The organism is Phreatobacter sp., from assembly GCF_027532945.1.
Classification (GTDB): Bacteria; Pseudomonadota; Alphaproteobacteria; order Rhizobiales; family Phreatobacteraceae; genus Phreatobacter.
On the sequence record NZ_JAPZTZ010000004.1, the window covers coordinates 1 to 224,460 of the forward strand.

Annotated in this window: 218 protein-coding genes, 2 tRNA genes, 1 other RNA gene, 2 pseudogenes and 1 riboswitch (1 of these 224 only partly in view); of the genes and pseudogenes, 117 read left to right on the forward strand and 106 right to left on the reverse strand. The window is 68.3% G+C overall.

Annotation, left to right across the window (positions count from 1 at the left end; all coding sequences use genetic code 11):
- Positions 1-97: 97 nt before the first annotated feature.
- Positions 98-1,114 carry a Gfo/Idh/MocA family oxidoreductase gene (locus tag O9344_RS02695; protein WP_298472441.1) on the reverse strand — a complete coding sequence of 339 codons (1,017 nt, stop codon included), beginning with the start codon at positions 1,112-1,114 and terminating at the stop codon, positions 98-100.
- Between the two features lie 175 nt (positions 1,115-1,289).
- Here O9344_RS02695 and O9344_RS02700 point away from each other — a divergent pair, with 175 nt between their 5' ends.
- From O9344_RS02700 to O9344_RS02720, 5 genes are all read left to right on the forward strand, one after another.
- Positions 1,290-1,703 (forward strand): DUF3830 family protein, encoded by a 414-nt coding sequence (locus tag O9344_RS02700; RefSeq protein WP_108174949.1) that lies wholly within the window; start codon positions 1,290-1,292, stop codon positions 1,701-1,703.
- A gap of 8 nt (positions 1,704-1,711) precedes the next feature.
- Positions 1,712-2,440 carry an aspartate/glutamate racemase family protein gene (locus O9344_RS02705; protein WP_298472445.1) on the forward strand — a complete coding sequence of 243 codons (729 nt, stop codon included), beginning with the start codon at positions 1,712-1,714 and terminating at the stop codon, positions 2,438-2,440.
- Between the two features lie 100 nt (positions 2,441-2,540).
- On the forward strand, positions 2,541-3,230 hold the full coding sequence (locus O9344_RS02710; RefSeq protein ID WP_298472448.1) for a TetR/AcrR family transcriptional regulator: 690 nt from the start codon (positions 2,541-2,543) through the stop codon (positions 3,228-3,230).
- Positions 3,231-3,255: 25 nt separating this feature from the next.
- Positions 3,256-4,491, forward strand: a complete 1,236-nt coding sequence (locus tag O9344_RS02715) for an acyl-CoA dehydrogenase family protein (RefSeq protein WP_298472450.1) — start codon at positions 3,256-3,258, stop codon at positions 4,489-4,491.
- A 247-nt stretch (positions 4,492-4,738) separates the two neighbouring features.
- A complete protein-coding gene (locus O9344_RS02720; RefSeq protein WP_298472452.1) occupies positions 4,739-5,503 on the forward strand; it encodes an SDR family oxidoreductase in 765 nt (254 codons plus the stop codon).
- 41 nt (positions 5,504-5,544) lie between these two features.
- Here O9344_RS02720 and O9344_RS02725 read toward each other — a convergent pair whose 3' ends face one another.
- From O9344_RS02725 to O9344_RS02740, 4 genes are all read right to left on the reverse strand, one after another.
- Positions 5,545-6,300 carry an SDR family NAD(P)-dependent oxidoreductase gene (locus O9344_RS02725; protein ID WP_298472454.1) on the reverse strand — a complete coding sequence of 252 codons (756 nt, stop codon included), beginning with the start codon at positions 6,298-6,300 and terminating at the stop codon, positions 5,545-5,547.
- Positions 6,301-6,337: 37 nt separating this feature from the next.
- Positions 6,338-7,657, reverse strand: coding sequence for a TRAP transporter large permease (locus tag O9344_RS02730; protein ID WP_298472456.1), 1,320 nt, complete (start codon positions 7,655-7,657; stop codon positions 6,338-6,340).
- Complete coding sequence (locus O9344_RS02735; protein WP_298472459.1) at positions 7,654-8,223, reverse strand: TRAP transporter small permease subunit; 570 nt, start codon at positions 8,221-8,223, stop codon at positions 7,654-7,656. Before O9344_RS02735 ends, O9344_RS02730 begins: the two co-directional genes overlap by 4 nt.
- Before the next feature lie 76 nt (positions 8,224-8,299).
- Positions 8,300-9,304, reverse strand: coding sequence for a TRAP transporter substrate-binding protein (locus O9344_RS02740; RefSeq protein WP_298472461.1), 1,005 nt, complete (start codon positions 9,302-9,304; stop codon positions 8,300-8,302).
- A gap of 459 nt (positions 9,305-9,763) precedes the next feature.
- Between O9344_RS02740 and O9344_RS02745 the strand changes: the two genes are divergently transcribed.
- From O9344_RS02745 to O9344_RS02760, 4 genes are read left to right on the forward strand one after another with little or no spacing between them, the layout of a single operon-like run.
- On the forward strand, positions 9,764-10,588 hold the full coding sequence (locus O9344_RS02745) for a hypothetical protein (RefSeq protein WP_298472464.1): 825 nt from the start codon (positions 9,764-9,766) through the stop codon (positions 10,586-10,588).
- A 27-nt stretch (positions 10,589-10,615) separates the two neighbouring features.
- Entirely contained in the window at positions 10,616-10,873 is a 258-nt protein-coding gene (locus O9344_RS02750) for an acyl carrier protein (protein ID WP_298472466.1), read from the forward strand.
- Positions 10,870-12,399, forward strand: coding sequence for an AMP-binding protein (locus tag O9344_RS02755; RefSeq protein WP_298472469.1), 1,530 nt, complete (start codon positions 10,870-10,872; stop codon positions 12,397-12,399). The genes O9344_RS02750 and O9344_RS02755 overlap by 4 nt, the downstream gene beginning before the upstream one ends.
- Positions 12,392-13,687 carry a type III PLP-dependent enzyme gene (locus O9344_RS02760; RefSeq protein WP_298472471.1) on the forward strand — a complete coding sequence of 432 codons (1,296 nt, stop codon included), beginning with the start codon at positions 12,392-12,394 and terminating at the stop codon, positions 13,685-13,687. The genes O9344_RS02755 and O9344_RS02760 overlap by 8 nt, the downstream gene beginning before the upstream one ends.
- On the opposite strand, the gene O9344_RS02765 is transcribed toward O9344_RS02760, so the two are convergent.
- The 3 genes from O9344_RS02765 to phaZ form a co-directional block, all read right to left on the reverse strand.
- Positions 13,684-14,373, reverse strand: a complete 690-nt coding sequence (locus tag O9344_RS02765) for an RraA family protein (protein WP_298472474.1) — start codon at positions 14,371-14,373, stop codon at positions 13,684-13,686. The two genes, O9344_RS02760 and O9344_RS02765, sit on opposite strands and share 4 nt — an antisense overlap.
- Before the next feature lie 10 nt (positions 14,374-14,383).
- Complete coding sequence (locus tag O9344_RS02770; RefSeq protein ID WP_298472477.1) at positions 14,384-14,962, reverse strand: hypothetical protein; 579 nt, start codon at positions 14,960-14,962, stop codon at positions 14,384-14,386.
- A gap of 109 nt (positions 14,963-15,071) precedes the next feature.
- Positions 15,072-16,286, reverse strand: a complete 1,215-nt coding sequence (gene phaZ, locus O9344_RS02775; RefSeq protein ID WP_298472479.1) for a polyhydroxyalkanoate depolymerase — start codon at positions 16,284-16,286, stop codon at positions 15,072-15,074.
- A 133-nt stretch (positions 16,287-16,419) separates the two neighbouring features.
- Between phaZ and O9344_RS02780 the strand changes: the two genes are divergently transcribed.
- Complete coding sequence (locus tag O9344_RS02780) at positions 16,420-17,076, forward strand: glutathione S-transferase family protein (protein ID WP_298472481.1); 657 nt, start codon at positions 16,420-16,422, stop codon at positions 17,074-17,076.
- 99 nt (positions 17,077-17,175) lie between these two features.
- On the opposite strand, the gene O9344_RS02785 is transcribed toward O9344_RS02780, so the two are convergent.
- The 3 genes from O9344_RS02785 to O9344_RS02795 all read right to left on the reverse strand — a co-directional run bounded on the left by O9344_RS02785 (position 17,176) and on the right by O9344_RS02795 (position 20,077).
- Positions 17,176-17,652, reverse strand: coding sequence for a YaiI/YqxD family protein (locus O9344_RS02785; RefSeq protein ID WP_298472483.1), 477 nt, complete (start codon positions 17,650-17,652; stop codon positions 17,176-17,178).
- Positions 17,653-17,655: 3 nt separating this feature from the next.
- On the reverse strand, positions 17,656-19,416 hold the full coding sequence (locus O9344_RS02790) for a DEAD/DEAH box helicase (protein WP_298472485.1): 1,761 nt from the start codon (positions 19,414-19,416) through the stop codon (positions 17,656-17,658).
- A gap of 172 nt (positions 19,417-19,588) precedes the next feature.
- Positions 19,589-20,077, reverse strand: coding sequence for a MarR family transcriptional regulator (locus tag O9344_RS02795; protein WP_298472487.1), 489 nt, complete (start codon positions 20,075-20,077; stop codon positions 19,589-19,591).
- A 128-nt stretch (positions 20,078-20,205) separates the two neighbouring features.
- Between O9344_RS02795 and O9344_RS02800 the strand changes: the two genes are divergently transcribed.
- The 12 genes and pseudogenes from O9344_RS02800 (at position 20,206) to O9344_RS02855 (ending at position 32,038) form a co-directional block, all read left to right on the forward strand.
- The gene (locus tag O9344_RS02800) at positions 20,206-21,939 is read left to right on the forward strand and encodes a thiamine pyrophosphate-requiring protein (protein ID WP_298472489.1); all 1,734 of its coding nucleotides are present in this window, start codon (positions 20,206-20,208) and stop codon (positions 21,937-21,939) included.
- Positions 21,940-22,005: 66 nt separating this feature from the next.
- Complete coding sequence (locus O9344_RS02805) at positions 22,006-22,998, forward strand: tripartite tricarboxylate transporter substrate binding protein (RefSeq protein ID WP_298472491.1); 993 nt, start codon at positions 22,006-22,008, stop codon at positions 22,996-22,998.
- Between the two features lie 90 nt (positions 22,999-23,088).
- Positions 23,089-24,303: an amino acid ABC transporter substrate-binding protein gene (locus O9344_RS02810; protein ID WP_298472493.1), complete on the forward strand. Its 1,215-nt coding sequence runs from the start codon at positions 23,089-23,091 to the stop codon at positions 24,301-24,303.
- A 62-nt stretch (positions 24,304-24,365) separates the two neighbouring features.
- Positions 24,366-25,241, forward strand: a complete 876-nt coding sequence (locus O9344_RS02815) for a branched-chain amino acid ABC transporter permease (protein ID WP_298472495.1) — start codon at positions 24,366-24,368, stop codon at positions 25,239-25,241.
- Positions 25,238-26,188, forward strand: a complete 951-nt coding sequence (locus tag O9344_RS02820) for a branched-chain amino acid ABC transporter permease (RefSeq protein ID WP_298472497.1) — start codon at positions 25,238-25,240, stop codon at positions 26,186-26,188. Before O9344_RS02815 ends, O9344_RS02820 begins: the two co-directional genes overlap by 4 nt.
- Before the next feature lie 4 nt (positions 26,189-26,192).
- Positions 26,193-26,921 (forward strand): ABC transporter ATP-binding protein, encoded by a 729-nt coding sequence (locus O9344_RS02825; protein WP_298472499.1) that lies wholly within the window; start codon positions 26,193-26,195, stop codon positions 26,919-26,921.
- Positions 26,914-27,384: pseudogene (locus tag O9344_RS02830) on the forward strand (ATP-binding cassette domain-containing protein); the annotation flags it as partial. The gene O9344_RS02825 and the pseudogene O9344_RS02830, both read left to right, overlap by 8 nt.
- Positions 27,385-27,774: 390 nt before the next feature.
- Positions 27,775-29,226: an aldehyde dehydrogenase gene (locus tag O9344_RS02835; RefSeq protein ID WP_298473266.1), complete on the forward strand. Its 1,452-nt coding sequence runs from the start codon at positions 27,775-27,777 to the stop codon at positions 29,224-29,226.
- A 109-nt stretch (positions 29,227-29,335) separates the two neighbouring features.
- Positions 29,336-29,938 carry a nuclear transport factor 2 family protein gene (locus O9344_RS02840; RefSeq protein ID WP_298472500.1) on the forward strand — a complete coding sequence of 201 codons (603 nt, stop codon included), beginning with the start codon at positions 29,336-29,338 and terminating at the stop codon, positions 29,936-29,938.
- A gap of 111 nt (positions 29,939-30,049) precedes the next feature.
- On the forward strand, positions 30,050-30,904 hold the full coding sequence (locus O9344_RS02845; RefSeq protein WP_298472501.1) for a ferric reductase-like transmembrane domain-containing protein: 855 nt from the start codon (positions 30,050-30,052) through the stop codon (positions 30,902-30,904).
- A 64-nt stretch (positions 30,905-30,968) separates the two neighbouring features.
- Positions 30,969-31,379, forward strand: coding sequence for a peptide-methionine (R)-S-oxide reductase MsrB (gene msrB, locus O9344_RS02850; protein ID WP_298473268.1), 411 nt, complete (start codon positions 30,969-30,971; stop codon positions 31,377-31,379).
- Between the two features lie 110 nt (positions 31,380-31,489).
- Positions 31,490-32,038 (forward strand): hypothetical protein, encoded by a 549-nt coding sequence (locus O9344_RS02855; protein ID WP_298472503.1) that lies wholly within the window; start codon positions 31,490-31,492, stop codon positions 32,036-32,038.
- A 17-nt stretch (positions 32,039-32,055) separates the two neighbouring features.
- Here the strand turns inward: O9344_RS02855 and ugpC are convergent, their stop codons facing one another.
- The 4 genes from ugpC to O9344_RS02875 all read right to left on the reverse strand — a co-directional run bounded on the left by ugpC (position 32,056) and on the right by O9344_RS02875 (position 36,517).
- A complete protein-coding gene (gene ugpC, locus O9344_RS02860; protein ID WP_298472505.1) occupies positions 32,056-33,156 on the reverse strand; it encodes a sn-glycerol-3-phosphate ABC transporter ATP-binding protein UgpC in 1,101 nt (366 codons plus the stop codon).
- Positions 33,157-33,169: 13 nt separating this feature from the next.
- Positions 33,170-34,081 (reverse strand): carbohydrate ABC transporter permease, encoded by a 912-nt coding sequence (locus O9344_RS02865; protein ID WP_298472507.1) that lies wholly within the window; start codon positions 34,079-34,081, stop codon positions 33,170-33,172.
- Positions 34,078-34,995, reverse strand: a complete 918-nt coding sequence (locus tag O9344_RS02870; protein ID WP_298473269.1) for a sugar ABC transporter permease — start codon at positions 34,993-34,995, stop codon at positions 34,078-34,080. The genes O9344_RS02865 and O9344_RS02870 overlap by 4 nt, the downstream gene beginning before the upstream one ends.
- A 184-nt stretch (positions 34,996-35,179) precedes the next feature.
- Positions 35,180-36,517 (reverse strand): extracellular solute-binding protein, encoded by a 1,338-nt coding sequence (locus tag O9344_RS02875; RefSeq protein WP_298472508.1) that lies wholly within the window; start codon positions 36,515-36,517, stop codon positions 35,180-35,182.
- Positions 36,518-37,004: 487 nt separating this feature from the next.
- Between O9344_RS02875 and O9344_RS02880 the strand changes: the two genes are divergently transcribed.
- A complete protein-coding gene (locus tag O9344_RS02880; RefSeq protein ID WP_298472509.1) occupies positions 37,005-37,484 on the forward strand; it encodes a DUF2938 domain-containing protein in 480 nt (159 codons plus the stop codon).
- On the opposite strand, the gene O9344_RS02885 is transcribed toward O9344_RS02880, so the two are convergent.
- Positions 37,457-38,377, reverse strand: a complete 921-nt coding sequence (locus O9344_RS02885) for a LysR substrate-binding domain-containing protein (protein ID WP_298472510.1) — start codon at positions 38,375-38,377, stop codon at positions 37,457-37,459. The two genes, O9344_RS02880 and O9344_RS02885, sit on opposite strands and share 28 nt — an antisense overlap.
- Before the next feature lie 275 nt (positions 38,378-38,652).
- Here O9344_RS02885 and O9344_RS02890 point away from each other — a divergent pair, with 275 nt between their 5' ends.
- The 7 genes from O9344_RS02890 to O9344_RS02920 all read left to right on the forward strand — a co-directional run bounded on the left by O9344_RS02890 (position 38,653) and on the right by O9344_RS02920 (position 46,195).
- A complete protein-coding gene (locus O9344_RS02890) occupies positions 38,653-40,011 on the forward strand; it encodes a Gfo/Idh/MocA family oxidoreductase (protein ID WP_298472511.1) in 1,359 nt (452 codons plus the stop codon).
- Between the two features lie 152 nt (positions 40,012-40,163).
- The gene (locus O9344_RS02895; RefSeq protein ID WP_298472512.1) at positions 40,164-41,159 is read left to right on the forward strand and encodes a TRAP transporter substrate-binding protein; all 996 of its coding nucleotides are present in this window, start codon (positions 40,164-40,166) and stop codon (positions 41,157-41,159) included.
- 69 nt (positions 41,160-41,228) lie between these two features.
- Positions 41,229-41,729, forward strand: coding sequence for a TRAP transporter small permease (locus tag O9344_RS02900; RefSeq protein WP_108174912.1), 501 nt, complete (start codon positions 41,229-41,231; stop codon positions 41,727-41,729).
- Positions 41,729-43,021 carry a TRAP transporter large permease gene (locus O9344_RS02905; protein WP_298472513.1) on the forward strand — a complete coding sequence of 431 codons (1,293 nt, stop codon included), beginning with the start codon at positions 41,729-41,731 and terminating at the stop codon, positions 43,019-43,021. Before O9344_RS02900 ends, O9344_RS02905 begins: the two co-directional genes overlap by 1 nt.
- A gap of 5 nt (positions 43,022-43,026) precedes the next feature.
- Positions 43,027-43,824 carry an SDR family oxidoreductase gene (locus O9344_RS02910; RefSeq protein WP_298472515.1) on the forward strand — a complete coding sequence of 266 codons (798 nt, stop codon included), beginning with the start codon at positions 43,027-43,029 and terminating at the stop codon, positions 43,822-43,824.
- Positions 43,825-43,917: 93 nt separating this feature from the next.
- A complete protein-coding gene (locus tag O9344_RS02915) occupies positions 43,918-44,736 on the forward strand; it encodes an SDR family oxidoreductase (protein ID WP_298472516.1) in 819 nt (272 codons plus the stop codon).
- Between the two features lie 205 nt (positions 44,737-44,941).
- Positions 44,942-46,195: an aminotransferase class I/II-fold pyridoxal phosphate-dependent enzyme gene (locus O9344_RS02920; RefSeq protein WP_298472517.1), complete on the forward strand. Its 1,254-nt coding sequence runs from the start codon at positions 44,942-44,944 to the stop codon at positions 46,193-46,195.
- A gap of 19 nt (positions 46,196-46,214) precedes the next feature.
- Here the strand turns inward: O9344_RS02920 and O9344_RS02925 are convergent, their stop codons facing one another.
- The 4 genes from O9344_RS02925 to O9344_RS02940 are packed head-to-tail and all read right to left on the reverse strand — an operon-like array spanning position 46,215 to position 48,485.
- Entirely contained in the window at positions 46,215-46,628 is a 414-nt protein-coding gene (locus tag O9344_RS02925; protein ID WP_298472518.1) for a MaoC family dehydratase, read from the reverse strand.
- Complete coding sequence (locus tag O9344_RS02930; RefSeq protein ID WP_298472519.1) at positions 46,625-46,993, reverse strand: hypothetical protein; 369 nt, start codon at positions 46,991-46,993, stop codon at positions 46,625-46,627. Before O9344_RS02930 ends, O9344_RS02925 begins: the two co-directional genes overlap by 4 nt.
- Entirely contained in the window at positions 46,990-48,204 is a 1,215-nt protein-coding gene (locus O9344_RS02935; protein WP_363321913.1) for a beta-ketoacyl-[acyl-carrier-protein] synthase family protein, read from the reverse strand. The genes O9344_RS02930 and O9344_RS02935 overlap by 4 nt, the downstream gene beginning before the upstream one ends.
- A gap of 2 nt (positions 48,205-48,206) precedes the next feature.
- Complete coding sequence (locus tag O9344_RS02940; RefSeq protein ID WP_298472520.1) at positions 48,207-48,485, reverse strand: acyl carrier protein; 279 nt, start codon at positions 48,483-48,485, stop codon at positions 48,207-48,209.
- Between the two features lie 201 nt (positions 48,486-48,686).
- Here O9344_RS02940 and O9344_RS02945 point away from each other — a divergent pair, with 201 nt between their 5' ends.
- Complete coding sequence (locus tag O9344_RS02945; RefSeq protein WP_298472521.1) at positions 48,687-49,292, forward strand: DUF4833 domain-containing protein; 606 nt, start codon at positions 48,687-48,689, stop codon at positions 49,290-49,292.
- A gap of 4 nt (positions 49,293-49,296) precedes the next feature.
- Here the strand turns inward: O9344_RS02945 and O9344_RS02950 are convergent, their stop codons facing one another.
- From O9344_RS02950 to O9344_RS02960, 3 genes are read right to left on the reverse strand one after another with little or no spacing between them, the layout of a single operon-like run.
- Positions 49,297-50,058, reverse strand: coding sequence for a glycosyltransferase (locus O9344_RS02950; protein WP_298472522.1), 762 nt, complete (start codon positions 50,056-50,058; stop codon positions 49,297-49,299).
- A gap of 15 nt (positions 50,059-50,073) precedes the next feature.
- On the reverse strand, positions 50,074-51,276 hold the full coding sequence (locus O9344_RS02955) for an LptF/LptG family permease (RefSeq protein WP_298472523.1): 1,203 nt from the start codon (positions 51,274-51,276) through the stop codon (positions 50,074-50,076).
- Positions 51,273-52,490 (reverse strand): LptF/LptG family permease, encoded by a 1,218-nt coding sequence (locus O9344_RS02960; protein WP_298472524.1) that lies wholly within the window; start codon positions 52,488-52,490, stop codon positions 51,273-51,275. The genes O9344_RS02955 and O9344_RS02960 overlap by 4 nt, the downstream gene beginning before the upstream one ends.
- A 181-nt stretch (positions 52,491-52,671) precedes the next feature.
- On the opposite strand from O9344_RS02960, the gene O9344_RS02965 reads away from it, so the two are divergent.
- Both O9344_RS02965 and O9344_RS02970 read left to right on the forward strand, forming a co-directional pair.
- Positions 52,672-53,730: a dATP pyrophosphohydrolase gene (locus O9344_RS02965; protein ID WP_298472525.1), complete on the forward strand. Its 1,059-nt coding sequence runs from the start codon at positions 52,672-52,674 to the stop codon at positions 53,728-53,730.
- Positions 53,730-54,236: a phosphatidylglycerophosphatase A gene (locus O9344_RS02970; RefSeq protein ID WP_298472526.1), complete on the forward strand. Its 507-nt coding sequence runs from the start codon at positions 53,730-53,732 to the stop codon at positions 54,234-54,236. The genes O9344_RS02965 and O9344_RS02970 overlap by 1 nt, the downstream gene beginning before the upstream one ends.
- 325 nt (positions 54,237-54,561) lie before the next feature.
- Here O9344_RS02970 and O9344_RS02975 read toward each other — a convergent pair whose 3' ends face one another.
- The 3 genes from O9344_RS02975 to O9344_RS02985 form a co-directional block, all read right to left on the reverse strand.
- Entirely contained in the window at positions 54,562-56,469 is a 1,908-nt protein-coding gene (locus O9344_RS02975; protein ID WP_298472527.1) for a M10 family metallopeptidase, read from the reverse strand.
- 217 nt (positions 56,470-56,686) lie between these two features.
- Positions 56,687-57,403 carry an LPS export ABC transporter ATP-binding protein gene (gene lptB / locus O9344_RS02980; protein WP_298472528.1) on the reverse strand — a complete coding sequence of 239 codons (717 nt, stop codon included), beginning with the start codon at positions 57,401-57,403 and terminating at the stop codon, positions 56,687-56,689.
- A 52-nt stretch (positions 57,404-57,455) separates the two neighbouring features.
- The gene (locus O9344_RS02985) at positions 57,456-58,535 is read right to left on the reverse strand and encodes an inositol-3-phosphate synthase (RefSeq protein ID WP_298472529.1); all 1,080 of its coding nucleotides are present in this window, start codon (positions 58,533-58,535) and stop codon (positions 57,456-57,458) included.
- Between the two features lie 85 nt (positions 58,536-58,620).
- Here O9344_RS02985 and O9344_RS02990 point away from each other — a divergent pair, with 85 nt between their 5' ends.
- Positions 58,621-59,595 carry an NAD-dependent epimerase/dehydratase family protein gene (locus O9344_RS02990; RefSeq protein WP_298472531.1) on the forward strand — a complete coding sequence of 325 codons (975 nt, stop codon included), beginning with the start codon at positions 58,621-58,623 and terminating at the stop codon, positions 59,593-59,595.
- A 36-nt stretch (positions 59,596-59,631) separates the two neighbouring features.
- Positions 59,632-60,738, forward strand: a complete 1,107-nt coding sequence (locus O9344_RS02995; RefSeq protein ID WP_298472533.1) for a glycosyltransferase family 4 protein — start codon at positions 59,632-59,634, stop codon at positions 60,736-60,738.
- Here O9344_RS02995 and O9344_RS03000 read toward each other — a convergent pair.
- From O9344_RS03000 to O9344_RS03010, 3 genes are read right to left on the reverse strand one after another with little or no spacing between them, the layout of a single operon-like run.
- Positions 60,735-61,727 (reverse strand): lysylphosphatidylglycerol synthase transmembrane domain-containing protein, encoded by a 993-nt coding sequence (locus tag O9344_RS03000; protein WP_298472535.1) that lies wholly within the window; start codon positions 61,725-61,727, stop codon positions 60,735-60,737. The two genes, O9344_RS02995 and O9344_RS03000, sit on opposite strands and share 4 nt — an antisense overlap.
- Positions 61,724-62,464 carry a polysaccharide deacetylase family protein gene (locus tag O9344_RS03005; protein ID WP_298472537.1) on the reverse strand — a complete coding sequence of 247 codons (741 nt, stop codon included), beginning with the start codon at positions 62,462-62,464 and terminating at the stop codon, positions 61,724-61,726. The genes O9344_RS03000 and O9344_RS03005 overlap by 4 nt, the downstream gene beginning before the upstream one ends.
- A gap of 60 nt (positions 62,465-62,524) precedes the next feature.
- A complete protein-coding gene (locus tag O9344_RS03010) occupies positions 62,525-63,367 on the reverse strand; it encodes a hypothetical protein (RefSeq protein WP_298472539.1) in 843 nt (280 codons plus the stop codon).
- Positions 63,368-63,471: 104 nt separating this feature from the next.
- Here O9344_RS03010 and O9344_RS03015 point away from each other — a divergent pair, with 104 nt between their 5' ends.
- Both O9344_RS03015 and O9344_RS03020 read left to right on the forward strand, forming a co-directional pair.
- Entirely contained in the window at positions 63,472-64,170 is a 699-nt protein-coding gene (locus tag O9344_RS03015; protein ID WP_298472541.1) for a CDP-alcohol phosphatidyltransferase family protein, read from the forward strand.
- Between the two features lie 10 nt (positions 64,171-64,180).
- On the forward strand, positions 64,181-65,080 hold the full coding sequence (locus O9344_RS03020; protein ID WP_298472544.1) for a phosphatase PAP2 family protein: 900 nt from the start codon (positions 64,181-64,183) through the stop codon (positions 65,078-65,080).
- A 58-nt stretch (positions 65,081-65,138) separates the two neighbouring features.
- On the opposite strand, the gene O9344_RS03025 is transcribed toward O9344_RS03020, so the two are convergent.
- Both O9344_RS03025 and O9344_RS03030 read right to left on the reverse strand, forming a co-directional pair.
- A complete protein-coding gene (locus tag O9344_RS03025; protein WP_298472546.1) occupies positions 65,139-67,358 on the reverse strand; it encodes a serine protease in 2,220 nt (739 codons plus the stop codon).
- 145 nt (positions 67,359-67,503) lie between these two features.
- Positions 67,504-68,742 carry a serine hydrolase gene (locus tag O9344_RS03030; protein WP_298472548.1) on the reverse strand — a complete coding sequence of 413 codons (1,239 nt, stop codon included), beginning with the start codon at positions 68,740-68,742 and terminating at the stop codon, positions 67,504-67,506.
- Between the two features lie 287 nt (positions 68,743-69,029).
- On the opposite strand from O9344_RS03030, the gene O9344_RS03035 reads away from it, so the two are divergent.
- The 5 genes from O9344_RS03035 to O9344_RS03055 all read left to right on the forward strand — a co-directional run bounded on the left by O9344_RS03035 (position 69,030) and on the right by O9344_RS03055 (position 75,712).
- Complete coding sequence (locus tag O9344_RS03035) at positions 69,030-70,667, forward strand: amidohydrolase (protein ID WP_298472549.1); 1,638 nt, start codon at positions 69,030-69,032, stop codon at positions 70,665-70,667.
- Between the two features lie 5 nt (positions 70,668-70,672).
- A complete protein-coding gene (locus O9344_RS03040) occupies positions 70,673-71,614 on the forward strand; it encodes an ABC transporter permease (RefSeq protein WP_298472551.1) in 942 nt (313 codons plus the stop codon).
- Between the two features lie 5 nt (positions 71,615-71,619).
- Positions 71,620-72,519 (forward strand): ABC transporter permease, encoded by a 900-nt coding sequence (locus O9344_RS03045; protein ID WP_298472554.1) that lies wholly within the window; start codon positions 71,620-71,622, stop codon positions 72,517-72,519.
- Between the two features lie 59 nt (positions 72,520-72,578).
- A complete protein-coding gene (locus tag O9344_RS03050) occupies positions 72,579-74,174 on the forward strand; it encodes an ABC transporter substrate-binding protein (RefSeq protein ID WP_298472557.1) in 1,596 nt (531 codons plus the stop codon).
- Between the two features lie 86 nt (positions 74,175-74,260).
- Positions 74,261-75,712, forward strand: a complete 1,452-nt coding sequence (locus O9344_RS03055; protein ID WP_298472560.1) for an amidohydrolase family protein — start codon at positions 74,261-74,263, stop codon at positions 75,710-75,712.
- A 186-nt stretch (positions 75,713-75,898) separates the two neighbouring features.
- On the opposite strand, the gene O9344_RS03060 is transcribed toward O9344_RS03055, so the two are convergent.
- Positions 75,899-77,029 (reverse strand): 5-methyltetrahydropteroyltriglutamate--homocysteine S-methyltransferase, encoded by a 1,131-nt coding sequence (locus O9344_RS03060; protein ID WP_298472563.1) that lies wholly within the window; start codon positions 77,027-77,029, stop codon positions 75,899-75,901.
- Positions 77,030-77,283: 254 nt separating this feature from the next.
- Between O9344_RS03060 and O9344_RS03065 the strand changes: the two genes are divergently transcribed.
- From O9344_RS03065 to O9344_RS03080, 4 genes are all read left to right on the forward strand, one after another.
- A complete protein-coding gene (locus O9344_RS03065) occupies positions 77,284-78,252 on the forward strand; it encodes a ring-cleaving dioxygenase (RefSeq protein WP_298472565.1) in 969 nt (322 codons plus the stop codon).
- An 86-nt stretch (positions 78,253-78,338) separates the two neighbouring features.
- A complete protein-coding gene (locus O9344_RS03070) occupies positions 78,339-78,698 on the forward strand; it encodes a hypothetical protein (RefSeq protein ID WP_298472567.1) in 360 nt (119 codons plus the stop codon).
- Between the two features lie 108 nt (positions 78,699-78,806).
- Complete coding sequence (locus O9344_RS03075; protein WP_298472569.1) at positions 78,807-79,547, forward strand: metallophosphoesterase; 741 nt, start codon at positions 78,807-78,809, stop codon at positions 79,545-79,547.
- Between the two features lie 7 nt (positions 79,548-79,554).
- The gene (locus O9344_RS03080; RefSeq protein ID WP_298472571.1) at positions 79,555-80,949 is read left to right on the forward strand and encodes a bifunctional serine/threonine-protein kinase/universal stress protein; all 1,395 of its coding nucleotides are present in this window, start codon (positions 79,555-79,557) and stop codon (positions 80,947-80,949) included.
- On the opposite strand, the gene O9344_RS03085 is transcribed toward O9344_RS03080, so the two are convergent.
- Complete coding sequence (locus O9344_RS03085) at positions 80,946-81,656, reverse strand: NUDIX hydrolase (RefSeq protein ID WP_298472575.1); 711 nt, start codon at positions 81,654-81,656, stop codon at positions 80,946-80,948. The two genes, O9344_RS03080 and O9344_RS03085, sit on opposite strands and share 4 nt — an antisense overlap.
- A 177-nt stretch (positions 81,657-81,833) precedes the next feature.
- Between O9344_RS03085 and O9344_RS03090 the strand changes: the two genes are divergently transcribed.
- Positions 81,834-82,100, forward strand: coding sequence for a glycine zipper domain-containing protein (locus O9344_RS03090; protein WP_298472577.1), 267 nt, complete (start codon positions 81,834-81,836; stop codon positions 82,098-82,100).
- Positions 82,101-82,167: 67 nt separating this feature from the next.
- Here the strand turns inward: O9344_RS03090 and O9344_RS03095 are convergent, their stop codons facing one another.
- The 16 genes from O9344_RS03095 to O9344_RS03170 all read right to left on the reverse strand — a co-directional run bounded on the left by O9344_RS03095 (position 82,168) and on the right by O9344_RS03170 (position 96,062).
- Positions 82,168-83,082, reverse strand: coding sequence for a PhzF family phenazine biosynthesis protein (locus O9344_RS03095; RefSeq protein WP_298472579.1), 915 nt, complete (start codon positions 83,080-83,082; stop codon positions 82,168-82,170).
- 8 nt (positions 83,083-83,090) lie between these two features.
- Entirely contained in the window at positions 83,091-83,942 is an 852-nt protein-coding gene (gene pdxY / locus O9344_RS03100; protein ID WP_298472581.1) for a pyridoxal kinase PdxY, read from the reverse strand.
- An 83-nt stretch (positions 83,943-84,025) separates the two neighbouring features.
- On the reverse strand, positions 84,026-84,475 hold the full coding sequence (locus O9344_RS03105; protein WP_298472583.1) for a nuclear transport factor 2 family protein: 450 nt from the start codon (positions 84,473-84,475) through the stop codon (positions 84,026-84,028).
- 4 nt (positions 84,476-84,479) lie between these two features.
- On the reverse strand, positions 84,480-84,914 hold the full coding sequence (locus O9344_RS03110) for a nuclear transport factor 2 family protein (protein WP_298472585.1): 435 nt from the start codon (positions 84,912-84,914) through the stop codon (positions 84,480-84,482).
- Between the two features lie 249 nt (positions 84,915-85,163).
- Entirely contained in the window at positions 85,164-86,183 is a 1,020-nt protein-coding gene (ilvC, locus tag O9344_RS03115) for a ketol-acid reductoisomerase (RefSeq protein WP_298472587.1), read from the reverse strand.
- 39 nt (positions 86,184-86,222) lie between these two features.
- Positions 86,223-86,897, reverse strand: a complete 675-nt coding sequence (locus O9344_RS03120) for a TetR/AcrR family transcriptional regulator C-terminal domain-containing protein (protein ID WP_298472589.1) — start codon at positions 86,895-86,897, stop codon at positions 86,223-86,225.
- A gap of 141 nt (positions 86,898-87,038) precedes the next feature.
- Positions 87,039-87,407, reverse strand: coding sequence for a type II toxin-antitoxin system PemK/MazF family toxin (locus O9344_RS03125; protein ID WP_298472591.1), 369 nt, complete (start codon positions 87,405-87,407; stop codon positions 87,039-87,041).
- Positions 87,394-87,666 (reverse strand): AbrB/MazE/SpoVT family DNA-binding domain-containing protein, encoded by a 273-nt coding sequence (locus O9344_RS03130; RefSeq protein ID WP_298472593.1) that lies wholly within the window; start codon positions 87,664-87,666, stop codon positions 87,394-87,396. The genes O9344_RS03125 and O9344_RS03130 overlap by 14 nt, the downstream gene beginning before the upstream one ends.
- Before the next feature lie 97 nt (positions 87,667-87,763).
- The gene (locus O9344_RS03135) at positions 87,764-88,501 is read right to left on the reverse strand and encodes a pyridoxine 5'-phosphate synthase (RefSeq protein WP_298472595.1); all 738 of its coding nucleotides are present in this window, start codon (positions 88,499-88,501) and stop codon (positions 87,764-87,766) included.
- Positions 88,502-88,538: 37 nt separating this feature from the next.
- Positions 88,539-89,117: an acetolactate synthase small subunit gene (gene ilvN, locus O9344_RS03140; protein WP_298472597.1), complete on the reverse strand. Its 579-nt coding sequence runs from the start codon at positions 89,115-89,117 to the stop codon at positions 88,539-88,541.
- Positions 89,118-89,160: 43 nt separating this feature from the next.
- Complete coding sequence (locus O9344_RS03145) at positions 89,161-90,921, reverse strand: acetolactate synthase 3 large subunit (protein WP_298472599.1); 1,761 nt, start codon at positions 90,919-90,921, stop codon at positions 89,161-89,163.
- A 570-nt stretch (positions 90,922-91,491) separates the two neighbouring features.
- Complete coding sequence (locus tag O9344_RS03150; RefSeq protein WP_298472600.1) at positions 91,492-92,718, reverse strand: hypothetical protein; 1,227 nt, start codon at positions 92,716-92,718, stop codon at positions 91,492-91,494.
- A 66-nt stretch (positions 92,719-92,784) separates the two neighbouring features.
- Complete coding sequence (locus O9344_RS03155; RefSeq protein ID WP_298472602.1) at positions 92,785-93,336, reverse strand: RES domain-containing protein; 552 nt, start codon at positions 93,334-93,336, stop codon at positions 92,785-92,787.
- Positions 93,300-93,722 carry an antitoxin Xre/MbcA/ParS toxin-binding domain-containing protein gene (locus O9344_RS03160; protein WP_298472606.1) on the reverse strand — a complete coding sequence of 141 codons (423 nt, stop codon included), beginning with the start codon at positions 93,720-93,722 and terminating at the stop codon, positions 93,300-93,302. Before O9344_RS03160 ends, O9344_RS03155 begins: the two co-directional genes overlap by 37 nt.
- 74 nt (positions 93,723-93,796) lie before the next feature.
- Entirely contained in the window at positions 93,797-94,486 is a 690-nt protein-coding gene (locus tag O9344_RS03165) for an alpha/beta hydrolase (protein WP_298472609.1), read from the reverse strand.
- Positions 94,487-94,592: 106 nt separating this feature from the next.
- Positions 94,593-96,062, reverse strand: coding sequence for a hypothetical protein (locus O9344_RS03170; RefSeq protein ID WP_298472611.1), 1,470 nt, complete (start codon positions 96,060-96,062; stop codon positions 94,593-94,595).
- Positions 96,063-96,323: 261 nt separating this feature from the next.
- On the opposite strand from O9344_RS03170, the gene O9344_RS03175 reads away from it, so the two are divergent.
- Positions 96,324-97,229 (forward strand): DUF2865 domain-containing protein, encoded by a 906-nt coding sequence (locus tag O9344_RS03175; protein WP_298472613.1) that lies wholly within the window; start codon positions 96,324-96,326, stop codon positions 97,227-97,229.
- Positions 97,230-97,257: 28 nt separating this feature from the next.
- Here O9344_RS03175 and O9344_RS03180 read toward each other — a convergent pair whose 3' ends face one another.
- The 3 genes from O9344_RS03180 to O9344_RS03190 form a co-directional block, all read right to left on the reverse strand.
- Positions 97,258-98,097, reverse strand: a complete 840-nt coding sequence (locus O9344_RS03180; RefSeq protein WP_298472618.1) for a methyl-accepting chemotaxis protein — start codon at positions 98,095-98,097, stop codon at positions 97,258-97,260.
- Positions 98,016-98,963: a HAMP domain-containing protein gene (locus O9344_RS03185; protein WP_298472621.1), complete on the reverse strand. Its 948-nt coding sequence runs from the start codon at positions 98,961-98,963 to the stop codon at positions 98,016-98,018. Before O9344_RS03185 ends, O9344_RS03180 begins: the two co-directional genes overlap by 82 nt.
- A 131-nt stretch (positions 98,964-99,094) precedes the next feature.
- Positions 99,095-100,333, reverse strand: coding sequence for a multidrug effflux MFS transporter (locus O9344_RS03190; protein ID WP_298472624.1), 1,239 nt, complete (start codon positions 100,331-100,333; stop codon positions 99,095-99,097).
- A 215-nt stretch (positions 100,334-100,548) separates the two neighbouring features.
- On the opposite strand from O9344_RS03190, the gene O9344_RS03195 reads away from it, so the two are divergent.
- The 3 genes from O9344_RS03195 to O9344_RS03205 all read left to right on the forward strand — a co-directional run bounded on the left by O9344_RS03195 (position 100,549) and on the right by O9344_RS03205 (position 103,489).
- Positions 100,549-101,535: a tripartite tricarboxylate transporter substrate binding protein gene (locus O9344_RS03195; protein ID WP_298472626.1), complete on the forward strand. Its 987-nt coding sequence runs from the start codon at positions 100,549-100,551 to the stop codon at positions 101,533-101,535.
- A gap of 104 nt (positions 101,536-101,639) precedes the next feature.
- A complete protein-coding gene (locus O9344_RS03200) occupies positions 101,640-102,617 on the forward strand; it encodes a tripartite tricarboxylate transporter substrate binding protein (protein ID WP_298472629.1) in 978 nt (325 codons plus the stop codon).
- A 29-nt stretch (positions 102,618-102,646) separates the two neighbouring features.
- Positions 102,647-103,489, forward strand: coding sequence for an aldo/keto reductase (locus O9344_RS03205; RefSeq protein ID WP_298472632.1), 843 nt, complete (start codon positions 102,647-102,649; stop codon positions 103,487-103,489).
- 6 nt (positions 103,490-103,495) lie between these two features.
- Here the strand turns inward: O9344_RS03205 and yacG are convergent, their stop codons facing one another.
- Together yacG and O9344_RS03215 are read right to left on the reverse strand one after the other, a co-directional pair.
- The gene (gene yacG, locus O9344_RS03210; protein ID WP_298472634.1) at positions 103,496-103,699 is read right to left on the reverse strand and encodes a DNA gyrase inhibitor YacG; all 204 of its coding nucleotides are present in this window, start codon (positions 103,697-103,699) and stop codon (positions 103,496-103,498) included.
- A gap of 40 nt (positions 103,700-103,739) precedes the next feature.
- Positions 103,740-104,378 (reverse strand): Maf-like protein, encoded by a 639-nt coding sequence (locus tag O9344_RS03215; RefSeq protein WP_298472638.1) that lies wholly within the window; start codon positions 104,376-104,378, stop codon positions 103,740-103,742.
- A 160-nt stretch (positions 104,379-104,538) separates the two neighbouring features.
- On the opposite strand from O9344_RS03215, the gene O9344_RS03220 reads away from it, so the two are divergent.
- From O9344_RS03220 to O9344_RS03235, 4 genes are all read left to right on the forward strand, one after another.
- The gene (locus tag O9344_RS03220) at positions 104,539-105,588 is read left to right on the forward strand and encodes a MaoC family dehydratase (RefSeq protein WP_298472642.1); all 1,050 of its coding nucleotides are present in this window, start codon (positions 104,539-104,541) and stop codon (positions 105,586-105,588) included.
- 185 nt (positions 105,589-105,773) lie between these two features.
- Positions 105,774-106,334: a sigma-70 family RNA polymerase sigma factor gene (locus O9344_RS03225; protein ID WP_298472645.1), complete on the forward strand. Its 561-nt coding sequence runs from the start codon at positions 105,774-105,776 to the stop codon at positions 106,332-106,334.
- Positions 106,331-107,026: a hypothetical protein gene (locus O9344_RS03230; protein WP_298472648.1), complete on the forward strand. Its 696-nt coding sequence runs from the start codon at positions 106,331-106,333 to the stop codon at positions 107,024-107,026. The genes O9344_RS03225 and O9344_RS03230 overlap by 4 nt, the downstream gene beginning before the upstream one ends.
- A 93-nt stretch (positions 107,027-107,119) precedes the next feature.
- On the forward strand, positions 107,120-109,207 hold the full coding sequence (locus O9344_RS03235; protein WP_298472650.1) for a S8 family serine peptidase: 2,088 nt from the start codon (positions 107,120-107,122) through the stop codon (positions 109,205-109,207).
- 91 nt (positions 109,208-109,298) lie between these two features.
- Here O9344_RS03235 and O9344_RS03240 read toward each other — a convergent pair whose 3' ends face one another.
- The 12 genes and pseudogenes from O9344_RS03240 to zapE form a co-directional block, all read right to left on the reverse strand.
- Entirely contained in the window at positions 109,299-109,589 is a 291-nt protein-coding gene (locus tag O9344_RS03240; protein ID WP_298472652.1) for a hypothetical protein, read from the reverse strand.
- A gap of 175 nt (positions 109,590-109,764) precedes the next feature.
- A complete protein-coding gene (gene lpdA, locus O9344_RS03245; protein WP_298472655.1) occupies positions 109,765-111,162 on the reverse strand; it encodes a dihydrolipoyl dehydrogenase in 1,398 nt (465 codons plus the stop codon).
- 31 nt (positions 111,163-111,193) lie between these two features.
- Positions 111,194-111,940: an SDR family oxidoreductase gene (locus tag O9344_RS03250; protein WP_298472657.1), complete on the reverse strand. Its 747-nt coding sequence runs from the start codon at positions 111,938-111,940 to the stop codon at positions 111,194-111,196.
- A gap of 66 nt (positions 111,941-112,006) precedes the next feature.
- Positions 112,007-113,230 (reverse strand): 2-oxoglutarate dehydrogenase complex dihydrolipoyllysine-residue succinyltransferase, encoded by a 1,224-nt coding sequence (gene odhB / locus O9344_RS03255; protein WP_298472660.1) that lies wholly within the window; start codon positions 113,228-113,230, stop codon positions 112,007-112,009.
- Between the two features lie 73 nt (positions 113,231-113,303).
- On the reverse strand, positions 113,304-116,270 hold the full coding sequence (locus O9344_RS03260) for a 2-oxoglutarate dehydrogenase E1 component (protein ID WP_298472663.1): 2,967 nt from the start codon (positions 116,268-116,270) through the stop codon (positions 113,304-113,306).
- 127 nt (positions 116,271-116,397) lie between these two features.
- Positions 116,398-117,285 (reverse strand): succinate--CoA ligase subunit alpha, encoded by an 888-nt coding sequence (gene sucD, locus O9344_RS03265; protein WP_108174842.1) that lies wholly within the window; start codon positions 117,283-117,285, stop codon positions 116,398-116,400.
- A gap of 846 nt (positions 117,286-118,131) precedes the next feature.
- Positions 118,132-119,322, reverse strand: a pseudogene (gene sucC / locus O9344_RS03270) (ADP-forming succinate--CoA ligase subunit beta); the annotation flags it as partial.
- A 104-nt stretch (positions 119,323-119,426) separates the two neighbouring features.
- A complete protein-coding gene (mdh, locus tag O9344_RS03275; RefSeq protein WP_298472668.1) occupies positions 119,427-120,392 on the reverse strand; it encodes a malate dehydrogenase in 966 nt (321 codons plus the stop codon).
- Between the two features lie 393 nt (positions 120,393-120,785).
- Complete coding sequence (locus O9344_RS03280; protein ID WP_298472671.1) at positions 120,786-121,502, reverse strand: carbonic anhydrase; 717 nt, start codon at positions 121,500-121,502, stop codon at positions 120,786-120,788.
- An 83-nt stretch (positions 121,503-121,585) separates the two neighbouring features.
- Positions 121,586-122,224 carry a TetR family transcriptional regulator gene (locus O9344_RS03285; RefSeq protein WP_298472673.1) on the reverse strand — a complete coding sequence of 213 codons (639 nt, stop codon included), beginning with the start codon at positions 122,222-122,224 and terminating at the stop codon, positions 121,586-121,588.
- A gap of 173 nt (positions 122,225-122,397) precedes the next feature.
- The gene (locus tag O9344_RS03290) at positions 122,398-123,666 is read right to left on the reverse strand and encodes a divalent metal cation transporter (RefSeq protein ID WP_298472676.1); all 1,269 of its coding nucleotides are present in this window, start codon (positions 123,664-123,666) and stop codon (positions 122,398-122,400) included.
- Between the two features lie 9 nt (positions 123,667-123,675).
- The gene (gene zapE / locus O9344_RS03295; RefSeq protein ID WP_298472679.1) at positions 123,676-124,851 is read right to left on the reverse strand and encodes a cell division protein ZapE; all 1,176 of its coding nucleotides are present in this window, start codon (positions 124,849-124,851) and stop codon (positions 123,676-123,678) included.
- A 197-nt stretch (positions 124,852-125,048) separates the two neighbouring features.
- Between zapE and sdhC the strand changes: the two genes are divergently transcribed.
- The 5 genes from sdhC (at position 125,049) to O9344_RS03320 (ending at position 129,404) form a co-directional block, all read left to right on the forward strand.
- Positions 125,049-125,456, forward strand: a complete 408-nt coding sequence (gene sdhC, locus O9344_RS03300) for a succinate dehydrogenase, cytochrome b556 subunit (RefSeq protein ID WP_298472682.1) — start codon at positions 125,049-125,051, stop codon at positions 125,454-125,456.
- 14 nt (positions 125,457-125,470) lie between these two features.
- Positions 125,471-125,866: a succinate dehydrogenase, hydrophobic membrane anchor protein gene (gene sdhD, locus O9344_RS03305; RefSeq protein ID WP_298472685.1), complete on the forward strand. Its 396-nt coding sequence runs from the start codon at positions 125,471-125,473 to the stop codon at positions 125,864-125,866.
- A gap of 32 nt (positions 125,867-125,898) precedes the next feature.
- Positions 125,899-127,719 (forward strand): succinate dehydrogenase flavoprotein subunit, encoded by a 1,821-nt coding sequence (sdhA, locus tag O9344_RS03310; protein ID WP_298472687.1) that lies wholly within the window; start codon positions 125,899-125,901, stop codon positions 127,717-127,719.
- A gap of 239 nt (positions 127,720-127,958) precedes the next feature.
- On the forward strand, positions 127,959-128,783 hold the full coding sequence (locus O9344_RS03315) for an FkbM family methyltransferase (protein ID WP_298472689.1): 825 nt from the start codon (positions 127,959-127,961) through the stop codon (positions 128,781-128,783).
- Positions 128,784-128,843: 60 nt separating this feature from the next.
- On the forward strand, positions 128,844-129,404 hold the full coding sequence (locus O9344_RS03320; RefSeq protein ID WP_298472691.1) for a hypothetical protein: 561 nt from the start codon (positions 128,844-128,846) through the stop codon (positions 129,402-129,404).
- Positions 129,405-129,407: 3 nt separating this feature from the next.
- Here O9344_RS03320 and O9344_RS03325 read toward each other — a convergent pair whose 3' ends face one another.
- The 3 genes from O9344_RS03325 to O9344_RS03335 form a co-directional block, all read right to left on the reverse strand.
- Positions 129,408-130,373: a tyrosine recombinase XerC gene (locus O9344_RS03325; protein ID WP_363321915.1), complete on the reverse strand. Its 966-nt coding sequence runs from the start codon at positions 130,371-130,373 to the stop codon at positions 129,408-129,410.
- Between the two features lie 70 nt (positions 130,374-130,443).
- Complete coding sequence (bfr, locus tag O9344_RS03330; RefSeq protein ID WP_298472696.1) at positions 130,444-130,929, reverse strand: bacterioferritin; 486 nt, start codon at positions 130,927-130,929, stop codon at positions 130,444-130,446.
- 107 nt (positions 130,930-131,036) lie between these two features.
- Positions 131,037-131,288 carry a (2Fe-2S)-binding protein gene (locus O9344_RS03335; protein ID WP_298472698.1) on the reverse strand — a complete coding sequence of 84 codons (252 nt, stop codon included), beginning with the start codon at positions 131,286-131,288 and terminating at the stop codon, positions 131,037-131,039.
- A 188-nt stretch (positions 131,289-131,476) separates the two neighbouring features.
- Here O9344_RS03335 and O9344_RS03340 point away from each other — a divergent pair, with 188 nt between their 5' ends.
- Positions 131,477-133,651 carry a primosomal protein N' gene (locus O9344_RS03340; RefSeq protein WP_298472701.1) on the forward strand — a complete coding sequence of 725 codons (2,175 nt, stop codon included), beginning with the start codon at positions 131,477-131,479 and terminating at the stop codon, positions 133,649-133,651.
- Here the strand turns inward: O9344_RS03340 and O9344_RS03345 are convergent.
- Positions 133,648-134,508: a folate-binding protein gene (locus O9344_RS03345; protein ID WP_298472703.1), complete on the reverse strand. Its 861-nt coding sequence runs from the start codon at positions 134,506-134,508 to the stop codon at positions 133,648-133,650. The two genes, O9344_RS03340 and O9344_RS03345, sit on opposite strands and share 4 nt — an antisense overlap.
- Before the next feature lie 106 nt (positions 134,509-134,614).
- Between O9344_RS03345 and O9344_RS03350 the strand changes: the two genes are divergently transcribed.
- The gene (locus O9344_RS03350) at positions 134,615-135,943 is read left to right on the forward strand and encodes a dihydroorotase (RefSeq protein WP_298472706.1); all 1,329 of its coding nucleotides are present in this window, start codon (positions 134,615-134,617) and stop codon (positions 135,941-135,943) included.
- On the forward strand, positions 135,940-136,542 hold the full coding sequence (locus tag O9344_RS03355; RefSeq protein WP_298472709.1) for a class I SAM-dependent methyltransferase: 603 nt from the start codon (positions 135,940-135,942) through the stop codon (positions 136,540-136,542). The genes O9344_RS03350 and O9344_RS03355 overlap by 4 nt, the downstream gene beginning before the upstream one ends.
- 4 nt (positions 136,543-136,546) lie before the next feature.
- Here the strand turns inward: O9344_RS03355 and O9344_RS03360 are convergent, their stop codons facing one another.
- The 6 genes from O9344_RS03360 to O9344_RS03385 form a co-directional block, all read right to left on the reverse strand.
- Positions 136,547-137,311 carry a DUF2336 domain-containing protein gene (locus tag O9344_RS03360; protein ID WP_298472712.1) on the reverse strand — a complete coding sequence of 255 codons (765 nt, stop codon included), beginning with the start codon at positions 137,309-137,311 and terminating at the stop codon, positions 136,547-136,549.
- Between the two features lie 136 nt (positions 137,312-137,447).
- A complete protein-coding gene (locus O9344_RS03365; protein WP_298472714.1) occupies positions 137,448-138,275 on the reverse strand; it encodes a hypothetical protein in 828 nt (275 codons plus the stop codon).
- Positions 138,276-138,317: 42 nt separating this feature from the next.
- Complete coding sequence (locus O9344_RS03370; RefSeq protein ID WP_108175537.1) at positions 138,318-138,578, reverse strand: hypothetical protein; 261 nt, start codon at positions 138,576-138,578, stop codon at positions 138,318-138,320.
- A 142-nt stretch (positions 138,579-138,720) separates the two neighbouring features.
- On the reverse strand, positions 138,721-139,140 hold the full coding sequence (locus O9344_RS03375) for a TIGR02301 family protein (RefSeq protein WP_298472724.1): 420 nt from the start codon (positions 139,138-139,140) through the stop codon (positions 138,721-138,723).
- Positions 139,141-139,207: 67 nt separating this feature from the next.
- Complete coding sequence (locus O9344_RS03380) at positions 139,208-139,669, reverse strand: NUDIX hydrolase (RefSeq protein ID WP_298472727.1); 462 nt, start codon at positions 139,667-139,669, stop codon at positions 139,208-139,210.
- Complete coding sequence (locus O9344_RS03385) at positions 139,666-140,163, reverse strand: hypothetical protein (RefSeq protein ID WP_298472730.1); 498 nt, start codon at positions 140,161-140,163, stop codon at positions 139,666-139,668. The genes O9344_RS03380 and O9344_RS03385 overlap by 4 nt, the downstream gene beginning before the upstream one ends.
- Positions 140,164-140,277: 114 nt before the next feature.
- Between O9344_RS03385 and O9344_RS03390 the strand changes: the two genes are divergently transcribed.
- The 3 genes from O9344_RS03390 to O9344_RS03400 all read left to right on the forward strand — a co-directional run bounded on the left by O9344_RS03390 (position 140,278) and on the right by O9344_RS03400 (position 142,994).
- Positions 140,278-141,033 carry an SOS response-associated peptidase gene (locus O9344_RS03390; protein WP_298472733.1) on the forward strand — a complete coding sequence of 252 codons (756 nt, stop codon included), beginning with the start codon at positions 140,278-140,280 and terminating at the stop codon, positions 141,031-141,033.
- Between the two features lie 129 nt (positions 141,034-141,162).
- Complete coding sequence (locus O9344_RS03395; RefSeq protein ID WP_298472736.1) at positions 141,163-141,510, forward strand: hypothetical protein; 348 nt, start codon at positions 141,163-141,165, stop codon at positions 141,508-141,510.
- On the forward strand, positions 141,507-142,994 hold the full coding sequence (locus O9344_RS03400) for a methyl-accepting chemotaxis protein (RefSeq protein WP_298472738.1): 1,488 nt from the start codon (positions 141,507-141,509) through the stop codon (positions 142,992-142,994). Before O9344_RS03395 ends, O9344_RS03400 begins: the two co-directional genes overlap by 4 nt.
- 44 nt (positions 142,995-143,038) lie before the next feature.
- Here O9344_RS03400 and O9344_RS03405 read toward each other — a convergent pair whose 3' ends face one another.
- Complete coding sequence (locus O9344_RS03405) at positions 143,039-144,484, reverse strand: FAD-binding oxidoreductase (protein ID WP_298472741.1); 1,446 nt, start codon at positions 144,482-144,484, stop codon at positions 143,039-143,041.
- A 170-nt stretch (positions 144,485-144,654) separates the two neighbouring features.
- Between O9344_RS03405 and ssrS the strand changes: the two genes are divergently transcribed.
- From ssrS to ribB, 5 genes are all read left to right on the forward strand, one after another.
- A non-coding RNA gene (gene ssrS, locus O9344_RS03410) (6S RNA) lies at positions 144,655-144,811 on the forward strand.
- A 257-nt stretch (positions 144,812-145,068) separates the two neighbouring features.
- Positions 145,069-145,638 (forward strand): 5-formyltetrahydrofolate cyclo-ligase, encoded by a 570-nt coding sequence (locus tag O9344_RS03415; protein ID WP_298472743.1) that lies wholly within the window; start codon positions 145,069-145,071, stop codon positions 145,636-145,638.
- A complete protein-coding gene (locus O9344_RS03420; protein ID WP_298472746.1) occupies positions 145,638-146,438 on the forward strand; it encodes a TIGR00282 family metallophosphoesterase in 801 nt (266 codons plus the stop codon). The genes O9344_RS03415 and O9344_RS03420 overlap by 1 nt, the downstream gene beginning before the upstream one ends.
- Positions 146,439-146,496: 58 nt before the next feature.
- On the forward strand, positions 146,497-147,582 hold the full coding sequence (aroC, locus tag O9344_RS03425) for a chorismate synthase (protein ID WP_298472749.1): 1,086 nt from the start codon (positions 146,497-146,499) through the stop codon (positions 147,580-147,582).
- Positions 147,583-147,673: 91 nt separating this feature from the next.
- The gene (gene ribB, locus O9344_RS03430) at positions 147,674-148,999 is read left to right on the forward strand and encodes a 3,4-dihydroxy-2-butanone-4-phosphate synthase (RefSeq protein WP_298472753.1); all 1,326 of its coding nucleotides are present in this window, start codon (positions 147,674-147,676) and stop codon (positions 148,997-148,999) included.
- Positions 149,000-149,243: 244 nt separating this feature from the next.
- On the opposite strand, the gene O9344_RS03435 is transcribed toward ribB, so the two are convergent.
- The gene (locus tag O9344_RS03435) at positions 149,244-150,020 is read right to left on the reverse strand and encodes an enoyl-CoA hydratase-related protein (RefSeq protein ID WP_298472755.1); all 777 of its coding nucleotides are present in this window, start codon (positions 150,018-150,020) and stop codon (positions 149,244-149,246) included.
- 10 nt (positions 150,021-150,030) lie between these two features.
- Positions 150,031-151,815, reverse strand: coding sequence for an acyl-CoA dehydrogenase (locus O9344_RS03440; protein ID WP_298472756.1), 1,785 nt, complete (start codon positions 151,813-151,815; stop codon positions 150,031-150,033).
- A gap of 151 nt (positions 151,816-151,966) precedes the next feature.
- Here O9344_RS03440 and O9344_RS03445 point away from each other — a divergent pair, with 151 nt between their 5' ends.
- Complete coding sequence (locus O9344_RS03445) at positions 151,967-152,947, forward strand: L-threonylcarbamoyladenylate synthase (RefSeq protein ID WP_298472758.1); 981 nt, start codon at positions 151,967-151,969, stop codon at positions 152,945-152,947.
- Between the two features lie 3 nt (positions 152,948-152,950).
- On the opposite strand, the gene O9344_RS03450 is transcribed toward O9344_RS03445, so the two are convergent.
- The 5 genes from O9344_RS03450 to O9344_RS03470 all read right to left on the reverse strand — a co-directional run bounded on the left by O9344_RS03450 (position 152,951) and on the right by O9344_RS03470 (position 158,969).
- The gene (locus O9344_RS03450) at positions 152,951-154,171 is read right to left on the reverse strand and encodes a class I SAM-dependent RNA methyltransferase (RefSeq protein ID WP_298472761.1); all 1,221 of its coding nucleotides are present in this window, start codon (positions 154,169-154,171) and stop codon (positions 152,951-152,953) included.
- The gene (locus tag O9344_RS03455) at positions 154,168-154,905 is read right to left on the reverse strand and encodes a TlyA family RNA methyltransferase (RefSeq protein ID WP_298472763.1); all 738 of its coding nucleotides are present in this window, start codon (positions 154,903-154,905) and stop codon (positions 154,168-154,170) included. Before O9344_RS03455 ends, O9344_RS03450 begins: the two co-directional genes overlap by 4 nt.
- Positions 154,902-156,830, reverse strand: a complete 1,929-nt coding sequence (gene dxs / locus O9344_RS03460; RefSeq protein ID WP_298472766.1) for a 1-deoxy-D-xylulose-5-phosphate synthase — start codon at positions 156,828-156,830, stop codon at positions 154,902-154,904. Before dxs ends, O9344_RS03455 begins: the two co-directional genes overlap by 4 nt.
- A gap of 176 nt (positions 156,831-157,006) precedes the next feature.
- Positions 157,007-157,924 carry a pirin family protein gene (locus O9344_RS03465; RefSeq protein ID WP_298472811.1) on the reverse strand — a complete coding sequence of 306 codons (918 nt, stop codon included), beginning with the start codon at positions 157,922-157,924 and terminating at the stop codon, positions 157,007-157,009.
- Between the two features lie 256 nt (positions 157,925-158,180).
- On the reverse strand, positions 158,181-158,969 hold the full coding sequence (locus tag O9344_RS03470) for an SDR family oxidoreductase (RefSeq protein WP_298472813.1): 789 nt from the start codon (positions 158,967-158,969) through the stop codon (positions 158,181-158,183).
- A 196-nt stretch (positions 158,970-159,165) separates the two neighbouring features.
- Here O9344_RS03470 and O9344_RS03475 point away from each other — a divergent pair, with 196 nt between their 5' ends.
- A complete protein-coding gene (locus O9344_RS03475) occupies positions 159,166-160,143 on the forward strand; it encodes a VOC family protein (RefSeq protein ID WP_298472815.1) in 978 nt (325 codons plus the stop codon).
- 7 nt (positions 160,144-160,150) lie between these two features.
- Here O9344_RS03475 and O9344_RS03480 read toward each other — a convergent pair whose 3' ends face one another.
- On the reverse strand, positions 160,151-160,969 hold the full coding sequence (locus tag O9344_RS03480; RefSeq protein WP_298472817.1) for a DUF1194 domain-containing protein: 819 nt from the start codon (positions 160,967-160,969) through the stop codon (positions 160,151-160,153).
- A 219-nt stretch (positions 160,970-161,188) separates the two neighbouring features.
- Between O9344_RS03480 and O9344_RS03485 the strand changes: the two genes are divergently transcribed.
- The 4 genes from O9344_RS03485 (at position 161,189) to O9344_RS03500 (ending at position 164,886) form a co-directional block, all read left to right on the forward strand.
- On the forward strand, positions 161,189-162,118 hold the full coding sequence (locus tag O9344_RS03485) for a histone deacetylase family protein (protein ID WP_298472819.1): 930 nt from the start codon (positions 161,189-161,191) through the stop codon (positions 162,116-162,118).
- A gap of 31 nt (positions 162,119-162,149) precedes the next feature.
- On the forward strand, positions 162,150-162,410 hold the full coding sequence (locus O9344_RS03490) for an exodeoxyribonuclease VII small subunit (RefSeq protein WP_298472821.1): 261 nt from the start codon (positions 162,150-162,152) through the stop codon (positions 162,408-162,410).
- Between the two features lie 149 nt (positions 162,411-162,559).
- Complete coding sequence (locus O9344_RS03495) at positions 162,560-162,853, forward strand: hypothetical protein (RefSeq protein WP_298472824.1); 294 nt, start codon at positions 162,560-162,562, stop codon at positions 162,851-162,853.
- Between the two features lie 359 nt (positions 162,854-163,212).
- Entirely contained in the window at positions 163,213-164,886 is a 1,674-nt protein-coding gene (locus tag O9344_RS03500; protein ID WP_298472827.1) for an MFS transporter, read from the forward strand.
- A 103-nt stretch (positions 164,887-164,989) separates the two neighbouring features.
- On the opposite strand, the gene O9344_RS03505 is transcribed toward O9344_RS03500, so the two are convergent.
- Positions 164,990-165,361, reverse strand: a complete 372-nt coding sequence (locus O9344_RS03505) for a DUF2147 domain-containing protein (protein WP_298472830.1) — start codon at positions 165,359-165,361, stop codon at positions 164,990-164,992.
- A 151-nt stretch (positions 165,362-165,512) separates the two neighbouring features.
- Positions 165,513-167,201 (reverse strand): HAMP domain-containing methyl-accepting chemotaxis protein, encoded by a 1,689-nt coding sequence (locus O9344_RS03510; protein WP_298472833.1) that lies wholly within the window; start codon positions 167,199-167,201, stop codon positions 165,513-165,515.
- A gap of 353 nt (positions 167,202-167,554) precedes the next feature.
- Between O9344_RS03510 and miaB the strand changes: the two genes are divergently transcribed.
- From miaB to metK, 7 genes are all read left to right on the forward strand, one after another.
- The gene (gene miaB / locus O9344_RS03515) at positions 167,555-168,955 is read left to right on the forward strand and encodes a tRNA (N6-isopentenyl adenosine(37)-C2)-methylthiotransferase MiaB (RefSeq protein ID WP_298472836.1); all 1,401 of its coding nucleotides are present in this window, start codon (positions 167,555-167,557) and stop codon (positions 168,953-168,955) included.
- A gap of 78 nt (positions 168,956-169,033) precedes the next feature.
- On the forward strand, positions 169,034-170,071 hold the full coding sequence (locus O9344_RS03520; RefSeq protein ID WP_298473273.1) for a PhoH family protein: 1,038 nt from the start codon (positions 169,034-169,036) through the stop codon (positions 170,069-170,071).
- Positions 170,068-170,583: an rRNA maturation RNase YbeY gene (gene ybeY, locus O9344_RS03525; RefSeq protein ID WP_298472839.1), complete on the forward strand. Its 516-nt coding sequence runs from the start codon at positions 170,068-170,070 to the stop codon at positions 170,581-170,583. The genes O9344_RS03520 and ybeY overlap by 4 nt, the downstream gene beginning before the upstream one ends.
- Positions 170,570-171,916 (forward strand): hemolysin family protein, encoded by a 1,347-nt coding sequence (locus O9344_RS03530; RefSeq protein WP_298472841.1) that lies wholly within the window; start codon positions 170,570-170,572, stop codon positions 171,914-171,916. The genes ybeY and O9344_RS03530 overlap by 14 nt, the downstream gene beginning before the upstream one ends.
- Before the next feature lie 81 nt (positions 171,917-171,997).
- Entirely contained in the window at positions 171,998-173,611 is a 1,614-nt protein-coding gene (gene lnt, locus O9344_RS03535) for an apolipoprotein N-acyltransferase (RefSeq protein ID WP_298472844.1), read from the forward strand.
- Between the two features lie 202 nt (positions 173,612-173,813).
- Positions 173,814-174,233, forward strand: coding sequence for a helix-turn-helix domain-containing protein (locus O9344_RS03540; RefSeq protein ID WP_108174787.1), 420 nt, complete (start codon positions 173,814-173,816; stop codon positions 174,231-174,233).
- A gap of 257 nt (positions 174,234-174,490) precedes the next feature.
- Positions 174,491-175,756 carry a methionine adenosyltransferase gene (gene metK / locus O9344_RS03545; RefSeq protein ID WP_298472850.1) on the forward strand — a complete coding sequence of 422 codons (1,266 nt, stop codon included), beginning with the start codon at positions 174,491-174,493 and terminating at the stop codon, positions 175,754-175,756.
- 62 nt (positions 175,757-175,818) lie between these two features.
- On the opposite strand, the gene O9344_RS03550 is transcribed toward metK, so the two are convergent.
- Positions 175,819-176,358, reverse strand: a complete 540-nt coding sequence (locus O9344_RS03550) for a hypothetical protein (protein ID WP_298472852.1) — start codon at positions 176,356-176,358, stop codon at positions 175,819-175,821.
- Positions 176,359-176,540: 182 nt separating this feature from the next.
- On the opposite strand from O9344_RS03550, the gene trmB reads away from it, so the two are divergent.
- Both trmB and O9344_RS03560 read left to right on the forward strand, forming a co-directional pair.
- Entirely contained in the window at positions 176,541-177,254 is a 714-nt protein-coding gene (trmB, locus tag O9344_RS03555; RefSeq protein WP_298472854.1) for a tRNA (guanosine(46)-N7)-methyltransferase TrmB, read from the forward strand.
- An 83-nt stretch (positions 177,255-177,337) separates the two neighbouring features.
- Positions 177,338-178,510, forward strand: a complete 1,173-nt coding sequence (locus tag O9344_RS03560; RefSeq protein ID WP_298472857.1) for a M20 aminoacylase family protein — start codon at positions 177,338-177,340, stop codon at positions 178,508-178,510.
- Positions 178,511-178,532: 22 nt separating this feature from the next.
- Here O9344_RS03560 and O9344_RS03565 read toward each other — a convergent pair whose 3' ends face one another.
- On the reverse strand, positions 178,533-179,627 hold the full coding sequence (locus O9344_RS03565; protein ID WP_298472860.1) for a 2'-deoxycytidine 5'-triphosphate deaminase: 1,095 nt from the start codon (positions 179,625-179,627) through the stop codon (positions 178,533-178,535).
- 79 nt (positions 179,628-179,706) lie between these two features.
- Positions 179,707-179,785: riboswitch (SAM riboswitch) on the forward strand.
- 79 nt (positions 179,786-179,864) lie between these two features.
- Between O9344_RS03565 and O9344_RS03570 the strand changes: the two genes are divergently transcribed.
- Together O9344_RS03570 and O9344_RS03575 are read left to right on the forward strand one after the other, a co-directional pair.
- On the forward strand, positions 179,865-181,091 hold the full coding sequence (locus O9344_RS03570) for an O-succinylhomoserine sulfhydrylase (RefSeq protein ID WP_298472863.1): 1,227 nt from the start codon (positions 179,865-179,867) through the stop codon (positions 181,089-181,091).
- A 70-nt stretch (positions 181,092-181,161) separates the two neighbouring features.
- Entirely contained in the window at positions 181,162-182,241 is a 1,080-nt protein-coding gene (locus O9344_RS03575; RefSeq protein WP_298472865.1) for a quinone-dependent dihydroorotate dehydrogenase, read from the forward strand.
- On the opposite strand, the gene O9344_RS03580 is transcribed toward O9344_RS03575, so the two are convergent.
- From O9344_RS03580 to O9344_RS03595, 4 genes are all read right to left on the reverse strand, one after another.
- Positions 182,234-183,565 carry an MATE family efflux transporter gene (locus O9344_RS03580; protein ID WP_298472867.1) on the reverse strand — a complete coding sequence of 444 codons (1,332 nt, stop codon included), beginning with the start codon at positions 183,563-183,565 and terminating at the stop codon, positions 182,234-182,236. The genes O9344_RS03575 and O9344_RS03580 overlap by 8 nt on opposite strands.
- 88 nt (positions 183,566-183,653) lie before the next feature.
- The gene (locus tag O9344_RS03585; protein ID WP_298472870.1) at positions 183,654-184,541 is read right to left on the reverse strand and encodes a bifunctional helix-turn-helix domain-containing protein/methylated-DNA--[protein]-cysteine S-methyltransferase; all 888 of its coding nucleotides are present in this window, start codon (positions 184,539-184,541) and stop codon (positions 183,654-183,656) included.
- Positions 184,542-184,608: 67 nt separating this feature from the next.
- On the reverse strand, positions 184,609-185,076 hold the full coding sequence (locus O9344_RS03590) for a YbaK/EbsC family protein (RefSeq protein WP_298472872.1): 468 nt from the start codon (positions 185,074-185,076) through the stop codon (positions 184,609-184,611).
- A gap of 11 nt (positions 185,077-185,087) precedes the next feature.
- Entirely contained in the window at positions 185,088-185,624 is a 537-nt protein-coding gene (locus O9344_RS03595; protein ID WP_298472874.1) for a DUF2244 domain-containing protein, read from the reverse strand.
- On the opposite strand from O9344_RS03595, the gene nth reads away from it, so the two are divergent.
- The 6 genes from nth to O9344_RS03625 all read left to right on the forward strand — a co-directional run bounded on the left by nth (position 185,623) and on the right by O9344_RS03625 (position 191,219).
- Complete coding sequence (nth, locus tag O9344_RS03600; RefSeq protein WP_298472876.1) at positions 185,623-186,438, forward strand: endonuclease III; 816 nt, start codon at positions 185,623-185,625, stop codon at positions 186,436-186,438. The two genes, O9344_RS03595 and nth, sit on opposite strands and share 2 nt — an antisense overlap.
- A 122-nt stretch (positions 186,439-186,560) precedes the next feature.
- Positions 186,561-187,787, forward strand: a complete 1,227-nt coding sequence (locus O9344_RS03605) for an ABC transporter substrate-binding protein (RefSeq protein ID WP_298472878.1) — start codon at positions 186,561-186,563, stop codon at positions 187,785-187,787.
- A 126-nt stretch (positions 187,788-187,913) separates the two neighbouring features.
- Positions 187,914-188,783 (forward strand): branched-chain amino acid ABC transporter permease, encoded by an 870-nt coding sequence (locus O9344_RS03610; protein ID WP_298472880.1) that lies wholly within the window; start codon positions 187,914-187,916, stop codon positions 188,781-188,783.
- A complete protein-coding gene (locus tag O9344_RS03615) occupies positions 188,780-189,796 on the forward strand; it encodes a branched-chain amino acid ABC transporter permease (RefSeq protein ID WP_298472882.1) in 1,017 nt (338 codons plus the stop codon). The genes O9344_RS03610 and O9344_RS03615 overlap by 4 nt, the downstream gene beginning before the upstream one ends.
- Entirely contained in the window at positions 189,793-190,515 is a 723-nt protein-coding gene (locus O9344_RS03620) for an ABC transporter ATP-binding protein (protein WP_298472884.1), read from the forward strand. Before O9344_RS03615 ends, O9344_RS03620 begins: the two co-directional genes overlap by 4 nt.
- Positions 190,515-191,219 carry an ABC transporter ATP-binding protein gene (locus O9344_RS03625; protein ID WP_298472885.1) on the forward strand — a complete coding sequence of 235 codons (705 nt, stop codon included), beginning with the start codon at positions 190,515-190,517 and terminating at the stop codon, positions 191,217-191,219. The genes O9344_RS03620 and O9344_RS03625 overlap by 1 nt, the downstream gene beginning before the upstream one ends.
- A gap of 3 nt (positions 191,220-191,222) precedes the next feature.
- Here the strand turns inward: O9344_RS03625 and thrC are convergent, their stop codons facing one another.
- Positions 191,223-192,635 carry a threonine synthase gene (thrC, locus tag O9344_RS03630; protein ID WP_298472887.1) on the reverse strand — a complete coding sequence of 471 codons (1,413 nt, stop codon included), beginning with the start codon at positions 192,633-192,635 and terminating at the stop codon, positions 191,223-191,225.
- A 137-nt stretch (positions 192,636-192,772) separates the two neighbouring features.
- Here thrC and O9344_RS03635 point away from each other — a divergent pair, with 137 nt between their 5' ends.
- Positions 192,773-193,477, forward strand: coding sequence for an HAD family hydrolase (locus O9344_RS03635; RefSeq protein WP_298472889.1), 705 nt, complete (start codon positions 192,773-192,775; stop codon positions 193,475-193,477).
- 6 nt (positions 193,478-193,483) lie between these two features.
- Here the strand turns inward: O9344_RS03635 and O9344_RS03640 are convergent, their stop codons facing one another.
- Positions 193,484-194,326, reverse strand: coding sequence for a patatin-like phospholipase family protein (locus tag O9344_RS03640; protein ID WP_298472892.1), 843 nt, complete (start codon positions 194,324-194,326; stop codon positions 193,484-193,486).
- Positions 194,327-194,448: 122 nt separating this feature from the next.
- Here O9344_RS03640 and O9344_RS03645 point away from each other — a divergent pair.
- The 3 genes from O9344_RS03645 to O9344_RS03655 all read left to right on the forward strand — a co-directional run bounded on the left by O9344_RS03645 (position 194,449) and on the right by O9344_RS03655 (position 195,292).
- Positions 194,449-194,525, forward strand: a tRNA-Pro gene (locus O9344_RS03645).
- A 218-nt stretch (positions 194,526-194,743) separates the two neighbouring features.
- Positions 194,744-195,004: a hypothetical protein gene (locus O9344_RS03650; RefSeq protein WP_298472895.1), complete on the forward strand. Its 261-nt coding sequence runs from the start codon at positions 194,744-194,746 to the stop codon at positions 195,002-195,004.
- A 75-nt stretch (positions 195,005-195,079) separates the two neighbouring features.
- Positions 195,080-195,292 (forward strand): hypothetical protein, encoded by a 213-nt coding sequence (locus O9344_RS03655; protein WP_298472898.1) that lies wholly within the window; start codon positions 195,080-195,082, stop codon positions 195,290-195,292.
- 3 nt (positions 195,293-195,295) lie between these two features.
- On the opposite strand, the gene O9344_RS03660 is transcribed toward O9344_RS03655, so the two are convergent.
- From O9344_RS03660 to O9344_RS03685, 6 genes are all read right to left on the reverse strand, one after another.
- Positions 195,296-195,484 (reverse strand): hypothetical protein, encoded by a 189-nt coding sequence (locus O9344_RS03660; RefSeq protein ID WP_298472900.1) that lies wholly within the window; start codon positions 195,482-195,484, stop codon positions 195,296-195,298.
- 51 nt (positions 195,485-195,535) lie between these two features.
- A complete protein-coding gene (locus O9344_RS03665; RefSeq protein ID WP_298472903.1) occupies positions 195,536-196,681 on the reverse strand; it encodes a M20 family metallopeptidase in 1,146 nt (381 codons plus the stop codon).
- A gap of 9 nt (positions 196,682-196,690) precedes the next feature.
- Entirely contained in the window at positions 196,691-197,473 is a 783-nt protein-coding gene (locus O9344_RS03670) for a DUF1499 domain-containing protein (RefSeq protein WP_298472908.1), read from the reverse strand.
- 17 nt (positions 197,474-197,490) lie between these two features.
- Entirely contained in the window at positions 197,491-198,600 is a 1,110-nt protein-coding gene (locus O9344_RS03675) for a M48 family metallopeptidase (protein WP_298472910.1), read from the reverse strand.
- Entirely contained in the window at positions 198,600-199,871 is a 1,272-nt protein-coding gene (locus O9344_RS03680) for a DUF898 family protein (RefSeq protein ID WP_298472913.1), read from the reverse strand. The genes O9344_RS03675 and O9344_RS03680 overlap by 1 nt, the downstream gene beginning before the upstream one ends.
- 253 nt (positions 199,872-200,124) lie before the next feature.
- Entirely contained in the window at positions 200,125-201,750 is a 1,626-nt protein-coding gene (locus O9344_RS03685; RefSeq protein ID WP_298472915.1) for a long-chain-fatty-acid--CoA ligase, read from the reverse strand.
- A 211-nt stretch (positions 201,751-201,961) separates the two neighbouring features.
- On the opposite strand from O9344_RS03685, the gene O9344_RS03690 reads away from it, so the two are divergent.
- The 3 genes from O9344_RS03690 (at position 201,962) to O9344_RS03700 (ending at position 203,339) form a co-directional block, all read left to right on the forward strand.
- A tRNA-Gln gene (locus O9344_RS03690) sits at positions 201,962-202,035 on the forward strand.
- A 110-nt stretch (positions 202,036-202,145) separates the two neighbouring features.
- Entirely contained in the window at positions 202,146-202,487 is a 342-nt protein-coding gene (locus tag O9344_RS03695) for a hypothetical protein (protein WP_298472921.1), read from the forward strand.
- Positions 202,488-202,610: 123 nt separating this feature from the next.
- Positions 202,611-203,339: a hypothetical protein gene (locus O9344_RS03700; protein WP_298472923.1), complete on the forward strand. Its 729-nt coding sequence runs from the start codon at positions 202,611-202,613 to the stop codon at positions 203,337-203,339.
- A 15-nt stretch (positions 203,340-203,354) separates the two neighbouring features.
- Here the strand turns inward: O9344_RS03700 and O9344_RS03705 are convergent, their stop codons facing one another.
- Both O9344_RS03705 and O9344_RS03710 read right to left on the reverse strand, forming a co-directional pair.
- Complete coding sequence (locus tag O9344_RS03705; protein ID WP_298472926.1) at positions 203,355-203,723, reverse strand: hypothetical protein; 369 nt, start codon at positions 203,721-203,723, stop codon at positions 203,355-203,357.
- Positions 203,724-203,792: 69 nt separating this feature from the next.
- Complete coding sequence (locus O9344_RS03710; protein WP_298472928.1) at positions 203,793-204,236, reverse strand: response regulator; 444 nt, start codon at positions 204,234-204,236, stop codon at positions 203,793-203,795.
- A gap of 276 nt (positions 204,237-204,512) precedes the next feature.
- Between O9344_RS03710 and O9344_RS03715 the strand changes: the two genes are divergently transcribed.
- From O9344_RS03715 to O9344_RS03775, 13 genes are all read left to right on the forward strand, one after another.
- Positions 204,513-205,004, forward strand: a complete 492-nt coding sequence (locus O9344_RS03715; protein ID WP_298472931.1) for a hypothetical protein — start codon at positions 204,513-204,515, stop codon at positions 205,002-205,004.
- 12 nt (positions 205,005-205,016) lie between these two features.
- Positions 205,017-205,667 carry a L,D-transpeptidase gene (locus tag O9344_RS03720; protein ID WP_298472934.1) on the forward strand — a complete coding sequence of 217 codons (651 nt, stop codon included), beginning with the start codon at positions 205,017-205,019 and terminating at the stop codon, positions 205,665-205,667.
- A gap of 36 nt (positions 205,668-205,703) precedes the next feature.
- Positions 205,704-206,741: an amino acid ABC transporter substrate-binding protein gene (locus tag O9344_RS03725; RefSeq protein ID WP_298472937.1), complete on the forward strand. Its 1,038-nt coding sequence runs from the start codon at positions 205,704-205,706 to the stop codon at positions 206,739-206,741.
- Between the two features lie 138 nt (positions 206,742-206,879).
- Positions 206,880-207,230, forward strand: a complete 351-nt coding sequence (locus O9344_RS03730) for a metalloregulator ArsR/SmtB family transcription factor (RefSeq protein ID WP_298472939.1) — start codon at positions 206,880-206,882, stop codon at positions 207,228-207,230.
- A 93-nt stretch (positions 207,231-207,323) separates the two neighbouring features.
- Positions 207,324-209,552 (forward strand): ATP-binding protein, encoded by a 2,229-nt coding sequence (locus O9344_RS03735; protein ID WP_298472941.1) that lies wholly within the window; start codon positions 207,324-207,326, stop codon positions 209,550-209,552.
- Positions 209,512-209,922, forward strand: a complete 411-nt coding sequence (locus O9344_RS03740; protein ID WP_298472944.1) for a response regulator — start codon at positions 209,512-209,514, stop codon at positions 209,920-209,922. Before O9344_RS03735 ends, O9344_RS03740 begins: the two co-directional genes overlap by 41 nt.
- On the forward strand, positions 209,919-210,329 hold the full coding sequence (locus tag O9344_RS03745; RefSeq protein WP_298472947.1) for a DUF3574 domain-containing protein: 411 nt from the start codon (positions 209,919-209,921) through the stop codon (positions 210,327-210,329). Before O9344_RS03740 ends, O9344_RS03745 begins: the two co-directional genes overlap by 4 nt.
- A gap of 61 nt (positions 210,330-210,390) precedes the next feature.
- Entirely contained in the window at positions 210,391-211,326 is a 936-nt protein-coding gene (gene hemF, locus O9344_RS03750) for an oxygen-dependent coproporphyrinogen oxidase (protein WP_298472949.1), read from the forward strand.
- A gap of 45 nt (positions 211,327-211,371) precedes the next feature.
- Positions 211,372-213,018: a thiamine pyrophosphate-dependent enzyme gene (locus tag O9344_RS03755; protein WP_298472952.1), complete on the forward strand. Its 1,647-nt coding sequence runs from the start codon at positions 211,372-211,374 to the stop codon at positions 213,016-213,018.
- A gap of 120 nt (positions 213,019-213,138) precedes the next feature.
- Positions 213,139-214,110: a Bug family tripartite tricarboxylate transporter substrate binding protein gene (locus tag O9344_RS03760; protein ID WP_298472955.1), complete on the forward strand. Its 972-nt coding sequence runs from the start codon at positions 213,139-213,141 to the stop codon at positions 214,108-214,110.
- Between the two features lie 335 nt (positions 214,111-214,445).
- The gene (locus tag O9344_RS03765) at positions 214,446-216,077 is read left to right on the forward strand and encodes an alkaline phosphatase family protein (protein WP_298472957.1); all 1,632 of its coding nucleotides are present in this window, start codon (positions 214,446-214,448) and stop codon (positions 216,075-216,077) included.
- Between the two features lie 83 nt (positions 216,078-216,160).
- On the forward strand, positions 216,161-217,432 hold the full coding sequence (locus O9344_RS03770) for a DUF3422 domain-containing protein (protein ID WP_298472959.1): 1,272 nt from the start codon (positions 216,161-216,163) through the stop codon (positions 217,430-217,432).
- Positions 217,433-217,519: 87 nt separating this feature from the next.
- A complete protein-coding gene (locus O9344_RS03775; RefSeq protein ID WP_298472962.1) occupies positions 217,520-218,500 on the forward strand; it encodes an aldo/keto reductase in 981 nt (326 codons plus the stop codon).
- A gap of 88 nt (positions 218,501-218,588) precedes the next feature.
- Here O9344_RS03775 and O9344_RS03780 read toward each other — a convergent pair whose 3' ends face one another.
- Genes O9344_RS03780 through O9344_RS03790 form a run of 3 tightly spaced genes read right to left on the reverse strand, consistent with a single transcriptional unit; the run spans position 218,589 to position 220,752 of the window.
- Positions 218,589-218,903 (reverse strand): NIPSNAP family protein, encoded by a 315-nt coding sequence (locus tag O9344_RS03780; RefSeq protein ID WP_298472964.1) that lies wholly within the window; start codon positions 218,901-218,903, stop codon positions 218,589-218,591.
- Positions 218,904-218,907: 4 nt separating this feature from the next.
- Positions 218,908-219,420, reverse strand: a complete 513-nt coding sequence (locus O9344_RS03785; protein WP_298472967.1) for a cupin domain-containing protein — start codon at positions 219,418-219,420, stop codon at positions 218,908-218,910.
- Between the two features lie 3 nt (positions 219,421-219,423).
- A complete protein-coding gene (locus tag O9344_RS03790) occupies positions 219,424-220,752 on the reverse strand; it encodes an FAD-dependent oxidoreductase (RefSeq protein WP_298472970.1) in 1,329 nt (442 codons plus the stop codon).
- 339 nt (positions 220,753-221,091) lie between these two features.
- On the opposite strand from O9344_RS03790, the gene O9344_RS03795 reads away from it, so the two are divergent.
- From O9344_RS03795 to O9344_RS03805, 3 genes are all read left to right on the forward strand, one after another.
- The gene (locus O9344_RS03795) at positions 221,092-221,940 is read left to right on the forward strand and encodes a VOC family protein (RefSeq protein ID WP_298472973.1); all 849 of its coding nucleotides are present in this window, start codon (positions 221,092-221,094) and stop codon (positions 221,938-221,940) included.
- A gap of 92 nt (positions 221,941-222,032) precedes the next feature.
- Positions 222,033-223,631, forward strand: coding sequence for an ABC transporter substrate-binding protein (locus tag O9344_RS03800; protein WP_298472976.1), 1,599 nt, complete (start codon positions 222,033-222,035; stop codon positions 223,629-223,631).
- 29 nt (positions 223,632-223,660) lie between these two features.
- On the forward strand, positions 223,661-224,460 hold the 5' portion of the coding sequence (locus O9344_RS03805; RefSeq protein WP_298472979.1) for an ABC transporter permease. Its footprint extends 178 nt past the window's final position; only the first 800 of its 978 coding nucleotides appear in the window; it begins with the start codon at positions 223,661-223,663; its stop codon lies beyond the right edge, outside the window.

A 224,460-nucleotide genomic window follows, 5' to 3' on the forward strand; every position in this document is an offset into this window, starting at 1 on the left:
GGGGGGGGCTGTTCGTTTCCGCGAAAGCTCCCCCTCTCCCGCCTCGCTGCGCTCGTCGACCTCTCCCCGCCGGGGAGAGGTGAGGGCATCGCCCCGCTTACCCCTCCGTCCGCCAGCCCGCCCGATCCAGAATCTCCGCGATCAGCTGCTGGCTTCTCAAGGCCTCCGCGCCCGACACGACGGGCTCCCGGCACTCCTTGATGGCGTCGAGGAAGTCGCCGATCAGCGACCGGTGCCAGTCGTGCGGGAAGTCCATGACATTGGCGCCGCCGCCGGTGGCGCCCTCGTGGCGCACCACGATCTCCTCCCGCCCGTCGAGAAAGGCGACGCGCAGGGTTCCGCCGGCGAGCCAAGCCGTGCCGGCTGTCCCCATGATCTCGATCCGCTCCTCGCCGCCGGGGAAGGCTGCCGTCGTCGCCTGGATGACGCCCGGCGCGCCGTTCTCGAGCCGCACCAGCGCCGCGGCGAAATCCTCTGTCTCCATGCGGTGCACCGGCGTCGTCGTCGCGGTGGCCGCGGTCACCGTCATGTCCCCGACGAGCGACCGGAACAGGTCGAGCGTGTGGATCGCCTGGGTGATGAGCACGCCGCCGCCGTCGCGGGCCATGGTGCAGCGGCCGGGCTGGTCGTAATAGGCCTGAGGCCGCCACCACGGCACGGTGCAGCTCGCCGCGCCGATCCGCCCCAGCGCACCCTCGTCCAGCAACGCCTTCAGCTTCAGCGCCGCCGGCCGGAAGCGATGCTGCAGAGTGACCCCGAGGGTGAGACCCGCCCCGCGCATCTCCGCGACGATGGCCTCGGCACGGTCGAGGCTGATGTCGAGCGGCTTTTCCAGCAGCACGTGCTTGCGGCCGCGCGCCGCCTCCCTGACCAGTTCGAGATGGGAGTTCGGCGGGGTGAGGATCCACACCGCATCGACGTCACTCGCGGCGAGCACGCCCGCGATGTCGGCGGTGATGGGGAAGGGAAAACGCGCGGCGAAGGCCCGGATCCGCTCCTCGCTGCGGGAGGCTGCGGCCACCACCTCGACGCGGTCCTTCAGGTCGAGAAGGCTCTTGGCATGCGGCTCCACCGCATTGCCGAGGCCAATGATGCCGATGCGGATGCGCGCCATGGATGCCTGCCCTGGATATCGTGCCCAACGCCTGCCGCCCGTGCCGGCGGCTTGGCGCGAGTGTGGGTGATTTGCCGCCGGGTTGAAAACACTTTGCTGCCGGCCAGCCTTCCGCTGCGGCGCTTGCTTAAGCCCCGCGCCCCATGCACATATCGCGGGCCTTTCGGAGCCCCTCATGACCAAGCTGAAGATCACCGCCGGCCCCTACACCTTCGTCGCCAAGCTGGAGACCGAGGCCGCCCCCAAGACCTGCGCCGCTTTCCTGAAGGCCCTGCCCTTCATCTCGGAAATCATCCACGTGCGCTGGAGCGGCGAGGGCGTGTGGATGCCGCTCGGCGACCTCGATTTCGGCGTCGGCTACGAGAACGCGACGAGCCATCCCGCTCCCGGCCAGATCATCCTCTATCCCGGCGGCGTCTCGGAGACCGAGATCCTGATGGCCTATGGCCCGGTCTCCTTCGCCTCCAAGGCCGGCCCGCTCGCCGGCAACCACTTCCTGTCCATCATCGAGGGGATGGAGAACGTCCATCCGCTCGGCCGCATGGTCCTCCTGAAGGGCGCCCAGCCCATCCGCTTCGACCTGATGTGAGCGTGACGATGGCCGGGGGGAGCATCGCCCGCGGCGGCAAGGCCGTCCACGGCGCCCCCCTCGGCATCCTCATGCTGGAGACCCGGTTCGCCCGCGTGCCGGGCGACATGGGCAATGCCACGACCTGGCCCTTTCCCGTCCTCTACCGCGTCGTGCGCGGCGCCTCGGCCGAGCGCGTCGTGCTCGACGGGGCGAAGGGCCTGCTCCCCGATTTCATCGCCGCCGCTCGCGATCTCGTCGATTGCGGCGCCGAGGCTATCACCACGACCTGCGGCTTCCTGAGCCTCTTCCAGCGCGAGCTGGCGGCGGCCGTCGCCGTGCCGGTTGCGACCTCGGCGCTGATGCAGATCCCCTGGGTGCAGGCGACGCTGCCGCCGGGCCAACGGGTCGGCGTCATCACGGTCAGCGCGCCCTCGCTGACACCAGCCCATTTCGCCGCCGTCGGCGCGCCGGCCGACACGCCGGTCGCCGGCGTCGAGGGCGGGCGCGAGCTCTTCCGCGTGCTGGTGAAGGCGGAGAAGCACGACCTCGACACGGCGCTGGCGGAAGCCGACATCCTGGCCGCCGGCCGCGACCTCCTCGCCCGCCACCCGGAGGTCGGGGCCATCGTGCTGGAATGCACCAACATGCCGCCCTATGGGAGCGCCCTGCGTGCCGAACTGGGGCTGCCGGTCTTCGACGTCTATTCGCTCATCACCTGGCTGCACCAGGGCCTGCGCCCCCGCCGCTTCGGCTGAGCCTCCCCCAAACGGCCGATCGCGTCCTTCCCGATTGACCGAAGCACGGCGATGTTATTTGTTTGCGAGCAAGCAAATAACATGACGACGGGATGACGGGATGGGCGCGGTGCCGCGCAAGGCGATCGGGGCAGGGGAGGCGGCACAGGCCGCCGCCGAGCCCGTCGCCATTCGCCGCCGCCGCACCCAGGCCGAGCGCCGGGCCGAGGCCGAGAGCCGCATGCTGTCGGCGGCGGCCGAGATCGTCGCCGAGAAGGGCGTCGACGGCCTGACTCTGGCCGAGGCGGGTGAACGCGCCGGCTACAGCCGCGGCCTTGCCGGCCACTATTTCCGCTCCAAGGACGAGCTCCTCGCCGCCATGGCCGAGGCCATCCACGACGAATTCACCCAGCAGCGCCGCGAGCGGCTGCGCGGCACCACGGGCCTTGCCCGCCTGGTCGCGACGATCGATGCCTCCTTCGCCCGACCCTCCGTCGGGCTCACCAAGATGCGCGCCTATATCGCCGTGCTCATGGGCGCCGCCCACAAGCCGGCGCTGGCCGAGGCGGTCGCCACCTTCAACCGCGATTCCGCCACCGAGTTCGGCCGCCTCATCGCCAGCGCCATCGAGGCCGGCGAGATCCGCCCGGACATCGATGCGCGCACGCAGGCGCTCATCCTCTCCGCGGCGCTGCGCGGCATCATGGCCCAATGGGTGCTCGATCCCGCGGGTGTCGATCTCGCCGGCATCCGTGCCGAATTCCTGGGGCTGGTCACGCGCAGCCTCGCCGCTCCCCCCATCCCGACCTGAACGAGAAAACCCAAGGAGGATCCCCATGGACTTCACCATGTCCGACCGCCAGCGCTACTGGCGTGACCGCGTCATCGCCTTCATGGACGCCCATGTCTATCCGGCGATCCCCACCTACGACGCCCAAATGGAGGGCTTCGGCGCCAACCGCTGGCAGGTCGTTCCCGTGCTGGAGGAGCTGAAGGCCAAGGCCAAGGCGGACGGCCTGTGGAACCTCTTCCTGCCGCCCTCGTCCGAGCATGACGACGACGAGTTCCACGGCGCCGGTCTCACCAACCTCGAATATGCGATGTGCTCGGAGCAGATGGGCCGCGTCGGCTTCGGGTCGGAAGTGTTCAACTGCTCGGCCCCCGACACCGGCAATATGGAGGTGCTGCACCGCTACGGCTCGCGCTACCAGAAGGAGACCTGGCTGCGTCCGCTCATGGCCGGCAAGATCCGCTCGGCCTTCCTGATGACCGAACCGGCGGTCGCCTCCTCGGATGCCACCAATATCGAGACCTCCATCCGTCGCGACGGCAACGATTATGTCGTCAACGGCCGCAAGTGGTGGTCGTCCGGCGTCGGCGATCCGCGCTGCAAGATCGCCATCGTCATGGGCAAGACCGACACGGGCGCGGCCAAGCACATGCAGCAGTCGCAGATCCTCGTGCCGCTCGACGCGCCGGGCGTGAAGGTGCTGCGCCACCTGCCGGTCTTCGGCTTCGACGATGCGCCGCATGGCCATTCCGAGGTGCTCTTGGAGAACGTCCGCGTTCCCGCCGAGAACCTGATCCTCGGCGAGGGCCGCGGCTTCGAGATCGCGCAGGGGCGCCTCGGCCCGGGCCGCATCCATCACTGCATGCGCACCATCGGCGTTGCCGAGGTGGCGCTGGAGAAGATGATCAAGCGGCTCCAGTCGCGTGTCGCCTTCGGCAAGCGCGTCTCCGACCAGTCGGTGTGGGAGCAGCGCATCGCCGAGGCCCGCATCGACATCGAGATGACGCGCCTCCTCTGCCTCAAGGCGGCGGACATGATGGACAAGGTCGGCAACAAGGTCGCCAAGCTCGAGATCGCCATGATCAAGGTCGCGGCGCCCCGCGTCGCCCTCAAGGTCATCGACGACGCGATCCAGGCCCATGGCGGCGGCGGCGTGACCACCGATTTCGGTCTCGCCAAGTCCTATGCCCACATCCGCACCCTGCGCCTCGCCGATGGTCCGGACGAGGTCCACAACCGCTCCATCGCGCGGATGGAGATGGGCAAGTACGTCAACCATTGAGGGTGATGGGCAGACGGCGGCCGGTCGGTCCGGCTGCCGTTGCCGGCTTCATGCCCCACCCGCACCCTCCCCTCGCTGGCGTGAGGAGAGGGGGACTTCGACGGCGCGGGTCATCTGACAGGTTGGGCTTGGCCCAGCCGTCTCGGTCGCCGCACGACGCCGTGGTCCCCCTCTCCTTGGAGCGGAGCGAAAAGGGGAGGGTAAGGGTGGGGCCATTCACCCGCAGAGAAACAGGGAAGGACACGCCATGAACCTCTTCGACATGAGCGGCAAGGTCGCCGTCATCACCGGGTCCTCGCGCGGCATCGGCAGGGCCATTGCCGAGCGCATGGCCGAGCACGGCGCCAAGGTCGTCATCTCCTCCCGCAAGGCCGGGCCCTGCGAGGAGGTGGCGAATGCCATCAACGCGAAGCACGGCGCCGGCACCGCCATCGTCGTGCCCGCCAACATCTCCTCGAAGGAGGACCTGCAGCGCCTCGTCGACGAGACGCGGGCCCAGTTCGGCCGCATCGACGTGCTCGTCTGCAACGCCGCCTCGAACCCCTATTACGGGCCGATGGCCGGCATTTCCGACGATGCCTTCGGCAAGATCCTCACCAACAACATCGTCGCCAACAACTGGCTCATCTCGATGGTCGTGCCGGAGATGATCGAGCGGAAGGATGGCTCCATCATCATCGTCTCCTCCATCGGGGGCCTGCGTGGCTCGGAGGTCATCGGCGCCTATTGCATCTCCAAGGCCGCCGACATGCAGCTCGCCCGCAACCTCGCCCACGAGCACGGCCGCCACAACATCCGCGTCAACTGCATCGCCCCCGGCCTCATCAAGACCGATTTCGCCAAGGCGCTGTGGGAGGACAAGGAGGCCCGCGAGGCGCGCGAGCGCGAGACGCCGCTCCGCCGCATCGGCGACCCCGACGAGATCGCGGGTGCTGCCGTCTATCTCGGCTCCAAGGCCTCCACCTACATGACGGGACAGTGCCTGGTCGTGGACGGTGGCGTGACGATCTGATCGAGCCAGATGGGACGAGGCATGGCCTCTTCCCTGTAGGGTCAATAGAGCCCCGTGCCGCCGTTGATCTGCACCGTCTCGCCGGTGATGAACGAGGCCTGGTCCGAGGCGAGGAACAGCACGAGGTTGGCAACGTCCTCAGCCGTGCCCTCGCGCCGGAGCGGCGTTTGCTCCACCACGGACTTGCGACCCTCCGGCGTGTTGAACTGCACGTGGAAGCGCGTGGCGATGAGCCCCGGCGCAACGCCGTTGACGCGGATTCCGTGGGGCCCGAGCTCCTTCGCGAGCCCCCGCGTATAGGTGACGATGGCACCCTTCGACGCCGCATAGTGCAGGGCGCCGGGGCCGCCGCCATTCATCGCGGCCAGCGACGACATGGTGACAATGGCGCCGGACTTCTTTGCGGTCATGATCGCCGCCGCTGCCCGGCAGGTCAGGTAGGTCGACATCACGTTGAGGTCGAAGGTCCGTTCCCAGAGGTCCAGGGTCGAGTCCGCCGTGCCGACGCGCTGCAGGATGCCGCCGGCATTGGTGAAGACCACGTCCACCGTGCCGAAGGCGCGGACCGCTGCGGCGAAGGCCGCCGCAACCTCGTCCTCCCGCGTCATGTCCGCCTTGATGGCGAGGGCCTGGCCTCCGGCTGCCGCGATCTCCTTCTCCAGCGCATTGGCCTCGGCGCCGCTGGAAATATAGGTGAAGGCGACCTTCGCCCCGGCCTTCGCGAAGCCGCGCGTCGCCGCCTCGCCGATGCCGGATGCGCCGCCGGTGACGAAGGCCACCTTGCCGGTGAAGTCCATGATGCACTCCTTGCGGGTCGGGGAGGGGCCTCGCCCCTCAGTTCAGGAATTCCGGCGAAACGAGGCTCGGCAGGAACAGCGTCACCTTGGGCCAGACGATGACCAGCGCCAGCACCATGAGCAGCGGGATCAGCATGATGACCGTGTCCTTGATGGCGTCTCGCATCCGCATCCCCGCTACCGCGCAGGCGATCATCAGGCAGAGCCCGTAGGGTGGCGTCACCAGCCCGAAGGCCAGCGAGACGATGCCGATCATGGCGAAATGGACGGGGTCCATCTCCACCGCCTTGGCGAGCGGCTGGAGGATCGGCCCGCAGATGATGATGGCGGGGATGGCGTCGAGGAAACAGCCGACGACAAGGAACACGGCGGCGATGAAGAAGCCGGTGGCGATGAACCCCATGTTCCATGCCGAAACCCCCGCGAGGATGACCTCGGGGATCTTGTAATAGGCCAAAAGCCAGCCGAAGCAGCTCGCCGTGCCGACGCAGAACAGGATGATGCCGGTGAGCTTGCCGGTGTCGAGCAGGGCCGCGTAGAGCCCTTTGGCATTCATCTCCCGGTAGACCACGAAGGACAGGACGCCGGCATAGAGCACGGCGATGGCGGCGGATTCGGTGGCGGTGAACCAGCCGAAGATCTTGCCGCCGATGATGATGCCGGGCGTCATCAGCGCCAGGAAGGAATGGGCGCAGGCGCAGACGAAGGCCCGCCAGCTCTCGCGCGGATAGGTCGGATAGCCCCGCCTCACCGCGTAGACGTGGACCGTCGCCATCTGCGCCAGCGCGATGAGGATGCCGGGGATGATGCCGGCAAGGAACAGCGCACCGATGGATGTGGTGAGGATGCCGCCCCAGACGATCATCAGGATGGACGGCGGGATGATGACGGCAAGCACGGCCGAGACCGCGGTGATCGCCACCGAGAACGAGTCGTCATAGCCCTCGCGGCGCTGCGCCTCGATGAAGATCTTGGACTGGCTCGCCGCGTCCGCCGTCGAGGAGCCGGAAATGCCGGCAAAGAACAGCGACAGCACGACGTTGATCTGCGCGAGGCCGCCCGGCCAGTGGCCGACCATGGTGCGCGACAGCTTGAGCAGCCGGTCGGTGATGCCGCCGATATTCATCAGGTTGGCGGTGAGCAGGAAGAATGGCACCGCCAGCAGGATGAAGGAATTGAAGGCGTTGAAGCTCTCCGACATCAACGTGACCGTGTCGAGGCGCGGCTCGATGAGGAGGATCGGCAGGCAGGCGAGGCCGAGCGCGAAGGCGACCGGCACCCGCAGCGCGATCAGCGCGAAGAACGAGCCGAAAAGGACGAAGGCCGCCTGTCCGGCGGTGAGCACGGATCCGGTCATAGGTTGAGCGTCCCCGCGTCGATATCCGCCAGCGACGCCTTCTGCGGCGGCGCCTTGCGGCCGGCCATGATGAGAATGTCGTCGAGCATCTGCTCGCCGAGGAAGACGATCCAGGTGACGCCCATCAGCGGCCAGGGCAGGTGGATCAGCCAGAGCGGCAGGTCGGCGAGTTCCGAGGTGCGGAACCAGGCGAACTGCGTGAACTTGATGCCGGCGAAGACGAACACGCAGGCCAGCAACAGGATCCCGATGCGGCCGATGAAGCGCGCCGCTGCCTCGCCGCGCGGCGGCAATTCCGGCATGACGTCCACCTCGAAATGGGTGGACTCGCGAACCCCGATCATGGCGCCGATCGCGATGGTCCAGATGAACAGGAACCGCGCCATCTCCTCGGTCCAGATATAGCTGGGGATGAGGTCCGTGTGGCGCGAGAAGATCTGCAGGCTGACCGGGATCAGCAGAATGGCGATCGACACGACCACCAGATGAGACAGGAGCGCCGCATAGGCGGCGGTGAAGCGTCGCCAGAGGCTCGCCGCGGGCTGCGCGGTGCTGTCGGGGGCCATGGTGTGCTTTCGGATGCGATGGGGGTGAGGGGCCCGCCAGGGCGGCGGGCCCGCTGTCCGCTGTCGGATGCGGCCGTCAGACGCCGCTGACCTGGCCGAAGATGCCTTCGGCGCCGACTTCCCTGGCGTAGGCCGCCATGACCGGGTCCGTGAGCTTCTTCATCGCATCGCGCTCCTCGAAGGCAATGCGCTTGAGCCGGCCGGCCTTCTCCAGCGCTTCGAGCTTGGCGCCGTCCTCGCTGGACTCGGTCTGGCGACCGAACTCGCCCGCTTCCACGCCGGCCTGCAGGATGGCGTCCTGCAGGTCCTTGGGCAGGCTGGTCAGCGTCTTCATCGAGAAGCAGATCGGCCGGATGGAGACCGCGTGCTGCGTCAGGACGAGATTGGGCGCGACCTCGTAGAACTTCATCGCCTCGACGCCGGCCGCCTCGTTCTCGCCGGCCTGGATCACGCCGTTCTGGATGGCGTTGTAGACCTCGTTATAGGCGATGACCGTCGGCGACATGCCGACCGCCGAGAAGGTGCGCGACCAGATCGGCGCGCCCTGCACGCGGATCTTGAGGCCGCGGATCTCCGCCAGGTTCTTGATCGGCTTGTTGGCGAAGATGTTGCGCGTGCCGCCGCCGGCATGGCCGACAAGCCTCACGCCAGCCCGGCGCTCGACCTCGTCCTCGATGGGCTTGAGCATCTTGGCGGCGACGACCTTGCCCATGTGGTCCACGTCGCGGAACACGAAGGGCGCGTCGATGAAGGGCGCGGCGCGGGCGAAGGTCGACATGTGCGCCGGCGAGACGATGCCGTAATCCACCGCCCGGCCCTGGGCCATGTACTCGAAATACTGCTTCTCCAGGCCGAGCGAGGAGTTCTTGTGCAGGTTGAAGGCGATCGGTTTGCCGTAGAGCGCCTTCACCCGCTCCTCGAAGCGGACCAGCGCCTTGGTGAAGGCATGGTCGTCGTTGAACTGCACGGCGCCGTTCAGCGTGATCGGCGACTGCGCCTTGAGAAGAGACGGGCTGCCGATGACAAAAGCTGCCGCGCCCATGCCTGCGAGCGCCCGACGGCGCGTGAGCCTGGTATCCATCTCCGTAATCCTCCCGGGATTGGTCGTGCACTCTGCGGTGCGGCCCGTCTTTCGCGGGTCTGTTTCGATTATGAGCGGATGATTTCGTCGTGTTCAATCGCAAAACATCATGCAGCACCGCGAATTTAAATGGATTTATTTTGCGACGCAGAATTTCTTTTGCGATGCAGTATCGAACACATCGAGTCATCTGCGAATATCGGTGGTGAGCTTAGTCCAAGGGACAGGATCCCAGTCTCGCGCGCACGGGTCGATTGGTCGCAGCCAAGGAGTGGCCGAAAGACGCGCTAGAGTAACCGCTTGTTTCCGAAGCAAATGCAGTACTCGCGCACCGCAGGCGCTCTTCGGACGTGAGTACCGTCTTATTCCCGCATGTAATCCGTAATTCCGGCGATTAAGGGTGGCAGTTAAGGATGTGTTCACAATGTTCTATGGGCCGGGCCGGGACCGGTTAGACTGATGCCGATGCTGGAGCCGATCGAACGGGAGACGCTTGGGGAGGCGCACGCGCTGTTGGCGCGCGGCTTTCCCATGCGCAAGCCGGACTTCTGGACAGAAGGGCTGGAGCGGCTCATGGCCCACCATGCCGCATCCGGCCTGGGTCCCATCGGCCAGATCATGCGCATGAAGGGCGAGTCGGCTGGCGTCATGCTGACCATCCGCTCGCGCCGCGCCGACGGCGGCAGCGTCGTCAACCTGTCGAGCTGGTATGTCGATCCCCGCTTCCGTCTCCTTGCCCCGCGGATGCTGACCCGCGTCCTCGAAGAGCCGGCGGACGTCTTCACCGACCTGACGCCGAGCCCGGCCGTCACCGAGATGATCGGCCGCTTCGGCTTCGTCCAGCGTCATGCCGGCGCCCTTCTGGTGGCCCTGCCGGTGGCGGCCTTCGTCCCGGGCGGTGGCGCGCGCATCCTCGACGGTATTCCGGATTCGGCCGAGGCCGTGATGCTCGCCGGTCATCGTGACCTCGGCTGTCTGGTGCTGCGTCTCATCACGGACGACGGCGAGATGCCGCTGGTCGTCTCCGTCGCCAGCCGTCGCGGCCTTCCCGTCGCGCGTATCATCTATGCGACCGATCTCGCCGCCGTGCGCGGGGCCATCGGCCCGATCGCCCGCCATCTCCTCGCCCGCGGCCTCGCCGTGTTGGAACTGCCGGCCGATCCCGGCGACCACGTGCCCGGCGGCTGGTTCACCCGCCGCGCCCGGCCGACCTTCTTCCGTGGCACGCCGCCGGCGGCCGCGGTCGACCACGCCTATTCCGAATTTGTTTTCCTGCGCATCTGATGATGGCATCCCTGGAGGACCCCCGCCGTGCTGGCTGAGACCATGGACGTGACCGACGACATCGCCGATTTCCTGAAGGAGCGCTTCCCCGTGCTCGCTGCCCGCGGCGTGACGCCTGCGACGCCGCTCATCGCCAGCGGCGCCATCGATTCCCTCGGCATCCTCGACCTCGTCGCCTTCCTCGGCGAGCGCTTCGGTGTCGAGCTCAGCGACGAGGATTTCGATCCCGACAATTTCGAGACGGTCGGGACCCTCGCCGCCTTCGTGGAGCGCCAGCGCGCGTGAGGCCGGAGCCGCTTCTCCTCCATCACCTGTTGGACGCGACGGCCGCCGCCGTCCCGTACAGCATCGCCGTTGTCGATGGCGCGCGCAGTGCCACCTATGGCGAGCTGCACGCCGCCGCCGGGCGTCTTGCGAGGCGCTTCCTCGCCGCCGGTCTCGAACGCGGCGACCGGGTCGCGGTCGTCCTGCCGAAGAGCCTCGAGGAATGCGCCGCCATCTTCGCCGTCTCCATGGCCGGCGGCGTCGTGGTGCCCGTCAACGTCCTGCTGAAGCCGGCGCAGGTTCGCCACATCGTCGCCGACTGCACGGCGCGCATCGTCCTCACCCGCGCAGAGGCGGCTGACGAGATGGCGGAGGCCCTCGACGGGCTGGGCGCCGTCCTTCTGACCACCGATGGCCCCGACGCCGCCGAGGCGCCGGCCATGCTGCCGCTGCCGCGGGGCGGCATCGGCGAGGACCTCGCTGCCATCCTCTACACTTCCGGCTCCACCGGCCGCCCGAAGGGCGTCATGCTGAGCCACCGCAACCTTCTCGCCGGCACGCGCATCGTCCGCACCTATCTCGGCATCACGCCTGAGGATCGCATCCTCTCCATCCTGCCCTTCAGCTTCGACTACGGGCTCAACCAGCTGCTGACATCGGTCGAGCAGGGCGCGCGGATGGTGCTGCTGACCTTCCAGTTCGGCGCCGACATCGTGAAGGCCATCGTCGCCCATGGCATCACCGGCCTCGCCGGCGTGCCGACGATCTGGGCCATCCTCACCCGCGCGACTCCGTCGCTTGCCAAGACGCCGCTGCCGACGCTGCGCTACATCACCAATTCCGGTGGCGCCGTGCCCTCCGAGACGGTCTCGCGGCTGCGCGTCCTCCTGCCCGAGACCCGCATCTTCCTGATGTATGGTCTCACCGAGGCCTTCCGCTCCACCTTCCTGCCGCCGGAGGAGATCGACCGCCGGCCGACCTCCATCGGCAAGGCAATCCCCGAATGCGAGATGCTGGTGGTCACCGCCGATGGCCGGCGGGCCAAACCCGGCGAGCCCGGCATTCTGGTCCATCGCGGGCCGACCGTCTCGCTCGGCTACTGGAACCGGCCCGACGCAACGGCGGAGGTGCTGAAGCCCCATCCCTTCCGCCTGGTGACGGAGGGCGGCGAGACCGTCTGCTTCTCCGGCGACCTCGTCACCGAGGATGAGGACGGCTTCCTCTATTTCGTCGCCCGCAACGACGCGATGATCAAATCCTCCGGCCACCGCATCAGCCCCACCGAGGTCGAGGAGTGCCTGATGGCGATGGGCCATTTCCAGCAGGTGGCGGTGATCGGCCTGCCCGATGCCTTCGCCGGCCAGAAGGTCCATGCCGTCGCCGTGGCGATCCGCGAGGTCGATGTCGCGGTCGTGCTGCAGGCGGCCGCCGACCTTCTGCCGCCCTACATGGTGCCGCGCGCCCTGGAACTGGTGGAGCGCCTGCCGGTCACGCCCAATGGCAAGGTCGATTATGTCGGCCTCGTCCGGGAGCGCGCCCATGGCTGAGGCGGGCCTGACCGAGCGACTGATCGCGGACAACTTCACCGCCACCGGCGATGATCTCCTCATCGGCGGCATCCCCGCCCGCACCCTTAGCCAGCGTTTCGGTACGCCGCTCTTCGCCTATGACGCGGCCCTCATCCGCCGCGCCTATTGGTCGCTCGCGGCGGCGCTCGAAGGCTTCGCCGGCATCCATTATTCCATCAAGGCCAACCCCAACCCCGCCGTGGTCAAGGTGCTGCACGAAGCCGGCGCCGGCATCGAGATCGCCTCGCTCGGCGAGTTCCGCGCCGCCATCTCCGCCGGCGTGCCCCCGGCGGAGATGCTCTTCGCCGGCCCCGGCAAGCGCCGCTCCGAGCTCGAGGCGGTGATCGCCGCCGGCATCGGCGAGATCCACCTCGAGAGCGTCGAGGAGGCCGCCCATGTCGAGGCGATCGGCTTGGGCCTCGGCCGGCGCGTTCCCGTCGCGATCCGCGTCAACCCCGTGGCCGAGGCGCAGGGCGGCGCCATGCGCATGGGCGGCAAGGCTGCGCCCTTCGGCTTCGACGAGGAAGAGCTCGACGCCATCGTCGACCGCCTCAAAGCCTTGCCTCATCTCGACCTCGCCGGGGTCCACCTTTTCGCCGGCACGCAGATCCTCGACGCGGCCGTGCTGCTGGGACAGTGGCGCCATGCCTTGAGCGTTGCGAGCCGCGTCGCCGCCCGCCTCGGCCGGCCGCTCCGCACCATCGACCTCGGTGGCGGGCTCGGCATCCCCTATTTCACCGGCGATGCGACACTTGACCTCGCCGCCGTCAGGGCCGGCGTTCCGGACCTCGTCGCGCTGAAGGCTGCCGATCCGCTGATCCGCGACGCCCATATCCTGGTCGAGCCGGGCCGCTATCTCGTCGGCGAAGCCGGCCTCTACCTCACCGCCGTGCTGGCTGCGAAGATCTCGCGCGGCCAGCGCTTCCTCGTCGTCGATGGCGGTATGCACCACCACCTCGCCGCCTCCGGCAATCTCGGACAGGTTATCAAGCGCGACTATCCGATTGTGCCCGCCTCGCGCATGGCGCAGGCGGCGGAGGGACCTGCAAGCGTCGTCGGCCCTCTGTGCACGCCGCTCGACACGCTGGCCCGCAAGGTGGCGATGCCGGCGCTGGTGGAGGGCGATCTCGTCGCCGTGCTGCAATCCGGTGCCTATGGCCCGACGGCGAGCCCCGCGGGCTTCCTCAGCCATCCTGCCGCCATCGAGGTGCTCATCGACGGCGGCGAGGCCCGCCGCATTGGGGGCCCCGCGGAGGCGGCGGCCTAGTACTGCGAGGCCTTGCCGAGATCGGCGCCCTTGGCGGCCAGGGTCTTGTCCACCCAGCTACGGTCCAGCCTGCCCTCGGCGATCGCCTTCATTGTCGCGTCCTCGGCGGCGAGCTGCTTGGCGGCCAGGGCGGCCACGCTCTCGACCTCCGCCCGAGGCACCGCCAGCACACCGTCGGCATCGCCCACCACGAGGTCGCCCGGCATGATGCACTGGCCGCCGACCACCGCACCGGTGTTGATCTCGCCCGGGCCGTCCTTGTAGGGGCCGCGATGGGTGACCCCAGCGGCGAAGACCGGCAGGCTCATGGTGGCAAGCGCGTCGGAATCGCGGATGGCGCCGTCAATGACGATGCCGGCGACGCCGCGGCTCTCGGCGAGCCGGGCCATGATCTCGCCGATGATCGCATTGGTCAGGTCGCCGCCCGCATCCACGACGATGACGTCGCCGGGCGCCGCCATGTCGATGGCCTTGTGGACGAGGAGATTGTCGCCCGGCCGCGTCCGGACCGTCAGGGCAAAGCCGAGCATGGGCGTCCCGTCATGCATGGGACGCAGCGCCGGCCCGGCGGCGAAGAGACGGGCCATGTTGTCGCTGATGAGCGGCGTCGGGATACCGGCGAGCAGCGCCTTCAGCGCCGGATCATTCGGCAGGGTCTTCGGCAGGATCTGGAATCCGAGCGCCATGGTGGCCTCCTCAGCCGTTGAAGCCTTCGATGGCCACGAGGTCGAGCGCGTCGAGCAGCGCGCGCTTCTCCTGCTCATTGGCCGAACCCTCGATGGTCACGAGCGTGCGTCCGAGCAGCACCTGGATATTGCCGTCACGGGCCAGAACGGCCGTCTTGCCCTTGACCCGGAAGACGCGGCCCATGGCGCCAAGCAGCTGCGCATTGGAGAAGAGCGGCGCCACCTGGGCGATGAGCGGGGAATTGGCCAGCACCTGCACTGTCGCCTCGCGGCTGCCGATGGAATAGCGCCGCTTGGCGATGAGGCCGCCGCCGAACATGGCCGCGGCGCTGGCATCCGTCTCCGCCTCGCCGGCGGTCCAGCCGGCGGGCGCGGCGGGCAGGAAGCGCGACAGGCCCGTGGCGCTGCGCTGGGCGATGAGCTGCGAGGCGACGTCGAGCGCCGCCTTGGCGGCAGCGAGGTCATTGGCGCGATAGGCGCGGCGCGCCTCCTCGATCGCATCGCCGATATCGTCGGCGAAGGCGGGGGCGGCGGTGAGGCTGAGGGCCACCGCGATCAGCGCGGCGCGGGCGAGGCGGTGGAGCATCATGGGCATCGTCCTTGCGGAACGGGCGGCCGCCGGAATCAGCGCAGCGCGCCCCGCCACCGGCTATAGCCCGCTCCTGCAACGAAGGCACCTGCGGCGGACGAGGTGCGGCTCACTCGCTGGCGAGGATCATGTTGCGGACGATGGGATAGACCTGCCCCTCCCATTTCCGCCCGCTGAACACGCCGTAATGGCCGACACCGGCCTGCATATGGTGGCGCTTGCGAAAGGGCTTGAGCTTGGTGACGAGGTCATGCGCGGCCACCGTCTGGCCCAGCGAGCAGATATCGTCGCGCTCGCCCTCGACGGTGAGCAGCGCCGTGCGGCGGATCGCCGACGGGTCGACCGGCCGGCCCTTGTAGGTGAGCTCGCCCTTCGGCAGCAGCGCCCGCTGGAACACCTTGTCGATGGTCTCGAGATAGAACTCGGCGGTGAGGTCAAGGACGGCGAAATACTCGTCGTAGAAGGTGCGGATGGCCTCGGCCTTCTCGGTCTCGCCGCGGGCGAGATGGCCGTGCATGTCGAGATGCGACTTGATGTGCCGCTCCTTGTTCATCGACAGGAAGGCGATGAGCTGGAGGAAGCCCGGATAGACCCGCCGCCCCGCGCCGGCGCAGGGCAGCGGCACGGTGTGGATGAGGTTCTGCTCGAACCATTCGTAGGGGTGGTCGAAGGCGAGCTCGTTCACCTTTGTCGGGTTGATGCGCACGTCCACGGGGCCGGCCATGAGCGTCAGGCTGCGCGGCTGGTCGGGGTCGTCCGCCTGCGCCATCACCGAGGCCGCCACCAGCGCCTGCACGCAGGGCTGGCACACCGCGACGATGTGGGTGCCCGGCCCCAGCACATGGACGAAGTCGATGAGGTGCTCGACATATTCGTCGAAGCCGAAGCGGCCCGCGGTCCAGGGAATGTCGCGGGCGCTGTGCCAGTCGGTGATGAAGACGTCATGGTCCTGCAGCAGCGTCTTCGCCGTGTTGCGCAGCAGGGTGGCGAAATGGCCTGAGAGCGGTGCCACCAGCAGCACTTTCGGCTGGACCACCTCGGTGTCCTTGCGGAAATGCAGCAGCGTACCGAACGGGGTGCGGTGGGTGGCCTCCTCGGTCACCGCCACCTCGCGATTGCCGACCATGACCGTGCGGATGCCGTAGTCGGGGCGGGTATGGGTGAAGCCTGCGTTGGCGACCATGCTCCAGGTCGCCATCATCTCGCGGCCGAACCGGCTGTCGGTCGCCTCAAGCCCCGGTCCGAAAGCGGCGAGCGCGAATTTCGCGGCGTCGCGCACCGGCTCGAACATGCGGGCCTGAAATTCGAAGGCGCGATACATCATGGGCCGTCCGAACCTGTCGCCTCGCCCCCCTGGCGCTGCGCCCAAAAAAAGCTAGTGCACTTTTTGCTGCGCTGCGAGAGTATTCTTCCCATAGGGTTTCCCTCTCGAAAGGGACCCTGCAGGGGAGATGCCCATGCCCAAGGCCCAGCTGACGATCTCCAGCAAGAACTATTCGTCATGGTCCCTGCGCGGCTGGCTCATCTGCAAGCTCGCGGGCCTTGCCATCGACGAGGTCCATGTCTCCCTCGACGATCCCGGCCAGCGCGCCGAGCTGCTGCTGCTCTCGCCCTCCTTCCTGGTGCCTGCCCTCATCGATGAGGACGCCAAGATCTGGGACACCTGGGCCATCGCTGAATATCTCAACGAGAAATACCCGCAGGCCGGACTCTTCCCCGTCGATCGCATCGCCCGCGCCCATTGCCGGTCCATCTGCGGCGAGATGCATTCCGGCTTCCACAACCTGCGCTCGGCGCTGCCGATGAACCTCAAGGCCCGCTATTCCGGCTTCAAGATCTGGGCCGGCGCCCAGCCGGATATCGAGCGCATCCTCGCCATCTGGGGCGAGTGCCTCTCCACCCATGGCGGGCCGTTCCTCTTTGGCGCCAAGCCCACGGTGGCCGATGCGATGTATGCGCCGGTCTGCATGCGCTTCTACACCTACGACGTGCCCATCGACGCCGCGGCTGCCGCCTATTGCCGGGCGATCATGGACTGGGCGCCGATGAAGGAATGGATCGCCGCCGCCAAGGCCGAGCCGGAGGAGATCGAGGAGCTGGATGTCGAGTTCTAGGCCGCGCCGCCGCCTCCCGCTCATCGTCCTCCTCGCCATCCTGCTGCCCATCGGCCTCGCTGATGCGCGGCAGGCGATAATCTGTGACGGTAGCGCCTGCTAGCCGCCGAACCCCGCCCGCTTCAGCCGGTTCACTGCGAGGTCCATGGCTGACAGAAACGCCGAGCGGTCGCGCGGCGAGAAGGGCGCGGGGCCGCGGGTCGCGCCGCCGGCCGAGCGGATATCGTCCATGAGGTTGCGCGTTGCGAGCGCGAGGCCGATGGAGCCGGCATCGAAGAGCCGACCGTTCGGCGCCAGCGTCGTCGCCCCGGCCTTCACCGTGCGCGCAGCCAGCGGAATGTCGGCGGTAATGACGATGTCGGCCGGCCCGGCGCGCTCGGCGATCCAGTTGTCGGCGATGTCGGGCCCCTCGCTCACCACCACGCGCTCGATCCATGGCTCGCGCGGCACGCCGAGCGGGCTGTTCGCCACCACCTTCACGGCGAGGCCGTAGCGCTGGGCGACGCGGTAGACCTCGTCCTTCACCGGACAGGCGTCGGCATCGACAAAGACGGTGATCGGGCCGCCCGCCGGCATGGGTCAGCGGCGCTCGCGGTTCTTGCGGTGCTTGAAGCCACCGCGCTCCGCCTTGCCGCGCGGCGGGCCGGGCGGGCCCTTCTTGCGGAACGGGCGATCGCCAGCGGGCTTGTCGCCGCGCTCGTCATCGCGGCGCGGCGCGGGACGGCGCGGCCGTTCCTCCTGCCGCTCCTCGATGGGGGCGATGTGGACGTCGTCGGCATTGCCCTTGCGGGCATTGATGATGAACTTCTCGGCGACGCTCGCCGCCACCTGCACTTCGGTGGTGGTGTCGTTGATGCGGATGGCGCCGATATCCTGGCGGGTGACGCCGCCGCGCCGGCACAGCATCGGCAGCAGCCATTTCGGATCGGCGCGGTTCGACCGGCCGACATCGAGGCGGAACCAGGCCATGTCGCCGCTGACCTGCATGTCGCGCGACTCGCGGCCCTTGATCGGCGCGGCGCGGCCATGGCCGGGATCGGAGACCTCTTCCGGCTCGGGCAGGCGCGAGCGCAGCACGCGGGCGAGCGCGACGGCGATCTCCTCGGCCGAGCGGCGCTGCATGAGCAGCTCGGCGATCTGGCTGTCCTCCTCGTCGGCGGCCACCGTCAGCACCGGATCGGCGAAGATGCGCTCGCGGTCGAGGGCGCGGATCTCCTCCGCCGTCGGCGGACCGGACCATTCGGCGCGGATGCCGGCTTCCGCCAGCAGGCTCTCGGCGCGGCGGCGGCGGTTGGTCGGCACCACGAGGACGCTGACGCCCTTGTTGCCGGCGCGCCCGGTGCGGCCGGAGCGATGCTGCATCACCTCGGCGTCATGCGGCAGTTCGGCATGGATGACGAGGGCGAGGTTCGGCAGGTCGATGCCGCGTGCCGCCACGTCCGTTGCGATGCAGATGCGGGCGCGGCCGTCGCGCAGCGACTGGAGGGCAAGGTTGCGCTCGTGCTGGCCGAGTTCGCCCGAGAGGAACACCGCCGAGAAGCCGCGCTCGACGAGCGTCGCGTGCAGGTGGCGCACGGCATTGCGCGTGTTGGCGAAGATGATCGCGGTCTGCGGGTCGAGCTGGCGCAGCAGGTTCACCACCGCATGCTCGGCCTCGTTCGGGAAGACGCGGATGGCGCGATACGCGATGTCCTGGTGGCCGCGCTCGCCGCCGCCCGCCTCGATGCGCAGCGCGTCATGCTGATAGCGCTTGGCCAGCGTCACGATGCCGGCCGGCAGCGTCGCCGAGAACAGCAGGGTGCGGCGGTCCTCAGGCGTGGCGTTGAGGATGAATTCGAGGTCGTCGCGGAAACCGAGGTCGAGCATCTCGTCGGCCTCGTCGAGGACGACGGCCCGCGCCTCGAAGGGCGCCAGCGCCCCGCGCTCGATATGGTCGCGCAGGCGGCCCGGCGTGCCGACGACGATGTGCACGCCTTCTTCCAGCAGGCGCCGTTCGCGCCGCGCATCCATGCCGCCGACGCAGGCGACGATACGCGCGCCGGTCTCGGCATAGAGCCACTGGAATTCGCGCTGCACTTGCAGGGCAAGCTCGCGCGTCGGCGCGACGATGAGGGCGAGGGGATCGGACGGCGGGCCCATGCGCTCGGCGCCGTCGAGCAGCGTCGAGGCCAGCGCCAGGCCATAGGCCACCGTCTTGCCCGAGCCGGTCTGGGCGGAGACGAGGAGGTCGCGGTCAGCGGCCTCCTTGGCGACGACGGCGGTCTGGACGGGCGTCAGGTCGACATAGTCGCGGGCAGCGAGAGCCGCGGCGAGCTGCGGCGGGATGGTCGTTTTGGTCAAAGGGTCGGATCTTTCGGACGGGAGAGCATGCCGGCGATCGGGCGCGGCAGGGGCGGCGGATGAGCCGCGGCAGGGGATGGCGGGGACTGTCGCGCCTTCCCTAGGCGCTTCCCGCGCAAAAAGCCATGACTTTCCCGGCAAGATGACCTTGCGCAACCGGCGGGCCGGCCTCTCAGCCGAGTTCGCAGGCGATCCGGCGCAGCAACGACAGGAACAGCGCCTTGTTCTCGGGGCCGACCAGCCGGTCGAGATCGGCGTCATGGGCGCGCGCCGCCGCCATCAGCTTCTGGTGCAGGGCGCAGCCCTTGTCGGTGAGGAACAGCGTGTAGCTGCGACGATCGTTCGGCGCCCGCTCGCGGCTGACGAGGCCCCGCTTCACCAGGTCGTCGAGCGTGGTGGTGAGGGTCGACTTGTCCCTCCCCGCCGCCTTGCCGAGCGCCGTCTGCGTCAGGCCCGGGTTCTCGGCGATGAGGGTGAGCACCGCAAAGCGCCGTGGCTTCAGGTCGGGATCGCCGACGCGGCTCGCGAAGGCCCGGAACGAGGCCTCCTGCGCCAGGCGCAGGTGGAAGCCGATGAAATCGTCAAGCGGACCGAGCCGCGCGTCGTCACTGCGCGCGTCGCTTCGGTCGGTCTCGGAAGAGGGCGGGATCGCGTCAGCCATGGTGTCGAGGAAGGGCGGCCACGGCCGCGGAGCGCGACCATGACACGGCCCGCAGCCGCCTCACAAGGTGGTCTTGACTCTAACTGTTGGATATCCAACTAATTGCCGCCCCACCATCGGGACCGTCCATGTACACAGCGTCCACCGCCTTCCTCGAAGCGCTCGCCGAAGCCGGCGTGGACTATCTGTTCTGCAATTTCGGCAGCGACCATCCCGCCATGATCGAGGCGCTCGCCGAAGCCGCTCGCAGCGGCCGTCGCCTGCCGAAGGTCATCACCTGCCCGAACGAGATGGTGGCGCTGACCGCGGCGCAGGGCCACGCCCAGGTCTCCGGCCGCGCCCAGGCCGTCATCGTCCATGTGGAGTGCGGGACGCAGTCGCTCGCCGGCGCCGTGCACAACGTCTCCAAGGGCCGCGTCCCCGTGCTGATCTTCGCGGGAGCCTCGCCCTTCACCCAGTTCGGCGAGCTGCCGGGCAGCCGCAACGAATTCATCCAGTGGATCCAGGACGTCCACGACCAGCGCGGCATCGTCCGCGGCTACATGCGCTACGACGCCGAGCTGCGCACCGGGCGCAACATCAAGCAGATGACCTGGCGCGCCCTGCAATTCGCCCAGTCCGACCCCAAGGGCCCGGTCTATCTGATGGGCGCCCGCGAGGTGATGGAGGAGACGCTCGACCCCGCAGCGCAGGCCGGCCTCGCCGTCGAGGACTTCGCCCCCATCGCGCCGGCCGCCCTGCCCCAGGAGGCCGTCCACGCCCTGCTCACCGATCTTGCCGGTGCGCGCCGGCCCCTCATCGTCACCTCCTATCTCGGCCGCAACACCCAGGCTGTGGCGGAGCTGCAGCGCCTTGTCGGGCCGCTCGGCATCGGCGTGATCGAGAGCGTCCCGAACGCGGTGAACCTGCCGCACGACGACCCGATGTATCTGGGATGCCAGTGGAACGAGCCGCGGCAGAACCCCCATCTCGCCGCCGCCGACGTGGTGGTGGTCATCGATTCAGATGTGCCGTGGATCCCCACCGTCTCGAAGCCTGCGCCCGGCGCGAAGATCTGGCACCTCGACGTCGACCCGCTGAAGCAGGACATGCCGCTCTGGTCGATCCCTGCGCGCCGCGTCTTCCGCGTCCACGCGCAGACGGCGCTGGCCCAGCTCAATGCCGGCCTTGACCGCATCAGCCTCGATGTCGCGCGGATCGGCGAACGCCGCGCCCACTATGCCCGCGCCCACGATGAGCGGAAGCAGGCCCTCGCCGCGGCCGAAGCCAAGCCCGCCGGCGACCGGCTGACGGCGGAATATGTCACGGCCTGCGTCCGCGCCCATGTCGATGCCGACACGATCGTCCTCAACGAGGGCATCACCAACTATCCGGTGGTGGTGAACCACATCGCCCCGACCCGCGCCGGCCAGATGCTCAATTCCGGCGGCGGCAATCTTGGCTGGACGGGCGGCGCGGCCATCGGCGCCAAGCTCGCCGATCCGGCCAAGACGGTCATCGCCCTGACCGGTGACGGCTCCTACATGTTCTCGCAGCCCTCCACCGTCCACTGGATGGCGCGCCACTACGACACGCCCTTCCTGCAGGTCGTCTTCAACAACCGCGGCTGGCGCGCCCCGCGCTATTCGATGCTCGCCGTCCATCCGCAGGGCGAGGCGAGCCGCGCGGCCGATATCGGCGTCGCTTTTGACCCGCCGCCCGACTATGCCGGCATTGCCGCGGCGGCCGGCGGTGCCCACGCGCGCCAGGTGCGACATCCCGACGAGGTCGAGGCGGCTGTCGCCGAGGCGCTGCGCGTGGTGAAACAGGACAGGAGGGCTGCTGTACTCGACGTATGGTTGCCCCATCTGATGGAAGGCTGACGACCCGATCACGATCCGACGGCACCGAACGACCGCGGACGACATGGACACACAGGGAGGAACGACATGGCGCAGGATGCATCGCCGAACCGTCGCCACGTGCTCGCCGCCGGCCTCGCCGGGGCAGGGCTGATCGCGAGCCCGGGGCTCGTGAGGGCCCAGGCCTGGCCAAGCCGGCCCATCCGCATCGTCGTCGCCTTCCCGCCGGGCGGGGCGGCGGACATCGTCACCCGCCATCTCACCGAGCGGCTGTCGCAGGAATGGGGCCAGCCGGTCGTGGTGGAGAACCGCGGCGGCGCCGGCGGCAATGTCGCCTCGGCCGAGGTGGCGCGCACGGACCCGGACGGCCACACGCTGCTCATCACCTCCAGTGCCGTGGCGATCAACCACCTGCTCTATGCGCGGATGCCGCTCGACACGTTCAAGGACCTCGCGCCCGTCGGCATGGGCATCACCGTGCCGAACGTCATGGTCGTGCCGGCAGCCTCTGCCGACCGCACGCCGGCCGACCTTCTCGCCCGCGCCCGCGCCAATCCCGGCAAGCTCACCTACGGCTCGGCCGGCATCGGCTCATCGATCCACATGGCCGGTGAACTGTTCAAATATCTCGCCAAGGTCGACATCGTCCATGCGCCCTATCGCGGCGCCGGCCCTGCCATGAACGACCTGATTGGCGGCCGCCTCGACGTGATGTTCGACACGCTCACCGTCTCCGCCTCGCAGATCCGCGGCGGCACCATCCGCGCCATCGGCGTCTCGACAAAGGAGCCCTTGGCGGATCTGCCGGGCGTGCCGGTCATTTCGGCGACCGTGCCGGGCTACGAGATGCAGTCCTGGTTCGCCTTCTTCACCGCCGCCCGCACCCCGCCGGAGATCATTGCCCGGCTGTCGGCGGGCCTGAAGGCGGCGCTGCACGACCCCGCCGTGGTGAAGCGGCTCGCCGAGATCGGCACCACGCCGGTCGGCTCCACCCCCGAGGAGCTCGCCGCCGCCATGCAGGCGGAGGTCCGTCTCTGGGAGCCGGTGATCAAGGCCGCCGACATCAAGATCAGCGGCTGACAGGCGGACCCGCGGGAGGGCGGGTCCTGATAGAGGCATGACGACCACAACGACACCCCCGGGACAGGGGGACACCCAAGGAGGCCCAAGATGCGCATCACCCACCCCAGCCGCCGCGCCGTCGTCGGCGGCATTGCCGCAGCGGCGCTCGCCGCGCCCCAGGTCCGCGCCCAGCCGGGGCCGGTCAAGATCGGCTTCTCGATCTCCAAGACCGGTCCGAATGCCGGCGGCGCCAATGTCACGACCCTGCCGAACTACCAGCTCTGGCTGAAGGAGACGAACGATGCCGGTGGCCTGAGGCTGCCGGGCGGCCAGCGCCGCGCCATCGAGTTCGTCGAGTATGACGACCGCTCCCAGTCGGAAGAGGCCGTCCGCAACATCGAGCGCCTCGTCAACCAGGACAAGGTCGACCTGCTTCTGCCGCCCTGGGGCACGGCGATGAACCTCGCGGTGGCGCCCTCGTTCAACCGCGGCGGCTTCCCCCATCTCGCCTCGACCTTCTTCGTCGAGCGCCAGCCCGAGTTGGTGAAGCGCTGGAACAACATGTTCCTGTTCCTCGACCGGCCCTCCACCGCCATCACCGCGCTGACCGACCTCCTCGCAACGCTGAAGGACAAGGGTCTCGGCAACACCGTGGCGCTCGCTTCCGTGCAGGACCAGTTCGGCCTCGAGCTCGTCAGCGCCGCGCGCGCCGGCATTGCCAGGGCCGGCTTCCAGATCGTTATGGACCGCCAGTATCCGCCGGGCACGCAGGACCTCGCCCCCATCATCTCGGAGGCGGCGCGGCTCAAGCCCGACATGTTCCTCGCCTTCTCCTATCCGCCGGACACCCTGGCGCTGACCGAGCAGGCACGCATCGCCGGTCTCAATCCGAAGGTGTTCTACACCGCCGTCGGCACCGCCTTCCCGCTCTACAAGCAGCGTTTCGGCGCCAATGCCGAGGGCGTCATGGGCATCGGCGGCGTCGATGTGACCAACCCGCGGATCAAGGACTATATCGAGCGCCACAACCGCATCGTCGGCCGCGAGCCCGACCGCTGGGCCTCGACCACCACCTATTCGACGCTGCAGGTCCTCACCCAGGCGATCGAGCGGGTCGGCATCGATAAGGCGGCGCTTGTCCGCGACATCGGCGCCAATTCCTTCGACACGATCCTCGGCCCCATCAAGTTCGTCGACAACCAGCGGGTCGACCAGTGGTGGGTCGGCCAGTGGCAGCAGGGCGAGTTCGTGGCGCTTGCCCCCACCAAGGTCGGTGGCACCAAGGCGCCGATCTTCCCCAAGCCCGCCTGGCCGACCGCCTGACGCCTTTTCGCCAAGGCCCGCCGCCCCGTTGAGGGGCGGCGGCTTCTCCCGGAGACGCCCGTATGTTCCTCGTCGACGTCATCCTGTCGGGACTGATCCTCGGCGGCATCTATGCGCTGATCGCCATGGGGCTGTCGCTCCAGTACGGCGTCGCGCGGATCATGAACCTCGCCTATGGCGAGTTCACCATTGCCGCCTCCTTCCTCGCCTATGTGATGTTCACGGTCGCCGGGGTGAGCCCGATCCTGGCGCTGGCTGTGGCCATGCCGCTCTCCTTCGCGCTCAACTGGGCGGTCTATCGCGTGCTGATGACGCCGCTCGTGCGCCGCGCGAAATCGCCGGGCGCGCTCGAGGTCGATTCCATCCTCGCCACCTTCGGCCTGCTCTTCGTCGTCCAGGGCATCCTGCTGATGATCTTCGGCGGGTCCTATGTCAGCTATTCCTACCTTGCCGTGCCGGTGCAGATCATCGGTTCGACCGTGGCGCTGAACCGCCTCCTCGCTGCCGGCCTCGCGGTCGCCATCGCCCTGGCGCTCACCCTCTTCCTCATGCGCACCCGCATCGGCACGGCGATCCGCGCCGTCTCGGTGAACCCCGCCGCCGCCCCCCTCGTCGGCATCGACACCACCGCCTATGCAGCCTTCGCCTTCGGCCTCGGCGGCGCGCTGGTGGCCGCCTCCGGCGTGCTGGTCTCGATGTTCTTCACCTTCAACGCCGCCATGGGCGTGGTCTTCACCATGAAGGCGCTGATCGTCGTCATCATGGGCGGCGTCGGCAACATTTTCGGCGCGCTCGTCGCCGGCCTCATCCTCGGCCTCGCCGAGGCGCTCACCGCCGCCTTCCTCGACGGTGGCCTGACGCTGGCGGTCAACTTCGCGCTCTTCCTCGGCATCCTGCTCATCCGGCCGACCGGCCTGTTCGGAAAGGCCGCCCGATGAACGCCAAGGACTGGATCGTTCCGCTTGCCATTCTCGCCGCCGCGGCGGTGCTGGCACCGCTGCCGCTGGTCGCCGGCTCCTACTGGATGGCGCTGCTGGTCAACGTGCTGATGTATGCGGTGCTTGCCACCGCCTGGGCGCTGTTCTCCGGCCCGACGCATTACGTGTCGCTGGCCACCGCCGCCTTCTTCGGCCTTGGCGCCTACACCATGGCCTTCCTTGGCGAGAAGCTGCCGCTGGCGCTGGTCTATCCCGTCGCGGCGCTGATCGGCGCAGTCATCGCCACCATCGTCGGCCTCTCCACGCTCCGCCTGTCGGGCGTCTATTTCGTCATCTTCACCTTCGGCCTCGCCGAGCTCGTCCGCCAGCTCGTCACCTGGGCCGAGGCGAAATATGGCGGCACGGTCGGCCGCTTCGTCTTCATCGACGTCACCCAGCAGGGCATCTACTGGATGCTGCTCGGCGTGCTCGTCCTCGTGCTCCTGACCGGCTTCCTCATCCAGCGCTCGCGCCTCGGCTGGGCGCTCAAGGCCATCGGCGAGGATGAGACGGTGGCCCGCCATGCCGGCATCGACACGACGGTCGCGAAGGTCGCCGTCTTCGTCATCTCGGCGACCTTCATGACCGTGGTCGGGGCGATCATGGCGCCGCGCTGGACCTATATCGACCCCTCCATCGCCTTCAATCCGATCATCTCCTTCCAGGTGCTGATCATGGCCCTGCTCGGCGGCGCGGCGCGGCTCTACGGGCCGATCCTCGGCGTCGTGCCGCTCGCCACCCTCTTCGAGATCCTGCAGGCGAATTTCCCCAATTCCTTCTCCATCCTTCTCGGCCTCGCCTTCCTGGTGATCGTCTATTTCGTGCCCAGCGGCATTGTCGGGTTGATCGACCAGGGCCGCGATGTGCTGGGCCGCGCCGGGCGCCGCCGCGCCCATCCGGCGGAGTGACCCGATGCAGCCGCTCCTTGAACTCCACGGCGTATCCAAAGCCTTCGGCGGCCTGCGCGCCGTCGATGGCCTCACCGCCTCCGTCCGCCGCGGCGAGGTGGTCGGCCTCGTCGGTCCCAACGGCTCCGGCAAGACCACCGCGCTCAACCTCATCACCGGCAATCTCACCGCCGATTCCGGCGCCATCCTCTTCGAGGGTCGGCCGATCGAGCGCGCCGCGGCCCATCGCATCACCCGCGCCGGCATCGCCCGCACCTTCCAGCTGGTGCGGGTCATGCCCAGCCTGACGCTGGCCGAGAATGTCGCCGTCGGCGCCATGTTCGGCGCACGCGCCTGTTCGCCCGCCGAGGCGCAGGAGCGGGCGCTGCCGCTTCTCGCGCGCGTGGGCCTTGCCGCCCGCGCCGACGAGCGCGCCCGCAGCCTTACCTATATCGACCAGAAGCGGCTGGAGCTCGCCCGCGCACTCGCCGCCGAGCCGCAGCTCCTGCTGCTCGACGAATGGCTCGCCGGCCTCAATCCGACCGAGCTCAAGGACGGCATCGCCCTCATCGCCGCGCTCGCCGCCGACGGGATGACCATCGTCATGGTCGAGCATGTGATGGACGCGATCCGGGCGCTCTGCACCCGCTGCGTCGTCATGAACGCCGGCACCAAGATCGCGGAAGGCTCGCCCGCCGAGGCGCTCTCCGACCCCGCGGTCATCAAGGCTTATCTGGGAGACGACGATGCTTGAGGTTGCCCGCCTCTCCGCCTCCTACGGCCCGCATCGCGCGGTCGACAGCGTCGCGCTCACAGTCGGCCGCGGCGAGACCGTCGCCATTCTCGGCGCCAATGGCGCGGGCAAGACGACGCTGCTCAAGGCGCTCGCCGGCCTTGTGCCGGCCGAGTCCAGCGTCACCTTCGAGGGCCGCCGCCTCGAGGCTGCCGACCCGCACCGCATCGTCGAGCGCGGCATCGCCCTCGTCCCCGAGGGGCGCGGGATTTTCGGTGACCTCACCGTCCGTGAGAACCTCATGCTCGGTGCCTTCCCTAAGCGGGCCCGCGCCCATGAGGCAGCGACCCTCGACGACGTGCTGACGCTCTTCCCCCGCCTCGCCGAGCGCCTGTCGCAGCAGGTCCGCACCATGTCGGGGGGCGAGCAGCAGATGGTCGCGATCGGCCGCGCGCTGATGAGCCGGCCGAACCTCCTCATGCTCGACGAGCCCTCGCTTGGCCTGTCGCCGGTGATGACCGGCGAACTGTTCAAGGGGCTCGCCGCCATCAAGGCGCGCGGCATGGCGATCCTCATCGTCGAACAGAATGCCCGCCGCTGCCTGAAGCTCGCCGACCGCGCCTATCTCATCGCCAATGGCCGCATCGTCGGGGAGGGCGCCGCTGCGGCGCTCGCCGACGATCCGCAGGTCGCCGCCGCCTATCTCGGCGGTGCCGCCCCCGCCAATGACGACGCGGCGGCTCCCGCCGTTGCGCCGCCTCCGCTGTTCTCGCCCCCGCCGCTGCCGGCGACGGGCGAACATCCGCCGCAGTCCTATTCCACCCCGCCGGCACCCGTGGCCGTGCGATCCCCCGCCTTCCCGGAGAGTCCCGCCATGAAGCACGTCAACCTGATGATCGACGCCCGCGAGCTGGGCGCCGCCGACGGTCGCACCTTCGACCGTCTCGACCCCATGACCGGCCAGGTCGCCACCCGCGCCGCCGCGGCGACGGTGTCCGACGCCGTGGCGGCCGTCGACGCGGCCGCGGCCGCCTTCCCGGCCTGGTCGGCGCTTGGCCCCAGCGAGCGCCGCGCCAAGCTCAATGCCGCCGCCGACCTCATGCAGCAGCGCGCCGAGGACTTCGTCGCCGCCATGATGGCGGAGACCGGTTCGACCAGGGGCTGGGCGATGTTCAACATCGGTATCGCCACCGGCATGCTCCGCGAGGCCGGCGCCATGACCACCCAGATCACCGGCGACGTCATTCCGACCGACAAGCCGAACAATCTGGCGCTGGCCGTGCGCCAGCCGGTCGGCGTCATCCTCGGCATCGCGCCGTGGAACGCGCCGGTCATCCTCGGCGTGCGCGCCATCGCCATGCCGCTTGCCTGCGGCAACACCGTCGTCTTCAAGGCCTCCGAGCAGTGCCCGGCGACGCACCAGCTCATCGGTCAGGTGATGCGTGATGCGGGCCTGCCGGCCGGCGTCGTCAACGTCGTCACCAATGCGCCGGCGGATGCCGCCAAGGTGGTCGAGACGCTCATCGCCCACCGTGCGGTGAAGCGCGTCAACTTCACCGGCTCGACCCATGTCGGCCGCATCATTGCCGAGACGGCGGCGCGCTATCTGAAGCCCGCCCTGCTGGAGCTCGGCGGCAAGGCGCCGCTCGTCATCCTCGACGATGCCGACCTCGACGAGGCGGTGAAGGCCGCGGCCTTCGGCGCCTTCATGAACCAGGGCCAGATCTGCATGTCGACCGAGCGCATCGTCGTCGATGCCAAGGTGGCCGATGCCTTTGTCGAGAAATTCGCCGCCAAGGCGAAGTCGCTGCCCTATGGCGACCCGCGTTCCGGCAATGTGGTGCTGGGCTCTCTCGTCTCGGCAGAGGCCGCCAAGCGCGTGAAGGTGCTGGTCGACGACGCCACTGCCAAGGGCGCGGCGCTTGCCGCCGGCGGCTCGCTGGAGGGCACGGTGATGCCCGCAACCATCCTCGACAAGGTGACGCCGGCCATGCGCATCTATGGCGAGGAGAGCTTCGGCCCGGTGGTGACCGTGGTGCGCGTCAACGGCGACGAGGAGGCCATCCGCATCGCCAACGACACCGAATACGGCCTCTCCGCTGCGGTCTTCTCGCGCGATATCGGCCGGGCCCTCGGCGTCGCCAAGCGCATCGAGAGCGGCATCTGCCACATCAACGCGCCGACCGTGCATGACGAGCCGCAGATGCCCTTTGGCGGCACCAAGGCCTCGGGCTATGGCCGCTTCGGCGGCAAGGCCGGCATCGACGCCTTCACCGAGCTGCGCTGGATCACCATCCAGACCGGCCCGCGCCCCTATCCGTTCTGAGTGACGCCAAAGCCTCGCGCGTCAGACATTCGTGGATGGCCGGGACAATCCCGGCCATGACGGATAGGACTGAGCGCCGACTGTTTTCCACCCACCATCGGACTGCCGCATGACCGAAGACATCATCGAACGCCTCGCCATCCGCGACCTCGTGGAGAACTGGGCGCTGTGGCGCGATGCCGGCGACTGGGATCGCTTCCTCACCTGCTGGCATTCCGATGGGAAGATGATGGCGACCTGGTACCAGGGGCCGGCGGCAGATTTCATCCGGGCGAGCCGCGAGGGCTGGGCCAAGGGCGTCTCGATCCTGCACTTCCTCGGGGGCACCACCATCGATCGCGAGGGGAACCGCGCGATCGCCCAGACCAAGATGACCATCTCGCAGCGCGGGCCCGTCGACGGCGTGCTCTGCGACGTCGTCTGCACCGGCCGCTTCTACGACTTCATCGAGAAGCGTGACGGGCGCTGGGGCGTGGTGCTGCGCCAGCCGATCTACGAGAAGGACCGGCTCGACCCGGTCCTCCCCGATGCGAAGCTGAGCCTCGATCCGGACCTGCTCGCGCAGTTCCCCGAGGGCTACCGGCACCTCGCCTATATCCAGACCAAGATCGGCTACACCGTGAAGCGCGACATGCCGGGCCTCCGCGGGCCCGAGGTCGAGGCGCTCTACCGGCGCGGCAAGACCTGGCTCACCGGCGGCCCGGCGGAATAGGGCGGCGACGGCATCCGCCGATCCCCCTCACTTCAACGTGAGGCGCGCCGATGTAACCCCTTGCGGGCTCGCCGCGTATGGCATGACATCGGCCACCACCGGGGATGCCGCATGCTGCCGTGGAACGACCGGGCGGGGAACCTCTCCGTCCTCAAGCTGCTTGTCTTCCTGGGCGTCATCGCGCCGGGACTTTGGATCCTTGCCCAGGCGGCGACGGGCACGCTCGGCTCGAAGCCCGTGACCTCCGCCATCCACCAGTCCGGCGACTGGTCGGTGCGGCTGCTGCTCGTCTCGCTCCTCGTCACTCCGCTGCGTTTCGTCGCAGACTGGCCGAAGCTCATCCTGGTGCGCCGCATGATCGGCGTCGCGGCGGCCGTCTATGCCATCGCCCATCTCGTGCTCTATGCGATGGAGCAGGCCTGGGACCTCGGCAAGGTCGCGAGCGAGATCCTTCTGCGCTTCTATCTGACCATCGGCTTTGCCGCCCTGCTCGGCCTCGTCGCGCTCACCGTCACCTCCACCGACGCCATGATCCGCCGGCTCGGCAGCACCGCCTGGAACCGGCTGCATCTCCTCGCCTATCCCATCGCCTTCGTCGCCATCTGGCACTTCTTCCTGCAGACGCGCCTCGACGTGTCGCAGCCCGTGCTGATGCTCGGCTTCTTCGTCTGGCTGATGGGCTTCCGCCTCATGCGACGGGCGGGTTTCGCGGTCAGGCCATTGCAGCTCCTGGCCCTCGCACTCATATCCGGGATCGCCACCGCGCTGCTCGAGGCGCTCTGGTACGCGACCATGACCGGCGTCATGGCCTCGCGCATCCTCGCCGCCAATCTCGACATCGGCTTCGGCATCCGCCCGGCGCTCTGGGTGACCTTTGCCGGGCTCGTGCTGGTGGCCGTCAATCTCGTCAGGGCCCGTCGGGCCGACGCATCGCGCGGCCGCCGCGCCGCGGTTGCAGCGGAGTGACATCATGAGGCCCGCCGACATCTGGGCGCTGTTCGCGCCGAACCATTCGAAGGGAGATCACGCCATGGACAGTGCCACCAAGACCTTCCCCGTCACCAAGACGGACGAGGAATGGCGCCGCATCCTCACCCCCGAGCAGTACCAGGTGCTGCGCGGCCATGGCACCGAGCGGCCCGGCAGCTGCGCCCTCAATTACGAGAAGCGCGCCGGCACCTTCTCCTGCGTCGGCTGCGGCCAGAAGCTCTTCGTCTCGCACAAGAAGTTCGAGAGCGGCACGGGCTGGCCGAGCTTCGACCAGCCGCTTCCCGGCGCCGTCGAGGAGACCGTCGACCGCTCCTGGGGCATGGTGCGCACCGAGGTGCACTGCGCCAATTGCGGCGGCCATCTCGGCCATGTCTTCCCGGACGGCCCGCCGCCGACCGGCCTGCGCTACTGCATCAACGGCGTTGCCATGAATTTCGAGCCGGAGGCCTGACCTTCGAGCCGGACGTGTCCAAGTCCTGACTGCAACCTCGCCTTAAAGGTCAGCAGAGAGAATGATGCGGCGGGGCCCCATGGCTCCGCCGTTTTGCATCGGGCCGCCGCATGACACCTGACGCCGCACCCCCGCCGATCGATCGCGAGCGGGCTCTCATCGACGTCGCCCGCGTCATCGTCGCGAGCGCCCTCACCATTGGCTCGGTACTGCTGACCGCCTTCGGCTTCGTCGAGCGTGTGGTCGGCATCGAGCGCATCGCCAGCGAAAGGCGCTTCGCGCTTCTCGCGCTGATGCCTGGCGCCGCGGCTCTCGCCTTCCTCGCCAGCGGCCGGGCACTCGGCGCGCTCTACGACATCAGCGTACCGCCCCGCGACATCGGCACCCTCCGCCGCGCCCTGCTGCGCTTCACCGACGTCTCCGGCGCCTATGGTCTCTTCGCCGTGGTCATCTCCACCCTCGTCGCGGTGGCCGCCTTCATCGCCGTGGCGCTGGTGCTGAACCTCGACCTGCTGCCGCTGGCCTTCCTCGCCTCGGCCTGTGCCTTCTGCGTGGCGCTGTCGGGCATGCTGATGCGCTACAACGCCCGCCGCCGCTTCATCGACCTGATCCTCGTCATCTGCATCGTCTTGACCATGGTGCTCGACCAGTTCTTCTGATCAGCACCGGCCCCGCTTCACAGAACCACCCCCGCAGCGTCCATCAGGTGCATGTGGTTGAGGTCGGCGGCGAGCCGCATGGGCTGGCCATCCGCCGCGCCGGCATCGGGGTGGACCCGGCCGCAATGGGTCTCGCCGCCGATGGTGAAATAGACCAGGGTCTCGTGGCCCATGGGCTCGATGACGTCGAGGCCGATGTCGAAAGGCGCGATGCCCGGCCCAAGTGTACCGTCTCCCGCCTCCGTCACATGTTCCGGACGGATGCCGAGGACGAGGCCGTCCTGCCCCGCATAGGTCTTGTAGCGGGCGGTGCGGGATGCCGGCACCGGCAGCACGATGCCGCCGTCGAGATGGAGCACCAGGGCGCCCGACGTCTCCGTGAGCCTGGCCGGGATGAAGTTCATGGCCGGCGAGCCGATGAAGCCGGCGACGAAGCGGGTGCGCGGGTGGTGGTAGAGCTCGTTCGGCGGGCCGATCTGCTCGATCCGGCCGTTGTTCATCACCACCACGCGGTCGGCGAGCGTCATCGCCTCCACCTGGTCGTGGGTGACATAGACGGTGGTGGTGCGCACCTTGAGGTGCACCTTCTTGATCTCGGTGCGCATCTGCACGCGCAGCTTCGCGTCGAGGTTCGACAGGGGCTCGTCGAAGAGGAAGACCTTGGGGTTGCGCACGATGGCGCGGCCCATGGCGACGCGCTGGCGCTGGCCGCCGGAGAGCGCCTTGGGCTTGCGCTCCAGCAGTTCCTTAATGTCGAGGATGCGCGCCGCCTCGTCCACCCGCGCCTTGATCTCGGCCTTGGGGTAGCGCTTCAGGCGCAGGCCGAAGCTCATGTTCTCCGCCACCGTCATGTGCGGATAGAGCGCGTAGTTCTGGAACACCATGGCGATGTCCCGGTCCTTCGGCGGCACGTCGTTGACCACATCGCCATCGATGGCGATGTCGCCATCGGAAATGTCCTCGAGCCCCGCGATCATGCGCAGCGTCGTCGACTTGCCGCAGCCCGACGGGCCGACCAGCACGACGAACTCCTCGTCGGCGATGTCGAGGTCGATGCCGCGCACGGCCTCGACGTCGCCGTAACGCTTGACGACCTTCCTGAGGGTCACGCCTGCCATTGTCCCGCCTCCGTCAGCCCTTGGTCGCGCCGGCGGTCAGGCCTGCGATGTAGTAGTCCATGAGGAAGGCGTAGATGATGAGCGGCGGCAGCGCGCCGAGCAGCGCGCCGGTCATGATCTGCCCCCAGTTGAAGACGTCGCCCTTGATGAGCGTGGTGATGATGCCGACGGGCAGCACCAGCTGGTCCACCGACGTTGTGAAGGCCAGCGGATAGAGGAACTGCGCCCAGCTCACGGTGAAGGCGAAGATCGTGGCGGCGATGATGCCGGGCAGCGCCACGGGAATGAAGATGCGGGTGAGCACCTGCACCCAGCTTGCCCCATCGATGATCGCCGCCTCGTCCAGCTCCTTCGGGATCGAGGCGAAGTAGCCGATCATGATCCAGGTGCAGAAGGGAACGGTCAGCGTCGGATAGACGATGAGCAGCACCCACCAGCGGTTCAGGAGCTGGATGCCCGTCCATTCGTGGAACGTCGCGAACATCTTGAACAGCGGGATGAACAGCAGCGTGTCCGGCACGAGATAGGTGAGGAAGACGCCCGTCGCGAGCGTCGCCGAGCCCCAGAAGCGCATCCGCGACAGGGCGAAGGCGGCGGGGATCGAGATGAGCATGGTGATGATCACCACCAGCACCGAGACCACCGCCGAGTTGCGGAAGAAGATGAGGAACTGCGGCTCGGTGAGCAGCGCCACATAGTTCGACAGGGTGGGATTGAACACCCACCACGGGTTCGTCGCCGCCGAGATCTCGGCGCTGGTCTTCAGCGAGGTGATGAACATGTAGAGCGGCGGGAGCAGCGAGAAGGCCGCGAAGATCACGAGGAACACATAGGACCAGCGCAGGGCCCATTCGCGATCCGCCGTCATGCTGCCGTAGCGCACCTTGCGCGCGGGCGTCGTCCGGGTGAGGGCGGCGTCCGTCATGCCTCATTCCCCCTCTGGTTGATGTCGCGCAGGATGAAGATCGCCGCCACCATCAGGATCGGCACCATGAAGAGCGAGACCGAGGCGCCGAGCGGGATGTCCGAGCCCTCGATGCCGATCTTGAAGGCCCAGGTGGCGAAGAGATGCGTCTTGTCGATCGGCCCGCCGGCGGTGAGCACGCGGACGATGTCGAAATTGGCGAATGTGACGATGGTGGAGAACAGCGCGGTGATGGCGATGATGTTCCGCATCATCGGCAGGGTGATGTACCAGATGCGCTGCCACCAGTTAGCGCCGTCGATGGCGGCGGCCTCGTAAAGCTGGTCGGGCACCGATTTCAGCGCCGCCAGATACATGATCATGAAGAATGGCGCGCCCACCCAGATATTGACCAGGATCACCGAGAACCGCGCCCAGTTGGCATTTCCCGTCCAGGGGATCGGGCCGATGCCGAAGAAGGACAGCGTGTAGTTGAAGGCGCTGTAGGAGGGGTCGAACAGCCAGAGCCAGGCGAGCGTGGACATGGCCGGCGGGATCACCCAGGGGATCAGCAGCATCCCGCGCCACTTGCGCTGGCCCTTGTCCGGGATGTTGTGGACGAAATGGGCGACGATGAAGCCGAGCAGCGCCTTGAAGATCACCGCCGTGATGGCGAAGAGGCAGGATTGCCAGACCACCATCCAGAAGGTCTCGCGGGTGAACAGGAACTGGATGTTGCCGAAGGGGATGCGCGTGCAGATGGCGTCCGGCAGCCAGGAGCAGTTCCGCATCCAGGCGACCGAGGCCATGCTCTTGCGCAGGCTCGACAGGTAGATGGCGTAAAAGGCGGGATAGATCACCAGCACTGCGATCAGCAGGATCAGCGGCAGCGCCATCAGGAAGGCGACCGTCGACTTGCGCTTGAGGAAGCGCATCAGCGCCGACGGCTTTGCGGCCGGCGCGCGCGGGCGGGCAGGATGGGTCAGGACGGCATCGGCCATGCGGTGTCTCGATGATCCGGAAGGGGCCACGGCGCGCTGCCTGAAGCGGGCCGTTTCGACATGATGGGAACAGGGGGCGCGCGCGGCGCCCCCCGTCCAGACCTCTCAGGCCTGCGGCTCAGCCGCGCAGGAAGCCCTCGACCTCGCTCTCGGCCCAGGCCAGCGTGCGCTCCAGCGCCTCGCCCTGCATGTGGCGCACGATCATCTTGGTGAGCGTGCCCTGGGCATAGATCTGCTGGGCGATCTTCGGCGGCGCCGGCGAGGCCGCGATCGACAGCGTCTGGTGGTTGTGCGGGTTCGGGTAGTGGTAGAGCGTGCCCTTCGGCGGATCGGCGTCCTGCCAGGTCTTGAAGGTCAGGAAGTTGTCGAAGGAGGGGATGTCGTAGCCCGCCGAGGCCTCGACGAACCTCTCGGCAGCGGCACGGCTCGACATGTGGACCAGCACGCTCTTCGCCGCCGACTTGTTCTGCGAGAAGCTCCAGATGGTCCAGAAATAGGGCAGGAAGGGCGAGAAGCGACCCTTCGGCCCCTGCGGGAAGCCGTGATGCCAGAGCTGCTGGGCGACCTGCGGCGCGTCGCGCTTGGCCACCGCCCATGAGCTCGGCGGGTTCATGATCATTGCGCCGCGACCGGAGACGATCCAGCGGTTGTTCGAGGCATCGTCCCAGGCCGGCGCATCGGCCGGATAGAACTTCCCGACGCGGGCGAGATAGGTCAGCGCCTCGCGCACCGCATCCGTCTTCACCGTCAGCTCGCCCTTGGCGTCGACCAGCGAGGCGCCGAAGGCGAGGAAGAAGGCGCCGGCCGTGTCGACCGAGTCGGTCGTCTCGCCGAGGCCGACGCCGAAGGGCACGCCCGCCTTGTGGCAGGCCTCCGCGGCTTTCGCATAGGCATCCATGTTCCAGGCATCCGCCTTCGGCGCAGCGCCGGCCGGATACATGGCCTGCATGTCGAGGCCGGCATGCTGCTTCATCAGGTCGAGCCGCGACACCGGGCCCTTGATCTGCGAGCCGATGGTCGCCGGCACGCCGAGCCACTTGTCGCCGAGCTTGCCGAGATATTCGACCGTGCCGTTGACCTTGCCGTTCTGCTGCATCAGCGGGCCCATGATGTCGTTCACGGGCTCGAGCTGGTTGGCATGGGCATGGGGCCACCAGGTCGGCATGGCGAGGACGTCGTGGCCGGACCGCGCCTGCGCCTGGGCGGCGATGGTCAGGAGGTTCTTGTTCCCCTGCGAGGGGATGTAGTCGATCGTGACCTCCACCCGCTCCTTGGCCGCCCATTCGTTGACGACGGCGGAGGCGGCCGCGTTGGCGCCGGGCACCCAGTGGTCCCACAGGCCGAGCGTCAGCTTGCCGGCGGCATGGGCGCCGCGCACGAAGGGCGCGGCGAGGGCGGTGGTGGTGATGGCGGTCGCCGCGAGGAACCGGCGGCGGTCGAGTGTCTGCCTGCGCATGGTCGAAGTCCTCCCGTGAACATCGGCGGCGGTGCCGCTGAGCATTGCCCCGCGCCGGCTTGTTGGCGCCTGCAACCTCGTCCCGAAGGACGACCGCAGCGCCCGCCGGCTTCGGCGGTGCGACCAGTAAACGCCAAAAATCGATTTAGTCCTAGATACGGATACTCACGAAGCGCAGGCAAATAGTGTGCATCTGCGAAATCGTGAGCAGGTGCAATAATACAAATACTGTATTCAAGGGCGATTGTATGCGGGATTACCCGTAAGGAGGAGGGCGGGATTACCGGCTTGGGCGGCGTGAGGCGGTTGCATTTTTGCGCGCCGCGGAATTTTCGACGTCGTGCTGAGGGGCGGAGCGGACCACCGCGGCCCTGGATCCCGGCTCCGCGCAACCCTGCCATCCCGACCTAACCCGCTTCCCGTTCCGGCCGGCCTCGTCCAGATTGCGCCACCGCGCCGTCAGAAGCGCGTCTTCGGGGGAGCTTCCATGTTCGACTTTCTCTGGCGCGCCATCGTCATCGGCGCCGCCGCCACCGCCCTGCTCGACCTCTGGGCCCTGTTCCTGCAGCGCGCCTTCGCCATCGCCCCGCCCAACTGGGCGATGGTCGGCCGCTGGGTCGGCCACCTGCCGCTCGGACGCTTCGTCCATGAGGATATCGGGAAGGCAGAGCCAGTCCCGAACGAGCTCGCCATCGGCTGGGTGTTCCACTACGCCGTCGGCATTTGCTTCGCCGCCGCCCTCCTCGCCATCTGGGGCACCGGCTGGGCGAAGAACCCGACCCTCATCCCCGCGCTGATCGTCGGCTATGTCACGATCGGCTGCGGCTGGTTCATCCTCCAGCCCGGCATGGGCGCCGGCATCGCCGCGATGAAGCGGCCGAATGCCATGCAGATCCGCATGCTCAACATCCTCGGCCACACGGTCTTCGCCGTCGGCCTCTACGGCGCCGCCCTGCTGACGCGCTGAGGTCCGTCCATGCGGGCGCGGTCGGCCGCCATTTCCTCGGTGATCCAGGCGAGGAACGCCTCGATCTGCGGCCTTGCCCGGTCCTCGCGTCGGAACACCACCCGGTGGGCAACCGCCGTCACGCCGAGGGGTCCGAAGGGCGCGACCAGTTCGCCCGCCACCAGCATACCGCCGGCCTGCAGGTTCGATTCGAGCATCAGGCCGAGCCCGTCGCGCGCCGCCATCAGCCCGAGATAGGCGCGGTCGAAGGTCATGCCGCCGCGCGCCAGCATCACATGCGGCGCGTGGCGCGCCACCCACTGGTCCCATTGCACGACGCTGCGCACCGAATGGATGAGCGGCACCCTGCCCATATCCTCCACCCGCTCCAGCCGGTGCCGCGCCACGAAGGCGGGGCTCGCCAGCGGCATGATCGTCTCCTCGCAGAGCACGACGCCCTCGCAGGCCTCCGGCACCGGGCGGTTGTACTGGATGTCGATCATCACGCCGTCGTCGCCGAGCTTGGCCGGTTCGTGGCCGGCGAAGAGCGTCAGGTCGATCTCGGGGTGGCGGGCGCGGAAGGAGCCGAGCCGCGGCACCAGCCACAGCGTCGCCAGGCTTGGCGCCGAATGCAGCATCAACCGCTGCACCGAGCCTTCCGAGGCGAAGCGGCTGGTGGCCACGGCGATGCGGGTGAAGCTCTCGCCCAGCGCATTGGCATAGGCGATGGCGTCCTCGGTCGGCAGGACGGTGCGATTGCGCCGGGCGAAGAGCGGCTTGCCGAGAATGTCCTCGAGCATCCGGATCTGGTGGCTGATGGCCGAGGGCGTGACGTTGAGCTGCTCGGCCGCCTTCGCGAAGGAGCCTGTCTCCATGACTGCCGAGAAGGTCTGGAGGCACTTCAGCGGCGGCATGCCTCGGATCATTGGTGAAATCCCCTCATCGGTTTCACCAGTTTATTTCGTTTCCGTGAAATTCAAACCCTTGTTAGCGTTCCCTCAAGATACATCGACGGCCCGGTCAACAGGGTCGCGGGGGAGGAAACGGGGGACACCCTCACATCAGGGGATCCCATGACCGCCGGACCGGCTCTTCGCCGTCCGCGAACGACCTCTCGCGCCCTCTGACCTGGTCCCGGCGATCCCCGGCGCCCCGCGCCGCGCCCCGCACAGTCAGAGGACGATCGCGCATGAACCTCCATCGGATGCTTCTCGAGCGGAAGGCGGCCGGCAAGCCCGTCACCGTCGGCCTCATCGGCGCCGGCAAGTTCGGCACCATGTTCGCCAGCCAGTGCCGGCTGACCGAGGGCATGCAGCTCGTCGCCGTCGCCGACCTCAACATGGCCCGCGCCCGCGCCCAGCTGAAGCTCGGCTCCTGGCCGGAGGAGCAGTATGGCTCCGCCTCCATCGACGATGCGCTGAAGACCGGCCGCACCGTCATCCTCGACGATGCCGACAAGCTCATCACCCATCCCGGCATCGAGGTGGTGATCGAGGCGACCGGCGATCCCGGCGCCGGCATCCGCTTCGCCATGAAGGCGATCGACAACGGCAAGCACATCGTCATGGTGAACGTCGAGGCCGACGCCGTGGCGGGGCCCATCCTCGCCCGCAAGGCCCGCGCCGCCGGCGTCGTCTATTCGCTCGCCTGGGGCGACCAGCCCGCCCTCATCGCCGACCATGTCGACTGGGCCCGTGCCTGCGGTTTCCGCGTCGTCGCGGCCGGCAAGGGCACGCGCTACCACCCCACCTATCACCAGTCGACGCCGGATACGGTCTGGGACATCCTCGACAAGTACATGAAGATCCGTGACCGGAACTCCATCAACCCGAAGATGTTCAACTCCTTCGTCGATGGCACCAAGTCCGGCATCGAGATGACGGCGGTCTGCAACGCCACCGGCCTGCATGCGCAGTCTGAGGGCCTGTCCTTCCCGCCGGCGACGCGCTTCGAACATGCCGAGATCTGCAAGCCGCGCTCGGCGGGCGGCGTGCTGGAGAAGGCCGGCGTCACCGAGGTGACCTCCTCGGTCTATCGTGACGGCACCGACGTGCCGCATTCCCTCGTCATGGGCACCTATGTCGTCTTCGAGAGCGACAGCGCCTACAGCCAGGAATGCTTCCGCGAGTACTCCATGCTGCAGGACTCCTCGGGCAAGTATTCCTGCCTCTATCGCCCGATCCATATGATCGGTCTGGAGCTCGGCTATTCCGTCGCCTCCGCGGCGCTCCGCAAGGAGCCGACCGGAGCGCCGATCTGCTTCAACTCCGACGTGGTCGCCACCGCCAAGCGCGACCTCACCCCCGGCGAGATGCTGGACGGAGAGGGCGGCTTCTGTGTCTGGGGCAAGCAGACCCCGGCCGAGGCCTCGCTCGACCAGGGCTACCTGCCGCTCGGCCTTGCCCACAACGTCAAGCTCAAGAACCCTATCAAGGCCGGCCAGCGGCTGAAATGGTCGGACGTCGCCTATGACGCCGACAGCCTCGCCGTGAAGGTCCGCCGCGAGATGGAGGCGGCCTTCGCCAAGCCCAACGCCAAGGTGGCCTGAACCATCCGGCGTCCGGTTCGCCGGGCGCCGATATGCAGGCATATGGATGACCGGACAACCGGCGCCAACAGCAAGACCGGCTCAGCCGGCACCCCGAGGAAACGACCCAAACCGAGCCCGGCCCACGGGCCTCACCCCCAGAGGAGGACCCCATGACCCCCTTCGATCGTAGCCGTGCATCCCGCCGCGCCGTGCTCGGCGGTCTCGCTGCCGGCGCCGGCCTCGTTGCCATGCCCGCCGTGCTGCGCGCCCAGAGGCTCAACTGGATCGGCGCCAGTGCCGCCGCCCAGCAGGACTTCATCGGCATCTCGCTGGACTTCTACACGAAGCGGCTGAGCGAGCTGACCCGCGGGCAGATCACCGTGACCAACCACCACGCGGGCGCCCTCGGGGGTGAGCGCGAGCATATCGAGGCGGTGCAGCAGGGCGCTGTCCATGTCGCCTCGCCCGGCCAGGGCGTGCTCGCCGGCGTCTATCGCCCGGCCGAGGTCTGGACCCACCCCTATCTGTTCAAGGATGTCGCCCACAAGGACCGCATCTGGGACGCGCTGCGCGCCGAGTACCAGGAGGACGTTGCCCGCACCGCCCGCATCCGGCCGATTGCCGCGATCCCGCGCATGCCGCGGATGCTCTCCTGCAACCGCGTGGTGAAGACGCCCGCCGACATGCGCGGCCTCAAGATCCGCGTGCCGGAGACGGCCCTGTGGCGCCGCACCTTCGAGCTCTTCGGCGCCTCGCCGACGCCGCTGCCCTTCCCCGAAGTCTTCCAGGCGCTGAAGTCCGGCGTGATCGACGGCCAGGAAAACCCGATGGGCCTGACCTTCAACTCCGGCATCTTCGACGCCAACACCCACATGTCGCTGACCGAACACATGATGCAGGACAACTGCATCCTGATCTCGCAGGCCGCCTACCAGGGCCTGTCGCCCGAACTGCGCGCCGCCGTCGACCAGGCCGGCCGCGACATGGAGGCGGAGATCCGCCCGCGCGTCATCGCCGACGACGCGGATATCCTCGTCAAGGTGAAGGCCAAGAAGATCGTCGTGTCGGAGGTCGACAAGGCCGCCTTCACCCACTCCGTCCGCAACCTCATCAACGAGTTCCCGGCCGGCAAGAGGTGGGCCGACCGCATGGCGCAGATCGCCTGATCCCGACGCCCGGCGTGGCGGTATTCCCCGCCACGCCGCCCCGCCCGCCAGCATGACCGCGGACATTCCATGCCAGCCCTCATCCGCACCCTGTCCCATTGGGTCACGGAGGTCGCCAAGCTCTTCCTCGGAGCCTGGATCGCCGCCATCGTGCTGATCACGCTCGCCGCGGTCTGGTGGCGCTACGTGCTCAATTCGCCCATCGCCTGGATCGAGCAGGTCTCCAACATCCTCTTCATCTGGGTGACCTTCGTCGGCGCCGCCGTGCTCTACCGGCAGAAGCTCCATATCGGCGTCGACATGTTCATCGAGATGCTGAAGGGCCGGGCCAAGACGATCATGTTCTGGGTGATCGAGCTCCTGAACCTCTCCTTCATCGTCGTGCTCTTCATCTACGGGCTGAAGCTCTCCATCGATGTCCTGCCCAACACCTACGGCGCCCTCGATATCTCGCCGGCGGTGTTCTACTTCGCCGCGCCCGTCTCCTGCGGGATGATGATGCTCTATTTCGTGGAGAAGATCGTCGATCCCTCCAAGCGCCGTCCCGAAGGCTCGGTGGGGGATTTCTGATGGGCACCGTCCTGATCGGCGTCTTCTTCCTGCTGCTCGCGGTCTCCGTTCCGATCGGCTTCGCCATGGGCCTTGCCACCATGGTGGCCATCTGGACCCATGGCGGCCTGCCCATGTCGCTGCTCGCCCAGCGCACGCTGGTCGGCGCCGACAGCTACGCCCTGCTCGCCATCCCCTTCTTCATCCTCGCCGGCAACCTGATGAATGGCGGCGGCATCACCGAGCAGATCATCCGCCTCGCCAATGCCATGGTCGGCCGCTTCCGCGGCGGCCTGGCGCTCACCTCCGTTATGGCGGCGATGATCTTCTCCGGCCTGTCGGGATCGGCCGCGGCGGATGCCTCGGCGCTCGGCAAGGTGCTCATCCCCGCCATGAAGAAGCAGGGCTATGGCGGTGGCTTCGCCGCGGCCCTGATGGCTGCGGCTTGTGTCAACGGCCCGATCATCCCGCCCTCGATCCCGCTGGTCATCTATGGCCTCTCCGCCGGCAAGGGCGTCTCGATCATCGCCCTGTTCCTCGGCGGTATCGTCCCCGGCGTCCTGCTCGGCCTGTCGCTGATGATCGCGGCTTACGTCATCGCCGTGAAGCGCCGCTATCCGGTCTCCGAAGCCGTGCCGCTGCGCGAGATCCCGCGCCTCATCGGCCCCGCCATGTGGGCGCTGATGATGCCGGTCATCATCCTCGTGGGCGTCACCGGCGGTGTCGTCACTGTCACCGAAAGCGCGACCATCGCGGTGGTCTATGCCGCCCTCGTCGGCTTCTTCATCTACCGCGAGCTCAACTGGCGGACCATCTGGCCGATCCTCGTGCAGACCGCGCTCGACACGGCGCTGGTCATGTTCATCATCGCCCTGTCGTCGGGCTTCGGCTGGCTCCTCGCGGTCTCCGGCATCCCGCGCGCCGCGGCGGCCTGGATCGCCTCGGTCTCCACTGATCCGACGATCATCCTGATGATGATCAACGTCTTCCTGCTCATCATCGGCATCTTCATGGAGCCGCTGCCGGCGCTCTTCATCCTGATCCCCGTGCTGGTGCCGGTGGTGCAGGCGGTGGGCATCGACCTCGTCCATTTCGGCCTGGTGATGGTCTTCAATCTCTGCCTCGGCCTTATCACCCCGCCGGTCGGCATCCTCCTCTACATCTGCGCCAACTTCGCTGGCGTGAAGCTTGAGGAGGAGAGCCGCGAGCTCGGCCCCTTCCTTGCGGCAGGCCTCGTGGTGCTCGCCATCATCTCCTTCTTCCCCTCGACGGTCCTGTGGCTGCCGCGGGTCCTCGTCGGCTATACGGGATGAGCGCCATGACCTCGCAACGCCTCGCGGGCCGTGTCGCCCTTGTCTTCGGCGCCGGCTCGGTCGGCCCCGGCTGGGGCAACGGCAAGGCCTCCGCCGTCGCCTATGCCCGGGCGGGCGCCAAGGTGGTCTGTGTCGACGTCAACCGCACGGCGGCGGAAGAAACCGCCGGACTGATCGCCGGCGAGGGCGGGCAGGCCCTGGCGCTCGCCTGCGACGTCACCCGGCTCCTGGAGATCGAGGACGTGGTGGCCAGGACGGTGGCCGAATTCGGCCCGGTCGACATCCTCCACAACAATGTCGGCCACGCGAAGATGGGCGGCCCCCCGGACCTCTCGGAGGAGGACTGGCGGCGCGAGATGGACCTCAACGTCACCGGCATGTTCCTCGCCTGCAAGGTGGTGATCCCGTCGATGATCGCGCGCAGCCGCGGCGTCATCACCAATATCTCCTCAGCGGCGGGCCTGCGCTACACCGGCTATCCCTACACGAGCTACTATGCCGCCAAGGGCGCGGTGAACCAGTTCACGGTGGGCGTCGCCATGCAATACGCCCGCGACGGAATCCGCTGCAACGCCATCCTGCCCGGCCTGATGGACACGCCGCTGATCTACCAGCAGATCTCGGTGCAGTACGGCTCGCCCGACGACATGGTGAAGGCGCGCCACGAATCGGCGCCGATGGGCCGCATGGGCACCGGCTGGGACGTGGCGAACGCTGCCGTCTTCCTCGCCAGCGACGAGGCCGCCTACATCACGGCGGTCTGCCTGCCGGTGGATGGCGGGCTCACCGCCCGCTGCGCCTGAGGCCTTGCGTGGAAACACCGAGAAACCCCGTGGGCCATGACAGCGCCGGCCTGAGAGGGTAATCAGGCGTCTCCCCCACCGTGCGGAGAGCCAATGGCGGACCCCCTCGTCATCCTCGTCACCGGCGCGTCCTCCGGCATCGGACGGTCCACAGCCGACCTTCTCCATGCCCGCGGCCATCGCGTCTACGGCACCAGCCGCCGCCCGGCAGCCCATGACGCGCCCTGGTCGCTGGTGCAGCTCGACGTCACGGACGATGCCTCCGTCGCCGCCTGCATCGCCGCCATCCTCTCCGCCGAAGGCCGCATCGACGCGGTGGTCAACAATGCCGGCCTGGTCATGGCCGGCGCCGTCGAGGACACGGCGATCGACGAGGCCCGCCGCACCTTCGAGACGAACGTGATCGGTGCCATCCGCGTCGCCCGCGCCGTGCTGCCGGGGATGCGTGCCCGTGGCCGCGGCACCATCGTCAATATGGGCTCGCTTGCCGGCAAGGTCGGCATGCCCTTCCAGGGGCTCTATTCCGCCAGCAAGTTCGCCCTCGAGGGCCTGACCGAGGCGCTGCGCCAGGAGGTGGCGGGCCAGGGGATCGCGGTGTCGCTCGTCGCGCCCGGCGACACGGCAACCCCGGTGGTGGAGAATCGCGTCCGCGTCGCCGCATCCGCCGACCCTGCCTCGCCCTATGCCGCCGATTTCACCCGTGTCCTCGCCATGTACGAGAAGGATGAGCGCGCCGGCTCGCCGCCTGCCGGTGTCGCAGCCCTCGTCGCCGACATCGTCGAGGGCCGGAAGAGCGGGCCGCGTTACACGGTCGGGCCTATCGCCCAGCGCGTCATGGTGGCAGCCCGCAACGTCGTCCCCGGCGCCGTGTTCCAGTGGGGCATGTCCCTTTATTTCGGCCTCAAGAGATGATTGTCTATGAAGCTGTCGGGACTCAGCGGTCGTCCGAGGCGGAACCGGCCGTCCGCTGCCCGATCAACGACAATGCCCTTAGTCCACGCGATTCCAGGCCGATACCGTGCTCCAATTGGCGCACGGCTTGCCTGTAATAGCCAACCCAACTATAGCGTCGTGACCGCCTCTTTGACGGTCCGGTGACAAAAGGCAAAGCGGTTTCATGTCTGATAGTTCTGCGCATCCCGAGAGCGGGCCGGACACCGTCGCTGCGACCGGCCAGCTGACCGGGATCCTGCGCCGCATCGCCGATTTCGGTGCCTCCGTCGAGGGTATGTTCGGCGAGGGCGACCATCCCGCTTTCATCCAGATCGACCGCCTCGACGGCCCGGTCCATGCCGTCATCGACGGCCGCAAGACGACGCTGTTCGGCACCAACAGCTATCTCGGCCTGAATTTCGATCCGCGCTGCATCGCCGCCTCCGAGGAGGCGCTGCGCAAGTGGGGCACCGGCTCCACCGCCTCGCGCGTCGCCAGCGGCAACCAGAACGGCCATGTCGTGCTGGAGCGCACCATTGCCGACTTCTATGGACGGCCCGACGCCATCGTCTTTTCGACCGGCTTCATGGCCAATCTCGGCACGATCTGCGGCCTCGCCAGCCAGGGCGACCTGATCCTCTACGATTCCCACTCCCACGCCAGCATCATCGATGCCTGCCGGGCAAGCGGCGCCACCTTCAAGCCCTTCCGCCACAATGATCCGGCCGATCTCGACCGGCTCCTCGCCGAGGCGACGGTTCCCGCCTCGCGCATCCTGGTGGTGATGGAGGGGCTCTATTCCGTCTGGGGCGATGTCGGCGCGGTCAAGGATCTCGCCACCGTCGCCAAGCGCCATGGCGCGCTGGTTCTGGTCGACGAGGCCCACGGCATGGGCCTCTACGGCGAGGGCGGCCGCGGCGTCACCGAGGCGCAGGGCGCCGACCACCTGGTTGACGTCATCGTCGGCACCTTCTCCAAGTCCGTGGGCGTCATCGGCGGTTTCTGCGTCACCTCGCATCCCGCCCTGCGGTCGCTGCGCTTCCTCGCCCGAGCCTATCTCTACACTGCTTCGCTGCCGCCGGCCGTCGTCGCCTCCGCCCGCACTGCCATCGGCATCATCAGGACCGACACGGCCCTGCGCGCGGAGCTCTGGCGCAAGGCCGAGCGATTCTGCCGCTCGGTCCAGGCCCTTGGCTACCAACTCTGCGCTGAGCCCGGCCCCGTCGGCTCCATCCGCATGCGCGGCAAGGCCCAGGGCCTCGACATGTGGCGCTCGCTGCTTGGCCGCGGCATCTATGTGAACCTGCTCATCCCGCCGGCGACGCCTGGCGGCAAGGTGCTGCTGCGCTTCTCGGTGTCGGCCGCCCATACGGACGAGGACATCGACACGTTCCTCGCCGTGCTCTCCGACCTGACCAAAGTCGCGCAGACCGCCTGAGGCCGACCGGGCCCTGCCGTCAGAGCCCGACGACCGCCTCGGCGAGCGCAACGGCCTTGCCGCCGCCATCCCTGACGAAAATGCGCAGCGTCGCGCGCGGGCGCCCCGCCTCCATGTAGGCGCGCACCACCCGCGCGGCGATGGTCACCGGCGAGCCCACCGCCACGGGCAGGGCGAAACGCGTCGACAGCTTGCAGGTCGTGCCCTCCGGCAGCCAATCCGCCAGCGCCGTGTCGACCAGCCCCATGAGCAACATGCCCTGAACGATCGGGCCCTCGAGGCCGATGGAGCGGGCCGCCGCCGCGTCCACATGGATCGGATTGTCGTCGCCGGAGGCCGCCGCATAGGCACGCACGCGGTCCATGGCGATGCCGGGGAACACGCGATCGGGATAGGTCGTGCCGAAAGGGGCGGGATGGGGCGCCGTGCTCATGGCATCAGCCTCAGCACCGCATGCATCCGCCCGACCGTTGCTCCGCCGTCGCGGATCTCGGCCTCGACGGTGACGTGGATCGCGTCGGTGCGGGTGGCGGTGACAGCAAGGTCCAGCGGCCGGCCGATGGGCAGCGGCGCCGCCATCTCGATGGTCTGGAGCTCATGGACGGGCAGCGCGCCCGGCCTGTCGGCGGCAAGCGCCGCAACCACCGCCACGATCTCCGGCCGGGTCAGCCAGCGGATCGGATAGGTGGTCGGTACCCGGCTCGCCGGTGTGTCGAGGCTCGCCGCGAAGGCCGCGACCGAGGCAGCATCGGCCTCCACAACCAGGGTCAGGTCGCGGGCCGCGCCGATGAGGCTCACGTCGCCCGGCCGAGCGCGATGGAGGCGTTGATGCCGCCGAAGGCGAAGGAATTGGTCAGCGCCACGTCGAAGGCCTGCCGGCGGCCGACATTGGGCACGCAATCGATGGGGCAGGCCGGGTCGGGCTCGAGGAAGTTGATGGTCGCCGGCACGAAGCCCTCCTCCAGCGCCCGCACCGTCACCACTGCCTCGATCGCGCCGGCGGCGCCGAGCGTGTGGCCATGGATCGGCTTGGTGGAGCTGACCGGCAGCGATGCGAGGTGGTCGCCGAAGATGCGGCCGAGCGCCTCGCTCTCGGTGGAATCGTTGAGGATCGTCGCCGTGCCATGGGCATTCACATAGCCGATGTCGGTGGGGGCGAGACCGCCATCGGCGAGCGCCAGCGCCATGGCCTGGGTGATGCCGTCGACGTCCGGCTTCAGCATGTCGCGGGCATCCGAAGTCGTGCCGTAGCCGAGCACCCTCGCGCGGACTTTGGCGCCACGGGCCTTCGCCACCTCTTCCGCCTCGATCACCAGCGCCGCCGAGCCCTCGCCAAGCAGCAGGCCGTTGCGCCCGCGCGAGAAGGGCCGGCAGAGCTGCGGCGACAACACCCGCAGCATCTCCCAGGCCTTCATGCCGCCGGGGGTGATGATGGCTTCGGTGCCGACGACGATGACCCGGTCGGTCATGCCCGCCCGCACCATATGGAAGCCGATGCCAAGGGCCTGGGCCGAGGACGAGCAGGCGCTCGACACGATGAAGGTGGTTCCGGTACAGCCGAAGTCGATGCCGACATTGGACGCCGAGGCGCTGATCATGGCGCGTGGCACGGTCAGCGGGTCCGGCCGCTTCTGGGACAGCGTCATGTTGCGCGACGCCTCCTCGATCGTGCCGAGGCTGGCAATGCCTGTGCCGACGATGACCGAGGTCCCTCCACCGAGCGGCAGGCTGTCGGCCAGCCCCGCATCGGTCACGGCCTCGCGGGCGGCGATGAGCGCCATCATCGTCACCCGGTCGAAGAAGCTGGTCCTCTGGCCGGGGAAATGGCGCTCCAGGTCGAAGTCCTGCACCTGCGCGGCGATGCGCAGGTTATTGCCGAATTCGTAGTCGAGGACGATCTGCTTGACGCCGGACACGCCTTGGGAAGCGGCCTGCCACAGGGCTTCGACGCCTGTCCCGGCCGTGGTGAGCGCACCGAGACCGGTGACGACGACGCGACGATTGCTCACGATCAGCTCTGTTTGGACTTCTGGATGTGGTCCTTCAGCACCGCGATGAGGCCGCCGACGTCCTTCACCTGGGCGAGGCTCTCGTCCATGGGCACATAGACCTCGAACTTCTCCTCGATGGCCGCCAGGATCATCATGTAGTCGACGCTGGCGATGTTCAGCGATTCAAGCGTCGTCTCCGGCGTGACGCCGTTCAGGTCGACCATGCCCTCCTTGGCGATGACCTCGACGAGGTCGCGCGTCAGCTGGTCGTCGCCGAAAGCGGAAGCGGTGTCGGTCATTGCATAACCTTCTTGTGTCTTCGCGATGCCGGGCGGGCCACCCCGCACCGCCGTGGGGCCGTAAGGACCTGGAAGGCGGATGCGACCTGCGGCGCGCGACCGCCTTCCTAACCTCTTCCGGCCGTCCTATCTAGCACTCTGTTGCCTTGCTGTGGCCTCAAAAGCCGGGCTTGGCTGAGCAGTTGGTTGCAAGGGTGAGGCATGACACTAACGCGCCGAGGCATCATCGCGACCGCACTGGTCGCGCCCGCCGCGCCCGCCGCGGCCCAGGACCAGCTGCCGCCGATCTCCATTCGGCAATCCGAGATCACCGTGTCGCGGTCGCTGATCGTCGCTCGGCCGGACCTGCCAGTGCCGAACGACAGCGGCATGCTCTTCTACGTCCAGCAGGCCATCGACAAGAACATCCTCGTCTATGCCGCCCGCCAGAAGCCCGATGGCGGCCTCGATGCGTCCAGGCCGGTGGAGGTCTTCTGGCGCCGCTACAATGACGATGACGGGCGCCGGCGCGAGATTTCCTTCTTCGAGCGCGTCTTCGCCTTCGGCATCAGCGCCGAGCCGGTCGCGGAAGGGCGCTTCTCCACCCGCATCGCCGGCTATCGCCAGCGCGACGCGGTCGTCGACCTTGGTCCGGACGGCAAGCCGCGCGCCCTGCTCAAGGCCGGTCCGCGCACCATCCGCGTCGTCTATGCCTATGCCATGGCGGAGCGCGGGCGCTTCATCCCCAAGGTCCACTACATCGACATCCACGGTTACGATGTCGCGACCAACGAGGCGGTGCGCGAGCGCGTCCGCCTCGACATGTGAGCGCTCAGCCGCCCCAGCCGAAATCGTGGTGGAGGCTGCGCGGGAAGGGGTTCGGCAGCCGGTTGCGCTCGATGATCTGCCTCCTGAGCGAGGGCCTTGCTCGCTTGGGTTTCCACGCCCCATCAAAATGGTGGAAGAAGTGTATATTCTGCGAAACAAGCGGCCTTCGTAGATAAATGCTTGGTGCAACCCAATAGATTTGCTCAAGGACATCAACGTCAGGGTGCTTTAGTTCATAGAAAAGCCGGGTCAATGCCCTTGGGCCAGTTGTGTCTTCGACATGGTCTGTGTGAGTGATTTGTCGCGCGCTGACGTTCTCGACCATTCTGTCGATGAATGCCTTCACAAACGGATGGCGTGGTGGTGCGCCGAACATACAAGTTGCTATCTGAAAGGGTAGTTCATAGCCGAGTTCGCGCTGTCGCTGCAGCATGACCTTGGTTTCGATGGTCAAGAGCGCGCGCTCCGTGGTCGCAAATATGTCTATGGGTTTGAGACATTCCATATCGAGATCAGCATAAAAGCCACCCTCCACATAGACCGCGACCATGCTCCAGAAATCAGTTTCTGCCACACCAAACATAAGTTTGTCGAATGTCGGCATCAATTCCGGCATGTGCATGTCGATGTATTCACGGCGCATTCGTGAGTCGTATAGGCGGACGTCATAGGTAGGATTCACGGAAATAATGGATTGCCTAAACGGTACGAGATGAGCGGGAATATCCAGTGTTTCCCATGATTGGTGGATAATCTTCGGGATCATGATACGGTGGTCCACCTAGAATGATTGTTTGATGTGGTCATTGCCGAACATAGATAGCCGCCAGAACAGGGCGGCGGCCGCGGCGATCATGGCAAGCGGCATCAACCACGCCGCCACCAGCGGATGCAACTGGCCATACTCGCCGAGCCAGACGACCACGTTGTTGCTCACATAGAGGAAATAGCCGGACAGGCCGACGAGGATCATCGGCGCGAAGGCGGTGCGCTGGGCGACGAAGGTCGTGGCCAGCGCCGAGGCGATCAGCATCATGGCGAGCGGCAGGATGGCCTGGGCGATGCGCACGTGCCACCAGGAGCGGTAGGAGGGCTCACTGCGCGGCGATCGCTCGGTGAGCGCGGCGAGCGTTCCCTGCGGCAGGTAGCGCGCGTCGATGCCGAGATTGGCGAGGTAGAGCGGGTCCAGCGGTATCTGCACCGGCTCCTCGGCGAAGCGCCGGCCGGTTCCCGTGCCGGTGGCCGTGGCCGGGCTGTCCGGCGGCGGCGCGCTCCAGCGGCTGCCGTCCCGGAAGATCCAGGTGCCGGCTTCGCGGCCGGGTGATGCCGAACTCGCGGCGATCCTGCCCGTCATGCGGCCGCCCTCCGAGAGTTCGAAGACCTGCACATCGACGAGGCGGGCGTTGCGAAAGTCGATTCGCGCCTGGACGAGGTGCGAGGGCAGGATGATCCAGCGCCGCTCGTCCTTCAGCCGGCGGTCAAAGCGCTCCCCATAGCTGCCGAGGTTCTGCTGGATCTGCAGCGCCACCGCAGTGGGCCGCAACACCATCAGCGATGTCACCTGCAAGGCCCCGAAGGCGCAGCCGAGCACCAGGATGGGCATCAGCGACTGCAGCGGCGAACGGCCGCCATTGGCGATGACGATGCGCTCGCGCGACTGGGTCAGGGTGATTTCCGACCAGTACAGGCCCATGAAGCAGCCGAGCGGCAGCAGGTTCCCGAGCACGTCGCAGGTCCGCAGCAGCAGGTACCACAGCATGTGCAGCGTCACGCCGAGCGGTCCGACCTGGCCGGCCTGCGAGGCGATGCGCTCGGCGCGCGGCGCGAGGTCGAGGGTCAGCGCCATCACCAGCAGCGCCGCCATGACGGTGCCGACATGGCTCGCATGGGCGACCGTAAGGATGCGGGTATAGGTGCCGAAGGGCACCAGGCCGAAATGGCGGTCCCGCCCGGTCGGGCGCGGCGAGGTGAGGAAATCCGTCACGACCGGCCAAGCCCCGGTCGCGCCACGGCGGAGGAGCGCAGCGCCACGGCGAGGATCAGGCCCGCGCCGATGGCGACCCCGCCGCCGATCACCAGCGCCAGCACCGGCCACAGGCCCGCCGACAGCACGCCCGCGAGGACAGATGTGCCGGCGATCTCCGTCGCCATCAGCCCCGCGCAGGCGATGGGCAGCACGAAGGCCTGGTTGGCCCGCGTTGTGAAGGACAGGGCGAGCAGCGCGATCAGCGGCGCCAGCAGGCAGAGCAGGCTGCGGCCGATGCGCTTGGCGAGTTCGAGCCGCTCGCCGGTGCGCTCCATCGCCCCGACCGCCAGTTCGGGCAGGGTGAGTTCGGCGATGTTGCGGCCGCGCGGGTCGAAGGGAACGATGTCGTCGAGGATGAGGCTTTGCTGGGTGGAGGACCCGCGCAGCGAGGAGACCGGCGCGACCGGCACCCGCGCCCCGCTCGTCGTGGCGCCCCCCGGAGGCGGGGCGGGGAAGTCATCCACCGCGAAATCGTAGAGGTGCAGCGCCACCCGGCCGTTGAGATCGGGGCCGATGAGCCGCGTGCCGTTGGCCACCACCACGCGCTCGGTGCCGTCGGGATTTGGCTGGCGCACGAAGAGCCGCGGCGTCGGCACGCCGTCCGAGCGCGGCGCCACCACCACCGTGCCGACCCGCGTCTCGAACAGCCGGTTGGCGGTGACGGTCCCGCCGGTGAGCGAATGGTACTGCGCCGAGAACATCACGAGGCGGAAGGCGTAGCGCGACAGCGGGTCGAGAATTCCGCCGACGAGGAGGGCGGCGATCTGCGCCACGAGGCCGATGCGGATGACCAGGCGGATGAGGCCGTGCGGCGGGATGCCAAGGCTCGACAGCATCAGGAATTCCCGGTCCTCGCGCAGCCCTAGCGACACGCGATAGACCGCAATGAGGATGGCGGTCGGCAAGGCCAGCTCGAAGACCTGGGGCAGCATCGCCGCCATCATCGCCAGCGTCTGGCCGAGCGAGGCGCGGATCTTCAGCACCTCTTCCAGCAGGCCGGAAATGAGCTGCTCGGCGACGAAGATGCTCTCGATGAGCAGCAGCACCAGCGCCACCTGCAGGGCGACGTCGCGACGGATCCGCCGCGCCTGCTGGCTCGGGAAACGGCGGCTGCGGCTGCCGAGGTCGAGATGCGAGGCGAGCCGGCGGCGGAGGGCCCAGACCGTGTTCACACGTAAGGTCCCCGGCTGGCCTGACGGGGGGCGTCCGTGTAGAGAACGGGACCGACGCGCAGGCTGAGAGGCGGTAGGCTCGGGCGCCCTGAAGGGACGAATTCGATTGCAGATCGCTGAAGCAAGGTCACGGCGGGATTTTAGACGTTTCATCCGCATCCCGCGAGAACTCTATGCGGGCATGCCCGGATTTCAGCCGCCGCTCGATTTCGAGCGGGCGCAGCTGCTGGATCCCCGCTACGCGCCCTTTTTCACCCATGGCGAGGCGGCCTTCTTCATCGCCTCGGACGAGGCCGGCCAGCCGCTGGGACGCATCTCCGCCCAGTTTGACCGGCTGACCCCGCCGGACCGCGCCCATATCGGCCATTTCGGCTGCCTCGACGCCGTCGATGATCCGGCCGTCGTCGCGGCCCTCATCGGCGCCGCCCGCGCCTGGCATGCCGCCCGCGGACGGCATCGGCTGGAGGGCCCCTTCAGTTTCTCCATCAACGAGGAGGTGGGGACCCAGATCGAGGGCCAGGCCCATGGCGAAATGGTTCTGATGCCCTGGCACCCGCCCTATCTCGGCGCCCTGGTCGAGGCGGCGGGGCTCGTCCCGGTGAAGGATTTCCTCGCCTATGCGGTCTCCGCCGAGATCGCCTCGCAATGGACCGGCACGCGCGTCGCCCGGCTCGCCAACCAGAGCCGCGTCACCGTGCGCCACCTCGACATGAAGAACCTCGACCGCGAGGCGGTCATCATGACCGACCTGTTCAACGCCTCGTGGAAGGACAATTGGGGCTTCATCCCCATCGCCTCCGCCGAGCTCGCGGCGCTGCTGAAGATCATCTGGCCGATCCTGAAACCCACCTATGCCGCCTTCCTGGAGGTGGAGGGCAAGCCGGCGGCCTTCACCTTCGCCATGCCCAATGCTTTGGAACTGGTGCGCGGCTTCGGCGGCAAGCTCCTGCCGTTCAACTGGGCGCGGCTGCTCTGGCGTATCGTCACCCATGACTTCAGCTCGGGCCGCGTCACCTTGCTCGGGGTGCGGGCGGACCTGCGCGACACGCTGCTCGGCGCCAGCCTGCCCATCGTCGCCATCGCCAGCCTGATCGCCGCCAATCCGATCCGCGGCGACATCGAGATGAGCTGGATTCTCGACGACAACACCCGCATGCGCCGCATCATCGAAAGCGCCGGCGGCACCATCTCCAAGCGCTATCGCGTCTTCGCGGATCCAGTCCCTGTGGAGACGGCCTGATGGCGGCGGGCGAGGACAAGGACGGTGTCGCCGTCGACGGCGCCTTCATGGTCAGGCATCCGGCGAGCCTCGTCGCCCTCGTGGGCGGTGCCGGCCTGGCGCCGGTTGCGCCCGGAACCTTCGGCGCCCTGGTCGGCCTGCCGCTTGGCCTCGCGCTGGACCAGCTGCCGCTGCCGGTGGCGCTCGCCCTCATTGCCGCCGGCTTCGTCCTCGGCATCTGGGCCTGCGGTCTCACGGCGCATCGGGCGGGCGTCCATGACCACGGCGCCATCGTCTATGACGAGACCTGGGCCATGGCAGCGGTGGTGGTGCTGACCCCGGCAGGCTGGCCGGTGCTGCTCGCCGGCTTCGTCGCCTTCCGGTTCTTCGACATCGTCAAGCCCTGGCCCATCGGCCTCATCGACCGGAAGGTGGCAGGCGGGCTCGGCATCATGCTGGATGACGCGGTCGCGGCAATCTACGCGGCGGCGCTGGTGACCGGCGTGGTGGTGCTGGGCGGGTTCTGACGCGGCGTCACGCGCCGACGATGACCCGCATCGCCAGAAGGCCGCAGGCGAGCGCTACGGCCACGCCAAGTCCATCGAAGAGTTGCATCACGCGGGACCTCGTTCAGGGTCGAAACGTAAAGCAACATCATTAACGAAGCTTGTCGCAATCAGGGCGCAACTGTTGCGCGGGCGTGGTGAGCGAACTCGAGACGAGTGGAAAGCTGCCAAGCGGATGCGAATAGCTCATATCTGATGGCGTCATGAACAATCGGTGGTCAGATTCCGGTACCCGACTTTGGCACCCCGATTGTTCGAATTTCCGACGCGACAGGTTTTGCCCTTCTCACACAAACAGGAAGTCTGATGCTAACCACTGGTTGATGGCGACGTTTTTGACCACCAGAACGTTTCCAGGCGACAGCGTGATGTTTGTAGACACGCCATCAGCGTTGGTGGTCATCGCAGCCTGAACGCTGGCGAAACTGCCAAAGACCGATGTTGAGAATCTGATGACATCGGCGACCGTCGCTCCCGCTCCCTCGAAGTCCATGATGACATCATTCCCGGAGGCTGACGCGGCGAAGATGAATGTGTCATTTCCGGTTCCGCCGGTCATCGTATCGTTGCCCACTCCACCGAACAGGAAGTCATTCCCGACATCGCCAAACAGCGTGTCGTTGCCGAGTTGACCATTCAGCTCATCGGCTCCGTTTCCGCCGCGCAACAGATCATCGCCTTGCCTACCGAGCAGAATGTCGTTCCCGTCATTGCCCTGCAGTTCGTTGGCTCCGCCATCGCCTTCAAGCGTATCGTTGCCACTGCCGCCGGTCAGGTTCTCGATCGAAACATAGGTGTCCCCCAGCGCAGCCCCGGTGTTTGTCCCGGGTGCGAACAACGAAGCCGTCAACCCCGTCGTCTGCTCCGCATAACTGGCAGTGTCCGCATTGGCCCCCCCGTCCAAAACGTCTGCCTGCTGGCCGCCAGAGAGGACATCGTCTCCCGTGCCACCATAGAGCGTATCATTCCCGAGATTGCCGGAGAGGGTGTCGCTACCCTCGTTCCCGTAGATCACGTCGTTGCCCTGCCGGCCTGAAATGGTGTCATTGCCTGAGCCACCGCGCAGATCATTCGCCGCCGCGTTGCCGGTGATCGTGTCGTTGCCGCTGCCACCGATGGCATTCTCGATGAGCGAGCGGACATCGCCATTGTACTGCAGCGCGTTGAACAGGTTGCCGGTCGCGGTGCGGTTCGTTGATGTCTCGACGATGGCGAGCTGCGATGTCGACAAGGTAGATTTGCCACCGGGAGAGAGATCGACAACGAGGTTGGTCGTATAGTTCGAGAAGTCATATGTATCGATGCCGCCACCGTCCCAGATGGTGCGATAGATGCGGTTCGCGTTGGGTACGTCACCACCGACGCCGTCGATGAACATCTGTCCGGTCGTCGTCGAGAAGCTATAGACCGTGTTACCGCTGTTGGTGTTGAAGTTGGCCCCGTACATCGCCTGCAGCGCAGCGATGTCGTACATCATCAGGGACTGCGCCCTGCCGGCGGTCTCGCCAACAACACCAGAGGTCGCCGATCCCTCGTAGCGACGATATGTCATGAGGGAATAGTCCTCGAAGTCCAGACCAGTCGGCATAGCCGTGGCACCGGGCCCTCCTGCCTCGTGACCATGCTTGAGGCCTACAGCGTGGCCAAGTTCATGCAGGACCAGCCTGTAGGTGCCGCGCCCGAGCAGGGCGGTGTCGCCGACATCGCTCGTTGAACTCGAGAACCAGATATCTCCCGCGCGCAGTGATGAACCAGGATAGTAGCCGTAGCCGTTGAACCCGGTGCCGCTGCCTGTTCCCAGTCCACTCGTCCGTCCAACGCTGATGTCGGAGGCATCAGATGAGCCGACCTGCGTGAAGGCCAGGCCGCTCACAGCCGAGAACTCGCCGAGCGCCTTGGTCACCATGGCCTGGAAGCTGGCAGACACCGCAACAAAGCCGCTGATGAAGTCGGCATAGCCCCCATAGGTCGAGAAGGTCCCATAATAGGAGGAAAGCGTTGGAAAGTTATAGGTGATCGGCGTGCCGTTCCACTTCACACCAGACAACAGGCCATCGATGCCGAGGTTGCCGGTCGCACCTTGGCTCGTACCCCCTGCTTCCACAGGGTCTGCGCTAAAGCCTGCTCCGAGCCCGTCATGAAGGAAACTGGAGCGGGTGATGGTGCTTACTGAAGAAGAGCAAGCGATGCACATGTCTCTATCCTTGCGGCTCTCTCTGCTCGTTACGCTGGCATTACGGGGAAGTGAATGCAACGTTAATTGTTGAACGTTACGTCAGGATAAATCCGCAGCGGCAGGCGTAGCTCATTGTCTGGAATGACTTGATGTAGCGAGTTCTTTCCGGTTTGCCGGCAAACCGCCGGTTGCAGATCCGCACGAACCCGGGGGAGGGGGCGCCACGCCCGCAGGCCTAGAGCACGAAATCAGTGCCGAGATACACCGCCCGCACCCGCGGGTCGGCCACGATGCGCTCCACCGCGCCCGAGGCGAGGATCAGCCCGCCATCGAGGATATAGGCGCGATCGACGAGGCTCAGCGTCTCGCGCACATTGTGGTCGGTGATGAGCACGCCGATGCCGCGTCCCGCGAGCTTGCGCACCAGCAGGCGAACCTCGGTCACGGCGATGGGATCGACGCCGGCGAAGGGCTCGTCCAGCAGGATGAAGGAGGGATCGCTCGCCAGGGTGCGGGCGATTTCGAGCCGCCGCCGCTCGCCGCCCGACAGCGCCCCGGCCTTGGAGCGGCGCACATGGGTGATGCCGAATTCCTCGAGCAACTCGTCGACGCGCTCTTTAAGCGCCCGCCGCTCCGCGATGACCGATTCCAGCACGATGAGGATGTTCTCCTCCACCGAGGCGCCGCGGAAGATCGACGCCTCCTGCGGCAGGTAGCCGAGCCCCAGCCGCGCGCGCATGAACAGCGGCAGCCGCGTGATGTTCTTGTCGTCCAGCATGACGACGCCGGAATCGGGCACCTGCATGCCCGCGATCATCGAGAAGGTGGTGGTCTTGCCGGCGCCGTTCGGGCCGAGCAGGCCGACGACCTCGCCGCGCCGCAGCGCGAGATCGACGCCGCGCACCGTCGGGCGTCCCATATGCGCCTTGGCGAGGCGGCGGGCGATCAGCATGGGCCCGGTGTCCCGGTCTCCGGTTGGGCCGGGGCTGAACCGCCGGGGGCGATCAGCCGCGCCCTTCGATGAAGGCGATGGTCCGGTCGCGCGCTTCCAGGTCGGTGTACTGCTGGGGCGGCGACTTCATGAAATAGCTGGACGGCCCGCCGATGGGCCCACCGATCTTGCGGTCGAGGGCGAGACGGCAGCAGCGCACGGCATCGATCACCACGCCAGCGGAATTGGGGCTGTCCCAGACCTCGAGCTTCAGCTCCATGTTCAGCGGAACGCCGCCGAAGCCGGTGCCCTCGAGGCGGATATAGGCCATCTTGCGGTCGTCCAGGAACGGCACGAAGTCGCTCGGCCCGATATGGATGTTCTCGGCGGCGATCGGCACGTCGATCTGGCTGGAGACGGCCTGGGTCTTCGACTTCTTCTTCGACGACAGGCGCTCGCGCTCCAGCATGTTGAGGAAGTCGGTATTGCCGCCGAAATTGAGCTGGTAGGTCCGCTCGATCTTGACGCCGCGGTCCTCGTAGAGACGGGCGAGCACGCGATGGACGATGGTGGCGCCGACCTGGCTCTTGATGTCGTCGCCGACGATGGGCAGGCCCTTCTCGGTGAAGCGCTTCGCCCAGTCGGGGTTGGAGGCGATGAAGACGGGCACGCAGTTGATGAAGCCGCAGCCGGCCTCGAGCGCGCGCTCGGCATAGAACTCGCAGGCCTTCTGCGAACCGACCGGCAGGTAGCAGATGATGACCTCGGCGCGGGCCGCCTTCAGCACGGCGGTGACGTCGGCCGGCGCGTCCTTCGATTCGGTGACGACGCCGACGAGATGCTTGCCGATGCCGTCGAGGGTCGGGCCGCGCTGCACGGTCACGCCGGTCGGCGGTACCTTGGCGAACTGGATCGTATTGTTCGGCTTCGCCAGGATCGCATCGGCCACGTCCTGGCCGACCTTGCGGCTGTCGATGTCGAAGGCGGCGACGATCTCGACGTCGCGGATATGGTAGGGACCGACCTCGACATTCATGAGGCCCGGGATCGATTCACCCGGCTTGGCGTCCTTGTAATAATGCAGACCCTGGACGAAGGACGCGGCGCAATTGCCGACACCGACGATGGCAACACGAATGGCAGACCGTGACACGAAACATCTCCAGGCGCTGTGGCCGAATGTCGCCGGCTGCGCGGCGCCCCTTATACTTCATTGTTTCGTCATTTGAAGACCTTCCGTGATCGTCGTCACCGGCGCAGCCGGGCTCCTTGGTAACAGCGTGTTGCGCCTTGCGGTGGCGCGTGATCTTCCCGCTCGTGGCTGGGTGAGAAGCCAGGCGTCGCTCGCCGCTCTCGACGGCCTCGCCGACGATCCCATCATCGCCGACATCGCTTCTCAACCGATTGAAAAAGCGTTGGAAAACGTCTCGACCGTGATCCATTGCGCCGCCCGCGTCGGCATCGGCCGCAGCGCCGCCGAGGCCTTCGGGCGCGACAATGTCCTGGCCACCGAGCGGCTGGCGCAGGCCTGCCGCGCCGGTGGACAAAGGCTCATTTTCGTATCGACAGTCGATACGTTGCGCTGGGGGACACCGTCCGATCCGGGGGATGAGGCCGCTCCGACAGAGCCCACACGTGATACCACCTATGCCGCCTCGAAGCGCCGTGCCGAGGCCGTCGTCGCTGCCGAGATGGCACTGGGGCTCGACGCCGTCATCGTCCATCCGGCCTTTCTCATCGGCCCCTGGGACTGGAAGCCCTCTTCCGGGCAGATGCTGCTGGCGGCGGTGCGCGGACCCCTCGCCATCGCCCCACCCGGGGGCAACGACTTCTGCCATGCCGGTGCCGTCGCCGGGACGTTGCTCGACCTCGCCTGCGCACCCGCACGGCCGCCATCCGACCGCTACATCCTCTCCGGCGAGCCCATGACCTATGCGCAGGCCTTCCGGCTGATGAGGCGCGTTGCCGGCCGCACCCCCTTTGTCATCACGGCCCCGGCGCCTCTCGTGAGGGCTGCGGGCCTCGCCGGCGATGCGGTCGCGGCGCTGACCGGCCGCGAGCCGGTGGTCAATTCCGCTGCCGCGGACGCCGCCTGCCGTCCCCACCACTTCACCAGCGCCCGCGCCATGGCCGAGATCGGCTATCGGCCGCGACCGGCGGAGGAGGCCATCCGCGATGCGTGGACATGGTTCCGCGAACGCGGCTATGCGTGACCGCCGCGGACCCCCGGTTCGTGCGAAAGGACTGCCGTGAAGATTGCCCTCGTCAGCGACTGGTTCGTGCCCCGCCTCGGCGGCATCGAATTGCAGATGCGCGACCTCGCCTTGGCACTGATGGCGCGGGGCCATGAGGTCCGGGTGATCTGCGGCGTGCCCGGTGAGCCCGAGGTCGACGGCATCCCCGTCGAGCGGCTGCCCGGCTTCCGCCTGCCGGGCTTCGGCATCGCCGTGACGCCCGGCGTCTGCGCCGCCCTGCGCGCCGCCATCGATGGCGGTGGCTACGACGTCGTCCATGTCCATTGCGGCAATGTCGCCCCCATCGCCCACCATGCGGTCCAGCACTGCATCCGCCGGCGCATCCCTGCGGTCGCGACCTTCCACTCCGTGCTGAAATACTATGACCTGCCGCTGCTCCTGCTGGACGCGCTGCACGGCTATGCCCGCGCGGCCGTGCGCTACACCGCCGTGTCGACGGTGGCTGGCGCGGCGCTCCGGCCGCTGCTCAAGGACCGCGACGTAGTGGCGATCCCCAACGGCATTGATCTCGCCTGGTGGCACCGGCCCGAGGCGGCAGCCCCAGCCGGCGACACCGTCGAATTCTTCTCGGTGACGCGGCTGCAGAAGCGCAAGCGCGCGCGCTGGCTGGTGCGCGCCTTTGCCGAGGCGGTGAAGGACCTGCCGCCCCAGGCGGCGCGGCTGACCATTGTCGGCGATGGCGACGAGCGCCGCGCCATTGCCGGCATCATCGCCCGGGCGGGGATGGAGGACCGCATCATCCTCGCCGGCCGCGAGGAGCGGGAGGCGATCCGCGATCGCCTCCATGCCGCCGATGTGTTCCTGCTCGCCTCGCGGCTCGAGGCCTTCGGCATCGCCGCGCTGGAGGCCCGCGCCGCCGGCCTGCCGGTGGTGACCATGGCGCAGTCCGGCGCGCGCGACTTCCTCGTCGATGGCCATGATGCGCTGCTGGTGGAGGATGACGTGGCCCTGGCCGCCGCCATCCGCCGGCTGGTGGTGGAGCCGGCCCTGCGACAGGCGCTGAGGGCCGCGTCCTCTCGATCACCCGCTGGCGTCGATTGGGCCGATGTCGCTCCGCGCTACGAGGACGAATATCGGGCGGCCATCGCCGCCGTCGCTTAAGGGCTGTCGAGCCGCCGTTCGCCGCGCTCGTCGCGCGGCAGGGCCCAGCCGAGATAGGCAAGGCTCACCAGCGAGGCGAGGAAGACGACGCCGTGCTGGACGAGCGCCGCGGCGGTCGCCAGCGGCAGCGGCACGCCGAGATACTGGTAGCAGAGGATGACGGTCGCCTCGAAGACGCCGAGATGGCCCGGCGAGACTGGCGCCATGGTGGCAAGGTCGAGCGCCGCCACCACCAGCACCGCCGCCGGCAGCGAGGGCGGGATGCCGACCGCGATCTGCACGGTCATCACCATCAGCACCTCCATGCCCGCCTTGGCGAAGGCGAGGACCACGATGGCAAGGCCAAGGCCAGGATGGCGCATGGGTTCGAGATGGTCGATGAAATCGGCGAAGTGGCCGAGGGCCTGTGCGACACGCGGGCCGCGCTTTGCGGCGAAGACGCGGATCCAGCCGCCGCCGTGGGCGACCACCAACAGCGCCACGGTGAAGACGGCAACGACGCCGGCAAGGCCGAGCAGGCCGGAGCGGATCCAGTCGGGCACCGGAACAAGCAGCGCCGCAAGCGTCAGCGTGCCGACCTTGGCGATGCCGGTCACCAGCTGGTCGCCGGCATAGACCGAGGCCGCGGCAGAGGCCGGCAGCCGCCCGCGCACGATGAGGAAGCCGACCGCCGCGACGACACCGGTCATCGGCAACGACGTGTTCGCCGCCCCGCTCAGCGCGGTGACCTGCGCCATCCGGCCGAAACTCGGGCGTAGCGCCTTCGGGGCGAGCAACTGCCACTGCAGGATCCAGAACGGCCAGCCGGCAAGGCTCACAACGATGGCGAAGATCGCCCAGTGCCATTTGGCGGCGGCGAGGGCGGCCAGCACGTCCGTCCAGGGGAGCGCGTAGGCTGCAATCGCCGTGAGCACGGCCAGCACGCACCAGCCGAGGATCCACCACAGGCGGCGGGAGGGTTTGGCTGCCGCACTGTCCGGCGCGCTCATGCCCGGTCCGGCCGCATCTGCGCGCCGAGGTCGCGCATGGTCGTGAAGGTCGCGCCGCGTCCCTTGAAGTAGCGGATGACCGAACCGAGCGCGTCCAGCGCCGGCTGCCCCGTGCGGAAGCGGCAATCGTAGCGCAGGTTCGACTGGCGGAAGTCGACGAACTCCCAGGGGTGGACGAAAAGCACGACGGGATCGGGCAGGCGGCCGAGGAAATATTCGCGCAGCAGTTTCGGGATGCGCAGGGCGCTCGACGTGATCGAGGCGGGGATGCGCACGAGGCCCGGCGCATTCTCCTCGCCCGGCACGTCCTTCTTGTAGCGGGCCTGCGAGGAATCGAGGTGGAAGCCCTCGTCAGCAAGCAGGTCGAGATAATGGCCGGGAAAGCGCAGATAGGGCGCGCGGAACGATGTGATCTCGCCGAAATCGCGCAGCCGCTGCGTCGAGTCCTGGATCTCCCAGCGCGCGCTGTCCTTCGACATCCAGTCGAAACGCTGGTGGGTGACGCCATGGCAGGCGAGCTCGTGGCCGGCATCGACGATAGCGGTGACGGAGCCGGGGTGCAGCCGAGCCGTCTCACCCGTGGTGAACCAGGTCACCGGCACCTGCTCGTCGCGGAAGAGGTCGATGAGGCGTGGTGCGCCCTCGGTGACGCCGCGCCACGTCCACAGGAAGGGCGGGCAGTCCGGCTCCATATCGACGGTGAGCGCGACGCGCAGAGGAGGTGTGGCAGCGGCCATGGCCGCGCTCTTAGAGCATTTCGCCGGGAAGGGGGAGGGGAAAGGGAAGGGGGCCCTGCCTCACCACCATGCCTTGAACGCCGCGATGGCGTCGAGGTCATTGGTGCCCGAACTGTTGGGCCCGAAGGTCAGCGCCGCGAGATCGGAGGCCTCGGTCTCGATCGGCAGCCCCCGGCCGGGGATGACGAGGCGAGCGACGCCGCGGCGGGCGAGATGGCCGGAGAACCAGACATCGTCGACGAATCGCACGCCCGGCGGATAGCCGGTGAAGTCGTGGACGGCTGCATCGAGCGCCCCGGGCGGCACCAGATATCCCCAGGTGCCCAGCAGGATGTCGACCGGCTCCGGCGCCTTCAGCGCCGTGGCGAAGATATGCGGGAAGCTCTTGGGATGAGCGTCCGGCACGATGCGCCAGCCGCGCCAGCCGATGGCGGCCTGCGGCAGGCGGCGATGCCAGTCGAGCATCTGGGCGATGAAGTCCCGGGGGTAGATGACGTCGTCATCCACCACCAGGATGGCGGCCTGCGGTTCCGCCAGCAGCGCCGGCAGCAGCTTCGTCGCCGGCCCTTCGTCGGTCGCGGCGATGACGTCGACGCCCGCCACGGGTGGGTGGAGCTGCGGATAGGGCTGGCCCGAGCGCCGCGACACCTCCGGCCGCGCGAGCACGATCCGGTCGGCGGGCACGGTCTGGTCGAGGAGGCTGTGGAGCACCGGGGTGAGCCGGTCCATGCGCTCCGGCACGGTGGTCAGCGTCACCACCAGCCGTTCCGGACGGGCGACCGCCGGGCCCGGACGGGGGGCCTCGCCGCGCAGCAATTTGCGTGCGCGGGCATGATCCTGATAGAGCCTTGCCGGCGTCATGCGCCGAAAGCGCATGAGCGCGTTGCGGATCATCATGGCCATCGGTCAGATCGTCCGGCAGGGTGGCAGCATCTTGACCTTGGCTCGCTTTGGGTCTTGAGGACGCGCTCATTAGCACCGCTGGCTGCAAACGGGGAGCCGGGTCAATGTCGGAGAGCTGGGTCTCGCGCGTTCTTGCGAGCCTCGAGAAGGGCGCCTCCCTGCAGGACGTGGCGCGCAGCGCGGCTTTTGCCGGCGCCCTCGGTCGTGTCGCAGCCATTCTCGCGCGCACCGGCGTGACGCCGAACACGCTGACCCTGTTATCGCTGACGCCGGCCCTCGCCTCCGCCGTCTTCGCCGCCTATGGCGCGCTGGCCTGGTCCGCCGTCTTCCTGCTGCTCTCCGGCCTGTTCGACATGCTCGACGGGCCGCTCGCCCGCTCCACCGGCACGGTCAGCCGTTACGGCGCCCTGCTCGATTCAACGGTCGATCGCGTGACCGACGCCCTGCCGCTGCTCGGTCTCACCGTCTTCTTCTCGACCTCCGGCTGGATGGCGGTCGTGCCCGCGTTCACCCTGCTCGCGGCCTATACGGTCTCCTATGTCCGCGCCCGCTGCGAGGGCCTGAAGGTGCAGCTGCCGCCGCTGTGGATGCGCCGCGGCGACCGCATGGTGCTCATTGCCCTCGCTCTGCTGCTCGGCCCCTTCTCGCCGGGGTTCACCCTCTTCGGGGTGGGTCTCGTTGGCGTGTTGAGCATCCTCGCGGCCGCCGATGCCCTGCGGGTTGCCCGCAACGTCATCGACGCACGCCAGCCCGAGGTTCGTGGCCTTCCCGACGCGCCGACCGGGCGCGACGGCCTGGCCTGACGCCTTCCCCATGTCGCTGAACCCCTGGACCCGCCTGACCGACCTCTGGGGCCGCTGGTGGTACGCGCCGCTGCTTCCCGTCCTCTACGCGCTGGCGATGCTGCCGATCGGCATGTTCCGCCCCGAACATGCGCTGATCGCCGGGCTCGTTGTCGTGCTCGGCCTGTTCAACCAGAAGACCCAGCGCATCACCGCCGTCCTCTATCCCGGGGTGCTCGTCGCCATTGCCTCGGACGCGATCCGCTTCATCCTGCCGGTCTTCGTGAGGACGGGCGCTGACGTCCATGCCTGCGACCTGCGCGATCTCGAACTGAAGTTCTTCGCCGTGGCGCCGAACGTCACGCCGGGCGACTGGTTGCAGCAGCACGTCAGCCCCTTCTGGGACGTGGTCTTCGCCATTCCCTACGCGGCCTTCCTCTATGTGGTGCCGCTCTACGCGCTCTATCTCTTCGTCCGCGATCGCGAGCGGGCGCGGCTCTACCTCTGGGCCTTCGCCATTGCCCATGCCATCGGCTTCACCATCTGGATCCTCTACCCGGCTGCGCCGCCCTGGTACGTCCGGATGGACGGCTGCATCGTCAACATCAAGGCGGCTGCGAGCCCCGCCGGCCTGCTGCGCGTCGATGAGCTGCTCGGCATCACCTATTTCAAGCAGTTCTACGGCCGCGCCGCCAATGTCTTCGGCGCCATGCCGTCGATGCACGTCGCCTTCCCGATGATCGGCCTCTTCGCGGCGGTCGGGGCCGCGACCTGGCGCACCTGGCCGCTCCACATCTTCTATGCCACGGCCATGTGCGTCGCGAGTGTCTATCTCGACCACCACTGGATCCTCGACGGCATTGTCGGCGCCGCCGTCGCCTGGGTCTCGGTGGTCCTCGCGCGCCGACTGCTGAACTATCAACGGTCCTGACGCGGCAAGGCCCGCGGCGGTGTCCCGCGCGGGCCCTGTTTCGCGCCGTCAGCGAAGATCACTCCAGGCAGTCGAGCGGCAGCACCGACTGGTCGGCGTTCTGCAGGATGTCCGGGGTCGGCAGCGAAGCACCCGACTCGCCCTCTGCCGGCTGGACGTTGTTCGCCGCGAGGAAGGTGCGGACGAGGTCCAGCTTGATGCCGAAGTTGATGTTCTGCGCGGTGCGCTCGCCGGAGATCTTGTCGATCTGCGAGACCACCACGCCGACCACCGAGCCGGCGCCGTCAAGGACCGGACCGCCGGAATTGCCCGGCTGGGTCGGCGCCGTGTACTGGAACCGGCTCTGGTCGCCGAGCGCGCCGCGCAGGCCCGAAACGATGCCCTCGGTGACGTTGACGCCGCCGAGCTGCGAGCGGGCGGGATAGCCCACCAGCACCACGCGCTCGCCGCCGCGGACCACCGGGCCGGCACCGGTGCGCAGGCGCAGCGGCGTCGAGGTGGTGTTCTCCTGGCGGAGCACGGCGAGGTCCGCGCCCTCGTCGGCGCCGACCAGGCGCAGCGGGATGCGGGCGCCGCCCGGCCGCGAGATGGCGACCGTCGTGCAGCCGTCGATCACGTGGTGGTTGGTCAGGATGAAGCCGGCGTCGTTGATGTAGAAGCCGGTGCCGGTGGAGACGACCTGGCCCGGGCGGCCGGCGCGGCCGATGGCCATTTCCGGCGTGGCGCAGAGATCCTGGTCACGCTTCTCCATGTTCTGACCGCCCTCGTAGACCACCTTCACGTCCCAGCGGCAGCCACCCTCAGTGGGCAGGCGCATGTCCAGCCGGAAGCGCGGCGGCAGCAGCTCCGAGCCGAGGCGGTCGTCGCCCCAGTGGGTGTCGTTGGTCGGGGTCAGGTAGACCTCCCGCACCGCGCCGCGGCCGCTATTGGTGAAGACCACGCGCCGGCCATTGTCCGGACCGCCGCCATCGACGCGGAAGGCATTGGCGCCGCCGAAGGCGACCTCGCGGCGCTGGCAGAGGTTCTGCCGCATCCGCCGCTCCTCGCGACCGCCGGTATAGACGATGCGCAGGTCGTAGTTGCACTGGTCGTCCCGCTCGACGCGGGCGGTGTAGCGCGCGCCCGGCTGGATGCGCTCGGCGCCGAGCAGGTCCTCGCCCCAGCTCGAGATCTTCGAGGAGGAGATGAACAGCGATTCGATGGTGCGGTCGCCCTCGTTGACGATGGCGACCTGCGAGATGGTGGGCTGCGCCGGACGGGCGGAAGCGGTCTGCTTGCGCTCGCCGCGGCCGGGAGCCAGCGCCGGGCCTTCCACCACGAATTCCGGATTGGTGCAGAGGTTCACGCCGTTGCGGACCTCTTCGCGGTCGTTGCTGAAGCGCACCTTGACGTCATAGTCGCAGCCGCGCCGCGGCAGCGAGAGCTGGAACGTGCCGCGGGCCTCGACCGTGTCGTTGCCGAGGCGATCGGGGCCCCAGGCGTTGGTGCCGCGCGGGCGAACATGGAGATACTGGATCGCCACGGCGCCGCGGTTCTGGATCGTCACCGCGAGCGGCGGCTGGCTGTCGGGCTCGTTGCGACGCTCCTGCCCTTCCGCGCGGGGTGCGGCCTCGTCGGCATTGGCATTGGCACCGAAAACCACCTCGCGCGTGGCGCAGAGGTCGCGGCGGCGCAGGGTGCGGTCGGCAGAGCCCTCGAAAGTGGCGACGAGGTCATAGACGCAGCCGGCATTGCGCTCGAAGCGGCCGGTGTACTGGTTGTTGTTCTCCACCGTGGTGGAGCCGAGCACGTCCTCGCTCTCGTCGCCGTTGGCCGAGACCAGCTTGAGGGTCTGCATCGTGTTGCCGGAGCGGTTGCGGACCAGATAGAGCGCGGCCGGGCCCTGGCGCTGCAGGTCGGCGGCGGTGGTCTGGGTGCGGCCGTTCATCACCAGCTCGGGGCGGGCGCAGAGGTCGATGCCGAAGCGCGTTTCCTCGCGACCGTTCTCGAACACGCCGCGAACGTCGAAGCGGCACTGCTCGCCCTCGATGGTGAAGCGGAAATTGCGGTTGCGCGCCACCGTGTCGCTGCCGAGCCGGTCCTCGCCCCAGCCGGCATCCCCCACGGGAGCCACATAGAGGAAGCTCAGCGAGGCCTGGCTGCGGTTCTGGACCGTCACCTCGGTGCCGTCGGACTGGCGTGGCCGGCGGCGCTGCGCCTCCGCATCGGTGGCCTGCACGAGCAAGAGGCAGGCTGTGGCGAGGGCCAGCGGCACGCTGGCACGGGTAAGCAGCGACATGTCGGTCTCCGATTTTCCGGCCCTGTGCCGGATCGTTGGGACGATCGGTATGGGGTGCCGATTTCTGGACGATTTCGCCAGCTCGTGGCTTTGTCGTGACGCGGCCTCCGCCGCAGCAACGTGGCTGAAACGAACGGGGCCCTGTTCAGCCCATCAGTGCGGTCGCCACCGCCCGGAAGGCCGGCAGCGTGATCGGGTCGTTGGCGACATTTCCGGCGGCCGGATGCGAGGCGTAACGGGCGATGACCACCTCCGCCTTGGGGTTGATGTAGAGCGACTGGCCGTGGACGCCGCGAGCCATATAGGCGCCGTGGTCGTCGTGGCTGATCCACCACTGTGTCCGGTAGGACCAGCCGGGGAGGGTCGGATAGCCCGCCGGCGCGAACTTGGCGCGATCGCCGCCGCAGGTGATCGCCTCGACGACGCTTGTGGGGAACAGCCGGCGGCCGTTGACCATGCCGCCGCCGCGCATCACCTCGCCGAAACGGGCGAGGTCCCGGGTCGTGGTGTTGAGCCCGCCGCCGCCGCTTTCGATGCCGAGCTTGTCGACGGTGTAGTGGGCATCTTCCTCGGCCCCCATCTGCTGCCAGATGCGGGTGGAGAGAAGCTCCGACAGGCTGAGCCCGCTCGCCCGCCTCAGGATCCAGGCGAGCACGTCGGTATTGACCGTCTTGTAGGCGAAGACCCGGTCGTGCTCGCCCGTCTTGCCGATGGTGGTGAGATATTCGAGCAGCGAGGGCTGCGGCACGCCGGGGAGCGGCGGGGCCATGCCATTGGCGCGGCGCAGTGCAAAGATATCCGAACTCGGGTCGGTGTAGATTTCCGAGTAGGCGAGCCCCGTGGTCATGTCCATGACCTGCCGCACCGTCGCATCGCCGAAGGCGCTTGATGCCAGCTCCGGCACATAGGCGGTCACCGGCGCTGCCGGGTCGATCAGCCCGTCCGCCACGAGGATGCCGGCCAGCGTGCCGGTGAAGGACTTGGTGACGGACATGCCGATATGCGGCTGGTGGGCTTTGAGCGCACCGAAATAGCGTTCAAAGGCGATGCGGCCGCGATGCAGCACGACGATGCCGTCGGCATAGGTGTCGACAAGGGCGCGGGCGAAGGTGGTGGCGCGGCCCTCCATCGTCGTCACGGGGAGGGCATCGAGGTCCTGCTCGTCGCGCGGCAGCGGCGATGGACCGCCCGTTCCGCGCCAGACATTCACCGTCGGCACGATCTGCCGGACATGGCTCCACGACCAGCGCAGCTGCGGGAAGGCGCGGAACGACCCATCCGCATAGGTGATCGCCTTGTCGGGCGGCGGCGGGAAACCGGTCATCCAGCCGAGCGTCACGGGATCGCTGGCCTCGGGATTGGCGGGCAGGGCAGGGTTCGTCATCGCCAGGTCCTCAGATGATCCACAACGGTCGGTCGATAACGCAGCGTCGGGCGTCGGGTGACCGCTTGTCGTATCGACATTCGATACGGTCGTGCCAATGGATGTTGATGTCGCGTCAGTTTGCTGCTCACATCGACACCGCGGGCGGGAGAAAGTTTCCGACCTTACCGTTGCGGGACAACAAATCCACCCCGCCGCCCGCTGGTGTGCCCATCGCCCCCGGCATGTTGCCGGTGCAATTTTCGGCATGCCACGATGTTGGGCATTGATGGGTTGAGGTGTGTTCGATGGCGATGTTGCCGAAGGCCGATGTTGTGTTGCGGGGCGGCCGTGTTTTCATCGCCTATGGGGAGCCGGTGGCCGAGGCCATCGCCCTGTGGTCGGGCAAGGTCCTCGCCGTCGGTTCCTCCGCTGACATGGAGCCGCTGATCGGCCCCGCCACCCGGATCGTCGAGCTGCGCGGCCGCCTTGTCACCCCCGGCCTGTTCGAGGCCCATGCCCACCTCCTGCCCATGGGCCTGTCCATGGCCGAGGTCGATGCCCGCCCGCAGAAGGCCAACACGCTCGACGGGCTGCTCGATCTCATCCGCGAGGCCGCCGCCAAGAAGAAGCCCGGCGAATGGATCCTCGCCCGCGGCTATGACGATTCGAAGCTCGACATCCGCCGCCATCCCCACCGCACCGAGCTGGACATGGCGGCCCCCGACAACCCGGTCTATCTGGTGCGCACCTGCGGCCACCTCGCCGTCGCCAATTCGCTGGCGCTGAAGATCGCCGGCGTCACCACGGCGAGCCCGGTGCCCGCCGGTGGCGCCATCGAGCAGACCAATGGCTCCCTCACCGGTCTCATGGCCGAGAATGGCCGCCAGCCCGTCCAGGCGGTGCTGCCGGCCTATACCGACGAGGACCATGTCGCCGCCATCGAGCGCGGCGCGAAATACATGAACTCCTTCGGCATCACCTCGACCATGGATGCCGCCGTCGGCATGCGCTCGGGCTATCGGGAAATCATCTCCTACCGCAACGCCTTGCGCACCGGCCGCCAGCCGATCCGCGTCACCCAGTGCCTGCTCGACATTCCCGGCGGCATCCTCGGCCGCTGCCACGAGGAGGGCCTCGTCACCGGCTCGGGCGACGACATGCTGCGCGTCGGCCCGGTGAAGATCTTCACCGACGGCTCGGCCGGTGGAAAGACCGCCGCCATGACGAAGCCCTATGCCGGCGAGGATGAGACCCACGGCATCTACTGCCTCACCGACAAGGAGATGGAAGAGGCGACGATGGAGGTCCACGCCAAGGGCTACCATCTCGCCGTCCATGCCATCGGCGACGGCGCCATCGAGCAGACGCTGGTGGCCATGGAGAAGGCGCTGGCGAAATATCCGGACCGCGACCGCCGCCATCGCATCGAGCATTGCGGCTTCAACACCATGGACCAGATGCGCCGGATGCGGGCTGCCGGCATCGAGCCGGTGCCCCAGCCGGTCTTCATCTACGATTTCGGCGAGCTCTACGAGACGGTCATGCCGGACGACCGGCCGGGCGCCAGCTACCCGATGAAGACCTGGATCGACATGGGCTTCCGTCCCGCCGCCTCCACCGACGCGCCGGTCTGCGACGCGAATGTCTGGCCGAATTTCTACACGATGCTCACCCGCAAGACCCACAAGGGCACGGTCATCGGCGGCGACCAGGTCATCTCCATCGAGCGCGCCATCCAGGCCTATACGGAGTTCGGCGCCTATGTGAACAAGTGCGAGGACCATCGCGGCACGCTCCGGCCCGGCATGGCCGCAGATGTCGCAGTCTTCTCCCGGGACTTGCTCACCGCCTCGCCCGAGGCGATCCTCTCCGACACGCGCTGCGATCTCACCATTCTCGGCGGCGCCTGCGTCTATGACGCCACCGGCGAGTGGAGGGGCTGACGGGCATGGGCGTTCACCTGATCCATCGCGCGGTCCTGTCGATCCCCGTCCTCTTCGGCGTGCTGCTGCTCGGCTTCCTGCTGCTGCAGCTCGTTCCCGGCGACGTTGCCCAGGTCATTGCCGGCCCGCAGGCAACCCCGGAAGTGGTGGCGCAGATCCGCAAGGATCTTGGCCTCGACCGGTCGCTGGTCGTGCAGTTCTTCATCTACATCAGCCGCGTCCTCCAGGGGGACCTCGGCTATTCGATGATCAACAACACCCCGGTCATCCATGAACTGGCCGAGGCGATCGGCCCGACTGCCGAGTTGATGCTGGCCTGCCTCATCTGGTCGGTGCCGGTCGGCATCGCGCTCGGCACGGTGGCCGCCGTCTATCGCGGCCATGCCCTCGACCGCATCATCATCGCCATCTCGGTCTTCGGCGTCTCCATGCCGGTCTTCTTCATCGGCCTGATGCTGATCATGTATGTCGGCTACTACTGGGAGCTGCTGCCCTTCCTCGGGCGGGCCGGCCCCATCTGGACGCTGGACGGCCTTGCGCATCTGGCGCTCCCGGCCCTGACCCTCGGCCTCATCTTCATCGGCCCCGTGGCGCGCATGACGCGCACGGCGGCGCTCGAGGTGATGAATGCCGACTATGTGCGCACGGCGCGCGCCAAGGGCCTCGCCGAGCACACGGTCATCATCCGCCATGTGCTGCGCAACGCGCTGATCCCGGTCGTCACCCTCATCGGCCTGCAGGCCGGCTTCCTCCTCGGCGGCGCCGTCGTCACCGAGACCATCTTCTCCTGGCCCGGCGTCGGGCGGCTCGCCGTGGGCGCCATCCTGGCGCGCGACTTGCCTCTCGCCCAGGGCGCCATCCTGATCCTCGCGGTCTCCTTCATCGTGATCAATCTCATCGTCGACGTGCTCTACGGCATCCTCGATCCCCGGGTCGGCAAGCGATGACCGCGGTGACCGCTTCCCCCGCCGCCGCTCCCGCCCCGGACGCCCCGGCCCCGCGTCGCTTTCCGGCGCTGCGCCGCCTGTTCCGTGACAAGCTCGCCATTGCCGCGGCCTTCATCCTCATCCTGCTGATCGCCGCCGCGATCCTCGCGCCCTGGCTGGCGCCGAACGACCCCTATCTCACCAACACCCGCCTGCGCATGTTGCCGCCGGTGTGGGAGGCGCGCGGCCGCTGGCAGTTTCTGCTCGGCACCGACGGCCTTGGCCGCTGCATGCTCTCGCGCCTGCTCTACGGGTTGCAGGCGACGATGCTGATGGGCGTCATCGCCACCGCCATCGGCGGTTCCATCGGCATCGTGCTGGGGCTGATCTCCGCCTTCTACCGGCGGCTCGACGGCCTCATCATGCACATGTCGGACATCCTCCTGTCCTTCCCGGCGATCCTCCTCGGCCTCGCCTTCGCGGCAGTCGTCGGCCCGGGCATGACGGCGGTCGTCGTCTCGCTCGCCATTGCCACGATCCCGACCGTCGTGCGCGTCACCCGCGCCTCGGCGCTGGTGGTGATGGGCCAGGACTTCATCGAGGCCGGCCGCTCCATCGGCCTGACCGACGGCACGCTGCTGGTGCGCTACCTCGCGCTCAACTGCATCTCCTCGGTCTTCGTCTATCTGACGCTGCGCTTCGGCCAGGTGATCCTGCTGGGCTCGGCCCTGTCCTTCCTCGGCCTCGGCGCCCAGCCGCCCATCGCCGAACTCGGCACCATGGCCTCCGCCGGCCGCAACGAACTGTTCCTCGCCCCGCACATCTCGGTCATCCCGAGCCTCGTCATCGTCGTTCTGGTGCTCTGCGCCAACCTCCTCGGCGATGCGCTGCGCGACATGCTCGATCCGCGGCTGAGGCACGGCTGATCCACCCCAAGGCCCGGCCAACGGGTCAGATAACCAAAGGTCTCCAGAGGAGCAGGGACATGAGTGTCAAACGATTGATCTGGGCGGCGACCGCCCTTGCCGGCGGCCTTGCCTTCACGGCTCCGGCCATGGCGCAAGCGCAGAACAGCCTCACCATCGTTCGTGAGGTCGATTCCGACCGCTACGACCCGCACCGCTCGACGGCCCGCGCCGCCTCCGAGGTGCTGTTCATGCTCGCCGACACGCTGGTGTCGCTCGACCACGACATGACCTCGATCAAGCCGGGCCTCGCCGAGAGCTGGACCGTCTCGCCGGACGGCAAGGTCTACACCTTCAAGCTGCGCCAGGACGTGAAGTTCTGCGACGGCAAGGCGATGACCGCCGAGGACGTGGTCTATTCGATCAAACGCTGGATCAACCCCGAGACGCGGTCGCCGGTGCGCTGGCGCGCCGGTCCCGTCGAGGACATCGTCGCCAAGGATGCCTACACGGTCGAATACCGCCTGACGGCGCCCTTCTCCGAACTCCTCTACCAGCTCACCCAGAGCTTCGCCGTGGTCATCGACAAGGCCAATGTCGACGCGCTCGGCGCCGATTTCGGCGTGCGCGGCTTCAACGGCACCGGCCCCTATTGCTGGGTCGACTGGCGTCCGCGCAACGACATGCGCATGCGCCGCCACGACGCCTATCGCTGGGGCCCGCCGATCTACGAGAACCGCGGCCCGGCGCATATCCAGGAGATCGTCTGGCGCATCGTGCCGGAGGAGAACACCCGGCTTGCCGCCGTGCTGACCGGCCAGAGCCAGGCCACCCAGTACGTGCCCTATTCCGGCATGGCGCAGATCCGCGCCAACCGGAACCTGCGCATCGTCGATAACCAGGCGGCGTTCTGGACCTATTTCATCGGCTTCAAGGTGGACAAGGCCGGCGTCGACGAGGAGGCGGTGCGCCGCGCCATCGTCATGGCGGTGGACCAGGAGGCGATCTCCCGCGACATCAATTTCGGCGAGACCGAGCCTGCCTATTCCTACATTCACCAGGCGGCCACCGACTGGAACAAGGCCATCGACCAGCGCCTGATCCGCACCAATGTCACCGAGGCGAACCGCATCCTCGATGCGGCCGGCTGGGTGCGCGGCGCCGACGGTTTCCGCTCCAAGAACGGCCAGCGCCTCTCGCCGCTCGCCTATGGTTTCACCGGCTCGACCTGGCAGAAGCTGATGGAGACGGTGCAGGGCGACCTGCGCAAGATCGGCGTCGATCTGCGTATCCAGCTCTTCGATGCCACGGTTGCCTGGGGCAAGCTCGCCACCCAGGAGTTCGACATGTTCGGCATGTCGTTCCCCTACATCACCGCCGGTGACGCGCTGAACCTCTACTTCCGCTCGACCAACGCGCCGACCCCGAACCGCATGAACTGGAAGAACCCGGACACCGACCGCTGGCTCCAGACCGGCATGACGGCGGTCTCGGATGCCGAGCGCGCCCAGAACTACGGGCAGGTGCTGGAGCAGGTCCACGAGGCGGCCGTCTGGATCCCGCTCTACCACGAGCCGATGAAGGTGGCGGCGACCGCGCGCCTCGCCCCCTTCAAGGCGCACAACATCTATGGTTGCGGCTTCTACAAGGGCCTCGACCTGCGCTTCACGCGCTGACCTGACCACCGGCCGGGCGCCCCTCGGGTGCCCGGCCGTTTCCTTGGCTGCCGCCGAACCAAAAGACGCCGCGAGAGAACGCCCCGATGCCCGTCACGCTGATCAAGAACGCTTCCTGGGTCGTCGCCTTCGACGGCCGCAAGCACACCTACATGCAGGGTGCGGACGTCGCCTTCGAGGACGACAAGATCATCCATGTCGGCTCAGGCTTCGCCGGCAAGGCTGCGACCACCATCGACGGCACCGGCATGATGGTCATGCCTGGCCTTGTGAACGTCCACTCTCACCCGGCCTCCGAGCCCATGGCCAAGGGCTGGAACGACGAGCTCGGTTCGCCGAAGCTCTACCAGTCCGCGCTCTACGAGTTCATGCCGCTGTTCCGCGCCGATTCCGGCGGCGCGCCCGACATGGAGGCGATCCCGGCTTCCGCCACGGTCGCCTATTCCGAACTGCTGCTCTCCGGCGTCACCACCCTTGTCGACATGTCGGTCGCCTGGGACGGCTGGCTCGACACCTTCGCCGCCTCGGGGCTCCGCGGCGTGCTCTCACCCATGTATCGCTCGGCGCGCTGGTTCACCAAGAACGGCCACGTGGTCGAGTACGAGTGGCAGAAGGACGAGGGCATGGCTGCGATGGAAGCGGCGATGACGGTTCTCGACGCTGCCGCCAAGCACCCCTCCGGCCGCATGTCCGGCATGGTCTCGCCGAGCCAGATCGATACCTGCACCCCCGGCCTCATCAAGGCGAGCTTCGCCGAGGCCAAGAAGCGCAAGCTGCCCTTCCAGATCCACGCGGCGCAGTCGGTGGTGGAGTTCCACGAGATCACCCGCCGCCACGGCATGACGCCGGTGGAGTGGCTCGGCTCGCTCGGCGTGCTGTCGGACCGCTCGCTCATCGGCCACGGCATCTTCCTCGACCACCACACCTCCGTGCACTGGCCGCGCCGCGACGACCTCCAGGACCTCGTCGACACCGGCACCACGGTCGCCCATTGCCCGACCGTCTTCCAGCGCCGCGGCATCACCCTGCAGACCTTCGGCGAATATGTCCGCCGTGGCGTCAACATGGCCATCGGCACCGACACCTATCCGCACAACATGATCGAGGAGATGCGCCACGTCGCCATCATGTCGCGCGTCGTCGCCGAGGACGTCTATGACGTCCGCTCGGTCGACGTGTTCAACGCCGCGACCCTCGGCGGCGCCAAGGCGCTCGGCCGCAAGGATATCGGCCGCCTCGCGGTCGGCGCCAAGGCCGATGTGGTGCTGGTCGACGTCAATCACCCCACGATGAAGCCGCTGCGCGACCCCGTCCGCTCGATGATCTATTCCTCCGGCGAGCGCGCTATCCGCACCGTCTTCGTCGACGGCAAGAAGGTGGTGGACGGTGGCAAGGTGCTGACCATGGACCTCGCCGCGGCCTCCGAGAAGCTCGAGGCTGCCCAGCGCCGCGCCGAGGCGGGCGTCAAGAAGCTCGACTGGGCGAAGCGTGATCACCTCAAGATCTCGCCGCTGATGTTCCCGCCGGCCAAGGGGTGAGGGACGGGTTCAGGGACGGCTCCACCCTTACCCTCCCCGCTCTGCGGGGAGGGGGACCACGACGTCCCGCCTGACACTGAGCCGATTGGGCCACGCCCGCCCGTTGCGATAATCCGCGACGCTGAAGTCCCCCTCACCTCGCGCAGCGAGGGGAGGGTGAGGGTGGGGCCTTCAAGTCCCCCGCCCTCAGCCCCAGACCTCCCTGCTGATCTCGACGATCAGCTCCATCTTCCGCCACTGCTCGTCCTCGGCCAGCGTGTTGCCCTCTTCCGTCGAGGCGAAACCGCATTGCGGCGACGGGCACAGCTGCTCGATGGGCGCATATTTCGCCGCCTCGTCGATCCGCCTCTTGATGTCGTCCTTCTTCTCCAGCACGCCGGTCTTGGAGGTGACGAGCCCGAGCACCACCGCCTTGCCCTTGGGCAGGAAGCGCAAAGGCTCGAAGCCGCCGGCGCGCTCGGTGTCCCATTCCATGAAATAGGCGTCCACCGGCATGGCATTGAACAGGAGGTCGGCGATCGGCTCGTAGCCGCCCGAGGCGACGAAGGTGGAGCGGAAATTGCCGCGGCACAGATGCATGGAGATGGTGAGGTCCTTCGGCCGCCCGCCAATGGCGGCGGTGACCATCTCGGCATAGATCTCGCCCTGCTTCTCCGGATCGTCGCCGCGCTCGGCCAGCATCCGCTTCTGCTCGGGGTCGCAGAGATAGGCGAAGGAGACGTCGTCGAGCTGCAGGTAGCGGCAGCCGGCGTCATAGAAGGCATGGACGGCCTTGCGAAAGGCCTGGCCGAGATCGTCGTAATACTCGGCCATGTCGGGATAGAGGCCCATATTGATGAGCTTCCGGCCCCCCCGGTAGTGCAGCATGGACGGCGAGGGAATGGTCATCTTCGCGGTGCGTGCGGTGTTCGCCTTCACGAACTTGAAGTGCTCGATGAAGGGATGGGTCGAGAAGCCGATCTTGCCGGTGACGCGCGGCGCCTCGGCCTTGGTCTGCACCCCGGCGAACTGGATGCCCTGGTCGAGCTCCACCCGCGTCACGCCGTCGAGCTGCCAGAGGAAGTCATAGTGCCACCAGGAGCGGCGATATTCGCCGTCGGTGATGCCCTGCAGGCCCACCGCCTCCTGCTTGGCGATGAGCTTCTTGATCTCCGCGTCCTCCACCGTGCGCAGGCCGAGGGCGTCGAGTGTGCCGGCGGCATGGGCGGCGCGCGCCTCCTTGAGCGCCTGCGAGCGCAACAGCGAGCCGACCTGGTCGGCGCGGAACGGGCCGGCCTTGCCGGCGAGGACGGGGGCGGGCGAGGTCGTGGTGCTCATCGGTCGTGTCTCCCTGTGCGGCCCTGCCGTTCGGCGCTGGGCTGGACCCTCTCGCCAGCGGGCGGAGGTCTTCTGGCTGCAACTTTAAGACGGGATAACGGACAGGACCAGATGGTGGCGAGCCGGCTCGCGGGCAAAGCTGCAAGCCGGGCTTGCGAGGGTCCCGGTGTCGCGCCCCTTGCCCCCGCCGCCGCGCGGGCCGATGTCTTGGCCGACGAAGCGTGGCCCCCGCCGCGCCCCACGAGGTCCCTGCCATGACCACCGCCGACGCCCCGATCCCGGCCCTGACCGGCATCCACCATCTCACCGCCGTCTCGGCCGATGCGCCGGGCAACCACGCCTTCTACACCAAGGTGCTGGGCATGCGCCTGGTGAAGCGCACGGTGAACCAGGACGACACCTCCGCCTATCACCTCTTCTACGGCGACGGCGTGGCGAGCCCCGGCTCCGACATCACCTTCTTCGAATGGCCCGTGCCGCGCGAGCGCCGCGGCACCCATTCCATCATCCGCACCGCGCTGCGCGTCACCGGCGAGGCGACGATCCGCTGGTGGGAGGCGCGCTTCAAGGAGCATGGCGTCGTCCACACCGCCGCCGCTATCCGTGACGGCCGCCTGACCCTCGACTTCGAGGATCCGGAAGGCCAGCGCCTTGCCCTCGTCGATGATGGCGGTGCCGGCGACGGCGCCATCTGGGAGCAGAGCCTGGTCCCGGCCGAGCACCAGATCCGCGGCCTCGGCCCGATCACCGCCAGCGTGCCGCAGCTGGAGCCGACCGACCTCGTGCTCACCTATGTTCTCGGCATGCGCAAGGAGCGCGAATACACCCTGCCCAGCGCCGTCACCGTCCATGTCTATGCCATGGGCGCCGGTGGTGTCGCCGCCGAGTATCACGTCGCGGTGGAGCCGCACCTGCCGCCCGCCCGCCAGGGGGCCGGCTCGGTGCATCACGTCGCGTTCCGCACGCCGGACGAGACCCAGTACAAGGGCTGGATCGAGCGGCTGGCCGGGCTACGCATCCCGAGCTCGGGGGCGGTGGACCGCTACTATTTCCGCAGCCTCTACTTCCGCGAGCCGAACGGCATCCTCTTCGAGATCGCCACCGACGGCCCCGGCTTCGACGTCGACGAGCCGCTCGCCACAATCGGCGAGAAGCTCGCCCTGCCGCCCTTCCTCGAGCCGCAGCGCGCGGCAATCGAGCGCGGCCTCAAGCCGCTCTCCTGAGGCGATTGTCGGGTCCATCGCGATTGTCTGGTCTTGTCGGCGGCGCCTAGAGTGGCGCCGTCGATTCGCCTGATCCGGGGCCCGCCATGATTGTTGCCACCCTCCGCGCCGCCTTTGCAGGCCTTGCCGTGCTGGGCCTTGCCGCCTGCCAGTCCACGTCGAGCCAGCCTCCGGTGCCGCAGCCGGTCGCGGCCGCGCCGCAGCAGGGGTCCTATGTGACCCGGCCGGACTTCCGCCTGCCCGAGGGCGCCGGCTGCACCGGCGAGCTCGCCCGTTTCCGCGCGGTGATGGACAACGACCTCGCCACCGGCCACGTCAACCGCGAGGTCCATGGCCGTGTACTGGCCGATCTGCGCGGGCCCGAGGCCGCCTGCGCCGCGGGCCGTGCGGGCGAGGCCAGCGCCGGCCTGCGCGCCGTCAAGCAGCGCTACGGCTATCCCTCCTGATCAGCAAAAGGCGGCCCCGCCGCCGTCTTCCCTTAAGCGAAAGGCGGCCTTGCCGCCGCCGCCGCAAAGGCGAACCATGAGGCCACGGGCGATGCCCGGGAGGCCCTGATGCGCATCGCGCTCATCTCCGACATTCACGGCAACCTGGAGGCCCTTCAGGCGGTGATCGCCCATGTGGCGCGCCAGCGGGTGGACCTTGTCGCCGTGCTTGGCGACATCGTCGGCTATGGCGCCGACCCGGTCGCCTGCACCGAGACGGTGATGACACTGGCGGGGCAGGGCGCCATCGTCTTCAAGGGCAATCACGACGAGGCGGTGGAGCGCGCCGACCCCGACATGAATGCCGCCGCGCTCGCCGCCATCGTCTGGACCCGCGGGGTCCTCGACGGCGCCCACCGAGCCTTCCTCACCGCCCTGCCGCTCACCGCCCGCATCGACGAGCTGCTGCTGGTCCACGCCTCCGCCCGCCATCCCGGCCAGTGGCCCTATGTGATGACGCCGCGCGACGCCGAGCTGAGCCTTGGCGCCACCGATGCACGCCTCGTCGCCTGCGGCCACACCCATGTCCCCGCGCTCTTCTCGCTGCAGCCGAACCGCACCTGCGTCGCCTTCACGCCGGTGGCGGGCACCGCCGTGCCGCTCGCCGCCCATCGCCGCTGGCAGATCGTCGTCGGGGCGGTTGGCCAGCCGCGCGACGGATCGGCGGCCGCCGCCTATGCCGTGCTTGATCTCGGCCAAGGCGCGCTCGAGCCGCATCGTGTTCCCTACGACCATCAGGCCGCCGCGGCAAAGATTCGCGCCGCGGGACTGCCCGATCGGTTGGCGAGCCGGCTCGCCCTGGGGAGGTGACGCCGCCATGCGGCCACCGCGCATCGACAAGGGCCTCGTCCTCGACGGCTTCACGCTGGTCGTGCCGCTGAAGCTCGGCGGCATGGCGCAGATCTGGGAGGTCACCCATCCCGACCATCCCGGCCCGCTCGTCATGAAGATCCCGCTCATCCTCGATGGCGACGATCCCACCATGATCGTTGGCTTCGAGATGGAGCAGATGATCCTGCCGCGGCTGACCGGCCCGCATGTGCCGCGCTTCGTCGCGGCGGGGGATTTCGCCCACCAGCCCTATATCGTCATGGAGCGCATCCTCGGCCGCTCGCTCTTCGAGCGCATGGGCGAGGCGCCTTTCCCGCCAGAGGAGGTGGCGCGGCTCGGCCTCTCCATCGCCCGCGCCATCGCCGACCTGCACCGCCAGAACGTGCTCCACCTCGACGTGAAGCCGGCCAACATCCTGTTCCACCGGGATGGCACGGCGGTGCTGGTCGATTACGGCCTCGCGTGCCATCGCCAGCTGCCGGACCTGCTGGCGGAGGAGTTCCGCCTGCCCATCGGCACGGCGCCCTACATGGCGCCGGAACAGGTGCTCCGCGCCCGCGACGACCCGCGCTCCGACATCTTCGCGCTGGGCTGCGTGCTCTACGAGATGACGACGGGCCGCCAGCCTTTCGGTGATCCCAAGGGTGCGCGCGGCATGAGGAAGCGCCTGTGGTGGGACCCGCCGCCGCCGCGGGCGCTGCGACCGGGCTGTCCCCCCTGGCTGCAGGAGATCATCCTGCGCTGCCTCGCCGTCGAACCCGCCGAGCGCTATCCCACCATGGCGCAGCTCGCCTATGACCTCGCCCATCCCGAGGAGGTGCGGCTCACCCCCGCCGCCACCCGCACCGCCCGCGACGGCCGGCTCACGCGCCTTCGTCGCTGGCTGCGCGCTGCGGGTGCCGAGCGGCCCGCGCCGCCGCCGGTCGAGGTGCAGGCGGCGGTGACGCCCATCATTCTCGTCGCCGTCGATCTCTCGGCGGATTACTGCACCGTGGCCGATGCCGTGCGCGTCATGGCCGGGCGGATGCTCACCCTGCTGCCCGGGGCGCGGCTCGCCTGTGTGAACATCCTGAAGATCAAGCGCCTGATGATCGACGAGAGCCATGATGAGGAGGGCAGGGCGCTGCATGTCGCGCGCCTGGTCCAGCTCAAGGCCTGGGCCGAGCCGCTCGGCCTGCCGGCGGAGCGCCTCACCTACCACGTGCTGGAGAGCACCGATCCCGCCCATGCCATCGTGACCCATGCCCGCGAGAACCATGTCGACCAGGTCGTCATGGGCGCGCGCGGCCAGTCCAGCACCCGCCGCTATCTCGGCAGCGTCTCGGCGCAGGTGACGGCGGAAGCGCCCTGCACGGTCACCGTGGTGCGCGCGGCGGCCTAGCGGGCGCCGCCCTCCAGCCACCACCGCGCATAGGCGAGCTGGAAGGCCGGCATCCGCTCGGGCAGGAGATCGCCCGGACCGCGGACGATGTGGATGTCGGAGAGTTCCGGCTCCGCCTGTCCGGCCAGCGCGTCGAGGATGCGCGCCCGCAGCGCATCGGCCGGAAGGGCAGAGCGCATCACCTTGATGAAGGCGGTGCGCTTGTCGTCCTCGGTCATCCAGAAGCCGGCCTCGGCGGTGATCTCCTCCGCCGACAGGCCGGTCTCCTCCTCAAGCTCGCGCCGGGCGCTACCCTCGAGGTCGAGCCGGCCCTCCACCACGTCGGACATGTCGGGCGTCCCGCCGGGGAAATAGACCTTGCCGGCATTGGCGGTGTGGCCGCCCATCACGCCCATCATCAGCGCGCCCTCGGCGCTGGTCAGGCCGGCGAGGGCGAAGCCGTTGCGGGTCATCCCATCCGCCTCGCCATGGCGCATGTAGTGCAGGAACTGCGAGTAGCGCACCGGCCGGTAGACGGCCTCGAAGCGGTCGTCGTTCACCCTCCGCTCGGCGATGACCAGCACCTCGCCATCGAAGAGCGCGGGCGTCGCCTCCCGCGCACGCGTCCAGGCCGCCTCGATCGCCTGCGCGTGCGTTTCCGCATAGGGCCAGGTCCGATCCTCGATCGTGGCGTCGATGTGACGGATGTGGCGGAACCGGTACGGCATCAAGGCGTTGTCCTCGCGCGACTGTCTTGCTCGGGATGCGGCCCCCGGGCCTGATACCACCGTGTCATGTCTGCGACGTTGACCCGGCCTTAAGACTGGTACAGCCTCGGCTTGGCAAATCGCACGAGTGTCACCTATGGTCCATACCGGGTCGGGGGCCTTCAGGAGGGAATTGTGATGATGAAGAAACTGGCTCTGGTGGGCGTTGCCGCCCTCATGATCGGCGCGTGCACCCCGCGCGAGGAACGCGCTGCTGCGGGCGGCGCCATCGGCGCGGGCGCCGGTGCGCTCATCGGTGGCCTCGCCACCGGCACGGGCGGTGGTGCCCTGGCCGGCGCTGCCATCGGCGGTGTCGCGGGTGCGGTGATCGGCGCCGAGACGACGCCGCGTCGTCGCTGCTGGATCAACCGCTACGGCGAGCGCGTCTGCCGCGTCTATCGCTGAGGCGATCCACGCTGAATTCGACATGGACCCGCCGGTTCCGCCGGCGGGTCTTTTCGTTGGTGTGGGCTCAGAGGAGCAGCCGGCCCTCGGTCACGATGACCGCGCCGCCGCCGATGGTGATGGTCTCGGCAGCACCGGCCGACAGCGTCACGCCAAGATGGATGCGGCTCGGCCGCCCCATGGCAAAGCCCTGCTCGATGACGAGCCCATGCTGACCGTCGGCAAGCCCCTCGAAGGCCGCAAGCACGCCCGCGAAACCGGCGGCCGCCGACCCCGTCGCCGGGTCTTCCGCAATGCCGAGGCCGGGGGCGAACATCCGCGCATGGAAGCCCGCGGCCGGGTCCATCGTCTCGCGGGTATAGGCGAAGATCGCGGGATGGTCGTCGCCGATGGCGGCGAAGGTCTCGGCGAACCAGCGCGTGTCGACACGGATGCGGTTCATGGCCTCCCGCGTCTTCACCGGCACGTAGCAGAACGATACCGGCGCGCCGTAGCGGCTCGGCCGATGCTGGTCGAAGCCGATGTCGCGGGCCTCGAGGCCGAGGACGCCGGCGAGCTGCGCCGGGTCGGGCGCCGGCCCGAGGTCGCGCGGCTTGCGCGGCGCGACAAAGGTCGCGGTGAACAGGCCATCGGCGTCGCGCCGCACGCGGCAGGGCACCGGCCCGGCTTTCTCGCCGAGGGTGAAGGCGGTCTCTGCCCCTGGCGCCAGGCCGTCGAGCGAGGCGAGCAGCACCGCGGTTCCGACCGTCGGATGGCCGGCAAAGGGTAGCTCGGCGCCCGGAGTGAAGATGCGGATGTCGGCGCGATGGCCCGCCGTGGTCTCCGGCAGGATGAACACCGTCTCCGACAGGTTGAACTCGCCGGCAATGCGCTGCATGGCCGCCGTGTCGAGGCCGCTCGCGTCATGCACCACCGCCAGCGGATTGCCGGCCAGCGCCTCATGGGTGAAGACGTCGAGCGTGTGGATCGGACGGGCGGGCATGGCGGGCCTCAGGCAATCGCTTCGGGGGTGAAGATCCGGCTCGGGGCGACAAACTCGTCCTGCGCCGCCACGGTGAGAATTTCGCGCGAACCCGCTTCCTCGGTCCGGCGCAGCAGGCCGAAGACCGACGAGGCGGCGCGCGACAGGGCGAAGGCCTCGTCGCCGCTCGCCGCCGCATGGACGAAGAACAGCGCCGCGATCGCATCGCCCGCGCCATTGACCGAGACGCCGAGCTTCGGCGTGCGCAGGCGGAAGCGGCCGTTCGGACCGCAGGCGAGGAGATCCAGCGCATCGGCCGGCGTGTCCTCGGTGATAAGGCTCGTCACCATCACCGTCCTCGGGCCGCGGGCCCGCACTGCTTCGACCGCCGCGACGGCGTCGGCGAGGGTCGTGATGGTGCGGCCGGAGAGATATTCGAGCTCGAACTGGTTGGGCGTGATTATGTCGGCGGCCGGCACCGCCTGGTCGCGCATGAATTCGGGGATGCCGGGCCGCACGAATATGCCGCGGCCGACATCGCCGATGACGGGGTCGCAGCAATAGAGCGCTGCGCTATTCGCCGCCCGCACCCGGCTCACCGCCTGGAGAATGGCCGTGCCGATGTCGGGTGAGCCCATATAGCCGGAGAGAACGCCGTCGCAGCGGCCGAGCACGCCGCGATCGGCCATGCCCTCGACCAGTTCCTCGATCATCGGCCCGTCATAGACGCGCCCCTTCCAGGCGCCGTAGCCCGTATGGTTGGAGAACTGGACGGTATGGATGGCCCAGACCTCGTGGCCGAGGCGCTGCATCGGGAAGACGGCCGAGGCATTGCCCACATGGCCGTAGGACACCCAGGACTGGATCGACAGGACATTCATGGCTGCACTCCGTGGCGGCAGCCTAGCGGAGGGGGAGCCGGTCGCACCAATTCCGATCGGTGAACTCAGCCATCAGTCCGCTGTCAGGCGATTTTGATGCGCCCGCGCATGATGCCCATGCCGCCCGTGTCGTAGAAATGGGTCATCTCGACGATCATGCCGTCCTTGATCCGCAGGTGGTCGAGCACCTCGAAGGATCCGGTGCGGCCGCTGTCGAGGAAGCGAACCTCGGCGGTCCAGCGCACCGCGACCTGGTCCCCGTCGATCACCACGTTGTCGATCGTGTAGCCGCGATACTCGTTGATCTCGTGCAGCATGTCGATGTGGCGGGCAATGCCCTCGCGCCCCATCCGCATCCCGGAGCCCGGGCTCATCGCGGGATTGCCGACGATGACCATGCGCGCGTCGGAGGAGAAGTAGCTGGCGAATTCCTGGCTGTCGCCGCTGTTGCGGGCGGCGTAGAGCGCGTCGATGGCCTCGTGGATAGCCTTCTGCCGCTGGTTTCGCAGATGGGCGGTGCGGGTCTCGGGCATCGCGTCAGATCCGCCCCGCCAACACGGCGAGCGAAGCCGTGTCCATGTACTGCACGATCTCGATGATCTCGCCGTTGTGGAAGCGCACGAAATCGGCGAGATCGAAATCGCCGATGGCACCCGTCGTGTTGCTGCGCAGGGTCAGTTGCCGGCGAACGACCGCCACATCGACGTCGGCGGTGATGTCCACCACCAGCCCATCGACATATTCGTAGCGCTTGACGAGGTCGCGGAACCCCTTGGCGATCGCCGCCCGCCCCCGAAAGGGGCCTGCCTCGGGCACCAGGCGGCTGTCGGCCTGGACGCGGAACACGCCATCCTCGGCGAAGGCGGCAGCAAACGTGTCAGCGTCGCCGCGCCGACGCGCAGCGTAGAGTTCGCCGAGCCTTTCCTTCAGAAGGCTGGTTCCCGCGATGACCCTGAGGCTGGGCTGCGACATGAGGCTTCCGCTGCGACTCCCTTTTCCGGCGGCCGGTGCACGCCGTTCCTGCCCAATTCAGAGGCTGAATGATTCTTACGACAGTTGACCCGAATGGATCATGAACGGGCGGAATATGGCAAGGTATTCCCATAACGCGACCTTTGGGAATCCGCACAAACAATGAGAGGGCGCCATTGGCGCCCTCCCTGAATACCGTTGGTGCCGTGGCTGTCGTTTCACGTCACGCCACGGCGCCGGAAAGCCGGCTCAGTTCTTGGTCTTGTCGACCAGCGCCTTCGCCTTGATCCACGGCATCATGTCGCGCAGCTTCGCGCCGACTTCCTCGATCGGATGGTTGTTCACGCGGGCGCGGGTCGCCTTGAACGAGGTCTGGTTGACCTTGTTCTCCAGCATCCAGTCGCGGGTGAACTTGCCCGACTGGATGTCGGTCAGCACGCGCTTCATCTCGGCCTTGGTCTCGGCGGTGATGATGCGCGGACCCGTGACATACTCGCCATACTCGGCAGTGTTCGAGATCGAGTAGTTCATGTTGGCGATGCCGCCCTCATAGATGAGGTCGACGATCAGCTTCACCTCGTGGAGGCACTCGAAATAGGCCATTTCAGGCGCATAACCGGCTTCGGTCAGCGTCTCGTAGCCGGCACGGATCAGCTCGACCAGGCCGCCGCAGAGCACGACCTGCTCGCCGAACAGATCAGTCTCGCACTCTTCCTTGAAGGTGGTCTCGATGATGCCGGCGCGGCCGCCGCCATTGGCCGACGCATAGGACAGGCCGAGATCATGGGCATTGCCCGAGGCGTCCTGATGGATGGCGATGAGGGTCGGCACGCCGCCGCCGCGCTGGTACTCGGAGCGCACAGTGTGGCCGGGGCCCTTCGGGGCGACCATCAGCACGTCGAGATCCTTGCGGGCCTCGATCAGGTTGAAGTGGATGTTCAGGCCATGGGCGAACATGATCGCCGCGCCCTGCTTCATGTTGCCATGAAGATCGTCGCGGTAGATGTCGGCCTGCAGCTCGTCCGGGGTGAGCATCATCATGATGTCGGAGACCTTGGCGGCCTCGGCGGGCGTCATCACGGTGAAGCCGGCAGCCTCGGCCTTGGCGCGGGTGGCCGAGCCGGCCTTGAGCGCGATGATCACGTCCTTCACGCCCGAGTCACGCAGGTTCAGCGCATGGGCATGGCCCTGGCTGCCATAGCCGACGATGCAGACCTTCTTCGACTTGATGAGGTTCAGATCGGCGTCGCGATCGTAATAGACACGCATGGGATGTTCCTTCCTTGGGACTGGGGTTTGCGTGAGGGGTCAGGCGGCCGCCGGCTTTTGCGCCGTGCGGCCGTAGAGGGTGAGGAACTGGTCGGTCGCGATGGCCGCGTCCCGGGCGATCTCGGCCTTGCCGAGGGTGAGCGCATCGCCCAGCAGCAGGCGGATCTGCACGTCGCGGCCGACAAGGCCGAAGAAGCTGCGAAAGGCCGCCTCGGTGTCGTCGAAGGCAAGGAGGCCCGCGGCGCGGCCCTCTTCCAGCACCGGCTTCAGCCGGGCGCCGATGGCGAAGCGGCCGTTCTCCAGCACGATCTGGCCGAGATTGCCCTCTCTCGAGCCGGCATCGGTGATCGCCACCCGGTTCAGCGCGATGGATGTCGGGCTGGAAATGACCGACAGCCAGGTCGCGGCGAAATCCTTCAGGCTGTCGCGCAGGCTCGAGCCATCGAGCTTCTGCCGGTCGTAGCGGCCGGCGCGCACCCGCGAGGCCTGCCACTGCACGGTGGCGGTGAGCAGCCCGTCACGGTCGCCGAACCACTTATAGAGCGTTTCCTTGGAGCAGCTCGCTCGCCTGGCGACGGCGGTCATGGTGAGCTGGCCGCCCTTCTCCTGCATCAGCGCCAGAACCGCGTCGAGCACCGCCGCCTGGCGGGCGGTCGGCTCGGCCGGATCGGCGCTGGCCGTCTCGGGAGAAGGGGATCGGGTGGCGGTGACCATGAGGCGCGAAGGAGGATCAGATGAGCCGTACCGTACGTTACGGTTCGGTGATCTAGCGCAGCGGGATCATCGGCGCAAGTCGCCTGAGGTCAATGCCTCAAGGGGGGGCGGCTCAGCGGTGCGGGATCCCGCGATCGCCGGTCATTCGGCATCCTTCGAGCCTGGGCCGATGATTTCAAAAAGCTTGGCCCGGACGGCGGACAGGAGTTCCGGTGAGACACGCCCTGCGAAGCGGAAGCCGCGCGATGCACGATGGAGGCTGCGAACCTGGTCGACCAGGACGGCCCCTTCGATATCGGGCTCATCCACCATGACGATCTTGGTCGGCCATGGCCGCGTGTTGCGCGTGATCGGGCACACGATCACCAGATCGGAGCGCCGATTGTACGCGACATCGGATATGACCAGTGCGGGGCGCGCCCCCGCCTGTTCGCTGCCCTTCGTCGGATCGAAATCGACCCAGTAGACATCACCGGCGTGGATCAGCGGACGCCCCTCATCGGCTGTCATCGACGATCTCGTCTCCGCGATCCGGGCCCCAGTCGACGATCTCCGGCCGGCCGTCCGGACCGAGACGGTCCATCTCCGCCACCATGTCGGCAAGGCTCATGGAGGGGTAGCGGGGCGCTGTCGGCCGACGGATGTTCAGCCCGCCCGGCACCGCAACAATGTCCAGGTCTTCGCCGGGCTTCAGGTCGATGGTCTCGGCCACCGAGCGGGGTACGCGGACGGCAATACTGTTGCCCCATTGAGCGGATTTGGCGCGCACGGTCAGACCTCCATCGCCAGCCCCGGATATCCAATGTATATCCCAAGCGTCGCGAGGCGTAAACGCGGACGCGGTCAGCGTGCGGGGGCGTCGCCCGTCAGGAGCCGCAGGCCTTGCGATAGAGCCGTACCGTCTCGGCCATGCCATAGGTCAGCGCATCGGCGGTGAGCGCATGGCCGATCGACACCTCGGCGATGGCCGGGGCCGCGGCGACGAGCTTCGGCAGGTTGGCAAGCGTCAGGTCGTGGCCGGCATTGACGCCGAGGCCGGCGGCGCTCGCCGCCTCGGTCGTCGCCTTGAGCTTGGCGAGCTCCGCCGCCTGCACGCCTGCATCCGCCGCATGGCCATAGGGGCCGGTATAGAGCTCGATCCGGTCGGTGCCGGTGGCCTTGGCGCCGGCCACCAGCGCCGGGTCGGCGTCGAGGAAGAGCGAGACGCGGAAGCCGCGGCCTTTGAGCCGCGCCACCACGGTCTTGAGCAGGGCCGCGTGGGTGATGACGTCCCAGCCATGGTCGGAGGTCGCCTGCCCCGGATCATCCGGCACCAGCGTCACCTGGTCGGGCTTCGCCTCCTCGCAGAGCGCCAGGAAACGCTCGTCGGGATAGCCCTCCATGTTGAACTCGGCCTTGGGGAAATCGGCGCGCAGCAGCGCCACGAGGTCGAACACGTCGTGCCGGCGGATATGCCGCTCGTCGGGCCGCGGATGCACGGTGATGCCGGCCGCCCCTGCCTCCAGCGCGATGCGGGCAAGGCCCGTCACGCTCGGCCACGGCAGGTTCCGCCGGTTGCGCAGCTGCGCGATGGCATTGACGTTGACGGACAGATGCGTCGGCATGGCGTGCCCTAAACCTTCGGCTTCAGGAGGGACGCATTCAGCGTCCCTGCGCGCCATCCGGCAAGGCCGCTTCGAGCATGCCTTCCGCGCCGCGGCTCATGGCGGCGATGCCGGTGCGCGACACTTCGACGAGGCCGACCGCGCCCATCAGGCGGATGAAGCGCTCCACCTCCTCGGTCGTCCCCGTCAGTTCGAAGACGAAGGAGTTGAGCGTCGCGTCCAGCGTATGGGCCCCGAAGGCCCCGGCAAGGCGCAGCGCCTCGACGCGGGTATCGCCCTTGCCGCGCACCTTGACGAGGCAGAGCTCGCGCTCCAGCGCCTCGCCCTGGACGGTGAGGTCCACCACCCGGTGCACCGGCACGAGGCGGTCGAGCTGGGTCTTGATCTGCTCGATCACCTTCTCGGTGCCTGTGGTGACGATGGTGATGCGCGAGACATGCTTCTCGTGCTCGGTCTCCGAGACCGTGAGGCTCTCGATATTGTAGCCGCGGCCGGAGAACATGCCGGCGATGCGGGCGAGCACGCCCGGCTCGTTGTCGACGATGACGGCGACCGTGTGCCGGCGGGTCGGCGGCTGGGCGTCGGAGAGGAAATAGGCGGACTGGGACTGGGTCATGGCTGGTTCTTCACTCTGAGCAGGAGGTGAGGCGCATCGCGCCTCACACCAGCTGCTTGCCCTTGGCGTCGATGATCTCGCCGGTATCGCCCTCGAAATCGGGCAGGATCATCTCGTTATGCGCCTTGCCCGACGGGATCATCGGGAAACAGTTCTCCTCCTTCGCCACCAGGCAGTCGAAGATGACCGGGCCGGGATAGTCGATCATCTCCATGATGGCGGCGTCGAGCTTGGCCGGGTCATCGCAGCGGATGCCCTTGGCGTGATAGGCCTCGGCGAGCTTGACGAAATCCGGCAGCGCCGCCGAATAGCTCTCCGAATAGCGCCCGCCATGCAGCAGCTCCTGCCACTGGCGCACCATGCCCATATACTCGTTGTTGAGGATGAAGATCTTGATGGGCAGGCGATACTGCGCCGCCGTCGACATCTCCTGCATGTTCATCAGCACCGAGGCCTCGCCCGCGACGCAGACCACGAGGTCCTTCGGATGGGCGAGCTGCACGCCGACCGCGGCCGGCAGGCCATAGCCCATCGTGCCGAGGCCGCCGGAGGTCATCCACCGGTTCGGCTCGTCGAAATGGAGATATTGCGCCGCCCACATCTGGTGCTGGCCGACCTCGGTGGTGATGAAGCGCTTGCGGTCCTTGGTCAGGGCCTCCAGCCGCTCCAGCGCGTACTGAGGCTTGATGACATCGCTCGAGTTCTTGTAGGCGAGCGACTTCCGCGCCCGCCAGCCCTCGATCTGCAGCCACCAGGCCTTGATCGCCGGCTTATCGACCTGCCCCGCCACGTCCTTCCACAGCCGCACCATGTCCTCGAGGACGTGGGCGCAGTCGCCGACAATGCCGATATCGACCTTGACGTTCTTGTTGATCGAGGAGGGGTCGATGTCGATGTGGATCTTCTTCGAGCCCGGCGAGAAGGCATCGATCCGGCCGGTGATGCGGTCGTCGAAGCGCGCGCCGATATTCACCATCAGGTCGCAGCCATGCATGGCGAGGTTGGCCTCGTAGGTGCCGTGCATGCCGAGCATGCCCAGCCACTGCTGGTCATGGGCCGGATAGGCGCCAAGGCCCATCAGGGTGGAGGTGATGGGATAGCCGGTGGCGCGCACGAGCTCGCGCAGGAGCTGCGCGGCATGCGGGCCGGCATTGATGACGCCGCCGCCGGTATAGAACACGGGGCGCTTCGCCTGCGCGATCATCTCCACCGCCGCCTTGATCTTGGACAGGTCGCCCTTGATCTGCGGCCGGTAGGTCTTGTGCTGGTTGTCGCGCGGCTTCTCGTATTTGCCGGACTTGAACTGGATGTCCTTGGGGATGTCGATGACGACCGGGCCCGGACGGCCGTTCTGCGCCACATAGAAGGCCTCGTGCAGGATGCGCGGCAGGTCCTCGATGCTCTTCACGAGATAGTTGTGCTTGGTGCAGTGGCGGGTGATGCCGACCGTATCTGCCTCCTGGAAGGCGTCGGAGCCGATGAGGTGCGTCGGCACCTGGCCGGTGAAGCAGACCAGCGGAATGGAATCCATCAGCGCATCGGTGAGGCCGGTGACGGCATTGGTCGCGCCGGGGCCGGAGGTGACCAGCACCACGCCGACCTTGCCGGAGGAGCGCGCATATCCCTCGGCCGCATGGACCGCGCCCTGCTCGTGGCGGACGAGCACGTGCTTGACGCTGTCCTGCTGGAAGAGCGCGTCATAGATCGGCAGCACGGCGCCGCCGGGATAGCCGAAGAGGGTGGTGACGCCCTGGTCGATCAGGGTCTGCACCACCATTTCGGCACCGGTCATCTCGCGGGACATGGGTCGGTTTCCTTGTGGGTCGTCTTGTCGTCGGTTGTTGCAGCGAGGCGATAAGGCGGAGGGGTCGTTCAGGGCAACAAAAAAGGCCCCGCGAGGGACCTTGTGTTGAGCGCCACCGTTCGGCCGCCGTGTGATGTCTCACACGTCCGTCGATGGCGCCCCGGATACAATAAGGATGAAACGCACGGCGTGCGGCTCCGCTTGGTTAGGGGCGGGACCATAGGGGAGGGAGAAGGAGGGTGTCAAGCGAGGGCGTCTGGTTTGTCTTCCAGTAACTCCTGTTCAACATCGGCTGGCACCGCCTTGAACATGTCTCCTAGTTTTGAGACGTCGAGGATAGGTGCGGAACGCATCTGCTCCTTTGCGCGGATTTCGCCTACATCGATCTCGTTGAACCGATCCTGAAGCTTTCGAAGGTGAGCGTAGCAACCGATATCGATCGCAAAAGCCTGATATGTACCCTCTTGTGACTTGTGTGTAAGGGCTGTGGCGCAGTTATGAATGATGCGATAGTCAAGGAGTCTATAGAACAATGCGCGCCATTGATCGTTTGTCTGCAGTTCTCTCTCGCTAACCAGAAATATATTTTTTTTTCTGTAAGCAAAATTGACGTAGAATGTATATTCCGCCAAGAAGGTCGTCTTGCTCTTCGCCTTTTGAATCTTGCTTCAACTCTTCAATTTTTCGTTCAAAATTGGACTTGGATATGATGCGAACTTCGTCCTTTCCAATTCTGCCGCCGTTATCTGCGTCTACGTCGGAAAGAATCTCAAGAAAAAGCGAAAGAACATCCCTCGGGACGCCTCCGCCCGCCATCACTAGGCGGTTGAAGCCCTCCCCCTTGAAGAGAAATTTAAGTTCTTCCTTCGACAGACGGGCCTTCTCCGCGAATTTTTCAAGTATAGGCCAGTTCTGTGCGGCGGTTTTCTTGAAGTCTCCAAAAGTATAATCGATGTTGATCGGCTGATAATCGTGCCGCTCTTGAGCGCCTACAGGCTGTCCATCGCGGTCGACATACAATGTCGAGGCGTGTCGGAGGGTTGCAATCTTAAAATAAAGAGGAAGATCTTTGCATAACCTATGGATATAGTCTACGACAAAGGCCTGGTCGGATCGTCTTAAGTGATAAAGGTCGTCGACTTGAATTATAACAACTTTTACGTTCGAGGAGATCCGGAAAAACTCTCGAATGCTGTCTTTCAGAGAGGGGAGCCAGTTATCAAGTTCTTGTAGCTTATCCCGATGCGATTTGAACGAAATCTCAATCTCATCTTTCTTGCTTATGTTGGCTTTTGCGCCAATCTTAAGGTCCAGCGTATCCGCTTTTGCACCCAAGCTGGCGTCTGTGCCAACTTCAGAGCCTATGCTGGAGCGGGTTTTGACCTCCTCTGACCGTGCATCCGCTGATTTCTTCAGAATATCAAGCCTTTCGATGATGTCCTGAACTATTTTCTTGGATTGGCGCTGCCTGCCAAACCAGCCATGCAGGTTGCGGTTCAACTCGCGGAATATCGACGAAAGGATCTCGATCAGTACGTTGGGAAAAGAATGTCTCTTAAACTCCTCGCAGTTCAGATAGATAGGTCGCGCGTCGGCTGGCATCTTACTAGCCGAAAAATGAAGCAACAAAGTTTTCCCACAGCCGCGACGCGCAAATATTGCGTGATTCTGTCGGGAACAGGCGTCTTGGAGGGCTGTGCCAACGTTGATGTACTCAATAGGCTGTCCATCACGCTGCACCCGCAGATTTTCGGTGATTACAGTGCGCAGAGTATCGAGCTTTTTCGAGCTGACCATCGCATAAACTCCCCAATAGTTCGAGTATGCGAACCTCTATCGAAATGCAACCTTAAATAGGGGGTGTCACCCCAACCGCCCCTCCTCATCCCACGCCACCACCCGCTGCTGCTCCCCGCCCCACCGCCACAGCACCAGGTTCTGCATCCCCGCCGTCGCACCCACCGCAAAGCTCGGCACCACCACACCGGCGGCCCCGGCCGCGATGAGCCGCTGCGCCAGCGTCCATGTGTCAGGCGTGCGGCCCTCGGCCCGGTCGAGCATCCAGGCGCAGCCGAGGGTCTTGAGGTCCGTGCCGACGGCTTGTCGGCCCGCCTCCGTCGTGAGGTCGAGGAGTTCGGCGCAGTCCACGTCATAGGTCACCACCGTCAGCGGCGGGAAGCGGTGGGCGAAGCCGTGGGAGACTTCGGCGAACATCCCCTCGATGGTGAGCGCCAGATAGAGCGCCGCCATGCCCTTCGGGTTGAACCGCCCGCCATGGATCGCCGCGCCCGCGCCGGAGGTCGGCGCGAAGGCCCAGCGTGGGTCATGCGCCCTGTAGGCGAGGCCGCGATAGCGGATGAGGGGGAGGGCGCGTGTCGTCAGGCAAATCCCCCGGTCGCGACATGGTCGAGCCAATCGCGAACCGCCGCCGCCTTGCCGTCCTTGACGAGGCTTTCCGCCGTCCGCCCGCCGAAGGCCGGCAGCGGCTCGGCGCGATACCAGGCGAGCGCCTGTTTCTCGCCGCCGGCCCAGTCGGCGACACGCGCCACGATCTCGATCATCTCGGCGGCGCGGCCCTGCGTCTTTGGCGCCCTCGCCCGCGCGGCGCGGTGGAAGGTCTCCGGCTTCACGCCCATCGTGTCGGCGAGCTGCGCCTTCGACACGCCGAAGCTGTCGGCCACGCGGTCGATGACGATCAGCCCCTCGGCGTCGAAATAGCCGGCGATGCGGGACGGGCCCCGCCGGACCTCCTCCACCCTCGCCGCCTTGGCCGCAACAGACTTTCCGGTCCGGGCGCTCATGCGATGCCACCTCCAATGACGGGAAAATCTGACGCAATATATGTCAGAAGCCGGTCCGCCACAAGATGCGCCCCCTACCGCACCCCCTTCGCGAACCCCGCGACCAGCCCCACCACACGCCCGTCGTTCCCCGCGAACCCATGGAACCCGCGCGCCTGGCAGGGGTCGCCGGCATCCGTGCCGCCGTCGATCCACGCCACCCGCACCCGCGCCCCGCCCCAGGCCTTGAACGGCTCCACGGCGGTGGGCGGCGTCACGCGGCAGCCGTCCTGCCGGTGATGCACCACGAGGGTCGGCGGCAGGGCGGCAGGCGAGCCGATCTGGCCGCGAACCTGATCCAAGAAGCCGGCGGTGATGACGAGGCCGTTCGGCCGGGCGCCCAGCGCCTCGGCCATCCGGAGCGAGCCGCGGGACGTTCCCGCCACCTTCACCGGGCGGCCGTAGCGCTGGCGCAGATGCGCCACGGCGGAGGCGACCGAGACGCCGGCATCGATGGTGAGCGAGGCGACGCCCGCCGCCGCATAGGCCTTGCGGGTGCGCACCAGCTGGTTGCCCTGCAGCGACGAGAACGAGCCGTCGGGCCGGATGCCGAGATGGCCGTTGCCGCCGGGAATGAGCACGATGGCGGCGCGGGGCGCGCGCGGCGCGTTCAGGAGGCCATAGCCGCCGGAGAGCGCCACCGCCTCGTCGGCGCGGGCGGGGGAGGCGAGGGGGCCGAGGGCCGCGGCGATCAGGGCCAGCAGGACGACGATGACAGGCCTCATGCGATCCTCCCCTTCAGAAGGCACGGAGGATGCCTGAGAGGGTCGGCGATGTCAAGGAGAAAAATCCTATCATAGGACGTTGGGCGGGGCCTGTGCTGGCGACGGCCTACCGCCCCGCTTCCCTCGCATGGACCACCGCCACCTCATCGGCATAGACCCGCCGCCAGCCCGGCTTGCGGTCGAGATAGGCCACCGCCGGCGTCGAGGGTTCCAGCAGCGTCCACTGCACCTGCCCGCTGTCGAGGATGGCGTCGAGCCGCGCCACGTCCTTCAGCCCCATGGCGCGGATCACATCGACCATGAAGGGCCCGCCATAGAGTTCGGCCCGCCCGTCGATGAAGGTCGGCACGCCCTGCGCGATCAGATAGCCGCCGAAGGCATAATCGTTGAAGACCCTGCCGGTGAGGCCGGCCTGCCGCGCCGCAGCCAGCGCCGCCTCGGGCATCCAGCGCGGCGCCGGGGCGAAATGCCGGCCGGCGGCGGCGGTCAGCCCGGTCACCGCCACCAGCCCGGTAAGGCCGAGGGCCAGCGCCGCGGCGAGCCTGCCGCCGGCCCGTCCTGCCGGGTTCGCCATCGGCTCGGGCCGCCGCACCAGGGCCGGGGCCACCACCAGCGGGCCGATGAGGCCGAGCGTGGTGACGTGCCTGAAATGGCTCAGCGCCAGGTGCAGGAGGAGCAGCAGCAGCACGGTGCGAAAGGGCGAGAGCCTGAGGCCCAGCACCAGCGCCAGGCCAAGGCCCGCCAGCAGGAAGGCCTCGAACAGGCCGAAGGAGGAGAAGTCCTGCGGCCGCCATTCCATGATCACCGTCTTGGCGGCGCCGAGGTCGAGCACGCGGATGGCGGCGGCGATCACCTCCGGGCCATAGGGGTGCAGGCAGGCCGCGAACAGCGCCGCGAGGCCGAAGGCGGCCCATCCCAGCACCAGGCGCAGCCGCTCGCCGGGGGCCGCCCGCATCGCCGCCTCGATGACAAGCAGCCCGCCAAAGGCGAGGCCGAAGGTGAAGCTGCCATGGAGGTTCGACCACCACGCCATCAGCGGCAGGGCGGCAAGCGAGGGCAGGCGCGCCGTCTCGGCGGCGCGGAGCAAAAGGATGAACCACATCACCATGACCGGCATGGCCAGCACATGCGGCCGCGCCAGCAGGTGCTGGATGGTGCAGAGCAGGGCGAAGCCGGTGAGCGCCAGCGCCGGGGCGAGCGGCAGCCGCGCCAGCAGCTCCCGGGCGAGCAGCGCCAAAGCCAGCGCGGCGGCGAAGGCCGAGAGAGCCACCACGCCGAACCAGCCGCCGATCCGGTGCGCCAGCGCGAAAAGCACCTGCGACAGCCATTCCTTGGCGATCCACGGCGCCCCGGCAAAGCTGTGGGAATAGGCGTCGGTCTGCGGGAAATGGCCCTCGGCGAGGATGCGGGCGCCGACATGGATATGCCAGTGACTGTCGGGATCATCGAGCAGCCGCGTGCCCGTCATCATGATCAGCGCATAGATTCCGAGCCCGATGCCAATGACGAGCCAGGGATTGTCTCTGTTGATGTCATGGGCGGCGCCTGTCGCGCGGCGATCATTGGTAATGAACATAAGACAAATAAGATGATGGGAATCTCTGTACTGACGATCCCATCCTTTCGCGCAAAAGAAAAGGCTATGATGTTACCGCAATTACAGGTTGTTACCGGGCAATAGGCGAGGTGATGGATCTATAGTGCGGCCTGTGGAGCGCCCCGCAGGGCCACGGCCGCCTTGCGATCAACCTTAACCCTGGTCCGCACGCCTCCGATGGTTGCCAGAAGGTTAAGACTGCCCTAGCGTAACCTCACCAGTCCGTTACCGGTGCCAGTCATGTTTCGCGTCCTCGGCATGTGCGCCGTTCTGGGCCTCGCGCTGCTCTCCATTTCAGGCAGCGAGGCCGAGGTCCGCGATGAGTTCTACGCCATTGCCCGTGGCGATTACGGGCGGGCCCGTCCGGCGGCGCCCGCCGGCGGCTGGTGGGGACGGCCGGCGGCCCCGACCGTCGCCCATGTGCCCGACACCGCCGCGCGCCAGATGGGGCCTTGCCAGAACCGCCAGGCCGCCGCCATGGCCTCCGCCGACGGCTCCTCCCGCAGCTACTGCGTGCGCTCCTGCGACGGCTATTTCTTCCCCATAGGCGCCTCCGCCCGCGGCGAGGGCCGCCACGCCCAGGCCGCCGCCTGCGACGCCATGTGCCCCGGCGCCTCCATGCGCCTGTTCTCCAGCCGCAATGGCAGCATCGAGACGGCGCGCACCGATGGCGGCCAGCTCTACACCGCCACCGCGACCGCCTTCCGCTATCGCGAGAGCCTCGTTCCCGCCTGTTCCTGCCAGGGCTCCGTGACCCAGGGCCTGGCGCGCCTCGCCCTCGCCCAGGACCACACGCTGCGCACCGGCGATGTCGTGGTGATGGACAACGGCGTGCGCGTGTTCCGCGATGGCGGGCGCTTCCCCTATCAGCCGCGCGACTTCGTCACCGCCCAGGCCTATGGCCGGCTGTCGCCCGACCTGCGCCAGCGCGTCCGCGAGATCGAGGAGGCCTCGCTCGGTCCGCGCCTGCGCGTCGCCGGCATCGCCCCGACGGCGGCGAGCGATGTCTTCGACCGGGCGCCGCGTCTCGACGTCGTGCGCGAAATGATGGCGCGCGCGCCTGTGCGCGAGATCGCCATGGTCGCGCCTTATCGGCCCGTCGCCATGCCGCAGCCCCAGCCGCGGCCCCGGCACCTGCCGCGCTGACGGCCGGGGGGCAGCGCCCTCGTGCTCCTCACGCCGCGCGGAAGCGCACCAGGAAGCTGTCGAGCTCGCCGCGCAGCTGACGAGCCTGCGTCGACAGGCCCTCGGCGGAGGCGAGGACCTGCGACGCCGCGGCGCTGGTCTCGCCGACGGCGGCCGAGACGCCGGTGATGTTGGAGCTGATCTCCGAGGCGCCGGCCGAGGCCTGCTGCACATTGCGGGCGATCTCGCCGGTGGCGGCCGTCTGCTCCTCGACCGCCGCGGCGATCTCGGTGGCGACATGGTCCATCTCGCGGATCGTCCGGGCGATCGTGTCGATGGAGGCGGCGGAGGTTGAGGTCGCCTCCTGGATCGCGGCGATCTGCTTGGAGATCTCGGTGGTGGCCTTGGCGGTCTGGTCGGCAAGGCCCTTCACCTCGGCGGCGACCACGGCGAACCCCTTGCCGGCCTCGCCAGCCCGCGCCGCCTCGATCGTGGCGTTGAGGGCGAGAAGGTTGGTCTGGGCCGCGACGCCGCTGATCAGTTCGACGATCTCGCCGATCTTCTGGACCTTGTGGGCGAGGTCCTGGACCTCGCTGGCCGAGCGGTCGGCCCCCTGGACGGCAGTCGACGACATCTGGGCGGAATGGGCGACCTGCGAGGCGATCTCGCGCACGGACGCCGCGAGCTCTTCCGTTGCCGAGGCCACCGTCTGGATGTTGCCGGAGCTCTGCTCGGAGGCGGCGGCCACCGCGTTGGACTGGGAACCGGACTCGGCGGCAGCGCTCGACAGGGTGGTGGCGGCGCCCTTCAGCTGGTCCGCCGACTGGGCGACGGCCGCAACGACCGAGCCCACGGCCGCCTCGAACTCGCCGGCGAGGCGGTCGAGCATGGCGCGCTTCTCGGTTTCGGCGCGGGCCTCGACCTCCGCCTGTTCGCGGGCAGGCGCTCGGCCTCGAGGCCATTGGCCTTGAAGACCTCCGCCGAGCGGGCCATGTCGCCAACCTCGTCGCGGCGGTCCGTGCCGGCGACGACGAGATCGAAGCGGCCCTTCGCCAGGTCCTGCAGCTGCTCCGAGAGCGTGCGGATGGGCGTGGCAATGCCGCTGCGGCCGATGAGCAGGCCGGCGCCGACGCCAAACAGGACGCCGACACCCGCAAGGATGAGCATGAGGCGGCTCATGTCGGAGCCGGTGGCCTTCAGCTGGTTGCGATACATCTCGCCGCGCTCGAGCAGCACGGCGGTCAGGCCCTGAACGTCGCGGCGACCTTCCAGATAGAGCGGGCGATTGGTGATGACGAGCTGGGCGAGCTCACGGCGCTGGTCGGCGGTCGGCTCTCCGGTGATGGTGCGGGCGAGCGTGAGCACGCGCTCCTGCGCGGTCAGATAGGCGTTGATGCCGGCTTCCGCCTTGTTGGCGGCGGCCTGGACGACGTCGGCGCGGCTGGTGCGGATGCGCCGCAGGTTTTCCTCGATGGACCGGCGCTGGGCTGCGATGGACTCGACATTCTCGCGGATGATCTCCGCCGTCGGGTTCAAGGCGACAACCGCCTCTGCACGGCCGATGAAGGTGACCGCCGAGGTCACGCGGGAGGCGGCGGTGGCGCGGGCGCCCGATTCGATGCCGGTTTCGGCATCCGTCGAGACGCTGGACAGCGCGTACATGCCGACGCCGACGAGGCAGAGCATGAGGGCGTTCAACGCCAGAACAAGACCCAGGATCTTCGGTGTGATCCTGATCTTCGACAGCCATGCCATGGGTCTTCTCCTGAGCGGTAACTGACCCCACGGAAATCACAGACCTGTTCAGGAGAAGTTAATTCGACATAAAGTTCACGGTAAAATTGCATAAAAAACATGCACACCTTGCCACTTTCGTGGTGGTCGCCTCACGCCGAGCGGGTCGGGCGAAACAGCCGCCCCTTTTCGGCGATCAGCACCATGGCAAGGGCTGCAAGGCCGCATCCGCCGAAGCCCAGCACGATCGGCAGCGCGGTTCCGTCGAAATGCTGGCCGATAAAGAAGCCGATCAGCGCACCGCCAACGGTCGAGACAAAGCCCTGCACCGAGGAGGCCGTGCCGGCGACATGGCCGAGCGGGTCCATGGCCATGGCGCCGAAGTTCGAGGCCATCAGGCCGAAGCAGAACATGGTGGCGCATTGGAACAGCGCGAAGGTGACCATGGTCTCATGGCCCGCCAGCGCCACGGCCCCATGCGCCAGGGTGGCGACGAGATAGCCGACCAGCGCGGTGTGCGACACCCGCCGCATGCCGAAGCGCTCGACGATGCGCGAATTGAGGAACGAGGCCGCCGCCATGAAGCCGGCGATCACCGCGAAGATGATGGTGAAAAGCTCCCCGGCGCGGAAGGTGACCTCGAAGAGCTGCTGCGAGGCATTGATGAAGCCGAACAGGCTGCCGATGACGAAGGTCATGGCCAGCATGTAGCCGACCGACAGCCGCGTGGTGAGGCAGGTCGCGAAGGCCTTCGCCATCGGTGCGACGGCGATGGGCGTGCGGTCCTCGGGGTGCAGCGTCTCGGGCAGCTTGCGGGCGACCCAGAGCGCGACGACCACGCCGAACAGGCCGAGCAGCGCGAAGATCCACCGCCAGGGCGCGACGAGGATGATCACCTGGCCGATCGAGGGCGCGAGGATCGGCACGGCGAGGAAGACGATGAAGGCGAGCGACATGACCCGCGCCATCTGCCGACCCGAATAGGTGTCGCGCACGATGGAGACGGCGAGCACCCGCGTCGCAGCCGCTCCAATGCCCTGCACCACCCGCGCCACCATCATCGCGTCGAAGGTGGTCGCAAAGGTCGCGCCGAGACTGCCCAGCGCATAGACGGCAAGGCCCATGAGCAGGATGCGCTTGCGGCCGAAGCGGTCGGCAAGCGGGCCGTAGATGAGCTGCGAGGCGCCGAACCCGAGGAGATAGGAGGTGATCACCCACTGGCGGTCATTGGCCGTGGTGATGCCCAGCGCCTCGCCGATCTCCGGCAGGGCGGGCAGCATGGAATCGATGGCCAGTGCGTTGGTCGCCATCAGTGCGGCGATCATCGCGACGAAAGAGCGGAAGCCCAGCCCCGGATAGGGCCCGGTGGCCGGTGGGGATGCGGTTGTCATGGCACCAAGGACAGGTTGCGGGGAGGGCCGCCGGCAGCGCGGCCGGCCCTCGGAAGCGGCCTGACATAAGGCCTGTCGGAAGACAGGGCCATCCACTTTGCCGTGAGGCAGGATCACGCAGGCGTCGTGCTTGCAGGGCTTCGAGCCGAGCGTCTACCTTGGTCGACGATCGCGTCGCAGACGGCGCCAAAGCACAGCAGAACAGAGGAAATCCCATGATCATCGACCGCCGTACGGTCCTCGCCGGCATCGCCGGCGCGCTGGCGACCCCCGCTGTCCATGGCGCCCGCGCTCAGGGCGCCTGGCCGAACCGTCCCATCCGCATGATCGTGCCCTTCCCGCCGGGCGGCTCCACCGACGTGCTCTCCCGCGTCATCGGCGAATATCTCGGCAAGGAGCTCGGCCAGACCATCGTCATCGAGAACCGCCCGGGCTCGGCGGGCAATGTCGGCGTCAACGCCATCGCCAAGGCGGAGCCGGACGGCTACACGATCGGCGTCTCGACCATCGGCCCGCTCTCCGCCCATATCGAGCTCTACCGGACGCTGCCCTTCAACCCGCTCACCGACTTCACCTATCTCGCCGATATCTACGAGATCCCCAACGTGCTGGTGGTGAACCTCCAGACGCCGGTGAACACGGTGCAGGAGTTCATCGCCTGGGTGAAGGCGAAGGGCGAGGGCAAGGCCTCCTACGGCACGCCGGGCCTTGGCACCACGGCGCATCTGTCGACCGAGTTCCTGTCGCGCCGTGTCGGCATGCAGCCGCTCCACGTGCCCTACCGCACCGGCTCGGTCGCCGTGCAGGACCTCATTGCCGGCCGCATCGACTTCATGTTCGACAACCTGCCGACCATCATCGGCCAGATCCAGGGCAAGGCGATCAAGCCGATCGCCGTCTCCACCGCCAAGCGCTGGCCGGGCCTTCCCGAGGTGCCGACCATGATCGAGGGCGGCGTGCCGGGTTTCGACGTCACCTCCTGGTCGGGCATGCTGGCGCCGAAGGGCGTGCCTGCCCCGATCGTCGAGCGGCTGGTCGCAGCCCATATCAAGGTCGGCCAGGACCCGGCCTTCGTGAAGCGCTTCGAGGATCTCGGCGCGCTCGCCACCATGAAGGGCCCCGAGGTCCTGCAGGCGCGCATGGCCACCGAGATCCCGCGCTGGGCCGAGGTGGTGCGCGCCGCCGGCGCCAAGGTGGACTGATCGGTCCGGCCGGCGGGGGAGAAGGATCCCCCGCCAAGCGGCCGGGTTGTGGCCGTTCGTGAAATGGCGTTTCATTCCGGAAGATATCCATCCGGGGAAACGCCATGTCCGCCACCAGCCGCCGCTCGCTCCTCGCCGCCATGGGCGGCGTCGCCGCGGCCTCGATCCTGCCCGCGCGGGCGCAGGCCTTTCCCTCCAAGCGCGTGACGCTGGTGGTGCCCTTCCCGCCGGGCGGTCCGGTGGATCTCACCGCCCGGCAGATCGGCCAGAAGATCTCCGAATACTGGAACCAGGCCGTCATCATCGAGAACCGGCCGGGCGCCGACGCGGTGATCGGCGCGCAGGCCGTTCAGCGCGCCGACCCCGACGGCCACACGCTGCTCGTCTGCGCCATTCACCACACGGTGCATCCGAGCCTCAAGGCGAGCCTGCCCTATGACTTCCTCACCGAATTCGTGCCGGTGAGCGGCGCGGGCATTTTCCCCATCATCGTCTGCGCCCATCCTTCCCTGCCGGTCTCGACCGTCGGTGAGCTCGCCGCCTATGCCAAGGCCAATCCCGGCAAGCTCGCCTTCGGCTCGGCCGGCGTCGGCGGCGGCACGCACCTGGCCGGCGAGCTGTTCAAGAGCATGACAGGCACGGACATGCTGCACGTCGCCCATCGCGGCAGCGCCCCGGCCATGAACAGCCTGCTCGGCAACCACGTCCAGCTCATGTTCGCCGACGGCCCCACCGCCGTGCCGCAGGTCCAGGCCAAGACGGTGAAGGCACTCGGCATCAGCCCGTCGCGGCTGTCGCTGCTGCCGGAGATCCCGACCATGGCGGAGGCGGGCCTGCCGGGCTATGAGGCCTATTCCTGGTCCGGCATCGTCGCGCCAAAAGGCACGCCGCGCGAGGCTGTCGTCGCCCTCAACGCCGCCATGACACGGGCCCTGAAGGAACAGGAGACGATCGAGAAGTTCGAGCGCTTCGGTGCCCAGCCCGCGCCGCAGACACCCGAGGAGTTCGGCGCCTTCCTCAAGGCCGAGACGACGAAATGGTCTAAGGTCGTCGCCGACGCCAATATCCCCAGGCAGCAATAGCCGGCGCTTGTCCGGCGAGGGAGCCGGTCATGGGATCCGTTCCGACCACCCGCCTGCCGGACGGCAGCGCCGTCCCTGTCCTTGGCCAGGGCACCTGGACCATCGCCGACCGGCCGGCGCGGCGCGCCTCCGCCATCGCCGCGCTGCGGGCCGGGCTCGATGCCGGGCTCACCCTCATCGACACGGCCGAGATGTATGGCGACGGCGCCGCCGAGGCGCTCATCGGCGAGGCCGTCGCCGGGCGCCGCGGCGAGGCCTATCTCGTCTCCAAGGTCTATCCGCACAATGCCGGCCGCCACAGCGCCATCGAGGCCTGCGAGCGCTCGCTGCGCCGCCTCAACACCGACCGGCTCGACCTCTATCTCCTCCATTGGCGCGGCTCCATCCCACTCGCCGAGACGGTGGAGGCTTTCGAGCGCCTGCGCGAGACGGGGAAGATCCGCGCCTGGGGCGTCTCCAATTTCGACCGCGACGACATGGAGGAACTGCTGGACGAGGGCGGCGAGGCTGTCGCCGTGAACCAGGTCCTCTACAATTGCCTGCGCCGCGGCATCGAGTTCGACCTCATGCCCTGGCAGGCGCAGCGCGGCATTCCGGTCATGGCTTATTCGCCAGTGGAACAGGGGCGGCTGACGCGCGATCCCGTGCTCGCCGGCATCGCGACCCGCCACCCCGGCGCGACCGCGGCGCAGGTGGCGCTGGCCTTCACCTTGCGGCGGGGCGGGGTCATCGCCATCCCGCAGATGGCGAGTCCGGAGCATGTGGAAGAGAACCGGCCGGCGGCTGGTCTCGCCCTGACCGATCAGGACCTCGCGGAGATCGACCGCGCCTTCCCACCGCCGACGCGCAAGCGGTCGCTGGAGATGATCTGAGACGCTTTAGCGCCGATCCGACTCCTCGCCGTCCTCGTCCGGATCCTCGGCGACAGGGATGGCATAGGCGCCGCTGAACCAGCGGTTCAGGTCGATATCGGCGCAGCGCTTCGAGCAGAAGGGCTTGTAGCGCATCGTCGCCGGCTTGCTGCAGATGCTGCAGGCCTTGGGCGGGTCGATCGGTCGGTCGTTGTCGTTGACAGGGTTCATGGCAGCGCAGATGGGCCCGGTCGGCATCTCAGGAAAGGGGTCAGCCCTTGGCGATCCAGCCGAGGGTGACCGGATAGCCCGTGGCGCCGACAAGGCCGACGGCCTCGGCCAACGGCAGGCCGACGACATTGGTGTAGGAGCCGACGAGCGACAGGACGAAGGCGCCGGCAATGCCCTGGATGGCATAGCCGCCGGCCTTGCCGCGCCATTCGCCCGAGCCGAGATAGGCGTCGATCTCGGCGCCCGAGAGGCGCTTGAAGCGCACGCGCGTCTCGACCAGCTTGGCGCTGACGCGGCCGGCCTGGTCGACCCGGCAGAGGCCGGTATAGACGCGGTGAGAGCGGCCCGAGAGTAGGCGGATGCACGCGGCGGCCTCCTCGACCGTCTCGGCCTTCGGCAGGATGCGGCGGCCGACGCAGACCACCGTGTCGGCGGCAAGGATCACCGAGCCGGACCAGTCCGGATCGTCGCGCAGGCGGCGGGCGGCCTCGGCGGCTTTCTCGCGCGCGAGGCGGAGCGCCAGCTTGCGCGGGCTCTCGCGCGGGAAGGGCGTCTCGTCGATCTCCGCCGGCACCAGCGTATCCGGCTCGATGCCCGCCTGCTGCAGCAGGGCGAGACGGCGCGGCGAGGCCGAGGCGAGGACCAGCTTGGGGCGGCCGGGAACGGAAGTGGGGGCCATGGGCGCCTTGGTGCGGGAGAAGCGCGGGGTGTGCGTTCGCTTAGCCCATGCGGCGGGGCTTGTGAACCGGCGGGTTCGTCCGATCGGCCCGCCCCCTTCCTTCGTCCGGTTGGACTTCGCAGCGCAGCACGGCATAGATGAACGACGCGAGGAGGGCCCCATGCCGAAGACCAATCCCGGACGATTCTTCGAGGATTTCCGCCTCGGCGACAGGCTGGTCCACGCCACCCCGCGCACCGTCACGACCGGCGATGCCGCGCTCTACACAGCGCTCTACGGCACCCGCTTCGCCGTCCAGTCCTCCGACGCCTTCGCCCGTGCCATCGGCTACCCGAAGAGCCCGCTCGACGATCTCCTCGTTTTCCACGTCGTCTTCGGCAAGACCGTGCCCGACGTGTCGCTGAACGCCGTCGCCAATCTCGGCTATGCCGGCTGCCGCTTCCTCGCGCCGGTCTATCCCGGCGACACGCTCTCCACCGTTTCCGAGGTCATCGGCCTCAAGGAGAATTCGAACCGCAAGACCGGCGTCGTCTATGTCCGGTCCACCGGTACCAACCAGCATGGCGACCAGGTGCTCGACTATGTGCGCTGGGTGATGGTGAGGAAGCGCGACGAGGCGGCGCCCGCGCCGGAGGAGCATGTGCCGGCCCTGCCGAAGGCGCTGGAGCCCGACCAGCTGGGCGATGCCTGCCCGGTCATCGACCCCGAGGCCTATGACACGGTGCTCGCCGGCCAGCGCCACCGGCTCAACGACTATGTCGCCGGCGAATGCATCGACCATGTCGACGGCATGACGGTGGAGGAGGCCGAGCACATGCTGGCGACGCGCCTCTACCAGAACACGGCGAAGGTCCATTTCAACCAGTTCACCGAAGGCCAGGGCCGCTTCGGCCGCCGCCTCATCTATGGCGGCCACGTCATCTCTCTCGCCCGCTCGCTCTCCTTCAACGGCCTCGCCAACGCCTTCCACATCGCCGCGATCAATGGCGGGCGGCACGTCGCGCCGCTCTTCGCGGGCAATACCGTCTTCGCCTGGTCGCAGATCCTCGCGGTGGAAGAACTGCCCGGCCGCGACGATGTCGGCGCGCTGCGCATCCGCACCGTCGCCACCAAGGACCGCCCTTGCAGCGACTATCCGCTGAAGGCCGGCGACGACTATGACCCCGCCGTCATCCTTGATCTCGACTATTGGGCGCTCATTCCCCGTTGACCCTGATGGCGCCCGGCGGGCCGGCGCGGACCGGCCATGGCGGCACGCCTGTTGACCTCCTGACGCGTTTCGTCATGTTACGCGGGCATGCCGACCGCGCCACGCTGCAGATTCCGCGATGCCCCTTGAACCTTTTCGCCGGCTGCCGCGACTGATGGGGCGAGCCCACCGGCTCGGGAGTGACGATGCAGTCTGACAGCGACCAGGATCTCATCCTCCGGGTTGCCAAGGGCGATCGTCTCGCCTTTCGGACCCTCTATGCCCGCCACAATGTCCGCGTGCTCCGGTTCATTCTCCGGTTCGTCAGGGACGAAGGGCAGGCCGAGGACCTGATCGGCGAAGTCTTCCTGGATGTGTGGCGGCAGGCCGACCGGTTCGAGGGGCGCTCCAGCGTCTCGACCTGGATCCTCGGAATGGCCCGTTTCAAGGCGTTGTCCTCGCTGAGGAAGACGACGGAAGCGGAACTCGACGAGGAAAAAGCCGCCGCCATCGCGGACGACGCGGACACACCCGAGACGGTGTCTCAGAAACTGGACAAGGCAAAGGCCATCCGCCGCTGCATCGACCAGCTTTCGCCCGAGCACCGGGAGATTGTCGATCTCGTCTACTACCAGGAGAAATCCATCTCCGAAGTGGCCGAGATCGTCCGGATCCCGGAGAACACCGTCAAGACGCGCATGTTCTATGCGCGCAAAAGGCTCCAGGAGCTCATGCAGAGCGCCGGAGTCGATCGAGGTTGGCCATGACGACGCGCAGCCCCAACGACAATGCCGAGCGCCGTGCGGTCTCCGAGCTGCTGCCCTGGTACGCGGCCGGAACCCTCGATGCCTCCGACACCGCCCGGGTCGAGGCGGCGCTGGCCGCCGACCCAACGCTCCGCGACGAGCTTGAGATCGTCCGCGAGGACCAGGACGCGACCTTCGCCCTCGCCGAGGCCGCCCCGCGCCCCTCGCCCCGCGTGCTCGACGAGCTGATGCGCCGGGTCGAGGCCGAGCCCGCCAAGCTGTCCCACGTCGCCGCCCGCGCCAAGGCCGGCTTCGCCGACTGGCTCGGCGAAAAGATCGCCCTGCTCTCGCCGCGCAGTCTCGCCTACGCGGCGGGCGCCGCGGCCCTCGCCCTCGTCATCCAGGCTGGTGTCATCGGCTCGTCCTTCATCGGCGGCCCCGCCCAGTACCAGACCGCCTCGCACACGACCTCCACCGCACCCCGCGGCGATGGCACCCATCTCCTCGTCGGCTTCGCCGGCACCGCGACCGCCGCCGACATGCAGCGCCTGCTGGAACAGGTGAAGGGCTCCATCGTCGAGGGCCCGCGGCCCGGCGGCTTCTATCGGGTGCGCATCGGTGAGGCCGGGATGACCCAGGCCGAGATCGACCGCATCGTCGGCGAGTTGCGCCGCCAGTCGAATCTCGTCCGCTTCGTCGGCCCGGCGACCTGACGTGACGCGGCATCTGCTGTGATGTCGCCAAATAGAAACACGCAAAGCCGACCTTGACCTGAAGGGCCGGCATTCGTCCGGCAGGATAGCGCCATGTCCCATCCGTCAGACGATCGCCTCCTCCGCCCGACCCGCGGCATCCTTGCGGGCTTCCTCGCAGTGCTTGCCGCCTCGACCATGCTGGTCGCGGCCGACAGCCGGCCGGCGCAGGCGCAGTTCGGCATCTCCATCGGCGGAATCGGCATCGGCGGTGGCGGCATTCGCAATCGTGGTCCCCGCATCGGCATGCCGCCGGGCCGCGCACCTGCCATCCAGCGCATTCCCGGTGGCCGGGTCCCCGGCATGGCCATGCCGCGCGGCGGCCGCGTGATCGAGGGGGGCCGCTTCATCGATGGCGGCCGTGCCGGCCGCTTTACCGACGGAGGCCGCGCTGGCCGCATTGTCGATGGTCCCATCCGCGGCCAACGTCCCGGTCGTGTCGCTTCGCCGGGCCGCTTCGGCGATGACGTCGGTCAGGGCACGCGCCCGGGCAATCGCGCCACCCGTCCTGGCGGCGCACGGCCTGGAGGGGACGATGCTGGAACGCGCCCGCCCGGAAACCGTCCTCCTGGCACGCGTCCGCCCGGCAATCGCCCCCCCGATGGCCGGCCGCCCGGCAATCGTCCGCCCGTCGTGGTTGGCCTGCCGCCTCCGGTGATCGCCCTGCCGCCGGGTGGCGGCGGTCGCCTGCCGCCCGTCGGCCCGCCGCCCCCCGGTGGCGGCGGCCTGCCGCCGCGCGGACCTGGCTTCGGCCCGACGGCAGCGGGTGCCGCAGCCGTCTTCGGCGCTCCTGCCCTCATCTCCGCCGCCCGGGCCGCACCCGAGGCGCGCGACGTGCCAGGCCTGCCCGATCCCAACGAGCGCCGCTACCTGCCGGACGAGGTACTCTTCGTCCTCGCGCCCAACGCCCCGGCGCCGACGCTGCGCACCGTCATCCGGCGTTTCAACCTGACCCTCATCGCCGAGGAGCGCGTCGACCTGGTCGGCGCCACCGTCCATCGCTATCGCATTCCCAACCGCACCACCGTGCCGGCGGCGGTCCGCGCCATGTCCGCCGTGCGTGGCGTCGGCTACGTGCAGCCGAACTACCTGTTCGAGCGGCCGAACTACGTGTTCCGCCTGCAGAGCGCCTCCACGACCCAGGGCGGCGGTGCCAGCATGCAGTATGTCGTCGATCAGCTGCGCCTGCCCGAGGCCCATCTCCTCGCCCGCGGCGCCCAGGTGCCCATCGCCGTCATCGATTCCGGCGTCGAGGCCACCCATCCCGAGATGAGCGGCCGGATCGCCAAGAGCTTCGACGCGGTGGGCGGCACGTTCCAGCCGCACGAGCACGGCACCGGCATGGCCGGTGCCATCGTCGCCCATGCCCAACTCACCGGCATCTCGCCGGGCGCCAACATCTTCGCCGCGCGCGCCTTCGCGCCGGGGCAGAGCGCGGGGGCCTCCGGCACCAGCTTCCACATCCTCAAAGCCATGGACTGGTCGATCCGCGAGGGGGCCCGCGTCATCAACATGAGCTTTGCCGGCCCGCGCGATCCGATGATGACGCGCGCCATCCAGGTCGCGGCCTCGCGCCGCATCGCCATGGTCGCGGCCATGGGCAACGAGGGTCCCGGCGCGCCGATCTCCTATCCGGCTGCCGATCCTGCCGTCATCGCCGTGACGGCGACCGATCAGGCCGGCCAGCTCTTCCAGGCAGCCTCGCGCGGCGGCCATGTGACGGTCGCCGCTCCCGGCGTCGACATCATCCTGCCGGCGCCACGCGGCGGCTACCAGATGTCGTCGGGCACCTCGGTGGCCGCCGCCCATGTCAGCGGCATCGCCGCGCTGCTCATCGAACGCCAACCCGACATCGATCCGGCGCAACTGCGCCAGATCCTGCAGGAGACGGCACGCCGCGGTGCAACGCCCAATCCGCAGCTTGGCGCCGGCCTCGCCGATCCCGTGCCGGCGCTGAACGCCGCTGGCCGCCCCGATGCACCCCCGGTTCCGATGGTCGCGGCGCCGCCGGTCGCGCCGATGCCCGATGCCCCTGTTGTCCCCGGCGCCACGGCCGAGGCCCCGCCTGCCGTGAATCCGGAGGCCGCTCCGCGCCCGGCAACGGTCACTCCCGGCAAGGCCGTGAAGATCGACCGGGACTGACGGTCCGCCATCGACATTGCGGCACGCACGACGAAAAACCGGCGGAACCCTGGGGCTCCGCCGGGAATGGTTCAAAATGGTTTGTGAGGCGTCAGCGGCGAGCCCGCTCGTCGCAGACCGTGCTAGCACGGGCCGGAGCGTAGCAGTCCTGCGAGCGGCCAGTGACCTGGCCGCCGCGCGCGCGGCTGGGCGCCGGCAAAACCGCGTTGATCGGGCTCGCCTCTGATCCGATGCTGACATTTCCGCCGTCACCGGCCCCGCCACCGCCACCGCCGCCGCCGCCGCCAGCGCCAGACTGGGCTTGGGCGAGGCCGGTGAAGGCGCCGGAGAGGACAAGGGCGAGGCCGCCGGCGGCGGCAAGCTTGCGGAAGGTGGTGGACATGGTGATTTCCTCCTAGTGGTGGAGCGCCGCGGTCTGCGGTCGCTTTCCATGTCCATGGGTCGCGGTGACACCGGAAATGGTTCACGTCCTGCGGTGACACCAACGAAAAACCCCGGCGCGTGGCCGGGGTTCGCAGAAGCTGCAACGGAGGGGCAAGGCAGGAGCGCCTCGGACCTCACATGTGGATGGCGCGCTTGTCGACGGCGAGCGCCGCCTCCTTCACCGCCTCCGACATGGTCGGATGAGCATGGGTGGAGCGGGCGAGATCCTCGGACGAGCCGCCGAACTCCATCAGCACCACGGCCTCGTGGATCATCTCGCCAGCACCGGCGCCGACGATATGGACGCCGAGGACCTTGTCGGTGGCGGCATCCGCCAGCACCTTCACGAAGCCGTCGGTGGCACGGTTGGCACGGGCGCGGCCATTGGCGGTGAAGGGGAACTTGCCGACATTGTAGGCGATGCCGGCGGCTTTGAGATCTTCCTCGCTCTTACCCACGGTCGCGACCTCGGGATAGGTATAGACCACCCCGGGGATGCAGTCGTAGTTCACGTGGCCCGCCTTGCCGGCGATGATCTCGGCGACAGCCACACCCTCGTCCTCCGCCTTGTGGGCGAGCATCGGCCCGCGCACCACGTCGCCGATGGCGTAGATGCCGGGAACGTTGGTGCGGAAATGGTCGTCGATGATGACGCGGCCACGCTCGGTGGCGACGCCGACCGCCTCAAGGCCGAGGCCGTCCGTGTAGGGGCGGCGGCCAATGGCCACCAGCACCACCTCGGCCTCGATCGTCTCGGCCGCGCCGCCGGCAGCCGGCTCGACGGTCAGGCTGACGCCCTTCTTCGAGGCCTTGGCGCCGGTCACCTTGGAGCCGAGTTGGAAGGTGAAGCCCTGCTTGCCGAGGATGCGGTGGAACTGCTTGGCGACCTCGGCATCCATGCCGGGGAGGATGCGGTCGAGATATTCTATGACATGGACCTCGGCGCCGAGGCGGCGCCAGACCGAGCCGAGCTCGAGGCCGATGACGCCGGCGCCGATGACGACCAGCTTGCTCGGCACCTTGGCGAGGTCCAGCGCGCCGGTGGAGGAGACGATCTGCTTCTCGTCGATGGCAACGCCCGGCAGCTGGGCGACATCGGAACCGGTGGCGATGACGATGGACTTGCCTTCGATCTCCGTGACCTTGCCGTCATCGGCCGCGACCGAGACCTTGCCTGCGGCAGTGATCGTTCCGGTGCCGAAATGCTGGTCGACCTTGTGCTTCTTCAGGAGGAAGGCGACGCCGCCGACATTGGCGTCGATCGTCTCCTGCTTGTGCACCATCATCTGCTTCAGGTTCAGCTTCGGCGCCGGCACATCGATGCCGAGCGCCTTGAAGCCATGACCGGCCTCGTCGAACAGCTCGGAGGCGTGCAGCAGCGCCTTGGAGGGGATGCAGCCGACGTTCAGGCAGGTGCCGCCATGGGTCTTGCGCTTCTCCACCACGGCCACCTTGAGGCCGAGCTGGGCGGCGCGGATGGCGCAGACATAGCCGCCGGGGCCGGTGCCAATGATGATGAGATCGTAGGACATGTGGGTCTCCGAAGGGGAGGGGGCCGGCGCGTCAGCGCCCGCCTGATATGGTGATGAACGTACCGGTGCAGTAGGAGGCTTCCTCCGAGAGGAGCCAGAGCGCGGCGGTCGCGATCTCGTGCGGCTCGCCGATCCGCTGCATCGGGATGGTGGGGCGGATGCGCTCAACGCGGCCGGGATCACCGCTCGCGTCGTGGATGTCGGTGGTGATCATGCCGGGGCGCACCGCGTTGACGCGGATGCCCTCGGTCGCGACCTCCTTGGCGAGCCCGATGGTGAAGCTGTCCACCGCGCCCTTGGAGGCGGCATAGTCGACATATTCGTTCGGGCTGCCGAGCACGGCGGCGACCGACGAGATGTTGACGATGGCGCCGCCCTTGCCACCATGCTTGGTCGACATGCGCTTCACCGCCTCGCGCGAACACAGGATCGTGCCGACGACATTGATGTTGAGCAGGCGGTGCAGGCGGTCCGCCGTATAGGTCTCGACGCGGCCCGACAGCGAGACCACGCCGGCATTGTTGATGAGGCCGACCAGCGGCCCGAGGCGGTCGGCGGCGGCGAAGAGGCCGAGAATGTCGGCTTCCTCGGCGATATCGCCCTTCACCGCGATGGCCTGGGCGCCGCGGGCATTGATGCCGGCGACCACCTCCTGCGCGGCGGCCGCATTGGCGGTGTAGTTCACCACCACGTCGTAGCCGCGCTCGGCGGCGAGCAGGGCGCAGGCGCGCCCGATGCCGCGGCTCGAGCCGGTGACGATGACGACGCCCTTGGACATGCGCTTCCCCCGCCGCGGTGGCCGCCGTTGGCCGGCGGCCCGAATGGCCTCAGAGCGTCACGGACCTCAGAGGTCCATGACCAGGCGGGCCGGATCCTCGAGGCTCTCCTTGACGCGCACGAGGAAGGTCACGGCTTCCTTGCCGTCGACGATCCGGTGGTCGTAGGAGAGCGCCAGATACATCATCGGGCGGATCTCGATCTTGCCGCCGATGACCATCGGACGGTCCTGGATCTTGTGCATGCCGAGGATGCCGGACTGCGGCGCGTTGAGGATCGGCGTCGACATCAGCGAGCCATAGACGCCGCCATTCGAGATGGTGAAGGTGCCGCCCTGCATCTCCTCGATGGAGAGCTTGCCGTCGCGGGCGCGCTTGCCGAAATCGGCGATGGTCTTCTCGATCTCGGCGATGCCCATGCGGTCGGCGTCACGCACCACCGGCACGACGAGGCCCTTGTCCGTGCCGACGGCGACGCCGACATGGCAGAAGTTCTTGTAGATGAGGTCGGTGCCGTCGATCTCGGCGTTGACCGCCGGGATGTCCTTCAGCGCCTGCACGCAGGCCCGCACGAAGAAGCCCATGAAGCCGAGCTTCACCGCGTGCTTCTTCTCGAACAGGTCCTTGTACTGGTTGCGCAGCGTCATCACCGCGGTCATGTCGACCTCGTTGAAGGTCGTCAGCATGGCGGCGGTGTTCTGCGCGTCCTTCAGGCGGCGCGCGATGGTCTGGCGCAGGCGCGTCATCTTCACGCGCTCCTCGCGGACCGCATCCGCCGGCTGGGAGGCCGGGCGGGGCGCGGCGACGGGCGCCGGCGCCGGAGCAGCGCCACCCGTGGCGACGGCGGCGAGCATGTCGCCCTTGGTCACGCGGCCATCCTTGCCCGAGCCGGCGACGCCGGCCGGGTTGACGCCGGTCTCGGCGGCGATGCGCGCAACCGCCGGGCCATTGTCGACCGAAGCGGCCTTGGCGGGAGCGGCGGCCGGAGCCGGTGCAGGGGCGGGAGCGGCAGCCTTCGGCGCCTCGGCCTTGGCCGGGGCGGCCGCGGCGGCGCCGCCTTCGGTGATCTGGCCGAGCAGGGCGGCGACGCCCACCGTCGTGCCGGAATCGGCGATGATCTCGGCGAGCGTGCCGGAGGCGGGCGCGTTCACCTCGAGCGTGACCTTGTCGGTCTCCAGCTCGACCAGAGGCTCGTCCTGCTTCACCGCCTCGCCAGGCTTCTTGAACCACTTGGCGACGGTGGCCTCGGAAACGGATTCGCCGAGCGTCGGAACGCGGATTTCGGTGGCCATGATGTCAGTCCCTTGCGGGCCTCTCGTCTCTTGAAAGCGGATGGAGAACCGGCCCGCGGCGCGGGCCGGTCCGTCATGCGAAGGCTTCGTCCAGGAAGGCCTGGAGCTGGGCGTTGTGGCGCGACAGGAGGCCGGTCGCCGTGGCGGCCGAGGCCGGGCGGCCGACATAGCGGGCGCGCTTCGACTTCGAGCCGGCGGTCGTCAGCACCCATTCGAGATAGGGCTCGACGAAGGACCAGCCGCCCATATTCTTGGGCTCTTCCTGGCACCAGACGACCTCGGCATTCTTGAACCGGCCGATCTCGCCCGCCAGGGCCTTGAGCGGGAACGGATAAAGCTGCTCGACGCGCATGATGTAGACGTCGTCGATGCCGCGCTTGATGCGGTCCTCGTAGAGGTCATAGTAGACCTTGCCGGAGCAGACGATGACCCGGCGGATCTTCTTGTCCTCCACCAGCTTCGTCTCCTGGCCGGGCAGGACCTGCGCATCGTCCCACAGAACGCGGTGGAACGAGGTGCCGGTGACCAGCTCGTCGAGCCGCGACACGGCGCGCTTGTGGCGCAGCAGCGACTTCGGCGTCATCAGGATCAGCGGCTTGCGGATCTCGCGCTTCAGCTGCCGGCGCAGGATGTGGAAGTAGTTCGCCGGCGTGGTGCAGTTCGCCACCTGCATGTTGTCCTCGGCGCACATCTGGAGGAAGCGCTCCAGACGGGCGGAGGAATGCTCCGGACCCTGGCCCTCGTAGCCGTGCGGCAGCAGGCAGACGAGGCCCGAGAGGCGCAGCCACTTGCGCTCGGCCGAGGAGATGAACTGGTCAAACACCACCTGCGCGCCGTTGGCGAAGTCGCCGAACTGGCCTTCCCACATGGTCAGAGCGTTGGGCTCCGCCAGCGAGTAGCCGTACTCGTAGCCGAGCACCGCCTCTTCCGAGAGCATCGAATTGATGACCTCGTAGCGGCCCTGCCCCTCGGCGATGTTGTTCAGCGGCGTGTAGCGCGCCTCGGTCTCCTGGTCGATCAGCACCGAATGGCGCTGGGAGAAGGTGCCGCGCTCGCAGTCCTGGCCGGACAGGCGGACGCGGTGGCCTTCCTCGACGAGGGAGCCGAAGGCGAGCGCCTCGGCCATGGCCCAGTCGATGCCCTCGCCGGTCTCGATCATCTTGCGACGGTTGTCGAGGAAGCGCTGGATCGTGCGGTGGACGTTGAAGCCCTGCGGCACGCTGGCAATGGCCTGGCCGATGCGGGCAAGCCGCTCCTTCTCGACGCCCGAGGCGCCGCGGCGCGGATCATCGTCCGACGACAGGCCGCCCGACAGGCCGGCCCACTTGCCGTCGAGCCAGTCGGCCTTGTTCGGCTTGTAGGCCTGGCCGGCTTCCATTTCCGCGTCGAGACGCTGGCGCCAGTCGCCCTTCATCTTCTCGACCTCGCCCTCGGTGACGACGCCCTCGGCCACCAGCTTGGCCGAGTACTTGTCGAGCGTGGTCTTCAGGCCGCGGATCTTCTTGTACATGAGCGGCTGGGTGAAGGCCGGCTCGTCGCCCTCGTTGTGACCGAAGCGGCGGTAGCACCACATGTCGATCACGACGGGCTTCTGGAACTTCTGGCGGAACTCGGTCGCGACCTTGGCCGCGAAGACCACCGCCTCCGGATCATCGCCGTTCACGTGGAAGATCGGCGCTTCCACCATCTTCGCCACATCCGACGGATAGGGCGAGGAGCGCGAGTAACGCGGATAGGTGGTGAAGCCGATCTGGTTGTTAATGATGAAGTGGATCGAGCCGCCGGTGCGGTGACCCTTCAGGCCCGACAGGCCGAAGCACTCCGCCACGACGCCCTGGCCGGCAAAGGCCGCGTCACCATGGATCAGCAGCGGCAGAACGGCCGTGCGATCTTCCGGCGGGCAGCCGTGCTGGTCCTGCTTGGCGCGCACCTTGCCGAGCACCACCGGATTGACGATCTCGAGGTGAGACGGGTTCGGGGTGAGCGACAGGTGCACCTTGTTGCCGTCGAACTCGCGGTCCGACGAGGCGCCGAGGTGATACTTCACGTCGCCCGAGCCTTCCACGTCATCGGGGGCGAAGGAGCCGCCCTTGAACTCGTGGAACAGCGCGCGGTGCGGCTTGCCCATGACCTGGGTGAGGGTGTTGAGGCGGCCGCGATGGGCCATGCCGAGGACGATCTCGCGCACGCCGAGCTGGCCGCCGCGCTTGATGATCTGCTCGAGCGCCGGGATCATGCTCTCGCCGCCGTCGAGGCCGAAGCGCTTGGTGCCGGTGTAGCGCAGGTCGAGGAACTTCTCGAAGCCCTCGGCCTCCACCAGCTTCTGCAGGATGGCGCGCTTGCCCTCCTTGGTGAAGGCGATCTCTTTGTCCGGACCCTCGATGCGCTCCTGGAGCCACGCCTTCTGGGCGGGATCCGTGATGTGCATGAACTCGACGCCGATGGTCTGGCAGTAGGTGCGCTCGAGGATGGCGACCATCTCGCGCAGCGTCGCGAATTCGAGGCCGAGCACCTTGTCGATGAAGATCTTGCGGTCGTAGTCGGCCTCGGTGAAGCCGTAGGAGCGCGGATCGAGCTCCTCGTGGGTCTTCGGCGGATCGAGGCCGATCGGGTCGAGATTGGCGTGCAGGTGGCCGCGCATGCGGTAGGCGCGGATCAGCATGATCGCGCGGACCGAATCCTTGGTGGCCTGCTGGATCGTCTCGGCCGAGATCTCGGCGCCCTTGGACCCGCCCTTCTCGGCGGCCTTGGCCTTCAGCTTGTCGCCGATAACCTTCTCGACCTGCGCCCAGTTGCCGTCCATGGCGGAGATCAGCTCGCCATTGGCGGCGATCGGCCAGTTCGGCTTCGACCAGGACGGGCCTTCCGCGTTCTTGACGACATCCTTGCGGTCGTCGCCGAGCGAGGAGAAGAAGGCCTGCCACTGCGCGTCGACGGAGGCCGGATCGGCCTCGTAGCGGGCGTAGAGGTCCTCGATATAGGCGGCATTGCCGCCATAGAGGAAGGACGTGAGCGCGATGGTCTCGTCTTGGCGTGCCATGGTCGGTTCCTGCAGCTTCGGGATCGCCGATGCGATCCGGGTCCGCGCTGTCATGCGGGGCGTCACCTGACGCCGGGTCGGTGGCGGAAATCGGCCCGGATCGGGCCGATTTCCAGGTTCAGTCAGGTCAACGCTTCTTGAGGACGTCGACCAGGGTCTTGCCGAGGCGGGCCGGCGACGGCGACACGCGGATGCCCGCGGCCTCCATGGCGGCGATCTTGTCCTCGGCGCCGCCCTTGCCGCCCGAGATGATCGCGCCGGCATGGCCCATGCGGCGGCCAGGAGGCGCCGTGCGGCCGGCGATGAAGCCGACCATCGGCTTCTTGCGGCCGCGCTTGGCCTCGTCCTTGATGAACTGGGCGGCCTCTTCCTCGGCCGAGCCGCCGATCTCGCCGATCATGATGATCGACTCGGTCTTCGGGTCGGCGAGGAACATCTCCAGCATGTCGATGTACTCGGTGCCCTTCACCGGGTCGCCGCCGATGCCGACGGCCGTCGTCTGGCCGAGGCCCTCCTGCGAGGTCTGGAAGACCGCCTCGTAGGTCAGCGTGCCGGAGCGCGAGACGATGCCGACATTGCCCTTCTTGAAGATGTTGGCCGGCATGATGCCGATCTTCGATTCGCCGGCAGTGACGACGCCCGGGCAGTTCGGGCCGATGAGGCGCGACTTCGAGCCCTCGAGCGAGCGCTTCACGCGGATCATGTCCTGCACCGGGATGCCCTCGGTGATGCAGACGATGAGCGGGATCTCGGCGTCGATGGCCTCGCAGATGGCGTCCGCCGCACCCGGCGGCGGAACGTAGATGACCGACGCGTCGGCACCGGTCTTCTCGCGCGCCTCGGCGACGGTGTCGAAGACCGGGAGGCCCAGATGGGTCGAACCGCCCTTGCCGGGCGACGTGCCGCCGACGACCTTCGTCCCGTAGGCCAGAGCCTGCTCGGAATGGAAGGTGCCGTTCTTGCCGGTGAAGCCCTGGGTGATGACCTTGGTCTTCTTGGTGATCAGAATGGACATTCAAAGCTCCTGTGCGGACCGGGCGGTCGGCGGGCGGTGAGGCCGTCAGCCTGCGGTCCGCGGATGACGATCCGGCGACGGCGAGGGTCCGTGGTGGACCGGACGTCGAAGCCGGGATGGCGGAGGCGGGATCGCGCCGGGCGCGGGCGCCGCCTCCGGATATCCGCGGGATGCGGCGCGCCGGCGTGATGCCGGCACGCCCTCAGAGCGTCACTTCTTGCCCTTGCCCTTGGCAGGAGCCTTCGCGGCGGCCTTGGCAGGCGCCTTGGTCGCAGCCTTGGCCGGAGCAGCGGCCTTGGCGGGCGCAGCAGCCTTGGCCGGAGCCTTCGCAGCAGCAGCCTTGGCCGGGGCCTTCGCAGCAGCCTTGGGGGCCTCGGCCTTCTTGGCGGCAGCGGGAGCGGCGGCGGCCTTCGCAGGAGCCTTGGCAGCGGCCTTCGCCGGAGCGGCAGCCTTGGCCGGAGCCTTGGCGGCGGCCTTCGCCGGAGCGGCAGCCTTGGCCGGAGCCTTAGCGGGAGCCTTGGCCGGGGCCTTGGCGGCAGCAGCTTTGGCAGCCGGGGCCTTGGCAGCCGGAGCCTTGGCCGGGGGCTTGGCAGCAGCCTTGGCGGGAGCGGCGGCCTTCGGAGCCTCGGCCTTCTTGGCCGGGGCGGCCGGCTTGGCGGCGGCCTTCGCCGGGGCCTTGGCGGGAGCCTTGGCAGCCGGAGCTTTGGCAGCCGGAGCCTTGGACGAGGTCTTGGAACCCGTCGACTTGGCGGCAGCCTTGGAGGCCGGCTTCTTCTCGGCCTTCTTGGCCTCGGGCTTCTTGGTCTCCGGCTTCTTGGCCGGGGCCTTCGGAGCCGGGGCCTTGCCGCCCTTCACCGCGTTGACGATCTTCTGCGCGGCATCGTCGAGGTCATCCGCCGGGATGACGTTGAGGCCGGACTCGCGGATGATCTTCTTGCCTTCCTCGACATTCGTGCCCTCGAGGCGCACCACGAGAGGAACCTTGAGGCCGACGGTCTTCACCGCCGCGAGAACGCCGCGGGCGATGACGTCGCACTTCATGATGCCGCCGAAGATGTTGACGAGGATGCCCTTCACCTTCGGGTCGGCGGTGATGATCTTGAACGCCGCGGTGACCTTCTCCTCCGAGGCGCCGCCACCGACGTCCAGGAAGTTGGCCGGGCTCTCACCGTAGAGCTGGATGATGTCGAGCGTCGCCATGGCGAGGCCGGCGCCGTTGACCATGCAGCCGATCGTGCCATCGAGGGCGATATAGGCGAGGTCGTACTTGGACGCCTCGATCTCCTTCTCGTCCTCCTCGGTGATGTCGCGCAGCGACACCACGTCGGGGTGGCGGTAGAGGGCGTTGGAGTCGAACGACACCTTGGCGTCGAGCACCTTGAGCTGGCCCTGCTTGGTGACGATGAGCGGGTTGATCTCCAGCATCGCCATGTCCTTGGCGACGAACGCCTTGTACAGGATGCTGGCGACCACCTCGGCCTGCTTGGCGAGGTCACCGGTGAGGCCCAGCGTCTTGGCGATGGTGCGGCCGTGGTGCGGCATGAAGCCGGTGGCCGGGTCGACGGAGAAGGTCTTGATCTTCTCGGGCGTGTCGTGGGCGACCGCCTCGATGTCCATGCCGCCCTCGGTGGAGACGACATAGGCGACGCGGCCGGTCTCGCGGTCGACCAGCATCGAGAGGTAGAACTCCTTCTCGATGTCCGAGCCGTCCTCGATGTAGAGGCGATTCACCTGCTTGCCGGTCGGGCCGGTCTGCACGGTGACGAGGGTGTTGCCGAGCATCTGCTTGGCGAAGGCCTCGACCTCCTCGATCGACTTGGCAAGGCGGACGCCGCCCTTCTCGCCAGCGGCCTTCTCCTTGAACTTGCCCTTGCCGCGACCACCCGCGTGGATCTGCGACTTCACCACCCAGAGGGGGCCGCCGAGCTTCTTCGCCGCGGCCTTGGCCTCCGACGCCTTGAAGATGGCGACGCCGTTGGAGACGGGCGCGCCGAACTCTTTCAACAGGGCTTTCGCCTGGTATTCGTGGATGTTCATCTGAGACCCTCTGTCTGGCGGGCGGGGCCGCTCTCTCGGGTTGTTGGGATGCTGCAGCGGGCGGGCGCTGACGCCCGCCGCCGGGTCACTCCACTGAACGCGACTTACTTCGCGAGCTCGGGGGCGATGGTCTTGCAGGCGTCGACGAGGCCCTTCACCGAAGCGACGGACTTCGCGAACATCTCCTGCTCGCCCTTGTCGAGCTCGAACTCCACGATCTTCTCAACACCACCGGCGCCGATGAGCACCGGGACGCCCACATACATGTCCTTCACGCCGTACTGGCCGGTGAGGTAGGCCGCCGACGGCAGGACGCGCTTCTTGTCCTTGAGGTAGCTCTCGGCCATGGCGATGGCGGAGGCGGCCGGCGCGTAGAAGGCCGAGCCGTTGCCGAGCAGGCCGACGATCTCGCCGCCGCCCTTGCGGGTGCGCTCGACGATGGCGTCCAGCTTCTCCTGTGTGAGCCAGCCGGACTTGACGAGCTGCGTCAGCGGCACGCCGCCGACCGTCGAGTGGCGCACCATCGGCACCATGTCGTCGCCGTGGCCGCCGAGCGTCCAGGCGTGGATGTCTTCGATCGAGACGCCGGTGGCCTCGGCCAGAAACAGCTCGAAGCGCGAGGAGTCGAGCACGCCGGCCATGCCGACGACCTTGTTGGCGGGCAGGCCGGAGAACTTCTGCAGCGCCCAGACCATGGCGTCGAGCGGGTTGGTGATGCAGACAACGAAGGCGTTCGGGGCATACTTCTTGATGCCGGCGCCGACCTGCTCCATCACCTTCAGGTTGATGCCGAGGAGATCGTCGCGGCTCATGCCGGGCTTGCGCGGCACGCCGGCGGTGACGATGCAGACGTCGGCACCCTCGATCGCCTCATAGGAACCGGTGCCGCTCATCTTGGCGTCGAAGCCCTCGACGGCCGAGGCCTGCGCGATGTCGAGGGCCTTGCCCTTCGCAGTGCCCTCCGCGATGTCGAACATCACGATGTCGCCGAGCTCCTTGATGCCGGCCAGGAGGGCGAGGGTGCCGCCGATCTGGCCGGAGCCGATCATCGCGAGTTTCTTGCGCGCCATGGGAAGGTCTTTCGCTGAACGAGTTGCGGGAGCGGTATCACCGCCTGCCTCACCCTCTAATCCAGAATTTCCCGGGTCTTTCAAGCCATGCTTTGCTCCGAAGTTACCCCAATGCGGTGAGTCGCGCATCCCCATTGGGGGGCGCCCGCGTGGAGGAAGATTTGCAAGGTATGTCAGTGGCTTGAGGGGGAGGGCGTCGTTGCGTCGCAGCATCCGTCGGGGGTGGCCGAGGCCCGGTTCGTCACGGTTTGGTAACAGTTCGTCAAGGGAATCGGCCAGAGCCTCAGATTACAAATTTCATTTTTTGTAATCTGTACCTCGTGCCAAGCGTCGGGCACCGCCGCCGCTCCCGGCTTGTCGGGCTGGACCGACCAGGCCGGGGCCTTCGCAGTCTCAGGCGAAGATGTCGACGGCGCCGGTGGCGAGATCGTAGCGGCCGCCGACGATCTTCACCGTCCCGGCCTTCACAGCATCGGCGATGATCGGTCCGGCCGACTTCAGCTTGGCCACCGTGCGCCGCACGTTCTCGCGCACGGCATTGTCGATGAAATCGCCTTCCCTGCCGCGCGCCGCGATGGCCGCGGGCACGATCGGCTCGATCATCGGGCCGATGGCGCCGGGGAAGGTGGCGTTCTTCGCGACGACGTCGCAGGCGGCGGCCACGGCGCCGCAGCTTGAATGGCCGAGTACCAGGATCAGCGGCGATTTCAGAACCGCCGCTCCATATTCGAGCGTTCCGAGGGCGGTGGTGTCGACAGTGTTGCCGGCGTTGCGGACGACGAAGAGCTCGCCGAGCGTAAGGCCCCCAAAGATGAGCTCCGGCGGCACGCGGCTGTCGGCGCAGCTGACCAGCGTCGACCAAGGCGCCTGGCCGCTCGCCGTGTCGTTGCGGCGGCGGGCCATGTCGGCGACGCAGGATTGCGCGTCGGTGACGTAGCGCCGGTTGCCGGCCCTGAGCTTCTCCAGCGCCTGGTCGGGGGTGAGGCCGGAGCCCGGGCCATCGGCGGCGAAGGATGGGCCGAAGCCCCCGAAGGCGGTCGCGGCAACCGCGATGCCCGCCGCACCAAGGAAGGCCCTGCGGCCGAGCCGAATATCACAGGTCGTGCACATGGTTTCTTCCCGCTCCGGTACGTCGCGCGAGGAGGCCACGGCCGGGGATGCAGGGGAATACGCGGGAACCCTGAGGCCGCGCGTTAGACGCCGCCGGACACGAGGGTACGGATGATGACGCGGGCGAGCAGGCCCGCCCGCTGCTCGACCTGCTGGCGCGGCAGGTCCCGCATCTCGCTGACCAGCGCCGGATGGACGAAGCGCTGCATGGCGTCGGAGACGAAGGCGACGGCGCGTTCCTCGTCCCTGACCCGGAAGGGGCCGGGTTCGAGGCCCTCGTCGACGATGGCGGCGAGGAAGCCTCGCAGGCGCGCGCGATGCGCCATGATCGTGTCCCTCCGCGCCTCCCAGAGGCTTGCGAAGGTGGCATAGATGATCGGATCGCGGTCGAGCCCGTCGCGCTGGGCGCGCGCCCAGGCGGTAAGGAAACGCTCGAGCTTGTCGTCGGCCGGATCCGGCGCGCTGGCAATGTCGGCCAGCATCACCTCGACGGTGCGCGCCCAGGCGACCACCACTGCCTCGATCAGCCCGGCCTTGGACGGGAAGAAGCGGTAGACATTGGCGTGGCTCATGCCGGCCTCCCGCGCCACCGACACCACGGTGACGCGCTCCGCCCCGAAGCGGCGGATATGATCGGCGGCAATGGCGAGGAGGCGGGCCTCGACGCGGTCCTCGCTGACGGGAGCGACGAAGGCGGCCGGGCGATTCGGACGGCGGGACACGGGCGGGAGCGCTTTCCGGGCGGAGACTGTGATGGGGATTGGGCGCCAAGGCGCCGCGCGATGCAACGGCTAGAGCATCATCCCATCAAGTGGGCACCGCTTGATGGATGAGATGATGCGACAAGACAACGAGATAGAGCGGCCGATCTGATGCAGTCAGATCGGAAACCGCCCTAGAGCAGCAGGAAGCCCAGGGACGCCGCCGCCATTACCGCCGTTGCCAGCCAGCCGCCGACAATGAGCAGCGGCGGCAGGGTGAACCGGCCCATCACCCGCGGGTTCATGGCGATGACCATGGTCACGGCCATGACCGGAGCGGCGAGCAGGCCGTTGAGAACCGCGCTCCAGTAGAGGGCGCGGATCGGGTCGAGCCCGAAGACATTGACGACGATTCCCGCCAGCGTCGCCAACGCGATGGTGGCATAGAACAGCTTGGCCTCGGCCGGCGGCCGGTCGAGGCCCGAGCGCCAGGCAAAGAGCTCGCTCACCGCATAGGCGACCGATCCCGCCAGGACCGGCACCGCGAGCAGCCCCGTGGCGATGATGCCGAGGGCAAAGAGCGCGAAGGCAAAGGACCCCGCCACCGGCCGCAGCGCCTCTGCGGCCTGGGCGGCCGTGTCGATCTGGGTGATGCCGGCGCTGTGCAGGGTCGCGGCCGTCGCCAGGATGATGAACAGCGCGATGAGATTGGAAACGCCCATGCCGACCAGCGTGTCGTCGCGGATGCGAGCGAGTTCCGGACCGGCCGTCGCGGGCGCGAGGCACAGCGCCTTGACGTGGCGGCGTCGAAGCTCCTCGGTCTCCTGCGCCGCCTGCCAGAAGAAGAGATAGGGGCTGATCGTCGTGCCGAGCACGGCCACCAGCGCCACCATGGTCGACCGGTCGAAGCTCATCTGCGGCACGACGAGGGCTGTCAGCGCTTCGCCCCAGGGCACGCCGACCGACAGGACCACCGCCACATAGGCGAAGAGCGACAGCGTCGCCCATTTGAGCAGGCGGGCATAACGCGAATAGCTGATGAAGATCTCTGCCAGCGCGCAGGCGATGCCGAACAGCGCAGTATAGAGCAGCGCCGGCCCGCCGATCAGCAGTTCGACGGCCGCTGCCATGGCGCCGAGATCAGCCCCGAGGTTGAAGATGTTGGCGATGGCCAGCAACAGGACCACGACTGCGAGGAGGGGCCGCGGATAATGGCGCCGGAGGTTCGCGGCGATGCCTCGCCCGGTCACGCAGCCGATCCGCGCCGCCACCGCCTGGATCGCCGCCATGAGTGGGAAGGAGAACAGCATGGTCCAGGAGAGGGCATAGCCGAACTGCGCGCCGACCTGGCTGTAGGTGGCAATCCCGCTCGGATCGTCGTCTGCCGCGCCCGTCACCAGCCCCGGACCCAGCCGCCCGAGCAGGCGCGGGGTCGTCCTGACATCGGCGGCATCGTCGACCATGGGCTGCCCTCAGGTTTCGACGATACCACCTGTGTCGGCGGAAGGCTGCGACCTTCTCGCATGGGGCAGAGACAGATATTCGTCCGATCGCATCTCGATGAGACGCGAGGCGGTGCGGTGGAACTCGAACTCCTCCGTCCCGCTCTCGGACAGATAGAGCCGCGTCGGCTCGTCGCCGGCGCTCGCCACCAGCTTGACCTGGTTGTCGTAGAGCGCGTCGATGAGATTGATGAAGCGCTTGGCCTCGTTGCGCTTCTCCAGCCCCTTCATCACCGGGATGCGATCGATGAGCACGGTGTGGAAGGCGTGGGCGATGGCGAGATAGTCCGACGCGCCGAGCGGCTTCTCGCACAGGTCCGCGAAGGAGAAGCGCGCCGTGCCATGGGCCTGGAGCGGGACGGCGACACTGCGACCCTTGACCTGGAGGGTCGCCGGCGTGCCTTCGGCCCCGCCCGCGAGCCGCGACCAGGTTGTGTCCATGGCTGTGTCACTCTGCGGTCCAAGCGGCGTCAGCCAGACCGGCTGGCCGGAGAGCTTCTCCATGCGGAAATCGGTGCGCGATTCGAGCTTCACCACCGCCATCCGCTCCTGCATGAGGCCGATGAAGGGCAGGAAGAGCGCCCGGTTGAGGCCGTCGCGATAGAGCAGGTCGGGCACGACGTTGGAGGTCGCTACCACCACAACGCCCTCCTCGAACAGCTTGCCGAAGAGCCGGCCGAGAATCATCGCATCGGCGATGTCGGTGACCGAGAACTCGTCGAAACAGAGGAGCCATGCCTCCTCGGCAAGATCCGCAGCGACCGGCCCGATCGGGTCGTCGCCCTTGACCTCGCCGGCCTTCAGCTTCTGCCGATAGGCATGGATGCGCTCGTGGACATCGGCCATGAACTCATGGAAATGCGCCCGGCGCTTGCGGCGCACCGGGCTGGTGGCCATGAACAGGTCCATCAGCATGGTCTTGCCGCGGCCGACATCGCCCCAGATGTAGAGGCCGCGCACCGGCTCCTGCTTCTGCCCGCGCGAGAACAGCCAGGCGAGGGCCGAGGATTTGCGGCGGGCGAGGCGATAGCTCGCCAGGCTCTCGTTCAGCGATGACAAACGCCGCGCCACCGCGGCCTGCGCGGGGTCGAACGAAATCTCGCCGGAATCGACGAGCGCCTGGTAGCGGGACAGCGTGTCGGCCATGCCGCACCGCCATAATGGCCCGCCTCGCCCCCGGCAAGCGCGCCAAAGCGCCTGAAGTCATGCGGAACTGCGGGTCTCGTCCCTCCTTTGTCTCATTCCAGACTCGTTGCGTCGGCGCGCACGCTCCCTTAAACAGGCGCTGGATTTCCGGTGGGCGCTGCACCATGGTTCGCCGCCGGTTGCAAGGAATGCCCCAGATGGCCGATTCAAAGCCCGTGATCGAGCGTCCGCTCTCACCGCACCTGCAGATCTACCGCCCGATGCTGACGATGATGATGTCCATCGTCCACCGCATCACTGGCGTCGCCCTGTTCTTCGGCACGCTGCTGCTCGCCTGGTGGCTGATAGCGGTCGCCTCCGGCCCGTCGAGCTACGCCGCCTTCCAGTGGTTCGCCGGCTCGTTCATCGGTCGCATCGTCCTGTTCGGCTACACCTGGGCTCTGTTCCACCACATGCTTGGCGGCATCCGCCACTTCATCTGGGACACCGGCCGCGGCTTCGGCGTCAACGAGCGCGAGTGGCTTGCCCGCGCGACGCTGATCGGTTCGGTCGCGCTGACGCTTGTGACCTGGATCATCGCCTACGCCGTGCGCGGCGGCGTCTGAGAAGGAACGGAACGATGGGCCAGTCCAACTCCAGCATGCGCACCCCGCTCGGCCGCGTCCGCGGTCTCGGCTCCGCCAAGTCCGGCACCGAGCATTTCTGGCTGCAGCGCCTGACGGCGGTCGCCAACCTGCCGCTGTCGCTCTTCGTCATCGGCCTGATCATCTCGACGGCGGGGTCGAACTTCGCTGCCGTCAAGGCGACGCTCGGCTCGCCGCTTGTCGCCATCCCGCTGCTGCTCTTCGTGATCTCCGCCGCCTGGCACATGCGTATCGGTATGCAGGTGATCATCGAGGACTACGTGCCGGCCGAGGGGCCGAAGGTGGCGCTGCTGCTGGCCAACACCTTCTTCACCTTCGCGGTCGGCATCGGCTGCGTCTTCGCGATCCTGAAGATTTCCTTCGGCGTATAACCGTCGAAACCTCGCATCACGGGAGCCTTCCCATGGCTGATTCCGCTGCCCCCGCCACCAATGGCCGGGCCTACGACATCACCGACCACACCTATGACGTGGTCATCGTCGGAGCCGGTGGCGCAGGCCTTCGCGCCGTCGTCGGCTGCGCCCAGGCGGGCCTGAAGACCGCCTGCATCTCCAAGGTCTTCCCGACCCGCTCGCACACCGTCGCCGCCCAGGGCGGCGTTGCCGCCTCCCTCGGCAATATGGGCGAGGACAACTGGCAGTGGCACATGTACGACACCGTCAAGGGGTCGGACTGGCTCGGCGACCAGGACGCGATCGAGTATCTTGTCCGCAATGCGCCTGCCGCCGTCTATGAGCTCGAGCACTGGGGCGTGCCCTTCTCGCGCACCGAGAGCGGCAAGATCTACCAGCGCCCCTTCGGCGGCATGACCACCCATTTCGGCAAGGGCACGGCCCAGCGCACCTGCGCCGCGGCGGACCGCACCGGCCACGCCATGCTGCACACGCTCTATGGCCAGGCGCTGAAGAACAATGCCGAGTTCTTCATCGAGTATTTCGCCATCGACCTGATGATGAGCGAGAGCGGCCGCTGCCTCGGCGTCGTCGCCCTGAAGATGGACGACGGCACCATCCACCGCTTTCGTGGCCGGCAGACCATCCTCGCCACCGGCGGCTATGGCCGTGCCTATTTCTCCGCGACCTCCGCCCACACCTGCACCGGCGACGGCAACGCCATGGTGCTGCGCGCCGGCCTGCCGCTGCAGGACATGGAGTTCGTGCAGTTCCACCCGACCGGCATCTACGGCTCGGGCTGCCTCATCACGGAAGGCTCGCGCGGCGAGGGCGGCTACCTCACCAATTCCGAGGGCGAGCGCTTCATGGAGCGCTATGCGCCCTCCGCCAAGGATCTTGCCTCGCGTGACGTCGTCTCGCGCTCGATGACCGTCGAGATCCGCGAGGGCCGCGGCGTCGGCAAGAACAAGGACCACATCTACCTGCACCTCGACCATCTCGACCCGAAAATCCTCCACGAGCGCCTGCCGGGCATCTCGGAGAGCGCAAAGATCTTCGCCGGCGTGGATGTCACCAAGGAGCCGATCCCGGTCATTCCGACGGTGCACTACAACATGGGCGGCATCCCCACGAACTTCCACGGCGAGGTGCTGACCAAGAAGAACGGCGATCCCGACGCTGTCGTCCCGGGCCTCATGGCCATCGGCGAGGCCGCCTGCGTCTCCGTCCACGGCGCCAACCGCCTCGGCTCCAACTCGCTGATCGACCTCGTGGTCTTCGGCCGTGCCGCCGGCCTCCGCGCCGCCGAGACGGTCACGCCGGGCGAGAAGCACGAGGACCTGCCGGCCAATGCCTCGGACCTCGCTCTCTCGCGCCTCGACGCCATGCGCCACGCCTCCGGCTCGACGGGCACCGCCGAGCTGCGCTCCCGCATGCAGAAGGTGATGCAGTCGAACTGCGCCGTCTTCCGCACCGGCGAGGTGCTGGAGGAGGGCCGCAAGCTCATCTCCGAGGTTTGGCAGGGCTCGACCGACATCCGCACCACCGACCGCTCGCTGGTGTGGAACTCCGACCTCATCGAGACGCTGGAGTTCGACAATCTCATCGCCCAGGCGGTGGTCACCATGGAATCGGCGGCGAACCGCACCGAGAGCCGCGGCGCTCACGCGCGCGAGGACTTCCCCGACCGCAACGATCGCGATTGGATGAAGCACACGCTGGCCTTCGCCGACGATGCGAAGAAGCAGGTGACCCTGGACGACCGTCCGGTCCACACCTACACGATGACCAACGAGATCCAGTACATCGAGCCCAAGGCCCGCGTGTACTGATGGTACAGCGCGCGCTGCGCGCCGATTGATCCGGCAAGGGGAGGTCGACCGACGGTCGGCCTCCCCTTCGTCATTTGGGCCCGGACGATCAGGCCGCACCGTGTCGTGTGACTGGAACGACGATGGGGCCGATCGGTGGACCGGACCGCGCTGAATGCGGCCTTGGTGTTTCACTCTGTAACCCCGGTTGCTAAAGGGAGATGGCCGGGAGGTTCCTGGCGGGCTCGGAGCCTGATCGCGTGTCACTGGACATTCCGCCTTTCGGGACTTTTGCGCCGACGAGCGCCCAGCGCCTCGTCATCGAGGCCTGCATGGCCGGCCCCTTGAGCCCCGTCCTGCGGCGCGGTGCCTTTCGCAGGCCGCTGGCCCGCCTCGTCTCGGCGCTGCGCCCGGGCCCTGTGGACGTGGCACGCGGTGCCCTGCGCTACCGGCTCGACCCCAGCGACAATGCCGCCGAGGTCGGCCTGCTGCTCGACCCCCTCTACCAGCAGGTGAGCCTCGATTTCGTCCGCACCCATCTGCCGCCGGGCGGGGTCTTCGTCGATTGCGGCGCCAATGTCGGCCAATACGCGCTGGTCGGCGCCGAGGCGGTCGGTCCGACGGGCCGCGTCGTCGCCGTGGAGGCGACGGCCAATCCGATGCGGCGCCTGCGTGCCAACGCGGAGCTGTCGGGCCTTGCCGATCGCATCACCTTCGCCGAATGCGCGGTGGGCGACCGTGACGGCGAACTGCGTTTCGCGGTCAATGCCGCCGACACCGCCCTGTCCCGCGCCGATGCCGCCGGGGATCTCGTCGTGCCGATGAAGGCACTGACCACCATCGTCGCGGAGGCCGGCCTCGACCGCATCGACGTCCTCAAGATCGATGTCGAGGGCATGGAGGACCGCGTCCTCGCCGCCTTCTTCGACGCCGCTCCGGAAGCGCTCTGGCCGCGCTCCATTTGCATGGAGGACGAACTCGCCTCCGACTGGCAGGGGGACGTGCGGCCTCGCCTTGCCGCCCTCGGCTACGAGACCCTGTCGCAGCGCTCGCGAGGAAACGCGTTTCTCGTCCGCACGGCATGAACCGGTGACGGCATTTCGCCACGATCCGCGGGCACTGTCGCTGTGTCACGGGAGATCCACGTGAAGCCCCCCGCCTATCGCCTGCTGCGCCCGCTCATCGTCCTCGCCGCCATCGTCATCCTGGTGGAGACCTGGCTGTGGGAGCGGATCGGACCGCTGGTCGGGTGGATCATCGAGCGACTGCCCTTTGCAGCGCTGAAACAGGCGATCCATGACGGCATCGAGCGGCTGCCGCCCTACGCGACCCTCGCCGTCTTCGCCATTCCCGCCGCGCTGCTCTTCCCCTTCAAGCTGGCCGCGCTGGGGCTCATTGCCTCCGGCCATCTTGTCCTTGGCGGCCTCGTCCTCGTGCTCGCCAAGGTCGTGGGCGTCGGCGTAACGGCCTTCCTCTTCGAGACCTGCAAGCCGAAGCTGATGCAGATCCCGCTCTTTGTCCGCCTCTACGCCACCTGGAACCGCTGGCTTGTCTGGGCCCATGGCCATATCGATCCGGTGAAGCGCCGTATCAGGGCGCATCTGCGCATCCTGCGGGGTGGCCGCGCCAGCCGGTCCATCAGGCTGCTGCGCCGCTTTCGCCGCGTGCGGCAGGAGCGTGCGGTGCTGCTTGCCCGCAAGGCGTGAGTGTCAGGCGCGCGGATGCGCGCTGGCATAGACCCGCAGCAGCGCCGCCGTATCGACCTCGGTATAGATCTGCGTCGTCGACAGCGAGGCGTGGCCGAGCAGCTCCTGGATGGACCTGAGGTCGCCGCCCCGCCCGAGCAGGTGGGTCGCGAAGGAATGGCGCAGCGCGTGCGGCGTTGCTGTCTCGGGCAGGCCCAGCGCACCTCTCAGCCGCGCCATGGCGAGCTGGATGATCCGCGGCGACAGCGGTCCCCCCTTCACGCCGACGAAGAGCGGATCGTCCGGCCCGAGCGTCCAGGGGCAGAGGCCGCGATAGCGGTCGATCTCGGCCACCACCTTGGCGATGACAGGGACCTGACGGGTCTTGCCGCCTTTCCCCAGCACGGTGATCTGGCCGTCGCCCCCGCGGGGCGGCGCGTCCTTCTGGGTGAGGCCCAGCGCCTCGGAGATGCGCAGGCCCGAGCCGTAAAGCAGCGCGAGGACTGCGGTATCGCGGGCGATCACCCAGGCCGGCTGGTCCTCATGCTCGCGGATCTCGGAGGAGGCCACCGCACGGGCAGCCGGGACGGCGAGGGGACGCGGCAGGCGCCGCCCGGTCTTCGGCGTGCGGACAGCCGCAAAGGCAGCCATGCGGCCGCGGCCCTCGCGTTCGAGGAAACGGGCGAAGGACCGCACCGCCGCGAGCGCGCGCGCGATGGAGCGGGAATCGAGCCCGTCCGCGCGGCGCTTCGCCATGAAGGCACGCAGGTCGCGCGGCTGGAGGCCGTCGAGGGCGCCGAGGTCCACGGCGCCGCCGAGATGGTCGGCGAGGAAGGCGATGAAGCCGCGGGCGTCACGGCCATAGGCTTCCAGCGTCTTGGGCGACAGGCCGCGCTCGGCGGACAGGTGCTGCAGCCATTGGCCGAGGGCCGTGGCGGTGTCGCCGGCGGCACCGGGGATGGCGAGGGAAAGCGGGGAGGGGGCTGCCATGGCGACAAGAGTGCCATGGCGGGGGTTCATGGGCGGTGAACGGGGGAGCTGGCGCGCACCGCCCCTCGCCTCAGTGATCCCCGCCGACCGGGCCCATATGCTTCTGGATATAGAGCTGGACGCCGATCGTCTTGATGATCTCCAGCTGCGTCTCGAGGAAGTCGATGTGACCTTCCTCATCGGTCATCAGCTGGATGAACAGGTCGCGCGAGGGATAGTCCTTCACGGTCTCGCAATAGGCCGCGGCCTCCTGGTAGAGCGCGCGGGCGCCGATCTCTGCGTTGAGGTCGCACTGGATGACCTCGCCGACGTCCTGGCCGATCTGCAGCGGGTCGAGCACCTGCAGGTTCGGATGGCCCTCAAGGAACAGGATCCGGTCGATGAACTTGTCGGCATGGACCATCTCCTCGATCGATTCCTTGCGCCAGTACTTGGCGAGGTCGAGTAAGCCCCAATTGTGCAGCATGCGGTAGTGGAGCCAGTACTGGCTGACCGCGGTCAATTCGCTGCGAAGGCCCTTGTTGAGGTAGTCGATGACCTTCTTGTCGCCCTTCATGGTCCTGCTCCGGCTGTGCAACGGGTGCGATCGCACCGCATGCGATCCACTCTAGCATCGTTCCAGATGGAGGTGACAAGCCGGCGAACACCCGCCGGCGGGCCGTGTCACTCGGCGGCGATCATCAGCGAAGGCGCTGCCTCGTCATTACCGGAGCAGTCGCCCACGGGGCAGGTGCCGCAGCCGCCGACGCCGGCCTCGCGCAGGATGGCGCGGATGGTGCGGGCGCAGCGCCCGCATTCCGGGCTGCAGCCGAGACAGGTATAGACCTCTCCGACCGCGCGCGGGCAGTCGGGACCGTCGCCGAGGCAGGCGCGGATGTCGCGGTCACTGAGCACGTTGCAGTGGCAGACGATCAAAGGCGGTCTCCGGCGCAGCCCGCAAAGTTGACTGCAACAGTCAGCTATTTACGCCTGCCCGGCGTCGGCTGCAATCCACCGGCAAAACATTGGAAACATTCCAGGGTGAAAGGCGCCGATCCTCACCGAGCACAGGCCGGTCGTCACGGCCCATTCCCTTCGCGGCCCGGTCGCGCTAGGCCATCCCGATGACTGCGCCGCTCTATGCCGACGTGCTGATTCCGGTCGCCGTCGACCGGCCCTACAGCTACCGCGTCCCGGCGGGGATGACGCTCGCGCCGGGTGACGTGGTGGCCGTGCCGCTCGGCAACCGCACCACGATCGGCGCGGTGTGGAGCCTGCGCGACGAGCCGGGCGGTGTGTCGCACAACCGGCTGAAGGACATTGCCGAGCGCTTCGACGTGCCGCCCGTGCCGCAGGCCGTGCGCCGGCTCTGCGACTGGCTGGCGGATTACACGCTCGCGCCGCGCGGGATGGTGCTGCGCATGGCGCTGCGCGATCCCGAGGATCTCGCCCCGCCGAAGCCGCGTGTCGGCATCCGCGTCACCGGCCAGGCTCCGGGCCGCATGACGCCAGCCCGGGGTCGGCTCCTCGCCCATCTCGCCGATGGCCTCGCCCGCGCCAAGGGCGAGGCCGCGCGCGAGGCTGGCGTCTCCGCCTCGGTGGTGGACGGCCTGGTCGACGAGGGCGTGCTGGAGGCGATCCTGCTGCCGCCGGAGGTGCTCGCCCGGCTGGAACCGGATCATGCGGTCGCCGCCCTCAACGATGCCCAGCACGCCGCCGCGCTCGCCCTTTGCGATGCGGTGGCGGCCGAGCGCTTCTCGGTGCAGCTCCTCGACGGCGTCACCGGCTCGGGCAAGACCGAGGTCTATCTCGAAGGCGTCGCCGAGGCGCTGCGCCGCGGCCGGCAGGTGCTGATCCTCGTCCCGGAGATCGCGCTCACCACCCAGTTCCTCGACCGTTTCGCCGCTCGCTTCGGCCACCGTCCCGCCGCCTGGCATTCGGGCGTCGGCGCGACGAAGCGTGGCCGCGTCTGGGCCGGCGTCGCTTCCGGCGAGGTCCAGGCGGTGGTCGGGGCACGCTCCGCGCTGTTCCTGCCCTTCCGCGACCTCGGCCTCGTCGTCGTCGACGAGGAGCACGAGGGCGCCTACAAGCAGGATGACGGCGTCCACTACCATGCCCGCGACATGGCGGTGGTCCGCGCCCATCTCCAGTCCATCCCCGTCGTGCTCGCTTCGGCGACGCCCTCCGTCGAGAGCCGCGTCAATGCCGATCGCGGTCGCTACCGCCGCCTCGTCCTGCCCGAGCGCTTCGGCGGCCATGCCATGCCGAAGATCACCACGGTGGACCTGCGGACCGCCGGTCCCGAGCGCGGCCGCTGGATCGCCCCGGCGCTGGAGCGCGAAATCCGCGCGACCCGCGAGGCCGGCGAACAGACGCTGCTCTTCCTCAACCGCCGCGGCTATGCACCACTCACCCTCTGCCGCACCTGCGGCGAGCGCATCCAGTGCCCGAACTGCTCGGCCTGGCTGGTCGACCACCGCTTCCGCCGCCGGCTCGTCTGCCACCATTGCGGCTACAACACCGCCCCGCCCGAGCACTGTCCGAAATGCGAGGCCGTGGACAGCTTCGTCGCCTGCGGTCCCGGCGTCGAGCGCCTCGCCGAGGAATGCGCGACGCTGTTCCCGGACAGCCGCCTGCTCGTCCTGTCCTCGGACATGGCCGGCGGCGTCGAACGCATCCGCCAAGAGATCGAGGCGGTGGCGCGCGGCGAGGCCGACATCGTCATCGGCACGCAGCTCGTCGCCAAGGGCCACAACTTCCCGAACCTCGCCCTCGTCGGGGTCATCGACGCCGATATCGGCCTGTCCAATGCTGATCCGCGGGCGGGCGAGCGCACCTTCCAATTGCTGCAGCAGGTGGTCGGCCGCGCCGGCCGCGCCAAGGACGGCTCGCGGGCGCTGATCCAGACCCACCAGCCGCAGCACCCGATCATCCAGGCCATCGTGAAGGGCGACCGCGAGGGCTTCTACGAGGCCGAGATCGCCATGCGCGAGGCGGCCGAACTGCCGCCCTTCGGCCGGCTCGCCGCCCTCGTCATCTCCGCCGAGGCTCTGGGCGACGCGCAGGCCTATGCGCGGATGCTGGTGCGGGCCGTGCCGCCGACGCCGGAGGTGCGGGTGCTGGGGCCCGCCGAGGCGCCGCTTGCGCTGGTGCGTGGCCGCCACCGTGTCCGGCTTCTCGCCCGCTCCCCCCGCGCCTTCGACCTCTCGGGCTGGATGCGCGGCTGGCTCTCATCCGTCGAGGCGCCGCGCGGCAATGTCCGGTTGGAGATCGACGTCGACCCGCAGAGCTTCCTTTAGGCCTCCGTCTCCCCCGGCCACGCAAACCTTGCCCAGTCTGGCTTCACCGGCACCAGCGGAATGCCACCTGCGGTGATCGGCTCGCCGGCATCCGCCGCTTCCGCCACGCGGTCGAGCCTGAGCTTGGCGAGGCCGCGGCCATGGACGGAGGAGCCCATGACGCCGAGCTGCTTGTCGCCCGCCACCACGTCGAGCCCTTCCATGGGCGGGAAATCGGCGAAGGTCACCGGCACGACGCGGGTGCGGGCGGTGCCGCGATGCTGCATCCGGCTCACCACCTCCTGGCCGACATAGCAGCCCTTGGCGAAGTCGACCCCGGCGAGCTGGTCCATGTCGGCCTCGTGCGGGAAGGCATCGCCATAGGCGAAGTCGCGGCCGCCGGCCGGGATGCCGAGGCCGATGCGATGCGCCTCGTAATCACCGGTGGGCGCAGGCGCCTCCGCCGGCTTTGGCCCCACCAGGCGCCAGCCGAGCGCCGTATGGCGCGGATCGCGCGCCACGAGCCCCTCGGGCGACGGCGCCGTCTCCTCGCCCCAGACGGCAGTGACGGCGAGCTGCGCCGACAGGTCCTCGACCGCGACCTTTGCCCGCAGCCGGTAGAAGCCGAGCTTCTTGGCGAGTTCGGCCGCCAGCACGCCCGGCGTGTCGAGGAGGAAGCCGCCGCCATCGTCGGCGGGAACGCCGATGCAGAGGAAATCCACGACGATCTTGCCCTGCGGCGTCAACAGCGCGCCATAGCGGGCCTCGCCCGCGCCGAGCGTCTCGACATTGCAGGTCACGAGCCCCTGCAGGAAGCGCGCGGCATCCTCGCCGCTGACACGGACGACACCTCGATCGGACAAAACGGCACGCGGCATCGATGCACCTCGCTGGCCAGGCACGCGCTTGGCACGGCTCAGGTTCTTCGACATAAGCGAGGCAGCGCCGGCGGCAAGGGCCGGCGCGCAGAAGGGGAGCCGCGCCATGCCGAATTTCGACGTCATCTACAGGAACGGCACGGTGGTCAACCAGGACGGCGCGGCTTTGCGCGACGTCGGCGTCACGGCTGGCAAGGTGGCGGCCATCGGCGACCTGTCGCAGTCCTCGGCCGGCCAGGTGGTGGATTGCACCGGCCTGCACATCCTGCCCGGCGTCATCGACAGCCAGGTGCATTTCCGCGAGCCGGGTCCCACCCACAAGGAGGACCTCGAAAGCGGCTCGCGCGCGGCCGTCATGGGCGGTGTCACCGCCGTCTTCGAGATGCCGAACACCGATCCGCTGACGACATCCGAGGCGGCGCTGGCCGACAAGGTCAAGCGCGCCACGGCGCGAATGCATTGCGACTTCGCCTTCTGGGTCGGTGGCACCCACGACAATGCCAAGGACGTCGCCGAGCTGGAGCGCCTGCCGGGCGCCGCCGGCATCAAGGTCTTCATGGGCTCCTCCACCGGCTCCTTGCTGGTCGAGGACGACGATGGCGTCTCGTCGATCCTCAAGAACACCCGCCGCCGCGCGGCTTTCCATTCCGAGGACGAATATCGCCTGCGCGACCGCAAGGGCGAGCGTATCGAGGGCGATCCGCGCTCCCATCCCGTCTGGCGCGACGTGACCGCGGCGCTGATGTGTACGGAACGGCTGGTCACCATCGCCCGCCGGCACAATGCCAAGATTCACGTGCTGCACATCTCCACCGCCGAGGAGATCGACTATCTGGAGCAGCACAAGGACGTCGCCACCTGCGAGGCGACGCCGCATCACCTCACCCTCGTCGCCCCCGACTGCTACGAGCGGCTCGGCACCCTCGCCCAGATGAACCCGCCGGTGCGTGACGAGCACGCCCGCCGCGGCATCTGGCGCGGCATCGTCGATGGCGTCGTCGACGTGCTCGGCTCCGACCACGCGCCCCACACGCTGGAGGAGAAGGCCAAGACCTACCCGGCCTCGCCCTCCGGCATGACCGGCGTGCAGACCCTCGTTCCCACCATGCTGGACCATGTGAACGCCGGAAAGCTCACGCTGGAGCGCTTCGTCGACCTCACCAGCCACGGCCCCTCGCGCATCTTCGCCATGGCCGGCAAGGGCCGCATCGCCGCCGGCTACGATGCCGATTTCACCATCGTCGACATGAAGCGCAAGGTGACCATCACCAACGACTGGATCGCCTCCAAGGGCCGCTGGACGCCGTATGACGGCAAGACCGTGCATGGCTGGCCCATCGGCACCATCATCCGCGGCCGTCGCGTGATGTGGGAGGGCGAGCTGGTGACCCCGTCGGGCGGCGAGGCCGTGCGCTTCCAGGACCGGGCTCCGTGACCACTGCCTCGATGGCGGGCTATGGCTGCGAGGCGGATAACCTCGCGGTCCAATACGAGAGCATCACCTTCGAGCAGGTCCACGCCCCGGTCCTGCACCTGCTCCCCGACGCGCCGGGCCACGCCCTCGACATCGGTGCAGGAACCGGGCGCGATGCTGCGGCGCTGGCCGCGCAGGGCCATCGGGTCGTCGCGGTGGAACCGACCGCCGAGCTGCGCGCCCATGGTGCGCGGATCCATGCCGGCCAGCCCATCACCTGGCTCGACGACGGCCTGCCGGACCTGCCGGTGCTGGCCGGGCGCGCCGAGCGCTTCGACCTGATCCTGCTCACCGCCGTCTGGATGCATCTCGACGCGGCCGAGCGGCAGCGCGCCATGGCGCGCCTTGCCGATCTCGCGGCTCCCGGCGCCCGCATCGTCATCACGCTGCGCCATGGACCGGTGCCCGAGGGCCGACGCATGTTCGATGTGTCGCTGCAGGAGACCGTGGCTCTCGCCGCACGTCACGGGCTGTCGAGCCTGTTCGAGACACGTCGCCCCGACATGTTCGGGCGTCCCGGCGTGACCTGGTCCGTGCTGGTGCTGACGCCTCTGGCCTGACGCCTCAGACGAAGCGCACGCCGATGTCGCGGCCATCCTGCCAGACGGCCTCGCAGGGGCGCTGCACGGCCGCGCTGGCGAAGCTGAGGACCAGACGACCGGTCGGCCGGGCCATGGCCGCCAGCGTCAGCCGCGCGCCAGTCTTGGAAATGTCGATCAGCCGGCAGCGCACCGGCTTCTCGCCATCCTCGCGGTGAAGCTCGGCGGGATATTCCACCGCCTTGCGCGGCGCCTTGCGCAACTCTTCCAGTCGCGCCGTTTGCCGCTTGTCGAGGTCGCGGCGGGCCTCGGGCGACAGGTTCACGCCCGGATTGCGCGCCAGCGTGCGAATGACAGTGCGGTTGCCGCGCTCGACGAGGCTCTCCGCCACCGCCGGTGCAATGGTGCGCCGCCGGCTGATGGCCAGCAGGTGCGAATGGCCCTTGCTGTCGATGATGCGCAGCAGGGTCTCGTCGGAGAGCCGGGGTGATTTCGTCAGCACCGGCGAGGCGACCTCGGCCCAGTCGTCGCCGGCAAGCTGCTCAATCACCAGCGGCGGCGCTTTGGGGTCGCTCGCGATCCGCTCGGCGATAGCGATGCGTCCTTCCGGCGTGATGTCGACGATGAGCCGCGCAATGACCTCGTCGACCGTCACCGCCTGCTCGGCCGTGTAGCTGTCGGCATTCTCGGCGTAACTGTCGATGAGGCGGTTCACCTTGTCGGTGAGGCCTGCGCGCGCCCTGTGGGCGACAATGTCGTCGATGACGTGACGGGCCGAGTTGTCGGGCATGTCGACGTTCCGCGGGAGGTCGCCTCATGCGACCGGACCCCTTTCGCCTACCGCCGGGCCCCTTAACGCGATCATAAGCCGGAGGTGCGCGAGCGGCCCCGCATGACCCAAGGTCATCCGCAGGGTTAACAGCCCGTCATTCCCCCGCGAGGAAGAAGTGCACGGTGCCGTCCGGGCCGATGCCGAGGCGCCAGAAGACCCAGGAGCCCAGCGTGCGCATATCGCGCACGTCCTGCGCCGTCATCAGTCGGTAGAGATCCACCGACTGCCGCGGCGAAAGGTCGGCCAGCGGCACATGGGCGAGATAGGGCCAGACATACATTTCCTGCGGCGTGCCCTTGTTGATGAGGGCGGGCGGCAGGTCGAGGATGTTGAGCAGGATGGCGAGGATCTCGCGACCCTCGCCGTCGCCGGAGGCCTTGCGCCAGAAGGCCACGGGATCGCGCTCGCCGCCGCGGGCGAAGACCGGCAGCGTCTCGTTCATCTGGAAGACCACGCCGAGCCGGCCGATATCGCCGGAACGCGCCGCGAGCATCAGCCGTTCGCGCATCGAGCCGACGCGCTCCCTCAGATCCTCGTTGTCGGGAAGGACCTCGACCGAGGCCGGCCGCGGCGGCGCCGGGCGGCGGGCATTGGGTGTCGGGACGGGAGCGCCGGCCGCCGGCGGGGGCGGGACAGGCGTCGCTGCGGGAGGAGAGGGGACCGGTGTCGCCGGGGTGGCGGGAGCCGGTGTCGCCGCGGGCGGCGGTTGCGGGGCGGGCTGCGCCTGCGCGGCGATCGCCGAGGCGGCGGGCGGCTCGCCCGGCCCGGGCGTCACGTCACGGATGGTGGCGCGGAGCGGTGTCGCAGGGACGGCTGGCTCGACGATGCGCGGCGCCTCGCGCGGCATGATCCGGATGACCGCGACGGCGAGCACCACGGTCGTCACCAATCCCGCGAGAAGGGCCAGCCTGCGAGGGTCCACGTTGCGTCCCGGAGCCTCTGCCTTTGGGGGATAGAGACCGGCTCAGTGCGAGGAACGGTCCACGGTGAACTCACCGGCGCGCACCCGTTCGGCGAGGCGGTCGGCGAAGGTTGCCGTCGCCTCCTCGCCATAGGTGGCGACCATTTCCACGAAGGAGGCGAAGATCGCCGCCTGCGCGATGCAATCGATGTCGAGCCCGTCGAGCCGGGCCTCCGCGAAGGCTTCGGAGACGTAGCCCATGGCGGCGTGGCGCTGGTCCTCGGCTTCGGCCGAGCGGGCGGGCGTCGCGGGAGAAATGTACATCATCACGTCCACTGGCGGGCCCGTTGATCGGGCCTGTCTCGTCGGTGGAACCGTAGCATGGTGGCGCCGGGGCGGCACCCGTTTCTGACCAGAAGGTTAACGCGCGAGAAGAAACTCGCGGTGTCTCCTGTGTACAACGTCGTCAGTTGCCATAGCGGCTGGTGAGGTCCGCAACGATGCGCCGTGCTTCGGTGACGTATCGGCGCGTCGCCACCCGCGCGGCGGGGGTGCAGGTGCGGTGGGTCTGCTCGAATCCGCCATAGCCCCGGTTGAAGGCCTGGACGAGCCTCTCCCGCCGCTCGCCGCCCGCCGCCTCGGCATCGAGCAGGGACTGCATCTCCCGCCGCCAGGCGCCGTCCTCCGGCCCCTGGCAGAGCGTGCGCAGGTAGTGAAGGGCGCCGATGATCTCCGATAGGCGCAGGAGCTGCGGCTCGTAGGGCGCCTGCAGCGCCGCGGTGGGCACGGCCGCCTCGGGCGACGGCGCGCGGGCGGGCTGCGCCGCCAGCGGCGGGCTGGCGGCCGCGAGGGCCGCGACGGCGATGATGGCGAGAAGCCGGGTCATGGGCGAGATATGCGGCAGGCCGGCGCGGGCCGCAATGGAAAGCTCCGCCGGTGGTTGACGCCGCCGCTCAGCGCGCCGCGAGGGCGATGGCCGCCTCAAGCGTCATCAGCAGCCCGTCGGTCGTCGGCAGGCCGCGGGCCTCGGGCAGCGTCACCCAGCGCACATCGGTCGCTTCGTCCGAGCGCTCGCCCTCGCCGCTGTGCCAGCGCGCGGCATAGGTGAGCACGACGAAATGGCGCTCGATGCGGCCCTCACCGTCGAGGCCGATAATGTCACGGGCCCCGCAGAGGCCGATCGGGTGGGCGCGGACGCCGACCTCCTCCATGAGCTCGCGGGCAGCGGCCTCGGCCAGTGTCTCGCCCACCTCGACGAGCCCGCCCGGCAGGCTGTAGAGCCCGGCGCCGGGCGCCCGTGCCCGCTGCGCCACGAGCACCTGTCCATCACGCACCACGGCGGTGGAGACCGCGAGAATGGGACGGGCGGGATAGGCGCGATCGGCGGCCATGGCCGCGCCGGCGGCTCTGTTCACCGGGTCATCAGCGCGTCGACCGCGTCCTGGGTCGAGGATTCGTCCTCACCCGCCACGCCGTTCATCACGCCGGCGGTACGGGCCACGAGGTGCTTGAGGAGGTGAGCGGCTTCCTCGGCGACCGCCCCGCCGAGCGGCGTGCCGCCATGCAGCCGGAGCTGTGCGAGCGCATCGAGCATGATCGTGTCCATCTCCGCCACGAGGACGAGGAAGCGCCGCTTCGCTCCGGCCGGGGCCGCATCGAAGGCCGCCAGCACGAGGTCCTTGTCGCGATAGCTGGAGCGGACGAAATGCTCCTCGTAAGTGGCCGGCTCCCAGGCCAGCACGTCCTCGAGGCAGTCGGGCATCGAAGGCACCAGCTCCAGGAGCATGATGACCTCGTTGAAATGATTCAGGTAGTCGGTGGCCAGCCGCGTATCCGGATGGATATTGGCCGCGCGCAGCCGTTCCGGCGTCAACGCAGTGTCGGCCTCCTGGCGAACGACGTCGAGCATAGACAGTGAAAACCCCCGAACCTACATGTCTATGAGCCATGGGTGCGGTGAAGGAAGACTTAAAGCCCTTCCGTCGGGGCAGAACCGCAGAGCGGGACGGATCGCGAGGACCTCATGTGCGGGCGCTACGCCATCAAGACCATCCCGGAAGTGATGCAGCAGGCCTTCGGCTATGAGGAGCGGCCGAACTTCCCGCCGCGCTACAACATCGCGCCGACCCAGCCCGTGCCGGTCGTCACCATCGACCACGGCAAGCGCCGCTTCGTGCTGATGCGCTGGGGCTTCATTCCCGGCTGGGTGAAGGACCCGAAGGACTTTCCCCTTGTCATCAACGTGCGCACCGAGACGGCGCGGGAGAAACCCTCCTTCCGCAACGCCTTCACCCGCCGCCGCGCGCTCATGCCGGCCGATGCCTTCTATGAATGGCACACGGAGGGGCGCACCAAGACGCCCTACATGGCGCGGCGGCCGGACGGCGGGCTCTTCGCCTTCCCGGCGCTGTGGGAGACCTGGACCTCGCCCGATGGCTCCGAGGTCGACACCGTCGCCATGATGACCGCGCCGGCCGTGGCGCCGCTTTCGGCCATCCACCACCGCACCCCGGTGATTCTCGATCCCGCCAACTGGGACGCCTGGCTCGATCCGGCGACGAGCCCGGACGAGGCGGCGGCGCTGCTCGAGCCTCCGGTCCAGACCGAACTCGAACTGGTCGCGGTCTCAACCGCCGTGAACAAGGTGGCGAATGACGGGCCGGAGATCCAGGCGCCGGTGGCCTCGCCCATGGCCGTGGTGAAACCCGAGCCGGGGAGGGCTCGCGCCCATTCGCAGAGTCGGGCAGCCGGCGACGGGCAGGGCAGCCTCTTCGACTGAGGCCTTCACGGTTGCGGTAAAGAAACACCTTCAATCCTTGGTTAAGGGTTCCGCAACCCGTTCCGGTGGATTCTGGTTGTGCGGCCGCCCCCATCCGCGCCTGCTGCCCTGTCACCGGTCTTTCACGTCATGCCCTCACCCCGTCGGCCCTGCACCAGGTCCGTCACCATCCTTGCTGTCGCAGCCGCCGTCACCGTCCTCGCGCCGCTGGTCTTCGCTGCGGCTCCGAAGGACGGGCGGCCGATGGCGGTGATCACGTGGTCCGACGTGGACGGCGGCGCCGCCGCCGTGGCCGCGCGGGCCGAAGGGCTTCTTCACAGCGCCTCCGCCGGAAACCGTGTGGTGATCGCCAGCGCCGCAGAGCCGGGCTTCGCAGCGCGGCTCTATGCGGCCGGCGCGGCCCTCGTGCTCGACGGGGCTCTCGCAACTGCCTGCCTGTCGCCTCTCATCTCTCTCACAATGGTCCGCACTCCATGACGATCAGCGCGTCCTCTCTGTCTTCGGCCACCTCTCCGACCCTCGAGGCGCTCCGCCTCACGGTCGCCCGGGTGATGCAAGGCGTCATCGCGACCCTCGCCATCGTCATCCTCGCCGTCCTGTTCGGACGGGGGTCTGGCGTGCTGCTCGGATCGCTGTCCGTCGTGGCGGTGGCCGCTGTCGGTTTCCTCGCCATCGGAGCCGGGCGCAGCGACGTTCCCGCGCGGATCGCCTCTTCGCTGTCGGTCGGCGCGCTGGTGGCGCTCCTGACCTTCGCCATGGAAGGCTCGGTCTACCAGATCGATATGCACATGGCCTTTTTCGCGGGCCTCGCCATCGTGGCGCTCTGGTGCTGCTGGTACTCGGTCGCCGCCTACACCGCCCTCGTCGCCGTGCATCACCTCGGCCTGAACTTCATCTACCCGATGGCGGTGTTCCCGCAGGGCGGGGATCTCGTCCGTGTCGTCATCCATGCCGTGATCCTCGTCGCCCAGGCCGTCGCGCTCGCCTGGCTCTGCAATCGTCTGGCGAACGCCTTCGTCGTCTCCGACGCCGCCGTGCGTGAAGCCAAGGAGGCCGCATCCCGCCTCGAGGCGGCGACCGCCGAGGATCGCGCCCGCGCCGCCGACAAGGCTCGCCGGCAGGCCGAACTCGAGGCGGGCATCGCCGCTTTCAAGGCCGAGATCGCCGGCGTCATGACCGGCGTGCGCGGTGGCATGGCCGAGCTCGGCAAGGCTGCCGCGACCGTGCGCGGCGCCGCCGCCGGCACTGCCGACACCGTTCAGGCCGCGACCGGTTCGGCCCGCGCCGCCGTCACCAATATCAGCGCCGTCGCCGGCGCCAGCGACCAGCTCTCCTCGTCGGTCGGCGAACTCGCCCACAAGGTCAGCGAGACCGCCAGCGTCGTGCGCGAACTTGCCGGCGAGGCCCATGCCGCCAACGGCAACATCGCCGAACTCTCCGGCGCCGCCGAGAAGATCGGCGCCGTTGTCGCCCTCATCCAGTCCATCGCCGAACAGACGAACCTGCTCGCCCTCAACGCCACCATCGAGGCGGCCCGCGCCGGCGATGCCGGCAAGGGTTTCGCGGTGGTGGCCTCCGAGGTGAAGTCGCTGGCGGTCCAGACCTCCAAGGCAACGGAAGAGATCGCCCAGCAGATCGGCGCGGTGCAGCACCTCACGGTCGGCGCGGTCGGCGCCATCCGCACCATCACCGAGCGGATGGAGGTCATCGACGGCAACGCTTCGGCGCTGGCCGCCGGGATCGAGGAGCAGGCGAGCGCCGTCCAGGAGATCAACCGCAGCATCGCCGAAGCCAACGCCCTGACCCTGCGCATCGAGCAGGCCATCGGCGACATCGCGTCCAAGGCGGAGGTCTCCGCCACCTCGTCGCGGGCCATGGACGACACGACGCGCAGCGTCGAGGAGAGCGCCGGCGGCGTCAGCAAGGCTGTCGAGAGCTTCCTCGGCAAGGTCGCCGCCTGAGGCGGCAGGGCAGGGCCGCGGCGCTCGCGCCGCGGCGGCCCTTTTTAGAGAACCTTGCCGGGATTGAGGATGTTCTTCGGGTCGAGGACCGCCTTGACCTGTCGCATGATGTCCATGGCGACGGGATCCTTCACTCCCGGCAGCAGGTCGCGCTTCATCCGGCCGATGCCGTGCTCGGCCGAGATCGAGCCGCCATGCTTGCCCACGATGTCGTGGACGATGGTCTGCACCCGGTCCCAGTGGTCGAGGAAGGCTGCCTTGTCCATGCCGACGGGCTGGCTGACGTTGAAGTGGATGTTGCCGTCGCCGAGATGGCCGAAAGGCACCGGCCGGCAATCCGGCATATAGGCGAGGCAGGCCGCCACAGCCTCGGCGATGAAGGCGGGCACGGCGGCGACGGGCACGGAGACGTCGTGCTTGATCGAGCCGCCCTCCATCTTCTGCACCTCGCTCATGCCCTCGCGCAGCCGCCAGAAGCCGTTGCGCTGGTCGATCGAGTCGGCGAGCGCCGCGTCGGTGACGATGCCCTCCTCGAAGCCGGCGGCGAGGATTTCCTCCAGCGTCTCGCGCATGCCGGAGGCCGAGGCGCTGGAAAGCTCCATCAGGCAGTACCAGGGTGATGCTTCAGCGAGGGGATCGCGCGCGCCGGCGAGATGCTTCAGCACGAAGTCGAAGAGGTTGCGCGGCATCAGCTCGAAGCCGGTGACGGACGGGCCGGCCCGCTCCTGCGCGGCGTTGAGGAGGGCCAGGCCCGCCTCGGCCGAGGGCACGGCGACCCAGGCCGCCTCGATGGAGCGCGGCGCGGGGTAGAGCTTCAGAACCGCCGCGGTGATGATGCCGAGCGTGCCTTCCGCCCCCATGAACAGGTGCTTGAGGTCGTAGCCGGTATTGTCCTTCTTCAGCGTGCGCAGCCCGTGCCAGATGCGGCCGTCGGCGAGCACCACCTCGAGCCCGAGCACGAGGTCGCGCGCCATGCCATAGGCGATGGCCTGGGTGCCGCCGGCATTGGTCGAGAGATTGCCGCCGATGGTGCAGGAGCCCTTGGAGCCGATATTGAGCGGGAAGAGACGGCCGACCTCGGTTGCCGCGTCCTGCGCCTGCTGCAGGGTCACGCCGGCATCGACCGTGAGGGTGTTGCCGGCCGGATCGACGGCGCGCACCGCCGTCATGCGGTTCAGCGAGATGACGATCTCCGCCCCTGTCTCATGCGGCACGTGGCCACCGACGAGGCCGGTGGCGCCGCCCTGCGGCACCACGGGCGTGCCGGTCTCATGGGCCAGCGCCATGACCGCCGCCACCTCCTCGGTATTGGCAGGCCGGACCACCAGTGAGGTGCGGCCGATATAGAGGCCGCGGTCATCGCGCAGGTAGGGCGCCTGGTCGTTCGCGTCGGTGATGGCGTAGCGGTCGCCGACAATCGCCTTGAAGCGCTGGATCAGCGGTTCCGGCATGGGCGGGGCGAGGGCGGCGACGGGCTTCGGCAGCGGCATGGCTGGCTTCCTGCGACGGCGTGTCTTCGGGCGAGGCTGCTGCCGCCGCGGGGGCGGGACGGTTCAAGGGGGGGGGAGGTTTGGGAGCGGTGAAAATCGCGCGAGCGAAAAAGGCGGGAGTGGACGGGGAGGGGTCTTCCGCCGGCTGATGATCCGACCTATCTCTCACCTCGGAGCTGCGACGTACGTCAGGACACACATATCCCCGGGGCCTTATCGATCTTGAGGGAGCTGTCCCTGCCCTTGTCCGTGGACTTGGGCACCACGGCGCCCACCTACTTAGGTAGGTTCCCGGGATCGATCGTCCAACGGCAGAGTGGCTCCACTTGAATTTGCGGGGCGGTGAGGTAAGGGCGGAAAAGCCCGCCGGCCGCCGCCATCAGGCCGGTGGCTGCCGAGCGTCACGGTCCTTCCTCCCGAACCTCCGCCCGTCATGCCCGGCCTTGTGCCGGGCATCCACGAATTCTCAGCATGGCGCAGTGTTCAAGTCGTGGATGCCCGGGATCAACCCGGGCATGACGGATGGGCCAGCGTTCCTCTTGGTCCCCGGTGACACCCCGGCCGGGCTCCGCTACTCCTCCCCCATGACCCAGCCCACCAAGGCCGACCTGCGCGCTGCCGCCCTCGCGCGGCGCGATGCCCTCGACCCCGCCGCCCGCATCGAGGCCGCCCTCGTCCTCGCCGAGACCTTCCCGCTCGACCTGATCCCGGTTGCCGGCAAGGTTGTCTCGGGCTTCCTGCCCATCCAGTCGGAGATCGACGTCCGCCCGCTGATGGACCGGCTGCGTCTCGCCGGCGCGCGTCTGGCGCTCCCCGCCTTCCCCGACCGCAAAGGCCCGATGATCTTCCGCGAACTCATCCGCGGCGCCGACCTCGTCCCCATGGGCTTTGGCACCTATGGCCCCGGTCCCGAAGCCGCAGAGGTCTTCCCCGAGGTGCTGATCACGCCGCTTGCCGCCTTCGATGCGCGCGGCCACCGCATCGGCTACGGCAAGGGCCATTACGACCGGGCGCTGGCCCGGCTCGACGAGATGGGCCGGCGTATCGCCGTCGGCGTCGCCTTCGCCTGTCAGGCGGTTGACGCGGTGCCCCACGAGCCCCATGACCGAGGTCTTGATTTTCTTCTCACCGAGACCGGTTTCAGGACCTTCTGATGCGCCTTCTTTTCCTCGGCGACGTCGTCGGCAAGGCCGGCCGCACCGCCGTCACCGAACGCCTGCCGGGCCTCGCCGCCGACCTCAAGCTCGACTGCGTCGTCATCAATGGCGAGAACGCTGCCCATGGCTTCGGCATCACCGAGGCCATCTACGAGGAGCTCTGCGAGGCGGGTGCCGACTGCATCACCCTCGGCAACCATTCCTGGGACCAGCGCGAGGCGCTGGTCTTCATCGACAGGGCGCCGCGCCTCGTCCGCCCGGTGAACTATCCCGCCGGCACGCCGGGCCGCGGCGCAACCCTCGTCACCGCCAAGAACGGCGCCCAGGTCCTCGTCGTCAATGTCATGGGCCGCGTCTTCATGGACGCCATGGACGACCCCTTCGCCGCCGTTGAGCGCGAGGTCGAGGCCGCCCCGCTCGGCCGCGTCGCCGATGCCATCGTCGTCGACATCCATGCCGAGGCGACCAGCGAGAAGCAGGTCATGGGGCATATCCTCGACGGCCGGGTCTCGCTCATCGTCGGCACCCACACCCATGTGCCGACCGCCGACCATCGCGTGCTGCCGGGCGGCACGGCCTTCCAGACCGATGTCGGCATGTGCGGCGACTATGACGGCGTCATCGGCATGGACAAGGCCGAGCCGATGCGCCGGATGCGGGAGAAGACGCCCGGCGGCAAGTTCGAACCGGCCGGCGGCCCGGCGACCCTCTCCGGCCTCATCGTCGACATCGGCGCCAACGGCCTCGCCACCGCCGTGACGCCGCTGCGCGTTGGCGGAGTGCTGGCGCCGACCTGATCCAAAGCGTGGCGCCCTCCGCTTGCCGAGCGCCGCGCGCGCCTGTAATTCGCAGGCCATGTCGCACAACACCTTCGGCCACCTGTTCCGTGTCACCACCTTCGGCGAGAGCCACGGCGTGGCGCTCGGCTGCGTCGTCGACGGATGCCCGCCGCGAATCCCGCTGACCGCCGAGGGCATCCAGGCCGATCTCGACCGCCGTCGCCCCGGCACCTCGCGCTTCACCACCCAACGCCGCGAGCCCGATGAGGTGAAGATCCTCTCCGGCGTGATGGTCGACGACGACGGCGTGCAGGTGACCACCGGCACGCCCATCGCGCTGATGATCGAGAACACCGACCAGCGCTCGAAGGACTATTCCGACATCAAGGACAAATTCCGCCCCGGCCATGCCGACTTCACCTACGAGGCGAAATACGGCATCCGCGACTATCGCGGCGGCGGGCGCTCCTCCGCGCGCGAGACGGCGGCCCGTGTCGCCGCCGGCGCCATTGCCCGCAAGATCGTCCCCGGCCTGACCGTTCGCGGCGCGCTGGTGCAGATGGGCCCGCACGCCATCGACCGCGACAAGTGGGACTGGGACCAGGTCGGCGCCAATCCGTTCTTTTGTCCCGACGCCGACAAGGCCGCCTTCTACGAGACCTATCTCGACAGCATCCGCAAGGCCGGCTCCTCCATCGGCGCCGTCATCGAGATCGTCGCCGAGGGCGTGCCGCCGGGCCTTGGCGCGCCGATCTACGGCAAGCTCGACGCCGAGATCGCCAGCGCACTCATGGGCATCAACGCCGTGAAGGGCGTCGAGATCGGCTCGGGCTTCGCCTCCGCGGCGCTCACCGGCGAGGAGAATGCCGACGAGATCCGCATGGGCAATGACGGCGCCCCGCTGTTCCTGTCGAACCATGCCGGCGGCATCCTCGGCGGCATCTCGACGGGGCAGGCCGTGGTGGCCCGCTTCGCCGTGAAGCCGACCTCGTCGATCCTCACGCCGCGCCTGACGATCGACAAGAAGGGTGGCGAGACCGATATCCTCACCAAGGGCCGCCACGATCCCTGCGTCGGCATCCGTGCCGTGCCGGTGGGCGAGGCCATGGTCGCCTGCGTGATCGCCGACCATTACCTGCGGAACCGCGGCCAGAACGGGTGATACCCATCGGCCTTCACCCTTGCTGAAATGCAGGTCTGTGTCGGCGGATTTTCAGTTTGACTGAAAATCCTGCTGCGACCATTTTCCCCACATGAAGCTCGACATCTGGCTCGCGCGCGCCGGCATGACCCGGATGGCCTTCGCCCGCCGCCTCGGCGTGTCGCCGGCCACTGTCACGGCCCTGTGCAACGGTGATGCGCCCTGGATGTCCCGGGAGACTGCCGCGCGCATTGCCGAGATCACGGCCGGCGCCGTCACGCCCAATGATTTTATCGGCCTGCCCGGGCCGCGCGATGAGGAGAGAACCATGCTCGAAGCCGCCGAACGCGTGAAGGCCGCCCTCGACGCCTTCGCCAAGGGGCAGATTGTCGTGGTGACCGACGATGACGACCGCGAGAACGAGGGCGACCTTATCGTCGCCGCCTCGCTGTGCACGCCGGAGCAGATGGCCTTCATCGTCCGCCATACCTCCGGCATCGTCTGCACGCCGCTGACCCTGCAGGAGGCGCAGCGCCTGCGCCTCGACCCCATGGTCTCCTCCAACGACTCACCCCACGGCACGGCCTTCACCGTCTCGGTGGACTACCGCCATGGCACCACCACCGGCATCTCCGCCGATGACCGCACTGCGACTGTGCGCGCCCTCGCCAATCCCAATGTTGGCGCCGTCGACTTCGTCCGCCCCGGCCACATCTTTCCGCTGATTGCCAAGGACGGCGGCGTGCTCATGCGCTCCGGCCATACCGAGGCGGCGGTGGACCTCTGCAAGCTCGCCGGGCTCCCGCCCATCGGCGTCATCTGCGAGCTGGTGAATGACGACGGCACGGTCACGCGCGGGCCGCAGGTGACGGCCTTCGCCGCCCAGCATGGTCTCGTGATGGTCTCGGTCGCCGACCTCATCAAATATCGCCAGGCCCGCGACCGCCTGGTCGAGCGCGCCGGCGAGTTCACCGTCGAGACGCCCTATGGCCCGGCCCGCGGCATCGCCTATCGCACCCCCTATGACCGGGTGGAGCATCTGGCGGTGGTCTTCGGCGATATCGACGAGGCCGGCGCGACGCTGGTCCGGCTGCATCGCGAGACGGTACTGCGCGATGTCTTCGGCAAGAACCGCTCGCCGGACCGTGCCATGAAGAAGCTGGCGGAAAAGGGCGGCGTGCTGGTCTATCTGCGCGACGGCACGGCCGGTGTTCCGGCCCAGTCGCTCGCCGCGACCGCCCCGGGTGCCGACATTCACGAGACCCACGGCTCGGCGCGGATGCGGGATGACCAGTGGCGCGAGATCGGCCTCGGCGCGCAGATCCTGCGCGACCTTGGCGCCAACCGCATCCGGCTGCTCGCCTCCAAGACCCGCCACTATGTCGGCCTCGGCGGCTTCGGCATCGAGATCGTCTCGACCGAGATGCTGGAGGGGTAGGGCGAGCTATCGGCCCGCAGGTCTGTCCCCAAGACGGAGGTCGGGGCTGCTTGGCCCCTCACCCTTCCCTCTCCCCGCTTGCGGGGAGAGGGGACTTCGACGTCGCATATGCTCTTAACCCCGAGGGCCAAGCGGGCTGTTTTCCGCCGAGGGCGCAACGCTATTGCACCCTCTCCCCGCAAGCGGGGAGAGGGAAGGGTGAGGGGCCTTCAGCCGACGCGGTACGCGCCTCGGGCAGCGAGTCCTACTTCCGCGTCATGAAGGCCATGAAGGCCTGCTTCGCCTCGTCGCCCCTCAGCAGTTCGGCGAAGAGCGCGCCTTCCTCGTCCATGCGGGCGCGGATCTCGGCGGCATCCTTGCGCAGCAGCCGGCGCGAATGGGCCAGCGCGATGGGCGGCTTCGAGGCGAGCTTCGTCGCCGATGCGAGCGCCTTCGCCTCGAGCTCGGCCGGCGGTAGCACGGCATTGACGAGGCCGATGCTCTCCGCCTCCGCTGCGCCGAAAGGCTCGGCCATCAGGATGTATTCGGTGGCCTTCTTGATCCCCGCGAGGCGCGGGAAGATCAGCGACGAGGCCGCCTCGGGCACCAGGCCAAGATCGACGAAGGGCATGCGGAACAGCGCATTGGGGCTCGCATAGGCGAGGTCCATGTGCAGCACCATGGTCGTGCCGATGCCGATGCCGAGACCATCGACGGCCGCGATCATCGGCACCTCGACGGTCGCCAGCGCCTTGATGAAATCACCGGCCGGCGACCGCGTCTCACCGCCAGCCGACCGCTGGACGAAGTCGGCAATGTCGTTGCCGGAGGTGAAGACGCCCGGCACGCCTGCGAAGACGACGGCCCGCGTGCCATCCGCCGCGGCATTCTCGATGACGCCGCGCATGGCGTCATACATCGCGCCGGTCAGGGCGTTCTTCTTGTCCGGGCGGTTCATCCGGACGAGCACCACGCCATGCGGGTGGCGCTCGAGGGTGACATTGCCGCCGGCAAGGGCGGTGGTGGCCGTGGCTGCGTCCATCGCGTGCTCCTCAGCTGGCGAGCGGAATGTCGAGATCGACCACCGCCTGGCCGCCGGTGACGACGGTTTCGGCGAGGCCCGGTGCGGCGGTGGCGAGGTTTTCGGCGAAGAATCGCGCAAGGCCCGTCGCCTCGGCGCGGGCGAGGTCGGAGACGCCGTTGGCGCGCATCTTCAATGCCTTCTGCGCCAGAGCCGTGCCGCCCAGAGCAAGGCCGAAGAGGCGGGTAAAGGGCGTCGCGCCGGCCTGGGCGTCGGCCGGATTGTTGGCGAGCGCGCCGAGCAGATGCTTCGTCGCGGTTTCCAGCGCATCCACCGTCTCCCGCAGACGCGAGGCGGTGAGGCCGAACTCGACGGCGTTGGACTTCGCCACATCGGCGACGATGCCCCGCATCCGCGCGATTTCGGCCGCGACCAGCGCGCCGCCCTCGATGCCGATCTTGCGGCTGACGAGGTCGATGGCCTGGATACCGTTGGTGCCCTCGTAGATCGCGTAGATGCGCGCGTCGCGCATGTGCTGGGCGGCGCCGGTCTCCTCGACGAAGCCCATGCCGCCATGAACCTGCACGCCGAGGGAGGCGACCTCGTTGCCGATATCGGTGGAATAGGCCTTGGCGATGGGGGTGAGCAGCGAGGCGCGGGCATGCCCCGCCTTGCGCTCCTCGGGCGTGCGCGCGAGATGGGCGCGGTCGATCTCGGCGGCGAGCATGTAGCAGATGGCGCGCGCGGCCTGGGTCGAGGCGCGCATGGTCGCCAGCATGCGCTTCACATCCGGGTGCTCGATGATCGGGCTCATGCCCTCGGCCTCCCAGCCCGGCGCCTTGCCCTGACGGCGCTCGGCGGCGAAGGCCAGGGCCTTCTGCGTGGCGCGCTCGGCAATCGAGACGCCCTGCAGCGCCACGGCGAGGCGGGCATTGTTCATCATCGTGAACATGGCCATAAGGCCGCGGTTCTCCTCACCCACAAGCCAGCCGATCGCACCTCCCGCATCGCCATAGACCATGGTGCAGGTTGGCGAGGCATGGACGCCGAGCTTGTGCTCGATCGAATGGCAGCGCACGTCGTTGCGCGCCCCGAGCGAACCGTCCTCGTTCACCAGGAACTTCGGCACGAGGAAGAGCGAGATGCCCTTGGTGCCGGGCGGTGCGTCGGGGAGGCGTGCGAGGACCAGATGGATGATGTTCTCCGTCAGGTCGTGCTCGCCATAGGTGATGAAGATCTTCTGGCCGGTGATGCGATAGGTGCCATCGCCGACGCGCTCGGCCCGGCTGCGCAGGGCCGAGAGGTCCGAGCCTGCCTGCGGCTCGGTCAGGTTCATCGTGCCGGTCCATTCGCCGGAGATCATCTTCGGCAGGTACTTGGCTTTCAGCTCCGGCGCGGCATGGGCCTGCAGCGCCTCGATGGCGCCCTGGGTCAGGAGCGGGCCGAGGCCGAAGGCGCCGGAGGCGGCGTTCCACATTTCGAGGCAGGCGGAATTGATGACGCAGGGCAGGCCCTGGCCCCCGAGCGCCTCTTCCGCCATCAGCCCGTTCCAGCCGGCGGCGGTCCAGTCGGAATAGACCTCCTTCCAGCCATGGGGCATGGTCACGGTGCCGTCGTGGAAATGGGCGCCCTCGCGGTCGCCGACGCGGTTCAGCGGCGCGATGCGCTCGCCGGCGAACTTGCCGGCTTCGTCGAGGATCGCGGTGATGTCGTCGAGGCCGAGCTCGCCATAGAGGCCCTGGGCGAGGGATTGTTCGAGACCGGCGGCATGTTTGAGGGTGGCGATCATGTCGGCGACGGGCGCGCGATAGGGCATGGCTTTCCTCCAATGTACTGTTTCTAGGTCCGGCCGTTCTGCGCCACAAGGATGCCGGACGGATGACGGTTGCGCCCCGCCGGCATGGTGAACGATGCGTCTGCCGCGGGCGATCTGTGTTTTCGGGCGGGGGCGTGCTAAGCGCCGCGCCATGGACGACAAGTCGAAGGATCAACGCGCCACCCGGCGCCTCGGAACCGATGACGCCGGCATCGCCGCCGCGGCCGGGATTCTGCGTGCGGGTGGTCTCGTCGCCTTCCCGACCGAGACGGTCTATGGCCTCGGCGCCGATGCCACCGATGGCCGCGCCGTCGCCACCATCTATGCCGCCAAGGGCCGGCCGAGCTTCAACCCGCTCATCGCCCATGTGGCGACGGTGGAGGCGGCGCTGGCCCTTGGGACATTCGATGCCGAGGCCGAAGCGCTGGCCCGTGCCTTTTGGCCAGGGCCGCTGACCCTCGTGGTGCCCATGGCGCCAAGCGCCGGCATTTCCGACCTCGCCCGCGCGGGGCTCGACACGGTTGGCTTGCGGGTTCCTTCACACCCGGTGGCGCAGGCCCTGCTCAGGGCGGCGGGACGCCCCATCGCCGCGCCCTCCGCCAACCGGTCCGGCCATGTCAGCCCGACGACGGCCGACCATGTCCTTGCCGATCTCGCAGGTCGCATCGACGCCGTCGTGGATGGTGGGCCGACCGAGGTCGGTGTCGAATCCACCATCGTCGCCTGCCTTGGCGGGCCGCCGGCCCTGCTGCGGCCGGGCGGCGTGCCGCGCGAGGCGATCGAAAAGGTGATCGGCCGGCCGCTCGTCGCCTCCACCGGTGAGGCCACCATCGCGCCGGGCATGCTCGCCTCGCATTATGCGCCGCAATCGGGCCTTCGCCTCGATGTCACGGCGCCAGCCCCGGGCGAGGCGCTGCTCGCCTTCGGGCGCGACGTCCCGGTGGCCGATGGGCCGGTGCTGAACCTCTCGCCATCGGGCGATCTCGCTGAAGCCGCGGCCCATCTCTTCGGCCACCTGCGCGCGCTGGATGCCGCGGCGGCCTGCGGCATCGCCGTCATGCCGATCCCGGGCGCAGGGCTGGGCGAAGCCATCCGCGACCGGCTCGCCAGGGCAGCCGCACCGCGGGGGTGAGCCTCACCGCTCGAAGGTCGCCACCAGTTCCACATGCGCCGACCAGCGGAACTGGTCGACCGGCGTGACAGCGCCGAGCTTCCAGCCGGCGGCGACGAGGATCGCCGCATCGCGCGCGAAGGTCGCGGCGTTGCAGGAGACCGCGACGATCCGGCCGATATCGGCCTTGGCGAGGAGCTTCGCCTGGGCCTCTGCCCCGGCGCGCGGCGGATCGAAAACGACCGCGTCGAGGCCCTTGAGTTCGGCGGCGAGCAGGGGACGGCGGAAGAGGTCGCGCGCCTCGGCCTGCACCGGCTTCAGGCCGCTCGCCTTGCGCAGCGCCTGGCCGAGCGCGGCAATGGCCGGCGCATCGGAATCGACGGCGCGCACCTTGGCCCGCCGGGCGAGCCTCAGGGCGAAGGGGCCGATGCCGCAGAAGAGATCGGCGACACTCTTCGCCTTGCCGACGCCCGCGAGCACGAGATCGGCGAGCGCCGCCTCGCCGGCATCCGTCGCCTGCAGGAAGGCGCCGGGCGGCAGCGCCACGGCGAGTCCGTCGATGGCGATGCTGGGCACCCCGCGCTGCATGACGAGGTCGCCATGATTGGTGAGGCGCACGAGCCCTGCCGCATTGGCGGCGGCGATGAGGCCGAGCCTGTCGCGCTCGCTCAGCTTGCCCGCGCCGCGCAGCTCCATGTCGAGCCCTTCGGCCGCAGCGGTCACCTGGATGTCGAGCGACTTGCCGAGCCCTTCCAGCGCCACCGCGATCCGCCGCGCGGCGGGCAGGGCGCCGGCGAGCGACGGCGCCAGCAGCGGACAGGCCTCGATGGGGACGATGGCGTGGCTGCGCGCGGCGGCGAAGCCGACGACGAGGCGGGTTCCGGCCCCGCGCCGGGCATGGAAGGTCACCCGCCGCCTGCCCGATCCGCGGGCGTCCACCGTCGGCGCGATCTCCGGCGTCAGGCCGTGCTGGGCGAGGGTGGCGGCGAGGATGTCGCGCTTCCAGGCGAGATAGGGCGCATCCGCCCAGTGCTGCAGCGCGCAGCCGCCACAGGTGCCGAAATGCGGGCAGGGCGGCGTCACCCGGTCGGGACTGGGGCTGACGATGCGGACGGGCGGTGCGCGGTCCTCGCTGCCCTCCACTTCCACCACCTCGCCCGGCAGGGTGAAGGGCACGTAGCGGCCCTCGGCGACGCCGTCGCCGCGATGGCCGACATGGGAGATGGTGAGGCGGGTGGTCGTCACGGCCGCACTCCATGGATCAGCACTTCGCGGTTGCCGTCGCCGCCGGCGATGGGGCTGTCGATCTGGCCGGTGATGCGCCAGCCGAGCCGCTCCGCCACGCCGCGCACCCGCAGGATGGCCGCCTCCCGCGCCGCCTCGTCGGTGACGATGCCGTTCTTGCCGACATGGGCACGGCCGACCTCGAATTGCGGCTTCACCAGCGCAACCAGCTCTGCGGCCGGCGCGAGCAGGGCGGTGACGGCGGGGAGGACCAGCGCCAGCGAAATGAAGCTGACGTCGATGACTGCGAGATCGGGGAGGGCCGGCATGTCGGCCGGCGTCAGGCGGCGGATGTCGGTGCCCTCCATCAGGGTGATGCGCGGATCGTGCCTGAGGCTCGCATGGAACTGGTCGCGGCCGGTGTCGATGGCGATGATCCCCGCCGCGCCACCGGTCAGCAGCACATGGCTGAAGCCGCCGGTGGAGGAGCCGACATCGAGGCAGGTGCGGCCCTTCGGCGCCACGCCGAACGCGGCCAGTGCCGCCGCGAGCTTGACGCCGCCGCGCGACACCCAGGGATGCGGCTGTTCCGCGGTGATGGCGGCCCCATCTGCGATGGGCTCTGACGCCTTGCGCAGAACGCGCCCGTCGACGCTCACAAGGCCTGCGGCGATCGCCTCCTGGGCGCGGGCGCGGCTGTCGAAATGGCCGCGTTCCACAAGAACCAGATCGGCGCGCGCCCGTATGCCACTCAAGCCCTGAGGACCCCGCCGGCCACCGGCACGGCGCCGCGGCCGAGCGCCTCGAACACCTTGGCGACGATGCCCTTCGCATCGAGCCCGGCCGTCGCATACATCGCCTCGGGCTTGTCGTGGTCGAGATAGACGTCGGGCAGCACCATGGAGCGGACGCGGCAGGCCCCGTCGAGGAGGCCGGCGTCGGAGAGTGCGTGCAGCACGAAGGAGCCGAAGCCGCCGATGGAGCCTTCCTCCACGGTGATCAGCACCTCATGCTCGCGGGCGAGCCGGGTGACGAGGTCCATGTCGAGGGGCTTGGCGAAGCGGGCATCGGCCACGGTCGTCGACAGGCCGAGCGCGCCGAGATCCTCGGCTGCGCGCAGACATTCGGCAAGGCGGGTGCCGAGCGACAGGAGGGCGATGCGCGTGCCCTCGCGCAGGATGCGGCCCTTGCCGATGGCGAGTGGAACGCCCTCGGCCGGCAGGTCGATGCCGACGCCTTCGCCGCGCGGGTAGCGGAAAGCGATCGGACCCTCGTCGAAGGCGGCGGCGGTCGCGACCATGTGCACGAGCTCGGCCTCGTCGGCAGCCGCCATGATGGTCATGCCCGGCAGGCAGCCGAGATAGGCGACGTCGAAGGAGCCGGCATGGGTCGCGCCATCGGCGCCGACGAGACCGGCGCGGTCGATGGGGAAGCGCACGGGCAGGCCCTGGAGGGCCACGTCATGCACCACCTGGTCATAGGCGCGCTGCAGGAAGGTCGAGTAGATGGCGCAGAATGGCTTGTAGCCTTCCGTGGCAAGGCCCGCCGCGAAGGTCACGGCATGCTGCTCGGCGATGCCGACATCGAAGGTGCGGGCGGGGTAGACCTTCTCGAACAGGTCGATGCCGGTCCCCGACGGCATGGCTGCGGTGATGGCGACGACCTTGTCGTCCTTGGCGGCCTCCTTGATCAGGCTCTCGCCGAAGACCTTGGTGTAGCTCGGCGCATTGGCCTTGGCCTTGGCCTGCGTGCCCGTCACCACGTCGAACTTCACGACGCCATGGTACTTGTCGGCGCTCGCCTCGGCCGGGGCGTAGCCCTTGCCCTTCTGCGTCACGACATGGACGAGGATGGGGCCAAAATCGGCGTCGCGGACGTTCTTCAGGACGGGGAGCAGGTGGTCGAGATTGTGCCCGTCGATGGGCCCGACATAGTAGAAGCCTAGTTCCTCGAACAGCGTGCCGCCGGTGACGAAGCCGCGGGCGTGCTCCACCGCGCGGGTCACCGTACGGTCGATGGTCTTGCCGAGGCGGCTCGTCAGCTGCTTTCCGATGTCGCGCAGCTTCAGATAGGTCTTCCCCGAGGCGAGACGCGCCAGATAGGCCGACATGGCTCCGACCGGCGGGGCGATCGACATGTCGTTGTCGTTGAGGATGACGATCAGCCGCTCGTGGCGGGCACCGGCATTGTTCATCGCCTCATAGGCCATACCGGCCGACATGGCGCCGTCGCCGATGACCGCGATCACGTTGTTCTTGGCGCCTGCGAGGTCGCGCGCCACGGCCATGCCGAGCCCGGCCGAGATCGAGGTCGATGAATGGGCCGCGCCGAAGGGGTCGTATTCGCTCTCCGAGCGCTTGGTGAAGCCGGAGAGGCCGCCGCCCTGGCGCAGCGTACGGATGCGGTCGCGCCGGCCGGTGAGGATCTTGTGCGGATAGGCCTGGTGGCCGACATCCCAGATGATGCGGTCAGCGGGCGTGTCGAAGACATAGTGCAACGCCGTCGTCAGCTCGATCACGCCAAGGCCGGCGCCGAGATGGCCGCCGGTCACCGAGACGGCGGAGATGGTCTCGGCGCGCAATTCGTTCGCCACCTGTTTGAGCTGGCCTTCCGGCAGCTTCCTCAGGTCGGCAGGGATGCGGATCGTGTCGAGAAGCGGCGTGTCGGGGCGGTCTGTCACTCGTCTCACCAGGCCAAGGACGTCAGGGGCGGTCTTCAGGACTTCCTACGCAGGGTAGGCCGTGCCGGACCCGCCGGGCGCCACGCCTGAGCGTGCTCACGCTGGCCGGAGGGGTTACACCACGCCGCCGCCCGGCGCAATGCGACGGGGGCGTGACGGCCCTGCGGGCTTGCGGTTCATTCCGGAAGCGGAATGAACTCCTCCTCGTCGCCGGGAACCGTGTCGAAGCGCTTCTGCTTCCAGTCCTCCTTGGCCTGTTCCAGGCGCTCCTTGGAGGAGGACACGAAGTTCCACCAGATGAGGCGCGGCCCGTCCATGGTCGCGCCGCCGCACAGGATCAGCCGCGCCGGCCGCGTCGCCGAGAGGGTGATGCGGTCGCCGGGGCGCAGCACCAGCAGCTGTCCGGGCTGGAACAGGTCGCCCTGCACGTCGATCTCGCCGGAGACGACATAGAGGCAGCGCTCCTCGGTGTCGGCATCGACGGGCAGTTTCGCGCCGGCCTCCAGCACGATGTCGCCGTAGATGGTCTCCCAGTTCTGGGTGACCGGCGAGGTCTTGCCGTAGAGCGTGCCCATGACGACGCGGATGGTCTTGCCCTCACCGGTGATGACCGGGAGGTCGCGCTCCTCCACATGCTCGAAGCCCGGAGCGGTCTCCTCGTGGGTCTTCGGCAGCGCGACCCAGCTCTGGATGCCGTGCAGCTTGTGGCCGGAGGCTTTGAGCGCCGGATCGGTGCGCTCGGAATGGACGATGCCGCGGCCGGCGGTCATCAGGTTCACCTCGCCCGGCCGCACCGGCACATAGGTGCCGAGCGAGTCGCGGTGCTGGATCTCGCCCTCGAAGAGATAGGTGACAGTGGACAGGCCGATATGGGGGTGCGGCCGCACGTCGATACCGCCGCCATCCTTGAACTCGGCCGGTCCCATCTCGTCGAAGAAGATGAAGGGGCCGACCATCCGCCGCTTGGCGAAGGGCAGGGCGCGGCGGACGGTGAAGCCGCCGAGATCGTGGGTGCGCGGCACGATGACCATGTCGATCGCGTCGCAGGCGAGCTTGTCGCCCGGGGTCGGGTCAGGCGTCGGGGCGAAGGACATCGCGGGGCTCCTTGGCGTAGGGCGTCGATGTCGGAAAGGCTAGCGGAGGCGGGGCGTCGGGGCGACCGGCAATCCGGCGCGACGGGATTGCGGGGACGCAAGGAGGTGTGAGGGAGGAGGCCGGAGAAACGGCACACGTGCCCGGATGATTTGCCCGTCATGTCGGGCACGTCCCACCTCTCCCCGCTGGGGAGAGGTGAAGGTCTTGTCGTGGCACCGTCAGGGCCGTCCGCTTGAGACGGCCTCGCTCCCACCCTCAGACGTTCTTCGTCGCGCCGCCGTCGACGCGGATCTTCGAGCCGGTGATGTAGCCGGCCTGCTCCGAGCAGAGGAACGCGGCGGTCGCGCCGAATTCCGCCGCCGTGCCGAGCCGACCGGCCGGAATCGTCGCGATCGAGGCGGCCTGGATGTCGTCCATCGACTTGCCGGAGCGCTTGGCATTGGCCTCGTCGAGCTCGCGGATGCGGTCGGTGGCGATGCGGCCCGGCAGGATCATGTTGACGGTGACATTGTCCTTGGCGACCTCGGTCGACAGGGTCTTCGACCAGCCGACAATGGTCGAGCGCAGGGCGTTCGACAGGGCGAGGTTCGGGATCGGGTTCTCGACGCCGGAGGAGGCGACCGTGATGATGCGGCCCCATTTGCGGGCGCGCATGCCCGGCAGGACCTTGGCGGTGATCTGGAAGACCGGCTCCACCATGGTCTTGAAGTACTTGGCCCATTCGTCGCCGGCCACCTCGACGGCGGGCTTGGCGGGCGGGCCGCCGGTGTTGTTCACCAGGATATCGATGCGCCCCAGCGTCTTCTCGGCGAGCGCCACGATCTCCTCCACGGCACCATCGGCGCCGAGATCGGCGGCCATGCCATAGGCCTTGCCCTTGCCGCGCGCGGTGATCGCCTCGGCATTGGCCTTGATGCGGTCGGCGGTGCGGCCGACCAGCATGACGGTGACGCCTTCGGCGGCGAGCGCTTCGGCAATGCCGAGGCCGAGACCGCGGCTCGAGGCCAGAACGAGGGCTTTCTTGTCGGACAGGCCGAAATCCATGTCATCCTCCAAAGGGAAACGGCGCGCAGATGAGCCCGAAGTGCCGGGGGATGCAAGAGGACGGCACGCGGGACAGGTCGGCGGATGAGGGGCCGGCCCCTGTCGTGGCTCTCCCGAATGTGATGGTGCAGTGCAAGGACGTGAACACCCAGACAACAACGGCCATGGCATCAGACGGCCAACAGGGGGGCCTGCCATGACCAATGCCATCACACGCCGTCGCATTATCGAACTCACCGGGGCGGGAAGCCTTGTGGCCGCCACCGCTGCCGCGCTCCGCGCCGAGGGTGCTCCGCCCGCCGGCACGGCGCCGGTCCTTGCCGCCCATGCGACGCCGCTGCGCATTGGCGCGGTGAGCCTGGTGGTGCGCGACCTCGAGCGTGTCGCCGCCTTCTACCGCGATGCCATCGGGCTCGCGGTGCTGGAGCGCAGGGCCGACGGCGCGACGCTCGGCGTCGACGGCACGGCTCTCCTGCACCTCGTCCATCGTCCCGCCGCCCCCTTCGAGGCGCGGGGGTCAGCCGGCCTCTATCACACGGCCTTCCTCATGCCGACGCGCAAGGACCTCGCCCGCTGGCTGGTCCATGTGGCCTCGAACCGCGTGCGGCTCACCGGCTTCGCCGACCATCACGTCAGCGAGGCGGTCTATCTCGACGATCCCGAGGGCAATGGCATCGAGGTCTATGCGGACCGCCCGCCGGAGCGCTGGCGCTGGGACGGCGCCGCCGTCACCATGACCACCGAGCATCTCGACATCGACGACCTCGTCTCGCTCACTAATGTCCGCGTCCCCGATTATGCCGCAGCGCCATCAGGCCTGCGCATCGGTCATGTCCATTTGAAGGTCGGCGACACTGACCGCGCCGCTGCCTTCTATGGCGGGCTCGTCGGCCTCGACATGACCCGCCAGCGGCCGGGCGCGGCTTTCATGTCGGCAGGGCGCTACCATCACCATCTCGGCCTGAACATCTGGCAGAGCCGCGGCGCCGGCCTCCGCGATCGGGAGGCCACCGGCCTCGGCTGGTTCTCGCTGGAGGCGGCGAGTGCCGACCTGGTGGAGGCGCGGCGCGACAAGCTCACCGCAGGCGGTGCAAACCTCGTTTCGGTGCCGGGCGGGATCGAGACCGCCGATCCCTGGGGCACCAACGTCCGGATCGTGCCGCGCCCGGCCTGATCGCCGGTCAGTTGCGCTCCCAGCGCTCCCGCCATAGCCGCTCGCCGGCGAGGCAATCGGCTTTCTGGTTCTGGGTCGGGACGATGCCGGGCATGTCGGGCAGCGGCCAGACCGGGGTGATGCCGGCGACCTCGAGGATCAGCTTGCGCCGCGTCGCGGTGACGAATTCCTCGGGCGTGGTGATCGGGATCATGAACGAGCCGGGCCCGCCGACCACGCAATCCTGATAATAGGTGTCGAGGTTGGGGATATCGACGAAGCGCTGGTTGGCGCGCGGCATGAGGATCGGCAATCCGTTGATCACGATCCCCTTCCCAAGAGCGTCATCGCGCGCGATCTCCACATGGTGCCCGCTGTTGTTGGAGCCGTCCCCGGAGACGTCGATGACCCGCCGCATGGCGCGGATGCCGGATTTCTCGATCAGCGCGACGCTCGCCTCGATGCCGCCGGAGATCGAGGTGCGAAACGCCCGCCGGTACGGCTTGCTCTCCAGCTCGGCGGCAAAGGCGCGGGCGGTCTCCGGCCCGTCGATGATGCGCCAGTCGATGACGACCTGCCGCTCCTGGTGGCCTGCCCATTCCAGATAGGCCACGGCGATCTTGCCGATCAGTCCTTTGCGGATGGCGTCGATCACCTCCTGCGAGGTGATGGCCTTGATGTAGCCCTCACGCTGGAGCCGCTGCTCCTCCGGGTCCATCGAATAGGAAATATCGACCGCCAGAACGATCTGGACGTCGACTTCCGTCACCGCCGCGCGGTTTTGCGCGACGGCGGGACCGGCCACCGCACCGAGCAGCGACACGACAAGGATCAATGCACGGATCATGAAAAACCCCGAGCAATGGGCCGAACGTCATCAGCCTGACACAAGGTGACCCAGGGGGAAACGCATGATCCACAACGGTTCGCGCCGCGACGCGGCGCCTCCCATCACGATTGCGTGGGCGCAATTGGTTGCACGGGCCGCGCCGTGGTTCCATCATCGCCCATGGAGCGGCTCCGAGGCGGGCCGGCTTCCCGCCAGTGCATCGAGGGGCCGGCCGCTGTGACCACACTCGTCATCTCCCACGCCAAGTGCCTCGAGCACCAGACGCCCTTCGGCCATCCCGAGCGTGCAGACCGCCTGCGGATGATCACCCACGTGCTGGAGCATGAACGCTTCGCGGATCTCGCCCGCGACGAGGCCCCCGAGGCCCCGGTCGAGGCCATCATCCGCGTTCATCCGCCGGAATTCGTCGACAAGCTGCGGAACGCCACCCCCTTTGTCGGGCTCGTCCATGTCGACGGCGACACGACGCTGTCGCCCGGCTCCTTCGAGGCCGCCCTGCGCTCGGCCGGCGGTGGCATTTTCGCGGTGGACGAGGTGATGACATCCAAGGTCAGCAACGCCTTCGTCGCGACGCGCCCGCCCGGCCACCATGCCGAGATGGCCACCGCCATGGGCTTCTGCCTGTTCAACAATGCCGCGATCGCCGCACGCCACGCCCAGGCCAAGTACGGCGCCGAGCGGGTGGCGATCATGGATTTCGACGTCCACCACGGCAACGGCACCCAGGACGTCTTCTGGTCCGACGCCTCCGTCATGTACCTGTCGACCCACGAGATGCCACTTTATCCCGGCACCGGTGCCCTCAACGAGACCGGCGCCCACAACCAGATCGTCAATGCGCCGCTGCGTGCCGGAGATGGTGGTGACGAATTCCGCGAGGCGATGGACACGGTGATCCTGCCGCGGATGCGCGCCTTCCGGCCGGACCTCGTCATCATCTCCGCCGGCTTTGACGCCCACGAGCGCGACCCGCTCGCCAACATCAACCTCAACGAGGCGGATTTCGCCTGGGCCACCAAGCGGATGATGGAGGTGGCCGACGAATCCTGCGGCGGCCGTGTCGTCTCGCTGCTGGAGGGCGGCTATGACCTCGAAGGCCTCGGCCGTTCCGTCAGCGCCCATGTCATGGCATTGATGCGCGGCTGACCGACCGATTCCCTCATCCGAGAGTTCCGCCATGAGCGACACCAGCGCCGCAACCCATGCCGACGTCGCCGGCCTCTCCTTCGAGAAGGCGCTGGGTGAGCTTGAGGCCATCGTGACGCGGCTCGAGCGTGGTGATGTCGCGCTCGAGGAGTCCATCGCCATCTACGAGCGCGGTGAGGCGCTGAAGAAGCGCTGCGAGGCCCTGCTGCGCGACGCCGAGGCGCGGGTGCAGAAGATCACGCTCGCCGCCGATGGCTCGCCCTCCGGCACCACGCCGCTCGATCCAGGCTGAGACGTCCGACATTAACGTTACGTCAGATATTCCCGTCCCGCGCTGTGACGCGGGCTTAACCCCTTGGTAAGAACGGACCGTCGGTGGTCCCACCGATGGCCATACGGGCGCGCCCCGGAAGCCTGTTCCGCGTATCGAGGGGAAGTTCCATGCGTATCACCCTGAAGGGCGCCGCTGTTGCGCTCGCCCTGTCGCTCTCCGCCGTCGTCGCCGCTGCCCCGGCCGCCCAGGCCAAGCCGAAGGTCATCGTCGTCGGCACCAGCGCCGCCGCCAAGTGGTCCGCCATCGGCATCATCGGCGTCGCCAGCGTCTTCGTCGGCTATGACATCATGCGCCGCTTCGGCTGCACCGGCGACTTCCTGCGTCTCGGTGGCCCTGGCTTCGACGGCCCGGTCGGCAACAACGCCATCATGCCGCCGCGCCGCTGCACCCCGCCGCGCTGAACGACGACTCATTTTCACTCTCCGACGCCCGGCCGCCCCGCGGTCGGGCGTTGTCGTGTCTGGGCGACCGTCGTCCAGCCCGCTCCGGTCGCCGGCTAAGATCGCGCCTATCGCCACACCTGCGGCTTTCGGACGCAGGCCCCGGACATCAGGTCGCGGCGCAAGGGGCGGAACGATTCCAATGTCTTCCCGCAACGCACCATGGCGTCGCCTCGGCTTTCCCTACCAAAGTCTACACGGGCCCGGGTTGTGGGGGATACTGCTTAGGGTAGCTGTCTCCCCGCAGGGCCTAACGCCCGCCTAGTGGGGAAATTGCGATGACAACAGCGACACCGACGGTGGATGAACGAACGCGTCCGATGACGCGGGAAGAGAAGAAGGTGATCCTGGCCTCCTCGGCCGGCACCATCTTCGAATGGTACGACTTCTATCTCTACGGCTCCCTGGCCGCCATCATCGGCGCCCAGTTCTTCTCCGCCTTCCCGGAAGCCACCCGCAACGTCTTCGCGCTGCTGGCCTTCGCCGCCGGCTTCCTCGTGCGCCCCTTCGGTGCGCTGTTCTTCGGCCGCCTCGGCGACATGGTGGGCCGCAAGTACACCTTCCTCATGACCATCCTGATCATGGGCATCTCGACCTTCGTGGTCGGCCTCCTGCCGAGCTACGAGACGATCGGCTGGATCGCCCCGGTCATCCTCATCATCCTGCGCATGCTCCAGGGCCTCGCCCTCGGTGGTGAGTATGGTGGTGCCGTCGTCTATGTCGCCGAGCACGCGCCCAATCATCGCCGCGGCTTCTACACCTCGTGGATCCAGACCACGGCGACCCTCGGCCTGCTGCTGTCGCTGATGGTCATCCTTGCCGTCCGCTCCTGGACCGGCGAGGCCGCCTTCGCCGCCTGGGGCTGGCGCATTCCCTTCCTGCTGTCGATCTTCCTGCTCGGCATCTCGCTCTACATCCGTCTGCAGATGGAGGAGAGCCCGGCCTTCTCGAAGATGAAGGCGGAAGGCACCGGCTCGAAGGCGCCGCTCTCCGAGGCTTTCGGCCAGTGGAAGAACGCCAAGTTCGCGGTCATCGCCCTGCTCGGCCTCGTCGCCGGCCAGGCGGTCGTCTGGTACACCGGCCAGTTCTATGCGCTGTTCTTCCTGCAGTCGATCCTTCGCGTCGACATGTACACGGCGAACGTGCTCATTGCCTGGTCGCTGCTCCTCGGCACCGGTGGCTTCATCATCTTCGGTTCGCTGTCGGACAGGATCGGCCGCAAGCCGATCATCCTCGCCGGCTGCGTGCTCGCTGCGGTGACCTATTTCCCGGTCTTCAAGTTCATCACGGCGACGGCGAACCCCGCCCTCCATGCCGCGCATGAGCGGACCAAGGTCACGGTCATCGCCGACAAGGAGCAGTGCTCGTTCCAGTTCAATCCGACCGGTACGGCGCGCTTCACCTCGTCCTGCGACATCGCCAAGTCGCTGCTCGCCCGCTCCTCGGTGAACTACTCCGTCGAGGAGGCCCCGAAGGGCGCGATCACCAAGATCCGCGTCGGCACGACCGAGGTTTCGGCCTACGACATGTCGAAGCTGACGGGTGACCAGGTTCGCACGGTGCCGGCCGAGTTCACCCGCGCGGTGAATGCGGCCCTTGCCGCTGGTGGCTACCCGCCGCCCGGCGCGCCGAATCCGACCACGGTGAAGATGAATCACTTCTTCGACCTGTTCAATGCGCAGGTCTTCCCGCTGGTCCTCGTGCTGACCTACCTCGTGGTGCTCGTCACCATGGTGTACGGCCCGATCGCCGCGGCGCTGGTCGAGCTCTTCCCGACCCGCATCCGCTACACTGGCATGTCGCTGCCCTACCATATCGGCAACGGCTGGTTCGGCGGCCTGATGCCCGCCACGTCCTTCGCGATGATCGCGCAGACCGGCGACATCTATTACGGCCTCTGGTACCCGATCGTCATCGCCATGATGACCGTCGTGATCGGCGCGATCTTCGTGCCCGAGAACAAGGACAAGGACATCTTCGCCGACGCGCGGTGATGATCCACCCGCCGCGCCCCGGCGCGGCGGGTTCGTTCAAAGAAAGACGCCCGGTTGCGCAAGCAGCCGGGCGTTTCCGTTCAGTGATGACGGATTGCGGCTCTCAGCGGGCCGCCGTCCAGGTCACCTCGCGGCAGAGCAGCCGACCAAGGATGCAGCCCTTGGTGCTCATCTGCTGGCCGTTCGAGGTGATGATGATGTTGTAGCTGCGCTGCCGCTTCGGGTCGAAGGCCGTGCCGGCGAGGCGCCCGCCGGTCTCCGGCGCGAGCGTCATGATGAGGCGGTCGCCCACCTCCTCGCCGTTGCTGGGGTCGCCGATCCAGACATTGGTGGCGCAGACCTTGTCGCCGCAGGGGGCGATGCGGACGCGCGCATTGCCGTCGCCGCGCATCCAGGTGCCGTCGATCGTGTTGGCGCCGGCCGCGGACGCCGCGAGGATCAGGCCGGACGCCGCGAAAAGGGACAGATACCGCATGGAACATCTCCGCCGATGGTCATGTCAGGCTGACTACGGCGGAGGTCGCGATCTGGTTCCCACCGCGCTGCAAAAAAGTCGGCAAACAGCGCGTCAGGTCAAGCCGTGAAGTGGGGGGTGGGACGACGTGACGCCGTCCCGCCCCGTGTCGTCACGCGGCGCGGACCGTGGCGAGGAAGCGGTCCACCTGCGACTTGAGGCGGTCGCCCTGCTGCGACAGTTCCTGCGCAGCCGAGAGAACCTGCGTGGAGGCAGAGCCGGTCTCGACGGCACCCTGGTTCACCTCGACGATGGAGGAGGCGACCTCCACCGTTCCCTTTGCCGCCTGCTGGACGTTGCGCGCGATTTCCTGCGTCGCGGCGCCCTGCTGCTCCACCGCCGCGGCGATGGCGGCGGCGACGTCGGACACCTCGAAGATGGTCGTGCCGATCGCCTGGATCGAGGCAGCGGCCTCGCGGGTCGCAGCCTGCATGGCCGTGATCTGCGCACCGATGGCCTCGGTGGCCTTGGCGGTCTGGCCGGCGAGCTGCTTCACCTCGGAGGCGACCACCGCGAAGCCCTTGCCGGCCTCGCCGGCGCGGGCGGCCTCGATCGTCGCGTTGAGGGCGAGAAGATTGGTTTGCTCGGCAACGGCGGTGATGAGCTTCACCACGTCACCGATCCGGCCGGCGGCTTCAAGGAGTTCCGTCACCTTGGCATCCGTCGCCTTGACGTCGACCACCGCGGCGCGCGCCTTGAGGGTCGAGTGCTGAACCTGGCGGGCGATCTCGTGGACGGACGAGGTCATCTCGTCGGTGGCGGCAGCGACAGCCTGGACATTGCTGGAGGCCTGTTCGGAGGCGGCGGCCACCATGCCCGACTTGTGCTGGGTCTGATCCGCCGTGGCCGTGAGCGTACCGGCAGCGGCCTCGAGTTCCGTGGAGGCGGAGTTCACGGTGGCGACGACCTCGCTGACCGAGGCCTCGAAATCGGAGACGGCCGCCGCGACCACATTGGCGCGGCGCTCCTTGGCGGCGCGCTCGGCCTCCTGCTCGGCAGCGAGGCGGCGGCTCTCGAGGAGGTTGGCCTTGAAGGTCTCCAGGGCCCCCGCGAGCTTGCCGATCTCGTCGGCCTGGCCGAGCGCAGGCACGGCGACGGTGGCGTCGCCATCGGCGACCTTGAGCATCGCCGCCGTCATGGCGTTGAGCGGACGGGTGATGAAGCCGATCAGGATGATGCCGGCGAGGGCAAGGCTGGCGACGATGCCGACGCCAAGAACAATCCCGATGCTCCAGGTGGCCTGGGCCATGGCTACATCGGAGGCGGCGACTGCGTCCTGCTGGCGCTTCATCGCCCGGTCCTCGAGGCTGCGCATCACCTGCCGGATCGAGGCGATGATCCCAGCCGTTTCGAAGGCGATCTTGCCGGCCTCGTCATAGGCTCCATCACGCGACAGCTTTTGGATCTGCCGGGCCTTCTCTTCGTGCTGGGCCAGCAGCTGGCGCATGCGGGCGACGTCGTCGCGCCCGGCCTGCTGGCGTGCGTCGGCCTCAAGCTGGTCCAGTCGGCGGCGAAAGCGGGCAGCTTCATCGACCATCGCCTTCTCGAAAGCCTCGCGCTCGGCGACCGGCATCTCGATGGGCAGGAACTCGACGGCCCGGGCATAGGACAGCAGGTTCGCGGTGCCGCGACCGGACTGTTCGACACGCGTGCTGGAGGCCTCGACCTCCTTCCGGGCATCGTTGATGGCGCCGAAGCCCCAGAAGGCGGTGGCCGCCACGATGAGCAATGTCGCGAGCAGGAGCCCCATTGCGATGAGGACCTTCGGGGCGATGGGAATGTTGCGGAGCAGGCGGTTCATGGGTGCGGTGCGTCCATATGACCTTTGGTAAGGCCGCATGAAAGCATCGCGGGAATTAACAAAATGCATCGGCGAAAAAAGAAACTCGCGCCTATCCGATAAAAAATGTGCCTGAAATGCCAAATGTTTCGCCCCATCGTAGCTGTGGGCATTTGGCTGCACGTCAGGCGCGCAGGCCCTGCGGCAGTTGTACCGCAAAGCGATACACGCGGCGTTAGTTCTTTGTTTCCATTATCGTAAGGGCAAGTGCCGTCCGTGACGATTGAAACAAGTCCGATAGCGCAGCCGCTCCGTGTGGTCGGCGCCGTTCCGGCCCCCTTAACGCTCCCCGCGGAAGCCGCTATATGCAAGGTATGAGCCAGTCTCCGCCCAAATCCGCGCCGAAGGCCGTCTACGTTAAGTCCTATGGCTGCCAGATGAACGTCTATGACAGCCAGCGCATGGCCGATGTCATGGGCGCGGAAGGCTATCGTGAGGTGGCGACCCCGGAGGAAGCGGACCTCATCCTGCTCAACACCTGCCACATCCGCGAGCGGGCAGCCGAGAAGGTCTATTCCGAGCTCGGGCGCATGCGTGTCCTCAAGGAGGAGGCGAAGGCCGCAGGGCGCGACGTTCTCGTCGGCGTTGCCGGTTGCGTCGCGCAGGCCGAGGGCGAGGAGATCGTCCGCCGCGCCCGCGTGGTCGACCTCGTGGTCGGCCCGCAGAGCTATCACCGCCTGCCGGACCTCGTGGCGCGCGCCGCGCAGAAACCGGGCGTGGTCGACACCGAGTTCCCGGCCGAGGACAAGTTCACCAAGCTGCCGACGGCGACAGCCGCCTCGACCCGGTCGCGCGGCCTCACCGCCTTCGTCACGGTGCAGGAGGGCTGCGACAAGTTCTGCACCTTCTGCGTGGTGCCCTATACCCGCGGCGCCGAGGTCTCGCGGCCTGTCGCCCAGGTCCTCGCCGAGGTGGAGAAACTCGCCGCAGCCGGCGTGCGGGAGATCACCCTGCTCGGCCAGAACGTCAACGCCTATCACGGCGTCGGTCCCGAGGGCAAGGAGTGGACGCTTGCGCGTCTGCTGTACCGTCTCGCCGAGGTGCCCGGCATTGCCCGCCTGCGCTACACGACGAGCCATCCGCGCGAGCTCGGCGAGGATCTCATCGCCGCCCACCGCGATCTTGCGGCGCTGATGCCCTATCTCCACCTGCCGGTGCAGTCGGGCTCCGACGCGGTGCTGAAGCGCATGAACCGCAAACATGGGCGCGATGAGTATTTCCGCCTCGTTGATCGCATTCGCGAGGCCCAGCCGGACATCGCGCTCACCTCCGATTTCATCGTCGGCTTCCCCGGCGAGACCGATGCCGATTTCGCCGACACGCTGGACCTCGTCCGCCGCGTCGGCTTCGCCTCGGCCTATACCTTCGCCTATTCGGCCCGCCCCGGCACGCCCGGCGCCGAGATGGACGGCCACCTGCCGGAACCGCTCAAGACCTCGCGGCTTCATGAATTGCAGGCGCTGGTCGCCGGGCAGCAGCGGGATTTCCAGGAAAGCCTGGTCGGCCGAACCGTGGATGTCCTGTTCGAGAAGCCGGGGCGCAAGCCCGGCCAGGTCGTCGGCCGCTCACCCCATCTCCTGCCGGTCCAGGTCATCGGACCGTCGTCTCTGGTCGGCAGCATCGTCCCTGTGCGAATCACGGCGACGAAGACAAACTCGCTGGATGGCGTTCTCGTCGGGGACGACCATATGATGTCAGTGCATGCGGCAGAGTGAACGGAACCACGTGAACGAAGGACGGCGCGGTTGAAAAATCCCAGCGGGGGCGGCTTCGGGCCGAATAGCGGGCGCAACATTCCCTGGCTTGCTACCGATGACGATGCGGCCGAGGCCGAGATCACCCTCTCCTTCGATGACAACCGCCTCGCCAGCCGATTGTTCGGCCAGTACGACCAGAACCTCGCCTTCATCGAAAAGCGCCTTGGCATCCGGGCCACCGCCCGCGGCAACCTCGTCAACCTCGTCGGCTCCGCCGATCCTTGCGAGCAGGGCAAGGTGGTGCTCGAAAATCTCTATGCGCGGCTGAAGAGCGGCCACGACGTCAATCTCGGCGACGTCGACGGCGCCATCCGCATGACGACGTCGCAGGGCTCCCTGTTCGAGGCCGACGGCGCGCCGCGCCTCGGCCACGAGGAGATCGTCACGCGCAAGCGCACGGTGCGCGCCCGCACCCCGGCGCAGGATGCCTATATCCGCGCGCTGAAGCGCCACGAACTGGTGTTCGGCATCGGCCCGGCCGGCACCGGCAAGACCTGGCTTGCGGTGGCGCAGGCCGTTGCGCTGCTCGACAAGGGCATGGTCGATCGCCTCATCCTCACCCGCCCGGCGGTCGAGGCCGGCGAGCGCCTCGGCTTCCTGCCCGGCGACATGAAGGAGAAGGTCGATCCCTATCTCCGGCCCATTTATGACGCGCTCTACGATCTGATGGATGCGCCGCGGGTCGAGCGCGGCATGCAGTCCGGCATGATCGAGATCGCGCCGCTGGCCTTCATGCGCGGCCGCACCCTCACCAATGCCGTCGTCATCCTCGACGAGGCGCAGAACACCACCTCCATGCAGATGAAGATGTTCCTCACCCGTCTGGGCGAGAACTCCCGCATGATCATCACCGGCGACCCGACGCAGGTCGACCTGCCGTCGGGCATGAAGTCCGGCCTGTCCGAGGCCCTCGATCTGCTCGATGGCGTCGAGGGCATCGCCCAGAGCTATTTCAGCGAGGACGACGTGGTCCGTCACGAGCTCGTCGGCCGGATCGTGCGCGCCTACGAGGCGGCGACCCGGTCGGGCGACCATTCAGCGCCCCACCAGCCGCGCCGCATGCGCGAATCATGACCCTCGGGCAGGCAGACGCCGCGCCGATCGAGACGGACATCGCGGTTCTCTCCGACCTCTGGGACAGGCTCCCCGAGGCCGAGGCGGTGGCGCGTCGCGCGGTCGCCGCCGTGGCCGCGCGCGCCGACATCCGGCTGCCGCCCGACGCCGAACTGTCGCTGGCGCTCGCCGACGACGCGATGGTGCGAAATCTCAACCGCGACTATCGCGCCAAGGACAAGCCGACCAACGTCCTGTCCTTCCCCGCACCCCACGGCGCGCTGCTCGGCGATGTCATCATTGCGTGGGAAACCCTGCTCCGCGAGGCCGAGGAGGAGGGCATCACGCCCGCCGATCATCTCGCGCACTTGACGATCCATGGCCTCTTGCATCTTTTGGGCTATGATCACGAGACCGAAGCCGAGGCCGTGGCGATGGAAGCGCTGGAGACAGCCATCCTCGCCTCTCTCGGCATCAAGGATCCCCACGCGGCCGGGCGCATGACGCCCGATGGAACCGATGCCCGACCCTAGCGACAGTCGATACCGAACCACCGCGGCAGAGGCCGCCACGACCCCCATATCGCCGACCGAGGCGACGCCGGAAGGCCCAAGAGCCGAACGCGGGCCCGACCGTCACGAGCGCTGGATCGACCGGCTGCTCGGACGGCTCCGGTTGCGCTCGTCCACCTCCGCCCGCCAGAACCTCGAGGACGTGCTCGAGGACAATGCCCCCGCCGCCGCCGGCTTTACGCCGGAGGAGCGGTCCATGCTCCGCAACATCCTCGATCTGCGCGAAAGCCGGGTGAACGACCTCGCCCAGCCGCGCGCCGACATCATGGCGGTGCAGAAGGACATCTCGCTGGCCGCCCTCATGCAGGCCTTCGAGGATGCCGGCCACACCCGCCTCATCGTCTTCGACGACACGCTCGACGATCCCGTGGGCATGGTCCACATCAAGGATCTGGTGAAGCATCTTTTCGCCGAGGCGAAAAAGGCGACCCGCAAGCGTCGTCCCCGGGCGAAGGTCGCCGAGGCGCCCGACGCTTCCGCCAGCAAGCCTGACGCCGCCAAGGTTGACGCCCCGAAGGTCAATGGCGGCCTCGACCTCGGCGCGGTCGACTTGTCGGTGCCGCTGGCCGCGACCCGCCTCATCCGCCCGATCCTCTTCGTCCCCCCCTCCATGCCGGCCATCGACCTCCTGGCGCGGATGCAGGCGACGCGCATCCAGCTCGCCCTTGTCATCGACGAATATGGCGGCACCGACGGCCTCATCGCGATGGAGGACATCGTCGAGAGCATCGTCGGCGACATCGAGGACGAGCACGACGTCGACGACGGCAAGACCGTCGCCCAGACCGCCGATGGCGCCTATGTCGCCGATGCCCGGGCACGCCTCGAGGAGGTGCGTGAGGTGGTGGGCCCCGATTTCGACCCCGGTGCCGAGGTGAGCGAGGAGGTCGACACGCTCGGCGGCTATCTCACTGTCCTTGCCGGCCACGTGCCGGTTCGCGGCGAGTTGCTCGCAGGCCCCGCCGAGCTCGAATTCGAGATCATCGACGCCGATCCGCGCCGCGTGAAGCGGGTGAAGATCACCCGCGGCCGTGGCCTCATCAGCCGGCCGGCGCCGGTGCGCGGCCGTCGCCGCGACGAGGAGGATCAGGCCGCCGCGGCGGCTCTCGCCTCCGATCCGGCGCCCGCAGCCGGCCCCGCCGCCGCCATGGCGGCACGGTCCGCGGCAGCGCCCACGGATATGCCGGCTGCGGCCGGCGGTCCGCCGGACGCGCCGCAAGCCTTACCGTCGCCGGCTACCCAGTCCCAGCGCCCCGCGCCCGCCAAACCACCCGGCTCCGAGGCCGGCGCTTGACCGGCGGGCGGGCCTGCCCGACACGGGGGCCATGACGACAGCGCTCCGCGATTCGGCCGGCCCGGCGCCGGGCCTTGCCCGGTGACGGCCGCCGCCCTCGCGCGGGCCGTGATCCTCGTCTGGGGATGGCGGCGCACCGCCCTGGCCTTCGGCGCGGGCGCTCTCGCCGCCTTCGCCATGCCGCCCTTCGGCGCCTTTCCCGTTCTCGCCATCAGCCTGCCGGTCCTCGTCTGGCTGGTGGATGGGGCGGCTGCCGCCGGCGGTGGCTGGCGCACGCTGTTTGCCGCGGCACGCACCGGCTGGTGGTTCGGCTTCGGCTACCACCTCGCGGGATTGTGGTGGATTGGCGCTGCCTTCCTCGTCGAGGCAGACCGCTTCGCCTGGCTGCTGCCTGTGGCGGTGACGTTGCTGCCGGCCGGCCTCGCGCTCTTCACCGCCATCGGTACGCTCGTCGCCCGGCTCCTGTGGCGGCCGGGAGCCCGCCGCATCCTGGCGCTCGCCTTCGGCCTCACCATCGCCGAACTGCTGCGCGGCACGGTGCTCACCGGCTTTCCCTGGAACCTCTACGGCTATGCACTGACCCAATATCCCTGGCTCGCTCAAGGGGCGGCCTATGTCGGGGTCTACGGCCTCACCCTGCTGACCGTCATCCTCTTCGCCAGCCCGGCGGTCCTTGGCGACGAGGACCTGTCACCGACCCGCCGCTTCGCTGTCCCGGCTGGCGCCGTGCTCTCGCTCATGTGCCTGGCGCTGGTCGGCGGCTGGCGCCTGTCGGGCGCCGAGACCGGCACGGTTCCGGGCGTCAAGCTGCGCATCGTCCAGCCCGACATTCCCCAGGACCAGCGCTTCCGTCCGGAGGCGCGCGACGAGATCCTCGCGCGCTACGCCCAGCTCTCCGACAAGCCGACCTCACCGGAGCGCTCAGGCATCCGCGATGTCACCCATGTCATCTGGCCGGAATCGGCCTTCCCCTTCTTCCTCATCTGGGACCGCGAGGCGCTGGCCAGGATCGCCGACCTCGTGCCTCCCGGCGTCACCCTCATCACCGGCGCCGCCCGCCCCGAGGAGCCGTTGCCCGGTCGCCGTGAGCCGCGGGTCTTCAACTCCGCCTATGTGATCGATCACGAGGGCACGATCAGCCAGACCTATGACAAGGTGCACCTCGTGCCCTTCGGCGAGTACCTGCCGTTCCAGGACCAGCTGGAGGCCATGGGGCTCGAAGCGCTGACCCGGCAGCGTGGCGGCTTCTCCGCAGGCGACCGCCGCCGCACCCTACCCATTCCCGCCGCGCCGCCGGCGGGCATCCTGATCTGCTACGAGGTGGTCTTCCCCGGTGCGGTCACCGCGGCCGACCGCCGGCCGCAATGGCTCATCAACGTCACCAACGACGCCTGGTTCGGGATGACGCCCGGCCCCTACCAGCACCTGCACCAGACGGCTGTTCGCGCGCTGGAGGAGGGACTGCCCATGGTGCGCGCCGCCAATAACGGCGTCTCCGCGGTCATCGATCCTTATGGCCGGATCCTCCGTTCGCTGCCGCTCGGCGCTCGTGACGTGCTTGATTCGGACCTGCCCCGCGCCCTGCCTCCCACCGTGTTTTCCCGCGCTGGTCACGTGCCTCTGGCGGTTGTACTTGGCGGTATTCTGATGATCCTGCTCCGTAAGGGAAGGCAGCGCATCATACAATCCACATGACGGGTATCGGGTTGTGGTAATTTACTTGTAACGATCTGGACAATTGGCCATAAGCAAAAAACCCTGATGCGGATCCCCGTGGTTGGTGCGGCCAATCATGAGTGCTAAGGTTGTACAACCGCATGCGTGATCGTGGGCGGTGAGCCTGGGGAGGCTGCTGGGTGGGTCAACTGAGGACGTGCCGAGGCACGGAGAAGCGCTGATGGTTGTCAAGAAAACCCCGAATCCCATCGACAAACACGTCGGCAGCCGCGTCCGAATGCGTCGTATGATGCTCGGCATGAGCCAGGAAAAGCTCGGTGAGCGCCTCGGTCTGACCTTCCAGCAGGTCCAGAAATACGAAAAGGGCACCAACCGCATCGGCGCCAGCCGGTTGCAACAGATCGGTGCCATCCTCTCGGTTCCCGTGTCCTTCTTCTTCGAGGGTGCTCCCTCCGGCGAGCCGGCTCCCGAGGGCGGTTTCTCCGACGTCAGCGCTGCCTCCTACGTCGCCGATTTCCTCTCGACCAGCGAAGGCCTCGCCCTCAACCGCGCCTTCATCCGGATCAAGAACCCCAAGATCCGCCGCAAGATCGTCGATCTGGTCTCCTCCATCGCCGGCGACGACGACGAGCCCGCCTGATCCCCCTCAAATCCTGCGCCAGATCGCCTCGCCGCGTTCTTTTTTGCGAACGAACCGGTCTTTTTGCCAGTTTCGGACTTGACCGAAGAACGCGCTATTGCCAGAACCTCGGCCGCTTGGGCGTCGGGAAAGCGCGCGTCCCCGGCGGCCGCGCGCCCTGACGGTGCGCGGATGTTCAAATCCGGTTCATGGAGCCGTCGTTAGCGACGATCCGCGTCCCGCGATCCCCGTGGGCTTCTGTTTCTGGAGGACGGTTCGTGTCCCGCAGTTCCTATCTCTTCACGTCGGAATCGGTGTCCGAGGGACATCCGGACAAGGTCTGTGACCGCATCTCCGACGAGATCGTCGACCTGGTCTTCAAGGAGGCCGCCAAGGCCGGCGTTCCCGCCGCCTCCGTGCGCATCGCCGCCGAGACCCTCGCCACCACCAACCGCGTCGTCATCGCCGGCGAGGTTCGCGTGCCTGACTCGCTCCTGAAGAAGGGCAAGGACGGCAAGGTGCTGAAGGACGCCCACGGCAATCCGCTTGTGAACCCGTCGAAGTTCAAGTCCGTTGCGCGCAAGGCCATCAAGGCCATCGGCTACGAGCAGGACGGCTTCCACTGGAAGAAGGCCAAGATCGACGTGCTGCTGCATTCGCAGTCCGCCGACATCGCCCAGGGCGTCGACGAGGCCGGCAACAAGGACGTCGGTGCCGGCGACCAGGGCATCATGTTCGGCTATGCCTGCCGTGAGACCCCCGAGCTCATGCCGGCGCCGATCTACTACGCCCACAAGATCCTCGAGAACCTGACCAAGTACCGCAAGGCCGGTGAGCGCAATTGCGGCAAGCTCGGCCCGGACGCCAAGAGCCAGGTCACCATCCGCTACGAGAACGGCAAGCCGGCCGCGGTCACCCAGATCGTGCTGTCGACCCAGCATCTCGACGCCAAGCTGACCTCGAAGGACGTGCAGAAGATCGTCGAGCCGGTGATCCGCGAGACCCTCGAGGGCATCGAGATCGCCAAGGACTGCAAGTGGTGGATCAACCCCACCGGCAAGTTCGTCATCGGCGGCCCGGACGGTGACGCCGGCCTGACCGGCCGCAAGATCATCGTCGACACCTACGGCGGCGCTGCCCCGCATGGCGGCGGTGCCTTCTCCGGCAAGGATCCGACCAAGGTCGACCGCTCGGCCGCCTATGCCGCGCGCTACCTCGCCAAGAACGTGGTCGCCGCCAAGCTCGCCGACCGCTGCACCATCCAGCTGTCCTACGCCATCGGCGTTGCCAAGCCGCTGTCGATCTATGTCGACCTGCACGGCACGGCGAAGCCCGGCGTCGATGAGGCCAAGGTGGAGAAGGCGCTGGCCGAGGTCATGGACCTCTCGCCGCGCGGCATCCGCGAGCATCTCAGCCTCAACAAGGCCATCTACGCCAAGACCTCCGCCTACGGCCATTTCGGCCGCAAGGCCGGCCGCGACGGCAGCTTCTCCTGGGAGAAGACCGACCTCGTCGCCAAGCTGAAGGAAGCCGTCGCCGGCTGAGGCGACGCGCTCCTGACGGAATAGGGAAGGGGGCCTCGGGCCCCCTTTCTGCTTTCCGGGCCTTAGTCGGGTGAGGCTCCGTCCAGCACCGCACAGGTGCGCCGCGGCGCCGCCGCGAGCTCGAGCGTGCTGTCGGCGGGACCGAAGGGCAGCACCACCACCCGCGAGACCGCTTCGCCGAGGGGCGTGACCTTGAGGCTGGAGCCTATCGACAGGCGGGCGCTGCGCGTGCCTTCGCCGAGCGTGACGGTGGTGTCGCCGGCCTCTTCCGCGCTTCCCGGCGTCAGGAAGCCCATGCAGCCAGCGCCGTTCGGCAGCGGATCAACGCAGGTTGCGCGGTAGCCGAAGATGCCCGGACGATCGGTCCGGGTCAGCACCACCATGATCTCCGCCACAGCGGGATCGCCGGGCTTCAGCGGGGCGGCCCGCACGACTTCGAGCGTCAGCGATCGCACCGTCTGGTCCGGGCGCGCGCGCAGCTCGGTGGCGGTAAACTGGCGGGAAAAGCAGGCGCCACCGCCGTCGCGAACGAGGTCGGTCAGCGGGTCGGCCCGGGCCGGCAGGGCCAGGACCAGAAGGGCGAGAGCGATGGCGCGGGTCACGATGGAGCCCCTTGCGGGTGAATGTTGACGCCATCATCCAGGACCTGCGTTGCGGCTCCATGCTGCGGCGCAACATGAATCGCTGCAAACGCTTCCACCTTCGTGTCCGCCGGGGCTTGCCAAGGGACCGACTTGCACCGATGAAGTGCGCCCGCATCGCGGGGCGATGAGCCGAGACCTTGATGACCGACGAGACCATGACCGACGACAAGCGCCTCGCGGGGCAAGGCTCCTTCTTCGGCCGGCGCAAGGGCAAGGCGCTGCGCCCGCACCAGGCCGACCTGTTCGAAACGCTCCTGCCGCGCCTGCGGGTCGATCCCTCGCGCCCCTGCGACCTCGCTGGACTCTTTCCCCGCCCGCTCGACGGCTATGTGCTGGAGATCGGCTTCGGCGGCGGCGAGCACCTGGTGCGCGAGGCGACGGCCCATCCCCATCTCGGTTTCGTCGGCGTCGAACCCTTCATCAACGGCATGGCCAAGATGCTGGCCGAGATCGAGCGGCAGGCGATCGACAATGTCCGCCTGCACACCGAGGATGCCGGCGTCCTCCTGCCCTGGTTCCCGAACACCAGCCTCGACCTCGTCTACCTGCTCTATCCCGATCCCTGGCCAAAGACGCGCCACCACAAGCGCCGTTTCGTCTCCGACGAGACGGTCGCCCAGTTCGCCCGCATCCTGAAGCCGGGGGCGGAGTTCCGCTTCGCCAGCGACATCGACCACTATTCCGCCTGGACGCTGGAGCGGCTGCTGCGCTCGCCCCACTTCACCTTCTCGGCCAGAAGCGCGAGCGACTGGACGACGCCCTGGCCGAACTGGCAGTCCACCCGCTACGAGGCCAAGGCGCTGCGCGAGGGCCGCAAGCCCTGCTACCTGACCTTCCGCCGCAACGATCCTTGAGGCGCAGCGCAGGCCTGCACCGCGGGGCTTGCGGCGCCGTGAGGGCAGGCTAGCCTTTCGGCTTCGGATCCCGGAGCCGCCCCATGCCCGTCATCGACCGCATCGCCGCCTATCACGACGAGATGACCGCCTGGCGGCGCGACTTCCACGCCCATCCCGAAATCGGCTTCGAGGAGGTGCGCACCTCCGGCATCGTCGCCGAGAAGCTGGAATCCTGGGGCATCGAGGTCCACCGCGGCTTCGGCAAGACCGGCATCATGGGCGTGATCCATGGCCGGCCCGGCAACCGCAAGATCGGGCTGCGCGCCGACATGGACGCCCTGCCCATGCCGGAGCTGAACGACATCCCCCACAAGAGCACCTATGAGAACCGCATGCATGCCTGCGGCCATGACGGCCACACGACCATGCTGCTGGGCGCGGCGCGCTACCTCGCCGAGACCCGCAACTTCTCCGGGACGGTGCATCTCATCTTCCAGCCGGCGGAGGAGGGGCTCACCGGCGCTGCCGAGATGCTGCGCGACGGGCTCTTCGAGAAATTCCCCTGCGACCAGGTCTACGGCATCCACAACGCCCCGCAGCTGCCGCTGGGCACCGCGGCGATCAGGCCCGGCACGGTGCTGGCGGCGGTCGACTATTTCGACATCACCCTGAAGGGCCGTTCGTCCCACGCCGCCGAGCCGCACCGCGGCATCGACCCCTTGCCCTGCGCGGTGCAGATCTATACGGCGCTGCAGAGCCTCGTCAGCCGCCGCATGGACCCGCATGACACGGTCGTCCTCTCCATCGGCAAGTTCATCGCCGGCACCTCTCAGATCGTCATCCCCGAGACGGTGACGATGTCCGGCACGATCCGCACCCTCAAGCCCGCCACCCGCAAGGCCATGGACGAGCTCTTCCACCAGACGCTGGAGGGGCTCTGCGCCGCCCATGGCATCGAACTGACGCTCGACTACCGCCGCTCCTACCCGCCGACCATCAACACCGCCGAGGAGGCCTCGGCCTTCGAACAGGCGGCGCGTGATGTGGTCGGTGACGACCTCATCAAGGTTGACCTGCCCTCGCTCACCGCCGGCGAGGACTTCGCCTACTACCTGGAAAAGGCCCCGGGCGCCTTCATGCTGCTGGGTCAGTCCTCCCCCGAGCATGGCTCGGTGCCGGTCCACAACGGCCGCTACGACTTCAACGATGCGCTGCTTCCCATCGGCGCGAGCTGCTTCGCGCGGCTGGTGGAGCAGCAGCTGTCGGGGGTGTGAGGGGCCTTGGGACGCGCCGCCCTTACCGGAAGTGCTTGGACAGCTTCAGGCCCTGCGCCTGGTAGTTCGAGCCGACCTGCCCGTAGAGGCTCCGCGGCCGCTCGGTCATCCGCTCATAGACGAGCCGCGCCACGATCTGCCCGTGTTCGAGGATGAAGGGCACCTCGCGCGAACGCACCTCCAGCACCGCGCGCGCGCCCTTGCCGCCCGCCGCCACATGGCCGAAGCCCGGATCGAAGAAGCCGGCATAGTGGGCGCGGAACTCGCCCACCAGCGGGTCGAAGGGCAGCATCTCCGCCGCATAGTCCGGCGGCACCACCACCGCCTCCTTTGAGGCGAGGATGTAGAACTCGTCGGGGTCGAGGATCATCTCGCCCTTGCCGCGCTCCTGGATCGGCTCCCAGAAATCCAGCACGTCGTGTGCCGCCTTCTTGTCCACGTCGATGACGCTGGAATGGCGCTTGGCGCGGTAGCCGAGGAGCCCGCCCCAGGCTTCGCCCATGAGGTCGATGGACACCGCGATGCCGACCGGGCCGACCATCGGCGTGCCGGTGTCGACGAGGCGCTCGGTCTCCTGCAACCCGTTGATCTCATCCAGCGTCAGCTCCGCCCGGCCGCGCCGGAAGCGGATCTGCGACAGGCGGGAGCCGGTGCGGACCAGGACGGGGAAGGTCTGCGGCGAGATTTCGAGAAAGAGCGGCCCCTCGTAGTCGGCCGGGATCGTGTCGAAGGCCTGGGCCCGGTCGAGGATGACGCGGGTGAAGACGTCGAGCCGGCCGGTCGAGCTCTTCGGATTGGCGGTGGCGGAAATGCCACCCCGCAGCGCCAGGCCCTCCATCAGCTCGACAAGATAGACGCAGCCCGTCTCCAGGACCGCGCCGCGGGTGAGGTCGATCTCGTGCAGCGCCAGGGACTGCAGCCGGTCCACCACGGTGGTGGACGGCCCGGGCAGGAAGCTGGCGCGGATGCGGAAAGCGCGGGTGCCGAGGCGCAGGTCGAGCGAGGCCGGCTGCACCTGGTCGGCGTCGAGCCCGCGGGCAATGCGGATCTGGCCGCGCGCCACCAGGTCCTCGATGGCCTGCGCCGGCAGGATGCCTTGAATGGTTTCGTCCACCATCGTCCCAACTCCGACGAACAAACCGTTCGTCAAAACGAACAAAACGCTTGACGCTCTCTCCCGGCCGCCCTAGGACCCTTGCCCACGACGTGGAGATTTGGCCGGCTGGCTTGCGAACCACGCTAAACCATTCGCTAAAAGGCCGGGCGCGCGGGATCAACCCGGCCTCGGCACTTGCCGGGCCGGGTTCTGTTTTTTCCGGGGGACAAGTCCCGGATCGTGCCGTGAGGTCGCGCCATGAAGAAGCCCTTTGATCCCTCCCGCGTTCGGCCGGCGACCCGGCTGGTCCATGGCGGCACGCTGCGCTCCGAGTTCGGCGAGACCTCCGAGGCGCTGTTCCTGACGCAGGGCCATGTCTACGACAGCGCCGAGCAGGCCGAGGCCCGCTTCAAGGGCACCGATGCGGGCTTCATCTATGCCCGCTTTTCCAATCCGACCGTGCAGATGTTCGAGGACCGCATCGCGCTGCTCGAAGGGGCGGAGGCCGCCAAGGCGACGGCTACCGGCATGGCCGCGGTGAACGCGGCCATGTTCGGCCAGCTCTCGGCCGGTGACCACGTGGTGGCCTGCAAGGCGCTGTTCGGCTCCTGCCGCTACATCATCGAGACGCTGCTGCCGCGCTTCGGCGTGCAGTCGACGCTGGTCGACGGCGCGGACCTCGCCCAGTGGGAGGCGGCGGTCCGCCCCAATACCAAGGTCTTCTTCCTGGAGAGCCCGACCAATCCGACCCTCGAGGTCTATGACATCGCCGCCATCGTGGCGATCGCTAAGAAGAGCGGCATCAAGGTCACCGTCGACAACGTCTTCGCCACGCCGATGATGCAGAGCCCGCTGGCGCTCGGCGCCGACTGCGTCGTCTATTCCACCACCAAGCATATCGACGGCCAGGGCCGCTGCCTCGGCGGCGTCATCCTCGGCTCGAAGCAGTTCATCCAGGACAACGTCTACCAGTATCTGCGCCAGACCGGCCCGGCCATGAGCCCGTTCAACGCCTGGGTGGTGCTGAAGAGCCTCGAGACCCTGCCGCTGCGCGTCGAGCGCCAGACCTCGAGCGCGGCGAAGGTGGCCGATGCGCTGTCCTCCCTGCCGGGTGTTACCAAGGTCATCTATCCCGGCCGCAAGGACCATCCGCAATACGAACTCGCCAAGCGCCAGATGAAGGGCGGCTCCACGCTCATCGCCTTCGAGGTCGAGGGCGGCAAGGCCGGCGCCTTCCGCGTCGCCAATGCGCTGAACATCATCAAGATTTCCAACAATCTCGGTGACTCCAAGAGCCTCATCACCCATCCGCCGACCACCACCCATGACCGCTTCACGCCGGAAGAGAAGCTGGAAATGGGCATCACCGACGGCCTGCTGCGCCTGTCGGTCGGCCTCGAGGACCCGGATGATCTGATCGACGACCTCGCCCAGGCGCTGAAGACGCTGGAATGGCCGCACGACGCCAAGATCGTGCGGATCTGACGGGCTGTTGAGGGGCAAGGGGTGACGTCCACCCCTTGCCGCCCTCGCCGTGCGGTGCCAGAACGCCCCCATGTCCCTGCTCTCGCTCGCCTCGCGCCTCGCCCGTCCGGTCCTGCTCGCGACCGACCCGGAAACCGGTCACAACCTCGCCGTCGCGGCGCTGAAGACCCTGCCGCTACCGGCCTGCGGCGCCGACGACCGCCGCCTCGCCGTCTCCGCCTTCGGGCTGTCCTTCCCCAACCCCGTGGGCCTTGCCGCCGGCTTCGACAAGCATGCGGAGGTACCCGATCCGGCGCTCCGCCTCGGCTTCGGCTTTGTCGAGGTCGGTGGGGTCACGCCGAAACCGCAGGTCGGCAATCCGAAGCCGCGCGTGTTCCGCCTGGTGCCCGACGAGGCGATCATCAACCGCTACGGCCTCAATTCCGACGGCGTCGATGTGGTCGCCCGCCGCCTCGCCGCACGCGCGGGCAAGCCCGGCATCGTCGGCATCAATATCGGCCCCAACAAGGATTCGACCGACCGCGTCGCGGATTACGGCCTGCTCATCGATAAGCTCGGACCCCACGTCTCCTATCTCTCGGTCAATGTTTCCTCGCCCAACACGCCGGGCCTGCGCGACCTCCAGCAGGCCTCCTTCCTCGACGACGTGCTGGCCCGCTCGATCGAGGCGCGCGACGCCGTGGCGCCGGGCAAGCCGATCCTCGTCAAGATTGCGCCCGACCTGTCGCTCGAAGGCCTCGACGACATGGTCAGCGTCTGCCGCCGCCGCCGCGTCGACGGCATGATCGTCTCGAACACCACCATCGCCCGCCCCGACACGCTCGCCGACCAGGCGACGGCGCGCGAGACCGGCGGCCTGTCGGGCCGGCCGCTCTTCCGCCGCTCCACCGAGATGCTGGCCGAGACCTACCGGCGCGTCGAAGGGCAGTTCCCGCTCGTTGGCGTCGGCGGCATCGCCTCACCCGAGGACGCCATCGCCAAGATCGCCGCCGGCGCGACGCTGGTGCAGCTCTATTCCGCGCTGGTCTTCCGCGGCTTCGGCTTGGTCGAGGAGATCAAGCAGGGGCTCGTCCACCGGCTGATGCGCGAGCGGCTGGCTTCCGTCACCGACCTCGTCGGCACGGCCAACGCCGACTGGCGCCTCACCTGAAGGTCGCGCGCATCAGGCCGGGCATGGCGAGGCCGAGATAGAGGCCGCGCACCGCCTGCAGGATGAGATAGGCGATCCACAGCCCGTCATTGCCGAGCCCTGAGAGCAGCCACCAGGCCGCAATGAAGGTCGCGAACGAGGCGAGCATGCAGTTGCGCATGGCGACCGCCCAGGTCGCGCCGATGAACACGCCGTCGAACAGGAAGGCCATGACCCCCGTGAAGGGCGTCAGCGCCATATAGGGCAGGTAGCGCTTCGCCTCCGCCCGCACGGCTTCCGATGTCGAGACGAAATCAATCGCCGCGCCGCCGCCGAGGAAGAAGGCGGCCGACGCGACGGCCCCGAAGGTGATGGCCCAGATCGATGAGAGCCAGACGGCGCGCCGGAACGAGGCCTCGTCGCGCGCCCCCACCGCCTGTCCGCCGAGCTGCTCGGCGGAAGTGGCGAAGCCGTCGAGGAAGAAGGCGACGATGCCGACGAAGTTCATGAGGATGGCGTTGGCGGCGAGCACCGTGTCTCCGCCCACCGCACCCTGACGGGTGAAGAAGGCGAGCGAAGCCAGCAGCGCCGCCGTGCGGATCATGATGTCGCGGTTGATGGCGAAGGTCTGGATGAGGCGGGCGCGGTCGAGAACTACCGTCCAAGGAACAGCAAAGCGCCAGCCGAGCGAGGCCATCACCACGACGAGGCCCACCGCCGCGCCGATCCACTCCGCCAACGCATTGGCCGTGGCGGCACCGGCAATCCCGAGCCCCAGGCCTGAGACGAAGAGCACGGTCAGCGCCATGTTGCCGACATTGATGACGATCTGCAGCACCAGCCCCGTCATCGTCCGGGCCTGGCCGATGAGCCAGCCGAGCACGGCGAAGTTGATGAAGACGGCAGGGATCGAGACGAGGCGGACGGAGACATAGGTGTCGGCCGCAGCCGTCACCGCGGGCGAGGCCCCCATGGCGAGGAAGATCAGCCAGAGCAGCGGCACCTTCAGGGCAAGGATGGCGAGGCCGCAGCCCATGGCGATGAGCAGGGCGCGGGCGATGACGGCGCGCCGCTCGGTCTCGTCGGCGCGGCCGCGGGCCTGGGCGGTCAGCCCGATCGTGCCCATGCGCAGGAAGGCGAAGGCCCAGACCAGCATGTCCATGATGACCGCGCCGAGCGCGACGGCGGCGAGCGCCACCGGATCGCCGAGCCGGCCGATGGCGGCGGTGCTGACGATGCCGAGCAGTGGCGTCGTCACATGGGCGAAGATCATCGGCACCGCGATGGAGAGGATCCGGCGGTGGCTGACCTCGGGCGGAGCTGAGTGGGGGATGGCCTGCGTCACCGCTTCGTTCTAGCCGGCGCGCGCGCGGATTTCAGCCGCCGGACGGGCAGGGGAGCCATGGGGCGGTGGCGGATCGGGGCGGACCGCCTCACCCCGTATGCCCGGCCTCCCAGCCGAGCATGGCCTGCTTGCGCGTCAGTCCCCAGTGATAGCCGGTGAGCGCGCCGGAGCGGCCAAGCACCCGGTGGCAGGGCACGACGAAGGAGATGGGGTTCTTGCCCACCGCCGCGCCCACCGCCCGCGCCGCCGTCGGCCGGCCGATATGGCTGGCGATGGTCGAATAGGTCGTCGCCTTGCCCATGGGGATGCGCAGCAGGGTCTCCCAGACGCGCACCTCGAAATCCGTGCCGATGAGGCAGACGCGGAGTGGCCGTTCTTCGCGCCAGGCCTCCGGGTCGAAGATCCGGTGGGCGAGGGGCGCCGTCACACCGGTATCCTCGACGAAGCTTGCCCGCGGCCAGCGGCCCCGCATGTCCGCGAGCGCCGAAGGCTCGCCGCCCGGCTCGCAGAAGCCGACGCCGGCCAGGCCACGCTCGGTCGCCACGACGATAGCGACGCCGAAGGGCGAGGGGTGGAAGCCGTAGCGCATCACGAGCCCCGCGCCGCCGGTCTTGTACTCGCCCGGCGACATGGCCTCATGGGTCACGAAGAGGTCGTGCAGGCGCCCCGGCCCGGAATAGCCGACCTCATAGGCCGTATCGAGGACCGAGGCCTCGTCGCGCAGCAGGGAGCGCGCCGCATCCAGCGTGATGGCCTGCAGGAAGTCCTTTGGCGTCAGCCCGGCCCAGCGGCGGAACAGGTGGTGGAGATGGCCGGGCGACAGGCCGACATGCTCGGCCATCTCCTCGACGCTCGGCTGGCGGCGCCAGTGGTCGGTGATGAAGGCGAGGGTGCGCCGGACGATCTCGTAATCGTCGGCCGCCTCGGCGAGGCGGATCGGGATGCCGTGCTTTTCGAGCTGGACGACGTTGAGCATGGGGGCCTCCGCGGCTGAACCTGCCCGCAAGATTGCGCCGGCCGGGCGGTCCCCGCCACCCGATTTCTCAGCCCTCGGCGATGTCCGCGACCTGGCCCCCGCTGATCCGCACGAGATCGTCGAAGCGCGTCTCGAACACGGCGTTCGGCGCGCCCGCCGCCGCCCAGATGCGATCGAGCGTGCCGAGATCCTGGTCGATCAGCACGATCGGCGGTGTGAGATGCCCGACCGGCGCGACGCCGCCGATGGCGAAGCCCGTGACCTGCCGCACCCAGGTGGCGTCCGGCCGTTCGACCGGCGTGCCGACAATCGCCGCCACCTTCGCCGCGTCGATACGGTTCACGCCGGAAGCGACGACCAGCACGGGGCGGTCCCCGGCGCGGAAGAGGATCGACTTGGCGATCTGCGCCACCTCGCAGCCGACCGCCGCGGCGGCATCCGCGGCCGTGCGCGTGCTCGCCGGAAAGGTGACGATCGCGTCGGAATGGCCGGAGGCCGTGAGGGCCTGCCTCACCCGATCCACCGAACCGGCCATGGTTGATCTCCTCAGTCGAAGCGCGTGCGATCCGGTCCGCGCTTAGCCTCGGCAAGCGCCGCCGACAAGGCCTTGCCGAAGCCCTCGCGCTCGACCGGCGGCAGGAAGGTCGCAATGTCGAGCTGCCGCCGCCCTTCGTCCAGCGTCAGGGCGAGAACCTGACCGTCCTCCTCGTCACGCTTCTGCGTGAGCCGCGTCCAGGCCGGGTTGAACCGCCACTCCCGGGCATGGCCGTGCCAGGTCACCTTGCGGATTCTGAGCTCTGTCGGGGTGACGATGACCTCCTCGAAGGCCCGGGCATGGCGGTAATTGGCACGGAAGGCGAGGAAGATGATCAGCACGTCGAGCCCGAGGAAGGGCAGGACGGGCCAGGCGCCGATGGCGGTGAAGATGACAGCGCCGATGAGGTTGAGGGCGCCCACCGCGACCATCAGGGCGATGAAGCCGGGCCATCCCATCGAGCGGTGGGGTGTGAGGATCGCCGCGAAGAGCGGCGGATCGTCGGCGTCGGCGAGGGCCGCGCCCGCATGCATATTGCCGGTGCTCATGACGACCGACTATACGAGCCTCATGCCCGGTCCGACCACATCGAAGTCGTCATCGAAGCCCTCCTCGCCCAAGCCGAAAAAGCCGGCGCGCAAACGGGCGCCGAAGGTCACCGCCGGCATGGCGCTCGCCAACACCGCTGCGGCCAAGGCGGCCGCCAAGCGCCGCAAGCGCGACGGCCTGACGCCGGCCGAGATCGAGGCGATCTTCTTCCGCTTCCACGAGGTCGAGCCCGAACCGAAGGGCGAGCTCGAAAGCGTCAATGCCTACACGCTGCTGGTGGCCGTGGTGCTGTCGGCACAGGCGACAGATGTCGGCGTCAACAAGGCGACGCGGCCGCTATTCCAGGTGGTCGACACGCCGGAGAAGATGGTGGCTCTCGGTGAGGAGGGCCTCGTCTCCTACATCAAGACCATCGGCCTCTTCCGCAACAAGGCGAAGAACGTCATCGCCCTGTCACGCCTGCTGATCGAGCGGCACGGCGGCGACGTCCCGGTGGACCGCGAGGCGCTGGAGCAGCTTCCCGGGGTGGGGCGCAAGACCGCCAATGTCGTGCTCAACATGGCCTTCGGCATTCCCACCATCGCGGTGGACACACATCTGTTCCGCGTCGCCAACCGCACGGGCCTTGCGCCCGGCGCGACGCCGCTCGCCGTCGAGCTTGGCCTTGAGAAGGTGGTGCCGGATGCCTACCGCCTCCATGCCCACCACTGGCTGATCCTGCACGGCCGTTACATCTGCAAGGCGGCGAAGCCGGATTGTCCGCGCTGCGTCATCGCCGACATCTGCCGCTTCGAGCAGAAGACGCCGGCCTGATCGCGCCGGCAGAGGCGGGGCCAAAAGGGCAAGGCACCATCCGTCACACCCGCCTTCCCCTCCGGCCTGCTTTCGCTAAGATCGCCGCGATAAAGGGCCCCGCCGGGGGCCGGGAGGATGAAATGACCCAATCGACCCGCCTGTCCCGCCGTACCGTCATGGTCGGCGCTGCCGCCGCCTTCGCCGCGCCCGCCATCGTCAAGGCGCAAGGCCAGACCCTCAAGATCGGCTCGCTGCTGCCGCGCTCCGGCTTCTTCGCCCAGGCTGGCCAGTCCATGCATCGCGGCGCGCTCGCCGCGCCTGAGCTCCTCGCCCAGCTCGGCTACCGCGTCGAGATCGTCCATATCGACACGGAATCCAACGCCGACGTGGCCCGCACCCAGGCCGAGCGCGCCATCAATGAGGGCTGCCACGTCCTCACCGGCGCCTTTGATTCCGGCCACACCCTCGCCATCGCCCAGGTGACCGAGCAGCGGCAGATCCCCTTCGTGGTGAACGTCGCCGCCGCCCCGCAGATCACCGAGCAGGGCTACAAGTTCCTCGTGCGCAACTTCCAGACCGGCGGCCAGCTCGTCACCAATGGCCTGCGCCTCATCAAGGACGTGATGGATGCGAAGTCCATCAAGTTCGACAAGGCGGTCTTCCTGCACGCCAACGACACGTTCGGCACCGCCCAGCGCAACGCCATGGACGCCATCTGGCCCCGTGTCGGCCTGCCGATCGAGCTTGTCGACAAGATCGCCTACGATCCGCGCGCCCAGGACCTCTCCGTCGAGGTCACCCGGATCCGCTCCCTCAACCCCGACCTCGTCATGTGCGTCACCCGCGCCTCGGACGCCATCAAGATGGTGCGCGACATGGTGCGCCAGCGCTTCCAGCCGAAGGCCATCATCTCGCCGGGCTCGCCGGGCTTCTACGACGAAGAGTTCTACCAGGCCCTCGGCCCTCTGGCGGATTTCGTGATGTTCGGCCTGCCCTGGGCGAACCCCAAGGCGACGATGACCCAGGCCTTCGAGCGCGCCTTCGTCAAGGCCAACCCCAACAACCGCTTTGCCGTCGACAGCTTCAATGCCGGCTTCACCTTCGAGGGCCTGCTCATCGCGGCAGATGCCTTCAAGCGCGCCGGCACCACCAGCGGCCCGCAGCTCATGGAGGCGGTGCGCGCCACCAACATCACCGACCACGTGATGATCGGCGGTCCCATCACCTTCGACGCCAAGGGGCAGAACCCCAACATCGGCTCGGCACTGGTGCAGAATATCAGGCGCACCGCGACCGTCGTCCTGCCGAAGGACGTGGCCCTGGCCGAGCCGGTCCTGCCGCTGCCGGCCTGGCAGGGGCGGAGCTGAGGCGAGGCGTCTATACCGCTGAGACGGGGCGTCGCATGGTCGGCGCCCCTTCCGGTACGGATGTTGCTCCCGCTGCGCTGACCGTTTAACTCGCCCTGTCGCATCGCACCGGGATCGTCAACGCCCATGCTCTGGTCGCTCTATGCCAACGTCCTCGTCCAGGGCGTCCTGACCGGCCTCGTCTATGGCCTGATGGCGCTCGGGCTCTCCGTCATCTTTGGCGTCGTCCGGGTGGTGAATTTCGCCCATGGCGAATTCGCCGTGGTCGGCATGTATGCGGCCTTCATCCTGTTCCGCTCGTTCGGCATCGATCCCTTCCTGTCGATGCTGCCCATCGCGCTGGCCTTCTTCGTCATCGGTTACGGGCTGCAGCGCACGCTCATCAATCCCTTCGTCTCACGCCCCGAGCATGAGCAGTTCATCCTGCTGGTCGGCGTGGCGATCATCCTCGTAAACGGCACGCTGATGATCTTCGGGCCCGACGCCCGCAGCGCCAACCTGCCCTATTCGTTCGACAGCTGGGACATCGGTCCGGTCATCGTCGACAAGGTGCGCGTCTATGCGGCGATCGCGGCGCTGGCCGTCTCCGGTCTGCTCTTCGCCTTCTTCCGCTTCACGGACACCGGCGTCGCCATCCGCGCCTGCGCCGACAATCTCACCGGCGCCGCCGTGGTCGGCCTCGACGTGAAGAAGCTCTATGCGCTCACCTTTGGCCTCGGCCTGGCCTGCGTCGGCGCCGCCGGCGCGCTGATGGTGACGCTTACCGATGCGACCCCGATGATCGCGCCGGCCTATACGCTTCTCGCCTTCACCATCGTCATCATCGGCGGCATGGGCTCGATGACCGGCGCCATTGTCGGCGGCCTGCTCATCGGAGTCGCCGAGGCGCTGGCCTCTGTCCTCATCGCGCCGTCGATGAAGACCATGGCCTCCTTCGGCCTTCTCGTCCTGGTGCTGGCGCTGCGCCCGCAGGGCCTCCTGGGGAAGCGCGCATGAACCCGCTTGCCTCGCTTTCGCACCTCGCGGCCGAAGCGCCGCGCCGGGCGCTCCTGCTTCTCGGCCTGATGGTGGCTGTGCTTGCCGTCGCGCCTGTCGTCCTCGACCGCTACCTGCTCTCGGTCTTCTTCCTGATCTTCTGGTTCGCCACGGTTGGCCAGGCCTGGAACGTGATGATGGGCTTTTGCGGCCAGCTCTCGCTCGGCCACGCGCTCTATGTCGGCCTTGGCGGCTATATCGGCGCGCTGCTCTGGGTGAAGTTCGGTATCTCGCCCGCCATCGCCATCCTGCCGGCCATGGCGGTCGCGATGGCCTTCGGCGCCGCCATCGGCTGGCTCGGCTTCCGCTTCGGCATCGAGGGCGTCTATTTCGCCCTGCTCACCATCGCCTTCGCCGAGGTGACGCGCATCGGCTTCGACAACTGGTCCTTCGTCGGCGGTGCGGCGGGCTTCTTCATTCCCGTTTCGCCGGTCGCGAGCCCCGTCAACCTGCGCGGCGGGCCGGTGCTCTTCTACTACGTGGCGCTGGCCATGATGGTGGTGGCCTTCGTCGTCTGCGCGCTGCTGCGCCGCTCGAAGCTCGGCCATGCCTGGCTCGCCGTGCGCGAGGATGCGGAAGCCGCCCGTGCGCTCGGCATCGACGTGTTCCGCGCCAAGATGGCGGCCGTGGTCGTCTCCTCCGCCATGACGGCGGTGGCGGGCGTCGTCTATGCCTTCTACCAGAACAACCTCTTCCCCAGTCAGACCTTCGACATCGCCCGCTCCATCGAGATGATCCTCGCCCCGATCATCGGGGGCCTCGGCACCCTGTTCGGGCCGATCCTCGGCGCCTTCATCCTCACCCCGCTCGGGCAGGTGCTCATCGCCCTCGTCGAGAAGATCGCCGGGCGTGCCATTCCCGGCGTCAATCTTGTCTTCTATGGCGCGGCGCTGATGGTCATCATCTGGTACGCGCCGAACGGCGTCTGGCCCTGGCTGAAGAAGAAGCTCGGCATCCCGGAGGGCCGGGAATGAGCGTGCTTCTCGATGTCCGCGGCGTCACCAAGCGCTTCCGCGGCCTCACCGCCGTCGACACCGTGTCCCTCTCGGTCGAGGAGGGCGAGATCTTCGCCGTGATCGGGCCCAACGGTGCCGGCAAGACCACGCTCTTCAACATGATCGCCGGCGTGATGCCGCCCGATGCCGGCACGATCGCCTTCGCAGGCGAGCGTTCCGATGGCGTAGCCCCGCACGAACTCTGCCGCCGGGGCCTTGCCCGCACTTTCCAGATCGTCCGGCCCTTCCCCGAACTCACGGTCATGGAGAATGCCACCATCGGCGCCATGATGCGCGCCCCTGACATGGAGGCGGCGCGGGCGCGGGCCGGCGAGGTGCTGCGCCAGCTGGACCTCTGGGACCGACGCGAGGCGAAAGCCAAGTCGCTGACCCTTCCCGACCGCAAGCGTCTCGAATGCGCGCGGGCGCTCGCCACCGGCCCGCGGCTCCTCCTCCTCGACGAGGTCATGGCGGGCCTGAGGCCCACCGAGGTCGACCGCATCGTCGCGATCCTGCGCGAGATCAACCGCTCCGGTGTCACCATCCTGCTCATCGAGCACGTGATGCGCGCCACCATGGCGCTGGCGGGCCGCATCCACGTGCTGCACCACGGTGCCACCATCGCCGAGGGCTCGCCGGAGGAGGTGACGCGCCACCCCAAGGTGCTCGAGAGCTACCTTGGAGCGGAGGCGCTCTGATGCTGTTCGTCCACGACATCGACGTCTTCCACGGCGACGCCCAGGCCCTCGACAAGGTCTCGCTGGAGGTGCCGGAGCGCGCCATCGTCGCCATCGTCGGCGCCAACGGCGCCGGCAAGACCTCGCTTATCCGCACCATCGCCGGCATGCACCGGCCCGCTGCCGGCACGATCCGCTTCAAGGATCGCGACATCACCGGCCTGCCGAGCCACGAGGTCTGCGACCTCGGCATCGGCCAGGTGGCGGAAGGCCGGCAGGTCTTCCCGACGCTCTCGGTCGCCGAGAACCTCGCCATGGGCGCGATGATCCCGCGCGCCCGGCGTCACAAGGCGCGCAACCTCGAGCGCGTCTATGCCATGTTCCCCCGCCTCAAGGAGCGCGCCGGGCAGGCCGCCGGCACCCTGTCGGGCGGCGAGCAGCAGATGCTCGCCATCGGCCGCTGCCTCATGGGCGAGCCGGAACTCGTCATGTTCGACGAGCCCTCGCTCGGCCTCGCCCCGACCGTCGTCCAGGACGTGCTGCGCACCATCCGCGACCTGGCCGAGGGCGGCCTCACCTGCGTCCTCGTCGAGCAGAACGTCGCCGTGTCCCTGCGGCTCGCTGCCCATGGCTACGTGCTGGAGAACGGCCGCATCACGCTGTCGGGCACCGGCGAGGCGCTGCTCGCCGACGACGGCGTCCGCAAGGCCTATCTCGGGATGTGACCCTCACGCCGCGCCGGCTACCGCCGCGCGGGTCTTCTCCAGCACATAGGCCTCCACCGCCTCCTGCGCATTCGGCAGATGGGCGATGCGCTCCTCGCGCGTCATGAGCTCGCCGAGCCAGGCGGGCAGGGCCGGGCGAACGCCGGAGGCGGCCTCCACCGCGTCCGGGAACTTCGCGGGATGGGCAGTGGAGAGCACCACGGTCGGCACGGCCGGATCGGCCGCCACCTTGCGCGCCGCGACGACGCCAACGGCGGTGTGCGGGTCGAGGAGGTAACCGGCCTCTTCGAGCGTCGCGCGGATCGTGCCGGAGACCTCGGCCTCGTCGGCCCGCGCCGCGGCGAATTCCGAGCGGATGGCGGCCAGCGCCGTCTCGCCGATGGAGAAGCTGTTGGACTGGGCGAGGCCCGCCATCATCCGCCGCACCGCGCCGGCATCGCGGCCCTCGGCGTCGAACAGCAGGCGTTCGAAATTCGAGGAGACCTGGATGTCCATCGAGGGCGAGGATGTCGGCACGACGCCGGTCACCTCGTAGCGGCCGGTGCGCAGCGTACGCTCCAGGATGTCGTTGACGTTCGTGGCCACCACGAGCTCGCTCACCGGCAGGCCCATGCGCTTGGCCACATAGCCGGCGAAGACGTCGCCGAAATTGCCGGTCGGCACCACGTAACGGGCAGCGCGGCCCGGCGCGCCGAGGGCGGCGCCGGCGACGAAGTAATAGACGACCTGCGCGACGATGCGGGCCCAGTTGATCGAATTGACGCCCGACAGGCGCACGCGGTCGCGGAAGGCATGGTTGTTGAACAGGCCCTTCACGATGGCCTGGCAATCGTCGAACGTGCCCTCGATCGCCACCGCATGGACGTTCGGCGCATCCACCGTCGTCATCATCCGCCGCTGCACGTCGGAGACGCGCCCTTCGGGGAAGAGGATCACCACGTCGACCTGATCGAGGCCCTTGAAGGCCTCGATAGCGGCACCGCCGGTATCGCCCGACGTGGCGCCGACGATGGTGGCGCGCTGGCCGCGGGCCTTTAGCACATGGTCCATCAGCCGCCCGAGCAGCTGCATGGCGCAGTCCTTGAAGGCGAGCGTCGGACCGTGGAACAGCTCGAGCACCCATTCGGAGGGGGAGAGCTGCACCAGCGGCGTCACGGCCGGGTGGCGGAAGCTTGCATAGGCCTCGTCGATCATGCGCGAGAGGTCGGCCTCGGCGATGGAGCCGGCGACGAAGGGCGCGAGGACGCGGCGGGCGATTTCGGGATAGGACTGGCCGGAGAGCGCGGCGATGGCCTGCGCGTCCAGCGTCGGCCAGGTCTCCGGCACGTAGAGGCCGCCATCGCGGGCAAGGCCCGCCAGCAGCGCGTCGGGGAAGTTGAGCACCGGAGCCTCGCCCCGGGTCGAGATATAGCGCATGGCGGGATCTCCGGCGCGCGGCATTGGTCCCGGCGGGATTAGGCCGACAGGCCTGCCAAGGCAAGCCCGCAAGGCCGCGGCCTCATTGCTGGACCGCCCGTCATGACCGTGTCACAGGGGCAGGCGAGGAGCCTCGCATGACCATTCGCGCCATTCTCTTCGACAAGGACGGCACCTTCGTCGATTTCGACCGCACCTGGGGGCCGGCCGCCTACCGTGTCATGGAACGCATGGCTGAGGGCGACCGTGCCGGCATCGAGCGCCTGATGGCGGTCTCCGCGTTCGACGAGGCGGCGATGCGCTTCCACCCCACCTCGCCGCTCGTCGCGGGTTCCTCCGCCGATTACGGCCCGCTCTGGGCGGAGGCGCTCGGCCGGCCCTTCTCCTCAGCCTTCACCGACGAGATGGATGTGCTCTTCGTCGAGGAAGGGCTCGCCGGTCTCACCCCCATTGGCGAACCTGCGGCGGTGATGGAAGCCTTGAAGGCGCGCGGCCTCGTGCTCGGCGTCGTCACCAACGATTCCGAGAATGGCGCCCGCAGCCAGACCGCCCGTCTCGGCATCGACCACCATTTCGATTTCATCGTCGGCTGGGATTCCGGCCATGGCCGCAAGCCCGCGCCGGGGCAGATCACCGCCTTCCTCGACGCCTGGCGCATGGCGCCGCACGAGGTCGTCCTCGTCGGCGACAGCCTTCACGACATGCACGCCGCGCGGGCCGCGGGGGTCATTGCGGTCGGCGTCACCTCGGGGCCGCTGGTGCCGGAGGGTTTCGAACACCATGCCGACGTGGTGCTGCCCTCCTTCATGGAGCTTGAGGCCTGGCTGGACGCGCGCGGCTGAACCGCCTCACAGGCTCCGCGCGAAGGCCTCGCCGTCGCGCAGTCCCAGCTCATAGGCCGCCTGGATCGCCGCGCCGTCGGTCACCGCGAAGCGGCTGGTGACGATCGGCACGGAAGGCTGCACCACCCTCCGTGTCTCCGTCGCCGCGACCGTCTTGCCCGCGCGCGTCGTCAATACCAGCGCCCGCCCGCCTGACGCCTCCACCGCCGCGATGCGGTCGAGCGGCGGATTGTCGACGAGCCCGCCATCGAGGGCCGGGCGCCCGTCAATGCGACCGACCGGCATGAAAGGGGGCACTGCGGCCGTTCCCATCAACGCCTCGACCAGGGCTTCGGGTGTCTCCACCTGATGCGTGGACACCTGGCCGGCGGTGAGGCCGACATGGCGGCCGGCGCGGGAATGGGCGGCGCCAAGCAGAACCTTCTCGACCTGATAGGCGCCGATGGCCGCATAAGCCGCGACGATGGCCGGCATCCAGCGCGGCGGATGCGTCACCTGGATGAGGATCTCCGGGGCCGCCCGCAGCGCCGCGACTTCCAGCGGCCCAAAGACGGTCGCCAGAAGGTCGCGATAGAGGTCGGCGACGACGAAGGGCGAACGGCCCTTGAGGAGCAGGCCCCAGTCCAGCTCCCGCTCGATGGTGGCGCAGGCGTCGATGACGATGCGGCGGACGCGGTCGCCCTCGCCGATGAGCGAGAAGCAGGCCTGGAAGGCACCAGCCGAGACACCGACAACCAGCCCCGGCCTCTGCGGGTGGATGGCGGTGAAGGCGTCCCAGAAACCGCCCTGCCAGTAGCAACGGTTCCCGCCGCCCGCGAAGGCGACGGCATCGAAGGAATGTCGGCTCATGGCCCTATCCAACCACCGGTCGAAGGCCCCGTCGAGCCATGCCAGCCATCTTGTCGAAAGCCGGCCCGACAGGGGTTGCGCGGCGCCGGAGGCATCGCTATACACGCGGCCTGTTCGCGAGGCGGAGTGTAGCGCAGTCTGGTAGCGCACCACGTTCGGGACGTGGGGGTCGCAGGTTCAAATCCTGCCACTCCGACCAGCGGCCTTTCTGGCGCGGTCGGGCCTACGCGAGCACCCTCTGACAAATACACGATCCGCCCGCAGATGGCGCCGCCCCTTGACTGCACTGCCTGCCGTACAACGTCAGCTTTGCATCAAATAAAATACATTACGTTGCGGCACGTTTAACGCTCTGTTCACTCTGTGGCACTAATCCTCGTGCAGCTGCAAAATTTTTGGGCAGTTGGGAGTGATGGCATGGCGAGTCTGCAACAGGGGAACGTCGTCGCTTTGTTCGGCGAGGATCGCGGCCCATCGCTCGATCCGGCAAGCCCCATCCTGGTCGTCCGCGCCATGGCGGACGCGACCGCCGCCCTCGGCCGAGCGGCTGCGCTCATCGACTCGGGTGAGCTGGACCCGGACAGGAAGCTCGCGCTCATTCGCGGGATCCAGGATCTCGTTGTCCGCAGCTTTGACGTCAACACCCGCTTCATGCAGGCAGCGCGCCTGACCCGCTAGTCCGCGCTCCTAGGGCGCCTGGGCGGAACCCGGCTCCACCGCCCCTCGTTTCTCCCGCGATAGCAGGAGAACCCGATGGCCGATAAATCCTCCGACCTTGTCGAACCCGACCGCCGCCAGCACCCGCCGCCGTCCTACGATGCGCCGGGGCCGCAGGTGATCAGCACCGACACGGCGCGGTCCGCCGTCACCGGCAAGCCGGTCCTGTGGGTGCTCATCGCCAGTCTGGGGTCGGCCTTCGCCCTGCTGATGCTCTACTGGGGCTTCTGGTCCGTAAGCCGGCCCTGAACCTCAGGCGCTCTCGAGCTTGCGCAGGCCCTGGTTCACCGGCGGCGGCAGCACCTTGTACTCCCCGCACCAGTCGCTGCGCGAGACCGACGGCCAGCGCGCCGAGCCGTCGTCTTTGGCGGTCGGGGGATGGGCGCGGCAGATCCCGCGCGAATCCAGGTAGTTCCGGCAGTTGCCGCACATTTCCGCCATGTCGCGGGGGCTCCGTGAAGGACCGTCGCCGCGAGCATAGACGACGGCCCCTTACCTCAGCGTTTCCATCAGACCTGCAAGCAGACGGGCCCGCGGCAGGATGGAGGAAACCAAACCATGTTCCTCCAGCGTGTGGGCGCCGGCGCCGTCAATGCCGAGACCATCGAGCGTCGGCACGCCGAGAGCCGCGGTGAAATTGCCGTCCGAGCCGCCGCCGGTCATCGGGCAATCCGCGAGATCGAAGCCCACCGCATGGGCGACGGCCTTGGCGCGGTCGAGCAACGCGACGATCGTCTCGGTCTTCGGATAGGCGGGCCGGTTGATGCCACCCTCAAGCGTCACCGCGACGTCCGGTGTCACCGGCTTGAGGCCGAGGATGCGGGCGACCATCTCCTCGCCGACCTTCGGATCGGGCACACGCAGGTCGATCTCCGCCGTGCAGGTTTCCGGCGTGACATTGGCGGCGGTGCCGCCCTTGACGAGGCCAACGGTCGTCGTGATGCCGCGGGCATAGTCAGTCATGCCCTCGATCGCGAGGATCTGGTGCGCCATCTCGCGGATGGCGCTGCGGCCGTCCTGGTGTCGCGCGCCCGCATGCGCGGGCCGGCCGGTGCAGGTGATGGTGAAGCGGCCGACGCCCTTGCGGGCGGTGACGATGCGGCCACCGTCGCGGGCAGGCTCGGTCACCAGCACATAGGCGGCCTTGGCGGCCTCCTCCTCGATCATGGCGCGGGAGGTGGGGCTTCCCACCTCCTCGTCGGGGGTGAAGAGGAAGGTCACCGGCCGCGCCGTCGGGACACCGGCCCGCACCAGCGCGCGATAACCCGCGACCGCCAGATAGGCGCCGCCCTTCATGTCGTAGAGGCCCGGCCCGAACAGCTTGTCGCCCTCGCGGCGGAAGGGCAGGCGCCCGGTGAGCGTGCCCTTCGGATGCACCGTGTCGATATGGGTGAGGACGAGGATCGGCTTCTCGTTGGAGGCCTCGGCGCTCGACACCTTGAGGATCCCGCCATAGCCATCGACGCCGGCCACCCGATCGAACCTGACGGGCAGGCCCTTGAAATCGTCTTCCACGGCGTCCAGCACGGCCTCGACGCCGGCCGGATCGTGGGTCGGGCTTTCAATCGACACCCAGCGGCGGATGCCCTCGATCACCTCGTCCTCGTGCAGCGGAACGGTCGCGGCCCGAATGCTCATGTCAGTCCCTCATCGTTCGCGTTGGGCGCGCCGCGCCGCAACCCGCATCTCGTCGAGCGCGGCGATGGTCCGCCGCGCATTTTCGCCGAAATCCTGCCGTCCGTACCGCGAGGCCGAGCGCATGTCGATGCGGGCGCGCCCGTTCACCGAGCGGATGCGGATGACGATGTCGTCGCGAAAGCCGAGCAGCAGCGAGCGCGTCACCATCTCGACCCGCCCCTCGCGGTCCGGGCCGCGATAGTCGACCTGGTCGAGGACGGTCCAGCGCCGTGATTCCACGAGGTCGTTGACGATCTCGTTGACGCTCTCCGCCGGCAGGTCGACATCGATGCCGCGGATCTCCGGATAGATCCGCCGCTGCACCGGCGCGAAGGCGGTGGGATAGGCGACGGAATTGGCGTTGGACGGCCGCGCCATGGCGGCGATGCCGAAGGACGGCGGGTCCGTGATGTCGGTCGTGACATCATTCAGCGCCGGCAACCTCACCCCGATCACCATCAGCGCCGCTGGATAGGCGGAGACGGCAAGACCCAGCACCACGGCGAGCGTCGCCTGACGGGCACCGCCATAGCCCGTCACCCAGATCACGATGCCGCCGATCACCGCCAGCAGCACGCCGGTCGCGACGATGGCGAGGCCCAGCGCGAGCCCGACCACCGCCTGGTAGCCGTCCAGCCGGTCGGTGCGCGCGGCAAGGATCGCGACCAGCATCACCGCCATGCCGGCAAGCACGAATCTCAGGCCCCAGACGGCAAGGCGGGAGGTCGGTTCCACGAGGGGTTTGCGCGGCATGCGGGCTGGGTTCCGGCTCAGCTGGTCGTGCTGCAGATAGCACGCAGGGCCTGCCATTGCTCAGGCGACAGGGCGGCAGCGACCACCGGCTTGTTCTCGGCAAGCTTGCGGATCGCCGCCTCGCGCTCCGGTCCCGCCGGATGGCTGTTGAGCCAGGTGAGGACGCCCGGCATCCCGTCCGCCCCGGCGACGCGGAAGAAGCGGGCGAGGCCGTCGGGATCGCCGCCGGCCTTGAGCATGAGATCGACCCCGAAGGCGTCGGCCTGCCGCTCGGCATCGCGCGAGAAGGCGCTGGAGAGCAGGGTGCGCGAGGCGATGAGGATGGCCGTGCCGCCGGCGAAATCGCCGAAGACCGTGCCGAGCAGGAAGGCGAGGCCGCCGGACTGGATCGCCGCCTGCAGGCCGTGGCGATAGCGCACATGGCCGATCTCGTGGCCGAGCACGCCCGCCACCTCGTCGGGGCCACGGGCTTTGTCGATCAACCCGCGCATGACGTAGATGTAGCCGCCCGGCAGGGCGAAGGCGTTGACCATCGGGCTGTCGACCACGACGACGGTGAGCGGCACGTGCAGGCCGGCGGCGCGCTCGTAGCGGCCGACGAGATTGGCGAGCGCGGCGACGCCGGCCGGTGCCGTGCAGGTCTTGAGGCCGCGCGGTCCGCCGAACTCGGTGCGCACCTGCGGGTCCATGGCGGCGCCGAGCCGCTGCTCCACGGAGGCGGGCACCAGCGGTGCGATGCGTCCCGCCAGCGCCGGCAGGCCCCAATAGGCGAGGCCGAGGAGGGAGGCGACCGCCGCCAGCGCCCAGAGCACCACCGAGCGCCGCTCGCGCCGGCCGCTGTCGGAGCCGGTGAGGGAGAGCGTCGCCCGTGCCGAGAGATCCGCGGCGAAGGCGGGATCGGTGACCTCGAGCCGCGGCTCGGCCGTCGAGCCCGGCTCCGGCACGCGGGTGATGGCGAGGCCGTTGCCGCGGAACCCCTCGATGCGGCGGATGGCGGCATAGGGCCAGCGCGCGACGACGAGGCCCTCGCCGGAGAAGATCGCGAGCCCTTCAGGATGCAGCGAGACCTCCACCGCTTGCCGCCGGCTGGTGATTCCGTCGTAGTAGTGGGCGGGGATCGAGGGCATCAGGTGCTGAACCCGAAATCAACGGCGCTGCCGAGGCTGTCGCCCATGGCCGAGGCATCGACATTGTTGGCGCGGGCATTGTCGAGCGCGGCAAGGTTCACCACCGCCAGCGAGGCGAGGCGGGCGCGCTGCAGGCGCAGGTCGATGAGCAGTTGCTTGGCGATCCACATCGTGCCGAACAGGATGAGATAGGCCAGGGCCACGAGCACGATGCCGATCACCCCGGCGGTGGTCGAGTCGAACCCGTCACCGCCGCGCAGGACCGCCACGGTGGCGATGCCGCCGAACCCGATGGCCGAGACGATGCCGAGCAGGATGAGCACGCCGAACAGCGCCACCGCGCCGAGGAGATAGACCCGGTAGGAGGCGCCCACCGTGAAGCCGGATGTGAAGGACGCGCCTCCGATCCGCGTGCCCTCCATGCGCCAGCGGAAGGTGATGGCCTGGAAGGCGGGGAAGAGCAGGATGGGGACGATGATGGTCAGGAGGCCGATCCCCGTCAGGGCGGCGATGGCGAGGCCGACCGCCGTCGGGATGCGCGCGCTCGAGCCGTCCAGCCACAGCCACAGCGCGTCCCAGGCCTCCGGCGGCACCGAGGCGATGAGGGAGACGACCCCAAGGACCGGCAGGGCGAGGGCCATCAGCCAGAGCAGGATGCCGCGCCGGAACAGCACGAGCGGGCTGCCGGTGAAATCGCCCGGTACGTCGCCATACCAGGTGTTGCGCATCTTCATGCGCTCCATGGACGCCGTCGCCCAGGGGTAGAACAGGCCAAGGGAGAGCACGACGAGGATCCACAGGCCGAAGGCCCTGAAGGCATAGGACCAGGCCGAGCCGGTCATGCGCAGGCGCAGGCCGCGGAACGAGGTTCGCGTCAGCCTATAGCGGCGGCCCGCATAGACGGCGAACTGGCCGAGCAGGGCATAGGCGAGGAAGACCGTGGCCGAGACCACCATCTCCGCCTGCGGCAGGCCGAGCAGGATGAGGAAGGCCGCGACCTGGATCGGCAGCACCACGGCGAGGGCGATCAGGAAGCCCTTGAACAGCTCCATGCCCCGGCCGGTATAGGTGATGTCTTCGGCGCCGACGAAGCTGTGGCCCCAGTAGTAGCGGCGGATCTCGGTGGTGAACCAGAACCGGTAGAGACCGAGCGTGATGACCTGCAGCACGTAGCCGCGCACGAGCAGGCCGAAGAGCTCGCCACCCTGGCCGGTGAAGACCATGCGCGTCGCCGCCGCCGCGGCGGGCGCTGCGGGGGGAGGGGACCCCACCGGCGGAACCGAGGTCGTCCGTGCCGCGGACAGTGAGGCTTCCGCCGCCGCCATGGCGGTCGCGGCCGAGCGCGGTCCCCAGGGCCCCGGGGTTGCGCGCTGCGGCGATGATCCCGACCGGGACGGGTCCGTGGGACCCGGCGGGGGGGCTTCCGTCATTCCATCCTCCGGTCGATGACGGAGGCCATGCTAGCCGCCCCGGCGTTGCAGCGCCACGACGCCGCACGCGCTTCGCTGTTGCAAACCAGCAGGCTCAGCCGGGGAAGCGATAGGCCTTGAACTGGTCGCGCAGTGCCGTCTTCTGGATCTTGCCGGTGGCGGTGTGCGGGATCTCGTTGACCACCACCACGTCGTCCGGCATCCACCACTTCGCGATCTTGCCGTCCATATAGGCGAGCAGCCCGTCGCGGGTCGGCGTGCGGCCGGCCTTCGGCACGACGATGAGCAGCGGCCGCTCGTCCCATTTCGGATGGGCGATGCCGATGACCGCCGCCTCGGCCACATCGGGATGGCCGACCGCGAGGTTTTCGAGGTCGATGGAGGAGATCCACTCGCCGCCGGACTTGATGACGTCCTTGGAGCGGTCGACGATCCGCATGTAGCCATTGGGGTCGATCGAGGCGACGTCGCCGGTGTCGAAGAAGCCGTCCTCGTCGAGGATCTGGCCGCCCTCGTTCTTGAAATAGGCGGCGGCGATGGAGGGGCCGCGCACCACGAGGCGGCCGAAGGCCTTGCCGTCGCGGGCAAGCTCATGTTTCGCGTCGTCGACGATCTTCATCTCGACGCCAAAGGGCGGGTGGCCTGTGGTCTCCTTCACGTCCAGCCAGGCCTCGCCGGTGAGGTCGGCGACCTCCGGCTTCATCGAGCAGACCGTGCCGATCGGGCTCAGCTCGGTCATGCCCCAGGCATGCAGCACCTCGACGTCATAAACGTCGCGGAAGGTCTTGGTGACGGCGCGCGGGCAGGCCGAGCCGCCGATGATCGTCTTGCGCAGGTGGGGCAGCTTCAGGCCGTTCTGCTCGAGATGCTGCAGCAGCATGAGCCAGACCGTCGGCACCGCCGCCGAATGGGTGACCTTGTAGGTGTTGAGGAGCTCATAGATCGACGCGCCGTCCATCTTCGGGCCGGGCATGACCATGGTCGTGCCGGCCATGGGCGCGGTGAAGGCGAGCGACCAGCCATTGGCGTGGAACATCGGCACGACCGGGAGGATCACGTCGCGCGCCGCGAGGCCCAGCATGTCCGGACCGTTGGCGATCAGCGAGTGCAGGATGTTCGAGCGGTGGGAATAGACGACGCCCTTGGGGTTTCCCGTCGTGCCGGAGGTGTAGCACATGCCGGCGGCGGTGTTCTCGTCGAAGCTCTTCCAGGCGAAGTCGTCATCGACCTCGTTCAGCCAGTCCTCATAGGCCACCGCGTTCTTGAGGCTCGTCTGCGGCATGTGCGCGCTGTCGGTGAGCACGACATAGCGCTCCACCGTCGGCAGCTTGTCCTGCAGCTTCTCGAGCAGCGGCACGAAGGTGAGGTCGATGATCATCATGCGGTCTTCCGCATGATTGGCGATCCAGGCGATCTGCTCGGGGAACAGGCGCGGATTCAGCGTGTGGTAGACCGCGCCGATGCCGGTGATGCCGTACCAGACCTCGAGGTGGCGCCAGGTGTTCCAGGCCACCGTGCCGACGCGGTCGCCGAGCCCGATGCCGTCCTTCTCCAGCCGCTTGGCGACGCGCAGGGCGTTGCGGCGAATCGCGGCATAGGTCGTCTCGACAATCGGCCCCTCGACGGAGCGGGAAATGACCTTGCGGTTGGCGTGGTAGAGCCCGGCATGGTCGATGACCTTCGAGATCAGCAGCGGCCAGTCCTGCATCAGACCCAGCATGGCGTCCTCCACGACACTTTGTTTGCGGCCGGGCGGGCGGCCGATCGGTGGCGAAACCTAGTGCAGGAGGCGGAGCGGCGTCCACAGACGCGTCCCTCTGGCCTTCGGCAGTGGCGTGCGGCGCCGACGATCCACACCGGGCGTTGAACGGCGGCGATCACATCGCTATGGTCCGCCCCGCCTGACGCCGGAGCATGGCTCCCGGCCGCACTGGGTCGTCGTCTAATGGTAGGACTCGGGTTTTTGGTACCCGCTATCTAGGTTCGAATCCTAGCGACCCAGCCAGGCTTGCCGCAGCGTCTTGCGGGAACAAAACCGCCGTTTCCCTCGTTTCCAGCTCATGATCCCGCTCGCGCAGGGCTGTCGCCGCGAGCCCCCAAAGCTGGACCCTTCCCATGACCACGTTCCCCTTCACGGGGGCCGCCGCAGGCATCCTGTGCCTCGGGGCTCTCGTCCTGTTGCCCGCAGCCAGTGCCAGTCCGTTGAGGATCGAGGCCGCGCCCCTTGTTTGCTCGGCCGAGACGCAGCACGCCGCGCTGGTCTCGCGCCGCGGCGAGCCGGCCTCGGAGCGCGTGCTCCAGCTCGTCGAGGGCAACCTTGCGCTCTTCGCCGTGAATCTCTCGCGGAATGTCCCGCTGTCGGCAGAGGTCGCCGAGCAGCAGATGGTGCTCATGCGCTCGGTTGCGAGTGAACTGGGCTTTGCCCACGACGCGCCGACCGAGGTCACCGGCGACTGAGCGGGGCCTGGCATCCGCAACGCTGCACCAGCTGCGGCTCCTGGTCATCGCGGCACACGTCAAACGCGAAAAATGCTGTGCACGGTAAGTCTCCTTGCCCAGGCTGCCCTCACGTCATGATACATGACCTCCATGTCGCCATGGGAAAAGCGGACGGTCTTCCTTGTCGCCGGTCTGGTCTTCGGCCTGCTGCTGGCCCTGAAGATCGCCAGCCCCGACACCTATCACCGCTTCATCCAGGAGGATGGCGCGCTCGAAACGATCCAGGCCGCCGCCTATTTCCTGGCGGCGCTTCTCGCCTGGCGCGTCGCAGCCACCCGGTCCGGACCGTCCTCGGGCCTCATTCGGTTCGCCTATCTGGCGCTCGCCTGCGGCCTGCTCTTCGTGGCGATCGAGGAGATCAGCTGGGGGCAGCGGCTGTTCGACATCGCCACCCCCGAATGGTTCCGGCGGCACAGCTCCCAGAACGAGATCAACATCCACAATCTCTACCCGGTGCAGAGGGTGCTCCATCCGATCTACATCGCCGTGGGGCTGGTGGGCGGGCTCTCCTGGCTGGCGCGCCCGCTCGGCCTTGCCGACCGGAGCGCCTTCATCAGGGAGGTGGCGACCCAGTGGTACACCTCCGCCTACTTCCTGATCTGCTCCCTCATCTACATCGGCCTCGAGCTGGCGAAGTCTCTGTCGGACCGCTATGGCATCGCCGTCCTTCGGCCGGGCGATGTCATTGTCTGGCGTGACCAGGAGGTCGGGGAGACCATGCTGGCAATGGGCTTCCTGATGTTCCTCGCAACCAAGCTGCTGGAGGAGGCGCGGCTGGCGCGGTCCACCCGGCTTGCCGAGGCCGGGTGAGCCGAAGGGATCGGCCTAGCGCACGCAGATCCGGAAGTCCGCGCCGTCCCAGCAGGCTCGGTCCGTGGTCGACCGGCGCGCCGTGCCCCAGCGCGAATTGATGCCGTCGCGGGTGAGGCCGCGCACCTCGGCGACCCCCGGCTCGATGATCGAGACGCTCACCGACAGGATCGGTCCGAACAGCGCGCCCTGGCCGCCGCCGCGCGGCGAAAGGCCGAAGGAGCCGTCGCGTCCGTCGGGCTGGAAATCGCAGATGCGCTCCAGTGCCACCCGGCCGTTCTGCTCGATCCGGCACTGCGCGTCGCGGGCAGCGGCGGGCAGGGCGGTGGCGGCAAGGAGGAGGGCGGCGAAGGGCAGGGCAGCGTGGGCAGGCGCACGGGTCATGGATCGTCTCGGTCGCGGCGGGGATCAGCCACGCGCACTTGCACCGCCGCTGCGGCGAACTCAAGCGGCTCACGCCGCGGCGTGGCGCGCGGTCTTCTGCCAATAGTCGACGATGGCGCCGATCATCGCCCGGTAGCCCTGCAGCGAGGCCGGCTTGCGGAACATGGTGTTGGCGCCGGCCTCATAGGCCTTGTCCACAGCCTGGCTGGTGCCATCGCCCGAGATGACGATCACCGGGATGTGCCGCGTCAGTTCGTCACCGCGGATCCGCGTCAGGAACTCGAACCCGTCCATCGCGCCGAGCGACAGGTCGAGGATGATGATGTCGGGATCGTCGGGCAGCGCCGGATTGTCGCCGCGGGCATCGGAGAAATGCAGGCGGGCGAGCGCCTCCTCCGCCGAGCTGAAAGTCTCGAAGGTGCAGTCCGCCAGGCATTCCTCGAAGAACTGGATCATGAAGCCGATGTCGTGCAGCTCGTCATCGACGATCATGATGCGGGTCAACTGCCGCATGTGGGTCCCCGTAGCCTGGCAAGGACGAAACAGTCTGTGAAAAACCCTGCGGCGCGGCGGGACCGAGAATCTTCCCCGCGCGCCGATACAGGCGAGAATAGGGTGACGATGCGCGGGGAAGCAATCACCACGGTGTTACCATCATGCCGCCGTCGCCCCGGTCGGCATGCCGCTAGGTGACCTGCCCCATTGCCAAAACGGTGAAACCACATTTCACTGCTGTTGCTGAACGCGCGGGGGTGTCTGGTGCTGGTCGAAACGTCATCCTGTCGCCCCTTGAGGCCGCTTGCCGCCATGGCCGGCCTCGCCTGCGCCGCCCTGGCGCTGGCCGGCTGCGCATCGACGCCGCCGCCCGTCGCCCAGGCGCCGGTCCCGCAGGCGACGCGCGCCGCCTATCCCGTCACCGCCCTCATCGGCTCCTGGGGTGTCGCCAGCTATCGCGAGGACCGCGACCGCCCCCGCACCGAGGCCATGGCCCGCCAGCATTGCCGGCTGCCCTATGTCATCACCAAGGGGCCCTCGGACGGCGTGATGATGCATGTCGCCGACGATCCCAAGCTCTACGAACTGACGCTGAAAGGCACCAGCGACGGCAAGACCTTCCTCGGCTTCGACGCTCCGCCCGGCCACCCCCAGGACCGCGAGATCCTGTCGCTGACCGAGACCATCATGGTGATGCGCTTCGTCGCGCCGGACGTCCACGCCCGCTACGGCACCTTCGTCTATGTGCGCTGCCCCGGCGGCGCCCCGGCCACCGCCGCCCGCTGACCGGAGCCTGCCATGACACCCCCCGCCATGACGTCCTCTGCCATGACCCTATCGGCCCTTCTCCGCCGCCTCGCCCTTGCGGTTTCTCTCGCCGTCCTGCCGGCCGCCGCCTTCGGCCAGGCCGCCTCTCCCGCCGCCATGCGCGAGACCATGTCGATCGGCGACGAGCCGGGCCGTGTCTCCACCGAGGAGGTGATCATCACCGAGGGACCCTTCGCCCGGCAGCTCGTCTATTTCCGCTCGAATGAGAGGCCGGGGACCCTGGTCGTCCACACCTCCGAGCGCTTCCTCTATCTCGTCCTCGGCAACAACCGGGCGCTGCGCTACGGCATCGGCGTCGGCCGCGACGGCTTCACCTGGTCGGGCCTCGTGCAGATCTCGCGCAAGGCGGAATGGCCGGACTGGACGCCGCCGCCCGAGATGATCCAGCGCCAGCCCTACCTGCCGCGCTTCATGGCCGGCGGTCCCGGCAATCCCATGGGCGCGCGGGCGCTCTATCTCGGCTCCACGGTTTACCGCATCCACGGCACCAACCAGCCCGAGACGATCGGCCATGCCGTCTCCTCCGGCTGCTTCCGCCTCGCCAATGGCGACGTGATCGACCTCTACACCCGCGTGCCTGTCGGCTCGAAGGTCGTCATCCGCCACGCCGCCGCCCTCTGATCGCCTGTCGCCGATCCGCGACGCCCGGAGCCTGCCATGCCGCTCGCCAGTCCCTTCGCCTCCGTCCGTCGCCTCGCCGGCCTCGTCGCGGCGCTTGTTCTCGGCTGGTCGGCGGCGGCGGATGCCAGCACGCTCGCCACGGTCAAGCAGCGCGGCAGCCTCACCTGCGGTGTCAGCCAGGGCCTGCCCGGCTTCTCTGACCGGGACGCCTCCGGTGCCTGGTCCGGCTTCGACGTCGATTTCTGCCGGGCGGTCGCGGCCGCCGTGCTCGGCGATCCCGCCAAGGTGACCTATGTGCCGCTCTCGGCCAGCGAGCGTTTCGACGCGCTGAAAGCCGGCCGCATCGATCTCCTGTCGCGCAACTCCACCTGGACGCTGGAGCGCGAGGCGGTGCTCGGCCTGCTCTTTGCCGGCATCACCTTCCACGATGGGCAGGGCTTCATGGTGCTGCGCCGTCCCGCCATCACCTCGGCCCTCGAACTCGACGGCGTGCCCGTCTGCGTCCAGGAGGGCACCACCAGCGCCGGCAATGTCGCGGATTTCTTCCGCGCCAATTCCATGCGCCTGACCCTGCGTACCCTGCCGACCGCCGCAGAGGCGCTGCGGGCGCTGGAGGCGGGCCAGTGCGACGTGCTGACCACCGACCAGTCCGGCCTCTTTGCCGAACGGCTGAAGCTGGCGAAGCCCGGCGAGGCTGTGATCCTGCCGGACGTCATCTCCAAGGAGCCGCTCGGGCCGGTCGTCCGCAACGACGACCTCGCCTGGTTCAATGCGGTGAAATGGGTCAATTACGCCCTGGTCAATGCCGAGGAGCTCGGCATTTCCACCGCCACCGTCGAGGATGCGCTGCGCTCGACCAAGCCGGACGTGCGCCGCTTCGTCGGCGCTGAGGGGGACCTCGGCGCCAAGCTCGGCCTCGACAATGCCTTCGCCATCCGTGCCGTCAGGGCCGTCGGAAACTATGCCGAGGTCTATGAGCGCAATGTCGGGGCCGGCTCACGCCTTGCCATCCCGCGCGGGCTCAACCAGCTCTGGTCCATGGGCGGTATTCTCTACGCGCCGCCGCTGCGGTGAGCCGTCGCGGCCCGGTAGTTTCAGATGAAATTGGTTGAGGCGGCGGCGGGCGCTTTGTAGAAGCATGTCGCTCATCGAGCGCTGAAGCTGCCGCCATCCTCGTCCGGACGAGCGGCCCAGCTCCGAAGGGAGGCCTTCATGCCGCCTGCCGCCGCCCCGACCCCTGCCAGCCCCACCGCCGATGCCGCGAGCCTGACGCGCCGGGCCGGCGAGGCCGCCGACTTCCTGAAGGCGCTCGCCCACCAGAATCGCCTGCTGTTGCTCTGCCTCCTGTCCGAGCAGGAGCGCACCGTCAGCGAACTCGAGGCGCTGCTCGGCCTGCCGCAACCGACCGTGTCGCAGCAGCTCGCCCGGCTGAGGGCGGACGGCCTCGTCGCCACCCGCCGCGAGGGCAAGAGCGTCGTCTACAGCCTCGCCAGTGACGATGTCCGGCGGGTCATCGGCGTCGTCCACGACATCTTCTGCCGCCCGGACCCCGGTATGGCCTGATCCACGGCCAGCGCTGGCGCTGCGCGCCACTGGTATGTTTCCCGCAGAAGCGGTTTGCGAATCGGCCATGGAGCCGGCGGGGAGGGAGACAGGGTGCGGGAGCTCGGCAAGGAGCGGTCACTGGCGGTCTATCTCGTCGCTTTCGCGGCGGTGATCGTCGTGCCGCTCATGCTCCTCTCCCTGGCCGTGTCCTGGCGCTATGCCGAGGCTGAGATCGCCCGGCTCAAGCTCGTCGGCGAGCAGCGCACCGAGGATGTCGCTGCCGAGATCGAGCGGATGCTTTCCAGCCGCCTCGATATCCTGCGGGTGCTCGCGACCTCCCCCGCCATCGACGCCGGCGACCATGCCGCCTTCGATGCCCAGGCCCGGCAGTTCACCGAATCCGGCGTTGACATCCGCTTGCGGGCGCTTGACGGCCGCCTCCTCGTCGATACCGGCCTGCCGGCAGGCGAGGCGTTGCCCCATTGGCCGCTCCTCGAGCCGATGACCGAGGCGATCCGCAGCCGCCAGCCGGTCTTCTCCAACCTCTTCATCAGCCGCGGCACCAGCACCTATGCGGTCGCCATCTTCGTGCCGGTGGTCCGCGACGGGACGGTGGTGGCGCTCGTCTCCAACACCTTCAGCCCCGACGTCTTCCACCGCGTCATGGTGAGGGCCGGCGTCACCGATCCCTATTTCGCCTCGCTTTCCGACCTCTCCGGCCTGATCATCGCGCGCTCGGCCAATCACGAGGCCTCTGTTGGCCGCCAACTGCCCTCCTTCGACGCTGCGGTCGGACGGTCCGGCTCCTGGAATGGCATCAATGCCGACGGGCTGCAGGTCAGGGCCTACTACCAGCGCTCGCCGCTCAGCGGCTGGCTGGTGACCCTGGGCCTCAGGGAAAGCGCCATCGACGCTGCGCTCTGGCGCACCTTCGGCGGCGTCACGGTGGTGGGCCTGCTGCTCGTCGTCCTGTCGATCGCCCTGGCGGCCATCCTGGTGCGCCGCCTGTCGCGCGCCGCCAACGCCATGGTCGAGGCCGCCGCCACCATGGAGCGCGGCCAGCTCACCGTCGTGCCGCGCACCGACGTCGCCGAGGTCAACCGGGTCGGCGAGGCTTTCGGCCGCGCCTCGGTGAAGCTTCACCTGCAGGCCTCTGCGCTCGCCCGCGCCAACCGCGAACTGGAGCGCCGCATCGAGGAGCGTGGCGCGGCGCTTGAGGCGAGCGAGGAGCGCTATCGCCTGCTTGCCGACAACGCCCGCGACACCATCATCCTGCGCAATGTCGAGGGGCGCATCTTCTACGCCTCGCCCTCCTGCCAGCGGCTGCTCGGCTACACGCCGCAGGAGATGCTGGCGGTGAACCCCGCCGCGATCATCCATCCCGACGACTGGCGCCGCGTCGACGGCGTCAACCGCGCGATAGCCGAAGGACGCGACCTCGGCTTCAGCCTCCACCGCCTGCGCCACAAGGAGGGCCACTGGGTCTGGATCCAGGCCGCCTACAGCCGCGTGCCCCAGGCCACGCCGGAGGAGGCCTGCATCATGGTGGTGGTGCGCGACGACACCGAGCGCCAGGAGCAGGAGACGAAGCTGCGCCAGACCAACGAGTCGCTACGGCAGTTCTCCGCCATCGTCTCCCACGACCTGCAGGCGCCCCTGCGCCACATCAACATGTTCTCCGACATGCTCGGCGCCCGTGTCGCCGACACCGACGCCGAAGCGGCCGGCTATGCTGCCAAGATCCAGGGCAGCGTTGACCGGATGCAGCGCCTCATCCGCAGCCTCAATGCCTATACCCAGGTCGCCTATGCGCTGGAGAAGCGCGACGCGGTCGATCTCGCCGCGGTGGTCAGCGATGCGGTCGCGCTGCTGGATGCCGATATCCAGGCGGCAGGCGCCACCATCAAGGTGTTCAACCTGCCGACCATCGAGGGCGACCAGGAGCTGCTCGTCCGCCTCTTCCAGAACCTCATCGGCAACGCCGTGAAATACCGCGGCGACGAGCCGCCTGTGGTGAAGATCCGCGCCCGGCCGGCCGGCCGCTTCTGGGAGATCGCGGTGGAGGACAATGGCATCGGCATCGATCCGCTCTATGCCGATCGCATCTTCGAGATTTTCCGCCGCCTGCACCGCGACGAGAGCCGCTATCCCGGCATCGGGCTTGGCCTCGCTCTGTGCCGGCGCATCGTCGAGAGCCACGGCGGCGAAATCTGGCTCGACAAGGACTGGCCAAAGGGCGCACGATTCCAGCTGACCCTGCCGCGTCGGCAGGTGAAGGCGGAGCGCAGGACGGGAGGCGATGATGGCAAAACCCAGCCGGTCGATGCTGCTGGTCGATGACGACCCGAACGAGGTGCTGTTCCTGCGCAACGCCTTCGCGGCGACCGGCGGCGCCGTCGACATCCGCCACGCCGAGAGCGGCGAACTGGCGCTCGCCGAGATCGCCCGCGACAGCCCCGACCTCGTGCTCCTCGACCTCTCCATGCCTGGCCTCGATGGCTATGACGTGCTGCGGCGGCTGCGCGCCGATGAGTCGACGCGGACCCTGCCGACGCTGATTTTCTCGAGCTCCGACCGCGACGAGGACATTCGCCGGTCCTATCGCGAACATGCCAACGCCTATCTGGTGAAGCCGCGCTCCTCCGACGGCTATCGCGACCTCGCGAAGAATCTCGAGGGTTTCTGGTACGACACGGCCCGCCTGCCGTGAGCCGTGCGCTTGCCGCCCTGCTACTGGCCTCACTGGCGCTGGCCGGCTGCGTCACCACCGGCGCACCGGCCTGCCCGCCGGGAGGGCGCGAGCGGCTGGTGGCGGACCTGCTCTTCGGCCGCAATATCGGCGGGCGGCTCGGCGTCTCCGAGACGGCCTTCGCGGGTTTCGTCGACCGCGAGGTGACACCGCGCTTTCCCGATGGGCTGACCATCACCGATGCCCGCGGCCAGTACCGCGAGGCCTCCGGCCGGCTGATCCGCGAACCCTCCAAGGTCATCACCATCGTGCTGTCAGACGAGGCCCGTGATCTGCCGCGCCTCGCCGAGGTCGCCGGCGCCTATCGCCTTCGCTTTGCGCAGGACTCCGTCGGCATCGTCACCAGGCGCGCCTGCGTCGCCTTCTGACGGACTTGTGCGCGCCGGAAGGACGAGGCTAGATCGTGCTCCGCACCTGAGAAGAGCGCCCATGAACGCCCCGACTGCAGCACCGAAAGCCGTCAACGCACCGCGCCCCGATCCCTCGCCGCTGCCGGCCGATGTCGAGGCCCACAAGGCCCGGGCCCGCGCCTGGTTCGAGGCGCTGCGCGACGATATCTGCGCCCGCTTCGAGGCCCTGGAGGACGGGCTCGCCGGCTCCGCCGCCCCCGCCGGCCGCTTCACCCGCAAGGCCTGGTCGCGCACCGACCACAGCGGCGCCGATGGCGGCGGCGGCGTGATGAGCATGATGGCCGGCCGCGTCTTCGAGAAGGTCGGCGTCCATTGCTCGACCGTCCACGGTGAGTTCGCCCCCGAGTTCCGCGGCCAGATCCCCGGCGCCATGGAGGACCCGCGCTTCTTCGCCACCGGCATCTCGCTCATCGCCCACCCGGTGAACCCCAACGTGCCGGCCGTGCATATGAACACCCGCCTCGTGGTGACCAGCCGCATGTGGTTCGGCGGCGGCGCCGACCTCACCCCCGTCCTCGATCGGCGGCGGGTGCAGGAGGATGCCGACAGCATCGCCTTCCACGACGCCATGAAGGGCGCCTGCGAGGGCCATGCGGTCGCCGACTATCCGCGCTTCAAGGCCTGGTGCGAGGACTATTTCTACCTGCCGCACCGCAAGGAGCCGCGCGGCATCGGCGGCATCTTCTACGACTATCTCGACAGCGGTGACCGCGACGCCGATTTCGCCTTCACCCAGTCGGTCGGCCGCGCCTTCGCGGCGATCTACCCCGAGCTCGTCCGCCGCAACGTCCAGACGCCCTGGACCGAGGCCGATCGCGAGGAGCAGCTGATCCGCCGCGGCCGCTATGTCGAGTTCAACCTGCTGCACGACCGCGGCACGGTCTTCGGCCTGAAGACCGGCGGCAATGTCGAGAGCATTCTGTCGTCGCTGCCGCCCGTGGTGAAATGGCCCTGACGGGCCGGGCGGGCAGGGGCCATTGACCCAGTTTCGGAGATCAGCATGACGCGGCGGATGACAGGCGGCGAGGCCATCGTCGCGGGCCTACTCGCCAACGGGGTGGACACGGTCTTCGGGCTGCCCGGCGCGCAGATGTACCCGCTCTTCGATGCGCTGGCGCAGACGTCCGACCGCATCCGCACCGTCGGCGCCCGGCACGAACAGGCCTGCGGCTACATGGCCTTCGGCTATGGCCGCTCGACCGGCCAGCCCGGCGTCTATTCGGTCGTGCCCGGCCCCGGCGTGCTCAACACCACCGCGGCGCTGGCCACGGGGTGGGGCTGCAACACGCCGATGGTCTGCCTCACCGGCCAGATCCCGACGCCCTTCATCGGCAAGCGGCGCGGCCATCTCCACGAGATCGCCGACCAGCTTGGCACGCTGCGCTCCCTCGTCAAATGGGCCGAGCGGATCGAGCGTCCGGCTGATGCCCCGGCCCTCGTCGCCGAGGCCTTCCGCCAGGCGCAGTCCGGCCGCCCCGGCCCGGTGGCGCTGGAAATGGCCTGGGACGTCATGGCGGGAGCCGAGGACGTGCCGGAGGCCGCGGCGGCCGTGCTCGAGGCGCCCCTGAAGCCTGACGCCATGGCGGTGTCCCATGCCGTCAGTCTGATCCGCGCCGCGCGCTTCCCACTCATCATGACCGGCTCCGGCGCGCAGGATGCCGCCGCAGCCATCGGCCTCCTCGCCGAGCGGATCGGCGCGCCGGTGGCCGCCTTCCGCGGCGGCCGCGGCGTCGTCGACGAGGCGGGACCCTGGGGCCTGTCCTCCTATGCCGCCTTCCGCCTCTGGGAGCAGTGCGATCTGCTCGTCGCCATCGGCACCCGCGCCGAGATGCCGACCATGCGCTGGGCCAACATGATGGCGCTGACGACCCGGCTCGACGGCGGCCGCAAGCTCGTGCGTATTGACATCGACCCGGCCGAGATGGACCGGCTCGAAGCCGATGCGCCGCTCGTCGCCGATGCCGGCGAGGGCGTCGCCGCCCTCATCGCCGCGCTGGAGGGTCACCGCCCGCCGGACAACCGCGCTGCCATCGAGACGGCCCGTGCGGAGGCCGCCGCCGCCATCCGCGTTGTGCAGCCGGAGATGGACTATCTCGACGTCATCCGCGAGGTCCTGCCGCCTGAGGGCCTGCTCGTCGAGGAGCTCTGCCAGGCCGGCTTCACCAGCTATTTCGGCTATCCCGTTCGCCGGCCCCGGACCTATGTATCCTCCGGCTTCCAGGGCACGCTCGGCTTCGGCTTCCAGACGGCGCTCGGCGTCAAGGTCGCCCATCCCGACCGCCCGGTCGTCTCGATCACCGGCGATGGCGGCTTCCTCTTCGGCGTGCAGGAGCTTGTCACCGCCGTCCAGTACGGCATCGGCCTCGTCACCGTGGTCTTCAACAACAACGCCTATGGCAATGTCCGCCGCGACCAGGAGACCCGTTACGGCAACCGCCTGATCGGCGCCGACCTCGTCAATCCAGACTTCCCGGCCCTGGCCCGCGCCTTCGGCCTCGACACCGCCCGTGTCGACAGCCCCGCCGCGCTGAAGCCGGTCCTGGCGGCGGCGCTCGCCAAGGGCGCGCCGGCCCTGATCGAGGTGGCGGTGGCGCGGGGGACGGAGGCGCCGCCCTGGCCCTTCATCCACCCGGTGAAGGCCTATTGAGATCATTCCTCTATCGGACCAAAGTCCGATAGTAGGAATTTTATCATTGACAAGGCGATGCTCTGGCGCTAGTCTCGCCGTCGTCGCATGGGGCATGGTCGGGTTTCGGGGGAGGTCATCATGGATCGCAGGACGCTGGATCGTCGGACGTTTCTCGGCACCGCCGCTGCCCTCTCTCTCGCCGCCCCGGCGCTGCGCGCCCAGTCCGGCCCCTTGCGCTTCATCTTCCCCTTCGCCGCCGGTGGGGCAGGGGACGCGCTGACCCGCATCGTCGCCGACGAGGTCGGCCGGGCGCTGGGAGAACCGGCCATCGTCGAGGCCCGCCCGGGCGCCGGTGGGCAGATCGGCACCCAGGCCGTCACCAATTCCGCGCCCGACGGCCGCACGCTGCTCCTCACCCCCATCGCGCCGGTGGTCATCCACCCCATCGTCTTCCCGCAGCTGCCCTATGACCCCGTCCGCGACCTCGCGCCGGTGAGCCTCGTCACCACTTTCGACTTCGCGCTGGCCATCCATCCCGACACGCCGGCGAAGACGCTGGCCGAACTGGTCGCCTGGCTGAAGCAGGACCCGCGCCGCGCCACCTATGGCTCGCCGGGCGTCGGCAACCTGCCGCATTTCTTCGGCGCGCTGCTGGCCGAAAAGATCGGCGTGCCGCTGGTCCACGCGCCCTATCGCGGCTCGGCCCCGGCGCTCACCGATCTCGTCGGCGGTCAGGTGCCCATGGTCATCACCACCACCTCCGACGTGACGGAGCTGGCCAAGGGCGGCCGCATCCGCATCCTCGCGGTCTCGGGGCGCGAGCGCTCGCCCTTCCTGCCCGAGGTGCCGACCTTCACCGAGGCCGGCATCGCCATCGCCGGCAGCGCCTGGTACGGGCTTTTTGCCAAGGCCGGCTCGCCGCCGGAGATGGTGGGGCGCATCAGCCGCGCCGTGATGGCGGCGATGCGCGATGCGGCGGTGAAGGAGAAGGTGCTGGGCCTTGCCATGGTGCCCACCGGCTCGACGCCGGAGGAACTCGGGCGGATCCAGAAGCAGGACATCGCTGACTGGACCCCGGCGGTGAAGGCTTCGGGGTTCAGGCCGACGTGAGGGGTAACGACGACCTGCACGGCCCAACTGCGTCCTTCGAGGCTCGGCCTGCCGGACGATGCTGACGCATCGCCGGGGGCCTCGCACCTCAGGATGAGGTGGGTTGTGCACTGCGGATGGGCCGTCGGCGTTAGGCGGGCGCGGCCATCTCGGAACCGTTCTGCCACTCACCACGGTCCTCGTCCTGAGGTGCGAGGCCGACAGGCCGAGCCTCGAAGGACGCACTAGCGTTGTGCAGTCCTGACCCCTCCCGGAATGGGCTCTCCTGTCCACTCCCCTTGCCGCCACCGCCGTCCCGACGCACTGTCCTCGCCCGCCTGCCCCACGAGCCCGCCATGCCGCACGCCGAGAAAAACATCCTCTTCATCATGTGCGACCAGCTGCGGTTCGATTACCTCAGCTGCGCCGGCCATCCGCGCCTGAAAACCCCGACCATCGATGCACTGGCGGCGCGCGGCGTGCGCTTCACCCGCACCTATGTCCAGTCGCCGGTCTGCGGCCCCTCGCGCATGAGCTATTACACCGGCCGCTACATGCGCTCGCACGGCTCCAACTGGAACAACTTCCCCCTGCGCATCGGCGAGCCGACCCTCGGCCAGCACCTGAAGGCGCTTGGCGTGCGCAACGTCCTCGTCGGCAAGACCCACATGACCGCTGATGACGAGGGCATGGAGCGGCTCGGCATCCCCAAGGGCTCGGTCATCGGCGTCGAGGCGGCGCAATGCGGCTTCGAGCCCTATGAGCGCGACGACGGCCTGCATCCCTCGCGGCCCGGCGCAGCCCGGCCGGCCTATGACACCTATCTGGAGAAAAACGGCTTCCCGGCCCGCAACCCCTGGGAAGACCGCGCCAATTCAGGGCTCGGGCCGGACGGCGAGAAGCAGAACGGCTGGCTCCTCGCCCATGCCGACAAGGAAGCCAATATCCCTGAGGAGCATTCCGAGACGCCCTACATGACCCGCCGGGCCATGGACTTCATCCGCGAGGCCAAGGAGGACGGCCGCCCCTGGTGCCTCCACCTCTCCTATATCAAGCCGCATTGGCCCTATATCGCGCCGGCGCCCTACCACGACATGTTCGGGGAAGACGACGTGAAGCCGGCCATCCGCTCGGATCTCGAGCGGCAGAACCCGCATCCGGTCTATGGCGCTTTCATGGACATGCGGGTCTCCCGCAATTTCGCCCGCGAGGAGGTCCGCCGCCGCGTCATCCCGGCCTATATGGGCCTCATCCGCCAGATCGACGACCAGCTCGGCGTGCTGTTCAAGTTCCTCGACGACGAGGGCCTCACGGACAAGACGATGATCGTCTTCACCTCCGACCATGGCGACTATCTCGGCGACCATTGGCTCGGCGAGAAGGACCTGTTCCACGAGGTCTCGGTGAAGGTGCCGCTCATCGTCGTCGATCCCTCTCCGGAGGCCGACGCCACGCGTGGCACCACCTGCGATGCGCTCGTTGAGGCCATCGACCTCGCGCCGACCTTCATCGAACATTTCGGCGGCACGGTGCCGCGCCATGTCGTCGAGGGCCGGTCGCTGAAACCCCTGCTGCGGGGGCAAAAGCCGCTGGACTGGCGGCCCGTCGCCATCTCCGAATACGACTATTCCATGCTGGATTCCCGCCGCACCCTCGGCCGCAAGCCCGACGAGTGCCGGCTGTTCATGGTCTTCGACGGCCGGTTCAAATATGTCCACGCGCCGGGCTTCCGGTCGATGCTCTGGGACCTGCAGACGGACCCCAACGAATATCGCGACCTCGGCGATGATCCCGAGCACGAGGCCACTCGCGCGCGGCTGAAGGAGCACCTCCTCGCCTGGGCGCTCACCGACCACAACCGCATCACCATGCCGGATGCGACCATCGAGACCTATGGTCCGGCGCGGCAGCTGCGCGGTGGCATCCTCATCGGCTACTGGGACGAGGCGGAGGTGGCGGAAGCGCGCAAGGCCTACGGCATCGAGTGACGCAGGCACGGCGTCGCCGCTTGCCAAGCGGGCGGGTCGGGTCTCCTATAAACGCTTCGCTCGCCCCCAAGGACGCGTTCCCCGTGAGTCTCGATTTCGCGCCCCACCCGCTCCGCCGTCAGGTGCTGGACGAACTGCATGCCCGGCCCTTCCAGCTGGTCGAGACGCCGCGTCGGGTGCTGCTCCACGCCTTTTCGACCGCCGAAGTCCCGGTGACCGACGAGCGCGCGACGCTGGCCGCCTGGTGCAGCGCGACGGGCGCTACCCGGCCTGACGAGGGCGCGAATTTCCACCGCGCCGTCTTCCCCACGTCCCGGCTGCGCTGGGAGCGGCACAGCGAGTTCTCCACCTATGGCTGGGACGTTCCGGCGCCGGCCGGCGATCCCTTCCACTGGCCGCTGCCGCAGCCGAGCCCGGTTGGCGGCGCCGTCGCCGCCCCCGGCCCGCTGCTCGTCGCCATCGACCTGGCGCTGGTGCGCGAGAGCGCGCTTGCCGCGGACTGGCAGGCGCTCTTCGATCCCGCCTCGCTCTGCGTCTCCCACGCCGTAGACGGGGCGGCGACCATCGCCACCGACTTCCGCCAGGATTCGCGCGGCTATACCCGCATCCTCGTCATCGACCATGGCCTGACCCCGGCGGTGGCCGGCGCGCTGGTCCAGCGGCTGCTGGAGGTCGAGACCTATCGCTGCTTCGCCCTGCTCGGCCTGCCCGAGGCGCAGCGCGTCGGGCCGATCATCGGCCGCATCGAGCGCGAGCTTCTCTCCGTCGCCCAGCGCATGAAGACGGCGACCGGCCTCGAGAGCAATGCCGCCCTGCTCGACACGCTGGTGGCGCAGGCCGCCGAACTTGAGGCCGAGGCGGCGCTGTCGAGCTTCCGCTTCGGCGCCACACGCGCCTATGAGGCGCTGGTGCGCTCGCGCCTCGGCGTCATCGGCGAGACGCCGCTGGAGGGGCACTCGACCTGGGCGGCCTTCCTCGACCGCCGCTTCGCGCCGGCCATGCGCACCTGCCAGACGGCCTCCGACCGCCAGGCCGAGCTGTCGCTGAAGCTCGCCCGCGCCGCGAACCTGTTGCGCACCCGCGTCGACATCGCCCTTGAGCAGCAGAACCGCACGCTGCTCGAGACCATGTCCGAGCGGGGGAGGCTGCAATTGCGCCTGCAGCAGACGGTGGAGGGCCTCTCCATCGCCGCCGTCTCCTATTACGTGCTCGGCCTGCTCGGCTACCTGTTCAAGGGCGGCAAGGATTCCGGCGTCCTGCCCTTCGAGCCGACGGTGGCGACCGCCGCCGTCCTGCCCTTCGTGGTGCTGGTCATGGCCCTCGTGGTCCGGCGCATCCGCACCCGCGAGGACTGACGGCATGGCAGGCCCCTGCGCCGCCGCCGTTCTCGCCGTCATGCAGGCGCGCTAGAGCTGGCCCCCCGCATTCTGAGGAGAGCCCCCATGGACATCGTGAAGCTCGGCCGCACCGGCCTCGACGTCTCGCGCCTTTGCCTCGGCTGCATGACCTATGGCGCCCCCGACCAGGGCGCCCATCCCTGGTCGATGGGCGAGGCCGAGAGCCGCCCCTTCATCAAGCGGGCGCTCGACCTCGGCATCAATTTCTTCGACACGGCCAATATCTATTCGCTCGGTTCCTCGGAGGAGATCGTCGGCAAGGCGCTGAAGGATATGGCGAAGCGCGACGACATCGTCATCGCCACCAAGGTCTTCAACCGCATGCGCCCGGGTCCGAACGGCGCCGGCCTGTCGCGCAAGGCGATCATGACCGAGATCGACCATTCGCTGCGCCGCCTCGGCACCGACTATGTCGACCTCTACCAGATCCACCGCTTCGACTACGACACGCCCATCGAGGAGACGCTGGAAGCGCTCCACGATGTCGTGAAGGCCGGCAAGGCCCGCTATATCGGCGCTTCCTCGATGAGCGCCTGGCGCTTCATGAAGATGCTGAAGACCTCGGAGGCGAATGGCTGGACGCGCTTCGCCACCGTGCAGAATTACGTGAACCTGCTCTACCGCGAGGAGGAGCGCGAGATGCTTCCCCTCTGCCGCGAGGAGGGCATCGGCGTCATCCCCTGGAGCCCGCTCGCCCGCGGCCGCCTCACCCGCGACTGGGATTCGTCCAGCGCCCGCGCCGAGACCGACGATTTCGGCAAGACGCTCTATGCGGCGACGGCGGAGGCCGACCGCAAGGTGGTCGAGGCGGTGGCGGCGGTGGCCAAGGCCCGCGGCATCCCGCGGGCGCAGGTTGCGCTCGCCTGGGTGCTGCAGAAGCCGGGCATCACCGCGCCGATCGTCGGCGCCAGCAAGATGGGCCATCTGGACGATGCGGTGGCGGCGCTCACGGTGAAGCTGACGGCGGAGGAGATTGCCGCGCTGGAGGCGCCTTACGTCCCGCACGCGGTGGTGGGGTTCAAGTAAGCGGGGCAAGGGACGCTAAGGGCGTCTGTCCACCTCTCCCCGCTTGCGGGGAGAGGGAAGGGTGAGGGGCCCTCGGAAAACTCCGCCCTCACCGGATCGGCGAGAACCGCGTCGGCCGCAAAAACCTGACGTGCTGGACCTCGACCAGCCCCTTCACCTTGGCGAGATAGGCCTGCCAGCGCGGGTCGGCCATCATCCGGTCGCGGCGGGCAAGGCGATCATCGAGGCTGTCGTAGGACCACCAGGCGACGACGTGGTTGAGCTCCGCCGTCTCCGAGGTGAAATAGCCGTGGAACGTGCCGAGCAGCTCCTGCTGGATCGGCAGGCCGTGCTCCTCGTAGAGACCGACGAATTCGGCGAGATGGCCGGCCTTGATGCGGTAGTCGCGCTCCTCGACGATCATTTCGTCACCCCTTCGGATTATGCGACGGATCGGCCCAGCCGAAGACCGTCCGCTTCTCGATCTCGGCGACATCGGCGGGGCGCGGGAAGGGCTCCGGCGCCGGCTCGCCGGGTTTGCGCTCCCGACCGATGGCGGCGAAGAAGTCCTCCAGCCCGCCCGGCATGAGGAACCAGACGAAGCTCATCGGCTCCGGCCCCGGATTGACGAAGCCATGCTTGCGGTCGCGACCGATGAAGACGGTGGAGCCCGCCTCCATCGGAATGTCCTCGCCGTCGATGCGGGCGAAGCCGCGGCCGCTCGTCAGATGGATGACCTCCTCATGGCGGTCATGGGTGTGCTCGCGGATATGGCAGCCCGGCGCCACGGTCTGCGTGCCCATGGCGAAGCGGTTCTCGGTCTTCACCGTCTTCGGATTGAGGATGCAGCGCACGAAGCCATTGGCCGGCACCGGCTGCCAGTAGGACGGGCTCTCCTCCGGTCCGAAGACCTTCACCTCGGCTTGTGGCTGGTCGCTCATGGATCAGATCTCCTGGGCGTCCAGCCGCCGGTAGAGCGGCAGGGCGAAGGGCGCGATGCGCCGGATGATCGGCTGGAAGGGCTGCGGTGTCGGCTCGGAGAAGGGCAGCCCCAGCTCGCTCTCCGGCACGCCCTGGGTGACCTTCGCAAGCTCGCGGCCGAGCGACACGGAGAGCGCCACGGCGCGGCCGTTGCAGCCCGCCCAGGCATAGCCATTGGGCCCGAGCCGGTGGAAGCGCGGGAAGCCGGCGACCTGGGGCTTGAGCAGGTTGTCCGGCGTCATGCCGACATAGCCGGACCAGACGAAGTCGAACTCGATGTCGCCGATCTGCGGCCAGAGCTTTTTCAGCCGTTCGCCGATCATACCGCGCAGGTTGTCGCCATTGGCGCCCGGCACCATGGCGGCGCCGCCGGTGACGAGCCGGTTGCGGGCGTCCCAGCGGGCGAAATAGAGCTCGCGATGGGTGTCCGACATGGCCTGCCGGTCGGGGATGATGGTCTTGGCGACATTGTCGCTGATCGGCCGGGTCGCCATCTGCCAGGACAGGACCGGGATCACCTCATGGGCGATGTCGCGGTTGAGGCTGTCGGAGAACTCCCCCGTATAGGCATTGGTGGCAAGGACCAGCGCCTTGGCCGTCACCTGGCCCTTCTCGGTCGTCACCACCCAGTCATCGCCGACGCGCGCATAGGATTTGACCGGTGAGCGCGAGCGGATCACCGCGCCGAGCCTCAAGGCCACTTGCGCGAGGCCGCGGGAGAGGGCGAGCGGATTGATGTGACCGCCAGTCGGATTCCAGAAGCCGCCGAACCAGGCCTCCGAGCCGAGCATCCGCGCCGTCGCCTCGCGGTCGAGCAGCTCGACCGGCGCGCCGAGCGCCGACCATTCCTTCACCCGCTTCTCCGCGATCTTCAAGCGGCCCGGCGAATGGACCGGCTGCACCCAGCCGGCCTGCTCGGCCTCGGCGGGGATGTCGTGTTTGCGCACGAGGTCGAAAAGATATTGCGCGGCGTCGCGCAGCACGAGGTTGAACCGCTCGCCCGCCTCGCCATGGCGGGCGGTCATGCCGGACGGGTCATGGCCGGCCAGCGTCGGGATCACCTGGCCGTTGTTGCGGCCCGAGGCGCCCCAGCCCGGCTCCACCGCCTCCACGACCGTGACGGCAACGCCCATCTCGCGCAGGTGGATCGCGGTCGAGAGCCCCGTGAAGCCGGCGCCGATGACGACGACGTCGGTCGTCTCTTCGCCGGTCAGCGGCTGCAGCACCGGGCCGGGCGGCGCCGTCGCGACCCACAGGGACGGGGGCCATGGGGCCGATGCGGTGGAAGGCATGGAGGTCTCTCCGGACATGTGTCACGATCCATGAAAGCGGTCCGGGAGGGCAGCGGCAAGCGCCGCTGCGGCAGACGGGCCGGGCGGTGGGTGAAAACCACCACTCGTTTCTGGAAGGAAGCCCCGAAAGTAGAATTATTTTGTCATTTGTACGCCTATATAGAGAACAAAACTACTATTTGTCCGACTTATAATCGGTCATAACAGGCAAATTCTTCTCTCCAGCTATGCGTGCAGAGCAGCAGAGGCCCGGCAATTCTGCCACCCTCGGCGCGTTGCGCGCGGGCGTCCGATCGGATGAAGTGCGGGCCAGCTGAACTGAAGAAGAAGGCTCAAGCCATGCCGCTCAAGCACATCCTGGGTGCGGACCACGTCGTCGTCACCGTCCGCGATCTCGACGCCTCGGCGCGGGGCTGGGGGCTGCTGGGCTTCACCGTCTCGCCGCGCGGCACCCATTCGCCGCATCTGGGCACCGGCAACTACACGATCATGTTCGGCGACGATTACCTCGAGCTGCTCGGCGTCCTCGCCGAGACCGACCAGAACAAGCCGACCCGCGACTTCCTTTCGAAGCGCGAGGGCATCGAGCGCACCGCCTTCACCACGGACGATGCCGCCGGCGGCGCCGCCGAGCTGAAGGCCCGCGGCCTCGAGCCGCTCGGCCCGGTCCATTTCGGCCGCCCCGTCGATCTGCCCGGCGGCGGCACGGGCGAAGCCAAGTTCAACGTCTTCCGCTGGCCGCTCGACCAGAATCCCGGCGGCATGCGCATCTTCGCCTGCCAGCACCTGACCCGCGAGACCGTCTGGATCCCGGAGCTGCAGAGCCACGCCAACGGCGCCCGCCGCATTGCCCGCATCGAGATCCTCTCGGCCGATCCGGAAGCCGCCGCCAGGAAGATGGCCGGCCTCATCGATGAGCCGGCGACCAAGACGCCGGACGGCTGGCGCGTGCCCTCGGGCGGCAAGCGCGCCGACTTCCTCTTCTATGATGCCGCCGGCTTCGCTTCGCTCTATCCCGCCGCCGTGCGCGAGGGCGCGGCCGGTGAGGGGGCGGTGGCCATCGTCATCGCCTCGGATGATCTCGCCAAGGCCAAGGCTGCCTCCGCCGGCATCGCCCATGGCGAGGAGACGGTGAGCGTGCCGGCCGCCCGCGCCAACGGCGTCGTCATCAGCTTCATCCCCCACTGAGCGCGGCGGGCCCCCGCCCGCCCCCGGCGATTGACGGTTATTCCGCAGTCGCCCATCGTGAATTGAGCCGCCCCTTTCGCCAGGAGATCCCCATGGACCTGACCCGTCGCGCAGCGCTGATGACCTCCGCCGCGATCGCCGCCAACGTGATCGATCCGTTCAAGGCCTTCGCCCAGCAGACGCCGCGCAAGGGCGGCGTCTTCGTCGTTCATTACGGCGCCGAGCAGCGCCAGCTGAACCCCAGCATCCAGGCTTCCACCGGCGTCTACATCGTCAGTGGCAAGATCCAGGAACCGCTGGTCGATCTCGACGCCGCCGGGAATCCGGTCGGCGTTCTCGCCGAGAGCTGGGAGGCCGCGCCCGACGGCAAGACCATCACCTTCAAGCTGCGTCGCAACGTGACCTGGCATGACGGCAAGCCCTTCACCTCGGCGGACGTGCAGTTCACCGCCATGGAGATGTGGAAGAAGGTGCTCAACTACGGCACCACGCTGCAGCTCTTCCTGACCGCCGTCGACACGCCCGATCCGCACACGGCGATCTTCCGCTACGAGCGGCCGATGCCGCTGAACCTGCTGCTGCGTGCGCTGCCCGACCTCGGCTACATCTCTGCCAAGCATATCTACGAGGGCAGCGATGTCCGCCAGAACCCGCGCAACCTCGCGCCCCTCGGCACCGGTCCCTTCAAGTTCGTGTCCTACGAGCGTGGCCAGCACATCATCGCCGATCGCCATGACGGCTACTGGAAGGGCCCGGCCAACCTCGACCGCATCATCTGGCGCGTCATTACCGACCGTGCCGCCGCGGCCGCCCAGATGGAGGCGGGACAGCTGCACTATTCGCCGTTCTCGGGCCTGACCATTTCGGACATGGCGCGCCTCGGCAAGGATCGGCGCTTCGTCGTCTCCACCAAGGGCAACGAGGGCAATGCCCGCACCAACACGCTGGAGTTCAACTTCCGCCGGAAGGAACTCGCCGACATCAAGGTGCGCCAGGCCATCGCCCACGCCATCAACGTGCCCTTCTTCATCGAGAACTTCCTCGGCGACTTCGCCAAGCTCGGCACCGGCCCGATCCCCTCGGTCTCGACCGATTTCTATCCGGGCGCCAACACCCCGCAGTTCCCCTTTGACAAGGCCAAGGCGATCCGTCTGCTCGACGAGGCAGGCCTGCGCCCCGGCGCGGGTGGCACCCGTCTGTCGCTGCGCCTCCTGCCCGCCCCCTGGGGCGAGGACATCTCTCTCTGGGCGACCTTCATCCAGCAGTCGCTCGGCGAGGTGGGCATCCGCGTCGAGATCGTCCGCACCGATGGCGGCGGCTTCCTCAAGTCGGTCTATGCCGACCATGCCTTCGATCTCGCCACCGGCTGGCACCAGTACCGCAACGACCCCGCCGTCTCGACGACCGTGTGGTATCGCTCGGGACAGCCGGTCGGCGCGCCCTGGACCAACCAGTGGGGCGTCACCGACGCGACCCTCGACAAGATCATCGACGATGCCGCGACCGAGGTCGACGCTGCCAAGCGCAAGGCGCTCTATGGCGACTTCGTCCGCCGTGCCAATGGCGAGCTCATGCTCTGGATGCCGATCGAGCAGATCTTCGTCACGGTGATCACCGCGAGGGCGCGCAACCACTCCAACACGCCGCGCTGGGGCTCTTCGTCCTGGCACGATCTTTGGTTGGCGGAGTGAGCCCGCAGCACCAGCCCCTGGCCTGATCCATGCGCATCCTGACCCTTGCGGGGCGGCGTCTCGCCGCCTCCATTCCCACCCTGCTGCTGATCCTGGTCGGCGTCTTCCTGCTGTTGCAGTTCGCGCCCGGCGACACCGTCGACGCGATGATGGCGCAGATGGGCGGCGGCGACGCGCGGACGGCGGCGGAGCTGCGCCGCTTCTACGGGCTGGATCTCTCCGTCTCGGCCCAGCTCGGGAACTATCTGTGGCGGCTGGTGCGCTTCGACCTCGGCTTCTCCGCCATCTACGGCAAGCCGGTGGCGACCGTCATTGCCGAGCGCCTGCCGGCGACCATCCTCCTGATGACCGCTTCGCTCTCCTTCGCCTTCTTTTTCGGCCTCATCCTCGGCGTCATCGCGGCGCGCGGCGTCAACAAGTGGCCGGATACGCTGATCTCCACCGTCGGCCTCATCTTCTACGCCACGCCCTCCTTCTGGTTCGGGCTGATGGCGATCGTCGTCTTCTCGATTTACCTGCAATGGCTGCCCGCCGGCGGCCTCACCGACATCACCTCGACAGCGACCGGCATCTGGGCCGTGCTCGACACGGCGCGCCACCTCGTCCTGCCGACCCTGACGCTCGGCCTCATCTTCCTTGCCATCTACCTGCGCATCATGCGCGCCTCGATGCTGGAGGTGCTGAACCTCGACTTCGTCCGCACCGCCCGCTCCAAGGGCCTCGACGAGACGCGGATCATCACCCGCCACGTGCTGCGCAACGCGCTCCTGCCCATGGTGACGCTGATCGGCCTGCAGGCCGGCACCATGCTCGGCGGCTCGGTGGTGGT

Excerpts from the sequence above, each read along its gene's own strand:
- O9344_RS03010 (WP_298472539.1), bottom strand. The coding sequence starts at position 63,367 with ATGGCCATGATGATCCGCAACGCGCTCATGCGCTTTCGGCGCATGACG.
- miaB (WP_298472836.1), top strand. The coding sequence starts at position 167,555 with ATGAGCCAGTCTCCGCCCAAATCCGCGCCGAAGGCCGTCTACGTTAAG.
- O9344_RS03640 (WP_298472892.1), bottom strand. The coding sequence starts at position 194,326 with ATGAGCCGACATTCCTTCGATGCCGTCGCCTTCGCGGGCGGCGGGAAC.
- O9344_RS02780 (WP_298472481.1), top strand. The coding sequence starts at position 16,420 with ATGCCCAAGGCCCAGCTGACGATCTCCAGCAAGAACTATTCGTCATGG.
- O9344_RS03490 (WP_298472821.1), top strand. The coding sequence starts at position 162,150 with ATGAGCGACACCAGCGCCGCAACCCATGCCGACGTCGCCGGCCTCTCC.
- O9344_RS03235 (WP_298472650.1), top strand. The coding sequence starts at position 107,120 with ATGTCCCATCCGTCAGACGATCGCCTCCTCCGCCCGACCCGCGGCATC.
- O9344_RS03390 (WP_298472733.1), top strand. The coding sequence starts at position 140,278 with ATGTGCGGGCGCTACGCCATCAAGACCATCCCGGAAGTGATGCAGCAG.
- O9344_RS02825 (WP_298472499.1), top strand. The coding sequence starts at position 26,193 with ATGCAGCCGCTCCTTGAACTCCACGGCGTATCCAAAGCCTTCGGCGGC.
- O9344_RS03570 (WP_298472863.1), top strand. The coding sequence starts at position 179,865 with ATGAAGAAGCCCTTTGATCCCTCCCGCGTTCGGCCGGCGACCCGGCTG.
- O9344_RS03720 (WP_298472934.1), top strand. The coding sequence starts at position 205,017 with ATGACACCCCCCGCCATGACGTCCTCTGCCATGACCCTATCGGCCCTT.
- O9344_RS03345 (WP_298472703.1), bottom strand. The coding sequence starts at position 134,508 with ATGCCGCGTGCCGTTTTGTCCGATCGAGGTGTCGTCCGTGTCAGCGGC.
- O9344_RS03040 (WP_298472551.1), top strand. The coding sequence starts at position 70,673 with ATGGGCGTTCACCTGATCCATCGCGCGGTCCTGTCGATCCCCGTCCTC.
- odhB (WP_298472660.1), bottom strand. The coding sequence starts at position 113,230 with ATGGCCACCGAAATCCGCGTTCCGACGCTCGGCGAATCCGTTTCCGAG.
- O9344_RS03110 (WP_298472585.1), bottom strand. The coding sequence starts at position 84,914 with ATGTCGCAGCCCAGCCTCAGGGTCATCGCGGGAACCAGCCTTCTGAAG.
- O9344_RS03575 (WP_298472865.1), top strand. The coding sequence starts at position 181,162 with ATGTCCCTGCTCTCGCTCGCCTCGCGCCTCGCCCGTCCGGTCCTGCTC.
- O9344_RS02745 (WP_298472464.1), top strand. The coding sequence starts at position 9,764 with ATGCCGATGCTGGAGCCGATCGAACGGGAGACGCTTGGGGAGGCGCAC.
- O9344_RS02795 (WP_298472487.1), bottom strand. The coding sequence starts at position 20,077 with ATGGCTGACGCGATCCCGCCCTCTTCCGAGACCGACCGAAGCGACGCG.
- O9344_RS02845 (WP_298472501.1), top strand. The coding sequence starts at position 30,050 with ATGCTGCCGTGGAACGACCGGGCGGGGAACCTCTCCGTCCTCAAGCTG.
- hemF (WP_298472949.1), top strand. The coding sequence starts at position 210,391 with ATGAACGCCCCGACTGCAGCACCGAAAGCCGTCAACGCACCGCGCCCC.
- O9344_RS03185 (WP_298472621.1), bottom strand. The coding sequence starts at position 98,963 with ATGGCATGGCTGTCGAAGATCAGGATCACACCGAAGATCCTGGGTCTT.
- O9344_RS03240 (WP_298472652.1), bottom strand. The coding sequence starts at position 109,589 with ATGTCCACCACCTTCCGCAAGCTTGCCGCCGCCGGCGGCCTCGCCCTT.
- O9344_RS02715 (WP_298472450.1), top strand. The coding sequence starts at position 3,256 with ATGGACTTCACCATGTCCGACCGCCAGCGCTACTGGCGTGACCGCGTC.
- O9344_RS03215 (WP_298472638.1), bottom strand. The coding sequence starts at position 104,378 with ATGGCCCCCACTTCCGTTCCCGGCCGCCCCAAGCTGGTCCTCGCCTCG.
- O9344_RS02900 (WP_108174912.1), top strand. The coding sequence starts at position 41,229 with ATGCCAGCCCTCATCCGCACCCTGTCCCATTGGGTCACGGAGGTCGCC.
- O9344_RS02725 (WP_298472454.1), bottom strand. The coding sequence starts at position 6,300 with ATGGACTTCACCGGCAAGGTGGCCTTCGTCACCGGCGGCGCATCCGGC.
- O9344_RS02875 (WP_298472508.1), bottom strand. The coding sequence starts at position 36,517 with ATGCGCAGGCAGACACTCGACCGCCGCCGGTTCCTCGCGGCGACCGCC.
- O9344_RS03220 (WP_298472642.1), top strand. The coding sequence starts at position 104,539 with ATGCCGAAGACCAATCCCGGACGATTCTTCGAGGATTTCCGCCTCGGC.
- O9344_RS03165 (WP_298472609.1), bottom strand. The coding sequence starts at position 94,486 with ATGAGGCCTGTCATCGTCGTCCTGCTGGCCCTGATCGCCGCGGCCCTC.
- O9344_RS03205 (WP_298472632.1), top strand. The coding sequence starts at position 102,647 with ATGGGATCCGTTCCGACCACCCGCCTGCCGGACGGCAGCGCCGTCCCT.
- O9344_RS02710 (WP_298472448.1), top strand. The coding sequence starts at position 2,541 with ATGGGCGCGGTGCCGCGCAAGGCGATCGGGGCAGGGGAGGCGGCACAG.
- O9344_RS03705 (WP_298472926.1), bottom strand. The coding sequence starts at position 203,723 with ATGACCCGTGCGCCTGCCCACGCTGCCCTGCCCTTCGCCGCCCTCCTC.
- O9344_RS03065 (WP_298472565.1), top strand. The coding sequence starts at position 77,284 with ATGACCACCGCCGACGCCCCGATCCCGGCCCTGACCGGCATCCACCAT.
- O9344_RS03695 (WP_298472921.1), top strand. The coding sequence starts at position 202,146 with ATGACCACGTTCCCCTTCACGGGGGCCGCCGCAGGCATCCTGTGCCTC.
- O9344_RS03795 (WP_298472973.1), top strand. The coding sequence starts at position 221,092 with ATGCCGCTCAAGCACATCCTGGGTGCGGACCACGTCGTCGTCACCGTC.
- O9344_RS03435 (WP_298472755.1), bottom strand. The coding sequence starts at position 150,020 with ATGGACGCAGCCACGGCCACCACCGCCCTTGCCGGCGGCAATGTCACC.
- O9344_RS03055 (WP_298472560.1), top strand. The coding sequence starts at position 74,261 with ATGCCCGTCACGCTGATCAAGAACGCTTCCTGGGTCGTCGCCTTCGAC.
- O9344_RS03445 (WP_298472758.1), top strand. The coding sequence starts at position 151,967 with ATGGACGACAAGTCGAAGGATCAACGCGCCACCCGGCGCCTCGGAACC.
- O9344_RS02820 (WP_298472497.1), top strand. The coding sequence starts at position 25,238 with ATGAACGCCAAGGACTGGATCGTTCCGCTTGCCATTCTCGCCGCCGCG.
- trmB (WP_298472854.1), top strand. The coding sequence starts at position 176,541 with ATGACCGACGAGACCATGACCGACGACAAGCGCCTCGCGGGGCAAGGC.
- O9344_RS02895 (WP_298472512.1), top strand. The coding sequence starts at position 40,164 with ATGACCCCCTTCGATCGTAGCCGTGCATCCCGCCGCGCCGTGCTCGGC.
- O9344_RS03785 (WP_298472967.1), bottom strand. The coding sequence starts at position 219,420 with ATGAGCGACCAGCCACAAGCCGAGGTGAAGGTCTTCGGACCGGAGGAG.
- O9344_RS03230 (WP_298472648.1), top strand. The coding sequence starts at position 106,331 with ATGACGACGCGCAGCCCCAACGACAATGCCGAGCGCCGTGCGGTCTCC.
- O9344_RS03565 (WP_298472860.1), bottom strand. The coding sequence starts at position 179,627 with ATGGTGGACGAAACCATTCAAGGCATCCTGCCGGCGCAGGCCATCGAG.
- O9344_RS02730 (WP_298472456.1), bottom strand. The coding sequence starts at position 7,657 with ATGACCGGATCCGTGCTCACCGCCGGACAGGCGGCCTTCGTCCTTTTC.
- O9344_RS03350 (WP_298472706.1), top strand. The coding sequence starts at position 134,615 with ATGCCGAATTTCGACGTCATCTACAGGAACGGCACGGTGGTCAACCAG.
- O9344_RS03225 (WP_298472645.1), top strand. The coding sequence starts at position 105,774 with ATGCAGTCTGACAGCGACCAGGATCTCATCCTCCGGGTTGCCAAGGGC.
- O9344_RS03660 (WP_298472900.1), bottom strand. The coding sequence starts at position 195,484 with ATGGCGGAAATGTGCGGCAACTGCCGGAACTACCTGGATTCGCGCGGG.
- O9344_RS02770 (WP_298472477.1), bottom strand. The coding sequence starts at position 14,962 with ATGATGCTCCACCGCCTCGCCCGCGCCGCGCTGATCGCGGTGGCCCTC.
- O9344_RS02720 (WP_298472452.1), top strand. The coding sequence starts at position 4,739 with ATGAACCTCTTCGACATGAGCGGCAAGGTCGCCGTCATCACCGGGTCC.
- O9344_RS03395 (WP_298472736.1), top strand. The coding sequence starts at position 141,163 with ATGCCCTCACCCCGTCGGCCCTGCACCAGGTCCGTCACCATCCTTGCT.
- O9344_RS02880 (WP_298472509.1), top strand. The coding sequence starts at position 37,005 with ATGTTCGACTTTCTCTGGCGCGCCATCGTCATCGGCGCCGCCGCCACC.
- O9344_RS03760 (WP_298472955.1), top strand. The coding sequence starts at position 213,139 with ATGGATCGCAGGACGCTGGATCGTCGGACGTTTCTCGGCACCGCCGCT.
- O9344_RS03700 (WP_298472923.1), top strand. The coding sequence starts at position 202,611 with ATGACCTCCATGTCGCCATGGGAAAAGCGGACGGTCTTCCTTGTCGCC.
- O9344_RS03420 (WP_298472746.1), top strand. The coding sequence starts at position 145,638 with ATGCGCCTTCTTTTCCTCGGCGACGTCGTCGGCAAGGCCGGCCGCACC.
- O9344_RS03650 (WP_298472895.1), top strand. The coding sequence starts at position 194,744 with ATGGCGAGTCTGCAACAGGGGAACGTCGTCGCTTTGTTCGGCGAGGAT.
- O9344_RS02865 (WP_298472507.1), bottom strand. The coding sequence starts at position 34,081 with ATGACGGACGCCGCCCTCACCCGGACGACGCCCGCGCGCAAGGTGCGC.
- O9344_RS03685 (WP_298472915.1), bottom strand. The coding sequence starts at position 201,750 with ATGCTGGGTCTGATGCAGGACTGGCCGCTGCTGATCTCGAAGGTCATC.
- O9344_RS03075 (WP_298472569.1), top strand. The coding sequence starts at position 78,807 with ATGCGCATCGCGCTCATCTCCGACATTCACGGCAACCTGGAGGCCCTT.
- mdh (WP_298472668.1), bottom strand. The coding sequence starts at position 120,392 with ATGGCGCGCAAGAAACTCGCGATGATCGGCTCCGGCCAGATCGGCGGC.
- aroC (WP_298472749.1), top strand. The coding sequence starts at position 146,497 with ATGTCGCACAACACCTTCGGCCACCTGTTCCGTGTCACCACCTTCGGC.
- O9344_RS03145 (WP_298472599.1), bottom strand. The coding sequence starts at position 90,921 with ATGTCCCGCGAGATGACCGGTGCCGAAATGGTGGTGCAGACCCTGATC.
- O9344_RS02920 (WP_298472517.1), top strand. The coding sequence starts at position 44,942 with ATGTCTGATAGTTCTGCGCATCCCGAGAGCGGGCCGGACACCGTCGCT.
- O9344_RS03725 (WP_298472937.1), top strand. The coding sequence starts at position 205,704 with ATGCCGCTCGCCAGTCCCTTCGCCTCCGTCCGTCGCCTCGCCGGCCTC.
- O9344_RS03085 (WP_298472575.1), bottom strand. The coding sequence starts at position 81,656 with ATGCCGTACCGGTTCCGCCACATCCGTCACATCGACGCCACGATCGAG.
- O9344_RS03050 (WP_298472557.1), top strand. The coding sequence starts at position 72,579 with ATGAGTGTCAAACGATTGATCTGGGCGGCGACCGCCCTTGCCGGCGGC.
- O9344_RS03495 (WP_298472824.1), top strand. The coding sequence starts at position 162,560 with ATGCGTATCACCCTGAAGGGCGCCGCTGTTGCGCTCGCCCTGTCGCTC.
- O9344_RS02765 (WP_298472474.1), bottom strand. The coding sequence starts at position 14,373 with ATGGCGCTCGGATTCCAGATCCTGCCGAAGACCCTGCCGAATGATCCG.
- O9344_RS03635 (WP_298472889.1), top strand. The coding sequence starts at position 192,773 with ATGACCATTCGCGCCATTCTCTTCGACAAGGACGGCACCTTCGTCGAT.
- O9344_RS03170 (WP_298472611.1), bottom strand. The coding sequence starts at position 96,062 with ATGTTCATTACCAATGATCGCCGCGCGACAGGCGCCGCCCATGACATC.
- O9344_RS03135 (WP_298472595.1), bottom strand. The coding sequence starts at position 88,501 with ATGCCGACGCATCTGTCCGTCAACGTCAATGCCATCGCGCAGCTGCGC.
- O9344_RS02840 (WP_298472500.1), top strand. The coding sequence starts at position 29,336 with ATGACCGAAGACATCATCGAACGCCTCGCCATCCGCGACCTCGTGGAG.
- nth (WP_298472876.1), top strand. The coding sequence starts at position 185,623 with ATGACGACCGACTATACGAGCCTCATGCCCGGTCCGACCACATCGAAG.
- O9344_RS03615 (WP_298472882.1), top strand. The coding sequence starts at position 188,780 with ATGAACCCGCTTGCCTCGCTTTCGCACCTCGCGGCCGAAGCGCCGCGC.
- O9344_RS03595 (WP_298472874.1), bottom strand. The coding sequence starts at position 185,624 with ATGAGCACCGGCAATATGCATGCGGGCGCGGCCCTCGCCGACGCCGAC.
- O9344_RS02815 (WP_298472495.1), top strand. The coding sequence starts at position 24,366 with ATGTTCCTCGTCGACGTCATCCTGTCGGGACTGATCCTCGGCGGCATC.
- O9344_RS03405 (WP_298472741.1), bottom strand. The coding sequence starts at position 144,484 with ATGCCGCTGCCGAAGCCCGTCGCCGCCCTCGCCCCGCCCATGCCGGAA.
- O9344_RS03740 (WP_298472944.1), top strand. The coding sequence starts at position 209,512 with ATGATGGCAAAACCCAGCCGGTCGATGCTGCTGGTCGATGACGACCCG.
- O9344_RS03190 (WP_298472624.1), bottom strand. The coding sequence starts at position 100,333 with ATGACAACCGCATCCCCACCGGCCACCGGGCCCTATCCGGGGCTGGGC.
- O9344_RS03020 (WP_298472544.1), top strand. The coding sequence starts at position 64,181 with ATGTCGCTGAACCCCTGGACCCGCCTGACCGACCTCTGGGGCCGCTGG.
- O9344_RS02975 (WP_298472527.1), bottom strand. The coding sequence starts at position 56,469 with ATGTGCATCGCTTGCTCTTCTTCAGTAAGCACCATCACCCGCTCCAGT.
- O9344_RS03610 (WP_298472880.1), top strand. The coding sequence starts at position 187,914 with ATGCTCTGGTCGCTCTATGCCAACGTCCTCGTCCAGGGCGTCCTGACC.
- O9344_RS02785 (WP_298472483.1), bottom strand. The coding sequence starts at position 17,652 with ATGCCGGCGGGCGGCCCGATCACCGTCTTTGTCGATGCCGACGCCTGT.
- O9344_RS02925 (WP_298472518.1), bottom strand. The coding sequence starts at position 46,628 with ATGAGCACGGCGCCCCATCCCGCCCCTTTCGGCACGACCTATCCCGAT.
- O9344_RS02695 (WP_298472441.1), bottom strand. The coding sequence starts at position 1,114 with ATGGCGCGCATCCGCATCGGCATCATTGGCCTCGGCAATGCGGTGGAG.
- O9344_RS03015 (WP_298472541.1), top strand. The coding sequence starts at position 63,472 with ATGTCGGAGAGCTGGGTCTCGCGCGTTCTTGCGAGCCTCGAGAAGGGC.
- O9344_RS03160 (WP_298472606.1), bottom strand. The coding sequence starts at position 93,722 with ATGAGCGCCCGGACCGGAAAGTCTGTTGCGGCCAAGGCGGCGAGGGTG.
- O9344_RS03340 (WP_298472701.1), top strand. The coding sequence starts at position 131,477 with ATGACTGCGCCGCTCTATGCCGACGTGCTGATTCCGGTCGCCGTCGAC.
- lptB (WP_298472528.1), bottom strand. The coding sequence starts at position 57,403 with ATGCTGATCGCCCGCCGCCTCGCCAAGGCGCATATGGGACGCCCGACG.
- sdhA (WP_298472687.1), top strand. The coding sequence starts at position 125,899 with ATGGCTGATTCCGCTGCCCCCGCCACCAATGGCCGGGCCTACGACATC.
- O9344_RS02760 (WP_298472471.1), top strand. The coding sequence starts at position 12,392 with ATGGCTGAGGCGGGCCTGACCGAGCGACTGATCGCGGACAACTTCACC.
- O9344_RS02940 (WP_298472520.1), bottom strand. The coding sequence starts at position 48,485 with ATGACCGACACCGCTTCCGCTTTCGGCGACGACCAGCTGACGCGCGAC.
- O9344_RS03105 (WP_298472583.1), bottom strand. The coding sequence starts at position 84,475 with ATGCCCGAGACCCGCACCGCCCATCTGCGAAACCAGCGGCAGAAGGCT.
- O9344_RS03080 (WP_298472571.1), top strand. The coding sequence starts at position 79,555 with ATGCGGCCACCGCGCATCGACAAGGGCCTCGTCCTCGACGGCTTCACG.
- ugpC (WP_298472505.1), bottom strand. The coding sequence starts at position 33,156 with ATGGCAGGCGTGACCCTCAGGAAGGTCGTCAAGCGTTACGGCGACGTC.
- O9344_RS02810 (WP_298472493.1), top strand. The coding sequence starts at position 23,089 with ATGCGCATCACCCACCCCAGCCGCCGCGCCGTCGTCGGCGGCATTGCC.
- O9344_RS03095 (WP_298472579.1), bottom strand. The coding sequence starts at position 83,082 with ATGCCCGCCCGTCCGATCCACACGCTCGACGTCTTCACCCATGAGGCG.
- ybeY (WP_298472839.1), top strand. The coding sequence starts at position 170,068 with ATGACCCTCGGGCAGGCAGACGCCGCGCCGATCGAGACGGACATCGCG.
- O9344_RS03280 (WP_298472671.1), bottom strand. The coding sequence starts at position 121,502 with ATGTGCACGACCTGTGATATTCGGCTCGGCCGCAGGGCCTTCCTTGGT.
- sucD (WP_108174842.1), bottom strand. The coding sequence starts at position 117,285 with ATGTCCATTCTGATCACCAAGAAGACCAAGGTCATCACCCAGGGCTTC.
- phaZ (WP_298472479.1), bottom strand. The coding sequence starts at position 16,286 with ATGATGTATCGCGCCTTCGAATTTCAGGCCCGCATGTTCGAGCCGGTG.
- O9344_RS03370 (WP_108175537.1), bottom strand. The coding sequence starts at position 138,578 with ATGTACATTTCTCCCGCGACGCCCGCCCGCTCGGCCGAAGCCGAGGAC.
- O9344_RS03415 (WP_298472743.1), top strand. The coding sequence starts at position 145,069 with ATGACCCAGCCCACCAAGGCCGACCTGCGCGCTGCCGCCCTCGCGCGG.
- O9344_RS03790 (WP_298472970.1), bottom strand. The coding sequence starts at position 220,752 with ATGCCTTCCACCGCATCGGCCCCATGGCCCCCGTCCCTGTGGGTCGCG.
- O9344_RS03125 (WP_298472591.1), bottom strand. The coding sequence starts at position 87,407 with ATGACAGCCGATGAGGGGCGTCCGCTGATCCACGCCGGTGATGTCTAC.
- O9344_RS03480 (WP_298472817.1), bottom strand. The coding sequence starts at position 160,969 with ATGATCCGTGCATTGATCCTTGTCGTGTCGCTGCTCGGTGCGGTGGCC.
- O9344_RS03150 (WP_298472600.1), bottom strand. The coding sequence starts at position 92,718 with ATGGTCAGCTCGAAAAAGCTCGATACTCTGCGCACTGTAATCACCGAA.
- O9344_RS03730 (WP_298472939.1), top strand. The coding sequence starts at position 206,880 with ATGCCGCCTGCCGCCGCCCCGACCCCTGCCAGCCCCACCGCCGATGCC.
- O9344_RS02885 (WP_298472510.1), bottom strand. The coding sequence starts at position 38,377 with ATGCCGCCGCTGAAGTGCCTCCAGACCTTCTCGGCAGTCATGGAGACA.
- O9344_RS03710 (WP_298472928.1), bottom strand. The coding sequence starts at position 204,236 with ATGCGGCAGTTGACCCGCATCATGATCGTCGATGACGAGCTGCACGAC.
- O9344_RS03005 (WP_298472537.1), bottom strand. The coding sequence starts at position 62,464 with ATGGCCGCTGCCACACCTCCTCTGCGCGTCGCGCTCACCGTCGATATG.
- O9344_RS03290 (WP_298472676.1), bottom strand. The coding sequence starts at position 123,666 with ATGGTCGACGATGCCGCCGATGTCAGGACGACCCCGCGCCTGCTCGGG.
- O9344_RS03325 (WP_363321915.1), bottom strand. The coding sequence starts at position 130,373 with ATGGCAGCCCCCTCCCCGCTTTCCCTCGCCATCCCCGGTGCCGCCGGC.
- pdxY (WP_298472581.1), bottom strand. The coding sequence starts at position 83,942 with ATGAATGTCCTGTCGATCCAGTCCTGGGTGTCCTACGGCCATGTGGGC.
- O9344_RS02800 (WP_298472489.1), top strand. The coding sequence starts at position 20,206 with ATGTACACAGCGTCCACCGCCTTCCTCGAAGCGCTCGCCGAAGCCGGC.
- bfr (WP_298472696.1), bottom strand. The coding sequence starts at position 130,929 with ATGAAGGGCGACAAGAAGGTCATCGACTACCTCAACAAGGGCCTTCGC.
- O9344_RS03510 (WP_298472833.1), bottom strand. The coding sequence starts at position 167,201 with ATGAACCGCCTGCTCCGCAACATTCCCATCGCCCCGAAGGTCCTCATC.
- O9344_RS03440 (WP_298472756.1), bottom strand. The coding sequence starts at position 151,815 with ATGCCCTATCGCGCGCCCGTCGCCGACATGATCGCCACCCTCAAACAT.
- O9344_RS03175 (WP_298472613.1), top strand. The coding sequence starts at position 96,324 with ATGTTTCGCGTCCTCGGCATGTGCGCCGTTCTGGGCCTCGCGCTGCTC.
- O9344_RS02915 (WP_298472516.1), top strand. The coding sequence starts at position 43,918 with ATGGCGGACCCCCTCGTCATCCTCGTCACCGGCGCGTCCTCCGGCATC.
- O9344_RS03530 (WP_298472841.1), top strand. The coding sequence starts at position 170,570 with ATGCCCGACCCTAGCGACAGTCGATACCGAACCACCGCGGCAGAGGCC.
- O9344_RS02970 (WP_298472526.1), top strand. The coding sequence starts at position 53,730 with ATGGCGGCGGGCGAGGACAAGGACGGTGTCGCCGTCGACGGCGCCTTC.
- O9344_RS03375 (WP_298472724.1), bottom strand. The coding sequence starts at position 139,140 with ATGACCCGGCTTCTCGCCATCATCGCCGTCGCGGCCCTCGCGGCCGCC.
- O9344_RS03505 (WP_298472830.1), bottom strand. The coding sequence starts at position 165,361 with ATGCGGTATCTGTCCCTTTTCGCGGCGTCCGGCCTGATCCTCGCGGCG.
- O9344_RS02905 (WP_298472513.1), top strand. The coding sequence starts at position 41,729 with ATGGGCACCGTCCTGATCGGCGTCTTCTTCCTGCTGCTCGCGGTCTCC.
- O9344_RS03120 (WP_298472589.1), bottom strand. The coding sequence starts at position 86,897 with ATGGTCACCGCCACCCGATCCCCTTCTCCCGAGACGGCCAGCGCCGAT.
- O9344_RS02945 (WP_298472521.1), top strand. The coding sequence starts at position 48,687 with ATGACACTAACGCGCCGAGGCATCATCGCGACCGCACTGGTCGCGCCC.
- yacG (WP_298472634.1), bottom strand. The coding sequence starts at position 103,699 with ATGAACCCTGTCAACGACAACGACCGACCGATCGACCCGCCCAAGGCC.
- sdhD (WP_298472685.1), top strand. The coding sequence starts at position 125,471 with ATGGGCCAGTCCAACTCCAGCATGCGCACCCCGCTCGGCCGCGTCCGC.
- O9344_RS03670 (WP_298472908.1), bottom strand. The coding sequence starts at position 197,473 with ATGCCGCGCAAACCCCTCGTGGAACCGACCTCCCGCCTTGCCGTCTGG.
- O9344_RS02700 (WP_108174949.1), top strand. The coding sequence starts at position 1,290 with ATGACCAAGCTGAAGATCACCGCCGGCCCCTACACCTTCGTCGCCAAG.
- O9344_RS03030 (WP_298472548.1), bottom strand. The coding sequence starts at position 68,742 with ATGACGAACCCTGCCCTGCCCGCCAATCCCGAGGCCAGCGATCCCGTG.
- O9344_RS02855 (WP_298472503.1), top strand. The coding sequence starts at position 31,490 with ATGACACCTGACGCCGCACCCCCGCCGATCGATCGCGAGCGGGCTCTC.
- O9344_RS03470 (WP_298472813.1), bottom strand. The coding sequence starts at position 158,969 with ATGGATTTCGGCCTGTCCGACAAGAAAGCCCTCGTTCTGGCCTCGAGC.
- O9344_RS03620 (WP_298472884.1), top strand. The coding sequence starts at position 189,793 with ATGAGCGTGCTTCTCGATGTCCGCGGCGTCACCAAGCGCTTCCGCGGC.
- O9344_RS03070 (WP_298472567.1), top strand. The coding sequence starts at position 78,339 with ATGATTGTTGCCACCCTCCGCGCCGCCTTTGCAGGCCTTGCCGTGCTG.
- O9344_RS02705 (WP_298472445.1), top strand. The coding sequence starts at position 1,712 with ATGGCCGGGGGGAGCATCGCCCGCGGCGGCAAGGCCGTCCACGGCGCC.
- O9344_RS02910 (WP_298472515.1), top strand. The coding sequence starts at position 43,027 with ATGACCTCGCAACGCCTCGCGGGCCGTGTCGCCCTTGTCTTCGGCGCC.
- O9344_RS03360 (WP_298472712.1), bottom strand. The coding sequence starts at position 137,311 with ATGCCCGACAACTCGGCCCGTCACGTCATCGACGACATTGTCGCCCAC.
- O9344_RS03560 (WP_298472857.1), top strand. The coding sequence starts at position 177,338 with ATGCCCGTCATCGACCGCATCGCCGCCTATCACGACGAGATGACCGCC.
- msrB (WP_298473268.1), top strand. The coding sequence starts at position 30,969 with ATGGACAGTGCCACCAAGACCTTCCCCGTCACCAAGACGGACGAGGAA.
- O9344_RS03500 (WP_298472827.1), top strand. The coding sequence starts at position 163,213 with ATGACGCGGGAAGAGAAGAAGGTGATCCTGGCCTCCTCGGCCGGCACC.
- O9344_RS02965 (WP_298472525.1), top strand. The coding sequence starts at position 52,672 with ATGCCCGGATTTCAGCCGCCGCTCGATTTCGAGCGGGCGCAGCTGCTG.
- ilvC (WP_298472587.1), bottom strand. The coding sequence starts at position 86,183 with ATGCGTGTCTATTACGATCGCGACGCCGATCTGAACCTCATCAAGTCG.
- O9344_RS03755 (WP_298472952.1), top strand. The coding sequence starts at position 211,372 with ATGACGCGGCGGATGACAGGCGGCGAGGCCATCGTCGCGGGCCTACTC.
- O9344_RS02870 (WP_298473269.1), bottom strand. The coding sequence starts at position 34,995 with ATGCGCTTCCTCAAGCGCAAGTCGACGGTCGCCTTCCTGATGGCGCTG.
- O9344_RS03585 (WP_298472870.1), bottom strand. The coding sequence starts at position 184,541 with ATGCTCAACGTCGTCCAGCTCGAAAAGCACGGCATCCCGATCCGCCTC.
- O9344_RS03035 (WP_298472549.1), top strand. The coding sequence starts at position 69,030 with ATGGCGATGTTGCCGAAGGCCGATGTTGTGTTGCGGGGCGGCCGTGTT.
- lpdA (WP_298472655.1), bottom strand. The coding sequence starts at position 111,162 with ATGTCCTACGATCTCATCATCATTGGCACCGGCCCCGGCGGCTATGTC.
- O9344_RS03625 (WP_298472885.1), top strand. The coding sequence starts at position 190,515 with ATGCTGTTCGTCCACGACATCGACGTCTTCCACGGCGACGCCCAGGCC.
- O9344_RS03605 (WP_298472878.1), top strand. The coding sequence starts at position 186,561 with ATGACCCAATCGACCCGCCTGTCCCGCCGTACCGTCATGGTCGGCGCT.
- O9344_RS02835 (WP_298473266.1), top strand. The coding sequence starts at position 27,775 with ATGAAGCACGTCAACCTGATGATCGACGCCCGCGAGCTGGGCGCCGCC.
- O9344_RS02890 (WP_298472511.1), top strand. The coding sequence starts at position 38,653 with ATGAACCTCCATCGGATGCTTCTCGAGCGGAAGGCGGCCGGCAAGCCC.
- O9344_RS03780 (WP_298472964.1), bottom strand. The coding sequence starts at position 218,903 with ATGATCGTCGAGGAGCGCGACTACCGCATCAAGGCCGGCCATCTCGCC.
- zapE (WP_298472679.1), bottom strand. The coding sequence starts at position 124,851 with ATGGCCGACACGCTGTCCCGCTACCAGGCGCTCGTCGATTCCGGCGAG.
- O9344_RS03590 (WP_298472872.1), bottom strand. The coding sequence starts at position 185,076 with ATGGCCGGTTCGGTGGATCGGGTGAGGCAGGCCCTCACGGCCTCCGGC.
- O9344_RS03775 (WP_298472962.1), top strand. The coding sequence starts at position 217,520 with ATGGACATCGTGAAGCTCGGCCGCACCGGCCTCGACGTCTCGCGCCTT.
- O9344_RS03200 (WP_298472629.1), top strand. The coding sequence starts at position 101,640 with ATGTCCGCCACCAGCCGCCGCTCGCTCCTCGCCGCCATGGGCGGCGTC.
- O9344_RS03465 (WP_298472811.1), bottom strand. The coding sequence starts at position 157,924 with ATGTCCTTCGCCCCGACGCCTGACCCGACCCCGGGCGACAAGCTCGCC.
- O9344_RS02740 (WP_298472461.1), bottom strand. The coding sequence starts at position 9,304 with ATGGATACCAGGCTCACGCGCCGTCGGGCGCTCGCAGGCATGGGCGCG.
- O9344_RS03250 (WP_298472657.1), bottom strand. The coding sequence starts at position 111,940 with ATGTCCAAGGGCGTCGTCATCGTCACCGGCTCGAGCCGCGGCATCGGG.
- O9344_RS03765 (WP_298472957.1), top strand. The coding sequence starts at position 214,446 with ATGCCGCACGCCGAGAAAAACATCCTCTTCATCATGTGCGACCAGCTG.
- O9344_RS03385 (WP_298472730.1), bottom strand. The coding sequence starts at position 140,163 with ATGCTCGACGTCGTTCGCCAGGAGGCCGACACTGCGTTGACGCCGGAA.
- O9344_RS03400 (WP_298472738.1), top strand. The coding sequence starts at position 141,507 with ATGACGATCAGCGCGTCCTCTCTGTCTTCGGCCACCTCTCCGACCCTC.
- sdhC (WP_298472682.1), top strand. The coding sequence starts at position 125,049 with ATGGCCGATTCAAAGCCCGTGATCGAGCGTCCGCTCTCACCGCACCTG.
- O9344_RS03665 (WP_298472903.1), bottom strand. The coding sequence starts at position 196,681 with ATGAGCATTCGGGCCGCGACCGTTCCGCTGCACGAGGACGAGGTGATC.
- O9344_RS03025 (WP_298472546.1), bottom strand. The coding sequence starts at position 67,358 with ATGTCGCTGCTTACCCGTGCCAGCGTGCCGCTGGCCCTCGCCACAGCC.
- thrC (WP_298472887.1), bottom strand. The coding sequence starts at position 192,635 with ATGCGCTATATCTCGACCCGGGGCGAGGCTCCGGTGCTCAACTTCCCC.
- O9344_RS03195 (WP_298472626.1), top strand. The coding sequence starts at position 100,549 with ATGATCATCGACCGCCGTACGGTCCTCGCCGGCATCGCCGGCGCGCTG.
- O9344_RS02735 (WP_298472459.1), bottom strand. The coding sequence starts at position 8,223 with ATGGCCCCCGACAGCACCGCGCAGCCCGCGGCGAGCCTCTGGCGACGC.
- O9344_RS03260 (WP_298472663.1), bottom strand. The coding sequence starts at position 116,270 with ATGGCACGCCAAGACGAGACCATCGCGCTCACGTCCTTCCTCTATGGC.
- ribB (WP_298472753.1), top strand. The coding sequence starts at position 147,674 with ATGAAGCTCGACATCTGGCTCGCGCGCGCCGGCATGACCCGGATGGCC.
- ilvN (WP_298472597.1), bottom strand. The coding sequence starts at position 89,117 with ATGACCCAGTCCCAGTCCGCCTATTTCCTCTCCGACGCCCAGCCGCCG.
- O9344_RS02805 (WP_298472491.1), top strand. The coding sequence starts at position 22,006 with ATGGCGCAGGATGCATCGCCGAACCGTCGCCACGTGCTCGCCGCCGGC.
- O9344_RS03180 (WP_298472618.1), bottom strand. The coding sequence starts at position 98,097 with ATGCTCGACCGCCTCGCCGGCGAGTTCGAGGCGGCCGTGGGCTCGGTC.
- O9344_RS03675 (WP_298472910.1), bottom strand. The coding sequence starts at position 198,600 with ATGCCCTCGATCCCCGCCCACTACTACGACGGAATCACCAGCCGGCGG.
- O9344_RS03060 (WP_298472563.1), bottom strand. The coding sequence starts at position 77,029 with ATGAGCACCACGACCTCGCCCGCCCCCGTCCTCGCCGGCAAGGCCGGC.
- O9344_RS03000 (WP_298472535.1), bottom strand. The coding sequence starts at position 61,727 with ATGAGCGCGCCGGACAGTGCGGCAGCCAAACCCTCCCGCCGCCTGTGG.
- O9344_RS03540 (WP_108174787.1), top strand. The coding sequence starts at position 173,814 with ATGGTTGTCAAGAAAACCCCGAATCCCATCGACAAACACGTCGGCAGC.
- O9344_RS03655 (WP_298472898.1), top strand. The coding sequence starts at position 195,080 with ATGGCCGATAAATCCTCCGACCTTGTCGAACCCGACCGCCGCCAGCAC.
- O9344_RS03090 (WP_298472577.1), top strand. The coding sequence starts at position 81,834 with ATGATGAAGAAACTGGCTCTGGTGGGCGTTGCCGCCCTCATGATCGGC.
- O9344_RS02950 (WP_298472522.1), bottom strand. The coding sequence starts at position 50,058 with ATGATCCCGAAGATTATCCACCAATCATGGGAAACACTGGATATTCCC.
- O9344_RS03475 (WP_298472815.1), top strand. The coding sequence starts at position 159,166 with ATGACCAATGCCATCACACGCCGTCGCATTATCGAACTCACCGGGGCG.
- O9344_RS03800 (WP_298472976.1), top strand. The coding sequence starts at position 222,033 with ATGGACCTGACCCGTCGCGCAGCGCTGATGACCTCCGCCGCGATCGCC.